The organism is Sporomusa aerivorans, from assembly GCF_041428895.1.
GTDB classification, from domain to species: Bacteria; Bacillota; Negativicutes; order Sporomusales; family Sporomusaceae; genus Sporomusa; species Sporomusa aerivorans.
Genome location: NZ_CP156926.1, coordinates 6,319,565 through 6,496,238, shown reverse-complemented (window position 1 = coordinate 6,496,238; position 176,674 = coordinate 6,319,565). Strand labels below are relative to the sequence as shown.

At 45.8% G+C, this 176,674-nt stretch carries 185 protein-coding genes, 7 tRNA genes and 1 riboswitch (1 of these 193 only partly in view); of the genes, 149 read left to right on the top strand and 43 right to left on the bottom strand.

The features are described 5' to 3' along the window. The first annotated feature begins 485 nt into the window (after positions 1-485). The 5 genes from rpmH to jag all read left to right on the top strand — a co-directional run bounded on the left by rpmH (position 486) and on the right by jag (position 2,625). Positions 486-620, top strand: coding sequence for a 50S ribosomal protein L34 (gene rpmH / locus SATMO3_RS31140; RefSeq protein WP_371375740.1), 135 nt, complete (start codon positions 486-488; stop codon positions 618-620). 62 nt (positions 621-682) lie between these two features. Continuing rightward, the gene (gene rnpA / locus SATMO3_RS31135) at positions 683-1,087 is read left to right on the top strand and encodes a ribonuclease P protein component (RefSeq protein WP_371375737.1); all 405 of its coding nucleotides are present in this window, start codon (positions 683-685) and stop codon (positions 1,085-1,087) included. After that, positions 1,084-1,302 carry a membrane protein insertion efficiency factor YidD gene (gene yidD, locus SATMO3_RS31130; protein ID WP_371375734.1) on the top strand — a complete coding sequence of 73 codons (219 nt, stop codon included), beginning with the start codon at positions 1,084-1,086 and terminating at the stop codon, positions 1,300-1,302. The genes rnpA and yidD overlap by 4 nt, the downstream gene beginning before the upstream one ends. Positions 1,303-1,356: 54 nt before the next feature. Beyond that, positions 1,357-1,986, top strand: a complete 630-nt coding sequence (locus tag SATMO3_RS31125; protein ID WP_371381829.1) for a YidC/Oxa1 family membrane protein insertase — start codon at positions 1,357-1,359, stop codon at positions 1,984-1,986. Positions 1,987-1,989: 3 nt separating this feature from the next. Continuing rightward, positions 1,990-2,625: an RNA-binding cell elongation regulator Jag/EloR gene (jag, locus tag SATMO3_RS31120; RefSeq protein ID WP_371375732.1), complete on the top strand. Its 636-nt coding sequence runs from the start codon at positions 1,990-1,992 to the stop codon at positions 2,623-2,625. Positions 2,626-2,769: 144 nt separating this feature from the next. Here jag and SATMO3_RS31115 read toward each other — a convergent pair whose 3' ends face one another. Next, on the bottom strand, positions 2,770-3,510 hold the full coding sequence (locus tag SATMO3_RS31115; RefSeq protein ID WP_371375730.1) for a hypothetical protein: 741 nt from the start codon (positions 3,508-3,510) through the stop codon (positions 2,770-2,772). 149 nt (positions 3,511-3,659) lie between these two features. Between SATMO3_RS31115 and SATMO3_RS31110 the strand changes: the two genes are divergently transcribed. Continuing rightward, entirely contained in the window at positions 3,660-4,427 is a 768-nt protein-coding gene (locus SATMO3_RS31110) for a TSUP family transporter (RefSeq protein WP_371375728.1), read from the top strand. A gap of 231 nt (positions 4,428-4,658) precedes the next feature. Here the strand turns inward: SATMO3_RS31110 and SATMO3_RS31105 are convergent, their stop codons facing one another. Further along, on the bottom strand, positions 4,659-5,561 hold the full coding sequence (locus SATMO3_RS31105) for a chemotaxis protein (RefSeq protein ID WP_371375725.1): 903 nt from the start codon (positions 5,559-5,561) through the stop codon (positions 4,659-4,661). 266 nt (positions 5,562-5,827) lie between these two features. Here SATMO3_RS31105 and mnmE point away from each other — a divergent pair, with 266 nt between their 5' ends. From mnmE to noc, 4 genes are all read left to right on the top strand, one after another. Continuing rightward, on the top strand, positions 5,828-7,222 hold the full coding sequence (mnmE, locus tag SATMO3_RS31100) for a tRNA uridine-5-carboxymethylaminomethyl(34) synthesis GTPase MnmE (RefSeq protein ID WP_371375722.1): 1,395 nt from the start codon (positions 5,828-5,830) through the stop codon (positions 7,220-7,222). A gap of 15 nt (positions 7,223-7,237) precedes the next feature. Continuing rightward, on the top strand, positions 7,238-9,112 hold the full coding sequence (mnmG, locus tag SATMO3_RS31095; RefSeq protein WP_371375719.1) for a tRNA uridine-5-carboxymethylaminomethyl(34) synthesis enzyme MnmG: 1,875 nt from the start codon (positions 7,238-7,240) through the stop codon (positions 9,110-9,112). A 12-nt stretch (positions 9,113-9,124) separates the two neighbouring features. After that, a complete protein-coding gene (gene rsmG / locus SATMO3_RS31090; RefSeq protein ID WP_371375716.1) occupies positions 9,125-9,844 on the top strand; it encodes a 16S rRNA (guanine(527)-N(7))-methyltransferase RsmG in 720 nt (239 codons plus the stop codon). 80 nt (positions 9,845-9,924) lie between these two features. Continuing rightward, positions 9,925-10,854: a nucleoid occlusion protein gene (noc, locus tag SATMO3_RS31085; RefSeq protein WP_371375713.1), complete on the top strand. Its 930-nt coding sequence runs from the start codon at positions 9,925-9,927 to the stop codon at positions 10,852-10,854. A 113-nt stretch (positions 10,855-10,967) separates the two neighbouring features. Here noc and SATMO3_RS31080 read toward each other — a convergent pair whose 3' ends face one another. From SATMO3_RS31080 to SATMO3_RS31070, 3 genes are read right to left on the bottom strand one after another with little or no spacing between them, the layout of a single operon-like run. Next, the gene (locus SATMO3_RS31080) at positions 10,968-11,888 is read right to left on the bottom strand and encodes an ADP-ribosylglycohydrolase family protein (protein WP_371375710.1); all 921 of its coding nucleotides are present in this window, start codon (positions 11,886-11,888) and stop codon (positions 10,968-10,970) included. 18 nt (positions 11,889-11,906) lie between these two features. Next, positions 11,907-14,291 (bottom strand): homocysteine S-methyltransferase family protein, encoded by a 2,385-nt coding sequence (locus tag SATMO3_RS31075; protein ID WP_371375707.1) that lies wholly within the window; start codon positions 14,289-14,291, stop codon positions 11,907-11,909. Further along, positions 14,288-14,977 carry a methionine synthase gene (locus SATMO3_RS31070; protein ID WP_371375704.1) on the bottom strand — a complete coding sequence of 230 codons (690 nt, stop codon included), beginning with the start codon at positions 14,975-14,977 and terminating at the stop codon, positions 14,288-14,290. Before SATMO3_RS31070 ends, SATMO3_RS31075 begins: the two co-directional genes overlap by 4 nt. Positions 14,978-15,228: 251 nt before the next feature. On the opposite strand from SATMO3_RS31070, the gene SATMO3_RS31065 reads away from it, so the two are divergent. The 9 genes from SATMO3_RS31065 to SATMO3_RS31025 all read left to right on the top strand — a co-directional run bounded on the left by SATMO3_RS31065 (position 15,229) and on the right by SATMO3_RS31025 (position 23,722). Next, positions 15,229-15,990 carry a ParA family protein gene (locus SATMO3_RS31065; RefSeq protein ID WP_371375702.1) on the top strand — a complete coding sequence of 254 codons (762 nt, stop codon included), beginning with the start codon at positions 15,229-15,231 and terminating at the stop codon, positions 15,988-15,990. Next, a complete protein-coding gene (locus tag SATMO3_RS31060) occupies positions 15,983-16,900 on the top strand; it encodes a ParB/RepB/Spo0J family partition protein (RefSeq protein ID WP_371375699.1) in 918 nt (305 codons plus the stop codon). The genes SATMO3_RS31065 and SATMO3_RS31060 overlap by 8 nt, the downstream gene beginning before the upstream one ends. Positions 16,901-17,065: 165 nt before the next feature. Beyond that, a complete protein-coding gene (locus SATMO3_RS31055; protein WP_371375696.1) occupies positions 17,066-18,469 on the top strand; it encodes an aspartate ammonia-lyase in 1,404 nt (467 codons plus the stop codon). A gap of 13 nt (positions 18,470-18,482) precedes the next feature. Further along, the gene (hydF, locus tag SATMO3_RS31050) at positions 18,483-19,706 is read left to right on the top strand and encodes a [FeFe] hydrogenase H-cluster maturation GTPase HydF (RefSeq protein ID WP_371375693.1); all 1,224 of its coding nucleotides are present in this window, start codon (positions 18,483-18,485) and stop codon (positions 19,704-19,706) included. A 12-nt stretch (positions 19,707-19,718) separates the two neighbouring features. Continuing rightward, positions 19,719-20,864: an aminotransferase class V-fold PLP-dependent enzyme gene (locus SATMO3_RS31045; RefSeq protein ID WP_371375690.1), complete on the top strand. Its 1,146-nt coding sequence runs from the start codon at positions 19,719-19,721 to the stop codon at positions 20,862-20,864. A 4-nt stretch (positions 20,865-20,868) separates the two neighbouring features. Then, positions 20,869-21,561: a DUF554 domain-containing protein gene (locus SATMO3_RS31040; RefSeq protein ID WP_371375688.1), complete on the top strand. Its 693-nt coding sequence runs from the start codon at positions 20,869-20,871 to the stop codon at positions 21,559-21,561. A 44-nt stretch (positions 21,562-21,605) separates the two neighbouring features. Continuing rightward, the gene (locus tag SATMO3_RS31035) at positions 21,606-22,124 is read left to right on the top strand and encodes a DUF4446 family protein (RefSeq protein ID WP_371375685.1); all 519 of its coding nucleotides are present in this window, start codon (positions 21,606-21,608) and stop codon (positions 22,122-22,124) included. Between the two features lie 79 nt (positions 22,125-22,203). Next, positions 22,204-23,130: a peptidoglycan DD-metalloendopeptidase family protein gene (locus tag SATMO3_RS31030; RefSeq protein WP_371375683.1), complete on the top strand. Its 927-nt coding sequence runs from the start codon at positions 22,204-22,206 to the stop codon at positions 23,128-23,130. A 214-nt stretch (positions 23,131-23,344) separates the two neighbouring features. After that, positions 23,345-23,722, top strand: a complete 378-nt coding sequence (locus SATMO3_RS31025; protein WP_371375681.1) for a polymer-forming cytoskeletal protein — start codon at positions 23,345-23,347, stop codon at positions 23,720-23,722. Between the two features lie 93 nt (positions 23,723-23,815). Here the strand turns inward: SATMO3_RS31025 and yyaC are convergent, their stop codons facing one another. Beyond that, positions 23,816-24,442, bottom strand: coding sequence for a spore protease YyaC (gene yyaC, locus SATMO3_RS31020; protein WP_371375678.1), 627 nt, complete (start codon positions 24,440-24,442; stop codon positions 23,816-23,818). Positions 24,443-24,594: 152 nt separating this feature from the next. Between yyaC and selA the strand changes: the two genes are divergently transcribed. From selA to SATMO3_RS30805, 43 genes are all read left to right on the top strand, one after another. After that, entirely contained in the window at positions 24,595-25,989 is a 1,395-nt protein-coding gene (gene selA / locus SATMO3_RS31015; protein ID WP_371375675.1) for an L-seryl-tRNA(Sec) selenium transferase, read from the top strand. Continuing rightward, positions 25,986-27,866, top strand: coding sequence for a selenocysteine-specific translation elongation factor (gene selB / locus SATMO3_RS31010; RefSeq protein ID WP_371375671.1), 1,881 nt, complete (start codon positions 25,986-25,988; stop codon positions 27,864-27,866). The genes selA and selB overlap by 4 nt, the downstream gene beginning before the upstream one ends. A 274-nt stretch (positions 27,867-28,140) precedes the next feature. Next, positions 28,141-29,247, top strand: a complete 1,107-nt coding sequence (locus tag SATMO3_RS31005) for a glutamate synthase (protein ID WP_371375668.1) — start codon at positions 28,141-28,143, stop codon at positions 29,245-29,247. Continuing rightward, complete coding sequence (locus SATMO3_RS31000; RefSeq protein WP_371375665.1) at positions 29,235-30,872, top strand: glutamate synthase-related protein; 1,638 nt, start codon at positions 29,235-29,237, stop codon at positions 30,870-30,872. Before SATMO3_RS31005 ends, SATMO3_RS31000 begins: the two co-directional genes overlap by 13 nt. Positions 30,873-30,884: 12 nt before the next feature. Next, positions 30,885-33,194 (top strand): FAD-dependent oxidoreductase, encoded by a 2,310-nt coding sequence (locus SATMO3_RS30995; protein ID WP_371375662.1) that lies wholly within the window; start codon positions 30,885-30,887, stop codon positions 33,192-33,194. Between the two features lie 359 nt (positions 33,195-33,553). Next, entirely contained in the window at positions 33,554-34,687 is a 1,134-nt protein-coding gene (locus tag SATMO3_RS30990; RefSeq protein WP_371381828.1) for an ABC transporter substrate-binding protein, read from the top strand. 396 nt (positions 34,688-35,083) lie between these two features. Further along, the gene (locus tag SATMO3_RS30985) at positions 35,084-36,226 is read left to right on the top strand and encodes an ABC transporter substrate-binding protein (RefSeq protein ID WP_371381827.1); all 1,143 of its coding nucleotides are present in this window, start codon (positions 35,084-35,086) and stop codon (positions 36,224-36,226) included. A gap of 110 nt (positions 36,227-36,336) precedes the next feature. Continuing rightward, entirely contained in the window at positions 36,337-37,233 is an 897-nt protein-coding gene (locus SATMO3_RS30980; RefSeq protein WP_371375659.1) for a branched-chain amino acid ABC transporter permease, read from the top strand. A gap of 10 nt (positions 37,234-37,243) precedes the next feature. After that, positions 37,244-38,212 (top strand): branched-chain amino acid ABC transporter permease, encoded by a 969-nt coding sequence (locus SATMO3_RS30975; RefSeq protein ID WP_371375656.1) that lies wholly within the window; start codon positions 37,244-37,246, stop codon positions 38,210-38,212. After that, complete coding sequence (locus SATMO3_RS30970; RefSeq protein ID WP_371375653.1) at positions 38,190-38,954, top strand: ABC transporter ATP-binding protein; 765 nt, start codon at positions 38,190-38,192, stop codon at positions 38,952-38,954. Before SATMO3_RS30975 ends, SATMO3_RS30970 begins: the two co-directional genes overlap by 23 nt. A 9-nt stretch (positions 38,955-38,963) precedes the next feature. Then, positions 38,964-39,668 carry an ABC transporter ATP-binding protein gene (locus tag SATMO3_RS30965; RefSeq protein WP_371381826.1) on the top strand — a complete coding sequence of 235 codons (705 nt, stop codon included), beginning with the start codon at positions 38,964-38,966 and terminating at the stop codon, positions 39,666-39,668. Between the two features lie 158 nt (positions 39,669-39,826). Beyond that, complete coding sequence (locus SATMO3_RS30960; RefSeq protein WP_371375651.1) at positions 39,827-40,471, top strand: CBS and ACT domain-containing protein; 645 nt, start codon at positions 39,827-39,829, stop codon at positions 40,469-40,471. A gap of 168 nt (positions 40,472-40,639) precedes the next feature. Further along, positions 40,640-41,581: a cation diffusion facilitator family transporter gene (locus tag SATMO3_RS30955; protein ID WP_371381825.1), complete on the top strand. Its 942-nt coding sequence runs from the start codon at positions 40,640-40,642 to the stop codon at positions 41,579-41,581. A gap of 269 nt (positions 41,582-41,850) precedes the next feature. Next, complete coding sequence (selD, locus tag SATMO3_RS30950) at positions 41,851-42,879, top strand: selenide, water dikinase SelD (RefSeq protein ID WP_371375648.1); 1,029 nt, start codon at positions 41,851-41,853, stop codon at positions 42,877-42,879. Then, a complete protein-coding gene (gene yedF / locus SATMO3_RS30945) occupies positions 42,869-43,471 on the top strand; it encodes a sulfurtransferase-like selenium metabolism protein YedF (protein ID WP_371375645.1) in 603 nt (200 codons plus the stop codon). Before selD ends, yedF begins: the two co-directional genes overlap by 11 nt. 12 nt (positions 43,472-43,483) lie before the next feature. Further along, positions 43,484-43,708, top strand: coding sequence for a DUF3343 domain-containing protein (locus tag SATMO3_RS30940; protein ID WP_371381824.1), 225 nt, complete (start codon positions 43,484-43,486; stop codon positions 43,706-43,708). A gap of 59 nt (positions 43,709-43,767) precedes the next feature. After that, positions 43,768-44,619: a mechanosensitive ion channel family protein gene (locus SATMO3_RS30935; protein ID WP_371375642.1), complete on the top strand. Its 852-nt coding sequence runs from the start codon at positions 43,768-43,770 to the stop codon at positions 44,617-44,619. Between the two features lies 1 nt (position 44,620). Beyond that, the gene (locus SATMO3_RS30930; protein WP_371375639.1) at positions 44,621-44,833 is read left to right on the top strand and encodes a DUF951 domain-containing protein; all 213 of its coding nucleotides are present in this window, start codon (positions 44,621-44,623) and stop codon (positions 44,831-44,833) included. Between the two features lie 129 nt (positions 44,834-44,962). Next, entirely contained in the window at positions 44,963-46,069 is a 1,107-nt protein-coding gene (ychF, locus tag SATMO3_RS30925; protein WP_371375637.1) for a redox-regulated ATPase YchF, read from the top strand. Positions 46,070-46,123: 54 nt separating this feature from the next. Beyond that, complete coding sequence (locus SATMO3_RS30920; protein ID WP_371375634.1) at positions 46,124-47,344, top strand: MFS transporter; 1,221 nt, start codon at positions 46,124-46,126, stop codon at positions 47,342-47,344. Positions 47,345-47,530: 186 nt separating this feature from the next. Further along, positions 47,531-47,815, top strand: coding sequence for a 30S ribosomal protein S6 (gene rpsF, locus SATMO3_RS30915; RefSeq protein ID WP_371375631.1), 285 nt, complete (start codon positions 47,531-47,533; stop codon positions 47,813-47,815). A 26-nt stretch (positions 47,816-47,841) separates the two neighbouring features. After that, entirely contained in the window at positions 47,842-48,240 is a 399-nt protein-coding gene (locus tag SATMO3_RS30910) for a single-stranded DNA-binding protein (protein ID WP_371375629.1), read from the top strand. Positions 48,241-48,261: 21 nt separating this feature from the next. Further along, positions 48,262-48,492 carry a 30S ribosomal protein S18 gene (rpsR, locus tag SATMO3_RS30905; RefSeq protein ID WP_371369940.1) on the top strand — a complete coding sequence of 77 codons (231 nt, stop codon included), beginning with the start codon at positions 48,262-48,264 and terminating at the stop codon, positions 48,490-48,492. A 294-nt stretch (positions 48,493-48,786) separates the two neighbouring features. Then, positions 48,787-49,095, top strand: coding sequence for a MazG-like family protein (locus SATMO3_RS30900; protein ID WP_371375626.1), 309 nt, complete (start codon positions 48,787-48,789; stop codon positions 49,093-49,095). 3 nt (positions 49,096-49,098) lie between these two features. After that, positions 49,099-50,058 (top strand): YybS family protein, encoded by a 960-nt coding sequence (locus SATMO3_RS30895; protein ID WP_371375623.1) that lies wholly within the window; start codon positions 49,099-49,101, stop codon positions 50,056-50,058. Between the two features lie 14 nt (positions 50,059-50,072). Continuing rightward, entirely contained in the window at positions 50,073-52,076 is a 2,004-nt protein-coding gene (locus SATMO3_RS30890) for a DHH family phosphoesterase (protein WP_371375620.1), read from the top strand. Next, a complete protein-coding gene (rplI, locus tag SATMO3_RS30885; RefSeq protein ID WP_371375618.1) occupies positions 52,036-52,482 on the top strand; it encodes a 50S ribosomal protein L9 in 447 nt (148 codons plus the stop codon). The genes SATMO3_RS30890 and rplI overlap by 41 nt, the downstream gene beginning before the upstream one ends. Before the next feature lie 28 nt (positions 52,483-52,510). Then, on the top strand, positions 52,511-54,454 hold the full coding sequence (lonC, locus tag SATMO3_RS30880; RefSeq protein ID WP_371375615.1) for a Lon family ATP-dependent protease: 1,944 nt from the start codon (positions 52,511-52,513) through the stop codon (positions 54,452-54,454). A gap of 103 nt (positions 54,455-54,557) precedes the next feature. Then, positions 54,558-55,892: a replicative DNA helicase gene (dnaB, locus tag SATMO3_RS30875; protein ID WP_371375613.1), complete on the top strand. Its 1,335-nt coding sequence runs from the start codon at positions 54,558-54,560 to the stop codon at positions 55,890-55,892. Between the two features lie 162 nt (positions 55,893-56,054). Continuing rightward, complete coding sequence (locus SATMO3_RS30870) at positions 56,055-56,489, top strand: hypothetical protein (RefSeq protein ID WP_371375609.1); 435 nt, start codon at positions 56,055-56,057, stop codon at positions 56,487-56,489. A gap of 310 nt (positions 56,490-56,799) precedes the next feature. After that, positions 56,800-57,441 carry a sigma-70 family RNA polymerase sigma factor gene (locus SATMO3_RS30865; RefSeq protein WP_371375606.1) on the top strand — a complete coding sequence of 214 codons (642 nt, stop codon included), beginning with the start codon at positions 56,800-56,802 and terminating at the stop codon, positions 57,439-57,441. A gap of 357 nt (positions 57,442-57,798) precedes the next feature. Beyond that, on the top strand, positions 57,799-59,910 hold the full coding sequence (locus tag SATMO3_RS30860) for a sigma 54-interacting transcriptional regulator (protein WP_371375603.1): 2,112 nt from the start codon (positions 57,799-57,801) through the stop codon (positions 59,908-59,910). 233 nt (positions 59,911-60,143) lie between these two features. Continuing rightward, positions 60,144-61,142, top strand: a complete 999-nt coding sequence (gene dhaK, locus SATMO3_RS30855; protein WP_371375601.1) for a dihydroxyacetone kinase subunit DhaK — start codon at positions 60,144-60,146, stop codon at positions 61,140-61,142. 15 nt (positions 61,143-61,157) lie between these two features. Beyond that, positions 61,158-61,796, top strand: a complete 639-nt coding sequence (dhaL, locus tag SATMO3_RS30850) for a dihydroxyacetone kinase subunit DhaL (protein WP_371381823.1) — start codon at positions 61,158-61,160, stop codon at positions 61,794-61,796. Between the two features lie 2 nt (positions 61,797-61,798). Beyond that, positions 61,799-62,191 carry a dihydroxyacetone kinase phosphoryl donor subunit DhaM gene (gene dhaM, locus SATMO3_RS30845; protein ID WP_371375599.1) on the top strand — a complete coding sequence of 131 codons (393 nt, stop codon included), beginning with the start codon at positions 61,799-61,801 and terminating at the stop codon, positions 62,189-62,191. A 44-nt stretch (positions 62,192-62,235) separates the two neighbouring features. After that, a complete protein-coding gene (locus SATMO3_RS30840; RefSeq protein ID WP_371375596.1) occupies positions 62,236-62,502 on the top strand; it encodes an HPr family phosphocarrier protein in 267 nt (88 codons plus the stop codon). A 2-nt stretch (positions 62,503-62,504) separates the two neighbouring features. Further along, positions 62,505-64,220: a phosphoenolpyruvate--protein phosphotransferase gene (gene ptsP / locus SATMO3_RS30835; RefSeq protein WP_371375594.1), complete on the top strand. Its 1,716-nt coding sequence runs from the start codon at positions 62,505-62,507 to the stop codon at positions 64,218-64,220. Between the two features lie 251 nt (positions 64,221-64,471). After that, entirely contained in the window at positions 64,472-65,764 is a 1,293-nt protein-coding gene (purB, locus tag SATMO3_RS30830) for an adenylosuccinate lyase (protein WP_371375592.1), read from the top strand. Between the two features lie 65 nt (positions 65,765-65,829). Next, a complete protein-coding gene (locus SATMO3_RS30825; protein WP_371375589.1) occupies positions 65,830-67,113 on the top strand; it encodes an adenylosuccinate synthase in 1,284 nt (427 codons plus the stop codon). 124 nt (positions 67,114-67,237) lie between these two features. Further along, a tRNA-Lys gene (locus tag SATMO3_RS30820) sits at positions 67,238-67,313 on the top strand. A 7-nt stretch (positions 67,314-67,320) separates the two neighbouring features. Continuing rightward, positions 67,321-67,395, top strand: a tRNA-Glu gene (locus SATMO3_RS30815). Between the two features lie 100 nt (positions 67,396-67,495). After that, positions 67,496-67,571, top strand: a tRNA-Val gene (locus SATMO3_RS30810). A gap of 369 nt (positions 67,572-67,940) precedes the next feature. After that, a complete protein-coding gene (locus SATMO3_RS30805) occupies positions 67,941-69,194 on the top strand; it encodes an OFA family MFS transporter (RefSeq protein ID WP_371375586.1) in 1,254 nt (417 codons plus the stop codon). Between the two features lie 27 nt (positions 69,195-69,221). On the opposite strand, the gene SATMO3_RS30800 is transcribed toward SATMO3_RS30805, so the two are convergent. The 3 genes from SATMO3_RS30800 to SATMO3_RS30790 are packed head-to-tail and all read right to left on the bottom strand — an operon-like array spanning position 69,222 to position 72,360. Next, entirely contained in the window at positions 69,222-69,908 is a 687-nt protein-coding gene (locus tag SATMO3_RS30800; RefSeq protein WP_371375583.1) for a cache domain-containing protein, read from the bottom strand. 24 nt (positions 69,909-69,932) lie between these two features. Further along, entirely contained in the window at positions 69,933-70,661 is a 729-nt protein-coding gene (locus SATMO3_RS30795) for a LytR/AlgR family response regulator transcription factor (protein WP_371375580.1), read from the bottom strand. Next, positions 70,636-72,360 carry a histidine kinase gene (locus SATMO3_RS30790; RefSeq protein WP_371375577.1) on the bottom strand — a complete coding sequence of 575 codons (1,725 nt, stop codon included), beginning with the start codon at positions 72,358-72,360 and terminating at the stop codon, positions 70,636-70,638. Before SATMO3_RS30790 ends, SATMO3_RS30795 begins: the two co-directional genes overlap by 26 nt. Before the next feature lie 203 nt (positions 72,361-72,563). On the opposite strand from SATMO3_RS30790, the gene SATMO3_RS30785 reads away from it, so the two are divergent. The 4 genes from SATMO3_RS30785 to SATMO3_RS30770 all read left to right on the top strand — a co-directional run bounded on the left by SATMO3_RS30785 (position 72,564) and on the right by SATMO3_RS30770 (position 74,205). Next, a tRNA-Asp gene (locus SATMO3_RS30785) sits at positions 72,564-72,639 on the top strand. A 50-nt stretch (positions 72,640-72,689) separates the two neighbouring features. Further along, positions 72,690-72,765, top strand: a tRNA-Phe gene (locus SATMO3_RS30780). 140 nt (positions 72,766-72,905) lie between these two features. Beyond that, the gene (locus SATMO3_RS30775) at positions 72,906-73,448 is read left to right on the top strand and encodes a methyl-accepting chemotaxis protein (RefSeq protein ID WP_371375574.1); all 543 of its coding nucleotides are present in this window, start codon (positions 72,906-72,908) and stop codon (positions 73,446-73,448) included. Between the two features lie 106 nt (positions 73,449-73,554). After that, positions 73,555-74,205 (top strand): phosphoribosyltransferase, encoded by a 651-nt coding sequence (locus SATMO3_RS30770; RefSeq protein ID WP_371375571.1) that lies wholly within the window; start codon positions 73,555-73,557, stop codon positions 74,203-74,205. 73 nt (positions 74,206-74,278) lie between these two features. Here the strand turns inward: SATMO3_RS30770 and fosX are convergent, their stop codons facing one another. The 5 genes from fosX to SATMO3_RS30745 all read right to left on the bottom strand — a co-directional run bounded on the left by fosX (position 74,279) and on the right by SATMO3_RS30745 (position 77,720). After that, positions 74,279-74,701, bottom strand: a complete 423-nt coding sequence (fosX, locus tag SATMO3_RS30765) for a FosX/FosE/FosI family fosfomycin resistance hydrolase (protein ID WP_371375568.1) — start codon at positions 74,699-74,701, stop codon at positions 74,279-74,281. 156 nt (positions 74,702-74,857) lie between these two features. Then, the gene (locus SATMO3_RS30760; RefSeq protein ID WP_371375565.1) at positions 74,858-75,403 is read right to left on the bottom strand and encodes a methyl-accepting chemotaxis protein; all 546 of its coding nucleotides are present in this window, start codon (positions 75,401-75,403) and stop codon (positions 74,858-74,860) included. Further along, the gene (locus SATMO3_RS30755; protein WP_371375562.1) at positions 75,355-76,569 is read right to left on the bottom strand and encodes a methyl-accepting chemotaxis protein; all 1,215 of its coding nucleotides are present in this window, start codon (positions 76,567-76,569) and stop codon (positions 75,355-75,357) included. Before SATMO3_RS30755 ends, SATMO3_RS30760 begins: the two co-directional genes overlap by 49 nt. Positions 76,570-76,832: 263 nt before the next feature. Next, entirely contained in the window at positions 76,833-77,024 is a 192-nt protein-coding gene (locus SATMO3_RS30750) for a hypothetical protein (RefSeq protein ID WP_371375559.1), read from the bottom strand. Between the two features lie 174 nt (positions 77,025-77,198). After that, positions 77,199-77,720: a CBO0543 family protein gene (locus SATMO3_RS30745; protein ID WP_371375556.1), complete on the bottom strand. Its 522-nt coding sequence runs from the start codon at positions 77,718-77,720 to the stop codon at positions 77,199-77,201. A gap of 376 nt (positions 77,721-78,096) precedes the next feature. Here SATMO3_RS30745 and SATMO3_RS30740 point away from each other — a divergent pair. From SATMO3_RS30740 to SATMO3_RS30705, 8 genes are all read left to right on the top strand, one after another. Next, a tRNA-Gly gene (locus tag SATMO3_RS30740) sits at positions 78,097-78,171 on the top strand. A 334-nt stretch (positions 78,172-78,505) separates the two neighbouring features. Further along, entirely contained in the window at positions 78,506-79,201 is a 696-nt protein-coding gene (locus tag SATMO3_RS30735) for an HAD family hydrolase (RefSeq protein WP_371375553.1), read from the top strand. Positions 79,202-79,229: 28 nt separating this feature from the next. Beyond that, on the top strand, positions 79,230-82,157 hold the full coding sequence (locus SATMO3_RS30730) for a metallophosphoesterase (RefSeq protein WP_371375550.1): 2,928 nt from the start codon (positions 79,230-79,232) through the stop codon (positions 82,155-82,157). A 667-nt stretch (positions 82,158-82,824) separates the two neighbouring features. After that, entirely contained in the window at positions 82,825-83,043 is a 219-nt protein-coding gene (locus SATMO3_RS30725; protein ID WP_371375548.1) for a helix-turn-helix domain-containing protein, read from the top strand. 18 nt (positions 83,044-83,061) lie between these two features. Continuing rightward, the gene (locus tag SATMO3_RS30720) at positions 83,062-84,210 is read left to right on the top strand and encodes a restriction endonuclease PLD domain-containing protein (protein ID WP_371375546.1); all 1,149 of its coding nucleotides are present in this window, start codon (positions 83,062-83,064) and stop codon (positions 84,208-84,210) included. 11 nt (positions 84,211-84,221) lie between these two features. Then, entirely contained in the window at positions 84,222-86,078 is a 1,857-nt protein-coding gene (locus SATMO3_RS30715; protein WP_371375543.1) for a Z1 domain-containing protein, read from the top strand. Between the two features lie 15 nt (positions 86,079-86,093). Beyond that, complete coding sequence (locus tag SATMO3_RS30710) at positions 86,094-86,540, top strand: very short patch repair endonuclease (protein WP_371375540.1); 447 nt, start codon at positions 86,094-86,096, stop codon at positions 86,538-86,540. Between the two features lie 20 nt (positions 86,541-86,560). Further along, on the top strand, positions 86,561-86,962 hold the full coding sequence (locus tag SATMO3_RS30705; protein ID WP_371375537.1) for a hypothetical protein: 402 nt from the start codon (positions 86,561-86,563) through the stop codon (positions 86,960-86,962). A gap of 67 nt (positions 86,963-87,029) precedes the next feature. On the opposite strand, the gene SATMO3_RS30700 is transcribed toward SATMO3_RS30705, so the two are convergent. From SATMO3_RS30700 to SATMO3_RS30655, 10 genes are all read right to left on the bottom strand, one after another. Then, positions 87,030-88,082 (bottom strand): DNA cytosine methyltransferase, encoded by a 1,053-nt coding sequence (locus SATMO3_RS30700; protein WP_371375535.1) that lies wholly within the window; start codon positions 88,080-88,082, stop codon positions 87,030-87,032. Positions 88,083-88,084: 2 nt separating this feature from the next. Continuing rightward, on the bottom strand, positions 88,085-88,435 hold the full coding sequence (locus SATMO3_RS30695; protein ID WP_371375532.1) for a helix-turn-helix domain-containing protein: 351 nt from the start codon (positions 88,433-88,435) through the stop codon (positions 88,085-88,087). 327 nt (positions 88,436-88,762) lie between these two features. Further along, a complete protein-coding gene (locus SATMO3_RS30690; protein WP_371375529.1) occupies positions 88,763-90,001 on the bottom strand; it encodes a hypothetical protein in 1,239 nt (412 codons plus the stop codon). Positions 90,002-90,592: 591 nt separating this feature from the next. After that, on the bottom strand, positions 90,593-91,204 hold the full coding sequence (gene radC / locus SATMO3_RS30685; protein ID WP_371375526.1) for a DNA repair protein RadC: 612 nt from the start codon (positions 91,202-91,204) through the stop codon (positions 90,593-90,595). 100 nt (positions 91,205-91,304) lie between these two features. Beyond that, entirely contained in the window at positions 91,305-91,853 is a 549-nt protein-coding gene (locus SATMO3_RS30680; protein WP_371375523.1) for a recombinase family protein, read from the bottom strand. 168 nt (positions 91,854-92,021) lie between these two features. Continuing rightward, positions 92,022-92,384: a DUF6876 family protein gene (locus SATMO3_RS30675; protein WP_371375521.1), complete on the bottom strand. Its 363-nt coding sequence runs from the start codon at positions 92,382-92,384 to the stop codon at positions 92,022-92,024. A 476-nt stretch (positions 92,385-92,860) separates the two neighbouring features. Further along, positions 92,861-93,991, bottom strand: a complete 1,131-nt coding sequence (locus SATMO3_RS30670; RefSeq protein ID WP_371375519.1) for a PsbP-related protein — start codon at positions 93,989-93,991, stop codon at positions 92,861-92,863. A gap of 222 nt (positions 93,992-94,213) precedes the next feature. Next, positions 94,214-94,735, bottom strand: coding sequence for a hypothetical protein (locus SATMO3_RS30665; RefSeq protein WP_371375516.1), 522 nt, complete (start codon positions 94,733-94,735; stop codon positions 94,214-94,216). 385 nt (positions 94,736-95,120) lie between these two features. After that, a complete protein-coding gene (locus tag SATMO3_RS30660) occupies positions 95,121-95,456 on the bottom strand; it encodes a hypothetical protein (RefSeq protein ID WP_371375513.1) in 336 nt (111 codons plus the stop codon). Positions 95,457-95,659: 203 nt separating this feature from the next. Continuing rightward, the gene (locus SATMO3_RS30655) at positions 95,660-95,785 is read right to left on the bottom strand and encodes a hypothetical protein (protein ID WP_371375511.1); all 126 of its coding nucleotides are present in this window, start codon (positions 95,783-95,785) and stop codon (positions 95,660-95,662) included. Positions 95,786-95,923: 138 nt separating this feature from the next. Between SATMO3_RS30655 and SATMO3_RS30650 the strand changes: the two genes are divergently transcribed. The 10 genes from SATMO3_RS30650 to SATMO3_RS30605 all read left to right on the top strand — a co-directional run bounded on the left by SATMO3_RS30650 (position 95,924) and on the right by SATMO3_RS30605 (position 105,098). Further along, positions 95,924-96,877 carry a ParB/RepB/Spo0J family partition protein gene (locus tag SATMO3_RS30650; protein WP_371375509.1) on the top strand — a complete coding sequence of 318 codons (954 nt, stop codon included), beginning with the start codon at positions 95,924-95,926 and terminating at the stop codon, positions 96,875-96,877. A gap of 106 nt (positions 96,878-96,983) precedes the next feature. Continuing rightward, on the top strand, positions 96,984-98,726 hold the full coding sequence (locus tag SATMO3_RS30645) for a hypothetical protein (RefSeq protein WP_371375507.1): 1,743 nt from the start codon (positions 96,984-96,986) through the stop codon (positions 98,724-98,726). A 161-nt stretch (positions 98,727-98,887) separates the two neighbouring features. Continuing rightward, positions 98,888-99,214, top strand: a complete 327-nt coding sequence (locus tag SATMO3_RS30640; protein ID WP_371375504.1) for a hypothetical protein — start codon at positions 98,888-98,890, stop codon at positions 99,212-99,214. Between the two features lie 197 nt (positions 99,215-99,411). Continuing rightward, entirely contained in the window at positions 99,412-100,839 is a 1,428-nt protein-coding gene (locus SATMO3_RS30635) for an FtsK/SpoIIIE domain-containing protein (protein ID WP_371375502.1), read from the top strand. Positions 100,840-100,948: 109 nt separating this feature from the next. Then, positions 100,949-101,101 carry a hypothetical protein gene (locus SATMO3_RS30630; protein WP_371375500.1) on the top strand — a complete coding sequence of 51 codons (153 nt, stop codon included), beginning with the start codon at positions 100,949-100,951 and terminating at the stop codon, positions 101,099-101,101. Further along, entirely contained in the window at positions 101,091-101,285 is a 195-nt protein-coding gene (locus SATMO3_RS30625; protein ID WP_371375497.1) for a hypothetical protein, read from the top strand. The genes SATMO3_RS30630 and SATMO3_RS30625 overlap by 11 nt, the downstream gene beginning before the upstream one ends. Before the next feature lie 126 nt (positions 101,286-101,411). Next, a complete protein-coding gene (gene xerC, locus SATMO3_RS30620; RefSeq protein WP_371375494.1) occupies positions 101,412-102,713 on the top strand; it encodes a tyrosine recombinase XerC in 1,302 nt (433 codons plus the stop codon). A 211-nt stretch (positions 102,714-102,924) separates the two neighbouring features. Further along, positions 102,925-103,224 (top strand): antitoxin VbhA family protein, encoded by a 300-nt coding sequence (locus SATMO3_RS30615; RefSeq protein ID WP_371375492.1) that lies wholly within the window; start codon positions 102,925-102,927, stop codon positions 103,222-103,224. Between the two features lie 77 nt (positions 103,225-103,301). Next, complete coding sequence (locus tag SATMO3_RS30610) at positions 103,302-103,571, top strand: hypothetical protein (protein ID WP_371375490.1); 270 nt, start codon at positions 103,302-103,304, stop codon at positions 103,569-103,571. Between the two features lie 807 nt (positions 103,572-104,378). Beyond that, positions 104,379-105,098 (top strand): outer membrane beta-barrel protein, encoded by a 720-nt coding sequence (locus SATMO3_RS30605; protein ID WP_371375487.1) that lies wholly within the window; start codon positions 104,379-104,381, stop codon positions 105,096-105,098. Positions 105,099-105,727: 629 nt separating this feature from the next. Here SATMO3_RS30605 and SATMO3_RS30600 read toward each other — a convergent pair. Both SATMO3_RS30600 and SATMO3_RS30595 read right to left on the bottom strand, forming a co-directional pair. Next, on the bottom strand, positions 105,728-106,066 hold the full coding sequence (locus SATMO3_RS30600; protein WP_371375484.1) for a hypothetical protein: 339 nt from the start codon (positions 106,064-106,066) through the stop codon (positions 105,728-105,730). 32 nt (positions 106,067-106,098) lie between these two features. Next, positions 106,099-107,793 carry a hypothetical protein gene (locus SATMO3_RS30595; protein ID WP_371375482.1) on the bottom strand — a complete coding sequence of 565 codons (1,695 nt, stop codon included), beginning with the start codon at positions 107,791-107,793 and terminating at the stop codon, positions 106,099-106,101. A gap of 565 nt (positions 107,794-108,358) precedes the next feature. On the opposite strand from SATMO3_RS30595, the gene SATMO3_RS30590 reads away from it, so the two are divergent. Together SATMO3_RS30590 and SATMO3_RS30585 are read left to right on the top strand one after the other, a co-directional pair. Further along, positions 108,359-108,481 (top strand): hypothetical protein, encoded by a 123-nt coding sequence (locus SATMO3_RS30590; RefSeq protein ID WP_371375480.1) that lies wholly within the window; start codon positions 108,359-108,361, stop codon positions 108,479-108,481. Between the two features lie 477 nt (positions 108,482-108,958). Continuing rightward, positions 108,959-109,135: a hypothetical protein gene (locus tag SATMO3_RS30585; RefSeq protein ID WP_371375478.1), complete on the top strand. Its 177-nt coding sequence runs from the start codon at positions 108,959-108,961 to the stop codon at positions 109,133-109,135. A gap of 139 nt (positions 109,136-109,274) precedes the next feature. Here SATMO3_RS30585 and SATMO3_RS30580 read toward each other — a convergent pair whose 3' ends face one another. Continuing rightward, complete coding sequence (locus SATMO3_RS30580; protein WP_371375476.1) at positions 109,275-109,610, bottom strand: STIV orfB116 family protein; 336 nt, start codon at positions 109,608-109,610, stop codon at positions 109,275-109,277. Between the two features lie 269 nt (positions 109,611-109,879). On the opposite strand from SATMO3_RS30580, the gene SATMO3_RS30575 reads away from it, so the two are divergent. Then, positions 109,880-110,086, top strand: coding sequence for a hypothetical protein (locus tag SATMO3_RS30575; RefSeq protein WP_371375473.1), 207 nt, complete (start codon positions 109,880-109,882; stop codon positions 110,084-110,086). 392 nt (positions 110,087-110,478) lie between these two features. Here the strand turns inward: SATMO3_RS30575 and SATMO3_RS30570 are convergent, their stop codons facing one another. Beyond that, positions 110,479-110,808 (bottom strand): antibiotic biosynthesis monooxygenase, encoded by a 330-nt coding sequence (locus SATMO3_RS30570; protein ID WP_371375470.1) that lies wholly within the window; start codon positions 110,806-110,808, stop codon positions 110,479-110,481. 387 nt (positions 110,809-111,195) lie between these two features. Here SATMO3_RS30570 and SATMO3_RS30565 point away from each other — a divergent pair, with 387 nt between their 5' ends. From SATMO3_RS30565 to SATMO3_RS30550, 4 genes are all read left to right on the top strand, one after another. After that, positions 111,196-111,387, top strand: a complete 192-nt coding sequence (locus SATMO3_RS30565) for a hypothetical protein (protein WP_371375467.1) — start codon at positions 111,196-111,198, stop codon at positions 111,385-111,387. Between the two features lie 121 nt (positions 111,388-111,508). Beyond that, a complete protein-coding gene (locus SATMO3_RS30560) occupies positions 111,509-111,772 on the top strand; it encodes an LLM class flavin-dependent oxidoreductase (RefSeq protein WP_371375463.1) in 264 nt (87 codons plus the stop codon). Between the two features lie 41 nt (positions 111,773-111,813). Further along, positions 111,814-112,671, top strand: a complete 858-nt coding sequence (locus SATMO3_RS30555; RefSeq protein WP_371375460.1) for a YitT family protein — start codon at positions 111,814-111,816, stop codon at positions 112,669-112,671. Positions 112,672-112,750: 79 nt separating this feature from the next. Beyond that, positions 112,751-112,939, top strand: coding sequence for a hypothetical protein (locus SATMO3_RS30550; RefSeq protein ID WP_371375458.1), 189 nt, complete (start codon positions 112,751-112,753; stop codon positions 112,937-112,939). A gap of 604 nt (positions 112,940-113,543) precedes the next feature. On the opposite strand, the gene SATMO3_RS30545 is transcribed toward SATMO3_RS30550, so the two are convergent. Further along, positions 113,544-113,810 carry a helix-turn-helix domain-containing protein gene (locus SATMO3_RS30545; RefSeq protein ID WP_371375455.1) on the bottom strand — a complete coding sequence of 89 codons (267 nt, stop codon included), beginning with the start codon at positions 113,808-113,810 and terminating at the stop codon, positions 113,544-113,546. A 278-nt stretch (positions 113,811-114,088) separates the two neighbouring features. Between SATMO3_RS30545 and SATMO3_RS30540 the strand changes: the two genes are divergently transcribed. From SATMO3_RS30540 to SATMO3_RS30530, 3 genes are all read left to right on the top strand, one after another. Beyond that, the gene (locus SATMO3_RS30540; protein WP_371375452.1) at positions 114,089-114,676 is read left to right on the top strand and encodes a GGDEF domain-containing protein; all 588 of its coding nucleotides are present in this window, start codon (positions 114,089-114,091) and stop codon (positions 114,674-114,676) included. Further along, the gene (locus SATMO3_RS30535; RefSeq protein WP_371375449.1) at positions 114,673-114,855 is read left to right on the top strand and encodes a hypothetical protein; all 183 of its coding nucleotides are present in this window, start codon (positions 114,673-114,675) and stop codon (positions 114,853-114,855) included. The genes SATMO3_RS30540 and SATMO3_RS30535 overlap by 4 nt, the downstream gene beginning before the upstream one ends. 398 nt (positions 114,856-115,253) lie before the next feature. Next, entirely contained in the window at positions 115,254-115,433 is a 180-nt protein-coding gene (locus tag SATMO3_RS30530; RefSeq protein ID WP_371375446.1) for a hypothetical protein, read from the top strand. A gap of 207 nt (positions 115,434-115,640) precedes the next feature. On the opposite strand, the gene SATMO3_RS30525 is transcribed toward SATMO3_RS30530, so the two are convergent. Further along, positions 115,641-115,793, bottom strand: coding sequence for a hypothetical protein (locus tag SATMO3_RS30525; protein ID WP_371375443.1), 153 nt, complete (start codon positions 115,791-115,793; stop codon positions 115,641-115,643). 177 nt (positions 115,794-115,970) lie between these two features. On the opposite strand from SATMO3_RS30525, the gene SATMO3_RS30520 reads away from it, so the two are divergent. From SATMO3_RS30520 to SATMO3_RS30430, 19 genes are all read left to right on the top strand, one after another. Next, entirely contained in the window at positions 115,971-116,318 is a 348-nt protein-coding gene (locus SATMO3_RS30520; RefSeq protein ID WP_371375440.1) for a hypothetical protein, read from the top strand. 394 nt (positions 116,319-116,712) lie between these two features. Further along, complete coding sequence (locus SATMO3_RS30515) at positions 116,713-117,780, top strand: RNA ligase RtcB family protein (RefSeq protein ID WP_371375437.1); 1,068 nt, start codon at positions 116,713-116,715, stop codon at positions 117,778-117,780. Positions 117,781-117,784: 4 nt separating this feature from the next. Then, a complete protein-coding gene (prfH, locus tag SATMO3_RS30510; RefSeq protein WP_371375434.1) occupies positions 117,785-118,390 on the top strand; it encodes a peptide chain release factor H in 606 nt (201 codons plus the stop codon). Between the two features lie 364 nt (positions 118,391-118,754). Continuing rightward, positions 118,755-119,126 carry a hypothetical protein gene (locus tag SATMO3_RS30505; protein WP_371375431.1) on the top strand — a complete coding sequence of 124 codons (372 nt, stop codon included), beginning with the start codon at positions 118,755-118,757 and terminating at the stop codon, positions 119,124-119,126. Between the two features lie 259 nt (positions 119,127-119,385). Continuing rightward, positions 119,386-120,423, top strand: a complete 1,038-nt coding sequence (locus SATMO3_RS30500; RefSeq protein WP_371375428.1) for a Nif3-like dinuclear metal center hexameric protein — start codon at positions 119,386-119,388, stop codon at positions 120,421-120,423. Between the two features lie 54 nt (positions 120,424-120,477). Beyond that, a complete protein-coding gene (locus SATMO3_RS30495; protein ID WP_371375425.1) occupies positions 120,478-121,851 on the top strand; it encodes an MFS transporter in 1,374 nt (457 codons plus the stop codon). Positions 121,852-121,897: 46 nt separating this feature from the next. Beyond that, complete coding sequence (locus SATMO3_RS30490) at positions 121,898-123,202, top strand: FAD-dependent oxidoreductase (protein WP_371375422.1); 1,305 nt, start codon at positions 121,898-121,900, stop codon at positions 123,200-123,202. Positions 123,203-123,290: 88 nt separating this feature from the next. Further along, positions 123,291-124,484 (top strand): pyridoxal phosphate-dependent aminotransferase, encoded by a 1,194-nt coding sequence (locus SATMO3_RS30485; protein WP_371375419.1) that lies wholly within the window; start codon positions 123,291-123,293, stop codon positions 124,482-124,484. A 10-nt stretch (positions 124,485-124,494) separates the two neighbouring features. Beyond that, positions 124,495-125,478 carry a 2-hydroxyacid dehydrogenase gene (locus SATMO3_RS30480; RefSeq protein WP_371375416.1) on the top strand — a complete coding sequence of 328 codons (984 nt, stop codon included), beginning with the start codon at positions 124,495-124,497 and terminating at the stop codon, positions 125,476-125,478. A 167-nt stretch (positions 125,479-125,645) separates the two neighbouring features. Continuing rightward, the gene (locus tag SATMO3_RS30475; RefSeq protein WP_371375413.1) at positions 125,646-126,602 is read left to right on the top strand and encodes a phosphoglycerate dehydrogenase; all 957 of its coding nucleotides are present in this window, start codon (positions 125,646-125,648) and stop codon (positions 126,600-126,602) included. Between the two features lie 60 nt (positions 126,603-126,662). Next, positions 126,663-126,832: riboswitch (Lysine riboswitch) on the top strand. Between the two features lie 157 nt (positions 126,833-126,989). Continuing rightward, positions 126,990-127,448: a DUF441 domain-containing protein gene (locus SATMO3_RS30470; RefSeq protein WP_371375409.1), complete on the top strand. Its 459-nt coding sequence runs from the start codon at positions 126,990-126,992 to the stop codon at positions 127,446-127,448. Positions 127,449-127,859: 411 nt separating this feature from the next. Then, positions 127,860-128,318 (top strand): hypothetical protein, encoded by a 459-nt coding sequence (locus tag SATMO3_RS30465; RefSeq protein WP_371375407.1) that lies wholly within the window; start codon positions 127,860-127,862, stop codon positions 128,316-128,318. Positions 128,319-128,823: 505 nt separating this feature from the next. Next, the gene (locus SATMO3_RS30460; RefSeq protein WP_371375404.1) at positions 128,824-130,572 is read left to right on the top strand and encodes a putative bifunctional diguanylate cyclase/phosphodiesterase; all 1,749 of its coding nucleotides are present in this window, start codon (positions 128,824-128,826) and stop codon (positions 130,570-130,572) included. A 13-nt stretch (positions 130,573-130,585) separates the two neighbouring features. After that, positions 130,586-132,280: a methyl-accepting chemotaxis protein gene (locus SATMO3_RS30455; protein WP_371375402.1), complete on the top strand. Its 1,695-nt coding sequence runs from the start codon at positions 130,586-130,588 to the stop codon at positions 132,278-132,280. A gap of 337 nt (positions 132,281-132,617) precedes the next feature. Continuing rightward, positions 132,618-132,980 (top strand): helix-turn-helix domain-containing protein, encoded by a 363-nt coding sequence (locus SATMO3_RS30450; RefSeq protein WP_371381822.1) that lies wholly within the window; start codon positions 132,618-132,620, stop codon positions 132,978-132,980. Positions 132,981-133,269: 289 nt separating this feature from the next. Then, positions 133,270-133,689, top strand: a complete 420-nt coding sequence (locus tag SATMO3_RS30445) for a PPC domain-containing DNA-binding protein (protein ID WP_371375399.1) — start codon at positions 133,270-133,272, stop codon at positions 133,687-133,689. Between the two features lie 99 nt (positions 133,690-133,788). Beyond that, positions 133,789-134,232 (top strand): gamma-glutamylcyclotransferase family protein, encoded by a 444-nt coding sequence (locus tag SATMO3_RS30440; RefSeq protein ID WP_371375396.1) that lies wholly within the window; start codon positions 133,789-133,791, stop codon positions 134,230-134,232. 54 nt (positions 134,233-134,286) lie between these two features. Then, entirely contained in the window at positions 134,287-134,559 is a 273-nt protein-coding gene (gene nrdD, locus SATMO3_RS30435; protein WP_371375394.1) for an anaerobic ribonucleoside-triphosphate reductase, read from the top strand. A gap of 179 nt (positions 134,560-134,738) precedes the next feature. Continuing rightward, on the top strand, positions 134,739-135,998 hold the full coding sequence (locus tag SATMO3_RS30430) for an HD domain-containing phosphohydrolase (RefSeq protein ID WP_371375390.1): 1,260 nt from the start codon (positions 134,739-134,741) through the stop codon (positions 135,996-135,998). Between the two features lie 189 nt (positions 135,999-136,187). Here the strand turns inward: SATMO3_RS30430 and map are convergent, their stop codons facing one another. Further along, positions 136,188-136,943 carry a type I methionyl aminopeptidase gene (gene map / locus SATMO3_RS30425; RefSeq protein ID WP_371375387.1) on the bottom strand — a complete coding sequence of 252 codons (756 nt, stop codon included), beginning with the start codon at positions 136,941-136,943 and terminating at the stop codon, positions 136,188-136,190. Between the two features lie 213 nt (positions 136,944-137,156). Here map and SATMO3_RS30420 point away from each other — a divergent pair. Next, a tRNA-Thr gene (locus SATMO3_RS30420) sits at positions 137,157-137,232 on the top strand. Between the two features lie 618 nt (positions 137,233-137,850). Here the strand turns inward: SATMO3_RS30420 and SATMO3_RS30415 are convergent. Both SATMO3_RS30415 and SATMO3_RS30410 read right to left on the bottom strand, forming a co-directional pair. Beyond that, positions 137,851-138,351, bottom strand: a complete 501-nt coding sequence (locus SATMO3_RS30415) for a hypothetical protein (protein ID WP_371375384.1) — start codon at positions 138,349-138,351, stop codon at positions 137,851-137,853. A gap of 303 nt (positions 138,352-138,654) precedes the next feature. Further along, a complete protein-coding gene (locus tag SATMO3_RS30410) occupies positions 138,655-138,792 on the bottom strand; it encodes a hypothetical protein (RefSeq protein ID WP_371375381.1) in 138 nt (45 codons plus the stop codon). A 198-nt stretch (positions 138,793-138,990) separates the two neighbouring features. Here SATMO3_RS30410 and SATMO3_RS30405 point away from each other — a divergent pair, with 198 nt between their 5' ends. The 10 genes from SATMO3_RS30405 (at position 138,991) to atpC (ending at position 146,025) form a co-directional block, all read left to right on the top strand. Continuing rightward, positions 138,991-139,188: a hypothetical protein gene (locus SATMO3_RS30405; RefSeq protein ID WP_371375378.1), complete on the top strand. Its 198-nt coding sequence runs from the start codon at positions 138,991-138,993 to the stop codon at positions 139,186-139,188. A 301-nt stretch (positions 139,189-139,489) separates the two neighbouring features. Then, positions 139,490-139,897 (top strand): ATP synthase subunit I, encoded by a 408-nt coding sequence (locus SATMO3_RS30400; RefSeq protein ID WP_371375376.1) that lies wholly within the window; start codon positions 139,490-139,492, stop codon positions 139,895-139,897. A gap of 18 nt (positions 139,898-139,915) precedes the next feature. Next, entirely contained in the window at positions 139,916-140,608 is a 693-nt protein-coding gene (gene atpB, locus SATMO3_RS30395; protein ID WP_371375373.1) for a F0F1 ATP synthase subunit A, read from the top strand. 2 nt (positions 140,609-140,610) lie between these two features. Continuing rightward, on the top strand, positions 140,611-140,862 hold the full coding sequence (gene atpE / locus SATMO3_RS30390) for a F0F1 ATP synthase subunit C (protein WP_371375370.1): 252 nt from the start codon (positions 140,611-140,613) through the stop codon (positions 140,860-140,862). 66 nt (positions 140,863-140,928) lie between these two features. Next, positions 140,929-141,429, top strand: a complete 501-nt coding sequence (atpF, locus tag SATMO3_RS30385; RefSeq protein ID WP_371375366.1) for a F0F1 ATP synthase subunit B — start codon at positions 140,929-140,931, stop codon at positions 141,427-141,429. After that, positions 141,426-141,959 (top strand): ATP synthase F1 subunit delta, encoded by a 534-nt coding sequence (gene atpH, locus SATMO3_RS30380; protein ID WP_371375363.1) that lies wholly within the window; start codon positions 141,426-141,428, stop codon positions 141,957-141,959. Before atpF ends, atpH begins: the two co-directional genes overlap by 4 nt. Before the next feature lie 27 nt (positions 141,960-141,986). Beyond that, positions 141,987-143,495, top strand: coding sequence for a F0F1 ATP synthase subunit alpha (atpA, locus tag SATMO3_RS30375; RefSeq protein WP_371375361.1), 1,509 nt, complete (start codon positions 141,987-141,989; stop codon positions 143,493-143,495). 4 nt (positions 143,496-143,499) lie between these two features. After that, a complete protein-coding gene (atpG, locus tag SATMO3_RS30370; protein ID WP_371375358.1) occupies positions 143,500-144,351 on the top strand; it encodes an ATP synthase F1 subunit gamma in 852 nt (283 codons plus the stop codon). Between the two features lie 13 nt (positions 144,352-144,364). After that, positions 144,365-145,777: a F0F1 ATP synthase subunit beta gene (atpD, locus tag SATMO3_RS30365; RefSeq protein WP_371375356.1), complete on the top strand. Its 1,413-nt coding sequence runs from the start codon at positions 144,365-144,367 to the stop codon at positions 145,775-145,777. After that, complete coding sequence (gene atpC / locus SATMO3_RS30360; RefSeq protein ID WP_371375353.1) at positions 145,777-146,025, top strand: ATP synthase F1 subunit epsilon; 249 nt, start codon at positions 145,777-145,779, stop codon at positions 146,023-146,025. The genes atpD and atpC overlap by 1 nt, the downstream gene beginning before the upstream one ends. Before the next feature lie 93 nt (positions 146,026-146,118). On the opposite strand, the gene SATMO3_RS30355 is transcribed toward atpC, so the two are convergent. Continuing rightward, on the bottom strand, positions 146,119-146,472 hold the full coding sequence (locus SATMO3_RS30355) for an ASCH domain-containing protein (protein WP_371375350.1): 354 nt from the start codon (positions 146,470-146,472) through the stop codon (positions 146,119-146,121). 204 nt (positions 146,473-146,676) lie between these two features. Further along, positions 146,677-148,455, bottom strand: a complete 1,779-nt coding sequence (locus tag SATMO3_RS30350) for a methyl-accepting chemotaxis protein (RefSeq protein ID WP_371375347.1) — start codon at positions 148,453-148,455, stop codon at positions 146,677-146,679. Positions 148,456-148,750: 295 nt separating this feature from the next. Between SATMO3_RS30350 and SATMO3_RS30345 the strand changes: the two genes are divergently transcribed. Both SATMO3_RS30345 and SATMO3_RS30340 read left to right on the top strand, forming a co-directional pair. After that, a complete protein-coding gene (locus SATMO3_RS30345; RefSeq protein WP_371375344.1) occupies positions 148,751-150,490 on the top strand; it encodes a SulP family inorganic anion transporter in 1,740 nt (579 codons plus the stop codon). A 110-nt stretch (positions 150,491-150,600) separates the two neighbouring features. Then, positions 150,601-150,807: a hypothetical protein gene (locus tag SATMO3_RS30340; RefSeq protein ID WP_371375342.1), complete on the top strand. Its 207-nt coding sequence runs from the start codon at positions 150,601-150,603 to the stop codon at positions 150,805-150,807. 19 nt (positions 150,808-150,826) lie between these two features. On the opposite strand, the gene SATMO3_RS30335 is transcribed toward SATMO3_RS30340, so the two are convergent. The 3 genes from SATMO3_RS30335 to SATMO3_RS30325 form a co-directional block, all read right to left on the bottom strand. Then, positions 150,827-151,018 (bottom strand): hypothetical protein, encoded by a 192-nt coding sequence (locus tag SATMO3_RS30335; RefSeq protein ID WP_371375339.1) that lies wholly within the window; start codon positions 151,016-151,018, stop codon positions 150,827-150,829. A 152-nt stretch (positions 151,019-151,170) separates the two neighbouring features. Beyond that, positions 151,171-151,314 (bottom strand): hypothetical protein, encoded by a 144-nt coding sequence (locus tag SATMO3_RS30330; RefSeq protein ID WP_371375337.1) that lies wholly within the window; start codon positions 151,312-151,314, stop codon positions 151,171-151,173. 256 nt (positions 151,315-151,570) lie between these two features. Continuing rightward, positions 151,571-151,717: a hypothetical protein gene (locus SATMO3_RS30325; RefSeq protein WP_371375335.1), complete on the bottom strand. Its 147-nt coding sequence runs from the start codon at positions 151,715-151,717 to the stop codon at positions 151,571-151,573. A gap of 159 nt (positions 151,718-151,876) precedes the next feature. Between SATMO3_RS30325 and SATMO3_RS30320 the strand changes: the two genes are divergently transcribed. Further along, positions 151,877-152,041, top strand: a complete 165-nt coding sequence (locus tag SATMO3_RS30320; protein ID WP_371375333.1) for a hypothetical protein — start codon at positions 151,877-151,879, stop codon at positions 152,039-152,041. Between the two features lie 172 nt (positions 152,042-152,213). Next, positions 152,214-152,444 carry a hypothetical protein gene (locus tag SATMO3_RS30315; protein ID WP_371375330.1) on the top strand — a complete coding sequence of 77 codons (231 nt, stop codon included), beginning with the start codon at positions 152,214-152,216 and terminating at the stop codon, positions 152,442-152,444. A gap of 129 nt (positions 152,445-152,573) precedes the next feature. On the opposite strand, the gene SATMO3_RS30310 is transcribed toward SATMO3_RS30315, so the two are convergent. Then, positions 152,574-152,729, bottom strand: a complete 156-nt coding sequence (locus SATMO3_RS30310) for a hypothetical protein (protein WP_371375327.1) — start codon at positions 152,727-152,729, stop codon at positions 152,574-152,576. Positions 152,730-153,154: 425 nt separating this feature from the next. Here SATMO3_RS30310 and SATMO3_RS30305 point away from each other — a divergent pair, with 425 nt between their 5' ends. The 4 genes from SATMO3_RS30305 (at position 153,155) to SATMO3_RS30290 (ending at position 159,038) form a co-directional block, all read left to right on the top strand. Beyond that, complete coding sequence (locus SATMO3_RS30305; protein ID WP_371375324.1) at positions 153,155-154,951, top strand: heme NO-binding domain-containing protein; 1,797 nt, start codon at positions 153,155-153,157, stop codon at positions 154,949-154,951. Positions 154,952-155,078: 127 nt separating this feature from the next. Continuing rightward, the gene (locus SATMO3_RS30300) at positions 155,079-156,992 is read left to right on the top strand and encodes a sigma-54-dependent Fis family transcriptional regulator (protein ID WP_371375322.1); all 1,914 of its coding nucleotides are present in this window, start codon (positions 155,079-155,081) and stop codon (positions 156,990-156,992) included. 101 nt (positions 156,993-157,093) lie between these two features. Then, positions 157,094-157,732, top strand: coding sequence for a tRNA (guanosine(46)-N7)-methyltransferase TrmB (trmB, locus tag SATMO3_RS30295; protein WP_371375319.1), 639 nt, complete (start codon positions 157,094-157,096; stop codon positions 157,730-157,732). Between the two features lie 73 nt (positions 157,733-157,805). Further along, positions 157,806-159,038, top strand: a complete 1,233-nt coding sequence (locus tag SATMO3_RS30290) for a DUF2935 domain-containing protein (protein ID WP_371375316.1) — start codon at positions 157,806-157,808, stop codon at positions 159,036-159,038. Between the two features lie 62 nt (positions 159,039-159,100). Here the strand turns inward: SATMO3_RS30290 and SATMO3_RS30285 are convergent, their stop codons facing one another. Beyond that, positions 159,101-160,027: a YncE family protein gene (locus SATMO3_RS30285; protein ID WP_371375313.1), complete on the bottom strand. Its 927-nt coding sequence runs from the start codon at positions 160,025-160,027 to the stop codon at positions 159,101-159,103. A gap of 131 nt (positions 160,028-160,158) precedes the next feature. Between SATMO3_RS30285 and SATMO3_RS30280 the strand changes: the two genes are divergently transcribed. From SATMO3_RS30280 to SATMO3_RS30240, 9 genes are all read left to right on the top strand, one after another. Further along, positions 160,159-161,361, top strand: a complete 1,203-nt coding sequence (locus SATMO3_RS30280; protein ID WP_371375310.1) for an FtsW/RodA/SpoVE family cell cycle protein — start codon at positions 160,159-160,161, stop codon at positions 161,359-161,361. 110 nt (positions 161,362-161,471) lie between these two features. Next, positions 161,472-161,747, top strand: coding sequence for a PspC domain-containing protein (locus tag SATMO3_RS30275; RefSeq protein ID WP_371375308.1), 276 nt, complete (start codon positions 161,472-161,474; stop codon positions 161,745-161,747). A gap of 121 nt (positions 161,748-161,868) precedes the next feature. Beyond that, a complete protein-coding gene (locus SATMO3_RS30270) occupies positions 161,869-162,249 on the top strand; it encodes a spore coat associated protein CotJA (RefSeq protein ID WP_371375305.1) in 381 nt (126 codons plus the stop codon). A 23-nt stretch (positions 162,250-162,272) separates the two neighbouring features. Next, positions 162,273-162,530, top strand: coding sequence for a spore coat protein CotJB (locus SATMO3_RS30265; protein WP_371375302.1), 258 nt, complete (start codon positions 162,273-162,275; stop codon positions 162,528-162,530). 23 nt (positions 162,531-162,553) lie between these two features. Then, entirely contained in the window at positions 162,554-162,976 is a 423-nt protein-coding gene (locus SATMO3_RS30260; RefSeq protein ID WP_371375300.1) for a manganese catalase family protein, read from the top strand. 434 nt (positions 162,977-163,410) lie between these two features. Next, positions 163,411-164,763: an ATP/GTP-binding protein gene (locus tag SATMO3_RS30255; protein ID WP_371375297.1), complete on the top strand. Its 1,353-nt coding sequence runs from the start codon at positions 163,411-163,413 to the stop codon at positions 164,761-164,763. A 3-nt stretch (positions 164,764-164,766) separates the two neighbouring features. Next, positions 164,767-165,105, top strand: coding sequence for a hypothetical protein (locus tag SATMO3_RS30250; RefSeq protein WP_371375294.1), 339 nt, complete (start codon positions 164,767-164,769; stop codon positions 165,103-165,105). A gap of 247 nt (positions 165,106-165,352) precedes the next feature. Further along, complete coding sequence (locus tag SATMO3_RS30245; RefSeq protein WP_371375291.1) at positions 165,353-165,634, top strand: DUF3892 domain-containing protein; 282 nt, start codon at positions 165,353-165,355, stop codon at positions 165,632-165,634. Positions 165,635-165,647: 13 nt separating this feature from the next. Next, a complete protein-coding gene (locus tag SATMO3_RS30240) occupies positions 165,648-166,544 on the top strand; it encodes a hypothetical protein (protein ID WP_371375289.1) in 897 nt (298 codons plus the stop codon). Positions 166,545-166,678: 134 nt separating this feature from the next. Here SATMO3_RS30240 and SATMO3_RS30235 read toward each other — a convergent pair whose 3' ends face one another. Together SATMO3_RS30235 and SATMO3_RS30230 are read right to left on the bottom strand one after the other, a co-directional pair. Next, positions 166,679-167,389 (bottom strand): tyrosine-type recombinase/integrase, encoded by a 711-nt coding sequence (locus SATMO3_RS30235; protein ID WP_371375286.1) that lies wholly within the window; start codon positions 167,387-167,389, stop codon positions 166,679-166,681. A gap of 761 nt (positions 167,390-168,150) precedes the next feature. After that, positions 168,151-168,750: a helix-turn-helix domain-containing protein gene (locus SATMO3_RS30230; protein ID WP_371375283.1), complete on the bottom strand. Its 600-nt coding sequence runs from the start codon at positions 168,748-168,750 to the stop codon at positions 168,151-168,153. Positions 168,751-168,897: 147 nt separating this feature from the next. Between SATMO3_RS30230 and SATMO3_RS30225 the strand changes: the two genes are divergently transcribed. The 3 genes from SATMO3_RS30225 (at position 168,898) to SATMO3_RS30215 (ending at position 170,540) form a co-directional block, all read left to right on the top strand. Then, entirely contained in the window at positions 168,898-169,089 is a 192-nt protein-coding gene (locus SATMO3_RS30225; RefSeq protein WP_371375280.1) for a helix-turn-helix transcriptional regulator, read from the top strand. Between the two features lie 95 nt (positions 169,090-169,184). Then, positions 169,185-169,931, top strand: a complete 747-nt coding sequence (locus SATMO3_RS30220; RefSeq protein ID WP_371375277.1) for a hypothetical protein — start codon at positions 169,185-169,187, stop codon at positions 169,929-169,931. Between the two features lie 18 nt (positions 169,932-169,949). Next, positions 169,950-170,540 (top strand): hypothetical protein, encoded by a 591-nt coding sequence (locus SATMO3_RS30215; protein ID WP_371375275.1) that lies wholly within the window; start codon positions 169,950-169,952, stop codon positions 170,538-170,540. A gap of 105 nt (positions 170,541-170,645) precedes the next feature. Here the strand turns inward: SATMO3_RS30215 and SATMO3_RS30210 are convergent, their stop codons facing one another. Next, entirely contained in the window at positions 170,646-171,089 is a 444-nt protein-coding gene (locus SATMO3_RS30210; protein WP_371375272.1) for a JAB domain-containing protein, read from the bottom strand. Between the two features lie 406 nt (positions 171,090-171,495). Between SATMO3_RS30210 and SATMO3_RS30205 the strand changes: the two genes are divergently transcribed. The 5 genes from SATMO3_RS30205 to SATMO3_RS30185 all read left to right on the top strand — a co-directional run. Continuing rightward, positions 171,496-171,957, top strand: coding sequence for a zinc ribbon domain-containing protein (locus SATMO3_RS30205; RefSeq protein WP_371375269.1), 462 nt, complete (start codon positions 171,496-171,498; stop codon positions 171,955-171,957). A gap of 15 nt (positions 171,958-171,972) precedes the next feature. After that, positions 171,973-173,676, top strand: a complete 1,704-nt coding sequence (locus SATMO3_RS30200; RefSeq protein ID WP_371375266.1) for a WG repeat-containing protein — start codon at positions 171,973-171,975, stop codon at positions 173,674-173,676. Between the two features lie 89 nt (positions 173,677-173,765). Beyond that, positions 173,766-174,128: a hypothetical protein gene (locus tag SATMO3_RS30195; protein ID WP_371375263.1), complete on the top strand. Its 363-nt coding sequence runs from the start codon at positions 173,766-173,768 to the stop codon at positions 174,126-174,128. A gap of 64 nt (positions 174,129-174,192) precedes the next feature. Beyond that, complete coding sequence (locus SATMO3_RS30190) at positions 174,193-175,353, top strand: tetratricopeptide repeat protein (protein WP_371375261.1); 1,161 nt, start codon at positions 174,193-174,195, stop codon at positions 175,351-175,353. Between the two features lie 14 nt (positions 175,354-175,367). After that, a protein-coding gene (locus SATMO3_RS30185) for a VWA domain-containing protein (protein ID WP_371375258.1) crosses the window boundary here: on the top strand, positions 175,368-176,674 show its 5' portion. It continues 1,246 nt past the right edge of the window; only the first 1,307 of its 2,553 coding nucleotides appear in the window; it begins with the start codon at positions 175,368-175,370; the stop codon falls past the right edge of the window.

Sequence of the window (176,674 nt, the reverse complement as noted above, 5' to 3'; positions counted from 1 at the left end):
TTTTGTTATTCAGTCCTTCCTTATGTAATGTTTTCCACAGATTATAATAGCAATTAACATAAGTTATCCACAAAGATATCAACAATTGTGAATAACTTTTATTAAAATGAAGTTGCAGGCGAAAAAAAAATACAACGGCGGAACATAAAAATCCCGCAAGCGTGTATTGTCAAGTTATCAACCCATGTGGATAAACCTGTGAATAAGTGTGAAATTTTGGGGATAAGTTAAAAAAAACAGTGATTATGTGACGTTATGTGGATAGTTGTTGATAACTGTGCATAACTATATTAACAAATCATGTGGCAGTTATCAACAAGATATTTTCTCTTGAGACCTAAAAAGATGTAATTTATCCACAGCTAGCTGAATTTGTCGTCGTCAATATTCTTGACATAGAGCCTTACGCTAGTCTATAATCTATACTAGTGAAATTTTGTAGATTTTAGTGGGTTTCTCCCCTTTTATATAAGGAGGTGTATAGAGTGAAACGTACTTATCAACCTAATACGTTATGGAAAAAGCGGACGCATGGTTTCCGTGAACGTATGTCAAGTGCAGGTGGCCGTCTTGTATTAAAAAGAAGACGCGCTAGAGGCAGAAAAAAATTGTCAGCATAAATAATTAGTAGGCCGCTTTCGTGGCCTATTTTTTCCACCCGGGCAGAAGGGGTTAACTTCTTTTGCCGGTAGAATTAAAAATCTTGAGAAACCGGATGATTACTATGGTCAAAAGGTTTGTATTACCTAAAATAAGCAGACTTTGTCAAAACAAGAGTTTTCAGGCAGTATATCGATCAGGCAAGTCATATGCCAATAAGAATTTGGTTGTATATGTCTTGCCTAATAAGTCTGCCAATAGACGAATCGGTTTTGCCGCAGGCAAGCGCCTGGGGCCGGCAGTTGTGCGTAACCGGGTTAAACGTTTGTTAAGGGAAGCCTACAGGCTTAATCAGGATAAGTTTATTTCAGGTGTCGATTTGATACTTGTCGGTCGTCAACCGCTTGTCAAGGCAAAACTGGTGCAGGTAACTAAGTCATTACTGGAGCTTAGCGCCAAGGCAAAGTTAGTGGTTGAAAAATCATGAAGCGGTTACTAACGATAGTAATTGTGGGTATGATTGTTTTTTACCGACAGGTTATTTCGCCGCTTAAGCCGCCTAGCTGCCGGTTTGTGCCCACTTGTTCTGAGTATGCGCTAATGGCTATTGAAAAGTATGGGATTGCCCGTGGTCTCGTTATGGCTGTGCGGCGTATTTTGCGTTGTCATCCATTTCATCCCGGCGGCTATGATCCTGTTTAAATACACATCCAATGTTTGCAGGAGGGAAATTTTTTGGATTTTTTAAGCAATATTATGCAGAGTGCATTAACTTTCTTCTATAATTTGACTGTCGGTGCAGGCATTGCCAATTATGGTTTAGCCATAATTTTACTGACAATCGCAATTAAGTTAGTGCTGTACCCACTTACCGTTAAGCAAGTTAAATCGATGAAGGCAATGCAGGATATTCAGCCTAAAATGAAGGAACTGCAGGAAAAATATAAAGGAAATCCGGAAAAACTCAACAAAGAACTGGCAAGTCTCTATAAAGAAGCAGGCGTTAATCCGCTGGCCGGATGTTTGCCGCTCCTTGTCCAGATGCCATTTTTGATTGCGATATTTTTCGCTATCCGTGACTACCAGTATGCGCAGCAGCCGCCTAGCTTTCTGTGGATGAAAGATTTGGCGCAGCCTGATCCCACTTATATTTTGCCGGTATTGTCAGCTGTTACTACATATATTCAACAGAAGCAGACAACGAGCGAAATGACACAGCAAGCTAAGATGATGATGATCTTTATGCCGCTGTTTATTGGCTATATCAGCTTGACCTTCCCGGGCGGACTGGTACTGTACTGGGTAGTGAGCAATATATTCCAGATTGCGCAGCAGTGGTTTATGTATCGTAATACCCCAGTGGTAGGCCGGGAGGAGGCGCGTTAATTTATGACAGGTAAGCTTACCGTGACAGAGAAGACAGGTAAGACTATCGAAGAAGCCATTGAGCTGGCGTTGGCTGAACTTGAAGTAAATCGCGAGCGGATTGATTATGAGGTACTGGAGGTTCCCAGTAAAGGTTTATTTGGTTTTATTGGGTCCAAACTGGCAAGGGTAAAGGTGACTGTGCGGCCTGTCGACCCGGTGGAAGAGGCCAAACAGTTTCTGGCAAAAACATTCCAGGCTATGAAGCTGGATGTGTCAATGGAAAAAATGACACATGCTGACCACGTTGTCATCAATTTACGCGGCGACGATTTAGGTGTTCTTATTGGTAAGCACGGGCAAACGCTCGATGCTCTGCAATATCTGACCAATCTTGCTGCGAACAAGGATGCTGAGGAACGCAGCCGGATTATTCTCGATGTAGAAGATTATCGTAAGCGCCGGGCTGAAACCTTGTCCCGTTTGGCTATGCGTCTGGCCGATAAGGTGAAGCGACGCGGCGAACGGGTTGTACTGGAACCTATGAGTCCCCAGGAACGCAAAATTATCCATATGGCTTTACAAAATGATCATCGTATTGTTACCTATAGCGAAGGCGATGAACCGTATCGTAAGGTCGTAATTGCCTTGAAGAAATAAAGAAAAACACGGCCTCGGCCGAGCCTGTGGCAAAGATGGAAGCTAATATCGCCCCTTATCCGGGCGAAAGGTACACTTGCTTTAAGGATAAAGAAAACACGGATTGCGATGAGCCTAATCGGCCATTTCAATCCGTGTTTTCTTTCAAATTATTGACCGCTGATATTGGCCGCCGCAGGAATGGCATTGAGGCTCATTGACCAAAGTGTCGGTATAATCTTCAAACGTGTGACCACATCTTGTACAGGTTGTTTTGAGTTTAGTCAGATACTGTTTGTCGGCCCGCGCCTGATGAATGGCTGTGATAACCAACTCCAGGTACGCAGGTTCAACTCTAAAAACATTATTCTGTATGCCGGCGGCATCCAGATAGGTTACTGCCAGGCCGGAGGCGGCGGCGACCGGTGCGCCGGATAATTGCCCATAAGGGATGATTAGCCAGCGGCTGTCTTTATAACCCTGCGGCTTATCAATAAAATAAATGGCATGGCTGGTTATGACTAGTACCCCGTTTTCCTCGGCAAAGCCGGCCGGGCATACTTGGTATATTTTTTCGCCAATCCAAAGGCTGGCGGGAACGAGGCTTAGCAATGCTGTAAGAAATGGATTCAAGTTTGTATAATCGCGGTATATTGCACTGAATGGGAGGGTAGGGGGCACACCGTCGGCAAGAACGGTTATTGCAGCGTATTCTGATCTAAAAGCATTAAGTATGGGAAGGATGCTATCGGTTTTGCCTTTATATATAACAACAGAAGGCATATTGTCCAGAGCCATCTTTATGGCCAGACGGCCGCGCAGCAAAACCTTTTCCAGACGGAGTCCCAGACTTTCCACACGGGAGCAGCCTTTTAAAATAACGCTGTAATTATGTCCGCAATCCATACAGGCACCTCTCTTTCAACACTTTTATTGTACACTGACAAGTACTGATTGACAACAATAATAAGAAAATGAAATATCCCTTGATTTGATTCCGAGGTAAGGTTTATGATAGTACTGGTATATTACTAACTAATAGGAGATGTTAATTATTGGAGAGCTTAAGTCCTGAAATTATTGTATTTTTATTGGTCGTCGGTTTTATTGCGGCCTTTATTGATTCCGTAGTCGGCGGTGGCGGCTTGATTTCTCTGCCGGCGCTGATGTTTACCGGTTTACCGCCAAGTGTTGTTTTAGGAACCAATAAACTCGCCAGTACCATGTGTTCTCTTACCAGCACTCTTTCTTTTTTACGCTCAGGTAAAATTGAGCGTAAATTAGCCGCCTGGCTGTTTCCTTTATCTTTTATTGGTTCATCATTGGGGGCCTATACAGTAAGGCATATTCCTCCCGAGTTTTTAAAGCCGCTTGTTGTTGTTTTGCTTATCCTTGTAGCCATCTATACTGTCTGCAAGAAAGACTGGGGTTCGGAATCTACATACACGGGACTAACGCGTAAAACGGCTGTTATAATCGCATTGGTTACTTTTTCAATCGGTTTTTATGACGGTTTTTTTGGACCGGGTACAGGCTCGTTCTTTATTTTTGCATTCTTAATGCTGGGCTTTGATTTTATTGTTGCTGCCGGCAATGCCAAGGTATTGAATTTTGCCAGCAATGTCGCGGCTGCAATCACTTTTGTTCTGCTGGATTCGGTTAATTTCCAGTACGGTCTCATTATGGGGGTAGCGATGATTGCCGGGGCAATCGCCGGTTCCCGCCTGGCCATTAAAAGCGGAACGGCTTATGTACGGCCGTTATTTATAGGCGTTACCGGTTTATTGATCGGTAAACAGATATGGGATTTAGTGCTTAAATAATTCGTCAAACCAAAATAAAAAGACTACCCTTGGCGGGTAGTCTTTTTATCCTGATAGAAAGTATAGCTTTCGCCTGGATAAGGGCAACATCGGCTTCCACACTCGCCAAAGGCTCGGTGCAAGCCGTGTTTTCTTTATCCTGATAGAAAGTATAACTTTCGCCTGGATAAGGGCAACATCGGCTTTTACACTCGCCAAAGGCTCGGTGCAAGCCGTGTTTTCTTTATCGGGTTACAGTATAAACTTGTCAACAAGATCGATCAGTTGGGCGATCTCCGGTTTGGATACTTGTCCGTTTGCTCCAATTGACTGTCCTTTTAACCGCATTTCTTCATTGATTAATGATGAGAATATAACTACCGGCAGATGCTTAAGCTTTTCATGTTCTTTGATGCGCTTGGTAAGGTGGTGCCCGTCCATTTGCGGCATTTCGATATCGGTTATTACCATGTGAACTTTGTTTTCAACCGGCTGCCCATCGGCGATAAGCTGCTCAATTTTATGCCAGGCTTCCTGACCATTTTCTGACAGGATAATATTAGGGTAACCGGCGCTGTGCAGGGTGCCAAGCAATAAATCTCGTAGCAGTTTGGAATCCTCCGCTACTAGAATTGTTTTGTTTTTGCGGATTTCCAGGATATCGGCGGGAGATGAGGTTAATTGATTGAACTTTTCATTCATTTCCGGATTTATATCGGCCACAATCTTTTCAAAATCCAGCAGTACAACCATTTTTTCAGCCATTTTGATAATACCGACAACCATTTCAGAATTGGCTATATGGGGAGGAGGCTCCATGGCCGTCCAGGAAATTCGGTGAATACGCGATACTTCATCAACCAGGAAGGCTACATAGTAGTTGTTAAGTTCACTGACAATCACCTTTGGCGAGGTTGTTGTCGACTGATTGCCTAGACAACGCGGCAAATTTACAAGTGGCATAACTCTTCCGCGTAAGGTAAATATGCCGTCAACCCAAGGATGGACATTAGGCATCTGCGTGACAGGTATAGGATTAATGACTTCTCTGACTTTGGCTACATTAATGCCATAGCTGACAGGGCCAATAGAAAATTCAACTATTTCAAATTCATTTGTTCCGGTTTCGAGCAAAATCCCCTTTTTATCAGACATTGCCATCCCTTCTTTCCTTTTCATGCGAGTTATTATAAAAAACAATAATTGGCAATAATTAATATTTCTATGTTATAGTTATTTTACCTGCTAATACCTGCTATCAAATACTAAATTTTATATGTATTTTTAAAATTATTTAGTGAAAACTATATAAATTAGTACTATTTGGCAGGAAGAAGGCTATATATAGGGAATTAATATACATTTACAGCATTAATAACAGCCAAAGTTATAGGTAGGTTGGTGTAAGGAGTGAATGAACTTTGAGTGTGGTAACCGGTGAGGATACCATATGTGCGATAGCGACGGCCATTGGTGAGGGTGGCATTGGCATTATCAGAATAAGCGGGCCTGAAGCAATCACCATTGCTGATACATTATTTAACAGTAAATCAGGTAAAAAAGCAGTGACAATTCCATCTCATCAGGTTGTCTATGGGAATATTGTCGATCCTAACAGCCAGGAGACAGTGGATGAGGTTATTTTATTTGTTATGCGCGGGCCCAGGTCCTACACGCGTGAGGATGTGGTGGAAATCCACTGTCATGGCGGGCCGGTCCCGCTAAAACGTATTTTAGCTTTAACGCTGCAGCAGGGGGCCAGACTGGCCGAACCCGGTGAATTTACAAAACGCGCCTTTTTAAATGGCCGCCTGGACTTGGCTCAGGCTGAGGCTGTTATCGATATTATCAGAGCTAAAACCGATGCCTCGCTTAGAGTGGCTGTAGGTAATTTGTCAGGAAAATTGTCAGAACAAATTAAAGACTTGCGTCATGCTATTTTGGGGATGATTGCCCAGCTGGAAGCGGCCATTGATTTTCCGGAGGAAGATATCGAAGAAACGGCTGCTGCCGAGGTTGCCAGGCTGATTACCAGGGTTAGCTCACGGCTGGACGTGCTTTTGGCAACAGCCCAGACAGGAAAAATTTTGCGGGATGGTTTGGCAACGGTGATTATTGGCAAACCGAATGTTGGCAAATCCAGTTTGCTCAATGCCCTGCTCAGGGAGAATAGAGCCATTGTGACTGATATCCCTGGTACTACCAGGGATATCATTGAAGAATATGTCAATATCCGTGGGGTGCCGCTTAAGATTATTGATACGGCGGGTATTCGTGATACTGCCGATACGGTGGAAAAGATCGGCGTTGAGCGGGCGAAAGAACTGGTAGGACAGGCGGACCTTATTTTGCTGCTGCTCGATTCATCGTCCCCATTATCACCGGAAGACCGGGCTGTATTAGCGCTATTGCCAGGTAGGAAAGCTATCGTCCTGATAAATAAAAGCGACTTGCCGCCCCGGCTGGAGATGGATGAGGTCGGGCAGTATACCCAGGGGCGTTTGGTAATGAAGATATCTGTAGCGCAGGAGGAAGGTCTGGCTGAACTGGAAGAGGCTATTGCCGACATGGTCTATAGCGGACAGGTGGCGCAGGGTGAGGCTGCGTTTGTTAATAATGTCCGTCATGCGGCTGCGCTGCGCCAGGCCCGCGATCGGCTGTCTGACGCCATGGCAACTATTGAAGCGGGTATGCCTACCGATTGTATTGTTGTGGACATACGGTCGGCCTGGGAGAAGCTGGGTGAGGTTACCGGCGAGACAGTCGGTGATGATATTTTAGATCAAATTTTTACACAGTTTTGTATTGGGAAGTAGAATGAGGTGGAGGATTTGTTTCAAGCAGGCAATTATGATGTAGTGGTCATCGGCGCCGGGCATGCCGGTTGTGAAGCGGCGCTGGCTGCGGCCAGGCTGGGCTGCCGTACGCTGATAACTACTCTTAATATGGATAATATTGCGATGATGCCTTGCAATCCGGCAGTAGGCGGGCCGGCTAAAGGACATTTGGTAAGGGAAATCGATGCGCTTGGCGGCGAAATGGGGATAAATACTGACAAGACGTGTATTCAGATGAGAATGCTTAATACCGGCAAAGGTCCTGCTGTTCATGCTTTGCGGGCGCAAGCCGACAAGCGTCTATATCAGTCGGCTATGAAGCATACCTTGGAAACCCAGCCTAATCTTGATGTCAAGCAGGCTTTGATTGACAATATCCTGGTGGAGAATGGCCGGGTTACCGGCGTTATTACTGAATTAGGCGAGCTTTACGGCGCCCGTTGTGTAATCATTGCTACAGGAACCTACCTCAGGGGCAAAGTTATTCTGGGTGAGACTACCTACCCTGGCGGACCTGCCGGACAAAGGGCAGCACTTAAGCTGTCGGATGCACTCCGGAGCCTGGGAATTTCACTGATGCGCTTTAAAACCGGAACTCCGGCGCGGGTAGATGCCCGGACTGTGGATACCGGTAAAATGTCGATTCAGCCCGGAGATGATATCACTCACAACTTCTCCTTTCTGAGTGATATAACTACCCGCGAACAAACACCCTGCTGGTTAACCTATACCAATGAACAGACCCATGCTATCATCAGATCCAACATGCATCGCTCCCCTTTGTACATGGGGGTTATTGAAGGAACCGGACCGCGTTATTGTCCTTCGATTGAGGATAAGGTAGTACGCTTTGCCGATAAGCTGGCTCATCAGGTCTTTGTTGAGCCGGAAGGCATAAGTACAACGGAAATGTATATCCAGGGAATGTCAACAAGCTTGCCTGTTGATGTCCAACTGGCTTTTTTGCGGACTATTCCCGGCCTGGAAAAGGCGGAAATTATGCGTCCGGGCTATGCTATTGAATATGATTGTGTTGATCCTACCGAGCTTAAGCCATCTTTAGAAACAAAAAAAGTTGCCGGTTTGTTTTCAGCCGGGCAGGCAAACGGCACATCCGGTTATGAGGAGGCGGCTGCCCAGGGGCTGATGGCGGGGATTAACGCCGCTTTGCTGGCCCAAGAAAAACCGCCGTTTATTTTATCCCGTTCGGATGCATATATAGGTGTATTGATTGACGACCTGGTAACTAAAGGGACGAGTGAGCCGTACCGGATAATGACTTCCCGAGCCGAATACCGCTTGATTCTCAGGCAGGATAATGCCGATCTCAGGCTGACGGAAAAGGGCAGGGCGATTGGCCTGGTGGGAGACAAGCGCTATCAAAGGTTTACTGCCAAACGGGATGCAATTCATAATACACTGGAATTGCTAAAAGGAAGACAAATTACTCCGATAGCGGAAACCCAGGCGAAACTGACAGCTCTTGGCACTGCTGAATTGCGTACAGGCATTACCTTGTATGATTTACTCAGACGGACCGAAATAAATTATGAGGCAATGCGGGATCAGTTTGATTTGCCCGAGATTCCGTCACTAGTACGCGAACAGGTCGAAATTGCCGTAAAATATGAAGGGTATATCCAAAAGCAGGTTGAGCAGGTTGAGCGCGCTGCCAAGCTGGAGGCCAAGCTTTTGCCTGCCGATGTCGATTATAGTCAAATCAGCGGTTTGGCGCTCGAGGCGCGCCAGAAACTCAATAAGATCAGACCGTTGTCGGTTGGTCAGGCGGCCAGGATATCAGGAGTTTCCCCCGCCGATATTTCTATATTAATGGTCTATTTGGAACAGCGGCGCGGCCGCCAGGAATGAAGGGGACCTAGCATGGATAATTTTTATGATATATTGGCAAATAGCGCTGTGGCGGCCGGCTTTGATTTGAATGCCGGCCAAATTGCCGCCATGGAGAGCTATTACCGCTTATTAGTGGAATGGAATCAAAGGATGAACCTGACAGCTATCACGGAACCGCACGAAGTTGCCGTTAAGCATATGATAGATTCTTTGTCGTGTTATCGTGCAGATATTTTTACTGCTGGCGCCAGTGTGGTCGATGTCGGTACTGGCGCCGGCTTTCCCGGCGTACCGTTAAAAATATTCAGGCCGGAGCTTTGTCTAACATTGATGGATTCTCTTAATAAACGTCTAACTTTTCTGCGGGAGGTTGTTAACACCCTCCCGCTGGTGGGCGTTGACCTCGTCCATGTCAGGGCGGAGGAAGCGGGCAGGAGTAAACTTTACCGGGAGGTATATCAGATTGCCGTATCGCGGGCGGTGGCCAGATTGAATGTTTTATGTGAACTCTGTCTGCCCTTGGTTAAAACCGGCGGCTGGTTTATTGCGCTGAAGGGGGCCCATTATGAGGAGGAGGTGCGTGAAGCGGCAAAAGCCCTGTCTGTGCTTGGTGGCAGAATTGAGGCTGTACAACCGGTAAGCTTGCCAGGGCTTGCCGATAAAAGGGCTGTAATCTATATCCGGAAAGCTGCGTCCACACCAGAGATTTATCCCCGTAAAGCCGGAACCCCGGAAAAAAAGCCATTGTGATTTAGAGGAAAATCCCATTATCTGCAGAATATAAACATAAGCTTGTTCCTAACGATGTTTGTAGGTGGTGGAATCGATTCATGAGAAACTTGGCCAAGCTGTTTGGTATTGGCGATACTTCGCCGACCGTTCCCGAGATTATTCCTGTAGACAATGAACAGACAAACGCAGTTGAATCTGTTTCTATTCATACAGAAGATATTCAAGCGACCGATTTGCAGGCTGTACACAAAATATCTCCTGAGAATATTATTCCGAACCCATTTCAACCGCGTAAAACGTTTAATGACGATTCACTGCAGGAATTAGCGTCGTCTATTCGGGAGTTTGGGGTAATTCAGCCCTTGTTAGTTCGCCGTCAGGGTGATTCTTATGAATTAATCGCCGGCGAGCGTCGGCTTAGGGCATCTAAATTGGCTGGTCTCATTGAGGTTCCGGTCATTATCCGGGAGCTTGATGACAAAGAAATGGCCGAATTGGCTATGATTGAGAATTTGCAGCGGGAAGATTTGCATTTCCTGGAGGAAGCCGAAGGTTATCAGCATTTGATTGCCAGTTTTAATTTTACACAGGAAGAATTAGCCCGTCGGGTAGGGAAAAATCAGTCGACAATTGCTAATAAGCTGCGGCTGCTGAAACTTGTGCCTGAAGTACGTCAGACTATCGTTGGACAAAATCTGACCGAGCGACATGCGCGTGCTCTGTTAAAACTTGAAGGTACCGATGTTCAGATGGCGGTACTTAACGATGTTCGGGAAAAGGGGCTAAATGTCCGGGAGACAGAAGATTTAATTGAAACATATAACGGAAATATTTCCCGGGAAAAGGAAAAAGAGCCAGTTCGACGGCAAACAGTTGTAAAGATCATTAAAGATGTTCGCATTTTTATTAATACTATAAATAGTGTAATAAGCCAAATGAAAAAAAGCGGTATGGATATAAACGCTAAACAGGATATTGAGGGTGAATATGTTACTATTAATATCCGGGTAAAAAACAGCCGTAAATAAAATCTTACCATGACATTATAAACCCCCCGAACCGGGGGGTTTTTCAATTACGCATTATTACATAAGGTAAATAGAGGAGGCTATGACAAACTTATATTGCCATAGCCCCTTCTTTAATTTGTGGCAAGCGCCAGCAACTCATCTGCCAGCTTCTCGATATATTGTCGCTGATATAAGCGGTTTAGCCAGTTGACAGGTATATTGCCAGCACCATAGTAAGCACCGGCCAGCTGACCGTAAACAGCACCTGTCGTGTCGGCGTCGTCGCCTAGGTTTACTGCCAGCAGGGCGCCGTGGGTGAAACTTTTACTGTGATAAAAGGCCCATAATGCCGCTTCCAGTGAATCGGCAACATACCCTGTACCGCGAATGGCCGGAGGATTTTTCTGTTTATAGGACCCGCCGGCTATGCTGTCGATCCTGCCGGCTAGAGGTGTTGGCCAGCCAGTTGCGTCCGGGGAATAGTGGTCAGACAGTAATGCGGTCTTATTCCGGCCATATATAGCTCCCAGTATGAGAGCAGCCAGATAACGGCAGGCATCAATGGCTTCCGGGGCGGCATGAGTCGTGCGGGAACTGTCCGCCGCCAGACGGATGGCCTCTCCGGGATTGGCGGCATATCGCAGCGGAACAGGGGCCAGGCGCATAATAGAACCGTTGCCGGCAGAGCGCGGATGCGTTGACCCCGCATAGGGCTTAGCTGTTTGCAGGTATTGTTCCAGGGCCGTTTTAACCGTTTTACCAATATCAATGCAATAGCCCGTACTGCTTAAATAGCCTTGTTTGTACCAGCGTACATATCGGTTAATCTGATCTGTAGGATCAAATTCCGGGCAGTGGATCAAACTTTCCGCCAGGCATAGAGCCATGGAAGTATCATCAGTCCACTGGCCTGCAGCCAAATTATTAGGACCGCCGCCTGTGAGGCCGGAAACTGGCGTGAAGCTGCTTGGCTGTTTGAATTCGAGCGGCATGCCCAGGGTGTCGCCTACAGCCAGTCCTAACAGTGCGCCCCGGAACTTATTCTGATTCATGAACTTGCCCCTTTGGACTTAAGCCGGCTCTGCGCCTGATAGCATTTGTTTGGCTATATTGACAGCTTCCACGCCATTGGCGGCATACGCATCCGCTCCGGCCTGGCGGGAGTAGTTTTCCGTGAGAACGGCGCCGCCTACTATTGTTTTGCCGTTATAGCTGGCGGTCTTGAGCGCTGAAATAGCTATATCAACCTGAGGCAGGGTTGTTGTCATGAGTGCGCATAAGCCTACAATTTGAGCCTGATGCTTCTGGGCCGCGGCTACAATAGTTTCGGCGGGCACATCCTTACCCAGATCAATTACTGTAAAGCCGTTATTCTCCAGCAAGGCCGCAACGATATTTTTGCCGAGGTCGTGAATGTCCCCTTTTACAGTGGCCAGAATAACCGTACCAAGACTTTGCGTTGTATGGGCCGGCAAAACTTCTTTGATGGTACTGAACGCAGTACGCATGGTTTCGGCTGATAACAGTACCTGCGGCAGGAAGCACTTTCCCTGTCCGAAGGCTTTACCCACCTCGTTCATGGCTGCTGTCAGGGCTTGGTCCGTTATGGTCATAGGGGTATAGTTTTCGGCCAGCGCCTGGCGAATAAGCGGTGCTACCCCTGTTGTTTCGCCATTAATTACTGTTTGGCGTATTTGCGCCAGTATATCAGGTTCTGCAATTATCTTGTCTGTCGACAGCGTAGGCAGGTCCACATATTTTTTACTGTAGTCGATTACCGCTTGATCATTGCGGCCGCTTAGGGCCACTGAAGCCGACCATATATCCTGCATCAAAGGATCAAAGGGATTCAGGATCGGTGCGTCAAGACCGGCATCCAGCGCCATGGCGCAAAAAGCGGCATTCATCAAATCGCGGCGCGGCAAACCAAAGGATACATTGCTTAAGCCCATAACGGCCGGACAGCCTAGTTGCTCGCGGTAGAGTTTGAGAGTGAGCAATGTTTCGCGCGCTGCCCGGCTATCGGTTGCAATTGTCATAACCAGAGCGTCCAGCAGCAGGTCATTGCGGTTTAAACCATGTTCTGTTGCGATATGTATAATTTGTTTGGCTACTTTTATGCGTTCGACTGCTGTTGTGGGAACGCCGCTGTCAGATAAGGGGAGGCATAAAACGGCAGCGCCGTATTTTTTGGCCAGCGGTAAAAAGGTCTCCAACCGTTCGGCTTCGGCGGTAACCGAATTGATAAGCGCCCTTCCGGGATACGCTTTCAGTCCTGCTTCGAGGGCGGCCGGATCGGTAGTGTCAATGGCTAAGGGGACATCTACCAAGGAGGATAATTCCTCGATGGCATGTTTCATTATGGCTTGCTGATCAATTCCCGGAACCCCCATGTTCACATCCAGTATTCCGGCGCCGGCTTTAATCTGGGCCAGAGCTTCCTTCTTTACGGTAACGAAATTGCCGTTTTTTATATCGGCAGCCAATGCTTTACGGCCAGTGGGGTTGATCCGCTCGCCAATGATCACCGGCGCAAAATGCGAACCGAGGAATACAGTGCGTGTCCGGCTGGTTAGGGCTGTAAACGGCGTGTGGTGGCGTGGTGATGATAGGTTAGCTAAGTTGTCGGCTGCGGTGCGAACAGCCCGGATATGTGCTGGCGTAGTGCCACAGCAGCCGCCAATGAAGGTAGCGCCTGCTTCAGCCAATTTAGGAATCCAGGTGGCCATTTCTGCGGCCGACATAGGGAAGACAGTCTGGCCATTCACTAATTCCGGCATTCCGGCATTTGGTTGTACACTAATTGGCAGCGTAGAGCTTTGTGCCAGGGTTTTTATAACCGGCAGTAGTTGCGCCGGACCAAGGGAACAGTTGGCGCCGATGACGCTTGCGCCCATAGCCTCCAGGATGACGGCGGCGGTACAGGCGTCGGTGCCTGTTACTGTCCTGCCATCCGCGTCAAAGGAAAGCTGGCAGATAACCGGCTGACGGGTTGCGGCCTTGGCTGCCAGGAGGGCGGCCCGCATTTCCTGAATATCAATGATGGTCTCAATGATTATGTAGTCAACCCCTGCCTGGTCAAGGGCGATAATTTGTTCCAGAAAGACAGCATAGGCTTCATCGAAAGTCAGATCGCCGAGCGGGGCAATGAATTTTCCGGTTGGACCGACAGAGCCGGCTACTTTGGCGTGTGTGCCGGCTGCCTCGCGGGCAGCCGCAACAGCTGCGGCGTTCAGGGCGGCGACTTTATTTTCCAGACCGTAATGGGTTAGCTTTATACGGTTGGCGCCGAAAGTATTTGTTTCAATAATTGTTGCTCCTGCTTCTACATATTGCCGGTGAATAGCTATGATTTTCTCCGGCTCGTCCAGATTCCACAACTCGGGGCACTTGCCAGGCTCCAGCCCTGACTGGTGCAGCATTGTGCCCATGGCCCCGTCAAAAATTTGTATCATGTTTCGGTAGTCTCCTTTCGTGCATGACAGCCGGGTTGCCCGCATTTGTCGCAGGCGATTTCCTGCTGGTGGGGTAGGCTGAGAGTTTGATGGTAGGGATATAAGCCAATAACGGCTGTAACGGATTTGCGTGGTACCAGCATTTTTGTGTCAGTAACACTAAGGTCGATTGTAGCGCCGGCTGCCAGGCTTAATATTTCCGGTTGGACGTCAATCGGCCAGCCGCCATAGCCTGGGCTGAAGCGGCGGCCGGCGGTCAGACCGGAGCGGCCGGCATGTTGGGCAATAATGTTGCAGACAGCGTCACAGGCCGCTTCTACAGCTGTCGTTCCCGCAGCATCCAATAGTAGTCCTGCAGTGTATTTGTTCTGGGAGAATAAATTGGATACTTCCTGCTCAAGGGGTATGCCAATAGTAACAGCCATTACCGCCACTTCGACGGCACCAGATAGATGCCTGATTACATTGTCGGCGGTAAGCACAAATGGTTCTGCTGCCATAATGGTATGCATATCCTGGTCATAGGCATATACTTGCCAGACACCTCTAGGGATAGCTAAAAGCTGGGCTTGTGTGCAAGCCTCGGTAAGCAGCTCGACTGAAAAATCAGCCTTTCGGCTGAGTCCGGCATAGCGCTTAGTCTCTTCGGTATCAATTATGGTTAACCGCGGATGAAAAATAGGCATTGAGGAGAACCTCCTTAACTAAGTGCGGTATTATAAGCATTATATTATATTTTGATGAATTGATAAAGCTGGGAAGCCATATCCTATACAATTTATTTACTTGCCTTGTGTTATGTAAATTAAATTGTATACTTTAATCTTTTTTTTTAACTTCCTGCTCGTATCCTTATTCTTTACAACATTTTTTGGCAGGAAATTACGTAATTTTGTTGAATGAAAAGATGGACTAATCTATTTTGAGGTGAACTAGTTTGGTAAAAGTGATTGCTATCGCCAATCAAAAAGGGGGCGTAGGTAAAACAACAACATCGGTCAATTTAGCAGCTTGTGTGGCCGAATTGGGGAAAAAAGTTTTACTGATTGATATTGACCCGCAGGGTAACTCTACCAGTGGTTTGGGTTTCAATAAAGGAACGATTAAACGGTGTGTTTATGACTCATTGGTTAATGATGTTCCACTAGAATCTATTGTTGTCCAAACTGAAATTGACAATCTAAAACTACTGCCGGCCACCATTCAGTTAGCCGGCGCAGAAATCGAGCTGGTATCCATGATGTCGCGGGAGGGGAAACTTAAGCGATCGCTGGATAGAGCAAAATTTGCCTATGATTTTGTTTTCATAGATTGTCCGCCGTCACTTGGTTTACTGACAATCAATTCTTTAACGGCTGCAAACTCGGTGCTTGTACCGATTCAATGCGAGTTTTATGCGCTTGAGGGACTAACCCAATTGATGAATACTATTAGCTTGGTTCAGAAGAATCTTAACCCGGTTCTTACCCTGGAGGGCGTCGTATTAACTATGTTTGATGCCCGGACTAATCTGTCCATACAAGTTGTGGATGAAGTGAAGAATCATTTCCGGCATAAGGTATATCAGACTATTATCCCGCGAAATGTTCGACTGAGCGAAGCGCCCAGTCATGGACAGCCTGTTATTAAATATGATCCTAAATCAAAGGGCTCAGAAGTATATTTTGATTTAGCGCGTGAGGTGATTGGTGATGAGTAAACGTGGACTAGGAAGAGGCCTGGATGCATTGTTTAATGCCCCCAAATCTCCTGAAGCTGCAGAAAGTAATGAACCTATTAATGAGATTCCAGTACATAATATTATTCCTAATCAGCACCAGCCGCGTCGCGTTTTTGATGAAGAAGCATTAGCCGAACTTGCGCAGTCGATTAAGCAGCATGGGGTTATACAGCCGGTAGTTGTCCGGCAGACATTAAGCGGTTACGAGCTTGTGGCTGGTGAGCGCCGCTGGCGTGCGTCCCAGATTGTTGGGTTAAAGCAAATTCCGGCGGTAGTTCGGGAGTATACCGATGCGGAAATGATGGAGATTGCTCTTATTGAAAATTTACAGCGCCAGAATCTGAATTCGATTGAAGAGGCTATGGCGTTTCGTAGTCTTATGTTAGAGTTCGGCCTTACCCAGGAAGAAGTAGCGCAGAGAATTGGTCGCAGCCGCTCAATGATTGCTAATATTGTGCGCTTACTTAATCTTCAGCCGGAAGTGCAGGAATTTGTTTCACGTGGAACATTATCCATGGGCCAAGCCAGACCGTTATTGGCATTGGAAGATAGCGCGGTGCAATTGGATGCCGCTAAGCAGATTATTGAGGAAGATCTGTCGGCTCGTGATGCGGAAGAGTTAGTTCGGCGGCTGGCAGCCCGGAGGCCTGTTAAAAAAGCCGAGCCTGCAGAAAAAGCAGTTGATGAAGATAGTCAGTTTTTTATGAATGAGTTTGAAGATCGGCTTAAACTCATTCTGGGTACACAAGTACGTATTAAACCGGGTAAACTAAAAAGTAAAATTGAAATTGAATACTACTCGAATGAAGATTTGGAACGGATTATGGACATGCTGTCATCAACTCCTGAAACAACGAATACAAAATTTCGCGGACAGCTGGTTGTCTAATAATAAATGTTTCACGTGAAACAATACCTGGGAAAATTCAATAAAGATTTATAGCTAGACGGAATAGTGGTAACCTTACCGCTGACGCTTACCATTACCCTACACTTTGCCTAAGACCTGGCCTGTAAATCTTTATTGGATACTATTGTTGGCTACCGGAGGTGAATGATGGTGCGTTTGGAAAAAGATTTGCTGGGAGAGCGGGAAGTGCCGGCAACAGTATACTATGGCATCCATACCATGCGGGCTCTTGAAAATTTTCCGCTGACAGAATACAAGGTGTCGCCGGTATTGATCAAAGCGATAGCTTTGATCAAAAAAACAGCTGCCGAGGTCAATTTCGAATTAGGATACTTGACCAAAGAGAAAGGACAAGCAATAGCGCAAGCTGCTGACGAGATCCTGAACGGCCAATGGCAGGATCAATTTGTTGTCGACGCACTGCAAGGTGGTGCTGGAACCTCTACCAACATGAATGTCAATGAGGTATTGGCCAATCGGGCTATTGAATTGCTAGGGGGGCAGAAGGGAAACTATAGTTTAGTTCACCCCCTCAATGACGTAAACATGCATCAGTCCACCAATGACGTCTATCCAACAGCGCTGAGAATTGCCGCTATCTGGCTGCTTAAGCCGCTGAGCGAAGGCTGTGCAGCATTACAGGAAGCGTTGCAGGCCAAAGAGGCGGCATTCGCCGGTGTGATAAAGGTTGGCCGGACAGAGATGCAGGATGCCGTACCTATTATGCTGGGACAGGAATTTAGTGCTTATGCGGGAGCAATCGCCCGCGACCGGTGGCGGCTGCATAAGGTGGAAGAACGACTGCGTCAGGCGGCCCTGGGTGGTACGGCCATTGGTACAGGTATTAACGCGAATAAAAAATATATATTTATGGTGAACGATCGGGTACGGCAATATGCGGGCATTGGCCTGGCCAGAGCAGAAAATATGATCGATGTAATCCAAAACGCTGATGTATTTGTGGAAGTGTCCGGGCTGCTAAAAGCGCTTGCAGTAAATTTGGGCAAAATATCGCATGATCTCCGGCTGCTTTCCTCAGGCCCACGCGCCGGTTTGCGTGAGTTAAGACTGCCTGAGCGACAAGCGGGATCGTCAATCATGCCCGGTAAAGTCAATCCAATCATTCCTGAAGCAGTCAACCAAACGGCATTTCATATAATGGCATCCGATATGGCCATTACTATGGCAGCGCAATCCGGCCAGCTCGAATTAAATGCTTTTATGCCGCTGATTGCCCATCATCTGCTGGGGAGTTTAAAAATCCTGACAAATGCAGTTCATATATTAGATGAATTCTGTGTTCAGGGGCTAACTGCCGACGAGGAACACTGTCGTAATTTGTTGGAAAATAGCCAGGTGAGTGTGACAGCCTTAGTGCCGCATATTGGTTATGATTTGGCCTCTAAAGTAGCGCGCCGGGCTAGTGAAGAAAATATAACAATACGGGCAGCTGCTCTGGCCTTGGCCGTATTGCCGGCAGAGAAACTAGATGCCATTTTGGATCCCCGGGCCATGACTAGGCCGGGAATTGCCGGAACGCCAAAATAGGGAGGAAACAATTATGCAAGAAACGCCTAAAGGCTCACGCCTGCATATTGCAATTTTTGGCCGGAGGAACGCAGGCAAATCAAGCTTGATCAACGCCCTTACCAATCAGGACATTGCCTTGGTTTCGAACGTGCCGGGGACCACCACCGACCCTGTATACAAAGCTATGGAAATCCTGCCGATTGGACCGGTGATGATTATTGATACAGCCGGAATTGATGATATTGGTGATTTAGGGGCGTTGCGTGTCGAACGCACCATGCAGGTCCTAAATAAAACCGACCTGGCGATAATTGTCATAGAGCCTGAATTGGGGCTAACTGCTTTTGAAGAACAGCTTGCCGGGGAAATTAAGAAACGTGGCTTACCCGTTGCCGGGGTAATTAATAAATGGGATTTAACGCCTGTGCCGGCAGATGTTATTGAAAACTGGAGTCAATCTCTGGCTTTGCCGTTATTGAATATCAGCGCTAAAACCGGACAGGGTATTGAAGAATTAAAACGGGTGATGATTAAGCTTGCGCCGGACAATTGGGAAGGGCCGCCGGTCATCGGCGATCTGGTATCGCCGGGAGACACCGTGGTATTGGTAGTCCCTATTGATTTGGCAGCGCCAAAGGGCCGGTTGATTTTGCCCCAGGTGCAAACAATCCGGGATTTGCTTGATAATGATGCCTGTGCGGTGGTTGTCAAGGAACGGGAACTTAAGGAAGCACTGGAAGGATTAAAACAGGCGCCGAGAATGGTGGTAACCGATTCTCAGGAATTTATGAAGGTCGGCGCCGACACACCTCCGGGTGTTCAACTAACGTCGTTTTCGATTTTAATGGCCAGGCACAAAGGCGATTTAGAAACGTTGGTCACCGGGGCCAAAGCCATTGAGAGTCTAGAGCCGGGTGACAAGGTGCTGATTTCTGAAGGATGTACGCATCATCGTCAAGCTGATGATATCGGACGGGTAAAAATACCCCGCTGGCTTAGACAGTCGGTTGGTGGTGAACTGGATTTTGAATGGTTTTCCGGCGGTTCTTTCCCACCCAATCTGGCGCAATATAAACTGATTGTTCACTGCGGCGCCTGTATGCTTAATCGCCGGGAAATGCTGTATAGGCTGGCCATGGCCCGGGAAGCTGGCGTGCCGATTGTAAACTACGGCTTGTTGATTGCCCATGTCCATGGCATCCTGCACCGGGCGCTTGCGCCGTTCCCGCTGGCGCAGATGATTTTGGACGAATAAGAGGTGGCTGTTGTGATTTATCTGGACAATGCAGCAACGACTTGGCCCAAACCGGACAGCGTTTATCAGGCTGCCGACAATTGCCTGCGCACTATGGGGGCTAATCCCGGACGGGGCGGGCATAGAATGGCGCGGGCAGCAAGTATGCTGCTCTACGAAACAAGGGAAGCATTGGCCGATTTATTTGGTATTGAGGACGCCAATCAGCTTGTATTTACACACAATGCCACCGATGCTATCAGCATGGCTGTTTTCGGTATCATTAATCCAGGCGATACGTTGGTAACCACAGCAATGGAGCACAATGCCGTGTCCAGGTCTGTGCGGATAGCTCAATCCAGGGGGGCCAACGTATACATAATACCTTGTACACCAGCCGGACAACTTGATATGAATGCTATGGCGGCAGCAATCCGGCAAAAGCCGAAAGCCGTAATAATGAGTCATGCATCGAATGTTACCGGCACCATTATGCCTGTTGCCGAAGTCGGCGAGCTGACGCAACAGTTTGGTGTAACGCTGGTTGTGGATGCCGCGCAAACGGCAGGAGTGGAGGAGATTGATGTCAATGGGATGGGCATTGATCTGCTGGCTTTTAGCGGGCACAAGGGATTGCTTGGTCCGCAAGGTACGGGCGGGCTATATGTTAGGGAAACCGTTGCTGTCAAGCCGCTGCGCGCAGGCGGTACCGGCAGTCTGTCTGAATCGGATATTCAGCCGGAATTTATGCCTGACAGGCTGGAAAGCGGCACGCCAAATACGCCCGGTATCGCCGGACTTAAGGCCGGCATTGAGTTTATTTTAAAAACAGGCCGGGAAGCAATTCAAGCCCGGGAATTAGCTCTAACCCAACAACTGTTGGCAGGACTAAACTCTATTCCCGCAGTCCGCGTATATGGTCTGCCGGGTATTGAAGGCCGGACTGCGGTGGTATCCTTTACCGTTGAGGGCAAAGACTGCGGGCAGCTGGCACATGTGCTTGACCGTGATTTTGGTATTGCCTGCCGCTCGGGATTGCACTGCGCCCCCTGGGCGCATCAAGTGCTGGGGACGCTAAAGACCGGTACTGTGCGTTTCAGTCCGGGCTATTTTAATACTGCGGAGGAAATCGGGCAGGCAGTCGCTGCTGTTAGAGAATATACTGCCCGGGAAGGATGAGAACATGAAGGGGACTCTTGTGAATGCTGCCGCAATTATTGCCGGTTCCGGGATAGGTTTAGCCCTGAAGTCCGGGATACCGGCCAAATATCAGAATACCATTATGCAGGGAATGGCCCTGGCAGTCGGCGTTATTGGCCTGCAAATGGCGCTAAAGACACAAAACATTCTAATCGTAATATTAGGAATAGCTGTGGGCGGTATAATTGGCGAAGCGCTTACTATAGACGCCGGCTTAAACAAAATAGGCGCTTGGCTATCGGCAAAAATGGAGGGGCGGGAAAGGTCTGGACAGAGTAATATCGGTCAAGGCTTTGTAACGGCAAGTCTGGTCTACTGCATTGGGGCAATGGCGGTCATCGGCTCCATTCAGGATGGCTTAACAGGTGACACCAGTACGTTGTTTGCCAAGTCGTTAATAGATGGTATCACGGCAGTGGTATTCACATCCAGTATGGGACTGGGAGTGATATTTTCCAGCATATCGGTGCTCTTATATCAGGGAAGCATTACTCTGTTAGCCGGTTTCTTCAGCGCTGTGCTGTCAGACAGCGTAATTGCAGAATTAACCGCAACAGGCGGGATTCTTATCGTCGGAGTGAGCATACTAATGTTGGAAATAAAAAAAATAAAGCTGGCCAATCTGCTGCCAGCCATACCGGCGGCAGCAGTTATTGCATATTTTTGGCCGTTATAGGTTGTAATGCAGTCTAGTTGCAGAACAAAAGAAGGGTGATTTCAATGAATAGCATAGATTTGTCACAGTATACAGGTTTGATCACTGCTAACCTGCCTTATATCTTACTTACGCTAACCCTGCTGATTTTTTTGGCTTTACTTGTGTTTATTAATGTGAGTATTAAAATGAGCAGACTAAATAAACGCTACTGCAAAATGATGGAGGGAATGGAGGGGAATAACATTGAGAATCTGCTGACCGGGCATATAGCAGAGGTGCGTACGGCAATGAATAAAGTTAATCACCTGGAAAATGAATATCGCCGGTTAGACACCATTGCCGCGTCAGCTATTCAATCAGTAGGCGTTATCCGGTTTAATGCCTTTGAAGATACAGGCAGCGACTTAAGTTTTGCACTGGCTTTGCTTGACGGTAAAAAAAGCGGTGTTGTTCTGTCAAGCATATATGGCCGGAATGAATCACGGGTGTATGCTAAGCCTGTTGTTAACGGCCAGTCTACCTACTATTTAACAGATGAAGAAAAAGGAGCTCTTAGCAAAGCCCTGGAAAATAAATCATAAAAATGCAGGATTTATTAAAGTTTTGGCGAATAACATCACAGTTGAGCGTTAATTGCATGTTTTTTTAGAAAAGAAGGTGATGTTGTTGAAGCAAAAAACGCCACAGCCTGATCGACGCGAATATACGCTAATGATTGTGCCGCATCATGGAAAATCGGTCTTCAGTATCCGCATACCGATAAAGACTGTCAAATATGCAGCCGCAGCGCTGGGCATTTGTCTCACGATACTTTCCGGCACGATGCTTAACTATCGCCAGCAGGCCAGTGTAGCCACACAAGAAAGACAGGAACTGACTCAACTTCGGGAAGTTAACGGCAGGCAGAGTACGCAACTGGAGGATTTGGCGAAAGCAACGGCCGAACTTCAACAGGATATGAATCGTCTCAACCAACTGGACAGTGATCTTCGCCGAATGGTAAATGGTGAAGAAGCCACAACAACCTCCCGTTCGGCTCCGGCGCGGCTGTCTAATCACAGCGGTCAGGGCGGACCGGTAGTGAATCCGGATATTAATCAAGTGGATGCTTTGGTTAAGGAGCTTAAAGCTTCGGTAAGGGAAAGAGAGCAGAGCCTGGAAAACTTGAAAAACGCCCTTGCAGAAAAAAATGAACGTCTGGCGGTTACCCCGTCGATTTGGCCGGCGAATGGAGAAGTTACTTCGCGCTTTGGCTGGCGCAGCTCGCCGTGGGGGTGGGGCAGCGACTGGCATCCGGGCATTGATATTGCCAATGACACAGGTACGCCGATTCTGGCGGCCGCAGACGGGACGGTTGTCAGCAACACTTGGACAGGCGGCTATGGCAAGATGGTCGAGATTGATCACGGCAACGGAATCGTTACTATTTATGGTCATAATTCGGAAATTCTTGTTGCCTCAGGTCAAAAAGTTAAAAAAGGCGAAGTTATTGCATACATGGGCAGTACAGGACTCAGCACAGGATCTCACTGTCATTATGAAGTCCGTGTAAATGGCACGGCTGTCAATCCTTCTGGCTTTTTATAATAATGGTAAATATCTCTAGTTAAGTGAACTCGTTTCAGCAAAGCTGAAACTTCGGGGGTTCAGGTGGAGAGTCAACTCCAACTGAACTGACGCCGCCTATAGAGGCGTGAGCCTTAACTCGTCGGATAAGATAAATAAAGAACTGCTGGTGTTTTGCCTTTGTCCGGCTGGACTTGGCTACGCCAAGTCTTTTCTAATAGGAGGTAGCTTCTTAATGTTTGGGAGTAAGAAACAAACCAGGAATATTGGAGAACAGGTTGGCACAGTTATCGGCAATGATACTAGTTTTAAAGGAAATATCACTTCGCAAGGCACCATCCGGATTGATGGATTTCATGACGGGGAACTGATTACGGAAGGGGATCTGGTAGTTGGCGAGGGCGGACGTTTGCAATCGCAGATAAAAGCCCGGAATGCGCTTGTTGCCGGGACGCTAAACGGGAATGTCGAAGTTTCCGACAAACTGGAGCTTTTGGCTACAGCCAAGGTTTACGGTGATATTAAAGTAGGTACATTAACCATCAATGAAGGGGCTGTGTTCCGCGGCGCCTGCTATATGTTAAAAGAAAATGCGGCGGATGAAGCCGAATAAGCAATAAAAACCCCCAGGATGTTTTTAATACATCCTGGGGGTTTTTATTGCGCAGTGGAGAATTTGCAGACGCAGGCGCAAGCCGTGCTTTTGTTATTGCGACTGGTTGTGGGTTCGGCCCAAGCCGAAGGACAAGCCGTGAGCAATGGTGTCGGCCATTTTCATGACAAGATTCAGGCGGGTGCTCTGTAATACCAGATGCTCCATGAACCCGCCGACATTAACAATGCCGGTAATGTAGGCATTGCCGACGGCGGGAAGATCTTTGTTAACAGCGGCGCCCGGTTTGACAGATCCCTGACCAACGGTAACGCAGCCAACACTTTCTAACTTTCCCAGGCAGGCATCCACGGCAATAATAAACGGGTGGGCAACAGTAGAATGAATTGTTTTCAGCATAGATTCCAGATTAGTGGCATGCACCGGCTCGTCCAGGGTACCATAAACGAGGGGAAACAGATTTAGTGCTTTTAGTTTGGTGCCTGTCAGCGGGCCAAGGCAATCGCCGGTTGACCGGTCGGTACCAATACACAGAACCACTATTTGATGGCCGTCGGCTTTCGCAGTGTGGATTAGATTGCGGACAGAGACGGCCACATCATATACCACATTGGGCTTATTGATATTGAATTTTAACTCGCGGACCGGCGCTGCAGCCGGAGACTGTTTGACTGGGGTGAATTTACTCAGGCCTGAGAGGTTTAAAAGATTATTGAGCATGCTAGACTCCTGTTGTATATTTGATATTACCATTATGTGTAAAAGCTCAGAGGTCTATACATCCGGGCAGGATTTTTTGTCAGCTGGCAGGAATACTAAAAATGAAATGTCTGCCAAATTAGAGTGGGCGGGACGGGAGGATGCCAGTATCGATGGACGTCAATCATAAACTAAGAGCAATACCATCTGTTGACAGGCTATTATCAATCGCAGTCGCAGACCGGGAGCTTACTCAATACCCGCGAGAATTAGTGACTGACTGTTTACGGCAGGCGGCAGCCAACGTCAGAGAAAAATGCCGGCAGGGGCAGGAACCGGATGTTAGCGCTGAAACAATGATTTCTCTGGCCAAGGAGCTTGTGAAACAAATTAATACTCCCAGTCTGCGACGGGTAATTAACGCCACAGGCGTAGTGCTGCATACCAATCTGGGACGGGCGCCGTTAAGCAAACGGGCGATAAACGGCGTAACCGAAGTCATGGCCGGATATAGCACGCTGGAATATAACACAGAGACAGGTGAGCGGGGCAGCCGTTATAGCCATGTGGCGGCGCAGTTAAGCAGGTTAACGGGGGCTGAAGCTGCCATAGTGGTAAATAATAACGCCGCTGCGGTGCTCTTGGTGTTGTCTGTGCTGGCTAAAGACCGGGAGGTTATCGTCAGCCGCGGCGAGTTGGTGGAGATCGGCGGCTCATTTAGAATTCCGGATGTGTTAAGGCAGAGCGGCGCCACCCTCATAGAGGTTGGAACTACCAATAAAACGCACCTGGCTGATTATGAGCGGGCAATAGGGCCCAATACAGCCGCAATTCTGAAGGTGCATACAAGCAACTACCGGATAATCGGCTTTACCTCCCAGCCAGCCGGCGCTGAAATTGCGGCTCTGGCCCATAAATATCAATTACCGGTTATCGAAGATCTGGGCAGCGGCACACTCTTGCCGCTGACTGTGGGCGGTGAAACCGAGCCTGCTGTTACGGAGCGGCTGGCGCTCGGTTTTGATGTTGTAACCTTTAGCGGCGACAAGCTGATGGGAGCCGGACAAGCCGGTATTATTGCCGGTAAGGAACAATATATTGCTCTGATGAAAAAACATCCGCTATTACGGGCTATCCGGATTGATAAATTATCACTGGCTGCCCTGGAAGGAACTCTAATGGAATATTCAGCGGGCAATCCTGTCCGCGATATCCCGGTGCTGGCCATGCTGTTTGCTGCTGAAGAAGAGCTAAAGGCGCGGGCCGGCCGTCTGCAGGCCTTAGTTATAAAAGATGGCCGGCTCAGTATAGCGGCTGAAATTATCGAGGTTAGCTCGCCCGCCGGCGGCGGCGCTCTGCCGGCGGCGGCATTGCGAGGGTATGGCGTAGCGATATGTGTATCTGGTATAAGCGCCGGCAGCCTGGAAAGTCTTCTCCGGCAGCGGCAAGTACCCATTATCGCCCGCGTTCAGGCTGACAGGCTTGTTTTTGATGTCCGCTGTCTGTCTGACAACGACCTTGAAGAAATTGCCGCCGCACTGCTGGCAATAGGGGGACGCCAGGTATGAAATATGTTATCATCGGTACGGCCGGACATGTCGATCATGGCAAATCAGCCGTAATTAAAGCTTTAACAGGCATTGAAACCGACAGATTAAAAGAAGAAAAGCTGCGCGGAATATCCATTGACCTGGGGTTTGCATCGCTGGCGCTAAATGAAGCCATTGTAGCCGGAATTGTCGACGTACCCGGCCATGAACGGTTTTTAAAAAACATGCTGGCCGGAACCGGCGGAATTGATCTGGCTATGTTGGTAATTGCCGCTGATGAGGGCATTATGCCGCAGACCAGAGAGCATTTGGCTATGCTGCAGTTATATGGCATACAGCGTGGCGTGATAGTCATCAACAAAATAGACAAGGTTGACGATGAGTGGCTGGAACTGGTAGAAAGTGAAATACGGGAATATATCAGCGACACCTTTCTGAAAGATGCTCCGTTTTGCCGTGTGTCGGCCCTTACCGGAGCCGGCATTGGCGAGCTAAAAGAGATACTGGCCGGGCAAGCGGGTGAGATACCGGCACGTGACAGTACAGCCCCGTTTCGCCTGTGGATAGACAGGGTTTTTACCATTAAGGGCCATGGTGTTGTGGTTACCGGTTCGGTGTTGACCGGCAGCGCCCAAATCGGTGACAGTCTGGAACTGCAGCCGTCTGGAACCGTTGTTCGCATCCGGGGATTGGAATGGCATGGCGAAAAGGTGGAACAAATCTGCGCCGGGCAGCGTGCGGCCATCAACCTCGCCGGCGTGGAGACAGAGGACATTGCCCGGGGCATGGCGCTCAGCGCAATCGGGCGCGGCGAAACCGGCAGCCTATGGGATATAAAAGCTGACTGGCAGGAGGAAGTTGCAAGCGGGGTTAGGGTTAGATTGCATTTGGGTACCGGTGAATTTTTGGGACGGGTTTATTCTTTTAAAGAGGCAAATAACCGGTACATGAGACTGCTGCTGGAACAACCGCTGACAGCAGGGGCTGGTGACAGGGGCATCATCAGGCTATACTCGCCGCAAACTTTGCTGGGCGGTATAACCTTAGTTGCTCCGGGACGCAATACCCGGCGGCTAACTCCGGAGCGGGCTGCCGCTGCCGACGTTGCCGGCGGTAAGGAACAAACTGCCGCCCTGTACTATCGACTGGCGGAGAGCAGGCAGCTGTTAACAAGGGAAGACATCCAGCGCCAGGCAGGCTACCTGCCTAATAGGAAGGTAAACCAGGCCATTGACAGACTTGTTGCCGCTAAGAAAATACTCTGCCTGGAGAGAGCCTATATCGCCGCAGAGGTTCTTAACCGCTTAACAAACCAGGTAACAACGATTCTCACAGAATATCACAAGATCCAGCCTGACAGGAACGGACTTTCCAAAGAAATAGCCAGACAGAAATTGGACCTCAATGAGAAAAGTTTTGAAGCGTATCTTGCCGAGTGGCAGGCTACAGGCGCTCTGGCAGTGACAGATGGGCAGCTTGCCCTTCAACAGCATGCTGAAAAGCATGGCGGCTGGCAGCAGGAGCTTATTGGTAAAGCCGAAGCTTCCCTGGAGAATATTGGATTGCAGAATGTCGACCAAATGCTGCTGGCGGAAAAAATATCGCTGCCGGCTGATAAAATTAAAGCCGCTCATGATATGCTGGTGCGATCCGGGATACTTGTCAAGCTGGGTGATATGTATGTATACCGTAAAACAATTCAGTACATTGTACAGCTTATTCACAAGCATTTTGCCGGGAAGGATACACTTACAGTGGCAGAATTGCGCGACATATTGAACACTTCCCGTAAGTTTGCCTTACCGCTGATGGAGTATCTAGATATGAATAAATATACAGTCAGAGTAGGGGATATACGCCGTCCAACCAGCAAAATCCTAGATTTGTCAGAATAAACTTACTTTATTAATGCATATTGACAGCATGACAATTCGTTTTTATAATTAAACTCAACACAAATAATGTACACCGGGGTTTTTTGCAGGTGTACATCTGTTTTGAGGGAGTGTGCCTAGGGTTCCGCGTGAAGACGGTCTGGACCAAGCGGCACAGGTGCAGCGTGGCACAGCAAGCACTACACCGTGGGTATAAAAGACCCGGCGGAAGGTCCCAGGATTAGGGTATCTTCGCCGGGTCTTATAATTTTTTTTGAGAGGGTGGGAGAGTAGGATGTGTAGAATTGGGGCAATAAAAAGTAAAATCGCATTTCATCCGTCACTGGCGCTGCATTTGATGCTGCCCCAGCAGGAAGGGCATGACAATTCCGGGTTTGCCATGACGATGCAAGACCTTGACGGAGCATTCGCTAATTATAAGGATAAACCGTTATTGTCGCTGGCCTGTACGCAAAAGGGGGCCGCGATGGTGGAACATTTCATGGAGACCAACAACTTTACCCCTGTTCATGAGTGGATTCCCCGGGGGGTTCGTCAGACCGGACTTGATATTAAGGCCATGCCTTATTATATTTTCCGGGCCTATGATTATCCGGAGTATTATCGTACGGCAACGCAGGAAGCCAAGGAAGAATTGCTGCTGGATACCCGTTTGGCTCTCCGGGCATTATTGGAAGCCGAAGAGCAAGGCTATGTCTATTCATTCTGGCCGGATGTGCTGACGTTAAAGGAAATCGGCGATCCCCGTGATATTGCCGTTTACTTTAAATTATGGGACAACAATGGCGATTTGATGGCCAAGAATGTTGTCGTCCAATGCCGGCAAAACACCAACTACGAAATAGTCCGGTATGCCGCCCATCCTTTCTTTTTGCAAGGATATACCCTGTGCGCCAATGGTGAAAACACCTTTTATACCAAAAATAAAGAATACCAAAAATCTTTGCATCGTGGCTACATTGGTTTTGAATCAGACTCACAAAACTTCCTATATACATTGCATTATGTTCTTAATGTGCTCAAATGGCCAATAAAATATTACAAACATGTCATTACGCCGCTGCCGTTTGAAGAAATTTCCCGGCGGGCTGATCAGCGAGAACTTACAGCCATTCGCCAGTCACTGGGGCACCTGGAGATAAACGGGCCCAATACAATCATTGCCATGCTGCCGGACGGCCGGATGATGACCTGCTGCGATTCCAAAAAGCTGCGGCCGGTAGTGGTAGGCGGCGATGGAACAACCATTGCCATATCTTCAGAGGTTTGCGGTCTCAATCAAATTCTGCCCAACCGCAATCAGGAGCTTGACATATATCCGAATGAACGGGAAGTTGTGGTTATCACCCCGGAATTGGAGGTAGAACGATGGAAGCAGTAAGAGTACAAGATGTCAGCGTAAATGACTTGCCATGGAAGATTCAATATAGCAGTGAACGCTGTACCATGTGCGGCAGCTGTGTAGCGGCCTGTACCTTCAATGCCATAGAAGCGGCCATGGAGCGCCGGTCGGTTACTGTTTCGACAGGTCATCAGCCGGAGCCCAGCCAGCGCCATATGGCAACACCGGTAATCAGACAAAAGGCGGCGGTAGCCAATGCCTGCGTCGGGTGCGGCATGTGTGAAAAGGTCTGCCCGAATAACGCCATTAAGCCAATGCGCAATCTGGATTCCCGGGTCAATTACTTAAACAGAAGCGGCGGTGCGACCGTTAAACGCGGCGGACGCAACAGTATTAGCGCCGGTGAGCGCACCTTTGATAAAATTGTTGTTGGCCGTATTTCCCAAATGACAGACCCGGCTTTAGACTCTGAACGCCATACCTTCGATATCCTGGCTCCGTTCGGCCGGGTGCTCTTACCGCATGAATTACCGCTGTCCCTGAGCGGCGACGAATTAAAGCTCAATGCCCATACGCCGCCGGTCAACTGGATTTATCCCATTATCTTCAGTGATATGTCCATTGGGGCGCTTTCGACCCGGGCCTGGGAAGCCGTTGCCATCGCCACCGCTTATTTAAATGAAAAGTACAAGATGCCTGTCAGAATGTGCTCCGGCGAAGGCGGTATGCCTATAAAACTATTAAAATCCGAACATCTGAAATATATGATCCTGCAAATAGCATCAGGCCATTTTGGCTGGAACCGGATAATTCAGGCCATGCCGCATATGCAGGTGGACCCGGCCGGTATCCTTATTAAAATCGGTCAGGGGGCAAAACCGGGAGACGGAGGACTCTTGCCGGCAGGGAAAGTATCAAAACCCGTTCAGGCCATCAGGGGCGTACCCAAGGCCGACCTCCTGTCGCCGCCCAATCACCAGGGCCTGTATTCGATTGAAGAATCGGTACAAAAGATGTTTATGTCCATGAATGCAGCCTTCAAATTCCGGGTGCCTGTTGCAATCAAATGCGCCGCTTCGGCTACTTCGGTATCGGTTTACAACAATCTGCTGAGAGACCCGTACAAAATCTGCGGCGGCTTCTTCATAGACGGTATCTTGGGTGGTACCGGCGCCGCCAATGAAGTATCGCTCGAACATACCGGCCATCCGGTGGTATCAAAAACCCGGGAGTGTTATCTGGCTGCTGTTAAACAAGGCCGACAGGGCCAAATTCCGCTCTGGGCCGGCGGTGGTGTGGGCCTGACAGGCAATGCCGCTGCCGACGCCTTCAAGCTGATTTGTCTGGGAGCTAACGGCGTATTCATGGGTAAGATGCTTATCCAGCTCTGCGGTTGTGTGGGCAATGAGCATGGCCGTTGTAACGCCTGTAACACCGGCAACTGCCCGGCAGGCATCTGTACTCAGAATCCGCGTCTGGTTAAGCGGCTGGATATCGATAAAGCAGCGCAAAACATTGTTGATTATATGCTGGCGCTGGACAGCGAATTCAAGAAACTGATGGCTCCGGTCGGCAACAGCTCACTGCCTGTTGGCCGGTCCGACGCCCTGGTAACTACAGATAGAGCCATTGCTGACAAGCTGGCCATTCAATATGTATGTTAGGAGGAACTGCGCATGTTTAGAATAAATACAATCAACGGCAACAACCGGATGTCAACGCAGGACCTCTTAGAAAGCATAAATGCAGCGTTGGCGCAAGGCGAAACTGAATTTGAAATTGAAGCTTCCGGTCAGCATGACATTGGCGGTCCGCTATGGCATCCGGAAGGAAAACCACTGAAATTTTACGTGAAAAATGCCGGTCAGCGTGTGGGCTCCATGTGTTTGCCCGGTACCGAAATTATTGTTGAGGGCTCGTCTTCCGCTGATGTCGGCTGGTTAAACGCCGGCGGGCGGATTGTCGTCAAAGGCGACGGCGGTGATACAACCGCGCATTGCGCCGCCGCTGGCACCATCTATGTCGGCGGCCGGGCGGGAACCCGTTCCGGTTCGCTTATGAAGCACGACCCGCTCTATGAAGCGCCGGAATTCTGGGTATTAAAAAATGTCGGCAGCTTTTCCTTTGAATTCATGGGTGGCGGTATCGCGGTAGTGTGCGGCTATGACAGCCAGCAATTTGAGTCGGTGCTGGGCGACAGGGCCTGTACCGGCATGGTTGGCGGCATTGTCTATTTCCGCGGCCAGGCCAAGGGCATTTCGGCCAAGGATACCAAGATACTGAAGCTGACACCGGACGATATTGCTTACCTGGATGGCAGGCTGGATGACTTCCTGACCGCCATTGGCCGGAAAGAGATCAGGAGTGAGCTTAGCAAGTGGAATGAGTGGCAAAAAGTTGTGCCTTTATCCTATGATGAGCGTCCGAAAAAGGCCAATACCGATATATATTCCTTCCGCACTGAGTCCTGGGTGCCGGACAGCATCTTCGGTGATGTTTGCGATGACGATTTTGCCGTAATCGGTGCGATTGCGACCGGGGAGTATCGCCGGCGCGTTCCTGTATGGGAGAACGGCAAATACAGCGCGCCCTGTGAATTTAACTGTACCGCCTCCATACCTTCGCAGCAGCGCTTTAATTTGCTGCGGGATGGCAAGATTGAGGAAGCTTATCGCCTGGTGCTCGAATACACGCCGTTTCCCGGCTCTGTGTGCGGCGCCGTATGTCCCAATTTGTGCATGGATGACTGCACCAGGAAAAATGTGGATATATCAGCGCAAATTGGCAAACTGGGCAGGTATTCGGCTGAGGCAATGTTACCGCACGCTGAAACAAAGACTGGCAAGAAAGTCGCGGTTATCGGCGGCGGCGCGGCCGGCCTGACGGCCGCCTGGCAACTGGCCCGCCTGGGCCATACGGTAACGGTATTTGAAGCTGATGAGAAAGTCGGCGGCAAAATGGAGCAGGTTATCCCGCGCTCGCGCCTGCCGCAGGAAACGCTCGCCCGGGAAATTGCCCGTATTGCGGAAATGGGCGTTGCCTTAAAAACAGGCGTAACTGTTGACCGGGAAAAATTTGCCGCTATCAAAGCAAGTCATGACGCCGTAGTGGTAACCACCGGCGGCCATACCACCCGGGTTATTCCCTGGCCTGGTCATGAACGCATTATAAAGGGGCTGGATTTCCTTAAAGCCGTCAATAAAGGCCAGAAGCCGGCTATAGGTAAAAAGGTAATTGTCATTGGCTGCGGCAATTCAGGCATGGATGTGGCTGTAGGCGCTTATGGCCTGGGGGCCGAGCAAGTCACTTGCATCGATGTGCAGCGGCCTGCCGCCTTTGAAGAGGAAATGACGCATGTAAAGAAACTGGGCGGAGAAATCCTGTGGCCGGTCTTTACCAAGGAAGTAACGGGTGAAGGTATTGTTACCCAGGACGGTAAGCTGATCAAAGGCGATACAGTTATCATTGCCATTGGCGAGTCTCCTGATTTGAGCTTTATGCCTGACGGTGTAGATCTGGAGCGCGGTTGTCTGAAACCGGCCGGAGATTACAGTGTGGCGCCCGGCATCTTTACTGCCGGGGATACCATTCGCCCCGGCAGGCTGGTCGACGCGATCGGCGCCGGTCGGCAGGCGGCCCTTGCAGCCGACGCGTATCTTAAGGGTGCAGGTTTTACCGCCGCCCAGAAAATCGTCATTCCGGCAGAACGGTTAAGTACGGCCTACTTTAAAAAATGTCACAGCTGCGATGTTCCTGAGGCCAAGAGCGACTACACCCGCTGTATCAGTTGCGGTACCTGCCGTGACTGTCATATGTGCCTCAAATCCTGCCCGGAAAATGCGATCACACGTACGGTGGGAGTCAATGGCGCTGAATACACGTCAGATCCGAGCAAATGTATTGGCTGCGGTATCTGTGCTGGTATTTGCCCCTGCGGTGTCTGGAACATGGAGACAAATGCAGAACCACTGGTATTTTATCGATAAAACAGTAAAAGAGACACCGTCGGCGGATAATCGCCGGCGGTGTCTCTTTGTGAGAAACTATTTCCGCCGGTAATACACACTGAAATTACATTATGGGAAAAAAATCGTATTGACAGTGCGGATATAAAGCCAATATAATAATATCCATAGACAAACACATACAAATATCTGCGAGCGGAAAACAGAAAGGCCATTATTGCCTGACGGTAGGTGCAGAGAGGGCGTGATTAGCCAATTTCTTTGATCGGCTGTTAACAGAGTGTACTGAAATTATGTTGTAAAAAGAATGCTGAAGTTGGGGAAAAGAGGGGAATTTAATGAGGAAAAAGGGTCTGACATGGATTAGTCTGGCAGTGGTGATGACCATGCTGGCGGTTTTGCTGACAGGCTGCGGCGGCGCGTCGACCAAACCGGCTGATGCCAAAGACATTAAAATTGGCGGTAACTTTGAAATGACCGGCGGTATTGCCAATTTCGGCAACCAGACTGCCAATGGCATTAAACTGGCGTTTAAAGAGGCCAATGCCGCCGGCGGTGTGCTGGGCAAGCAACTGACTTTTGTTGTAGCCGATAATAAATCGGAACCGGCAGAGGCAGCCAATGCCATTACCAAACTAATTACCCAGGATAAAGTAGTTGCCGTGCTGGGGCCGGTATCAAGCTCCAATGTACTGGCTACCCTGCAAATTGCCCAGGACAATAAGATTCCTGTACTTACTGCTACTGCTACCAATCCGAAAGTAACCGTCGATAATGGCGCTGTACGTTCCTATGCTTTCCGGGCCTGCTTTATCGATCCTTTCCAAGGCAAGGTAATGGCTGACTTTGCGACCAAATCGGTTAAGGCAAAAACAGCAGCCATTTATATTGATAACAGCTCTGACTACTCCAAAGGATTGGCCGATGTTTTCGAAGCCTCCTTTACCCAGGCTGGCGGCAAGGTTGTAGCTAAAGAAGGTTTCCTCCAGAAAGATACAGACTTCAAAGCCACGCTGACCAAGATCAAATCCACAAACCCTGACGTAATCTTCATCCCTGCTTACTATGAAGAAGTGGGCAAGATTGTAAAACAGGCGCGGGAGCTTGGCATTACAGTACCGCTCTTAGGCACAGACGGCTGGGATGACAGCAAGCTTGTTGATATCGCCGGCGCAGCTCCGCTTAATAATGGTTTTTTCAGCAATCACTATTCCTCTCAGGATAAAGACCCCAACATCGTTAAGTTCGTAGAAGCCTATAAAAAAGAATATGGTCAGGAGCCAAGCGCTCTGGCTGCTTTGGGCTATGATGCAGGCTTAATGATCATTGACGCCATCAAACGTGCGGGCAGTGCTGAACCGGCCAAGATCCGCGATGCTCTGGAACAAACTAAAAATCTGCAGGTCAGCACAGGTATCCTAACGCTGGATGCCAGCCATAACCCGGTTAAGAGTGCTGTAGTTATTGAGATGAAAGACGGCAAACAGCTATTTAAAGAAAAAATTAACCCTTAAGGTCCTGGTAAGTTTAGCTCAAAACTCATATATCGTAAATTAATTACCGGTGTACAATGAGGTGCAAGGGGTAAGGCTGCGGCCTTATCCCTTTTTACTGAAAAGACAAAACAGCCTGATGTTTCTCCTCTGCGGACATTTGGTCAGATGTACTACGCTGAGAGTATTGACATGGATGGACAACGCCCCTATAATTACACTGTATGTCATACAATGATGTGCTGCTGGTGGACACGCGTGCCGGCAGTAGAGACCTGAGCGTACGTTTTGACGGTGAGGTCTCGTTTATAGGGGGGCGATAGTGTATACATGTAACTGGCACTATCTGTATCCATATCAAGTATCTTAGGAGGGGAAACAATGTTAAAGGCAAGATTTACCAAATTAGTGAGTGTTATGGTATCCGTACTTATGGTGGCCGGACTTGTTGCCGGTTGCGGCGGCAGCGGCGGCCAGCAGGCTGATGTGATCAAGCTCGGCGCTAATCTGGAGATGACCGGCGGTAATGCCACTTTTGGCCAGTCGGCTACCAACGGTGCCAAACTGGCAATAAAAGAAGTCAACGCTAAAGGCGGTGTGCTTGGCAAACAGCTTACCCTGGTTGTCGCCGATAACAAGAGCGAGGCGGCCGAAGCCGCCAACGCTATGCAGAAGCTGGTAACCCAGGATAAAGTAGTCGCCGTCATTGCGCCGATTGCATCTTCCAGCGTAATAGCCGCAGCCCAGGTTAATGCCGATAATAAGGTATTGGCCATCAGCCCGACGGCTTCAAACCCTAAGGTCACGGTTGATCCTAACAGCGGTAAAGTCCGGGATTATATGTTCAGGGCCGCTTTTATTGATCCGTTCCAGGGTTCGGTAATGGCCGCATTTGCGCAAAAGACACTCAAGGCTAAAACCGCAGCCCTGTATATTGATAACTCCAGTGACTATGCAAAAGGTTTGGGCCAATTCTTTAAAGAAACTTTTGAGAAAAATGGCGGAACCATTGTTTCCAATGAAGCCTATCTGGCAAAAGACACTGATTTTAAAGCAACTCTCACCAAAATCAAATCACAGAATCCGGATGTCGTGTTTGTCCCGGGTTATTACCAGGAAGTCGGTATGATTATCAAGCAAGCCCGTGAGCTTGGACTTAACGCGCCCATGCTGGGCGGCGACGGCTGGGATTCGGCTAAACTGCCGGAAATCGGCGGCGCACAGGCATTGAATAACAGCTTTTTCAGCAACCATTATTCGCCGGACGACAACAGTGCTTCAGTTAAAGCTTTCGTTGAAGCCTATAAGAAAGAATACAATCAAACTCCTGACGCTTTTGCCGCATTGTCTTACGATGCCACTATGATGGTTATCGAAGCCATGAAACGCGCCAACAGCGCCGATCCTGTCAAAATAAAAGATGAGCTGGCGAAAACCAAAGATTACCAGGCTGTTTCCGGTTTAATCAGCTTTGATGCCAATCATGACCCTGTTAAGAGCGCCGTTATTATTGAAATGAAAGACGGCAAGCAAACCTTTAAAGAAAAGGTTAATCCCTAATTGAGGGTACGTTGCGTCCTCCGTGGCCGGGGCTAATCGCCCCGGCTATCCGGACCAACCGGCCCTTCAACATATAATATTATTTTTTGAAATGGAGAGGGGAGAGCGCATTGGACTCTTCGAGCTTAATTGTCCAATTTGGACAGCAATTAATCAACGGTATATCCCTGGGTAGCATTTATGCGCTCATAGCGCTGGGTTATACCATGGTTTACGGTATCATCAGGTTGATCAATTTTGCCCACGGCGATATTTATATGGTGGGTGCCTATGCAGGTTTTTTTGCCACTTCGATGTTTAAGTTTTCTTTTATACCGGCATTGATTTTTTCCATGGCGGCTGCCGGTCTTATTGGTATGGCTATTGAAAGAGCTGCATACCGGCCGCTGCGGAACGCGCCTAAGATTGCAATCTTAATTACCGCCATTGGTGTGTCGCTGTTTCTGGAGTATGGCGGCATGCTTTTGGTATCGCCGCAGCCGCGGACATTCCCGGCAGTATTTAATGCCGAAGTTTATAATCTTGGCGGTCTGGTGATTAACAGCCAGCAAGTGGTTATTCTCGTGGTATCCCTGCTATTGATGGTCATTCTGACCTATGTCGTACACCGTACGAAAATCGGCAAGGCTATGCGGGCGGTATCCTTTGATACTGATGCTGCCCGTCTGATGGGTATTGACGTTGACCGGGTAATTTCCTTTACCTTTGGTATTGGCTCAGCCCTGGCGGCGGCAGCCGGTGTACTTGTCGGTATATACTATAACTCCATCGACCCGCTGATGGGTATTATGCCTGGACTGAAGGCTTTCGTCGCTGCCGTGCTCGGGGGCATTGGCAGTATCCCCGGTGCAATGCTGGGTGGTACATTACTCGGTGTTATTGAAGCCCTGGTCAGCGGCTTCTGGTCCTCAACCTTCCGGGATGCCGCAGCTTTTGCCATCCTCATTATCATCTTACTGTGGAGACCGACTGGCCTCTTGGGTAAAAATATCCGGGAGAAAGTGTAGGTGACAGGCAGTGAAACTAACAGGAAAAACTAAAACAGATTTGCTGGCAGTAGCAGCATGTATTGTAGCGTATATTGTTATCCAAGGCCTGATTATGGGCGATGTTATCGGCCCGTTCTGGCAGCTGAACATTATTTTAATCGGGATTAACATTATCCTGGCGGTCAGTCTTAACCTGATTAACGGTTTTACCGGTCAGTTCTCCATTGGGCATGCCGGCTTTATGGCCATTGGCGCCTATATGAGTGCCGTACTCACCGTCAAAATGCAGCTGCCGTTTATTGTGGCTATCATTGGCGGCGCCCTTTCGGCCGGTTTCTTAGGTTTTGCCATTGGTCTGCCAACACTGCGGTTGAATGGTGACTATCTGGCGATCGCCACATTAGGTCTTGGTGAGATCATCCGGATTAGCATCCTTAATATTCAGTATGTAGGCGGCGCGTCCGGCTTTATGGGTATTCCCCGTTATACAGACTTTACGTGGGTTTTTGCCCTTGCTGTTATTACCGTGTTTGCCATTAAAAACTTTATCAATTCCACCCATGGCCGGGCCTGTATATCCATCCGGGAAAATGAAATTGCAGCCGAGGCAATGGGGGTTGATACCACTAAGTATAAAGTATTGGCCTTTACTATGGGCGCGGCTTTTGCCGGCGTAGCCGGCGCGTTGTTCTCCCATTATTTTTACATTGCCCATCCGGCGTCCTTTACCTTTATGAAATCCTTTGATATCCTGACCATGGTAGTATTAGGCGGCTTGGGCAGTATTACAGGCAGCATCACGGCTGCCGTACTGCTGACCTTCATTTCGGCAGCGCTCGCAAGCTATCCTGAGTGGCGCATGATCATTTACTCACTGCTATTAATCATCTTGATGCTGTATCGTCCGCAAGGCTTGTTTGGCAATAAGGAACTAAGCCTTAAGATGTTCAGCCGCGTGACAGGAGGTAAGAAACATGGCTCTACTCAAGGCAACTAAGCTATCGAAGGTTTTCGGCGGCCTAAGGGCTGTATCTAATTTTGAAGTTGAAATTGCCCCCGGTGAACTTGTGGGCCTGATTGGACCAAACGGCGCCGGTAAAACAACGGCCTTCAACCTGCTGACCGGCGTGTATGAACCGACCGAAGGGCAGATTGAGTTTGACGGCAAAAGCGTTGTCGGTCTGAAGCCCTTTCAAATAACCCAGCGCGGGATTGCCCGGACCTTCCAGAATATCCGGTTATTCGCCGATCTGACTGTACTTGACAATGTAAAAATTGCCTATCACTTTCACGTAAAATATGGTTTAATCGAATCCTTGCTCCGAATTGGCCGGTATCACAACGAAGAAGCAGAAATTGAGGAAAAGGCCATTCGCTTTCTGGAAATCTTTCAGCTGGCTGACAAAAAGGATGAAATTGCCAGGAACCTGCCTTACGGGGAGCAGCGCCGTCTGGAAATTGCCCGGGCACTGGCAGCGCAACCCAAACTGTTGCTCTTGGATGAGCCTGCGGCCGGCATGAATCCGCAGGAAACGCAGCAACTGATGGAAATGATCCGCTGGATACGAAAAGAGTTTAACCTGACCATTCTTTTGATCGAGCATGATATGAGTCTGGTCATGGGTGTATGTGAGCGTATCTATGTACTTGATTACGGCAGTATTATTGCCCAGGGAACACCGCAAGAAATTAAAAATAATCCACGGGTTATCGAGGCCTACCTCGGCGAGGAGGTGTAGATCATGACAATGCTAAAAATTGATAATATTAATGTCTATTATGGTGCTATTCATGCTTTAAAAGGCATAAGTGTAGAAGTAAACCAGGGCGAGATCGTAACCCTGATCGGTGCCAACGGCGCCGGGAAAAGCACGACGCTGCGGACTATCTCCGGACTTTTAAAACCAAAATCGGGTCATATTGTTTTTGAAGGCCAGAATATCGGCGGTATGGCAGCCCAGAATATTGTTAAGCTGGGGATTTCCCAGGTACCGGAAGGACGCCGGGTATTTGCCAATATGACCGTGTTGGAGAACCTGGAACTGGGAGCCTATCTCCGTTCTGACAGCAAAGAAATTAAAAACGATATGGATACCGTATTTTCCCGTTTTCCACGGCTGGCCGAACGGAAGAGCCAGCTTGCCGGCACTCTGTCCGGCGGTGAGCAGCAAATGCTGGCCATGGGCCGGGCGCTGATGAGCCGTCCCCGCATCCTGCTCCTGGATGAGCCGTCAATGGGTTTGGCTCCGCTCTTAGTAAAAGAGATTTTCTCGATTATCAAGGATATTAATGCAACAGGAACTACCATTCTTTTGGTCGAACAGAATGCTCATATGGCTTTGTCCATAGCCAACAAGGCCTATGTGCTCGAAACCGGTCGGATAACGCTGTCCGGCGATGCCAGAGAATTGGCCGAAAGCGAAGAAATCAGGAAAGCATATCTGGGCGGCTAATCAGCCGCCCTAGTACCATGAGTCACTTAAAACATGAGATTAGTTTGCAGGATTTATTCGTAATGCAAGGCGCCGACAACGCCGCAGTGCGGATAAATCCTGAGGTGACGCATGGTACTGATCCCAATTAAAAATACATAGTAGGGGAGTGCTATACCATGATCGTATCCAAACGAATGACACCAAATCCGACCACCATTACCTCGGCAATGACCATTGTCGATGCATTGCAGATCATGCGCAGCAATAAATTCCGGCGTTTACCGGTGGTGGATAATGGCAAACTGGTGGGCATAGTCACTGACCGGGACCTTAGAGATGTATCGGCTTCGCCGGCTACATCACTGTCGGTATTCGAACTGAACTATCTCCTGTCGAAAATGCAGGTCAAGGATATTATGACCAAAAAGATCTTGACCATCGGCATGGAGGCCACGGTTGAAGAAGCGGCGCTGGTGATGTACAACAATAAAATCGGCGGCTTGGTTGTTGTTAATGACAGCCAGGAGGTTGTCGGCATTTTAACCGAAACCGATATCTTTAAAGCGTTCGTTGACGCCATGGGCTTGCCCCAGGGAAAAACTCGCCTGAGCATTATTGTGCCTGACCGACTGGGCGTTATACATGATATTTCAGGTGTGTTCAAGGAACTGGGGGTCAGCATCGGCAGCTTTGTCAGCTTTCCGACCGAGGAAGGACAGTATGAAGTGGTTATCCGGGCCGACATCAAGGATGTAAAAGCAATTACTGAGCGGCTGGCTGCGTTGGGCTATCCTGTCCAGCAGGTAGTACAGATCGGCTAACTATTGTGTTCTTCCCTCCGAATATTTTACACATATTGCTTGCTGTGTTAATATATATAATAGCGTAGGAACAGGCGGCTTTCATTGAAAGGCGCAGCCGGGCAGCAAGCAGCAGGGAAAGCCTGCGGGACCTATATGGCTCCGCAGGCTTTTATAATTTTCGTAAATATGGAGGGGACAGGAGTGGCAACTGATTATAATCAGTTAAAACAGCAAACAGCGCGGTTATCTGTCATATCAAACACCCTACTTGTTTTTCTCAAACTTTTTGTCGGGATAACTTCCGGTGCTGTGAGTATTATCTCTGAGGCCGCACACTCGGCGGTAGACCTTATTGCCGCTTTGGTTGCATATTTTGCCGTGAAAAAATCCAGTAAGCCGCCTGACGAGCAGCACGCCTACGGTCATGGCAAGATTGAGAATTTATCGGCGGCGTTTGAAGCCGTGCTGATCGTATTGGCTGCATTATGGATTGTGTATGAATCCGTCGATAAGATAAACAAACCGCATGCTCCGGAATATCTGGAGTATGGCCTTTTAGTTATGGCGTTTTCGGTAGTTGTAAACTACTGGGTATCCTACAAGTTATACTATGTGGCCCAACTCACCGGCTCACATGCCTTAGAAGCCGATGCGCTGCACTTACGGGCCGACATCTGGACCAGTGTCGGCGTATTAATCGGACTGGGCATTATGAAGGTGACAGGCATGTACTGGATAGATCCGGTCATCGCGATTGCCGTGGCCGTTATTGTCTTTAAGGCCGGTTTTACTATGACCATGAAAAGCATTTATGAGCTGACAGACGTCAGTTTGCCGGAAGAAGAGGAAAAAATTATCAGGGCCATTGTTTACAGCCATCCGGCCGTTATTGCTTTTCATCAGTTAAGAACTCGGCGGTCCGGCAGCTTCCGGCTAATTGACATGCATCTGGTATTACAAAAAGATATGCATCTTGATAAAGCGCATGCAGTTTGTGATGAGATTGAGATTATGATCAAAACCGAGTTTGAGCCCTGTGATGTCACTATTCATCTGGAGCCCTGCGATTATCATGAAGGATTTGGTGCCTGTCCGGCAGAGTGCAACGAGAACTGCAAATATGAGTAAGTTATGGCGGCGAGTACGCCGCTTTTCTTTATCCTGTAGAAAGTATAACTTTCGCCGGGATACCGGACAGCGGCAATAGCTGGCCTGCGGCAGCCAGCTATTGCCGCTTTTTTTTGAATATCAATGGGAATAGTATATAATGGCGCGCCGCACCGGAGAATAGAAGAAAAACTCTTTCACAGATATAAAAAAGCTAAGCAAGTAGCAGGTTATTGTGGTTCAGGGTATAATATATAGTAATATATTGACAGAAGGAGGCGGCATTAACTGTGGTAAAACTTACCGAGTACACCCACCGCGGCGGCTGAGCGGCTAAAGTTGGGCCAGGGGACCTGGCCGGAGTATTAAGCCAGTTGCCGGCGATGCATCATCCCAATGTGCTAGTCGGCATTACTACATCTGATGACGCCGGTGTTTATAAGCTGAATGAGACTACTGCCTTGGTGCAGACGGTGGATTTTTTTACGCCGATAGTTGATGATCCGTATTTGTTTGGGCAGATTGCGGCTGCCAACAGTTTAAGCGATATCTATGCTATGGGGGCAACACCGCTTACGGCTCTAAACCTGGTGGCATTCCCCAATTGTAAACTGCCGGGAGAAGCGCTTGTCGCAATTTTACAAGGCGGTCAGGATAAAGTGGCAGAGGCCGGAGCCGTTATTATCGGCGGACACACCATTGACGATGCCGAGCCCAAATATGGCTTGTCGGTTACGGGGATTGTCCATCCTGATAGAATTTGGACCAATGCCGGGGCCCGTCCCGGTGACAGTCTGGTATTGACCAAAGCGCTTGGTACGGGAATTCTGTCCTCTGCGGCCCGGGCGGATTTATTTCCCCAAGGGGTAGCCGCCGCTACGGCCGGTATGGCGGAGCTAAATGCGGTTGCAGCCAAAGTAGCGGCTGGTTTTAGTGTACATGCCTGCACCGATATCACAGGTTTCGGCTTGGCCGGACATGTGTATGAGATGGCGGCAGGCAGTAATGTTCGTATAACGATTGACAGCCTGGCTTTACCGCTCCTGCCGGAGGCTGCGGAGGCTGCGGCCATGGGTCTGGTGCCGGGCGGCGCTTATTCTAACCGGAATTACCTTACTAAAGTTCAATTTGCTGACAGTGTGCCGGAAAATATTCAGGACATTTGCTTTGATCCACAGACTTCCGGCGGACTGTTAATTGCCGTTCCGGCAGCCGAAGCCGGACAGTTGCAGGCCGCACTCCGGGCGGCAGGCGTGGCGGCGGCCGCTATTATTGGGAGAGTAACAGATACAGGGGAGGGCGAAATTTATGTCGGATAAGATTATCGATTGCCGTGGACTGGCTTGTCCGGGACCGGTTATTAGCACAAAAAAGGCCGTTGAGGAAACCGAGTCCGGACGGATTACCGTAATTGTCGACAATGACGTAGCCAAGAGCAATATTGTTAAATTTGCCGCCGCCAGCGGGTTTAGCGCCGCGGTCGAGGCTAAAGACGGTCATCATTATATTAGTATTATTAAAGGTACGGGCCAGCAGGCGGCAGTTCACAAGCCTACAACGGCGACAGAAGACGCGGCCGGCGGTCAGGTATATTTAATTACGCAAGACACCCTGGGCCACGGGTCGCCCGAGCTTGGCGCCATACTGATAAAAGCGTTTATGACCACGCTGCTGGAAATAAAACCGCAGCCCCAGGCATTGCTATTTATCAATGGCGGTGTCAAACTGACAGTAACAGGCTCACCGGTGCTTGAGCAGCTCACCACCTTGGCCGGGAGGGGCATTACTGTTTTAGCATGCGGTACTTGTCTAGATTATTATCAGCTGAAGGCCGACCTGGCTGTAGGCGAAATAACCAATATGTATACCATTCTCGAGACTGTCAGCAGGTCCAAAACAGTTACACTGTAAGCAGGTGATACTATTACATATCCGCATTACGACCGGCTCATCTCGTTCGAGTCGGTTCACCAGGCCGTGAAAGCCGAAAAGGTTCTGGACCGGCAAGGCATTGCTGTTGCTGCTTTGCCGACCCCCAGGGAAATTGCTATCAGCTGCGGGCAGTGCCTGCTGTTTGTCGCCGGGCGACGAGGAGGAAATCTTAAAGCTGCTTGCGGCTGCGCATGTGCGCTGGTCAAAACTGTTTAGCAGAACCCGGGTTGAAACTGTATACATATATGAAAAAATAACCGAGTATGGAGGTTATTGTGGAACAATTGCTGACACCTGACTTCTGGCTGACAACAGCTGTAAGAATAATTCGCCTGGCGGCCATTGTCTGCGGCGGTCTTATTATTCTTAGGTTTATTAACCTGGTTGTTGAACAGTACTTTATCCCCAAGCCGGGTTCGAAAACACTTTATCTGGAAGAAAAACGGGCGAGAACGTTAAGCAGTCTCCTGCACAGTATCGTCCGCTATGTCATTTATTTCATTGTCGCGGTTATGATTTTACAGGAATTTAAGATTGATACAACCTCGATCATTGCCGGTGCCGGTGTTATTGGCCTGGCGGTAGGCGTTGGCGCACAAAGCCTGATAAAAGACTTTATTACCGGTTTTTTCATTATACTGGAAGATCAGTATGGTGTAGGCGATTATGTTGTAGTCGGCGATATGGCCGGCAATGTGGAGGAGCTTGGCTTTAGAGTAACCAAGCTGCGGGATGGTAACGGTATTTTGCATATAATTCCCAACGGCTCTATACTTAAAGTAAGCAATCATACCAGAGGGCATATGCAGGCGGTTGTCAATATTCCTGTTCCTTATGAGACCGATATCGGCAAAGTTTTTGCAATCTTGGAGGAGGCCTGCCAAAGCGTGGCCCAGTCTGTGCCCGAGGTGCTTGACGGTCCTAAGGTGCTGGGCGTGGTGGATCTTAAACTAAACGAAGTGGTTGTCCGGATTATTGCCAAAACAGTGCCGCTGCAGCAGGTAAAAGTAGAAACGGCATTACGGCGCTTGATCAAAGAAAAATTTGCCGAGGCTCGGATTCCCCCCGCGCAATCGCAGCCTGCCCCCATTGTGGTGGAAGTCAAAGCTGCTCAGACAGGAGGATAATATGAATCAGCCACGATATAACTATAAAGTCGGCGAAGTTGTGAAAATGAAAAAACCGCATCCCTGCGGCGGTGACCGTTGGGAGATTACCCGGACGGGTATTGATTTCGGGCTTAAATGCCTGCAGTGCGGCCGGCAGGTTATGATACCGCGTCCAAAATTCGAAAAAGGGGTTAAGGCTGTAATCAGCAATAGCGAGACGGTAAATAAATAGCTGTTTCACCGGTCGTTGACCAATAACTGGCTTGAATTTATGCCGGCATTATTTTACAATATATAAGTTAACGCATTATAAACATTATGGCTGTACCGCATGACCAGCCTTTAAAGGTGGAGTAGTAAAATGAGCACTAATTTGGAAGTAGGTATCGTAGGCCTTCCTAATGTCGGCAAAAGTACGCTGTTTAACGCCATAACCAAAGCCGGCGCCGAGGCTGCCAATTATCCGTTCTGTACCATTGAGCCCAATGTGGGCGTTGTTGACGTGCCGGATGACCGTCTTTTAAAATTAACCGAAATGTATAAGCCCAAACGGACGATGCCTGCCGCCATGCGGTTTGTTGATATTGCCGGCCTGGTACAGGGCGCAGCCCAGGGTGAGGGGCTGGGTAATAAATTTTTGTCCCATATCCGCCAGGTTGACGCCGTTGCCCAGGTGGTAAGATGTTTTAGCGATGATAATATCACTCATGTGGCCGGAAGTCTTGACCCGCTGCGGGATATTGAGATTATCAACACCGAACTCTGTCTTGCCGACCTGGAAACAGTGGAGAAGCGAATCGAACGGGTTCAGAAGATGCTCAAGGGCGGTGACAAGAAGGCCCAGGCCGAACTGGAAGTTCTCAAAGAGGTCCATCAGGCGCTTGCCGACGGTCAGCCCGCCCGCCAGGTTATTAAAGAGGAAGACAAGGCGGCGATACTGCGGGATTTGTTTCTGCTGACAGCCAAGCCCACTCTGTTTGTTGCCAATGTCAGCGAGCAGGAAGCAGCCGATGCCAGCGCCAACCCGTATGTTGCCAAGGTGTGTGAATATGCCGCGCATGAAGGGGCCGAAGTCATAGTAGTATCCGCTAAAGTGGAATCGGAAATTGCCGAGCTGCCGGCTGAAGAAGCCCGCGAATTTCTCGCCGATCTGGGGCTCAGTGAATCCGGGCTCGACAAGCTTATTCGCGCCAGCTTTAAACTACTGGGCCTCATGACTTTTTTCACCGCCGGAGAGCAGGAAGTGCGGGCCTGGACCATTGTACGCGGCACTAAAGCGCCGCAGGCAGCCGGCAAAATTCACAGTGACATTGAACGCGGTTTTATCCGGGCGGAAATTGTATCGTATGATGATTTAATGGCTGCCGGTGCGCATTCTATGGCCAAGGAGAAAGGCCTGGTGCGTCTGGAAGGCAAAGATTATGTAATGCAGGATGGCGATGTTACCTACTTTAGGTTTAACGTATAGTAACATGGGAGCGGTTCAATTATGCCGCTCTTTTCCTTTTAGGAGGTAATGACTTTGAGTCCCAATCTAAAAAATTCCATTATCTATAATGTGTCTCTCTTAGGGGCGGGACATTTCTTCAGTGATTTCTATGCAAACTTTTTACCGGCGCTGCTGCCGCTGGTTATGGCCAAACTCGGTCTGTCCCTCACGTTAAGCGGAATGCTGGTCATGACGTATTCGGTAATTTCCAGTGTATTGCAGCCGCTTTCCGGCTATATTATCGACAGATATGGATACGCCTGGCTGATTCTTGTGACAACGCCGGTAAGTGCCATTTTTATCTGTATTGCCGGCTTGGCCGGCAATATTACCACACTCTTTCTGCTGGTTGCTATTGCCGGGCTGGGCGCTTCGGTATTCCACCCCTTGGCTGCCAGTCTGATGGGGAAAGTTGTTACGGCGCAAACCAAAGGGACCGCCATGGCCGTGTTTGTCTTTGGCGGCAATTTGGGTTATGCCGTAGCGCCGGCGGCTACATTATATTTTTTGAGTATAGGCGGTACCGGGGGCTTATTGTGGCTAATCATTCCGGGTCTAATAGTAACAGCGGCTTCTTACCTGGCGGGACTGCACAAAGTAGACATCAGTCCGGCCGGGAGAAGCGTTCCGGCTGAAAACGGCGAGACAGGGGCCTGGTATAAGTCACGCGGACTATTGCTGCTAAACGCGGTTACCGCGCTTCGGTCCTGGATGCAAGTGGCGCTGCCTACCTTCCTGCCGGTAGCGTTAGCCGAAGCCGGGCAGCCGCCGGCTGTTGCGGCCGGTATGTTAACAATTTTTCTTCTGAGCGGGGCAGCAGGGTCGCTAGTCGGCGGCTGGGTAGGCGACCGGATTGGGAGAAAAAGCGGTGTCATTGGTTCAATGATCCTGTGTTTGCCTGTCACATACCTGTTTTTAGTCAATCTGGGACCGGCGCCGCTTAACTATCTGCTATTGGCCCTCAGCGGCGCATTACTGCAAAGCACAGCCCCTACATCGGTTGTTTGGGCCCAGGAACTTATTCCCGGCAATGCCGCTATGGCATCGGGAATGATGCTGGGACTGGCATTTGGCTTGGGCGGCGTGGGGGCCGCTGTTACCGGGGCCTTGGCCGACATAATTGGTCTGGACGCTGCGCTTAAGTGGTCGCTGCTTTCACTGGTAGCAGCTACTATCCTGGCGTTTGCCATTCCACGCCCGGCTGTTGCCCGGATACGGCCTGAAAGAGAACTGGCAACTGTCGGCAAGGAATAATAATCCGGTCAGGCAAGGATGCTGCTCAACATATAATTAGAAATTCAGGTTTTTTCTTGCATTGACAATTAACTAATGCTATAATTATTTAGTCGCAAAGAATACATAGTGTGACATGGTTTTGTTATTCAAAACCTTCCCTGCTCTCGCATTGGGGGCCACTAGTCCAAAGGAGGAGGTGATTTCGTGAGAAAATACGAAGTCGTGATTATTGTTAAGCCTGGTGAAGAAGAGGCTGTTAATGCCACGATTGCCAAGTTCGAAAACATTATTAAGAACACTGGCGGCAATGTTGACAAAATTGACCGCTGGGGCAAAAAACGCCTGGCTTATGAAGTAAAAGACTTCATGGAAGGGGTTTACACCCTGGTCAACTTCACTGCCGAACCAGCCACAGTATTCGAGCTGGAACGCGTTCTGAAGATTACCGATGAAGTTCTTAAACACATGGTTATTAAATTGGAAGACTAATTCTTGAGCCAGGAGGTTGAGGATATATGAATAAAGTCATCCTTGTCGGCCGCTTGGCGCAAGATCCTGAAGTGAGATATACACAAAGCGGCAAAGCGGTTGCATCTTTTACACTGGCAGTAAACCGTTTCGGCGGTGGCGGCCAGGGGCAGAATAATGCCGACTTCGTCCCGATTGTTGCCTGGGAAAAGCTTGCCGAAACCTGTGGCAATAACCTTACCAAGGGCCAGAGGGTGCTGGTTGACGGCCGTTTGCAAATCCGGTCGTATGAAGCCAATGATGGTACTAAGCGCCGGGTTGCTGAGGTTGTAGCGCAGTCCATAGAGTTCCTGGAACGTAAACAGGCGTCTGCGAGTGACGCCGGGAATATAGATATAAATTCGTTCGGCAAAGATGTCTTCCCTGATGAGGAAATACCGTTTTAAAAGGGGGGTAAATGAATGGCTATGAAACGCGAAAGAGGCCGCAAACCTAAGAAAAAAGTTTGCAGTTTCTGTGTTGATAAAGTAACCGACATCGATTACAAAGATGTCCCGAAATTGCGCCGGTATACTACCGAGCGGGGCAAAATCCTGCCACGCCGCATTTCGGGCAATTGTGCCAAACATCAACGCCAGCTTACGTTGGCTGTTAAACGGGCGCGTAATATTGCGCTGCTGCCGTTTACTGCAGAATAAGTTTACCAGTGAGAGTAGGAATGCCTATTTTTAGGCACTCTTACTCTTTTTTATTATTAATAAAAAACATATTTTGGATGATGTGGAAATTATGGTTACTTTGCAATATTCTCTTAGATAAGGCCTGGGGATTTTTACAGTTGCTATCTTAGTAAAAAGCTATTATACTTAAATATTAATATCTAATAATTGCCCTGGCCGCTGCCAGGGTTTTATCCTATTTCCCAGGAGAGGAAAGAAGGAAATAACCGTTGCTCGTTAGAATATAACAGGATGGACTAAGGAGGCGGTTGCGTGTTCTCCCAGGAATCTGATATCTTGCGAAAACTTAGGCTGATTGAAGGACTTAAAGCCGATCTTTTAGCCGAAGTGGGTAAACTATACCGGGCCATGGTTCACAGCAACAGGGAAGCTATCGGCGAGGCGCTGGCCCAGGTAATCATTTTTGCGTTCGTTCTTGGCCGGCGGCTGGGTATTGATTTTTCTGAAATGGATGAGATGGTAAATACCAGGCTTGGGCACAATATAGACCAGGAACCTGAAGTTGAACGTTGGTATGGAGATATGAGCGAGTATCGGCGTTATCTCCGCCAGAAGAGGTGAAATATGCAAAAAAGTCCGGTAAGACCGGTTGTTGAAGGCGGCGTACTTACTGCCGTTGCCATTATCTTTGCGCTTATCAGTACGTATGTACCCGTACTTGGGGCTTTTGTCAACTTGATTTGGCCTGTGCCCATTGTACTTCTGGGTGTAAGACACGGGTATAAATGGAGTATTATGGCGGTAATTGCTTCCGGTGTCATTATTGCCCTGTTAGTGCACCCGCTCAGTGCCGTGTCGGTAGTTGTCGGTTTTGGATTAATTGGGATCGCTCTTGGGTATGCCATCAGGCAGGGATTTCCTCCGGCCAAAACACTTTTGTTCGGGGCGGTGGCATCGCTGATTTCCAAAGCGGCCGTGCTGGCAATCAGTGCCGCCGTCATGGGATTCAACCCGCTTAATGTGCAAACCGAGGCTATGGTTAAAGGTCTTGAGCAGGCTATGGAATTCTACCGGGGGATGGGAATGAAGCCTGAAGACCTGGCGCAAATGGAAACAGCCATGCGGCCCATGATTGATCTTATGAAAATTATTTTGCCTGCCGGCTTTGCGCTGGCGGCTGTTGTTGATACTTTCCTGAATTTCCAGGTGGCTAAAGCCGTACTGGCAAGGCTGGGGCACCGTATCGAGCCTTTTCCCCCGTTTCGTCACTGGCGAATGCCCCGACTGACTATTTATGCCCTGGTTGTGGCCCTTCTGGCGTTATATTGGGGAAAAAGCAGGGAAATAGATCTCTTGTACAACTCGGGTATGAATCTCCAGGTTATTACCACCATGCTGCTGTTTATTCAGGGGATGGCTGTGTTTTACTTTCTTGCCGATAAATACAATTTGTCAAGTATAGTCAAAGGTATTATACTATTCTTGATATTTTCTAACGGCATATTCATGCAGGCGCTTATTATCGGCGGGGCCTTTGATCTCATTTTCGATTATCGCCAACTGCGTACTTCGCGTTTGGAGTAACAGGAGGAATTACCATGCCTCAAGGACCATCTTTTTGGTTTGATACCCGCATCTATCTAGCCGTAACTGCCGCCTTTCTGCTGATTATCGGCTACTACAACCCGTATGCTGCTACCGTAGGCGCAATTTTGCTGTATGCCCTGTATCTGTACGGGCGCGAACGCTACACAGTGCGGCAAAAAGAAGTAAATAACTACCTGGAAACAGTAGGCCGCTGTGTGAACAACGCGGCTGCGCAGGCATTCAGCCATTTGCCGCTGGCGATAGTGATTGTAGATAAAGCAGGTGTTATCTACTGGCGCAACAGCCTGTTTGCTGAGTGGGTAAATGAGCCGGTCGATCCTGGCCAGTCGCTGGTAAAAGTATGGCCGGAGCTGTCCCTAGAACAGATGGTGGACAAAGACGGCCAGGTAAAGCTGGATACCGGCAAGAACTATTATGAGATTATTCACCGGACCATTGAAAAGAACCTGATGGTGCTTTATATAACCGATGTGACCGGGGCTGAGTCGGACCGGATGGCAAGCTGCCGGATTCAGACCGTGCTGGCCTATATTCAGATTGATAACTATGATGATGCCTTAACCGGACTGACCGAAAGCCAGCGGACGGCTATTTTAGGCGAAGTCAACCGCATGCTGGCAGAATGGATGACCGAGCTTGACGGTCACCTGAAGAAATATACGGAAGATACTTATATTGCGGTGTTAAACCGTTGTGCTCTGGACCGGCTCATGACCGGCGATAAATTTGATATATTGGACCGTATCCGCGGGATTCATGTCGGTAATAAAATTCCGGTAACCTTAAGCATCGGAGCCGCGACCGGCGAAAGTTCGATAGCCGAACTGGGGCAGCGAGCGCAAGCCGGACTGGACCTGGCGTTAAGCCGGGGCGGTGATCAGGCGGCTGTGAATATTAGCGGCAAAGTTCAGTTCTTTGGCGGCAAAGCCAAAGCTGTGGAGAAAAATACCCGGGTTAAGGCCCGGATTGTGGCGCAAGCCATCCGGGAACTGATCGAGCAGGCTGACAGTATTGTTATTATGGGGCATACCGGCGAGGATTTTGACAGTCTGGGGGCAGCCCTGGGAGTTGCCAAAATGGTGCGCCATATGGGCAAACAAGTCCATATTGTTGTGAGTCAGCCGGGAGTTGCCGTTGATAAACTATCCGAACTGCTGCTTGATTACGAAGAGTACCGTGAGTTATTTATCTCGCCCATGCAAGCCGGTTTGTTAGTAAATGCCAAGACACTGGTTTTCATTGTGGACACCCACCGGCCCGAGCTGGCGGCTGCGCCTGACGTGCTGGCCAAAGCCGAGCGGACGGTTATTATTGACCATCACCGCCGGGCTGAGACCATCATCGCCAATACCTTGCTGGTATATCTTGAGCCGTCGGCCTCATCCACCAGTGAGCTGGTGACAGAACTGCTGGGCTATTTTGATGAAAAAATTGAATTGAACCGGTTGGAAGCTTCGGCGCTCTATGCCGGCATTGTGGTAGATACCAAGAATTTTGCCGTTCAGACAGGGGTACGGACCTTCGAAGCCGCGTCTTATCTCAGGCGGGCGGGGGCCGATCCTACGCTGGTGCGGCATCTGTTCCGCATTGATTTTGAGACGATAAAAAACCATGCGGCTATAATTGAAAATACCGAAATGCCGTTTGACGGCGTTGTGATTGCCATCTGTCCGTCGGAAGTAAAGAATGCGCAGATCGCGGCTGCCCAAACAGCCGATACCATGTTAAATGTGGAAGGTGTACGCGTAAGCTTTGTGCTGTTTAAGACAGAAGACGGCATTGGCGTTAGTGCCAGGTCTCATGGCGATATCAATGTCCAGGTTATAATGGAGCAGCTGGGGGGCGGCGGACACCAGTCAGTGGCTGGCGCCAAAGTGAAAAATATTACCATCGAACAGGCGAAAGCCCGAATTATTGAGATAGTTGACAGCTACATAAAGGAGAGTGGATCGAATGAAGGTAATACTGCAGCAAGAAGTGAAAAAACTCGGTAAAAAAGGTGATATAATTGAGGTATCGGAAGGCTATGCCCGCAATTATCTTTTACCGCAAAAACTGGCCATTGTGGCTACTGCAAATAATGTAAACACAGCTAATCTGCAAAAGGTCGCCGAAGAGCGCAAAAAGGAGCGTCTCCTCGACGAAGCCAAATTACTGGGAGCGCAGATGGCCAAAATCACGGTCACCATTCCGGTAAAGATGGGCGAAGGCGGCCGGCTGTTTGGCTCAGTAACGGCCAAGGATATCGCCGATTCTTTGGCTAAAGAACATAAGCTTGAGCTTGATAAACGCAAAATTGAGCTAAAAGATGCGCTCAAGTCGTTAGGGACATTCACTGTGCCGATCAAGCTGCATCCTGAGGTTACCACCCAGATTCAGGTTACCATTAAGGCTGAATAACAATCCCACAAAATAGAAAGGTACAATCATGAAAGATTTTTTTAACAAACTGGTACGCAGTGGCAGCGGCGACCGAGCTACTAACGGGCGCAGCAATCAGGAAGACCAACTTAAAAGACAGGTAGCTGCTTTGTACGGTTTGTACACCGGTGTGCTGGGGGCCGAAAAAGTCGTATTGAAGGCCGGTAAACTAGGGGCGCTGGAACTCATGCGTTCCAGTAGTCTTCCGGAACGTGTGCTGGCACTGCAAAAACTGGTTTTTGAGGATCCTACTATCGACCAGTTGCCGCAAATGCACGATATCCCGGATATACTTGGTGAAATTGAAGAAGAACTGGCCGATCTTTGCGCCCGTCGCACGGTTGAAGACCGCCTGGAAAAGAAAATTGCTGAAAAAATGGAAGAGCGCCATCAGGAATACATGCAGGAAATCCGCAATCAGGTTATCAAAGAGGAAAGCCAGTCCAATGCGGAAAATCCGCAAACACTGAAAAAGTTTGCCTTATTGGAAAAACTGGAAACCCGTAAACTGACGCGTTCGGCTATGGAACTACTGCGTCCGGCCAGTCTTGATGAAATTGTCGGTCAGGAACGCGCGGTGGAGGCCCTCAGGGCCAAGCTTGCGTCACCGTATCCACAGCATCTTATTCTTTACGGACCGCCGGGAGTCGGCAAAACAACGGCTGCCAGGCTGGTGTTGGAAGAGGCCAAAAAACTTAAGAACGCACCTTTTGCCCAGGACGCTCCCTTTGTGGAGGTTGACGGCACAACACTGCGCTGGGATCCGCGGGATGTAACCAACCCGCTCTTAGGATCGGTGCATGACCCGATTTATCAGGGGGCTCGCCGTGACTTGGCTGAAAGCGGAGTGCCTGAGCCCAAACCCGGTTTAGCGACAGATGCGCATGGCGGCATACTGTTTATTGACGAAATCGGGGAAATGGATCCTATGCTGCAAAACAAACTCTTAAAGGTGCTCGAGGATAAACGGGTATATTTTGATTCGGCTTATTATGACCCGTCTGACAACAGTGTACCTAAATATATCAAGAAGCTGTTTGAGGAGGGCGCACCCGCCGACTTCATCTTAATTGGGGCCACCACCCGCGAAGCCGGTGATGTTATGCCTGCCGTGCGTTCGCGTTGTGCGGAAATATATTTTGAGCCCCTGACTCCTAAGCATATTGAAGAAATCGTATACAATGCCGCTGTTAAGCTGGCGGTCGCCATTGACCCTGAAGTGCCGCAGCTTATCAGTGACTATACCATTGAAGGACGTAAGGCGGTCAATATCCTGTCCGATGCCTACAGTATGGCCCTGATGAGGGTCGGCCAGGACCAGGATCTTGTCACCATTACCAAAGACGATGTCTATCGCGTCGCCCAGGTCAGTCGGCTGACCCCTTATGTAAGCCGTAAAGCGGCGGCCATAGCCGAGGTAGGCAAAGTTTTCGGCCTTGGCGTAAGCGGTTATCTGGGGTCTGTGCTGGAGATTGAGGCGGTAGCTTTTCCCGCCGAGAAAGGCAAAGGCAGTATTCGCTTCAATGATACAGCTGGCAGTATGGCCAAAGACTCGGTATTTAATGCCGCTGCTGTTGTCAGAAAGATTACCGGTCAGGATCTGGCGAGCTACGATATTCATGTTAATATCATTGGCGGTGGACGCATTGACGGACCTTCGGCCGGTACGGCCATTTTGTCGGCCATTATTTCGGCCATTACCGGCAAGCGTATTCGTCAGGATGTAGCCATAACCGGTGAAATATCTATTCAGGGCCGGGTCAAAGCGGTTGGCGGTGTGTTTGAGAAAGCCTATGGCGCCAAGCAGGCCGGCATTACGGTTATGATCATTCCTGAGGAAAACAAAACAGATATCCCGGAAGGCCACCTCGGTCTTGACATTCGTCCGATTGCTACTGTGGAAGAAGCTCTGGCTATTCTGTTTGTTGAAGAGGAAGCCGTCAGTGCGTAGTTAATTTGTAGAAACACCAGAGATTGTATTGCCGCGCCTGACCGGACAGGTATGTGTTACTATGCCCGGGTAGGCGCGGCGTTTTAAGTGAGGAGAAATTTACATGATCGACCGCGTTCCCCCCCAAAACGTTGAAGCCGAACAGGCGGTACTTGGTGCGATGATGATTGAGCGCGAGGCCATTTCCAAAGTTTCGGAAGTTATCAGAGCGGAGGACTTTTACCGAGAGGCGCATCGGCTGATTTATAACGCTATGCTGGAATTGTTTAATAAGAATGATGCCGTCGATCTGGTTACCGTTGTCGAAGTGTTGCGTCGGGACGAAAAACTGGAAAACGCCGGCGGGATTTCTTACGTAACGGCGCTGGCCAATAGTGTGCCGACAGCCGCCAATGTCATGTACCATGCCCGTATTGTGGAAGAAAAGGCGTTATTGCGCCAGCTTATCAATACGGCGACGCATGTGGCCGGCATGGGCTATGAAGCAAATGAAGAAGTGGCTGTTATCATGGATAAGGCTGAGAAAATGATTCTGGAAGTGTCTAGCCGCAAGGCCGGTCAGGAGTTTGCTTCCATTAAGAATATTATTTTTGATGTCTTTGATAAGGTTTCCGAGCTTTATTCATCCAGAGGCGGTATTACCGGCCTGGCTTCCGGGTTTAAGGATCTGGACAAGCTGACATCCGGCCTGCAGCCGTCGGATTTGATTCTGATAGCGGCCCGCCCTAGTATGGGGAAAACAGCCTTTGTGCTTAACATTGCCCAAAATGTCGCTATTAAGGAAAAAAAAGCGGTAGCCTTCTTCAGCCTGGAAATGTCCAAAGAACAATTAGTACAGCGGATGCTGTGTGCCGAAGCGCCGATAGACGCCCAGCGCCTCCGCATCGGGGAACTGGAAAACAACGACTGGGATAAGCTGGTACGGGCGGCTGACCGTCTGGCGGCAGCGCCTATCTTTATTGATGATACGGCCGGTATCACCGTCATGGAAATGCGGTCAAAGGCCCGGCGGCTAAAAATAGAGCATGATCTTTCGCTTATTATCATTGACTACCTGCAGTTAATGCAAGGGAGCGCCGGCAGTTCCCGCAGTGAAAACCGTCAGCAGGAGATATCGGAAATATCGCGTTCACTCAAAGCGCTGGCCCGTGAATTGAAAGTTCCGGTTATTGCTTTGTCGCAGCTTAGCCGCGGGGTTGAATCCCGCCAGGTAAAAAAACCCATGCTGAGTGACCTCCGGGAATCCGGTTCACTTGAGCAGGATGCCGACATTGTAGCCTTCCTGTACCGTGAGGATTACTATGAGCCTGAAACTGAGCGCAAGAATATTACCGATATTATTGTAGCCAAGCATCGTAATGGTCCGGTTGATTCTGTGCAGCTCTTTTTCCATAAGCAATTTACCAAGTTTAGTGATTTATCGCGCATGCCGAGCTAATGGTACCTGAAGAAACCACAGGTAGGGGAGCAGATGGTGAACTCACTGTCTGCTCCCTGGTTGTTTTATTCTCCGGACAGTGCACCTTCAGAGGGACGTGGCGGCGCTACTCGCAGCAACACCGCAAACGGGATGGCAATGTACATTAAAGGAGGAGTTTGTTTGCTATATTACGTAACTATTATGCTTACCATCGCTTCCAGTATTCTTTATCATGTTTTTCTGAAGGTTACACCGGTTAATGTTAATCCAATGATTTCTTTGGCTGTAGCCTATCTCACCGCCAGTATTGTAACCCTGGTCCTGTATCCGTTTTATCCTGCCGATAAAACAGTTTCCCTTTTAGAAAACTTTAGGGAGTTAAATTGGGTAAGTTATGTCCTGGGTGCGGCTATTGTTGGTCTGGAAGTGGGAACCCTGATGGCTTACCGAGTTGGTTGGAATATAAGTTTGTTCAACATTGCGGCCAGCACGACGGTCAGTGTTTTGTTAATTCCTGTCGGACTTATGATGTTTAAGGAAACCTTGTCGGCGACGACAGTCACAGGCATGATTTTTTGTCTGATAGGCCTGATTCTAATTAACTACAAATTGTAGTTTGCCGGAAAATAAATAAAACGGTTCAGCGGCAGCAGGTTATAGTATAGCCCCAGCTGTAATTTAATTCCAACAGAATCGGCTAATTTTCGTGTTTGAGCAGCAAAATATGTACAAAAAATGACAGGGTAGTGTACAATTTTGTGCATGCTTATGCAGAATTTCGTCATAAAAGTGTTAAAAAACCGGAAAATAGGCAGTAAAACAATTGGCACGAAACTTGCACATACAATTAAACAAGAGCGAAGGAACGACTGCTCACAGTATGGGTATATAGACTTATTGAAAAATAAACGGCAAGGGGTAGGTAATGGTGCTTGGATCGTGCTTTTATGCTGATGGAAGTGTGAACAATGAAGAATTTGAAAAAGTTGTCTACAAGTATCATAAGATCATTCTGCGGTATGTAAAAACATATTATCTACCTGGTGGTGATTACCGGGATATGTATCAATGGGGTCTGATCGGGCTCTATAAAGCCGTAATGCAGTATGACGAGGAAAGAGGCAGGTCGTTTCGCCTGATTGCCGAGTTGAACATCAAGAATACGATAAAATCGGCAGTTACCATGCATAACCGCAAAAAGCATTATGCACTTAACGAGGCAATTTCGCTTAACACTCTGACAGAATCTCCGCATACAAACAGTCCGCTGGAATCCAGCATTTTGATAAATAAAAACACCCAGGACGACCCTGCGGCGCTGGTGGTCGAGAAAGAATCCGTCAACGGCATCAAGGATGAATTGGCTAATGTGCTTTCCCGCCTGGAAAAACGGGTTATCGATTTATACATTGAAGGCTATAAGCAGCGCGAAATAGCAAAAATACTGGACCTGCAGGAAAAAGTCGTTGATAATGCCGTTCAACGGGCTCGTAATAAAATGGCGCTGCGCATGAAAGATTGGCGTGGTGTATGCAAGAAGGATAAACAGACCTCAGGAGTGCTATAAAGAGATACCTGATTCACGGCCGAGCGCCGGTGACTCAGGTATCTCTTTATAACTTTACGAAAACTGTATCCGTACAGTACAATAAGGATATATGAAATCCAGTAAAAATTCCGGGCAAAAGCGGTAAAGAGTATGGCGCTTATATTTACTACCCGGCTGAAATTTTTATCCGGTGACTAACCCGCTCTAAGACTCCTGCTTTTACAAGCGGGAGTATACCCCTACGGGCACAGGCGAGCGGTTAAGTCTCTGGATAAGGGCGACTAACCTTCAGATGGGGTTAAACCGCACCTGAATTTAAGTCTGCTTTATTGGATACTATGGAGATTCAATTATGGTGGCACTGGAGTGACGGTCGTGGAAAGTAGAAAACAGGCTGTTATCAACCATGACAGGGGATTGCATGCCCGGGTTGCGGCAATGATTGTACAAAAAGCCTATGAGCTTGAACACAACTTGCAGGTGAAGCTATATTTTAAGCGGCCGGGAGGTTCCGCCGTGCCGGCCGTCAGTATTATGCCGCTGGTTTCATTAAGGATCAAGCAGGGCGACACGGTATGGGTGGAGGCCAGCGGCCCGGCTGCCAACGCAGCGGCTGAGGAGATGGCGCTGTTTCTTGAAAGCGATTTTCCGTTGGCCGATGCTGATACTATCAGTCAGGTGGATCATCTGCTGCAGGCTAATGCGTTTACGGCAGAGCAAATCTTTGTCAGTATGGCCAATGGCCTCATCGTCACCGACGAAAATGACGGCATAACTATTTTTAACCCGGCCGCTGAGCGGATTCTGGGTATTCCGGCCAGCCGGGCTATTGGCGATACCGCGCAGAATATCATTCCGGGATCGCGCCTGCATATTGTCGCCAGAACCAAAGAACCGGAAATTGGCTGCCGTCAGTCGATTGGCTCGCTAACTATTTTGACTAACCGGACCCCCATTATCGCTGATAGCCAGGTACGCGGGGCAATGGCGATTTTTGAAGATATTTCCGTGCTGGAAGCAGTGACTGGTGAGCTTAAGGCTGTAAAGGAACTGAAAGAACGGCTGCAGTTGGTCTTAGAGTCGGTACAGGACGGCATATGTGTGGTAGATAAGGAAGGTTCTATAACCTATGTTAATCCGGCTTATGTGGAGCTTGTGAAGCAAGACCGCGATAAACTGACAGGGCAGAATGTCCGCATTTTATCGCCTGACGGAACCCGCAGCCGGGTGCTCGCCACAGGTCGGCCGGTGATCGGCAGTATAGTCACCAAACCGGACGGCGTTACGCTGGTGGCCAATGTCAGCCCGATTGTAGTGGATGGTGAGCTGACCGGAGCCGTATCGGTAGTGAAGAATGTCAGTGAAGTGCACAAATTAATGGATAAGCTGAGCCACGTTTCGGCCAAAGCCGAATACCTGGAGGATGAGCTGCGGCGAACGCAGAAGCCGGGTCCGGCGTTTAATAAATATATCGGGCAAAGCGGCAAAGTGCGGGAAGCGCTGGCCATTGCCGCCAAAGCAGCCGCCAGCGGGACAACGGTGCTCATCACCGGCGAAAGCGGTACCGGCAAAGAGCTGGTAGCTGAGGGCATACATTATGCCAGCCGGCGGGCGAACGGTCCGTTTATCAGGGTCAATTGCGCCGCCATCCCCGAAAGTCTGCTGGAGAGCGAACTCTTTGGCCACGAGAAAGGTGCGTTTACCGACGCAATCCGGCAAAAGCCGGGTAAATTTAGCCTGGCCAATAAGGGGACTATATTCCTTGATGAAATCGGCGAGCTCAACAAAAATATGCAGGCCAAACTGCTTAGGGTGCTGCAGCAAAAAGAGTTTACCCGGGTAGGCGGCGAAACGGTTATCCAGGTTGATGTGCGCATTATCGCCGCAACCAACCGCAATCTGGAGCAGATGGTCGCGGACGGACAGTTCCGGGAAGATCTCTATTACCGTTTGAACGTCATTCCCATTCTGCTGCCGCCATTAAGGGAACGGGTTGAGGACATTCCGCTATTGGTTGGCCATTTTCTGCACAAGGTTACCAGCGAACAACTAAAGACAATCACCGGTATAGCCCGTGAGGCGCTTGCCGGACTGATGGCTTACCGCTGGCCGGGCAATGTGCGGGAACTGGAGAACGTTATCGAGCGCATGATTATACTGGCTGACAGTACGGAACTGACGGTTGCCGATTTACCGCTGTATCTGCGGGGCGCAGGGAGTGAGCCGGCAGTCATTTGGCCGCAGCAAAGCGCAAATATCATTCCGGATAACCGGCTTCCCGATATAAAACCCTGGAATGAGTACGAAAAGCAAATAATTGCTCTTGCGCTTGAGAAATATGGTAGCTTTAATGCCGCCGGTAAAGCGTTGGGGCTTACCCATAAGACAGTGGCTGCTAAAGCGCAGAAATATGGTATTTCCAAAGTGATATCCTGGGAGAATGGGGATAGATTGGTAAAAAATATCAATCCTAATAAGCAGTCTTGATATTTTTGTACAAGAACACCGGCTAAAACCGGTGTTTTTGTCTGTTATTATAAACTGAGTATTCTTCAGCTGCGAGTGTCAAAGTGCCTGTCTGTCCTGATTGCTGAGGTAAATGCTCCATTAAAGTTGCGACAGGGCGGATAAAACGGATGGCCTGGCATACTTCTTGCAAACACTATTGGGTATCTACCGGAAGACGGTACATAATAGAATCTGTGAGGAGGCTGTAAAGAATGAAAAAGGTAATTAACAATCCCGAGCAAGTTGTTGAAGAAATGCTGCAGGGGGCGGTTTTGGCGCATCCCCAGTACGTTAAGCGGGTGGAAGGCTTTAATGTACTGGTGAGGGCTAATTCCCCGGTACAAGGGAAGGTTGCCTTGGTCTCAGGCGGCGGCAGCGGTCACGAGCCGTCTCACGCCGGTTATGTGGGCCGCGGCATGCTTGACGGCGCTGTGGCCGGGGCTGTCTTTACTTCGCCGACACCGGATCAGGTCTATGAAGCCGCTAAGGCTGTGGATGGCGGCAAGGGCGTGCTGCTGGTTATTAAGAACTACACCGGCGATATCATGAATTTTGAGATGGCGGCTGAGATGGCCGAGGCTGACGGCATTAAAGTGGCCAAAGTAGTTGTCAACGATGACGTGGCGGTGGAAAACAGCACCTGGACAACCGGGCGCCGCGGGATTGCCGGCACCGTTTTTGTTCATAAGATTGCCGGCGCCAAGGCCGAAACCGGCGCCGAACTGTCCGAAGTGCAAAAAATAGCCGAAAAAGTAGTGGCCAATGTCCGGTCGATGGGGATGGCTCTATCGCCGTGCATTGTACCGGCAGCCGGCAAATCAAGCTTCACGCTGGCCGAGAACGAAGTGGAAATCGGTATGGGTATTCACGGCGAGCCGGGAACTCACCGTGAGGCTTTGCGTTCGGCAGATGAAACCGCAGAGCACTTGCTCAATAAGATTCTAGGCGATATTGCGCTCGGCGCCGATGATGAGGTTGCTGTTATGGTGAACGGTCTGGGCGGCACCCCGCTTATGGAGCTGTATGTAGTCAACCGTAAGGTAGCGGCTATGCTGGCTGAGAAAAATATCAAGACTGCCAAAACGTATATCGGTAATTATATGACATCGCTGGAAATGGCTGGTTTCTCGATTACCGTATTAAAGCTGGACAGTGAACTGAAAGAATTGCTGCTTGCGCCGGCTGATACTCCGGCAATGGTTCAATTTTAGAAGAGAGAAGGAATTATAATGGCAAACGTGATTGCGGCAATAGAAGCACTGGCAGATGCAGTTATCGCCAATAAAGAACGATTAACCGAGCTGGACGCGGTGATCGGCGATGCCGACCACGGCATAAATATGGCGCGGGGCTTTGAGGCAGTACGCGGCAAACTGGCCGCGGCTAATCCGGCTGATATTGGCGGCGCTCTAAAAATGATCGGCATGACACTCATATCAACAGTGGGCGGGGCCTCAGGGCCGCTGTACGGTACTGCTTTTATGCGGGCGGCTGCGGCTGTTCAGGGTAAAACCACTATTGATGCTGAAACTGCCGCAACCATGCTGAATGCAGTAATTGGCGGGGTTAAAGACCGGGGCAAGGCCGTCCGGGGTGAAAAGACAATGCTGGATGCGCTTGAGCCGGCCTATGAAGCCTTTGTGGAGCAGCTGAACCAGGGCCAAAGCTTGCTGGTGTGCCTGGAAGCGGCGACCGCGGCGGCAGAGCAAGGGGTTGAATACACTAAAACCATTATTGCTACCAAAGGCCGGGCCAGTTATCTGGGCGAGCGCAGCATCGGCCACCAGGACGCCGGTGCGACTTCTTCATATCTGATGCTGTCGGTGCTGACCGATTTTGCCAGGCAGCATAGCCAGGAGGCCTGACTATGGTTGGTATAGTAGTAGTGTCGCATAGCGCCAAAATTGCCGAAGGTATTTGTGAACTGGCAGGGCAAATGGCGGCTCCCGGTCAAAAGCTGATTGCCGCCGGGGGGATGGCTGACGGTGGTATCGGCACCGATGCCTTCAAGATTCAGGCGGCCATCGAAGCGGCTGATACCGGTGACGGCGTGCTTGTCATGGTTGATCTGGGCAGTGCCGTAATAAGCGCTGAACTGGCCGTCGAGATGCTGGCAGAGGATAGGAAAGAACGGGTGGTCATTGCCGACGCACCTATTCTTGAGGGGACGATTGCGGCCGCTGTCGACGCCTCGATCGGCCAACCGCTGGCCAGCGTCCAGGCTACAGCCCAAGGCGCCCGTGAACTGAAAAAACGCTAAGCGGTGCATAGCCATTACCAGACACGCTATTGGAGGAATACATTATGACCAAAATTGAATTGGAGCTGAAAAATGCAGCCGGGTTGCATGCCCGGCCGGCCGCTCTGTTTGTCCAGAAGGCATCCGGTTTTGCCAGCAAGATCACTGTTCAGGCCGGCGATAAAACGGCTGACGCCAAAAGTATTTTAGCCATCATGAGCCTGGGGCTGGGGCAGGGGGCTAAGTTCACAATAACAGCGGACGGTTCTGATGAAACTGCCTGCGTGGCGGCCTTGCAGGCTTTAATAGAAAGTAATTTTGGCGAGGGTTAACTATGGGAGAAATATTATACGGTAAAGGCGTTGTGCCGGGGATTGGCATCGCCAGAGCTAAGGTTTTGTCCGGTGATTTGTCCAGCCACTTGGCAGCCTATAAAGCCGGATCGCCCGCGGAGGAAGCGGCTATGCTCACCGCCGCCGTCGAGGAGGCCGCCGCAGAAATCCTCCGGCTTAAGGAAACGGCTCTGTCAGCCGGTGAGCAAGCGCAGGCTGATATTATGGATGCGCATTATGCTATGGTGAATGACCCGGGTTTGTCAGCCAGTATGTTTGGACGGGTTGCGCAGGCGGTTTCTGCACCGCAGGCAGCTCTGGCGGCAGCGGAAGAATACGCCGCATTGTTTGATGCAATGCCTGATCCGTATCTTAGGGAGCGGGCGGCAGATGTGCGCGATATCGGTCGGCGACTGGTGCGGCTGCTCCTGGGAACCGGCAAGACAGAATACGGCCAGGAGCCTGTCATAGTATGTGCTCAGGAAATAGAACCTTCGACGGCAGCCGGTATGCCGGCTGACCGGGTGCGCGGCATACTGCTGGGACAGGGCAGCACAACTTCCCATACAGTCATTATTGCCAAGGCCCGCGGTATACCGGCTGTTACCGGCCTGGGGGATGCTCTTGAGCATATTGCTGCCGGGATGCTGGTTGTTGTCGATGGCGGTACCGGCCAGGTTTTGCTTGACCCGGACCCGGCGCTGCTGGCTGAATATCAAGCCAAAGCCGAAGCCGAGGAGGAGCGGAAACGTCAGGATAGTGCCATGGCAGCTTTAACGGCGGTGACTGCTGACGGCCGTAAAGTGCAACTGGCGGCCAATGTTGGATCGCCTGCTGATATGCCGGCGGCGCTGGCGCAGGGGGCAGAAGGGGTCGGCCTGTTTAGAAGCGAGTTTTTATTTATGGGGCGGGATGTACCGCCGACAGAAGAGGAACAGTTTGCTGCCTATAAAGAGGTTGCCGAACAATGCGGCGGCCAGCTATGCGTTATCCGGACAATGGATATTGGCGGCGATAAGCCGCTGCATTACCTCAATATCAGCAAAGAGGAAAACCCCTTTTTGGGCTGGCGCGCTATTCGGATCAGTCTGGAGCGGCCTGACCTGTTTATGCCGCAGTTAAAAGCCATTTTGCGGGCCGGAGTTTACGGGAAAGTGGCCATTATGCTGCCCATGGTTATCAGTGCCGCCGAAATCAGGTCTGCGCGCCAGTGGGTGCAAAAAGCTGCGGGTGAGCTGGCCCAGGAGGGTAAGCGATTCGCTGCGGCTGTACCGCTTGGTATTATGGTGGAAACGCCGGCGGCTGCCGTCATTGCCCGGGATCTTGCGTCTGAATGTGATTTTTTCAGTATCGGCACCAACGATCTTGTGCAATATACGCTGGCTGTCGACAGAGGGAATCAGGCAGTCGGCGCGCTTTACAGCCACTTCCATCCGGCTGTGCTCAGACTTATCGCCGGTGTTGCAAAAGCAGGCCACGATCAGGGCATATGGGTGGGAATGTGCGGTGAAATGGCGGGGGATCCGCTGGCGGCCCCGCTTTTGACTGCTATGGGCTTTGATGAGCTTAGTATGAGCGCCCCGTCCATTCCCCGGGTTAAAGAGGTTATTCGTAAAATCAGACTGGAAGAAAGCCGGGAATTGCTGGATAAGGCGCTGGCGCTTACCGATGCCGGCGATGTTCGTGCTCTGATGCAGGAATTTAATTCTCCGGTTTGATAAGTATTGCACGCTGCAGGCCTGCCGTTCTTAAACAGACGGCAGGTCCGTTTTTTCCGAACGTTATTTAAATTATTAGTATAATCATTCGATTTTTATTGACAGTCGTAATAGGCTAGTGCTATGATAAACAAGGGAAAAAAGGGGAAAAACTAAATTAAGCTGTTGTAACTCATAGTCATTATGATATATGAAAAACTATAGGACTGGCTGTTATTTATACAGAACGGTTCGGAAAGCGAAGTGGTATCGTGATTGAACGCTATACTTACCCCGAGATGGGACGTATCTGGACAGATGAGAATGAGTTCCAGACAATGCTGGATATTGAGATTGCCGCATGTGAGGCCATGGCTAAATTAGGGCAGATTCCTGCTGAGGCCGTGCCTGTTATTAAGGAGAAGTCCAAGTTTTCCGTAGAACGTATTCGCGAAATTGAGAAGGAAACCCGCCATGATATTCTGGCTTTCCTGCAGGCTGTAGCCGAGAATGTCGGCGATCCGGCCAAATATATCCACATGGGCCTGACCTCCAGTGATGTTAAGGATACCGCTTTGGGCGTCATGATGAAACAAGCGGCAGATATTATTCTTGAAGATCTTGTAAAGTTCCGTGATGTTTTAAAACGCCGTGCCGCCGAACACAAATATACTGTTATGATTGGGCGTACGCACGGGATACATGCTGAGCCCCTTACGCTAGGTTTAAAATTTGCGCTGTGGCTTGATGAAACCGAACGCAATATCGAGCGGATGAAACGGGCCAAGGAAGCTGTAGCCATTGGTAAAATATCCGGTGCTGTCGGCACCTATGCCAATATCGACCCCTATATTGAAACCCATGTATGTCAGCAAATGGGGATAAAGGCGGCTAAACTGGCTACACAGGTTATTCAGCGTGACCGCCATGCTGAATTCCTGACAACACTGGCTATTGTGGCCGGCTCGTTAGATAAGTTTGCCACTGAAATTAGAAACTTGCAGCGGACCGATATCCGGGAGGCTGAAGAATATTTCCACCCTGGTCAAAAAGGATCCTCGGCTATGCCGCATAAACGCAACCCGATCACTTGTGAGCGGGTTAGCGGTCTGGCACGGGTGGTGCGCGGCAATGCCATGGCTGCTCTGGAAGATATGCCGCTCTGGCATGAACGGGATATTTCCCATTCTTCGGTAGAGCGTGTTATTTTGCCGGACAGCACCATTCTGGTTGATTATATGCTGCGGATCTTTACCGATATTATTGATCGCTTACTGGTTTATCCGGATGCCATGAAAGCAAATATTGAAAAAACCGGCGGGCTGATTTTCAGCCAGAGGGTACTTCTGAAACTGGTTGATAAAGGAGCTGTCCGGGAGGAAGCCTACCGTTGGGTACAGCGCAACGCGATGGCCAGATGGCTGGAGGGCGCTGACTTTAAGACCAACGTCATTGGCGACCCGGACATTAAGCAATACCTGACACCGGCAGAAATCGAAGAATGCTTTGAATACTCACATTATCTCAGACATGTAGATACTATCATGGCCCGGTTTGGTCTCTAGATTTTAGCAAATAAATAACCCAAACCCGGTCAGTAAAATAGCTGTTATGGAAAGGATTTGATTATATGTCGTCTGTAGTTGTCATTGGTACTCAGTGGGGGGACGAGGGAAAAGGCAAGATTGTTGACTTTTTGGCCGAAAAAGCCGATGTTGTTGTTCGTTATCAGGGCGGGAACAATGCCGGTCATACGGTAGTGGTCGACGGAACCGAGTTCAAATTGCATTTATTGCCGTCAGGCATACTATATTCGGGTAAGACATGCGTTGTCGGCAACGGTGTGGTAGTTGATCCGGCCGTTATGCTGAAAGAGCTTAAAGGTATGGAGGAAAAAGGAATTGATACCTCATCCCTGAAAGTCTCCAACCGTGCTCATGTTATTATGCCATACCACCGTTTGCTGGATGAAGTGGAGGAAGAGTCGCGGGGCGACCGCAAAATCGGTACAACCAAACGCGGTATCGGCCCCTGCTATATGGATAAAAACTCGCGGTCCGGTATCCGGATGGTTGACCTGATGGACGAAGAAGAATTCTGCTCCAAGCTCGAGTTTAATTTGGAGGCCAAAAACCATTTGCTCAAAGCTGTCTATGGTGTTGAAGGCTTCGACTATGAGCAAGTCAAACAGGAATACCTTGAATATGCCCGGCAGTTGAAGCCCTATGTGACCGATACGGCGGCTGTATTGCATGGCGCTATTAAGCGCGGCCAGAAAGTACTGTTTGAAGGCGCCCAGGCCACTTTGCTGGATCTGGACCATGGCACCTACCCTTATGTAACATCCTCCCATCCGATTGCGGGCGGCGCTTGCATCGGCGCCGGCGTCGGACCTACTCAGATCAATAAGGTTGTGGGCGTAGTTAAGGCCTATACAACAAGGGTCGGCGAAGGGCCTTTCCCCACTGAGCTTACCGATGAGGTCGGCCAAATCATTCGGGAACGGGGTCACGAGTATGGTACAACAACCGGCCGTCCCCGTCGCTGCGGCTGGATGGATGCCTGCGTTGTCCGGTATGCAGGTTATGTCAGTGGCATTGACTATATGGCAATTACCCGTCTGGATATTCTTGACGGTCTAAAAACCCTTAAAATTTGCACAGGCTACAAATATAAAGGGCAACTCTTGAATGAGTTCCCTGCCAGCCTCAAGGTGTTGGCACAGGTGGAACCTGTTTATGAAGAACTGCCGGGCTGGGAAGAGGCCACCAGCAACGTGAGAAGCTATGAAGATCTGCCGGCCAATGCCCGCCGGTACATCGAACGCTTAAGTGAGGTTGCTGAAATAAAGATTGGTATTGTTTCCGTTGGCCCGGGCCGGGAACAGACTATTATCTTAGCCGATATGTTTTAAGAGAGAGGTGGATTCCGTACCGCCTGTGACGGTACGGAATTCCTATTATGACTAGCAATATATACCAGAAAAATACTCATTGACAAGCTCGTGTCCATCTTGTATAATCATATCTTGTGAAGACGATCCACTAGCTCAGTCGGTAGAGCACCTGACTTTTAATCAGGGTGTCCCGCGTTCGAGTCGCGGGTGGATCACCACTTACATGGCCCGTTGGTCAAGCGGTTAAGACACCGCCCTTTCACGGCGGTATCAAGGGTTCGATTCCCTTACGGGTCACCAAATATAAGCAGAGAGCCAGGTCTTTGGGAGCTAGAGCGACGCAAAGACCTGTGCGAATCGCTTAGTTCTGAGCGTTAGCGAAGAACATTATCCAACTTCCGGGCGATTAGCTCAGCCGGGAGAGCGCCTGCCTTACAAGCAGGATGTCGGCAGTTCGATCCTGTCATCGCCCACCAAAAAATAAGAGTCTTCGATTGGTATCGAAGACTCTTATTTTTGTCCTTAGCAGGGCACCTTACGCCAAGAGTTTAGTGCAAACCGAGTTTTCTTAACAATAAGATTAAGTCGAAGTTTCGGAATTTTTATGCATCTCGGTAAGCAAAAATGACCATTCGGTAACGAAATAATGCATTTCGGGAATGGATTATGGAGTCAGGATGAAATTGTAAATTATAATAGTGTTAGGTGTGCCTGCAGGTGGGGAGAAGGCGCGTTTTTTAGTGAAAAAGGGAACGTGTCCTCTTAGAGTTCGGAATATTCCATAATTTATCTACCGCTTACCGGCAGCACATACTATAAGCTATATTTTGAAAGGAGTGTTTATCATGGCGGGCAAAAGCTACCCAAATCGCTGGCTGATAGCCTTAGCGGGAATCGTAATGCAGATTTGTCTTGGTACTGTGTATGGTTGGAGTGTTTTTACGAAGCCTTTAATGGCCGCCCACAACTGGAGTAACTCTGATGTTACCCTGACCTTTACTATCGCAATTGGCAGCTTAGCCATATCCAGTGCAGCCGGCGGTTATATTCTGGATACCAAAGGCGCCAGGATAGTAGCTACTATTGGCGGTCTGCTGTTTGGCCTGGGTACCCTTATTACTGGTTTCGGCGATCAGATTGGTTCGCTCACAGTAATCTATCTTGGTTATGGTCTTATTTGTGGACTTGGTCTTGGCTTTGGTTATATTACACCGATTGCTACTTTAGTCAAATGGTTTCCTGACAAGAGAGGCCTCATTACCGGTCTCGCCGTTATGGGTTTTGGGTTAGGATCATTAATGCTGACTATACTTTCGCCCGGGATGATTGCCAGTATGGGTACCGCTATGACATTCTACATTTTTGGCGGAATATTCCTGGTGGCTGTTACTGCTGCGGCTCAGCTGATGATTGAGCCACCGCCGGGGTATGTTCCCGCCGGCTGGACGCCGCCGGCAGGCGCTAAGGCTGCAGCGGGCATGACGTTAGGGGAAGCCGTCAGTTCAAAATACTTCTATCTGCTTTGGGCGATGCTGTTTATTAACATTACTGCCGGTATCGCCTTGATCTCTCAGGCGTCACCTATGGCCCAGGATCTTATGCCCAGTTCGATGAGCGCCGCAGACAAGGCAAAACAGGCCGGCGTTATCCTCGGAATATTTGCTATCGTCAATGGTATTGGCCGTTTATTTTGGGCTTCCGCTTCCGATAAGATAGGCCGGCGCACTGTGTTTTTCACTTTGTTCGCCACACAGGCGGTCGCCTTCTATTTCCTGTCGGCAACAAAAGATATGATGATGTTTACTGTTATTTGTTCCTATATCTACGCTTGCTACGGCGGCGGATTTGCCACCATGCCGGCCTATGCGGCCGATGTATTCGGCACCAAATATGTAGGCCGGATTTACGGCTGGATGCTGACTGCCTGGGGAGCCGCCGGTATTATGGGTCCTATGTTGTTTGCCCGTATTCGCCAGGCATCCGGCAACTACAGTGAAGCGCTCACAATTACCGCTGTAGCGTTAGCAGTCGCCTTAGTCCTGCCGCTGCTGGCCGCTCCGCCTAAGGAACAGCAGAACAACAAGGCCAAAACGGCTTAAGCTTAAAATGAATAATGAAACGCCACCCTACCCGGGTGGCGTTTCATTATTCTCCTGGGAAGTTGCCGGCCAGGAGCGGCTGGTGGAAATGGTTGACCAGGCATCCACCGGGATGAAACAGGTTGCGGCCAACGCGAATAATAGGGCAATACGGGCTGATAGGACAGCGACGGCTGTAAAACTTTGTTTAAGCTGGTCGGCCAGTTTTTTAGAAACTCCTATATAAAACATACCGATAATACGACCGGTATCATCTTTAAGCGGTGCATAGCAGGTCTGATATTTTACGCCGATTACCTCGGCCTCGCCAATATATATGCCGCCATTTAGCACAGTATCGGCGACATAATCGGCCGCCTGCGTTCCGGTTGCACGGCTGCCGTCCCGCATGATGTTGGTAGCCACGCGCGTGTTGTGCAGAAATATTGTCACCGTATCGTCTGTCAATTGCGAAATCTTATCAACTAACTCTGTATCACCGTTGATGCGGGCACGTCCTTTGAAAAGTTCGCCGTTGACAACATGCCAGACGCCGGGACGCATATAATCGGCAATTTCGAGAGCTGTAGCCAAATCGGATTTTGCCTTTTCCGCGATTGCTGCCTCAATCTGAATCTGCATATCCCGGATCGTCATTATGCCGATAACCAGGCATACCAGCAAAACAGAACCAATTAGCCATACCGTTAATTTGGTTTTGAGACTAATCTGCATAGAAAGCCTCCTGACAGGGATGTCCTATTTAAGGCCGAGCGCCACTTTGAGATGTTTTACCCGGTTGCGGCTGACCGGTACTTCCTGTTTATTAGCATCATTCATACGCAACAAATAAGAGCCATGAAACCATGGCGTAATTTCCAGAATTTCATCCATGTTGATAATATACTGCCGGTGGATTCGCAAAAAGTTAACCTCAGTCAGCAGGTTATCAAATTCCTGTAAGGTGAGCATTGCCGAAAATTCGCCAACCCGGGTACGGACGAAAACGTCTTTATCCTTAACATAAATAAAAACAATATCACTCTTATTGACAGGAACAATTTTTCCGCCTGCCAGTACGCACACTTTAGCAATCTGCGCACTTTTCTCGGCAGAAGTTTTGGAGGATAAATTGCGAACTTTGGACAAGGCGCTAGCTAATTTTTCCTCAGTAACGGGTTTCGTGATATAGCCAACTGCGGGGGTTGCAAAAGCGTCAACGGCATGTTCGGGATGAGCAGTGATGAAAACAATATAGGGCGGTTTATTCATGCCGCTAAGTTTTTGCGCCATTTCCAAGCCAGACATACCGGGCATGCTGACATCCAAAAAGATAAGATCTGGTTTTTTTTCCAAAATAAAAATAAGTGCATCTACACAATTGGAAAATTTGGCGCTAACGTCAATATCGGGATGCTGGCTCAAAAGATATTCGATTTCGTCGCAAATAGGTTGTTCATCATCAATAACGACGGCTTTTGTTCTCACTTATAACACCTTCTTTTCGAACTGTTACGGATTGAGATTGAAAAGGAATAGTAAGCCGGATTTCGGTTCCGCAGGGAGGATCAGAGGTAATGGCCAAGCCATACTTAGTACCAAAGAGACTAATTAGACGTTTATTTACATTGGTAATGCCTACGCCATCTGATTTTCCGGCTTTGATTTGCTCCAGTTTAGCCTGAGGGATGCCTATCCCATTATCAGAAATGGAAATAATCAAAGTATCCTCCTCGGTGGACGCATCAATTGTCAGCAGGCAATTGCCCAGTTTGGGAAACAGCCCGTGATTTAAGGCGTTTTCAACCAAAGGCTGCAGAGATAATGCAGGCACAAACACCGTGGTCACCGCAGCGTCCACATTAACGGCAATATCCAGCCTGTCGCCAAAACGCGACTTGGCGATTTCCAGGTAAGCCATAATCCCAGTGAGTTCATCCCGCAAGGTTACAAGTTCATCCTGATTGGAATAGCCGCGTTGCATAAGGGTTGCCAGATTACCCAGCAGACTGCGGGCCTTATCAGGATCGGTACGGCAAAAAGACATAATAATATTGATGGTGTTAAAAAGAAAATGGGGGTTAATCTGGGCCCTAAGGGCCTTCAGTTCTGCCTTTTCGCGCATTTTTCGCTGTTCATCGATTTCGGCCAGTTGCAGTTGTACCGAGAGTAAATTAGCAATGCCTTCGGCGATGTGGATATCTAGCTCCGATACCGTTTCATCCTTTACTCTGGCTAATTCAATAGTTCCCACTACGTTATTGCCTGTAAACAGCGGCACTACCACGCCTGCCTTTAACGGGCAGTAAGGAAAAGGGCATCCCCGATCCGCAGGGGTATTAATTACCTTCATGGTCTTGCTGGCGATGGCTTCTTTTACCGCTGCCGAAATAATGGGTTCGCCAGGTTTGTGATGTTCAGCTCCCTGGCCAATAAAAGCCAGCCGTTTATATCTGCCGGTAATGGAAACCGCGTCTGCCTTGGTCAGGTCATAAATTATCCGGGCGGCTACGGTAGCCGAGTGAGTATTAAAACCCTGTCTGAGGTAGGGAAGCGTGCGGCTGGCGATATCAAGCGATAATTGGGCGGCGCGGGCGCCATAAATGTCCTGTTCGGCTTCAATCCAATTAATGATATATAAGAACAGCCAGACTCCCGTTACGCTGACAACCATGGTGAGTATGGCTACCTGCAGATCCTGTATCACGATGCCGGCCGGGCCGGAAAACAGTGCAATAAAACAGATCTGGCATAGTTCAATAACCAGCGCCACTCCGGCTCCGGTTTGGGGAGTAAGCTGCTGGAAAGTGAATCTTAGCCGCAGCAAGCCGGAAACTGTACCGGCCAAGGCAACATATATGGCCAGTGCAACCGAGGTTCCTTCCATAAAAAACAGATAACCGGCGCCAATCAGCCCTACACTGACCCCTGTAACCGGTCCGCCGGCGATACCGGCCAACAGTATGCCGATCATGCGGGTGGTGATATGGGACTGACCCCAGGGCAACGCACTATAATTACCCGTGATTGCCAAGAAAGAAAACAGTACGATAAGGGGAAGCTGGCTGGTTAAATGAAAGGGGTAGCGCGCACAGCGCATAATAAAACGGCTGCGTCCGGTAAGATATGCTGTCATAGCAATAAAGGACAGGGTACTAACGATTTCTAACAGCGTAATAACAGCCATGCTTCCCTCCGGTATCATATTACAGAGAATATTCGGCAAATGTACGACTATCCCTTTTTTATCCCAATTATTCCCGGGAAATATTTATACCTTCTAAAAGTGAAATGACAATCCTTGGTTTCTGCCGTTGTGCATAAAAAAATACACAACGGTAGTGCTTGACTAATCAGGGGTCATAATATATAATAACATTTGTCATACAAGGCCCGGTGGTGTAGTGGTTAACATGCCGCCCTGTCACGGCGGAGATCGAGGGTTCAAGTCCCTTCCGGGTCGCCATTCTCAATATTAAGTGATCGATGTGCGACGTTCTTCGATAAGTGAATAACGCCTCGGTAGCTCAGTCGGTAGAGCAGAGGACTGAAAATCCTCGTGTCGGCAGTTCGATTCTGCCCTGAGGCACCATAAATAAAAAACCTTGCATTATAGCAAGGTTTTTTATTTATGTACTACTAGTCCAGGGAATTTAAAAAAGAAGCGGATTGAAAGAATATTTTGTCGAACAGCTTGTTGTTATAAAGGATTTTATACAAATATAGCGAATTATGTTAAAAAATCAAGGGATTAGGGAGAGGAACATAACGCACACGGCAGTTAAAGAAGCCGATCATGGCATGGTTCTCCTGCAGCACGTTATTAGTCAAAATAAGCTCATCGGCGACACTATGACCGCAATCACCGGTGTATCTGCCGAGCTTGCACAGGGTTCCGATCAAATTAAAAGTATTGTTGACCTGATCCGGGGAATTGCCGGGCAGACAAACCTGCTGGCGCTGAACGCCGCAATAGAGGCTGCACGGGCGGGTGAGGCCGGCAGAGGCTTCGCCGTTGTTGCCGATGAGGTTCGGAAGCTTGCCGAGCAGAGCGCTGCGGCTTCCGCTAATATTGAAGAAATTATCAACAGTATGGCTGCTGGTATCGAATCAATGGTCCGCACAGTGGACGGCGCCCGGGCCGAAGTGGCCAAAGGAACGGCTGCCGCCAGCCAGGAGCAGACGGCAAGTCTCAATGAAATCAGCCGCAGTGCTGAGTCGTTGGCCGAAATGGCGAGTGAACTCAATCAGGTGGTACAAGAATTCAAATTATAAGTTATCTTAGGCACCCTGGCGAAAAAACGCAGCCAGGGTGTTTTTGTTTGCATTAAAAATTATCTAATCACAAATCATATAAACAGGAATTTAAGGAGGGTGAGCTATGTTCGATAACCGAACTCATGCCGGACAGCTTCTAGCGGAAAAACTGGCTTCACGTCATCTGCATTCCCCGTATATTCTGGCAGTTCCCCGCGGCGGCATAGCGGTGGCAGCGCCGATTGCAGCCAAGCTGCAGATAAACATGGCTGTCTTGATTGCCAAAAAGATTGGTCATCCGCTTAATCCGGAGGTGGCCATTGGCGCTATTATGCCGGACGGCAGTATCATCCATGATAATCAATATGTTACTGGCATTGGCGTGACCCAAGAGAATTTTGACCAGCTGACAGCCCAGGCCCGCAAGGTTTTTGAAGACCGGGTCAAGGTTTATGAAGCCATGATCATAAAAAATCATGAAGTCAAAGGCCGCGACATCATCATTGTCGATGACGGCATTGCCACCGGGTATACTATCCTTGCCGCTGTTCAATGGCTGAAGAAATGGAATCCGGCCAGCATCACAGTTGCCGTGCCGGTAGCGCCAACCGATATTACCAAAAAACTGCGGGATGAACACGTAGAAGTGGTATGCATGGATGAGCGGGACGTTTTTACGGCTGTTGGCAGCTACTACAAAAGATTCGAAGACATGACAGATCAGGAGGCGCTTGAATACCACCGGCTGGCTCCTAATGCAATCGTCAGACTATAACTCCCCAGGGTATAAAGATAAGACAGGCGTTCGCCTGTCTTATCTTTATACCTGAAAGGATGCATATTATTAGCTAACGCTTAAAGCTATTGTCGTTGTTTTCATATCCGGCCAGACGCTGGGAGAGTGTCCCGGTATGTATTTCAAATAAGTGATTATCAAAGTCATAGAAATACAGGGATCTCCCTTCCCCTTCCACACGGGGCCGCGGTGATTTCATATCCAGGCCTAACTGCTCAATTCGCAGTTTGTATACTTCAAAATCCTCCTCAGCGATTTTGAAAGCTACATGATTGTAAGTGCGATTCGGAAGCGGTTCCCCTTCCATGACGGCAATCCATTGCCCGCCGACTATAAAAAATTTCTCTTTCGACAGTGAGAATAATTGGTTGCCGCTGGCGTATACCTCCTGGGCATTAAATATATCCTTAAAAAACCTGGTAGATAACTCAAGGTCCTTGACAATGAATGTAATATGGCTAATCCCTTCGACCACAATATCTTCCCCCAACAATTGCTTCTTCGATATTCATTGTTTAAGAGGCAAAGTCCTGCATTCAAATGAAGCAAATGTTGCGTTCCGTTGACGGCAGAACGTATTTTAGGATAAAAATAAAACGAGAAAAAGGGCAGATCGACAAAGGCGTATGAACTAAATCCTGAATTGTGCAATAGCATGCTGCAGCTCTTCGGCCATTTTGGCCAGGCTTTGGCTGCTGGCAGCAATTTCTTCCATAGATGCGGATTGCTCCTCAGTAGCTGCCGATACGGTTTGTGTGTGACCAAGGGCTTCTTTGCTGACAGCGCCAATGGCCTGTACCTGGGCTACAACCTGCTGACTTCCGGCTGCCAGCTGCTGCATGGCAGTCGAAACCTCTTCAATTTGCCGGGATACTGCGGTTACCAGATTGGCGATATTATCAAAAGACTGACCGGCCGAAGTTACCACGCCGGTGCCTTTTTTTACTTCTTGCGTACCATCATTCATAGCTGTAACCGCTTTACCGGTATCAAGCTGAATCTCCTTAATCAGGGACGCGATATGCTTGGCGGCTTCCTGGGATTGTTCAGCCAGCTTCCTGACTTCTTCGGCAACTACGGCAAACCCTTTACCCTGCTCGCCGGCCCGGGCAGCTTCAATAGCGGCATTTAAAGCGAGAAGATTCGTCTGGCCGGCAATTCCTGATATTGTGTCCACAATAGCGCCAATTTCCTTGGAACGTTCGCCGAGTTTGACAACAACGGAGCTACTGTCTTTTCAATACTATTCATTTGCTCAATAGCAGAGGAGATGGCTCCGAGTCCTGCCTGTGCCGCCGCCGCTGTTTGGCTCGTAGTGTTTGTAACGGTGGCGGTATTTGCGGCAGCGTGTTGAATGCCAGCCGACATTTTACCAACTGTTGAAGACGTGTTCTCAATAGCCTGCGCCTGTTGTTCGGCGCCGCCGGCAACTTCGGTAATCGTGACAGCCACCTGGGTTGCCGCCTGAGCCGACTGCTCAGCGCTGGCGGACATTTCCTCCGCTGACGCCGCTAATTGCTCTGAGGTTTGGCTGAGCTGACGAATTAAGTCACGCATATTGCTCTGCATAGTATCAAGGGCCCGGGCAAAAGTCCCAAACTCATCTTTTTGCTCCAGGATTTCTCTGGGGACAGCCTGGGAGAAGTCGCCTTCCGCCAGCATGCCAAGCTGCCCAACAGCAGCCTTCAGCGGCGCGGTAACGCCGCGGGCAATAATCCACCCCAATAGGACTACTAAGGCGACACCGGCGCAAATGATGGTTATGAACAGAATTATCGCAGTTTGAAAACGCGTTTGGTTTTTCAGGTCGATCTCGGCTGCCACAGCGGCGTTGTATTCTGCCAGCTTATTTAAATCCTGACTAAAATCTTCTAAATAAGAACGTGTAGACTGGTTATAAAGTTGATATGCTTCGGCATTTTTATTTTGCATTGACAATTGGATTACCGCAGCTCTGCTTTCACGGTATTTGTCCAGACTGGCATGTAATTTCTTAAGATGTTCTGTCTCAAAAGCGGTTAGTTTTCCCTTTTCATACCGGGCTAGGTTATCGTTAAAAGTTTTGGCCCGCCGGTCAATATCATCAAGCAGCTTTTTATTCTCATTATTGTCGGTTGTAAGCATTAGATCAAAGATATCGGATTGAATGGCCCGGGCATGATTGCGATTTTCATTAAGCCATTGCACCGGCAATAGCCGGTCGGTATACATTTCTTTAATGCTGTCGTTAGATTGCGCCAGGTAATAATAGCCTGTAAAACCTACCACAAAAAGAGAACCGGCAGCAATAATGATGAGCACGAATAACTTGGCGGAAACTTTCAGGTTCTTCAATACATTCACGAAAACCCACTCCCAGCATGTTTTATTATTATGAATTCTTGTATATGAAGTATACGACACTCGACAATAATTTCCTTTATTCGACAAAAAAAGTTATCTATTGAACTTTTGCATACATGCTTTTGGCAGGTACCGGAATTCCGCGAAGACTCTTTCGTAACATGTTTGGCATGACGGAGAAGACAGCCTATTTTCTTTATCGCAAAAAAAAAACAAGCGGCCGGGTATGACCCAGCCGCCGGCTTGTACCGGTGAGCTAATCACTATAAGTGTACTATTGTTACCGGATTAGCCCGTTGTAACTGTTTGCCTCTTTCTGAGAGCTCTACAATGTAGGCCGGATTAATATCTTCGTCATCCGTGCCATCATGGGTGTAATTTGATAACTCACGTTTTTTACTTACTTGATTAAGCTGGGATAACCGGTTATTGGATGAAATAGTATCAACTGGCATAATATTACCTCTTCGAGCTATTTTTTTACTTAATACTATGCTCTTTTTGGCAGGATATGTCAATACGTTGCATGCATTAATCCCTTGCTATTTCAAAATTTTTTTGTGTGGCATACCTGTAGCCCATCCCCATGCAGATATAAATAAGAAGCCCTGGTGGTAGCATAGTACCTCTCAGTTGTATTTCAGGTGTTCAATATTGAACCCGAAATAATACCAGACAAAGAGGAGATATATTGCTGACAGGATCCAGGCCCAAACAGGGTTATGCCGGTGATGAATTAATAAAGCGGAGAACATAATTATATTATGAACGACTGACCAGCCTAACGACCAGTCGTTTTTATAGCTGATTACGCCAAAATAAAGTCCTATTAACTCCGATAAAGAAATTGCCCCTACCCACAATAACCCCCACCCGAATTGCTTAATAACCCCGTCCTTTGGATAACGTGATAAAAAAAGCAGCACTATGGCTGGGTACGTGACAAACACAATATAAAATTCAGTAACGCTATGATTGGGAAAGGGGAATGATGGACAAAAAGCCCATAGAGTGTGGTTGAATGTCAGGATGGACGCAAAAAAGTTAGATGCCAGCATAAAAAGGTAGGTTGGATAGTATTGGCGCCAATTGCGCCAGTCAGCCCAGAGAAAAGCTGCGACGACATAAATTCCCCAACAAACTAAGTTCATTTTAGATCACCATTAGTTTCCTTTTTTGAAGCTCGTTGTTTACTGGTTTAAAAAGCGGGATGCAGCCCTGCGTTGCTTGCAGCTATAAAATATAAGGCTGCTTAACAAAGCGTAGTCGGAAGAATCACTAAGTACATCAATATAAATAGCTTATCCAGCCTGGAAGACAAATTATGCAGCCCGAGCCACTTCAACCCGGTTATTTCAATTCAAGTCCGCAGCAGGTGTTACATTTATGTATGGGAAAAAATTTCCATTAATATACCCTCATATTTTTTGGACGATTTCTGGACAGTTGCAGCGTAATCTGGTATAATTGTTCATGCGTAGGAAGAGTAATAGCTTCCTGTGCATGTAGACAATTAACTTATCTTATGCGGGCGTAGCTCAGTGGTAGAGTACCGGCTTCCCAAGCCGTGGGTCGCGAGTTCGAATCTCGTCACCCGCTCCAGTAAATTCAAGTCTTTCAGCGTTTTGTTGGAAGGCTTTTTGATATTTTAGAGCAGTTGCGGACCGATTTGCGGACCATTTGGTTTACAAGCACAATTACTCATGGCCCTTCTCACGAACAGGAGGGTTTTTATTAGTGCAGAAATTCATAAATAAAAAATAAACGATTCAGCGCGGATATAAAGGATACAAAAGGGAAATCGCATGCAGGAAAGCCATGCAGTGGCAAAGAAATATATTTAATTCTAATTTTACATGATATTACAATTTAAGCTATAAATGAGCGCTTGGTTATTTGATTATTCAGAATGTTTGTGGTGAAGGGGAGGCAGACGGTGAAACTTTTAGTATTAGATGTAGAAGGAACGTTGTTTAAAACTAAAATTCGGTTACCTGGCACAAATTTAGATTCGACTATCTGGCAGAGTTTAGCGCTAGCATTGGGGCCTGAGGCCGTTAAGGAAGAAATTGAAACTCATGATAAATGGAAAAACAACGAGTATTGTAGTTATCTAGATTGGATGAAAGAGACAATCGCCATCCATTGTAAATATAAGTTAAATCGTGATTTGTTCAAAAAAATTATAGCTAGTGCTGAATACAATGAAGGTGCTTTGGAAGTAATTTCAAAAATCGATCGTTCTAAATACGAACTTGTAATGGTTTCTGGAGGATTTAGGGAACTTACTATTCGGGCTCAAAAGGATTTAAATATAATTCATTCTTTTGCTGCTTGTGAATATATATTTGACGATGCTGGGGCATTGCGGTCCTATAATTTATTGCCTTGTGATTTTAGAGGTAAAATTGACTTTATTAACCTGCTAATAAGAGAGTATAATATTGCGCCTGCAGATTGGATTTTTATAGGTGATGGGGCTAACGATGTACCTATTGCTGAAACTGCTCCGGTGTCAATAGGTATAAATCCACATAGAGAACTTGCTCGCGTAGTTACATGGAAGATTAATAGTTTTTCCGAACTACCCGATATCTTGGAAATGTACAAAGATAAGTGCTTAAGGGATTAGTTACCTTTACGGAATAGGAGATGGAGATATGAGTGAGATAACTATTTTGCATCTGTCAGACCTACACTTTGGGATAGACGAAAAAGAAGAGGATGCTAGGGCACAGCGTACCATAGCTATGGATGGTTTGAATAATAAAATAGCTGAGTTGTGTCAGCAGGGATGGAAACCAGAAATAGTTGTTGTGTCTGGGGATATTGCCTACAGGGGTACAAAGAAGGATTACGATATCGCGATACAATGGCTTAATAAGTTGCAGAATCAACTAGAAATTAATAGTGACTCATTTATTTTTGTTCCAGGTAATCATGATCTTGATCGAGAAAAAACAGACTGTTTTGTACGCCCTCATAACGCGGCGGAGGCCGATAAAATATTGTCACCTAAAAATATTCGTCGACTTGAAGATTATTTTGATAGTTACATTAACTTTTGCAAGCAACTTGATATCCCAGCTTATAGGCTCGGCTCCTCCGAAAATATATTGGTTGGTACTAGAGATGTAAAAGGTATATGTTTTTGTGTACTCAACTCTGCTTGGTACTGTAGAGACAATAAAGATAAATCCAATTTATGGATTGGTTTACCTCAGATTAATATCATGAAGGCTGAGGGACAGTTACCCTCTATAGAAAACTTCGATTCAGCGAAAACGACAGTAGCAGTATTCCACCATCCACAAGAATGGTTCAACGACTATGAATTGAATGTATATGATATACAAAGGCCAGCAACATACGAGCTTCTGGCTAATCATTGCCATCTTATCCTAAGCGGCCATGTTCATAGTCAAACAATAAAAGAACCTTACAGGATACGTAATGCATATGTGATAACTGGTGGTGCAACTTATCAACAAGGGTATCGTAACAACTGTTCAGTAATAAAAGTAAATACTCGGACTAAAGGATTAAAGAGACGAACTCTTCAATATGAACCTGCAGAGCAGAAGTGGGTAATAAATGATGCTGGACCGGGTATACAGTTAGGTGCAACGCAAGGTAGTTCATCAGATTTACATGAGCGTTGTATCCAGGCTTTTAATAGCCTCATAAGTGATATTAACCATGAGGAACAGTTTCAATATACTGTAAGATTTGCTAAATCATACTCAGATTTAATTAGGTTGAAAACTGACGAACGTCTATGCGTGGATGCAATAATTCCCCATCAAACCAAACGCGCTGTAGTTTTGCATGGTGGTGGTGGGGCTGGAAAATCTAACATACTTAAATTGTTATATGGAAAAATGCTTCAAAAGGGGGTACTACCTTTTTATATTGACCTAAAGAATCTTGCAGGGGAGAACCCCGGAGAGAACAGTCAGGCCATCATAGATAATGTGTTAAGTAGCATAGTACCAGCTATAAATAAAGATGAATTTGAGAGTACTATTGGAAGAGCTACAACTGTTTTAATTGTGGATTCATTTAACGAAGTCTCAGCAGAAACTAGGCAGATTATCTTGCAGTATTGTGCGGAGCTATTGAAACAGCAGCAACTTCACATCATTATTGCCGATAGAATCACAGACTCATGGGATTATCCAGGGTTTAGTCATGCTATGGTAAATACCCTTACCCTGGAAGAAATCCAGCCTGTTTTTGATAAGGCTTTCGGTGAGAACGCGTTTCATAAGCTGAGTGATCATTTAAGGCAAATTTACCAACGACCGTTCTTCCTAAGTCTCGCATTGAAAACGAATAAAGATTTTGCTGGGAGTCGTATTAAGTCAGAAATATTTGATGCTTATTTCAATACGCATCTTAACTTTACAGCGGAAGAAATCACTCGTATTGCACAAGTAACCTTCGAATCATTGAGTTCGGAGGGGAGCGCGAATCCACATACACTTAGAGAAAAACGGGATGCTTTATTCCCTAAACTAATTGGAGCAGGTATACTTAAGCCAACGTATGAGTTTGATCATCATCTATGGAGAGACTATTTAGTTTCTCGACATCTTGCTCAAAAAAGCAATTGGTGCGATTTGGATTTTGACTTCGCAACAATCTATTCATCCTCGTTGGAGAGTTTGACTTTGACTTTAGAACAGATGAACTCAAGTAATCAAAAAGACAGCTTTTTAAAAGCGGTTTACGATTGGAATTATTCTGCGGCTATATATTGTATCGGCGAGCTTTTGGATGCTCAATCTGAGGGGATAACTAGCTTGGGTAAGGGCATATGTAACGCAGTTAGAGCGGCTATTGCTGAAAAAAGATTTGATGAAATACAACGTACAAGGACAAAAGCAGAGCAGAGGCTGAGAAGTCATTTGCCGTCCGAGAGTCCATTTCTGACGTGTAGCGGTAGGAATAAGCTGGAAAGTTACGTTAAGCAATTATACGATGGCGAAGCAACGTGGTTTGAAGAATGGAAGAAATTATTTACTGACGACGGAGGGTATTTGAGGGGTAATATTATCTTAATTGAAAATGAGGATCCGTTACTAGGGTGGACCGCGGCCAATCTGGCAAGAAGGGCATCGTTGACTAATGATGATCAGGAAAGGGTAAGAGCAATTTATCGCGATGAGAGCTCCTCAAATAAAAATAGTATTCGATGGAGATGTGTTCATATACTTGGATTTTATCCGAATCAGGAGAACATAGATTTACTTTTTGATGCGCTTTGTAATGACCAATATCATTGGGTTAAATACGGAGCAACGAGGGCTTTAGTCGAAATCGCTTACAGAGCAGAACCCGAAATGCGTAGAGGGGTATTTGATAGATTAGCGTCAAGTCTGCAGAATGTTCATTTTGGAACAACAGGAATGCGCAAAGAAATCATTAGAGAAGCGATGGAATGTTTGTTTGTTGACTGTTATGAGGCTGATTGGGTTGGTTCCGCTAGCGGGTTCCTCCAAGTAATTGTTGAAATGGAGTGCGATAATTTAAAAGAATTTATGGAAAGACGACAGGAGTTTTTGAGACTTTACGATACTAGGTAATGTAAGCTAGAATAGGAATTTTTCTAGTTAATGATAAGAGAAACAGGGGACAGGTGCGTTGTTGCAGGAGTCGTAAAGACTAAAACAACACTCCTGTCCCTTTGTTTCCCCTTGTTTCTGTACAGGCATTTGCCTGGAGGCTGTTTTCTGTTTTATGCAAGCTTGCGGACCGTTTGCCGTGAAAAAGGTTTACTTCTGCAAGAAGCACCACCCCCATAAAATAAAAGTTCTCCTAAACTTTACGTCTAGGCGAACACAAAACACACGAATTCAATTCCCCCAAAATCCTTAATTTTCATATTTCAAGATACTGCCGTCTTTACAATTGGGGTAATAGGTACGGATATACTGTTTGTAAAGCTCGACTTGATTTTTTATACTTTTGCCCTTATCTGTAAATTTAGATTTACGGGAATAAATCGCAATCTGTTCCCCTATATTTTCTTTCGTCTTCTTCACTTATCGCACCAGACCTCTTACTAAAGTTCCTCACCCTGCGCCAAAACAAAGGCGAAGCCACGCCAACCTCTCTTCACCTAAAAGCTCTAACAAAACTCACATAACAATTTCTAAATTTTATATTTGCATTAGCAAATTTTTTTTTTGCAGCGTTATCATTTATCATGTTATTATTTTATATATAACTAGCTCGAAGCGGGGTGATTATGTGGGCGTCAGTTACAAAAAACTTTGGAAACTATTGATTGATCGCGATATGAAAAAAAAGGACCTAATCGCTACGACAGGCATTAGTACGGCGTCTATGGCAAAACTCAGCAAAAACGAGAATATCACAACTGATGTTCTCGTGAAAATCTGCACCGCATTAGAATGCGATATTGCAGATATTATGGAAATTACCCAAGGAGAGCACGAAAAACCATAAGCAGGAAGGAGTAATTAAATGAAACTGTTATATTCTAACATATTGCCCCTCGGTACATCCGAATGCCAAGAAACAATTATTGACTGCTTTAATGATCAAATTGCAAAATCAGATCGTGTTGAAATTGCAGTTGGTTATATATCGCGTGCCGCATTAGAAGAGCTTGACCTTCTAGTTGAAGAACACAATATATCCAGTGTATGCCTTACCATTGGCATGTACTTCATAGAAGGAATGCCCGAAGGTTCTTACAATATTGCACTTGCGTTAAACAAGAAGTGGAAAGATGCTGGCATTGGCGAAATTAGGATCGTAAAAGCCTTTAAGTACCACGGCAAACTGTACTGTTTTTATCAAGGAGGACAACCTTTTTCCGCTATCATTGGTTCCGCAAACTTAGGCGTAATCAAATTAGATGCTAATAACCGTCGGCAGTATGAAATCTCGTCGATTACTGACGATGCCCCTGAATGTAGAGAAATTGCAGAATTTATCAAGAGGCTGAAAGAGCAGAACTGTTCTTCTAATATTGCCAATATAACAGGAATGTCATTAATTAGAGAAGTTAATACATCACTTAGCGGCATCGATACAGTAACGCAAATTCCTCAAACCGGAGTACAGCTTTATGTACAACATAAAACAGGAGTTTCATTCGCGCTACCAATAAAAGTTCCCGCTTATGATGAGCGACATATGGATGATGGCAAACATTTTACGAAATCAAACATTAATGTTAGCTATGCAGCACCACGAAGCAAGAGGAAATCTCGTGATTGGTATGAAACTCAGTTGACCGTGAGCAAGGAGATAACTCGCTCCGAGGGATATCCCGAAAAAAATAAGACCTTTTTTGTTATTACCGATGATGGTTATTGGTTTAAGGCTCATACCACTAGTGATGGCAATAAACAGTTCAGCGCTGTTGGCGATGAGCTCATTCTGGGTCGCTGGATTAAAGGCAGACTTGCAGCAGCAGGACTTGTAACACCCGTGAACGATACCCAAGTCGACACAGACCGCAAGGGAATGATTACGAAAGAAATGTTGCAAGCATATGGTTGCAATAGCATTGTGCTTTCTAAAACTGACCAAAAAGCATTGGACGAGGACGGCTCCGAGCTTGATGTGTGGGTTTTATCGTTTGAAACAACTATTAACGAATGAGAGGTACGGCTATGCGATACTTAAAGACATACCTTAAAAAGATTACAGACCGCGGAAATGTTAAATTGGCAGAGTCCATTGCAAAAACTGCCGAAGATATCGGCAGTCAACACATTCGCAACTTCTCATTTACGAGTCACGAAATCGGTCTGTTATTCGGCAATGTACAATCTGGAAAAACCGGCCAAATGTTTGGTATCATGTGCAAAGCTGCCGACTTAGGTTTCCCGGCATTTATCTTACTCACAACGGACAATGTTGTTTTACAACAACAAACCTTGGAACGTGTCAGAGCCGATATGGATGGATTCTGTATTTGCGGTGAAAACGACTCAGGATTGTTTATTGAGAATAGCCTTGTCAAACCAGCAATTGTTGTTCTAAAGAAAAATTCAAGAATGTTAAGACTGTGGGCGAATGTATTTAATTCCACAGGCTTTATGAAGGGTAACCCTCTCTTCATCGTTGACGACGAGGCAGATGCCGCTTCTTTGAATACACTAGTAAACCGCAATGGCCAGTCATCGATTAATAAGTATTTGAATTCTATAAAAAATGGCGCATCAAGCAGCTTGTATCTACAGGTTACCGGAACCCCTCAAGCAATCTTACTACAGACACTTGCCTCCGGCTGGCATCCTTATTTTTCGTATTACTTCTGCCCAGGTGATAGCTATTTAGGCGGAGATTTTTTCTTCCCAACAAGCGGTAAGCCCGCGTGCATCGATTATATTGAAATAATCAAAAAACCAACGCGAAATGCTGTTGTACGTCACCTTGCTGTTTCTGCGCAGATATTGGCGACCGGAGGTAAAGTATCTAATTGTCTTTTACATCCAAGCGTACGTCAAGCTGTCCATCAGCGTTTTGCAGCCGATATAATAAAAGAACTAAATTGGTGTGCTGAACATATCAATGATGATTTTATTGCGGAATTGCAAGCTCATTATGATTCCCTAGCACCCGAGAAAAGCGAAAAACTTTCGTTCAACGATATTCATAAAAGAACCAAAGATCTAGTGGAAAATAACGGTATAAATGTTCTTGTAATGAATGGCAAGACAGATGTTGAAAGCTCCGAATATGAGAAAGGATGTAATTTTATCATCGGAGGAAATACTCTTGGCCGCGGTGTAACTTTCCCTGGACTGCAAACAATTTATTATACCAGAACCAGCAAAAAACCCCAGGCTGACACCATGTGGCAGCATAGTCGTATGTTTGGTTATGACCGTGATCCTGGCATGATGAAAATTCTCATTGATGAGCATCTGTACAAATTGTTTGCTGATATCAATTCAACCAACAATTCCATCATCGCTCAAATAGAGCGTGGTATTGAAGATGTGAAAATTTATTACCCCATTGGACTTAATCCGACTCGTAAAAATGTGCTGGACAATGACCATGTAGAAATCATTTCCGGTGGTACAAACTACTATCCGTTCAATCCAGGAAATGACTCGATCGACACCATTTCTAAATTGTTGGAGAACTTCTCCAACGAAGAACCCTGCTATCAAGTTAATCTCCGGTTTATCAGAGAAATTTTATCCCATATCATTCCAAGCACTGACTTCAAGCTGGCGGCATTTCAGTCAGTTATTGATACCATTCTTTCTGAAACACCAACTGGGCAAGGTATCTTGATTGTACGCCGTGAAAGAAATGTCGCACAAGGAACAGGTGCACTTCTGTCTTCAAGTGACTGGGAACTTGGCGGAACTTTCTTCAATAAAGTAGTATTGACAATGTATCAGGTCACCGGTACCAAAGGCTGGGGAGGCAAACCGTTATGGGTACCAAATATTAAACTGCCCCACGACATCATGTATTATGATGTTATCGAGGATGAGGCAGACGTATAAAGGGAGGCGGTTTTTATGGCGGATAATCACTCCAAAGAAGTACGAAGCAAAAATATGTCACACATACGCAGTACGAATTCCAAACCAGAGGAAAAAGTATCAAAATATCTATTCGCCCATGGACTTCGCTACAGAAAAAATGTTCACAGACTCCCTGGATGTCCAGATATCGTTTTGATGAAATATAAAACTGTTATATTCGTAAATGGCTGTTTTTGGCATCATCATAACTGTGGCCGATTTGTATGGCCAGCTACAAATGAAGAATATTGGCACACTAAAATTGACCGCAATGTTGAGCGCGACAAAGAAAACACGCTTTTGCTTAAGCAACAAGGCTGGCAGGTGCTTGTGATCTGGGAGTGTCAGCTTAAGAAATCAGTAGATGAATCTAATCTTTCCTTATTATATGAAAAAATAATTGCAAATCATAGACAATGTGTAAGTAACGTAATATCATAGATATAAAGGAGATGAATGCAATGGCACAAGCTGGAAATACTTATACAGTTTCATTAAAACCATCCCATTTAAATTGGGGAGAATATAGAAATCCAACCAACAGAGATATTATCTCGGGAGAAGGTTACATTCCTATTCCTAAAAATTATGCCGTGCGCTATGAAATATTCAATTCCAACCATGTTTCAACGGGGTTAGGATATAACTTGTTCCATGCAAGTTCGACTGATGGGTTTTTAAATAATGTGAATTTGCTTGCGCAAGGATGCAGTACTGCCGGAGATAATTACGCAAAGCAATTTTCGGTTCAAGGTAATCTTCAGATAATTGGCGATTGGTACATGCATCGGAATGCTACACCAAATAATTCGGTAAAAGTTACATGGGTAGATCATGATACTATTACACTTGAAATAATTTAGTTTTTTCTATAATGATCAGCATAATAAAGGTTGCTATACCAACTCGAAATGGTGTAGCAACCTTTTATTATTCATTAATATTTGCTTCTATTGAAGGATATCCAATTCCTGCAAAGCACCGTAAAATTGCTTCAAAGATAATCTGCGCACCTCTGCATGGTACCGCCATTCCTATCTGCTTTCTAACACTTTCTTTATTCCCTATAAATTCATATGTATCCGGGAATGTTTGAAGTCTTGCTCTCTCTCTATTTGTCAGCGCTCTCGGTTCTGCCCAATGATAAATATGTGTCCCACCACCGCCGCTTCCAGTGACGGTGTAAGCCGGACGATCAGGATCAAGCCTTTTATAAATTTGGCTAATTCTTGCACCACGTATATTTAACTGGAGTTCCTCTGGTAAATCTGCAGTGAATGCATTTTTTCCTGGAAGAATATGCTGCAATCTTTGTACAACTGTTGGAGAGTGTCTGGTTCTCTCATTATTGAATGCATCTGCCGGAATAGGAGGTACTTCTATAGCAGTCCGGCAAGTATTATCAATATTAGCATATGGCTCCGGCGATGGCACTCTATACTCAATATCAATATCATCACGAATACCGACAATAATCAATCTATGCCTCGCTTGAGGAATCCTATAATCTTCAAATTTGTACAGATGCGGTGTAATAATATATCCTGCACCTCTTAATTCAGCAAGTATTTTGGTAAGGGCAGTTCCATCATTTGCACTGCTCAATCCGCCTACATTTTCTGCCACAAACCATTGTGGTCTAAATCTTCTTAATGCTATTACACCATAAGAGTACAATGGTCCATATTCGCCATCCATTCCTCTTTGTTCTCCAACAACGCTGTAATCATTGCACGGAAATCCAAATGCTAATGCATCAATAGGAGCAAGCTGCCCCATATCTAACGTACGAATATCTCCATGATATACTGTATTTGGTTCATTTGGACATATGTTATGACGATATGTTTCACAGGTATCTTCGTCATAATCATTCGCCCATTGGTGTATGATTGTATAATTAGGATTACCTATATCTGCGTGTGTAGCACCCCATGCAATCCCGCCCGGACCGCAGAATAATTCACCTAATCTAAACGGCATAATTATAGTCCCTCCTTTAAAATCCCATCAGTGCTTTTCCTTGATATGATGAAGTCAATCAATAACTGCAAGTATGTAATATCGCTGTCATTCAATTGGTTCAGTCCATGAAGTTGTGCATTTGGATGGATATCATTTTTTGTAATATATCCTGCAACTAACAGCAACTCAAATGGATGAAATTCAAGCGCTTGAGCTATTCTACACAAGTTTTCCCAGTTCGGTTTTTTCCGAACTCCATTCTCAATTTTCATTATTTCACTGTCACTTAAGTCACAGGCAATTCCTAATTTTTTCTGAGACAGCCCTGCGGCTTCTCTTTTATTTTTTATAAGCTGACCTAAATTGGGCATAATCTCACCTCGAAAAACAGCATAACATTAACGCTGCTTTTTGTCAATATTCACAAAAGAAATCGCTGCTTAAAAGCAGCGTATTTATACTTTATTAAAAATGCCTTCATTCGTTACTTTCGCAATGACTAAAAGTTCTTTAATTCGTTCCGACGATGAGATATCGTTGACGGTTAGATCTTTCAGACTGTTTAAGAACTAAACCAATATATGCCAGATTCATTATTCCTCAATTAAATAGGAATATAAATTTTCAAGAACTTTATATTATGCCGCTTACTAATTAGTCACGGGTGATACACATTGAGCTCCGCGAACACTTCCGGCTCAGTATTTTTTCTTACGTTTCTTACGTTCATCATAGTAGTCTTTCAAAATTTGAAGATCTATTTCCTCTTGTTGTTTTTTATACAGTTCATCCTCAACTCTCCTGTCATAGGCATTGAGAAGATTTGGGATTCGCTGTATATTCCATTCTCTTGGGATAGTGACTGGATTAATATTTATATAATCTAAATCCCTTAATGTCCGCCTGAAAGTTTCCAATTCTTCCCCTTGAAGTGTAGCTCTTACCTTATATATTCCTCGAAACTGGTTGGTTCTTCGTAGTTCCATGATGAGCCTTGCTTCTTTTTTTTTCGAAAAATGCTGTAATTGCACCTGTTTTATGGCTTCGTTCAAGGTGAAATAATCACCTCTCCTTATAACCTTATTAAAATACTTCCTGATGATCTCCTTGCAAAAATCTTCTGACAACATCTCCCGTATTACATCAGACTCAGATAGTTCTTGTTTTCTTTTTATATCCCTTGATAATAAGTATGTTTTTAAATACTTACACTGTACCTCGAAACGAATTAGATTTTGCGAAGTTTCTAAGTCAGGACAGTCCTCGAAATCTTCTTTTAACTGTTTATGTTTCCAGTAGCAGTTGATGGTAACAGATTTACTCTCCAAATAGAAACTGCTTTTAGCACTATCATTATCATCTACCCACTCAAAATAATGTGTTGGAATATTGCCACGTTTTATAAGTTTAATCATGCGCTCTGCTGTACATGGAATTTTTAATTCCCTTAGGTCAAAATTGACACAGTAATCCGGCCTATTCATCGAATAATGCCTGTATTCCCCCAATATGGGGGAGATTTTTTTTGCTTCATTGTTAAATAAAGCTTCGACGTCCTCAAGATAATCCACAGTGGCGGCTGCTAAATAGTCGTTTTCACCTGTCAGGATTTTAGGGTTGATAGTAGCTTTGATACTACACGGTTTATCAACTTCACCTGGTTTAATAAATCCAGGTGAAATATTGCTATACCTCAATAGCCACAGAATTCCTTTGCTTTCAGGATAGTATCCAATGTAATACTTTGAAAAAGATGAATGTAACCACTTGATAAACTCATCTGAGTTATCAGTAGATTTTAACTCGTGAATTGGAACAAACTTAATATCGTTTGTTGCTGAATAACTTTGAAAATCCGCAATTAATTTTGATGCTTCTTTTTTTGTTAATTTCTTAACAATAGTTATTGTGTGAAATCCTTGTGATGTGTTTTCCATATACCATACCTTGCCTTTCCATATTATTAATCCATTGGCTTTTTTTAATAATATGTAGACTATATGTTATTAGTAATATGAAATTTATAGTAGAAAGTTTAGATAAAATATCTCCTCCTTCACGAGAATCATATGTACCACAAATGTATTTTAAATTTAAAAGTTTTTTACAGAAATTGCGGATAAAAATAGCTGACAATGTTAGTAATAAAATATGAATAACCTTGATGTAGATAAACTCTTGATTTTTACAGTGAAAGTATCTTCTGATATTTATTAACTATACTTAACATAATACACTTATAATTAAAATAAAATGCTTATTATGGCTAAATATCTAGTGCCGATAATATGGTACAAGTGGTATTAAATAAACTCTGAGTTACGAATACCCTAAAAAATACAGCTACCATCACAAATAAGATATATTATCTTTCAATTAGATAATCCAGCAATTTAGCAAAGTTACGCCATTTCCAATTAAAAAGCAGAAATGCCCCATTGTGTCGATGTAACAATAGGGCACTTAACTTTATTGTCTTACCCAGCTTAGATGTAGTATAAGCTGGGTAAATTAATAATTATTATTCATTAAAGTATTCCTCTTTCCTTAAGGCTCTCAAATTGTCCTTTCCCAATAATAATATGGTCAAGAACGCTAATATCCAGCAACTTACCTGCTTCAACCAATCTTCTAGTAATAGCAATATCCTCTTGGCTTGGCAGGCTATCACCGCTTGGATGATTGTGTATCAGAATAATGGAAGTAGCCAATAACTTTACTGCTCTACGAAATATTTCCCTTCCTCCTACGATGGTAGCGTTAATTGTGCCTTGGGCAACTATTTCCTCAGCAATAATACCATTTTTAGTGTTCAGGTAAATTACCTGAAACTGTTCAACTGCGAGAAACTGCATATCCGCCATCCGCTCAAAGACATCTTCAGGAGTTTTAATAACTGACGGTAACACATTATTAATCCTATAAATTCGCTTGACCATTTCTGCTATACATTGAATTTTTCTGGCTTTAGCAGTTCCAATCCCTTTGATTATTTCCAGTTCTTGCCCTGAGGACTGGAACAGTATATTCTGAATGCTACCGTATTCCACAATCAGCTCTCGGGCCACGGATTTCTCCAGGATGGCAGCGAGCAGTTCTTCATCATCCATACCGGAAAGGTTGGCTTGATTTAGCATCATCCGCTCCCGCTCCTTTTCTTCAATATTTTGTTCGGGCAATCATATGTGGATTTTATTAAACAGAAACACATCAAATATACTTGGTCGGTAAGTTTGCACATCATATTTTCTTTACTTTCCGATAAAATGTTGATGGTTTCATATTCAGCCTTCGCATAGCCTCAACTGCTGTCAGGCTGCCCGCTTTCCATTTAGACACGACCTTCTCAAAATCCGGATGTACGATAGGCTTACGTCCCTTGTATTTTCCCTGCGCTTTGGCAATGGCTATGCCCTCAGACTGACGTTGTAAGATGTATTCGCGTTCCAATTCCGCTACTGCCCCAAATATAATCAGCATAAACTTCCCGGTCGGTGTTGTCGTATCGATAGCCTCTTTCCTGGATATAAACTCAACATGCTTGGCCGTCAGCAGCTCAATGAGTTCAAGCAAGTCTCGTGTATTTCGGGCAAATCTGCTTATCGACTCAACGATGACGGTATCACCCTGCCGGACATAGGTGAGCAGCCGTTTAAGCTCAGTTCTGTCGGTGTTTTTGCCACTAGCTTTATCGATAAAAATCTCATCCACACCAAGTTCTTTTAACAGAACCTCCTGCCGCATCGTATTTTGCTCGGTTGTACTTACTCTGATATAGCCGATCTTCATTCCGCTTCCCTCCATAAAATTGGGTCATTAGCCTGTAACCTAACGGCATATCGGAAAAGTATCCCGATAGAGTTGTTTTTAGATTTTTGGCATGTGCCATTTCAAAAGGCAACCCTATTGGTCCAAATAAAATAACGCCTCCCGGTTAGGGAAGGCGTTGGGTGAATATCAATATTCAGAGGGTAATAGGATAACCCCGTCAATCAGGTACAGTTTTACTTCCCTGGGCGGGAAGTCGGTGTACGGTATCTTTTGCGTAACAATAAGCGTCGTATCATTGTACCCCCGAACAACCGCACTGTTGTTATCTGTATTGACATTCAATGTCCATACCTGAAAAGCCTTATCCAGTTTCCTGTTGCTCTGATAGCTTCCGATGACAGCAAGGAGCCAATAACACCCCGCCGCTTCGGCCAGAGCAAGAACACCGTCCGTAATAACCGGAAAGCCGGGGATTGGTGAAAACTTATGATGGGTTTCCGTGCCTGTGGAGTTGTTGATAATATCAACTATCACTTCTATTGATTTCATTGGCTTCATTTCCCCCTTATTTTCAGACATAAAAGAACAGAGCCTTCCTTGATGGGAAGCTCTGTTTTTATGTTGTTCTGCCGAAATGATATGAAATGAAAAGTTATGCGGTCTTCGTCTTCAATGCATCAATACATTTAATGAAGTCGATGACAGCTTTTGCGGCAGTGAGTACCGCCGACAATGCCGACAGTATAATCCTCGCTATTTTAATTTTGCCCATGGTTGTATCCCTCCTCCGTTTTATTGCTTTTATATGCTTGAATAGCATAGGGAAGCTGGTGATTGGGCTTGCGCCTACTCATTTTTATAATATATAAAGGAAAGAAGGGGGAATGCGATTACAGTGCTTTTTACAGCAACAGAAACGGATAAACAATTATACCAAAACAATTTAAAAAAGACGGAACGCAATGAACGTCCCGCCCTAACCGTTTGCTTATGGTTTTAATCATACACCTTTGTTAACTATATTTTTACTGATAATTTATCTCTGCCAACTCAAAATTGGTTACTTTGGCATTTTGAACTTGAGCCGTAAAACTCCAAACAGTCCCGGATTTTAGCATTGGATTAATGTCAATGGCTGTGCCGATCTGATTCCCTTTATAATCATACAAAAGAAACGTGACAGAAATTTTGCGACGATCTCCACCCGATATATTTCTTATTTTACCAATGATATTCCCATTGTTAGCTCTAGGTTTTTCAACCCATTCAAAGTTTTTATCAATGGAATTGCCAGTACCTTTGTTATTATTATCATTGGCATTAGCATATGGGGCAATATATTTCTGATACCATGGCTCTAATGCTTCAGGCTTACCAGTATCATGGACAAATAATTCTCTGGTTTTCGTATCTACAAGAATATCATAAATTCGGTGCAAGCCTTGTAATTGGAACACATAGTATTCTGCATCTGAGCCAGACCGCTTATGCGTATTTCCATCCCCATCCATGATGGAAACGGAGGAGGGGAATTGATGCGTATCTACCCAGTTTTGAAGAAGTTCCTTTGCTTCACGCGCTGTCAAAGCTGAATTTACACTCGAAGTTTTATTTAGGTCATTAGCTGAACGAGTAATTGTGTAGCTTTCCATCATTGCATTCATCATGGGTTCATATCGTTCTCTTTCGCTCATTTTAAATGAACAAATGATTTGATAGACATCTCCCCCAAAAACATACCAGTAGTTTTTTGATATATCATCCCCTTTTAATCCATTTGTTTGATAAACTAGTTCTCTCGTAGGTATGTCACCTAATTTTGTATCTTTAAGTGCAATAAACTTATGCATTTGATTCACAGCGTTTTCTACTGCTGCCTGATCCTCGGTTAGGATTCCAAATGGATTTGTTACTATCTTCATAACCGAAAGCTTTGCATTTCCATCGGGAGATTGAATCTTGATAATTTCAGTCATAGTAGCAGATTCCTTCGTCTGCCATTCCTGTGGATATTTGAAAACGAATCCTTCCGCCTCGTTTTTATAGGTTTGAGAAAGCTGAATTGAATTACTAGCATTACGCTCCACTTTATCGCTTGAACATGCTGAGCTTAAAATTAAAATAACTGTCAACAAGACCAGGTATAACTGTTTCAATTTTAATCACCGACCCCTTCATATAGATTGCTTTTTGATTCTTGTATTTCTACCATATCATTCATAATCTAATTCCAGCTATCACATATCTTTATTGCCATTTAAATGAAACTATTTACTTAACAAAAGCAAGAATATAGCAATATGCGTATGGAATTGATCTCATAACCCCATACGCATGATTCTCATTTTTTTTAATCTATTTTTTAAAAAGCTAAGGATTTAATCGAAATAGTAAGCAACATCAGCTTCTCCCCGTTCATACGCTGAAAACATATAGGATAAAATTTGTTCAGCTGCGGCCTGCGTAGAAGGTGAATTGCCATTAAGTGATATAGATTCCGGTTTTATCGAAACACGTTTTGCATCGTTGGGCATAGGTGAAACTTTAATTTTTACAGCTATTTTTTTATTTGATCCCTTTATTTTTCCGCTTATGTCAACGTATCCAATATTCCCTGATTCGCGTAATTCCCATTTTGGGGAGTCAATATATTTGTTTAGCACAGTAGCATAAGTAAGCGTTATTCCCTGACTCTTTTCCAAAGGTTTATGGTTTTCTACCGTCGCTACATAATTTGTACTTCCTTCCCAATTTGCCGCAATCGTAAGCATAACTACGATTGCAATTATGCTATATAATGTAAATTTTAACTTATTAAATTTCTTTTTCTTTATTTGCTTATGATCAGGAAATGCTGTATTGCCTTTTTGTGAGTCTTCAACTTTTTTTGACCAAAACATATGTACGCCTCCACATTAAATTATATTTATTTTGATGATATTAAATAATAGAAGCCTGCCTGCCAAAACTCGCCGTTCTCCTTGTAGCTTTATAAATTTCATGTACTATCTTTTCATTGCTTTATGGATCAATGCAATAGGAATAATCAGCCATCCCAGCAGAACAGATGCAAACAGCTTGTACAGCAAAAGGTATGCAAAGCCTCGTAAGTTTATAAAGAACGCTAAACCCATTCGGTTTTGTAAATAGCTTACTGAATTCCAGGCTAGTACGAGATAGATTAAGAATAATATCGTAGCCACTAGATCAAACCTCCTCTCCATTTCAATCTTACCAAAGCTGCGTTGTAGCGTTACGATTCGGGTATGGGCAGAAAAGTAGATTTTATTCCTCAGACTCGTTTTCTTTTCTGCGTTTGCCCAGTACGCCTTCTATAAACTTTATGGTATATCCGCCAGCTCTGGCTATCTTGGCGCGTTCACGTCTATCTGTTGTTTGTTTTACTAAATCTGCTATAAAGTCGGGGCGATATAACCTCATAGGGCAGTCAATTTTATCACCACGGAAATATTTGAATAATTTTAGCATCGCATCACGACCAATAAGCTCATAGAGTTCTAAGTAGCTATCATTTAAAGCTTCGGATTCATTGCCATCAACACTAAAAGCCTTATAGACAACTTCTTCATTTTTATTATCTAAATCAATGCTAATCATCATATCGCCTCCCTACGCATTAAAAGTATAGCAGTGCTTATTTCCTTAAATCCATTCGCATGTAGGTTCTTTTTAGGAGCCTTTACATTCTCCTATGGGAGTTTCTTTTTTCTTCCCATATAAAGGAACTTTTTAATTTTTCAACGGCGGATATTTGTTTTTAAAACAAGTAGAAACCCGTAAGTCCAATCCCGAATAGGCATTTTTTAAGCTCCATAAAACGTTCCCTTTTTAGAACCCAAATAGCTTTGTCTGTAACACTCCCGGCCTATGATTTCCTTGGCTTCAGTTGTGGCTGGTGTATACTGGCCGACTTTCAGGTAAGTAACCATTTTCTAAGCCTCCTTAAAATAAAATATCCACCCTGCCGAAACGGCGGGATGGATATTTTTTATTATATATATAGTAATATATCATTGATTTTTCGATTGTTACGATCTACAATATTGAAAAAAAGAAGGAAAAAATTTATGAAACGAAATGATAAGAACAGCGAATTTATGCTATCAATGGAACCAATTACAAAGGCCCAACCTACTCTAAAATACACTGCGACAATTATACTTGATAATCTTGATAAATTGGTTCCGTTCAACAGCCACCCTTTTAAGCTGTACGAAGGACAACGGTTCTTAGACATGGTTGAGAGCGTCCGCGCTCATGGTGTAATTGTGCCGATTGTCGTTCGTTCTTATATCAAAGAAGAAGGAAAATACGAAATCCTCTCCGGACATAACCGGGTAGCGGCAGCAAGGGAGGCCGGACTGAAAGAAGTTCCTGTTATTATACGAAATGATCTAACTGATGAAGAGGCCTTGCTTATCGTTACGGAAACCAACCTCATTCAACGGTCGTTTGCGGACTTGAAACACAGCGAACGGGCTGTTGCGCTGGCAACCCATTACGAGGCGATGAAAAAAAAATCTGGTTATCGTTCAGATTTGCTTGCTGAAATTGAAGAACTAACCTGTGCCCCAGTGGGGCACGGGATGAGAACAAGGGATAAACTCGGAGCACAATACAGCTTAGGAAAAACCACAGTTGCGCGTTATCTGCGCGTAAATAAACTTATCCCGGCGTTAAAGGAACGGCTTGACAACGATGAAATTGGTATGCGCGCCGCAGAAGCATTGTCATACTTACGGGTCAAGGAGCAGAATATTGTTGAAAATATGCTTGCCAAGGGTACGAAGATAAACATTAAGCAAGCGGATACATTGAAAGCCGAATCCGAAAAAGGCGAACTTAATCTGGTGAATATAAGTGAAATATTGAGTTCGGGCTACTTCCCCGTAAAGGGCAAGCCCGTGAAACTCAGCGGGCAGTTCTTAGCACAGTATTTCAATCAAGACCAGAGTGTTGAAGAAGTCGAGAAAGTTATAGCCGTGGCTTTGGAGCAGTATTTTTCTAACCAAAGCAGTTGAGGTATTTCATCAGGGGTTGATTGTGTCAGAAAAAATATCTCTGCCATAAATCATAAAAGCTGTACTTAGAGAGAACGATTCCTGCCGAACAAGGGGCGGTGTTTAAATGGATTACAATATTAATGATCTATTACCCTTTACCGATGACAAAAGCGGTAAGTTTCTTGACTTTGCATTAAAGACCGGACACCCAATAATTACGGATTATAGCCGAATAGATAGAGAAATTGTTATAAAAGATAATATGATTATGCTTGGAGATTACAAAAAGAAAATAAAAATCACCTCTATTGATGAGTTAAAAAAAATATTTCACGACCTTATTAGAATGATATACAACATCCAACTTAATATTATGGACTATGCTTGGAGCAGACATGAACCAATAGTTCGTTCTTGGAATTCTAACCGTACAGAGCAATTAAACAATCTCGCTGACCAACATAAAGAGATGTGGCTGCTCCTTGCACATCAATTAGTATTTGACGTTTTATATGACAAATACCTTAAAGATTCGCCACAACTAACACTCAATGAGTATTGTGAAAGTTATATTGATTTTAACTGGGATAGTTCGATTACAAAGAAGATCGCTGGCAAAAAAGCTAACGAACTCGGCAATACTCCCGATACGTATATAGAATGTATAAAACTTGCACTTGCCCAAAGTAAGTATAAAGTAGAAGACGCTTTTGATGGGTACAGTTTTGAAAAAACGTTTTTCATCCAAAAGCTAAAAACTTCCATTGAATTTATAAATGTACATAAAACAGACTTTGCTGATATTAAAACTCCTAAAGAGAAAATTGAAAAATTGAATATTTATAAAAAAATAATCGTAAGTGTTGAGGAATTAGCTGCAATTGAAGCTATAATGGAAGATGCAAAAAAACTCAATTTTGAATCTGAGCACTATATTGATAATTTAGTGAGAGAATTAATAAAGGCAAAAAATAGAAGCACAAAAGGGTTAAGAACAGAAATCACAAAAGAAGTTAATATAAAAAACAATCCTGCTTTAAAAGAGGATGCTAAAAAATTTGGTGTTAATTCAGATAAATATCTTGAACGCGTTGGAACAGTTAATGATTTTTTTAAGACCGACTGGAAAAGGTATAAACATGAATGGGATTATCTCTATTATAATCGTTATATGATTACGGCGCGGCAGTATGATAGAAATTTTGGGATCGACAGAGTTAAACGCAGTTATTATTATGGCCATTTTGTTAGAGATTTTGATGCTTATGACCGCTTTGCAGAAAGGCTTCTGCCCAAGGATAGTGATAAAGGTTATGAATATTTTCGCAAGTCTATGGACTTCTACCATTTAGAAAGATATAAGCGGTTGGATTATATTTATAAACTTGCTGTAGCGATGGAAAGCGCAGGGTTACATGATATAAACAAAGATCATTTTTTAGTAAAAAGATTTCACCCTTGTGTATTTTGGCCTTTAATGGACAACGAGAATAATAGTCCGCGTTATGATCATAGACCCAAGTATTATCTGCCGCTTCTGTTTATTGAAGAATCATGGATAAAAAAAGAAGAATTCGGCAAACAACTGCTCTTTGATGAGTATAATTTGGTTAGGGCAAAAGCATATGAATTATTCGAGTATCATTTTAATTTTGCTTCGGAAGATTACGATGACATGGATAGGTTTATATGTGCTCACTACAACTTATCGAATTATCATACTCAGAAAAAAGAGTGGTATAATCCGGAGAAAAGGTCACGAAATCAAACCATACGTATCCAAAACGCAGATAGTATAAATAACTCCCTGTTCTGGGATTCTGATAAAAGGATACAGACTAAATGGGACTATCCGAATAAAGAATAATAGATTAAACACGGCTCGGTTAATACCGGGTCGTGTTTTTTTCTGTAAAATTCGGCTGAGCTTCATATTAAAAAAATTTGGGGCTTTAGTAAAATATGAAACATAACTCAAGGTTGAGGATGCGGCGGTCACGTCGCATATAAAAAAGGGAGGTATTTAGAATGAATTTGTATCAAGAAGACTTTTCGGAAACCGATCCCGCATCCGCTGGATATGCGGACATTCTGTCTAAGATGGAAAGAATCGAGAAAGATCTACGCAAGGTGCGAAATAAACGAAAAGGCAGTAAAAAAGGCCAGAAAAAAAAGTTGAAAAAGAGGCTGAAGTTGTTGGAAATGGAGCTTATGCAACAAAACCCGAAACGAGCATGGTGGCAAACCGCCTTAGTAAATGCTCTCCCTAAAATCCTCGACGTAGCATCCGTTGTTTTTCGAAACCGATCACAGCAGCCCCCGTTGTATCTGCCAGACAGCCGTGATAGAAAGTAAATTGCGGCAAGGAGGGCGCGGTTTGGAGCCGCCCCTCCCGTCCGATAACAGTTCGTAAAATACATTATATTTTACGTATGTTCGTTCGTTCCTTTGAAACTGGCATATATATCGTGCTTTGTTTTTTTCAAAAAGATATATCGGTCACATCAGCAGAACGAATGAACGAGCGATAAAAAATGAGGAGGTTTAATTTAATGAATATTGAAAAAATGGCGCGTAAAATTGAGAGGCACTACAATAGCCATGGTGTAGCACTCAAACTTATAAAATGTGAGGTCATCAGGAACGGAGAGCGATACATTTATACCATCAAGCTCAAACCAGGCACAAAAGAAAGCGGTATCTTCGACCGGGCACAAGATATTCGGACTGCGTTGCAATTACCCCTGTTCCAGCCGTTTAGGGAAGGTTTATTAATCTGCATAGCAGTTTCTGAGCGGCCAGTCATGCAAAATAGCCTACAGAGAATGTTGGAAAGTCGAGGGTTCCATGGAAGCGGAATGTGGATACCCATTGCGCTAGGGTACGATATGAAAGGAGCGATGCGCTTCGCTGATCTAACCAAGTTCCCGCATGCTCTATACGGAGGCGCCACCAACTCCGGCAAAACCGTAGGGCTTCGGAGTTTAATCGTGAGCATCGTAGCCAAGCAGCCTGTGAATAAGGCTAATTTTTTAATAATTGACACCGGTGCCAGCGGTTTAGATATTTTTAATCCCCTTCCCCATTTATCTTGCCCGATCGTCAAAGATACAGAAACTGCGATCAAAGTTATGTTGGCCCTCACTGATGAAATGAAACGGCGTACTAGTCTGCCTGACGATGAATTACGTCTACTGCCAGCCCTCGTTTGTATTGTGGACGAATATGTATCTCTCATTACAAGTATGGGAGATACAAAGGATCGGAAAGTATTGACTGACAGCATATCTAACCTGTTGCGAAAAGGCCGGCACGCTAAAATTCACATGGTCTTGGCAACACAGGAGTCTGCGAAACAGGATATGCTGATCAACTGCAACAACCTCAATGCACGCATGGCCTTTACATGTTCAGATTTCTATAGCTCCAGATCTATACTCGGTGAGGGCGGCGCTGAAAAATTGCCCGGTAAAGGCGTGATGCTGTTCAAGTCTCCTGAACAGCCCAAGCCCTTATGCCTGCAGGGAGCGTGTATATCCACTAAAGACATTGAGCAACTAATAGTCCGCATAACATCGGCAACCCATGATTTTAGAAATAAATTTGTTATTGAAGAATCAGAAAAATTGCAAATGCCGATAGTTGAAACTGGGGTGTTAGAGCAAAGAACGTTAAAAGACAACAAAGAGTTAGCTGACATTATTATGTGGGCTTTGAATCGTAAAAGTATTTCAACACTTCAAATCCAGAGAGAATTTCGCATGGGCAACCGAGCTGCTGATTTGGTAGAGGAGCTGGGTAAAATGAATCTTATCGCGGATAAATTCGCCAATCTACCGAGGGCGGTTCTTCCTCAGTGCATTGAGGATATACCATTTGAGGTAACAAAGTTTCTGTCGGAAAATGGTTTTTCCGTTAATGATATAGCTGTCGCTATTCAAAATCGCAACCGGGAGCAATGCGATATGCAGCACTTTTGATGATATATTCTGTAATATACGCGATCTTTATGGGCTACGGTCACAGCCCGCATATTTAGAATATTATCAAAATCCAACTTATACATTGTTACTTCGAGGAGGCAGAAAAATGAGGAAAAAGCGTTTTAAAGCTTGCAGCGTTTTCGATATGAAGGTCAATGAATTCATTTTTAAGAGAGACATTATTGTACGCAATGTTGATGATCATATTGTGTCGCAAGATAGATCAAATACTGGAAGGGGGACTGAAAATGGAAAGTAATACTGAAAAGCTTTTTGACCTACCCTCGCTGCTCGCGTCCAATGGCGGACCAATACCGCTCAGTCGGGCGGGTATTTATGCTGCTGCGGCTAACGGCGATATCCCGACGGTGAAGATCGGTAGACGGCGCTTCGTTCCGTCGTGGTTTATAGAGCGGCTATTGACTCCTCCACCAAGTGATTAACGAGAGGTTTTCGGCTCCAGGGAACGCCGGATAATTTGCAATGCCGCGTACACCTCAAGGTACGCGGCATTGTGCTCTTTTGGTGGAAGTTTGATTTATGCTAGTATAGTTTGAAAGGAGTACGATATGGCAAGAGCCAAAGGCGATGGGAGCCTGTATTGGGATCAAAAACGCACTTGCTGGTTTGTTCGTGTGACCTATCAGGACCCGAAAACGGGCGAAACTAAACGGAAAAAGCTCAAGGGAGCAGGGGAAAATACTCCGAAGGGAAAGTCGGCGTCTTTAAAGATTGGCCAGAAGTGGTTAGAGCAGATAGAATACGGTATGTCGCCGGATGCGGAGAAAATCACCCTTGGCGAATGGATAGATACTTGGCTGAAGGAATATATAAAACCGAACGTAAGGGTTAAAAGCTATGACAAGTATGAGGGATGCCTCGTGCAATACGTCAAACCAAAATTAGGGAAGCTACTGCTGCGCCAGGTCAGGGAGACGCAGCTGACGTCACTATTTAATGAATTGCTTGTCAGTGGAGGCAAAAAGGGTACTGGGTTATCGTCCAGTACGGTCAAAGCCACGCGCCGTTACTTAAGCATGTGTATCGAGCAGGCGATTAAGTCGGACATGTTGCTAAAGAATCCAGTCAAACAGACAAAGCCAATCAAGCTGGTGAAGGCCGAGATCAAAACATTGACCGAGGCGCAGGCAGATAGCCTAACCACTGCGGCGTATGCGGCGGCCTTGGCCGCAGATCAGGAATGTGCTATAAGGGCGGCCAAAGTAGCTGAACAGATGAAACAAACGGGGAAACACGTACAGGTTCCGATGTCCAATATTGTCTATCATAGCGCATATATGGCTATTTTACTGGCATTGGGTACTGGTATGCGTTTAGGGGAAATATTTGGCTTGTCTTGGGATGCCGTAGATGTTAAGAAGGGAATTATATATGTGAAACGAGCCTTAGTAACCAGTCGGGCGGGAGTAAACTTTGAAGAGCCTAAGACTAAATCCTCACGAAGGCAGATTCCTTTGTCTCATGATGTGGCCACGGAATTACGTAAGTATAAAAAGCTGCAAGATTGGCGAAAGAACTTACTTGGTGATAAGTGGTCAACACTTAATCTTGTAATAACGGGTGAATTCGGCGGCGTGTTTAATACCAGTAATTTTACTTCTCGATATTTTAAACCTTTACTTAAGAAAATTGGTGCTCCTGATAGCTTCAAATTTCATGACTTGCGGCATACTCATGCAACGTTATTGCTGTTAAAGGGGATTCCTGTAAAGGTAGTATCGGAAAGGCTGGGGCATAGTACAGTAGCAATGACTCAAGATACTTATGCGCATGTATTGCCCGAAATGCAGGCGGAAGTAGTCAAGGTACTGGATGGGGTATTTACAAAACAAATAAATACTCAATCATAATAAGCTGGCTGTAGGTTTAAATGTTTACAGCGGCAATAGCAAAAAAAGTCCCAAGGGATAACCCTTGGGACTTTTTGATGCCAGAAAATGACTGTATTATGGTAAAATAGTATTAACAGGAATAATAGTTTTTACTATCTCTGAATAGTTATGCTAATTTAGGTGTTTAGAATGGCGGGGCAATATATCACTTTCGTTAAGGAGTGAGTAAATGGACAAACGGCAAGCTATGAAAAGCGCAATGGCATCGATGGAAATGGAAGGATTTGTTTTTAGTGAAGAAGAAAAAGCATTATTTTCGCGTTTGGCAAATGGTGAGATCTCCGATGCTGAATTTTATCGGATTATTAGTGATAAGTTACCACCTGGTGCTGTCCGTCCTAAGATTGCTATAACGACTTGTGGGCATCACCCAAATGTAACCGATAGAAAAAACTTACCTCGTAAAGGCGATAAAATAAAATGTGAATTCTGTAATAGATTCACTATCGTTACCGATGTTGTAAAATAGTAATACCATCCACACCACGGCATGTTACATCATGTCTCTAGACAAATGGAGTTATAATTAGTATAAAAAAGAGGTGCATGATGAAAGAAACGTCTATAAACGACAGTGAAATTGAAAAAGCCGGTATGAAAAAGCCAACGAAGTATGAAGAAAAGATATTAAATAAAATTAAAGAGCTAGGTTATGATAATCCAATAATATTCAAAAATCATAATACTCCAGCTGTGTATGGAGCATCAAAAGATAACCAAGAGGTAGAGATTTGGAAAACAGAACATAATGATGAGTTTACTATTAGAGAAAAAATCAATGAAGAGTGGGAAGTAATTGATAGATTTAAGATATGATTATAGCAAACTTATTATGAAATGTGCGGACCGTTTTGCGGACCGATTCAGATTGGTACGACATGGATTTTATGGACAAAGCGGAAAAATGAAATCCTAGCATCTCAGGTTTAAATGGATTTCCAAACACTGGTTGGACGATAAAAAACACATTTTTTCCAATTCCCAAGCCGTGGGTCGCGAGTTCGAATCTCGTTGCCCGCTCCAGTAAAATCAGGCGTTGTAGCCTTCGGTGCATCCAAGACGTTGGTCAAATAGGTGCAAAGTAGGTGCGATTGCTGAAAAAAGAGACCAGCTTTCCATTTAGGAGAGCTGGTTTTTTTCTGTTTGTAGCTTATATAGTTTTCCGATTTTAGCAGCAATCTTTTCGGGTTCTCACCGCTGGCAAGCAACTCAGTAGCGTGAGTATGTCGGAGAGCATGATTTTTTTATGTGCAGCCTTTTGGACTGCCTCTTCCATTTTGAGGATATCATATTTCGTTGTTTCTCTGTCTACCTTTTTCCGATCGGGTTCAAGCTCCTGCCACTTCTCTTTTACTGATAGCTGCAATTGAGCCCATTCAACGCTCACAATGAGATCAGCGGCCTATCGGTTAAAGAGATACAAAATCTTTGTAAGCAGCAAGTTATTCCAAATGAACGAACAAATAAATAAGAATATAGTAAAAAAAACTATATTTTACATTATAAATATTATATTTTTATTATATTTTTAGATTAAAATGGTAAAAAAAAGAGGAATATTTAATTTTTTGTAAAATTTAATACAACGTATGAAAATATTTCAATTCCGAGGAGGATTTTCCAGTGAAGAAAAAAGTCTTATTTACTTTGACTGCAGCTATGACTATATCATCCGTAGCTCTTGCATCGCCTTTATCCAATTATGAAAAAGGTAAACTAGCTATTGACGTAAACACCTCTATATCACCGAAAGTAGAAATTAATGCAGGTGATCTGAGTGGTAAAGATGATGCGAAAAATCGTTTAGGTGCAGCTATAACTTACGGCCTTGGCGATAAATGGGCATTGCAATATAAGTATTCAGATAATAAAACCGAATCCTATTCGTACGAAGAAACAACACCATTTGATTACGAGAGTGGTACTGCTAATGGTCAGCTTTCTGCTCATGAATTTAATGTATTGTATCAACTTGATCCTAATATTTCTGCATTTGTTGGTTGGACAAGAGCATCTGCCAAAATTAATTGGTCTTATAAATATGGTCCGGATGCCAGCACTATTACTGACAGTGGTAGTGGTACAGAAAAACAGTCTAAAAGCGGTTACCAAATTGGTTTAATAGGGCAAACCAAATTAGCAGATAAAGTAACTGGCTGGGCAAGTGTTAGCGCAGGTAACAAAATAACTGGATATGAAATTGGTGTAGGTTATGACATGTCTAAGAATACCGAATTTAATGTGTTCTATCGTGATACCAAATATAAGGATTTCAATATTGGTGGCGAAAAAATTGACGTTAAAACTAAAGGTTTAGGTGCTGGAGTAACCTTTAAATTCTAGTATTTCTAAGTAAAATTCGGCCGCCTGCCGGGTTCGTCCTGGTGGGCGGCTTTTCTGCTTGCGTTTTTTACGCAAAAGTGTTATTTTACTTACAAAAGGTTAGGTGCAGTAGAGGTGCAAGAACGAACACGCTTATTCACGATAATTCAAGCCTGTAAAGATGCAATAATTAGGGTTTTCCAATAAAGCGGCGAAATACTAAAAAACGCTCCTGTTCGGCTTCCCAACCCGTGTCGTCGCGAGTTCGAATCTCGTTGCCCGCTCCAGGAAAATCAGGCCTTCTCAGACATTCTGAGAAGGCCTTTAGCATGCCTGGTGTGCAAATGGTGAAAGTGCCAACTCAAACGAAGCTTCGGCCACGTGCTGGCAGCACAAGGTCATATTGCGAGTTACCCTGAGCGATTCCAGCAAGCGGGAGTATCCATTGACCTTGAAAGCGAATTAGCCTGTCTCTCGGCCATTTGGCCAGGAGACGGTTTTCCAAAGCTTAAATACTATTACGGGTTGTGTAAAAGAAATTGACCGATAGCAATAAAGCGTATCGGTCTTATTACATATATAAATAGAAGGAGAAATAGGATTAGAAACTCAGAAGAAGGTACGATGCTTTCTAAGAAGATTTCTTCATATTACGGAACAGAAAACAGTATTGTAGCTGCTGCGCCATTTGCGAAAGCACCGCCGCCGGTTGTGACTCTTACAGATATTAGATCGCCTTCCGCCAGCACAAGACTTGCAGTGATAAAGCCATGGCAATTAGGGGGGTTCGGTCCTGTTATCCCTACGATAATGCCTGAAGCAACAGGGGTAACTCCGCAATCTGTACTAACAAAGATTTCGGCAGTGGCAACGACACCTGCGCCCAGTGCATGATCGCGGATGCTAAAAGACATGCCGGTAAGAGTAGTGGTTTGTGGAATGTCTAAAGTATTGCGAATAAATGAAGCGGAAGACGTACCTAACCCCAAGAAATCAAGATTGCTAACCGATTGGTCAGTACCTAAATAGATGGTACTTCCGCCTGGGCCTGTAGCACCAATGCCAGTAGCACCGGTAACGCCGGTAGATCCAGTAGCACCAGTTTCGCCAGTAGCGCCAGTGGCTCCGGTAGCGCCTGTAGCGCCGGTTTCGCCGGTGGCCCCAGTAGCGCCAGTAGCTCCGGTTCCGCCAGTGGCCCCGGTAGCGCCTTCGCCGGTGGCCCCGGTAGCACCGGCAGCGCCGGTTTCGCCGGTGGACCCAGTAGCGCCAGTAGCACCAGTTTCGCCAGTGGCTCCGGTAGCGCCTGTAGCGCCAGTTTCGCCAGTGGCTCCGGTAGCGCCGGTTTCGCCGGTGGCCCCAGTAGCGCCAGTAGCTCCGGTTCCGCCAGTGGCCCCGGTAGCGCCGGCAGCGCCGGTTTCGCCGGTGGCCCCAGTAGCGCCGGCAGCACCCGTTTCGCCAGTGGCCCCAGTAGTGCCGGTAGTTCCAGTAGCGCCAGTGGCCCCAGTAGTGCCGGTAGTTCCAGTAGCGCCAGTGGCTCCGGTAGCGCCAGTAGCTCCGGTAGCGCCAGTGGCTCCGGTAGCGCCAGTGGCTCCGGTAGCGCCAGTAGCTCCGGTAGCGCCAGTGGCTCCGGTAGCGCCAGTGGCTCCGGTAGCGCCAGTAGCTCCGGTAGCGCCAGTGGCTCCGGTAGCGCCAGTGGCTCCGGTAGCGCCAGTGGCACCAGTAGTTCCAGTTTCGCCAGTGGCTCCGGTAGCGCCGGTTTCGCCAGTGGCCCCAGTAGCGCCGGTAGTTCCAGTAGCCCCAGTGGCCCCAGTAGCGCCGGTTTCGCCAGTGGCCCCGGTAGTGCCGGCAGCGCCGGTTTCGCCGGTGGCCCCGGTAGTGCCGGCAGCGCCGGTTTCGCCGGTGGCCCCGGTAGTGCCTGCGGCGCCGGTTTCGCCAGTGGCTCCGGTAGCGCCGGCAGCGCCGGTTTCGCCAGTGGCACCAGTAGTGCCGGTAGTTCCAGTAGCGCCAGTGGCCCCGGTAGCCCCGGCAGCCCCGGCAGCGCCGGTTTCGCCAGTGGCCCCGGTAGTGCCGGCAGCTCCAGTTTCGCCAGTGGCTCCGGTAGCTCCGGTAGCTCCGGTAGCTCCGGTAGCTCCGGTAGCTCCGGTAGCTCCGGTAGCTCCGGTAGCTCCGGTAGCTCCGGTAGCTCCGGTAGCTCCGGTAGCTCCGGTAGCTCCGGTAGCTCCGGTAGCTCCGGTAGCTCCGGTAGCTCCGGTAGCTCCGGTAGCTCCGGTAGCTCCGGTAGCTCCGGTAGCTCCGGTAGCTCCGGTAGCTCCGGTAGCTCCGGTAGCTCCGGTAGCTCCGGTAGCTCCGGTAGCTCCGGTAGCTCCGGTAGCTCCGGTAGCTCCGGTAGCTCCGGTAGCTCCGGTAGCTCCGGTAGCTCCGGTAGCTCCGGTAGCTCCGGTAGCTCCGGTAGCTCCGGTAGCTCCGGTAGCTCCGGTAGCTCCGGTAGCGCCGGTTTCGCCAGTGGCCCCGGTAGTGCCGGCAGCTCCAGTTTCGCCAGTGGCCCCGGTAGTGCCGGCAGCTCCAGTTTCGCCAGTGGCCCCGGTAGTGCCGGCAGCTCCAGTTTCGCCAGTGGCCCCGGTAGTGCCGGCAGCTCCAGTTTCGCCAGTGGCCCCGGTAGTGCCGGCAGCTCCAGTTTCGCCAGTGGCCCCGGTAGTGCCGGCAGCTCCAGTTTCACCAGTAGCGCCGGTAGCCCCTGCCGCTGGTGGACATATTACTATTGGAGGGCATTCACATTTGTGTTTGCAATGATCATCTGAGTGACACTTATCTTTTGAGTGACAATTATCACATGCGTGGCAATTATCATCGAAATGAAAATGACTACCGTGACGAGGTGTTTGCCCGTCTTCGGGGGTGTCGGAATTTAATTTTTTTGGTTTATCCATAGCATATCCTCCTATTTATTTAGTTGGAATTGCGTTACATAATATAATATGGAATGCAATGTATGAAGGTGAGGATAGTTCAATGTTTGAAGCAGCGAAAATAATTTTAGCCAATTCATGAACAAACCTGCTAGAGGAAAAGTATTGATCCAGTTAGAGCGCTGGTTCGTGGGTGTTATCTCAATATGTTGGGCATAACGTGGGCTGAACAAGCTAAAATGAATCCAGGCTATCAATAAGATAGCCTGGAGTTTGGTCTATATTTTATTGTTTGGCCATAGAGCAATAAATAAAAAGTAATTATAAAAAATACCTAATACAATAGTAACTATACTATTAGTTAGGAGGTCCACTATGTCTATAGCGGGTTGGACAATAGTACTGTTTATGGTGCTTATTGTATTAACTGGAGTAATTAGTTTATCGCTATGTAATGGAGCGGCGACTATTGATAACCAGGCCGGATATGAAGATTGAGCCTTTAGGTTCTTTTATTTTAACGTGCTTCACCATGAACGTTCTTGTGAGCGTAAATATAAAGTCTCCCAGATCATTGCAGATGACTTTGTAAACTGGTGCAATCGTACATCGGAGCCAGTAACTCCAAATAGCTCAAAGCCCATCTCGCAGCCAATTAGCCGGTGATGAGCTTTTTACTTTAATCAAATTCTAATAATCATCCTGTATGATATCTAAGATGTTGCGTGATGTCCCACCAACGTCAACCCCATTTTAAGCCGCCTGCCGGGTTAGTCCTGGTGGACGGCCTTTTTGTTTTAAAACATAAATTTTTTATTCCACTATGGGAAAATGTGCTATTATTAAAAGCGAGTAAAATTTTATTATAGAGAGCTTTGTAGACTGTGGCGGCGACTTCAGTGCCTTTAACAAGGAACGGGAACGCTGCCTTGAATTAAAAATACTGCCGGAAAACTTTGTAAAGGGGACAAGAAAATGGGGAAAGCTGCAAAGTGCATGAAATGTGGAAAAGTTTTTGATACCGGGGGAGCAGTATTGAAACCAATAGGCGATGGCGGATATTTAGAATGCTGTCCTAAATGCGGTAGTACAAATGTTTATTTTACGGATTACTTCCCAAGTGAAGAGGACAATTCATGGCAAAATTTTTGAGAAAAAAATAATAGCGCTTATTATTAAGTTAAGGTGTGGATTTTGATAGCCAATTTAGGTAGTCGCCTGCCGGATTATCCCGGTGGCGACTTTTTGTTTTTTCAGGCAAAAATAATACCGCCTATTTGGCAGTAATAAGTTATGTATGCCTAGATAGCAACTGAAATTGGTACCCATATGCTTCAAGTTCAACACGGGAGAGGATGACTCCCTCAGGGGGGCGGCTGTTAAGCTTAAACACCAGTGCCTGTTGTCCTGCTGTCTGGTGGAAGTTGATCCGGCTAAAATTTATTTTTATTCCTAAAAGGTCGGTAAGTAATTCTGCTGTTGCTTGGTGTCCTACTGCGGAAATAATACCGGGTGCGGACTGAAGCAGTTGCTTGGCTTCTGCCAAACTGATTGTTTGACAGGAATATTCTCCGTCTGCAGTAATGATAGCACCATTCAGGATAGCAATAGGGTAGCTGTTTTCCATGGAAATGGCCCCTTTGTCTTGTTGATTATATTATCTCAATTATACCACACTTGCTAATAGGCGCAGAGAAATCGATCTCAAAGAACAATCTTGTAAAGGGGCCGGAGGCATATATCTCTTGGTGGGCAATTCTCGCAAGAAGTTCAACTGGGGGAGCGTTAACGCAGCCGCCTGCCGTGTTTGTCCTGGCGGGTGGCTTTTGGCTTGTCGTATTTTTGTCACATATCCAGATTATCCTTAAGTTAGAAAATATGAGGGGGTACTTCAGTATGTCAGTTTTATTCCTCGAAAAACTGGGTGTCTACTGTTTGGAAGCAGCAACTGAAGACGAAATATGTGAACAAATAGTGGCGATTTCCAGTACGTTACGACCAGCAGCTGAAAAGATTGCAGAGAATGATCTTATGCTAGAACTCGATTTACTTATCAATTTTATGATAAAAAAACAAAATAGTATTGAGCGCACTGCTCTGTAGGGTAGATATTCCAGGGGGATGGGCTATCCGGGCACTGCCACGTCAGAAATGTGTTCATGGTAAGAAGCTGGATAAATACCCCAATATTGCCCATAATATTCTATGATTTACCAAAATGAGTATAGTGGGTGATTTTGTGGAGTATTTTAGATACCAAACCAATAAGGCTTTAATAACAGCTGTTGCTGCATTTGTAATATCCTTTGGCTCAATGGTATATAATGATTTTTTCTATTACTCGACTGCGGGCGTATATACGCTTTGGCCAGGTGCTAGTCTTGAGTACCGTCTGCTACTAACCGGAGTTGCGACGGCTGGCCATATTACATTGATTGCGCTGGGTATTATTGCGGCGCTAAGCGCGCGAGAGTTAATAAGAAGGTATAAGTGATTTAAAGCTTAAAGAGGCCATGCCTTGCGACCTTGCACACTCTTGTGGCAAAGATTTTGTACCATAAATCTTCCCCTAATTTTTGAGCATCCCTATGGCGAGGGTGATTTTTCCAATTTTCAATAGCCTCAAGCGAAGCCCAATAGGATACAGTTATACCTACCCCATTTATGTCTCTGGTGCTTTCAGCTCCTAAAAACCCAGGTTGGTTAAAGCCTAACTTAACCATTTCATCGGCCATCTGTTCGTAGCCATGGTCTCCTTCCGTTCTGATCGAAGTGAATATTACGGCATAGTATGGTGGTTGCGGAGGCTTAGCCAGTTTACTCATAGAATCACTCCTTGTAATTGTTTACATAAGTTTTCTTCGCGAATGCTGTCTCAAAACCTTTTTGTGTCTCCTAAAAGCACGCCGCCTCCCTTTTGGGCTGTCGATTACTTTTACTTGAGTTAATTTAATGTATGTATCAAAAAGACAAGATGTGATTCAGTAGGCAGTATATAGTATAATCATGGTGCTCAATCGTCTCCAAACTCTATTTCGCGTTGTCCGTATACCTTCGTGGTTAACGGATTTTTTTTTAGCCGCCCTGCCTGTAGGTCGGCTCTTTTTATTTGATGACCGGAGGTATAAGATTCTTATTAAATGCGTAATTCCAATAGGAATTAGATAGAATATTCTCTGGGTTTGAAATTATATACGCAGGAGGTGCTTTCGGTGCTTCTAACAAGAAAGCAGGAAATTAGCCTGGAAATCGAAAAGCTACTGGCTGAAATAAAAATGCTAAAGGCCCAGGGTCTGCCAATTGATACGGGTATTAGTCAAATAACTAAGTTGCTGCGGGAGTATGTGGATTTATGCCGGATTGAAAAGCAACAAAATAGGATTATCCATGATATCCAGCACTAGCCGCCTGGCGGCTGCTTGTTATACATTAGGATATGTTGGATCGCCGGATTGATTATTATAATGATAATTTATTTACATAGATGATAATATATGATAATCTTAGATCGTGGAGGATGATAACGTGCCAAAAAGCGAAGCTGTTCCGGAAGACGAAGCCAGGGACATAGAATTCGAAATCAAAAAATATATTGCTGGCGCAGGTTCTAACGTGACAGATGTTGTACGCCGATTAAATGAAAAATATGGTACTCATGATACTGCACCGAATATTACCCGGCAGTTAAAGCATGGAACATTGCCGTTCTGGAAGCTAGTAAGAATTGCCGATGTACTAGGTTATGAAATCATTTGGCGCAAGCTAGAATCCCAGTATAGGGGGACTTAAAAAGGTTGCAATAAAAAATATATAAAAAGAGAGGTTTTTGCATGCCACAAAACAGAAAGATTTTATCACAATTAAAACGGTACATTATCTTGTTTATCGGCTCCATAATTTATGCAGCTGGCCTGGAAATCTTTTTAGTACCCAATAATGTCATTGACGGTGGTGTAGTAGGTATTGCCATTATGGCGAGCCACCTGACAGGATTGCCATTGGGCTTATTTCTGATTGTTGTTAATATACCTTTCATTTATCTAGGTTATAAACAAATCGGTAAAACATTTACGCTGGCAACTTTATTTTCTATTATATCTCTGTCCTATTGGACCAATGTTTTCCTGCCCATTCCCGGGCTGACGAATGACTTGTTTTTGGCAGCGGTTTTTGGGGGCATTATCCTGGGAGTTGGCGTGGGCCTCATAGTTCGGTATGGAGGTTCACTGGATGGTACCGAAATAGTCGCTATCTTAATGGATAAGCGTACTAGTTTTTCGGTAGGTGAGCTTATTATGGTAATGAACTTGTTCATTCTCTCCTTTGCCGGACTTGTGTTTGGTTGGGATAAGGCCATGTATTCCTTAGTTACCTATTTTATTGCTTCAAAGGTAATCGATATAACTATTGAAGGTTTGGATGAGTCAAAAGCAGTTATTGTTGTATCTGATCAGGCGGATGCGATTTCAGATGCTCTCATGGCGCGGTTAGGCAGGGGAGTAACGGTGCTACATGGTGAAGGTGGATTTAGTGGAGAAAAGAAGCATATTTTATATACAGTAATTACTCGACTGGAAATTTCAAAGTTTAAAACTTTGGTTAAGGAAATTGATGAGAGTGCGTTTGTTACGATAAACGATGTACATGATGTAATGGGTGGCTCATTTAAAAAGAAAGCGATACATTAATTAAAATTAATATTTATATATATGTGTGAAAACTTTACTATGTAAAGCCTGAATTTGTTGAATTAGGAGGCATAAATATATGTTTGAGTTTTTGTGGTGGGCGCTTCTTCAGGTAATTGGCACTGGCTTAGGCTATTACACTGCTGGCGTTCAATCGGCAATATTTATGGCACTGGTAGGCGCTCTTGGCGGAGTTTTTCTTTTAATAGAAAAGAAGCTTCATCCGGTAATAGATGCAGCGCGAAATGGAACCGTTCAAAGTAAATAATTAATTGTTAAATATAGCCGCATCCTCCGGGATGCGGCTATAACAAAAATGTAAGAACCGTGTCATAATTTAGTAACATGATTGGTGTATTATTAAACAAAAGATATTCATGGCTCCGTCTCAATTGCCCGGCTTGTGTAGCCGGGTATTTTTCCGGTTTCTGGGGACCGGGTTTGTTCTTGGCGGATTTTAAATATATTTTAAAAATCTTATAGTATAGTTAATCACATCTCCTCTCAGCAATTTGCAGCAGCCCCGGGAAACCGGGGTATTTTTTTATTTAGGTAAAAAAATAGCCCCATCTCCGGGGGCAGTTTCGTTTCTAAAGTAATTCTAATAACAGGGAGATATAATAAAGTTAGTAAGCAGATAAACATGTGTGTTTCCATAGAGCCCGGCCTATGTTGCCGGGTATTTTTTTATTTCACTCGGTCCCGTTTGTCAATAGAGATCCTGCTTTTTGCTGCGAAACTGAGACGGTATATGAAAACGCTCTGAAATCATGCAGTTTGATGCTGCATGGTTTTTGTTTGACAACAAAGTCTATTATACAACTAGCCAAATGTATATAACTTCAGGCTCACTCGATTAGGCTGTTACTTGATTATTCGTCTTTTAAATATTTTCCTCTAATTTCTACATCAATGGGATTGAAGAATGCTGCTACATCAATTTTTAGAGCTTCCGCAATATCAAATAGAATATCTAAGCTGAATTCTATTTCCGAGTTTTCAGCTTCTATCTTTGATATATAAGATCTTGACTTATCGACCATTTCGCTGAGACGTTCTTGTGATATATTACGAAGCTTGCGATAGAACGCAATCTTACGACCAATTTCTCTATATTTAGCTAGATGTCTACCTCTCATTTTTCTCACCTCGTAAAAAAATGGAACTGTTTAAATTATAGTGGTGAAAAAATGAAATATCTGTACAGTATTAATGTAATATTATTGCAAAAATATTGAACAATATGGTATAATATGGATTATGATTTAAGGATGAATCTGGAATTTTTAAAAGGTTGCGATGAAATCGCGATAATGCCAACGAGGGGATAAGATGCGGGTTTTTTATAAGTATGCTCCGTTTGTATTTGCGCTATTGGGGATGTTAACGGGTCTAACAGGCTGATTACCTGGACATTGTGTTGCAGATACGTTTTGAAAACCTGTTGTGGGCGGGAATGGCCCTGCTGTTAAGCATAGCCGGATTGATAGCGGGCAGGTTAATCCGTCATCTGGACAGGATTTCGCATACCGATTCGGTGACCGGTTTATGGAATAGAAGGTGTTTCTACCTCCGGCTGGCTGAAGAGGAGGCCCGCGCGTGCCGGCGGAAGACACCCTTATGTATTGCCATGATCGATATAGATAATTTTAAAGTGATTAACGATACATATGGGCATATTGCCGGGGATCTGGTATTGTCAGAACTGGCGGCTATTTTTAAGAACAATGTACGGACGTCTGATATTGTAACGCGCTGGGGCGGAGACGAATTCGCCATCATTTTTTGCGGGATTTCTTTACAGGAGGCTTATGCGGTTATGGAGCGCATTCGGCATGAGGTGGAGGCGAGATTTCGTTCTTCCTATGGCCTAGCCATAAGCGCCGGCGTCATTTCGCCGGAATCTGACCAAGCGGTAAAAGACCTTTTGCTGACAGCCGACCGGGCTTTATATAAGGCAAAGACTCAAAAAAACGTAGTAGTTGCACTGGTGGACTTTTCATGATAGTGTGGCGAGTATCAGCAGAGTACCGCAAAAAAGAGAGTGCAATTTACGATAAAATCCGTGAGGCATCTGACGAGTATACCCGGTTGAGTGAAGCCGGTATGGATGCAACCGAAGCTCTCCGGCGGCTGGAGGCGGCGCTAGCGGAGTTCGAGGTATTCCGCTGTATACGGGCGTAGTTAATTAGAGCTTAATTTCTTAAGATTTCCAGTGAGCGGTTTTCTGTGGTCCGCAACTGGTAATTTTTCTTAGGAATTAGAAGAGAACTTTCCTCATATACTGCAAATGTTCTTTGTTTTTTAAAGGAGGTTTGCTATATGCTTACGGATTTTATAGTCGGTTTTGTCACGGTTGGAGTCATTACATTTTGCTCGCTGGCTTCTGCGTTTAATCTATGGCCGTAGTTATTGATGAGAATATTCCCGAGTACCCTGATTAGCGTTCTGCTACTAATCCAGGGCGGCTTTTTGGATAGAGATTCTTACATTTTTGTTTGTTACACAGTGTTACAAATTATGCGTTGGTAATTTAATATGATATTCCCTGGGTGTAACTTTGTTGCTTGGAGGAATACCAGGTGCAGCAAGACAGATTAGTTGACATTGGCTTAAAAATAACAAATTTAGTGACTGCAATCCAGGTACTTGATGGCCAGGACCAGCAAGCCAAAATATATCTTGAGCAGATCTCCGCACTATTTCAGGAGCATATGCAGTTGTGTAAGGTTGTAGCGGATAAAGATAATACAGAGCTATAGGTGAATATTTTCTACTTGGCCAGCCGCCTGCGGGTTTACACTGAGGCGGCTTTTGTTTTGTAAAGGATTGTTGACTTTTAAATAATCCATGTGTCTTGGAGCCGGCCTTTAAATTATTAGCGTACACTCAAAATATCCACCAGCTCATGCCACCTTATTGGTAAGCAGCACGAGCTGGTGGTCCAATATTGTTAAGCATTAACTAAATTACGAGTGTATATTGGAATCGCGGCGGTTGCGCAACTGATCCTGAATGGCCCCGCTTGTCGGTGGATTGTTATAATTGACTACAGGTTGCTCTGCCATATTTTTATTAAATATATCCTGTTGCTTTGCGCCGATATCTCCTTTAGAAGCCATTTCAGTACCTCCTGGAATTTTTGTTTTAGTGTTTGCAAAATGGCAGGAGATTATCTTGGCTGGTTGGCTGTATTATTTGCTTAAGGCAGTATTTTATGGCATTAATGCGTGTTAATTGCCGGCAATATTGTAAAGTTATGTACTGCAGCGGGGAAGGATATAGATGGAGGTGATTGTATGGCAAGAACAGTAGTATTGGATTTTGACGGCGTCATCCACAGCTACACCAGCAAATGGCAAGGCGTGGATGTGATACCCGATCCGCCTGTTGCGGGAATCAAGGAAGCTATCCAGGATATACGCAGACAGTATAAGGTGGTTGTAGTCTCGACCCGCTGTTTTCAGGAGGGCGGCCTGGAGGCGGTTAAAGCGTGGTTAGACAGGCACGAAATTGCGGTTGATGACGTTTTGGCTCACAAGCCGCCGGCCATCGTATATGTCGATGACCGCGCATTAACCTTCGATGGGGACACCAAAAGCCTGTTGCATAAAATAAAGACCTTTAAGACCTGGCAGGATAGATGATTTAATAAGGCGGGTTAGTCTGCCCTGACAGCTAAATCAGAGCTTGACAAATATGATCAATACCCATATTATAGTAGTGGTACAAATATTAGGCAAAAGGGGTGCTTGTTATGTTGGTAATTAGTACTTTTAAGGTGAAAAGAATTTAATAGCCTGTTTTTTTAAGACAACCATACGCCTAATATTTTATTGACGGCACGATAGGGTTATCGTGTTTTTTTGTTGCCTTTTTTAGGGCAGCTGAGGCCGCAGCTTGGTTGCTGCGGCCTTTTTATCCTGTAGAAAGTATAACTTTCGTCTGGATAAGGGCAACGTCGACTTCCGCTTTCGCCAAAGGCTCGGCGCAAGCCGTGTTTCCTTTATGCCATTTTGCAGATAAACTAAGGAGAATTGAATGAGCAATATAAAAATAATAACCAGTGAAAAGAATTGGCTGGAACAAACGGCCATAAACCAGTTAAACGGGTTGGCTGCATTGCCCGGGATAGTTAAAGTCGTAGGACTGCCTGATTTGCATGCAGGAAAGTCACCTGTTGGCGCAGTGGCGGTAACCGAGCGGATGATATATCCACAGCTTATCGGGGGTGACATCGGCTGCGGGATGGGACTGTATTCAACCGGGATTGAGCGCCGGAAGTTTAAGCTCGAGCGTTGGGTAACCAAGCTCAATAATATCAGGGAGTTGGTCGATATTCCGGCAGTCAATCCCTATGAAGAACCAAGCCCTATTTACGATTTAGGGACCATTGGCGGCGGCAACCATTTTGCTGAATTTCAGATGGTGGAGAAAATGTATGACCAAGAGGCTTGTGCGGCGCTGGCGCTTGACCAAGACGCGCTACTCCTGCTGGTGCACAGCGGGTCGCGCGGTTATGGGCAAAGTATATTAAACAAGTATAGCGATCCCTGGGGGCTGAGAGTAGATAGTGACCAGTTTCATAGCTATCTGGCAGAGCATAATCAGGCAGTCTTTTGGGCGGCTAGGAACCGGGATATTGTAGCTCATAAGCTGCTCAGCTATTTGGGGTATACGCCGCAAACCAAAAAGCTAATGGATTGTAAGCATAACTATATCGAGCCCCGAGGAGATGTATATATTCACCGCAAAGGCGCGGTGTCCGCCGAGCTGGGACCGGTTGTTATTCCGGGTTCAAGAGGTTCACTGACCTATATTGTAAAGCTAGCCGAAAACACCGCCGCATCAGCTTTTTCCCTGTCCCACGGGGCCGGGCGCAAATGGGCCAGAAGTCTGTGCAAATCGCGTATTCGCGAAAAGTATGACCGGGACTCTATTCGGCAAACTAAATTGAAGAGCCGGGTTGTATGCCATGATACCGAGCTATTGTTTCAAGAAGCGCCGGAAGCTTATAAAAATATAGATACTGTGATTGACAGCCTTCTGCAATTTGAGCTAATTCACGTTATTGCAACATTGCGGCCGGTACTGACCTATAAGGGGTGATGTTATGCTGATGCAAATAAGTTCAGGCAAAGGTCCGCTCGAATGCGAACTGGCAGTGGGGAAATTTCTGCAGGCTATACAAGCAGAGCTGGCTGATATAGAGATTGTCAGTCAAGTGCAAGGCGGCTATGTTGATTGCTACAAATCGGTAGTCATCAAAACAAATAAACAGGTAGAAGGGCTTATCGGAACTATCAAGTGGATTGCACAAAGCCCGTTCAGGCCAAAGCATAAACGCAAAAACTGGTTTATTGGCGTTAGTTTAATTGCAGAGCAGCAGCAGAAGCAACTTTTTGACGCAGAGCTTGTCCGTTTCGAAACATTCCGCAGCGGGGGTAAAGGTGGACAAAATGTCAACAAAGTGGAAACAGCCGTGCGGGCCACACATGCCCCCACCGGTATTAGTGTTGTTGCCACGCAGGGGCGTGATCAGCATACCAATAAAAAGCTGGCGCTAATCCGCCTGAACGAAATCATCATGGAGCAAAATATAGCCCGGGAGCTGCTGATGAAACAGACCATGTGGATTCAGCACGAATTACTGGAGCGGGGCAAGCCTGTCAGAGTCTATGAAGGCCTGGAATTTAGGTTGCGTAAAGCCGGTAAATAAAGACGCAGAATTGACCTAGCTGGTAAAACCAGACCTACAAGTCACTATTAGCCTGCAGGCAATAGTGGCTTTCTCTTTCCGGACGGCTTAGAGAAGCCGGCAGAACATAAAATGGAGCAAATGAACGCATTTTTTATAAGCATATTGCAGACGGTATGGCGGGAATTTGTATTTTACCCATTGAAAAAATAAAAGGCCTGTGTTAAAATAAAACAAAATTGAGATTAAATGGTCAATGTAGACCTCCTGGGCGTTTGCTCCGGAGGTCTTTTTGTCTTTAAAGCAGCTGGGATGTTTTCAGACCGTAAAAACCCAAACAGAGAATGGCGAGCTGCTATCTCTACAAAAAATGGAGAGATTTACTGTGAAGATAATGGATGCAGATTTAAAGCAAGAAATTGCGCGCGTCAATAATAACGTAAATCTTTCACTGTTTGGAACAGGCTTGCGGAAACAACGGGTCACAATTGTCGAAAATAAGATAATTATTACAGCCGATCATAAACGTATCCCTGCATTGGCCGCACTTGACCAAAGCGACCGGATGTCCGCGCGCTTGGCTGATGTGGCGATATTAGACGAGTATAAGCGCCGCCTCAAGGAAGAGTTTATTAATCAGTTAAAGCTGCCGGTGATTTGTGTTCTGAAGGATTATGCTCCCGATTATGAACTGGCAGTGACGTTTATTCTGCTTAAGGATGATTCATTAAAATCCTTAGACCGCAAGGCAACCTGATTGGCAGCCGGATATAGCCGGTTATGGGTGAGTTGACTAAAATTGTATAGGTGGGTCGTAGGAACTCGTAAAGAGAGCCGAAAGCTACCGCTTTTAGGATTGTTACAGCATACGTCAGTACAAGCGTACGCAGGTAGCATGACTTAGCGGTAGCTTTGCTTTTTTAGGCGGTATATCATTTGTAACAACAGGTATGGTTCGGCAAACGCAGCTAAGTTTAGCCATAACATTTTGCTCACTGTTCAAGGAGGGTATTATTTTGAATGAAGTTATTAAAGTAAAAGACATTTTGCATGCGCTGGACAAAATAACCGGCGGCAGGTGCGTGAAGAGCCTGGATGATGTATTCAGTGGCCGGAATAAATTTGTGATCATGAAGTCCTCCAATATTCCCGGCAAAGCGTGCATGGAAATGCCCGGGCTTATTTGCGGGAACCTGGAGGCCCCCGTAAAGAAGATTGCAGTCACCATGACGCTGACAGAATGCAATATAGAGTTAGCCGGCGCAACCGGGGTTGATGCCATTGTTGCGCATCATCCTGTGGTTGACGCTGCTAACTCCGGTGGTGTAACGATTAGAGGCTATCTGAATTTATATGGGTTATCGGTTTTCGAATTGCATGAGGCTTTTCACGGTCTCCACCCGGGCATTGCCTACATACACGGTCACAAGGCATTTCATGCGGATATTGCCTACGGTGATATACCCGGCAATGTTCTGTATGTTGGCAAAGTCCTGCCGGGCGTTTCGACACTCGGGGCTATTTTGGACAGGCTAAATGAATTTATGGGTATGCAGGAAGAACAAAAAATGCTGTTGTCAGAAAAAAATCTGCGCAATTGCCATGATATTTGTGAAACTAATGTGGCCACAGGCGGAAAACTGCTTGTCGGTACGCGGGAAAACCGGGTCGATACCATTCTTCATATCTTTCCGCATACCGGTTTTACGGCGCAGCATCTGGAAATGGCAAAACAGGAGCATCCGGATGCAGATACGGTTATCGCCTCGATAAGCCGGGTGGGAACAGAGAGCGATCTGGTGAAAAAGGCTGAAGAGCTCGGCCTCAACTTTCTTATTGGCAACTGTCACGCCATGGAGATTCTGGAAAATGGCCTGCCGCTGGCGATGGCCCTGCAGAAAATATTACCGGAAGTTGAGGTGGTCCTCTTTCGCGAGCGGATTACCTCTACCCCGTTAAATAAAGTTGGTACCACCGCAATTCGCGATTATGCGGATTATATTGCCAGTGAATATCTGGTAAACAAGGAAGGAGGTACAGGGAGACCGGCGTAAGGCGGCCTTAGCATAACAAATTTGGATTTTAGAAAAAGGTAGGAGGACAAGATTATGGCAACAATAACTGAGCGTTTGGGTAAGCTGCCGCTGGGCAGTTTTCATTACCGGCTGCTGGTACTGATGGGGTCAGGGATTGCCTTTGAAGCGCTGGACACAGGACTCATTGCCTTCGTTTTAGCGAAAATGATCGGGGCATGGAATTTAACCCCGGCGCAAATTGGTTATATCGGCAGCGCCGGCTTGCTGGGCATGGCGGTTGGCGCTATTCTGTCCGGCACTATTGCTGACCGGATAGGGCGAAAAAAGATTTTCGCCGCAACGCTGGTCATCTACGCCATAGGCACAGGCCTGTGCGGCCTGGCCTGGAACTATGAGTCCTTACTGGCGTTTCGTTTCCTGGTAGGTGCAGGCATCGGCGGGCAGCCGCCTGTGGCCAATGCGCTGATGAGTGAGTATGCCCCTGTAAGGCACCGGGGTAAAATGCTGGTGCTGCAAAATAGCAGCTGGGCAATTGGCTGGCTGCTGGCTGCTTTGATTTCCTATCTCATTATCCCCCAATACGGTTGGCAGCTTGCCTTCTATATCGGGGCGCTGCCGGCGCTCAGCGTTGTTTACGTCTGGCGGGTATTGCCGGAATCGGCTATGTATCTGGTAAGTAAAGGGCGGCATATGGAGGCCCATGTCCTGGTTGCCAAAATTGAGCAGGAACTGGGCGTGCCGGTGGGAGAACAGCCGGAAGTGGCTGAAATGCCGAAAGCAAGCACCAGGAAATTCAATTTTACCGATCTCTGGTCCCCGCTATATATCCGGCGTACCATTTGCCTGTGGGTCCTATGGTTTGGTATGGTTTACTCCTATTACGGAATTTTCACCTGGCTGCCCTCGCTGCTGGTGAAAAGCGGGCACACCCTTATTCGCTCTTTTGAATTTCTCCTGTATATGACTGTCGCCCAGATCCCGGGCTATTTCGCCGCCGCCTATCTGGTAGACAAGATCGGGCGCAAGGCAACCATGGGCTCCTTGTTAGTTGTCTGCGCCTTGTCGGCGTACATGTTTGGCAATGCCAAATCTGCTGACGACATCGTACTCTGGGGCTGTGTCATGTCCTTCTGCAACTTGGGCGCATGGGGAATAACTCACGCCTATTCCGCCGAGCAGTATCCCACCCATGCCAGGGCTGCCGGCGTAGGTTGGGCCGCAGCCTGTGGCCGGACCGGCGGCATTATTGCGCCTATTGCCGTCGGTGCTTTGATGACCGGATCGGATCAGTACGGCGCGGTATTCACCATGTTTACCGTTGTACTGGCAATCATTGCCCTGGACATCATTTTCCTGGGGAAAGAAACTATGAATAAATCGTTGGATGAACTGACCGAGAGCCCGCCGGTTCCCGCCCGGACGCTGGCGGCTACGAAAACCCGGTAATTTTAGTAGTTATTTATTAGCAGGTGAAAATGGAGGTGCCGCAATAATGAAAAAAGTAGTCATAGCCGGCGGCGGATGGGCCGGTGCAGCTGCTGCGCTAGCAGCGCGCAACACCGGTTGTGAGGTGGAACTGTTTGAACGGGCGGACATGTTGCTGGGTACCGGCCTGGTTGGCGGGATTATGCGCAATAACGGCCGGTTTACCGCTACCGAGGAATTGATTGCCATGGGGGGCGGGGAGCTGTTTCAAATCTGTGATGCAAACTCCCGGCATAAGAATATTGAATTTCCCGGTCATAAGCATGTCAGTTTATATGATGTATCAGCCATTGAACCTGCGGTACGCAGTGCATTGTTGCAGGCTGGCGTAAAAATTCATCTAATGGCCCGCATTAAGGATGCAAGCGTGGCAGAGGGCCGGATGACCGGCGTAATTGCCAGTGTGCTGCATAGCGACGGGGAAATCGAGGCCTGGGCTGACGGCTTTGTAGATGCATCAGGCACCGCCGGGCCCCAGGGTAACTGCATGAAGTACGGCAATGGCTGCGCCATGTGTATTTACCGGTGTCCGACCTTTGGTCCCCGTCTCAGTATTGCCGCCAAGGCGGGGGTAAAGGAAATTATCGGTGAAAAGGCCGATGGTACGTTAGGAGCCATGAGCGGGTCCTGCAAACTCCACAAGGATTCGCTTGCGCCGGAGGTTAAGGAAGAACTCGACAGAACAGGAGTATGTGTTATTGCCGTGCCGCCTCATTTGCAAAAGAGCCTGGAGTCGCTTGGGCAGAAGGCCTGCCAGCAGTACGCACTGAAGGAGTTTGCCGAGAACATTGTTTTGCTGGATACCGGCCACGCCAAACTCATGTCGGCCTATTATCCCCTTGCTTTGCTGCGCCAGATACCCGGCTGCGCTGATGCCCGCTTTGAAGATCCCTATGCTGGCGGTATCGGCAACTCTATGCGTTATTTCGGTATGCTGCCCAGAGACAATGCCTTACAGGTAAAGGGGCTGAAAAACGTTTTTTGCGCCGGCGAAAAAGCCGGCTTGCTGGTTGGCCATACCGAGGCCATTGTGACCGGCACGCTGGCCGGACACAATGCGGCAAGATGTGCCCTGGGACTGGAACCAATCACAATTTCCCCCGAACTGGCCTGCGGCGAGGCTATTCGTTATGTGAATGAACAGATGCAGACTAAAGAAGGATTAACTAAGAAATACACCTTTTCCGGTTCAGTATTCTTTGAACACATGAAACAGAAACAGCTTTACAGTACCAATATTGATGAAATTAAGAAAAAAGTCACCCAGACCAATATGGGGGGGATTTTTGCAAAGCGGCTGAGCCAGTCTTAAGCAGCAGGTAATAGTGTGATGTTCATGCTGCCATAAGCCGGGGATGTCGTTAGCGCATTGGTTAGCCAATATGGGAAGGGGATTGTCTATGGAACAGGTAACAGTGGCCAAGCGACTGGACGGGATTGCTTTCGCAGGAATCCGCAAAGTCTTTGAAAAAGCCAATCAGTTAGAGGCGCAAGGTAAAAAGGTAATTCACTTCGAAATTGGCCGTCCGGATTTTGATACGCCGGCCCACATTAAAGCGGCGGCGAAACAGGCGTTAGACAAAGGTTTGGTTCATTATGCGCCAAACAGCGGGATACCGGCCTTGCGGGAAGCCCTTGCGGGCAGGCTTAAAGCCGATAAAAACCTGACGTATAGCCCTGAGAGCGAAATCATAATTACTGCCGGGGGACAGGAAGCTTTGTACCTAAGCTTTATGAGCATATTGAATGAAGGGGATGAAGTAATCCTGCCCGATCCGTGTTTTGGCCCGTTCCCCCTGGCAGTGGGGCTGGCGGGCGGTGTTCCTGTTAAGATTGGACTCAAGCCAACGCAAAATTACGGGTACGATTGGGAGGCCGTTAAAAAAACGTTATCGCCCAGGACTAAGGCAATCGTAGTGAATTCTCCCCATAATCCAACAGGCGGTGTTTGGGCGGAAGAACAACTGCGGGCAGTAGCCCGTTTTGCCGGCGAACATGGGCTATGGTTAGTATGCGATGACGCCTACGATAATTTGGTCTATGAAGGCTGCCGGCTGTCGCCCGCCGGATTTCCGGGCATGCGCGAACGGACGATACTGTGTGGTTCCCTGTCAAAAACTTATGCCATGACAGGCTGGCGCATTGGCTATATTGCAGCGGTTGAGCCGGTCATTGGCGCTGCCATCCGGCTGCAGCAGAATATTATGCTGTCACTCTGCACCTTTGCCCAGCATGGAGCAGTGGCCGGACTTACGGGTTCCCAGGACTGCATACAGGCTATGTCCCAAGAATTTGCCCGCCGCCGGCTACTGGTGCTGGACATGGTCCGGCAAATTCCCGGCGTTGTCTTGGAAGGAAACCCCCAGGGAGCATTCTACGTTTTTCCCCGCATTACTCTGCCTGGTATGACCTCGGCGCAGGTAGCGGACTACTTATTAGACAATGCCGGGGTTGCGGTAGTCGACGGCCTGGCTTTCGGTGAGCACGGCAACGGCCATTTTCGCCTGTCCTACGCCGTATCCTATGAAGATTGCCGTGAAGGGCTGGAACGTATTGCCGGTGCGATGAAAATGCTTGTGCAAAAAAATAGTTAGGGGGACGGATATGACGGTAGTAATTAGTGCCATGCCAAGGTGGCGGTTTGCTGCGTCGCAGGTTGCTGTGCCTGAAGACTGGGACGTCAGGTTTATTAATCCGTCCACCGACGAGGAATTGATTCTGGCCTGTCAGGAGGCCGAATTCTTGCTGGTTCCGGCCAGCGTTCCGGAAATTAACGCTCATGTTCTTCGCAATATTACCCATATCAAATTGATCCAGAGCGTAGGCGCCGGCTTTGACCGTATTGATACGCAGGCGGCGGCAGCGTTACATATTCCGGTGGCTAATGTTCCGGGGACAAATGCCAAAGCGGTGGCCGAATTCACCATTGGCCTGATTATTGCGCTTAAACGGCGGCTTCTGTTGGCGGACCGGGAGGTAAAGGCCGGCAGGTATCAGGAGATACGAGAAGTTTTGTTTACCCGGGGGCTAAGCGAAATAGAAGGCAGTAAAGCCGGAGTGATCGGCTTAGGTTCAATTGGCCGGCAGGTAGCGAAAATCCTAACTATTTTGGGCGCGAACGTAAGTTATTACAGCCGCAGGCGGCAGCCGCCGGAAATAGAGGCCGAGTGCCAGGTAAGCTACAAGCCTTTAGAGGCTTTGCTTGCACAAAGCGATGTTGTAAGTCTGCATGTGCCGCTCAATGCGGCTACGCGCGGTCTCATCGGCCAACGGGAGCTTGCGCTTATGTCTTCCGGCAGTATTCTGATTAATACGGCGCGCGGCGAAATTGTGGATCAGGCGGCATTGACGCAGGTGCTGGAAGCCGGACGCATAAGCGGTGCGGCTATCGATGTTTTTGCACCGGAGCCGCCGGCGCCGGTAAATCCGTTATTGAGCCTTTCGCCGGCGGCTAAGGACCGGCTGCTGGTTACACCGCATATCGGGGGCGTTACGGTGGAGGCTATGCGCAAGATGCTGCTGGCGAGTCTGGATAATATAGCGAGAGCCATAAATGGCCAGCCGCCGGTGAATATTGTAAACCTGTGAAAATCCAAGTCAGAGACATTGGCGACGGTTTAGGTATATAGGTATAGTGAAGATGGAATCTGACCCTGTTCGACTTGTTGAAAGTATCCTGAATTTGATATGCAGGCGCATTTAGAATGCCTGCATACCGGAATGATACTATGCGAGAGCGGAAAGGATTGGATATCTTGAAAACAGTATTGATCACATCTAGAGAATTTGGCAGCCAAATCGATATTCAGCATAGAAAGAGCCTGGAGCAATATTTTGCCGAAAACGGCTGGCAGATTGTGTGGAATTCGGCAGGCGCGGCCATGAGTGCCAGAGACATCATTCAGCAGGATGCCAGGCATAAGCTTGATGCCATTTTGGTTTATTCCAGCTCGGATGAAATTAACCACGAGGTTTTTAAAGAATGCCGGAATCTGAAAGTGGTATCCCGGCATGGGGTGGGTGTCGAGAATATTGATGCCGCGGCAGCCCGCCAAGCAGGCGTGGCAATTAAAACAACGGCAAAGACTCCTGGCTATGAGACGGTTGCGGATCTAACCTTTGCGTTGCTGCTGTCGCTGGCCAGGAAGGTGCCGCAGATTGATGCCACTTTGCGAAAAAGCGGCTGGTATCGCCCGGTCAGCAGCGATGTTTGGGGCAAGACGCTTGGTATATTCGGGCTGGGACGCATTGGCAAAGCCGTCGCCAAACGGGCCAAAGGCTTTGATATGAAAATTTTGGCCAGCACGCGGCATCCTGATGATGCCTTTGTAGCAGCAAACGGCATAACCTTGTGTTCCAAAGAGCAGCTGCTGGCCGAAGCCGATTTTGTCAGCCTGCATTGTATGCTAAGTCACGAAACAAAGCATATGATTGGCGCCAGGGAGTTTGCCCTGATGAAACCAGGCGCTTATTTGATAAACACCGCCCGGGCCGGACTGGTAAACCAGGGTGATCTGCTAAGCGCGCTCAGAAGCAAAGCAATTGCCGGCGCAGCCATTGATGTATTCGAAACCGAGCCGGCCGTAAATGACCCCCTAATCGCGGAAGATCTCGATAATGTAGTGGCAACCACGCATGTTGGCTCCTATACGGTGGACTCTCTCCGGCGGATGGACTTTCTGGTGGCGGCGAATATTGTGGAAGCAGTGTAGGTCAATCAAAAAAATTAACCAGTCAAGCAGGGATTTAACAACTTGATTAGCGAAATAAATCGGTATGGTAGAGGCGCGAGATGCAATAGTACTTACAGGGAGCTGGCTAAGTGACGATCTGTAAAGGAAAGGGCGGATTGCCGAAGTGGCGGGAACGGCCAATTCCCGCCACTGGGGCCGTATCTAACAGGTACGGCACTGTCATCTTCGGATGGTGAGCTATCGCACTGGGGGAAGACTCCTCTTCACTATGCCGGTAGCCCCTAAGTAGATAGTGGCTGCCTTTTTTCTTTTATCTGCCGGCGTTTAATCTGCCGCGCTGGATGAAAAGAAGGCAAAAAACTCATCTTAATATGGAGAATCTTACACGATTTAGGATGTGGAAATATGAACTGGGAAAATATGCCGCTATTAATCATTCTCGTACTGGCAGTTATTGGCGACAATCAGTCGGTAGCCCTGGCTGCTTTGGTGCTGCTGCTGATAAAGCTGCTGGGATTGACAGCCTGGTTTCCAAGTATCGAAACTCATGGATTGAATATTGGTATAACCATAATGACAATGGCGGTGCTGACGCCGTTGGCGCAAGGTCGGATATCCCTGGGCGAAATGATGTCAGCTTTCAAAACCCAGTCAGGTCTGATTGCTATTGTCATCGGGATATTTGTTTCCTGGGTGGCAACGCAGGGCATGCATTTTTTGAAAGCATCGCCGGAGGCTACGACTGCTTTGATTGTCGGTACAATCGGCGGAGTATGCTTTTTGCACGGTTTGGCGGTTGGTCCGCTTATTGCAGGCGGCTTCGTAGCCATGATAATTAATGCATTGAATTCATTTAAACAGTGATTTGGCAACTGATATGCCGTTTTTGGCAAACGGATACCCGATTGCGCCCAAGTTTTGCATGGACGGCAAGGCTTCGAAGCTTGTAAGCCCTGCCGTTATTTTTATATGGAAAGAAAGTATAAATTCTTTTTAATATGCAGGCAACATAGCTTATGTTTTGCCACAAGCTCGGCGCAAGCCGTGTTTTTTTATTTTAAACCGGTTTTAAGCTTTCAGGCGTTTACGCTGTGCGCAAAGCAATAGCTTGATATAAAATATATCGATAGTATATGAAAATTAATTCGATAACCGCAAGGAGTAAAGTATCAATTTGTGGAATAAGCTTATTATCATAGGAATTGATCTTATTTTCCTGTTCCTATTCACTGCTCTAATGTTTACGCCTGAACGATCAGCAGGGAGGTTCGGCCGTTGGATTATCAATTATTAAAGGTACTCGATGGCAATATGAGGGATGAGGTATTAATGGCAGAGTTAGCCGACGAAACGGTTAAAGTGCTTCGCAAATACAATCTTCACAGCAACTCTGATTTGTACTGGGAAAGGCCTAAGGGAAAATATCCGCAGAAGATCTTTTTCAGCCACAAATTTTTGAAAAAATCCTCAGTTATAAGAGTCATATTCTATATATACCAGTTGTGTTTTGCCAAGGTAAAATATTTCGAGCGTAATTGGGATGACTTCATACCGTATGTCCATAGTTGGCGGGATGGATTTGTTGAATGTGAACTGCATGATATGGAGTTTATTAAGCATAAGTATTCAGACATTATCTTTGACCTGAGGGATTTGCAGAAGATTACCGATATCAGAGAGTTTGTGGCTATTTGCGATTATCTTGACGGCCAGAAGAGCGCATTAAAAAATTGAATCCAGTTAACCGGCAAAAGTAGAGAGTTCGCGTTGAGACATTTGTTTCAGAGCGGCTCTTTCTTTATTTTGGCGAAGCGTGTTTTCTAAACCCGTTCGCCGGTGGGGTGAAAGCAGAAATAATGATGTAGGAACATTATTTGCATTGAATTTTTGATATATAGAATCAATATCATTTATGCGGATAAGAGCATTATGTATGCGCGTTGGAAATGGTAATTTTATGTAATAATTATAGGAGAAAGTAAATCGAATAAAGTCAAATAGGAAATAAACATGTCATATCAGGCTGAATTTTATATAGTCATTTTGTTGATATAACGATTATTTTGCCAAAAACAGATAATAAATTTGCTAAAATTTTTGAAATGTAGTGGCAGAAAGTGTGGTAGCGATGAACTATAGGCCTGGCAGGTTTAAGAAATATAAAGAATGGAATATACCGCCGAAGGCGATTAAGCCGGCACAGTGCGGCCCCGTTAAGGCTAATCCGCGGAGATTGTTCGTGATTAATCATCGGCCGCACGTTTTGGCGAATTATCTTCGTACCTACATTAAGCATAAGAAGCAAACCCGCGCTGTGCTTGAGAAATATCGGGAGCAGATAGATGAACTGGTGAATGCCGGCAAACAACTGGAGAAATACAAAATACTGGCGGAAAATGCCAAGGATATTATGTTGTTTATTAACATGGACGGAAGGATTATCGAAGCAAATGAGGCAGCGCTCCGGGCGTATAGATATACCCGGGAAGAATTATTTTCAATGACTATCAGCGATTTAAGAATCCAGAGTACAAATAAACAAATCGCAATGCAGATGGAACTGGCCGAAAAACAGGGGATTTTATTTGAAACAATTCACCGGTGTAAGGATGGCGGAATTCTACCGGTTGAAGTAAGCTCGCAAGGAACATATATTGGCGACGAGCGTGTGCTGCTTAGCATTATCCGGGATATATCGGAGCGGAAAAGGGCTGAACAGCAAATGAAATATATGGAGACGCATGACTTCTTAACCGGTTTCCCTAACCGGTATTATCTTGAAGAATATCTTAAGAGCGCTGTTGTGTATTCAACGGCAGAAGGTAACGGTGCGCTTCTTTTTTTGGATGTAGACAATTTTAAAGTTATTAATGATTCTTTTGGATATGCCATAGGCGATAAGCTTTTAGTAGAACTGGGAAACAAGCTGAAAAATATTATAAAAAAAGATGATTTTATTGCCAGGCTTGGCGGCGATGAATTTGCAATCGTTCTCAAGGATGTAACTATTGATATGGCCAAGAGAGCGGCGCAAAAGATTATTAAGTATCTGGGCAGTGAAAATTTCGCAATTGACGGGCCGGGAAATTATTGCAATTTGTCTGTAAGTATTGGGATTACACGGATTGATGACTTTGCAGATACCCAGAAGCTTTTTGCTTACGCGGAGGCTGCCTTATACAATGCTAAAGAGGAAGGTAAAAGCCGGGCAGTTGCCATTGAAAGCGGAAAAGAAAAAAGATGGCTGTCAGAATCCAATGCTGCAGTCAAGCTGCTGCATGACTGCTTACGGAATAACAGGCTTGTCTTACACTATCAGCCGATTATGTCCGGGCAACAGGTTGTACATTATGAAGCTTTGCTGAGAATGCTGGATAATGAGGGGAATTTCATTTACCCAAGCTCGTTTATAACCATGGCGGAACGCTTTGGCCTTATGGCCCGTATTGACAGGTGGGTCATACATTGTGCCATACACACCTTAGCAGAGAAGCCGGACATGACTATTTTCGTTAATGTTTCTTCTCTGAGTATAGGTGATGATGAGTTATTAAATTTCATTGAGATGTGCCTTGGCGAAACAGGAATAAGGCCGGAACGAATCGGGTTTGAAATTACCGAAACAGCGGCCGTTAAGGATTTGATAAAGGCCGGGCAGTGGCTTCGCAGTCTTAAAAAGTTTGGTTGTAAATTTGCTTTAGATGACTTCGGTGTAGGGTTTTCTTCCTTTAAGTATATTCAAATGCTGCCTGTTGATTATATCAAAATCGATGGTTCGTTCATAAAAAACCTGGATACCGATTTAACGCAAAAAGCTCTCGTGCAAGCCATGAACGCAGTTGCGCACACCTTGGGAAAAAGAACAATTGCCGAATTTGTGGAAAACGAGATGATTTGGCGAACTGTACAGGAACTGGGGGTTGACCTTGGACAGGGCTATTATTTAGGCAAACCAAGTCCGCTGGCAAAGATACAGACTACTATCTGAAAAAGAGGTGCGCATGATGAGCATGAACTTAACAACGAAAATGATAGCTTACTTTCTGCTGGTTGTGTTTGTTGCCGCAACAGGATTTATATATACGGTCTGGCGGGTGGGGGAGGTGGCAAATAAGAATGTTATCTTACAAGAGACAATGATGCCTTTGTTTATAAAAACAACCGAGATAAACTATTTTGCCACGGTGCAGGTAGCTAACCTGCGCGGCTGGTTTATTACAGGGAATCCCACGATGCTGGACGAGTGGAAAAAGGCCAGTAACGTATCCACGGCCAATGAGGAAGCTTTGGACAAAATGTCTCTGACTGAGGAGGAGCGCAAGCTTACTGCCGATACCAAAGCGCTTGACGACAAGTATACGACGCTGGCCACCAATAAGTTTGTTCCGCTAATTCAGGGCGGCAGAAGGGACGAAGCCCGAAAAGTAATGATTGAGGAAATGGGACCGGCCGCCAAAGCCCTTAATGAACAATTAATCGAACATAACAAGTTTCGGGTTCAGCAAATAAATACAGCTCTGGATGAGGCTGTGAACAATGCCCGTGAGGCAAGAACGGCGGCTATTGTCGCGGCCGTGTTTGCCGCTATTGCTGGCATTGCGATCGGCTTTTTGGCCGCCCGCAGCATTTCCTGTCCGGTCAATCAGCTTGCGGCAGCGGCCCGCAAGGTTGCAAGCGGTGATCTAACCGAGCAAGTCAGGGTAGTTGGCCAGGATGAGATCAGCCAGTTGGCAGCATCTTTTAACGCCATGGTTGCCCAGCTTAAAGCGTTGATCCGGGAGATAACCGTGCAAGCCGAGCAGGTGGCTGCTGCAGCCGAGGAATTGACCGCAAGCTCGGCACAGTCGTCTCAGGCCGCTAATCAGATAGCAACATCAATTACAGAAGTGGCCAACAGCGCCACTGAACAACTGTCAGCGGCTAACGAAACTTCGGCTGTTACTGAGCAGATGTCGGCAGGTATCCAGCAAATCGCTGCTAGCACCAATCAGGTGGCAGCGCAATCGGCTCAGGCGGCTGACAAGGCTAAAGACGGCACACGCGCGGTCGAAAAAGCAGTCAGCCAAATGTCTTTAATCGAAGATACCGTTACTGTGTCGGCTGAAGTTGTCGCCAAGCTGGGTGACAGGTCCAAGGAAATCGGCCAGATAGTTGACACGATTGCGGGTATTGCCGGTCAGACCAATTTATTGGCGCTTAACGCGGCCATCGAGGCGGCGCGGGCCGGAGAGCAAGGACGCGGTTTCGCCGTAGTTGCCGAAGAAGTAAGAAAATTGGCTGAGCAATCACAGGATGCAGCGAAAAAGATTGCCGACCTGATTGGCGAAATTCAGGGAGACACAGACAAAGCAGTTATAGCCATGAAGGATGGCACGCAGGAAGTGAAGACCGGAGCCGAAGTAGTCGCTGCTGCGGGGACGGTTTTCCAGGAAATTGTGGAACTGGTGTCACAGGGAGCTGGCCAGATCAGAGAGATCTCGGCGGCTGTTCAGCAAATGGCAGGCGGCAGTCAGCAAATTGTGGGACTGGTAAGAAAGATCGATGCTCTCAGTAAGTCTTCGGCCGGCGAGAGCCAAAGCGTTTCCGCAGCCACAGAGGAGCAATTGGCATCTATGGAGGAAATTTCATCTTCAAGTGAGGCTTTGGCGAAACTGGCGCAGCATCTCCAGTCGGCAGCCGCCAAGTTTCGGATATAAACTATAAAAGTTTCAGTGAAAGAATCAGTCCTCGTTTTATACTCTTTCGTACAAGTTGCAGAAATATTACAATGTTTTTATGTCAATACTGCAGTAGCACTGACTGGTTCTGGTCAGTGCTACTACTGTATTTAGTCGTAAATATAACGTGTTTTACTGCCAGGTTTGTATTAAACGATAACTTTGTAGATGGACTTGATGTGCCAATTTTTTGAGTTTTCCAGGAGGTGTTGCAGATGAGCTGTAATTAAATATGCGGGTTTTTTAGCGTGAATGCCTGTACCGGCTCACTATAGCCTAAAACCAATTAATAATATATGGAAAGCGCTGGTTGGAGATGATGGATATTTATACTTTTTTATTTAAACAAGTTGGCAGAAAAGTTGCTTATTACCGTCGATTAAGAAATATGACACAGGAAGAATTGGCCAAACGGATTAATATCAGCACAAGCTCTTTAGGAAAGATTGAACGGGGAAAATATAATAATAATATTTCCCTATCGATGCTGATGACCATTGCCCAAGGATTAAATATTGATGTTGCCATGCTGGTAACTTTTGATGAAAGAGAAAGAGCGATGGCGTATGAGCCGGCTGATCCAGGCCTTAAGGTAATGAACAGGTGCCGGGTTAATGTTTGTTTTAATAATGATGAGAACAAAAAAGTAAATTGTACAAGCAATAGAAAGAAGAAATAATAAATATCCCGGTTGGTTGTAACGGTAAGCCGTTTGTGGAATTATGTGGTAGAAGGTGCATTTCTCATGTTAGGTAATATAATCTGGTTTTTGATTATTGGGGCGGTCGCGGACGGGGCAGCAGGAAAAATAATGTTCTTTAATTAAGTCTCTGGCATATTAAATAGGCCAGAGGCTTAATTTATGCAGATTTCACGGTATAGTATAATAATATTTTAAATGAGTAGCTTGGCTAAAATAGTCTTATGCTATAAAATATAACAAATAACGATTACAAGGAGGCTGCAACATGGAGTGTAAACAGTTTGGCTCAAAGCTTGTTGTAAGAATTGACAAAGGAGAAGAAATACTGACAGCAATTAAAAGTCTCCACCGGTCTCATGGCATAAAACTGGCCACGATTTCAGGCATTGGCGCCGTAAGCCGGGCAAATATCGGCATTTTTATTCAGGACACCAAGGAGTATCGTACCAAAGAATTAACCGGCAGCATGGAGATTGTCAGTATGGCGGGGAATATCTCCGAAATGGACGGCAAGTGCTATATCCACTGCCATATTACGCTCACCGATGAAAACTACCAGGCTTGGGGTGGGCATCTAAATGAAGCTGTCGTAGGACCAACCTGTGAAATGGTTATTGATATCATTGACGGACAGGTTGACCGTCAGTTTAATGTAGAAGTCGGACTCAATCTCATTAAGTTCTAATTCGCTTAAGAAAGAGCAGCAAAGCGGCACTGGCACAGAGTAGTGTGCCAGTGTTTTTATGCAAAAGAATATTAGATTGTTGAGCGAGGTTCACGCTGGATGGTACGAACGGAATGGAGTAAAGAAAAAGCAGAGCTTGATAAGGTTTTTGTTTACGGAACCTTGAAAAAAGGATTTGCTAATCATGCTGTCATTGCGCCTTATTGCAAAGGAATTCAATCCGCCGCGCTGGCAGGCCGGCTGTTTGATCTGCCGTATGGATACCCTGCAGCCATAGACGGTGAAGGTATTATTTCCGGCGAAGTGCTGGAGCTCTCACGGGTAGAAGAGGCCTTGGCTGAACTGGATAGATTAGAGGATTATTACGGTCCCGGGTGTGCTGACAATTTGTATGACAGGGTTGTCAGGGAAGCTATACTGACAAATGGAAGCAAAGTTACCGTTTATGTATATCTGTGGAATAAACCGAATGAGTTAGCAAAGCTGGGAATGATTAACCCGCAAGGCAGCTGGGGAGGAAATACAGGACTAATTCCTCATTGACTATTAACAAATATAAGTTACTATTAATATATCCAACAAATGGAGGGATTGCACATGATTATTGAAGGTATTAAAGTCACTGCCGCCGCCGATATTACGGAAGAAGAAATCAGGGCTATTGTTTCCGAGGAGATCCAGTTATGGAAAGGGAAAGGCAAAGAGCTCGCTGCTGTGCAGCTCAGTATACAGGAAGACGAAATCGTCGTTAAAGCTGTTGAGCGTTCGCCGATTAAGCGGGTACGCCGGATAACAGGGTATCTTAGCACAGAGGATCGCTTTAATTCAGCCAAGCAAGCAGAACTTACCGACCGCAGGGCGCATCTGTAGGGTGCAATCTGCTTAAACAGCCATGCTGCTGGGAAAAGTTGCTTCTTTAGTATTGACTGCCTGTCCTATTCATTATAAAGTTAATACATATACATTTTTTGTCGTGTTATGATCATCCGCGCAATAGGCTATGTCAATTATTGTCGCGGATACTTTTTTTATATAGGGAGTGGACAGGCGTGATATTCAAGATACATCCCAGCAATCTGGTGAGTGCGTTATCCATTGCACTGGAATTGTCAACAAACGGATTGTCCCGGCACCACTGGCGAACGGCCCTGATTGCCAGCCGTATCGCCAGACATATTGGGTTGGATGAGTGGCAACGGCAGATACTGGTATATGCTGCTTTACTGCATGACATCGGAGCGGTTTCCAGCTGGACCGAAAAAAGAAAACTAAATACCTTCCGGGTGGGTGAAGATGTATACCATCATGCCGAAGCCGGCTATGAACTACTTAAGGATTCGCAGCAATTCGGCATGCTGGCGGAGACCGTTCGCCATCACCATGACAACTGGGACGGGTCCAGCCCGTCCGGGCTGGCAGGCGACGATATCCCCATAACCAGCCGGATTATAAACCTGGCTGACCGCCTGGAAGTACTCCTGCATGACCGGGAAGACATCTTTAAACAGCGGCCTAACGTGCTATCGGCTCTTCGGGAATTGAGCGGGCACTATTTCGATCCTGAGTTAGTAAAAGCATTGCACGAATTCGCCCGGCAGGAGAGCTTCTGGCTTGATTTAGTCAACCCGCATTACTATCAGAACTTCTTCCGGCAGATTGACTCTTACGGCCGGATGGTGTTTGATATTGACGACGTGGTGACCATCGCTGAAATATTTGCTACCATTGTTGACCGCACCAGCAGCTTTACAGGTACCCATTCCCGCGGCGTGGCCGAGGTTTCAGCTTTTTTGGCGAAAGCCAAGGGCTATAGTCAGGAGGAAATCAAGCTGGTCAAAATTGCCGGCTTGTTCCATGATCTTGGCAAACTGGCGATACCCAATGAGATATTGGAGAAACCGGGTAAACTTACCGATCAGGAGCTTGCCATTATCAGGCAGCATCCGTATTATACATACCGGATTCTTGAGCAGATCGACGGGTTCTCGCTGGTAGCTGAGTGGGCCGCCTTTCATCACGAAACCATTGACGGGGCGGGCTATCCCTTCCGTGTGCCGGGGACATCACTGCGGTTAGGGTCCCGTATTGTCAGTGTGGCTGATGTTTTTGTCGCTTTAACCGAAAACCGGCCCTATCGTGCAGCTTTGAGCCTGCAGGAAACGGCCAAAATAATGCGGGGAATGGTCAGTAACGGCAAACTGGACGCTAGTGTTGTCGCTGATTTGTTCAGTGATATTGATAGTGCAAGAACTCTGGCTGAGCAAATATCGGCCAAGAGCTGTGAAGCGATTGCCGGTGGGGCCGGCTGAGCTGAACGGCAATAACACAGGCCGCGCAATTGGAGCAGTTCATTCGTAATGAGAGGCCTTGCGTAGAGGATTCTACGCAAGGCCTCTTTGTTTCAGATGGTGTAGAAAACGGCGGCGTAGAAAAAGCCGCTGCTTCGCAAGCAGCGGTTCGGGTGCAATATAGTCGTGATTTTAGCATACAACTTGGATTTAGCAGGATTCCTGATCGGTTAAAATTAGCGCTTCATTGCTCGTTATAGCAATAGTATGTTCATACTGGGTAGAGCGTTTGCCGTCAATCGTTCTTGCGGTCCAGCCATTTTTATCAATTTTGCACTGCCAGGAGCCGATATTGACCATTGGCTCGATGGTTATGACCATACCTTCTTTTAACCGAATGCCTTTACCTTGTTCGCCGTAGTGGAGTACTGCAGGATCCTCGTGAATTTCCCGGCCTATTCCATGGCCTGTAAAATCGCGCACAACCGACAGTCCTTCCGTTTCGACATAGGTTTGGATAGCGTGTCCGATATCTCCTAGCCGATTACCGCTGCGAGCAAGTTCGATTCCTTTGTACAAAGCCTCCCTGGCGACTTTTAAGAGATGCTTGGATTCATCTGAAATATTGCCGACAGGATGAGTCCAGGCAGAATCGGCAAGAAGCCCGTCTAAGTTGGCGACGAAGTCAATTGTCACAATATCGCCGTCTTTCAGTGGCTTGCGGTTGGGAAAGCCGTGACAAATCTCATCATTAACCGATGCGCAGGTGGCGTAACGATAGCCGTGATATCCTTTTTGCGCGGGTGCTGCCCCATGCTTAGCCAAATAATCTTCTACAAATTTATCAATCTCTAAGGTAGTTATGCCTGGGGTAATCATCCTGCTGATTTCTTTATGGCAGGATGCCACTATTTTGCCGGCTGCCTGCATCTGCGCAATCTCGCGCTGGCTCTTAAATATAATCATGATAGGACTCTCCTCAAATGATTTCTGTTGATGGATGAATATAGTAGTACTTTTAAATCATATAGAATTATTGGGAAAAAATCAAATAGGTTTAATGATCCTCCTGGAATACTAATATATGATCAAAATGATCAGAAGTTCAATAAATACAATGGTTCAAGCCGCTATTCTTGACATTGCGGCACTAGTGAGATAGAATAATAAATGTTATATGCCGGTATAGCTCAGCTGGTAGAGCATCTCATTCGTAATGAGAGGGTCACAGGTTCGAATCCTGCTATCGGCTCCAAGAATTGAGCTCCTGAGAGTAATCTCAGGAGCTTTTTGCTTTTGTGTACGGTACATATCAATAGGCGTAATTCCTAAATAAATTCTAAAAATTGCGGTGTAAAATAAAATTGTGGCAATATAGTCAGCCATTATTGCCCACCTTCAGTTAACCGCCTGCCGGTTGGTACTGGCGGGCGGCTTTTTTCATACTTATTGGCTGAAAGGGAACGCTTTGGTGCTAATGTAAAAAAGGTGGCTTTCGCCACCCGGAATTAATGCTGCTTTTTATCTGTATCGTCCGAATTGTTTGTGGATAATTTTTTGAGATGATAATTTTTCAGAAGCTGTTGCTGTTTACTCCACTCGCTTGTACGATCAGGATGTTTACTGCGCATAGAATCACCTCCGTATTTAGTATTTCCGTGGCGATCCGAAATACGAGCAGTAATAATTTGAAAAAATGTCCGGCGTTCTGTAGGCGCTGGACTTGTTAACAGACCGGCTAGGGCTCTGTTTCATACAGTCACCCTAGCCAGAGGAGTTGCGCACTCCTTTATTAGTATTACCGAAAAATTGGCCAAGTATGCGCAGGCGTTAAAAAAGAATGAAACCTGTCAATTTCTGCAATATAATCAGATCAATGATATTCGATTAGTTTGTGGGAAACTACATAATTATAGGCGGCAATAATAATATTTCTGTTCCTGACTGCTTCGGGCGTATCGCCATAGTACGCTCCGCCAGGCATGTTGCCTTGGGATTGATATAAGCTTCTTTCGGGAGAATCACCCCAGAATTCGTCCTTGTTTATCCAGATTGTTCCGTCTTCATTCCATTGATTGGTAACTTTGTTGAAAGAACATTTGAAAGTGTACGATTGCTTTTCAAAAGAAATTTTATTATCCATAGTTTGGGCTCTCAACTTGGCTAGAGAATCTTTATCCGGTATTATGATCAAGCCGTATGTCATTTCAAAAAGTGATTCTTGTTCTGTTTTTGATATTACGACTGCTTTTATTGAGTCTGTGTGAAGATATTTAGAAAAACCGTTTTCCGTAACGGTGTAGATATCTTCGGCAAAGCAGATATTGGTTACGGCTGCCATGGTGAGAATAAATATAAGTACTGTTTTTTTCACGCTATCATTCCTCCCTGATGTAACGTTTCTTTATTGCAACGCAGATTCCTCCAGCCAGGGGCGGATGAAAAATTAGGCATCAGGAAAATTTGCGGGCGGCTATTTTAATATAGATAATAGTAGACTAACCTTCAGGCCGGGCTTTAACCCCACCTGAAGGTTAGTCGTCGGATAAAAAAATGGTAACGAAACCTGGCCTGCCGGGAAACGGTTCAATGCCTGCCGGATGAGGGGAAGCAAAGAAGCAGCGCCAAGCTGATTGGCCGTGCGGACTGCGGCTGAAGAATAGGTGGCAAATGCCACCTATTCTTGTTCAGAATTCCGGGAATGCTCTTTCTTGTAGTCTTCCTGTTCAGAGGTTTTGGTTGACTCGGCTGATTTGTTTTTCTTTGCGTTGGCCCTTTGTATGCTGCGAAACTGATCAAGAGTTCTTCCTCCCATAATAACCCTCCCTTTGCCATCAATTTAGAGACTTTCTTCTTTATTTATCATTTGCAGGTGCTGTTAACGATATTCGCAGGCAGCTGGACTCCGGTTTCAAGCTGTGAATTTTATCGTTGCCAAGATCTGCTGTAATGCTTAACTACTGCCTGATTTATCACGATATCAAAGTAAATATAACTTGTGGGAGGGAGTAAGATGGAGCGAAAATCCGTGTCGATCCAGCCGGTTGAACGCATAGGAAAAATTGCGCCAGTGCTGCCGGTCCGTTTTTTTAAGCCTTTCCCTGACCAAAGTGAAAGGCGACGAATGGGCAGGCCTAAAGAGCAGCTTCCCACCAAAGAGCAGTCCGGCCAGCATGATTTTGCCGAAAATACAATTGACCTCAAGATATGATTCTCCAGACTCTTTCATTTGATAATAGTAAAAATGAAATGCCAGAACACAGGCGATGATAAATTAGCCTGTGTTCTTTTTTGTCCTAATATGACTTTCCGTCTGCCAGACAAACACCGGCTGCCCGCTTCGCCTGGGCCTGGCGCAAAGCGTTTTCTACATAGTGGACATGTTGTCGATATTAGTTGGCATAATTAGACAAAAAAAGTAGTCATAAACATGACAAAAAGTCATAGACATGAACTAGGATATAGCGGCGCTGCAGTCTGATCAGGGAGAGCAAAAAAACTGAAAAGGTGGGATGGCCAAGGCCACATGTATGAAAAACTATGAGCTTAAGGTTAGAAACATGTTGGCGCAAATTGCAGTATTGGGGATTATTTTCTGTCCCATTGTCTTCAGCTATTACTCAGGGCAGACAATGGCCGGATTATTACTCGGGATGGTAACAGGCTCGATTTATTTCTTGTATCTTTACCGTCAGGTGGAGAATGTTAAAGTACTTTCTAAAAAACAGGCCGTTGAGCACATCCGGAGTGGCTGGATTATCCGGTTAGGGGTTATGTTGCTGGTGCTTATAGTAGTTAGTCATTTCCTGAAACTGAATGTGCTTGCTTTTATTGCAGGCTTTTTTACCATGCCGGTTCTCCTGTTTATCAATGGTATGGCAATGGTTATCAAGCAGATTGAAGATGCAAAAAAAATGTGATGTAAGGAGGTGGAGAACATGGGCCATGGCGGACATGACATAGGCGGGCATAAGGTGGCGGCATTGGCTGGATTATCCTTTAACCTTGACACCTTGTATATGACCTGGTTAACCATGCTGGTAATTACCGTGGGGATACTCTTTGTCCGTATGAACTGGAAGTTGGTTCCGGATGGCTGGCAAAATTTCGTGGAACTTGTGATTGAAGGATTGTTAGATCAGATTGACTCAACGATAGGCCCGGGTGGCCGTAAGGTTGCAGCACTTATTCTTACACTTTTTCCGTTCCTGCTGGTTTCCAACTGGTTAGGACTCATACCGGGCTTTACCTCGCCGACCAACGATATTAATACAACGCTGGGGCTGGCCTTGATGATGGTATCCATTGCTCACGGCTATGGCATTAAAACCAAAGGCTTGTTTTCACACCTCAAGCATTTTATTGAACCTAATATCTTGTTTTTGCCAATCAATATTATTGAAGAACTGGCTAAGCCGGTGACTCTTTCCTTCCGGTTGTTCGGCAATATTCTGGCAGGCGAGATTCTGATCATTATTTTAGGTATCCTGGTGCCTTATGTAGTACCGACCCTGTGGCTTGCTTTCAGCGTTTTTGTCGGTATTATTCAGGCTCTGATATTTACTATGCTGTCGATGTCTTATTTAAGTAATTCCTTGCAAGAGCATCATGAGGTTAAAAAGGAGGGGTGACAGTGGAACAGGCGTATATTATTGCCGCTTCGGTTATTGCCGCCGCTATCGTTGTAGGATTGGCTGCTTTTGGCGCAGCTATGGGGGATGGAAATGTCACAGCCAAGGCGGTCGAAAGTATTGCCCGGCAACCGGAGGCTAAGAACTCGATCATGGTTACCATGCTCATTTCGGTGGGTTTAATCGAGTCAATCCCAATTATTGCAGCCGTTATAGCCATTGTATTGATATTTACCAATCCCTTTTTAAAATGAAAAATGGGCGCCTGGTGGATATGTTCTGCCAGACGCCTGCCCTACACAAGGGAAGGGGGGATGTACTTGATCGACATTAATGCTACTTTAGTGGCTCAGATTATTAACTTTCTGATTCTTATGGCCATTTTAGCCAGGTTTGCCTATCGCCCCATACTAACGGCACTGACGGCAAGACGGACTCATATTGAAAAAAGTCTTGATGAAGCAGAGCGGGAATTGGCGACGGCAAAACAAATGAGAGCGGAAAGTGAACAGCAAATTATTGAAGCGCGGGTGCAAGCCAGAGCTATTATTGATGAAGCTATCGATCTGGGTGAACAGTCGCGGGAAGCCATTGTTCAGAAAGCAATAGAGGAAAATACCCGGCTGCTAAAAGAAGCCCAGGAAGAAATCGAACGCAATTACCAGCAAGCCATTGTTTGCTTGCGGGCCGAAGTGGCTGTTATGGCTGTGGCGGCCGCTGAGAAAATTATTGAAAAGAATCTGGATGTGGATACCAATACCCGTCTGGTGAAAAAGTTTATCAAGGAATTTTCCAAAGAAAAGTACGGTGAGCTGGCATGAAGGCACGTCTGGCGAAACGGTATGCACAGGCTGTATTTCAGGCTGCCGCAGAGCAGCAGAATGTTCCTGAGGTTGAGGCGGAACTAGCTGTTGTGCAACAAATTTTCGGCGAAGCCGCAGTGCAGGATTTTTTTGATAATCCGGGTGTATCCACAGCGGACAAGAAAGCGGTCATTAGCCGTACTTTCAGTCCGTATCTGTCTCCTTTCACGCAGAACTTCCTGTGCCATATGACAGAGAAGCGGCGGATTAACGTCTTGCCTGACGTCATCAACGCTTACCGGGATTTAGTAAAAGAGTCCCGGAATATCGTTGCTGTAGAGGTTGTAACGGCAGCGCCGCTGGCAAACGAGGATCAGGCGGAACTGGTAACGCAGCTTTCTGTTGTTACCGGCAAAACCATTGAGTTATCTGCACGGGTGGATAAAGGGATACTGGGCGGCCTGATCATTCAGATCGGCGACAAGCGGATCGACAATAGTGTGAAAACCGAGCTAACGAGAATGAAAAATCAAATGTTAAGCAAATAGTTGCGAAAGTGAGGTGAGCAACTCACTATGAAAATACGGCCTGAAGAAATTTCGGTAATTATTCAGGAACAGATTAAACAATACCAGATTGAAAGCAATGTAGAAGAGATCGGTACCGTTATCGAAGTTGGCGACGGTATTGCCCGTTTACATGGCTTGGACAAGGCCATGGCCGGGGAACTGCTGGATTTTGGCGATGGTGTGTATGGTATGGCCCTGAATCTTGAGGAGGACAATGTCGGTGCCGTTCTCCTGGGCGATGAGGTCCGGGTGCATGAAGGCTGTACTGTCAAACGAACAGACCGGATTATGGAAGTGCCTGTTGGCGAGGCGCTCATAGGCAGAGTTGTTGACGCGTTAGGGCGTCCGCTTGATGGTAAGGGAGCGGTAAATACTACACAGTCCCGTCCCATTGAATGGCGGGCTCCCGGGATTGCCGACCGTCAGCCGGTCAAGGAACCCTTGCAGACAGGGATAAAAGCTATTGACTGTATGGTGCCGATTGGCCGGGGGCAGCGGGAGCTTATTATCGGTGACCGGGGCACCGGGAAAACGGCGATTGCCATTGATACCATCCTTAATCAAAAAGGGGAAGAAGTTATCTGCATCTACGTGGCTATTGGCCAAAAGGCCTCTACCGTGGCCAGGGTTGTCAAAACCCTGGAAGACCATGGCGCTATGGAACACACCATTGTTGTGGTCGCAACCGCCTCTGACAGTGCGCCGCTGCAATATATGGCGCCTTATACCGGTGTGGCCATGGGCGAGCATTTTATGTACCAGGGAAAGCATGTGCTGTGTGTTTACGATGACTTATCCAAGCATGCGGCCGCCTACCGGGCCATGTCGCTCCTCTTGCGGCGTCCGCCGGGGCGAGAGGCTTATCCGGGAGATGTATTCTATCTTCATTCCCGCCTGCTGGAACGGGCAGCCAAGCTGGCGGCAGAGCTGGGCGGCGGCTCGCTCACTGCCCTGCCGGTTATCGAGACTCTGGCCGGTGACGTAGCCGCCTATATCCCTACCAACGTTATTTCTATCACCGACGGCCAGATTATTTTAGAGAGTGAGTTGTTTTACGCCGGGACCCGGCCGGCTATTAATGTCGGACTGTCAGTATCCCGGGTTGGCGGCTCGGCCCAGATTAAGGCAACCAAGCAGGTGGCAGGGCGGCTGCGTTTAGATCTGGCGCAATATCGTGAACTGGCGGCATTTGCCCAGTTCGGGTCAGATCTGGATAAAGGCACCAAAGACCTCTTAGAGCGAGGCAAGCGCATGACCGAACTCCTCAAGCAGCCGCAATATAAACCGGCGCCTGTCGAGGAGCAGGTAATCGCTATTTATCTGGGAGTCAGCGGGTATCTTGATGATGTGCCGGTACAGCAAATCAGCCGGTTTGAACAGGAGTTCCTGCAGTATTTGCGCGCTTATCCGGCTATTGGTGACGGGATAAGAGAGAAAAAGTGTATCGAACCGGCGGTAGAGGAATTGCTGAAAACTACCATTAAACAGTTTAAAGCCTCATTTACAGCGAGGTGATGGCATGCCTAACGCATTAGATTTACGCCGGCGTATTAAGGGTGTGAAGAATATCCAGAAAATTACCCAGGCTATGAAAATGGTGGCTGCCGTCCGCCTGCGCAAAGCACAGGAGCGGGTTAAAGACAGTGCCCCCTACTATGAGGGTGTATTATCTATGTTATGCGATCTCGAAAATAGCGGTGAGGATGTAACCAATCCCTTGTTTATACCCCGTGAGGTTAAACGAACAGGCTATGTCGTGATTGGCGCCGACAAGGGCTTGGCCGGCTCGTATGGCAGCAACCTGGTCAAAGCGGTGCAAAGGCATTGTGGTGATAAAGAAAATGTAAGTCTGGTGGTTGTCGGCCGCAAGGTAAGAGATTACTTTCAGCGTCGCAAAGTAGCCATCGACAAGGCCTACATCGGTATTTCCGAAAAACCCGACTACCAGAACGCCAGGATGATAGCTGAAGTTACGCAGGCAGCCTACCTGGCAGGCGGGTTTGACCGGGTTTACCTGGTATATACCAGATTCTTTTCGCCGGCAATGCAGCAAGTGGCTGTGGAAAGTCTACTTCCGATCAATTTGACAGAACAGGCGGTTTCCCGGAGGGTATCAGCGCAGATATACGAACCGTCGCTGGTGTGTGTCCTGGACGAAATGGCGGTAAAGTGGCTGGAGGCTGCCATTTACCGGGCGCTTGTCAATGCTGCGGCCAGTGAGATCGCCGCCAGGCTAAATGCCATGAGCCTGGCTACAGACAATGCGCAGGAACTTATCAGTCAACTGATACTTGAGTATAACAAAGTCCGCCAGGCCAACATCACACGGGAAATTTCCGAAATTGTCGGCGGTGCGGAAGCGTTACGGTGAGAGGAGGGAGCCTATGGCTAGCGGACGGGTTAAACAGGTTATCGGTCCTGTTGTGGATATAGAATTTCCGCAGGATCAGCTGCCGTCTGTTAATAATGCGGTAAAAGTTACCGGCAGGGCCGCAGGCTATGACATCAAGCTGACAGTAGAGGTTATGCAGCATTTAGGCGACAATGTCGTTCGCTGTGTAGCCATGTCGTCGACAGATGGCTTAGTACGCGGTATGGAAGCGGTTGATGCAGGGGTGCCGATAACGGTGCCTGTCGGGAAGGGAACACTAGGAAGAATCTTCAATGTACTGGGAGAAACGGTAGATAATAATGACGCGCCGGTAGAGGCAAGTGAATTCTGGCCTATTCACAGGCCGGCGCCGGCATTTGTGGCCCAGGAAACGGCGACCGAGATTCTTGAAACAGGTATCAAGGTAGTTGATCTCATAGCCCCCTATGCGCGTGGCGGTAAGATTGGGTTGTTTGGGGGCGCCGGGGTAGGCAAAACGGTTTTGATTATGGAGCTAATCCGAAATATTGCAACAGAACATGGCGGATTTTCAGTATTTGCCGGCGTCGGGGAGCGTACCCGTGAAGGTAACGAGCTCTGGCGCGAGATGATGGAGTCGGGCGTTATTAACAAAACGGCGCTGGTTTACGGTCAGATGAATGAACCGCCGGGAGCCAGGATGCGGGTTGGCCTGACCGGGCTGACGATGGCCGAATATTTCCGGGATGTGGCCGGACAGGATGTGCTGCTTTTTATAGATAATATTTTCCGCTTTATTCAGGCTGGGTCCGAGATTTCGGCCCTCTTAGGCCGGATGCCGTCGGCCGTTGGCTATCAGCCCACACTGGGAACTGACGTCGGTACGCTCCAGGAGCGGATTACCTCGACCAAAAAGGGCTCGGTTACATCGGTTCAGGCTGTATACGTCCCGGCCGATGACCTGACAGACCCGGCGCCGGCTGCGACATTTGCCCATCTTGACGCGACAACGGTATTGTCAAGGCAAATTGCCGAGCTGGGCATATATCCGGCCGTTGATCCACTGGATTCCACCTCCCGGATACTGGACCCGTTTATTATTGGCGATGAGCATTATCAGGCGGCCCGGTCGGTACAGGAGATCCTGCAGCGCTATAAAGAACTGCAGGACATTATTGCCATACTGGGGATGGAGGAACTGTCGGAAGAGGATAAGATTGTTGTCGCCCGGGCCAGAAAGGTGCAGCGCTTCTTAAGTCAGCCGTTTTTTGTAGCCGAAGCGTTTACCGGCACTGCCGGCAAGTATGTTCCGCTCAAGGAGACGGTGCGTGGTTTTAAGGAGATACTAAGCGGCAAGTACGACGAGTTGCCGGAAAGCGCTTTTTATATGGTCGGAACTATTGACGAGGTTGTGGAGAAGGCCGGAAGTATGAGGGGGAAAGGCTAGTGGGCAAGAAGTTGCGGCTCGATATTATTAATCCTGACCGCACATTGTATGGGGCCAATGTCAATATGGTGATTGTCCGGGCCACAACCGGCGAGCTGGGCATATTGGCAGGGCATGCACCGCTGGTGGCCTTGCTTGATCCCCGGCCGGTACGTATTCTCCTTGATGAAGGCGAGCACGAGGTCAGCCTTAAAGGGGGAATCATGCAGGTCAAACCGGAGGGAGTGACCATACTGACCTTCCCCTGATGAGAGGTTGGGCGCCGCTTTTAGCAGAAAAATATACTTTCGGAAAAAAAGGCTTAACTCCGGATAGTGGAGTTAAGCCTTTTACTTATATATTTATTGTTCCTGAACTTCAGAAAAGTGAATTACTGTCACGACATCATCAATGTGAATCTGCTTTTCGTAGATGTTTTCGAAAAGGGCGATAAGTTCTTCCACTGTTTTGATATCCGGGTTTTGATGTTCTAACTCACTGGTTGTCAGGTCCGTATACTTTTTGATCAGCACTCTGTCAATCATAGCCCGGTAGAGTTTTTTCTTAGGGCCGTATTTACTGCCAAAGGTAATCCAGACAAGCGAATTTTCCTGGTATGTATCTCTAATATCTCCGGGACGAATGGTAGCAGTCTTTTGACGGGCCATAAGCAACTTTTCATTATGCGGTGAGATAAAGTTAAGTGCATACATCATAATCGCCTCCTGTTGCCACACAATACATTATATTTACTATTATGCATTTACTTCTTTACCCATTCACAAAATCCTGCCATCAGCAGGCTGCTTTTGTTCTGCCTTGTTTACTTTATCCTGACAGAAAGTATGTCTTTCTGCTGGATAAGGGCAACAGCGGCTTACGCTTTCGCCAAAGGATCGGCGTAAGCCTTGTTTACTTTATTAAATTCTAAACTGACGGATAGTTCCTTGCAGTTCCTGGGCCATTTTGGCCAAAGCCTGACTGGAGGCGGCAATTTCCTGCATGGAAGCCGACTGCTCCTCAGTGGCAGCCGAGACAGTCTCTGATTCGGTCGCAGCATTTTTGCTAAGGGCGTCAATCTGCTGTACCGCAGCTACGATATTTTGACTAACGGCTGACATATGCTCAATTGCTGCAGAGATTTCCCGGACTTCATCCGAGACTTCGACCACCATTGCGGCAATTTCGCTGAATGTCTGCCCGGCGGTGTTAACGGCGGCAGCACCTGTTTTTACTTCACGGGTACCCTCATTCATAGCCACAACTGCTTTATCGGTTTCATCCTTAATTTCTGTAATCAAGGTGCCAATCTGTTTCGCCGCTTCCTGCGACTGCTCGGCCAGTTTGCGGACTTCTTCGGCTACTACGGCAAAGCCGCGTCCTTGTTCGCCGGCCCGGGCCGCTTCAATGGCGGCGTTAAGCGCCAGCAGGTTGGTCTGCCCGGCGATACCGGAAATGGTGTCGATAATCTGTCCGATCTCTTTTGACCGTTCACCCAGATGTGCTACCACGTTAGCCGAGGTGTTAACCGTCTGCTCGATCTGAGACATCTGACTCACGGCCTGATCGACCGACTTTTTGCCATCATGCGCTTTGCCGGCAGTTCGGGTGGACTGGGCCGATACCTGGTTGGCATTGGCGGCGATTTTCTCAATTTCGGCGGACATATTGGCTACCAGTGTACTTGTGCTGTTCGCCGCGGCCAGTTGCTGTTCGGCGCCGCTGGCTACCGTTACGATGGAGGTGGCTACCTGATTCGCCGCCTGCGCGGACTGGTCGGCGCTGGCTGTAAATTGCTCTGAGGAAGCGGCAATTTGTTCAGCGGACTGGGCCACCTGGGCAATAAGCTTTTTAATATTCGCATTCATGTGGTTAAAGGCGGTGGCCAGACTGCCGATTTCATCTTTTCGGCTGGCAACGCTGTCGTTTACGCGGACCGCCAGATTGCCTGTCGCCATCTCAGTGACGATCTGCTGGGTATGCTGGAGGGGGTTAATCAAGGACCGTACCAGTATTAAGGACAAACCGCAGGCGGCCAGCAGCGATATAATGCCGATGATGCCTTGGGTAACCATAGAATTCTTTAGTTCCTGCTCGTATTGGAGCTGGCGTTTGCTTACTTCTGCTTCAATCGAGTCATACCAGGCACCTGTTCCCACTGTCCAGCGGTAGGGTTCAAAAAATTTGATATAGCCGCGCTTGGGCAGCGGCTCACTTTGGCCGGGTTTAGGAAACCAGTAATCGCTAAATCCGCCGCCGCCATTAGCTTTAGCGGCATTAAACAAATCCTGCAGCACCAGGCTGCCTCTGGCATCTTTAAACTCCCAGCGGGATTTGCCCTCGAAATTTTTATTGCCCAATAATACGAGGTTAAAGCCCTCATACGTATCAATCCATAAATAATTGCCGTTGTCATAACGAATTTCACGAATAATATCGGTGGATTTTTTCTTAGCTTCTTGCTCGGTAAGAGTGCCTTTTTGCTGTTCTTTATAAATAGATTCAATAATGCTTACCGCGCCCTCTACCTGAAGTTTTAAACTGCGCTCAAACTGTTCCATCAGCGTTTGCCTCATTATTGCTATGTTTTGCTGGGCGTCCTGCTTCATACGATAAAGGTTATACCCAACTAAAACGGCTACTACGAAAAAACAGATTGAGCAGATAGTAACTAGGACTCTTGTGCGAAGACTGTTCATAATCTTACCTCCTAATCCTTATTTTTACTACACTTTCATTTTACCTTGCAATATGTGTTGAAGCAATGAAATTTTTAAACAATTTTGTCGATTGCGATAATTAATGTGATGCATATGTATTTATAAAGTAGAAATTTGTCTTTTTATAGCGAATTTGTATGTTCAGTGAAAATTTAGCGAGGTAATGCCGGTATTTGACTTTTAGAGTAAAGTACGGGGTACTCTATGGAATTTTACATACCCCTTATAAAGAATTATAATAAGTTTTATGTTACATGGCTGAAAGGGGATATCAATGAGACGCACTATTAAAGTAACACTTAAACGTTATTTTTCCAGCCATTTTCGGAAAGATATAATGTCAGGGATTACCGTGGGCGTAATCTCTTTACCGCTGGCGATGGCCTTTGCTATTGCCTCGGGCGTGAAACCGGAATATGGAATTTATACAACGGTAATTGCCGCTGTTCTTGCCGCAGTATTTGGCGGCAGCCGGTACCAGGTTACAGGACCGACCGGTGCCTTTATTCCCATTCTGCTATCCATTGTGTTGACTTATGGCTATGAAAACCTGTTGCTGGCCGGTTTAATGTCAGGTATTATACTGATGGTCATGGGATTGTTGCACATGGGAAACCTGATTAAGTTTATACCCCGACCGGTGACTATTGGTTTTACCGCGGGTATCGCCGTAAATATATTTACAGGCCAGATTGCCAATTTTCTCGGACTGACAGGACTTGAACGGCATGACAGTTTTATTGCCAGTATGCGGGACATTTTTGTTCATCTGGACACAGTGAATGCCTATAGCATTATAACCGCTTTGTTTTGTCTGGGGATGATTTTGCTTACTCCCCGGTTTTTGCCCAAGGTGCCGGGTTCCCTTATCGGTCTTTTGAGTTCCACGCTGCTTGCGGCCTTTGTTTATCCCGGGCAGATACAGACCATTGCTTCCGCTTTCGGGGGCATACCCAGCACGCTGCCGCATTTCACCCTGCCGGTGTTAACCTGGGACAGGCTGGAGCAACTGGCACGGCCGGCTTTTACCATTGCTATGCTGGGGGCGATTGAGTCGCTCTTGTCGGCCGTGGTCGCCGACGGCATGACCGGTACGCGTCACAATAGTAACCGGGAGCTTATCGGCCAGGGGATTGCCAACATAGTGGCGCCGCTGTTTGGCGGCATTCCGGCCACCGGGGCCATTGCCCGTACGGCTACCAATATCAAAAGTGGAGCGGCCACACATTATTCCGTAATTATTTCGGCATTATTCGTACTGGTTACTTTACTCCTGTTTGCCCCCTACGCCGGCAGTATTCCGCTGGCGAGTATGGCGCCGGTACTGATGATTGTAGCTTATAATATGAGTGAACATCATGCTTTTATTGCCATTTTAAGAACTCGCAGCAACAGCGCCGGTATATTGATCACCACTTTCTTCTTAACTGTGCTGGCCAATCTTGCGGTTGCTGTCGAGATCGGGCTGCTCTTGGCCATGGTGATTTTCGTGAAGCGCATGAGCGATATTCTGGTGGTAACCAAGGTATTGCCTGATCCTGAGAACCACCTGTCCCGGATTTCGGCGCAGGACCGGCTGAATAGCCATGACTGCCCGCAGATTAGTATTTTTAGCATAGAAGGGCCGCTTTTTTTTGGTGCGGCCCAGATGTTTTCCCAAAGCTTGCTGGAGACTATCCGGTATAATCCCAGGATTGTTATTTTGCGATTAAGCAAGGTGCCGTTTATGGATCTGACTGGGGAAGATCACCTGTGCACCATCATAAAAAGCCTGCAAAAAAGAGGAATTGCGGTACTGGTATCCGGCTTGAATGAACAGCCTGAAAAAATGCTGCATATCACAGGCTTGTATGACAAAATAGACAGGGAACACTTCTTTCCCCATACTGTCCACGCTATTACGTATGCACTGCAACATACCGACCCCGAATGCTGCCGGAAGTGCCGGAGCCGGATTTTCCAGGGATGCGGGGCGACGGCGACGGACCCGGCGGCAGAGGAGATTTCGGCCTAAAGGATTTCACCGTCCTTCCGCGAAGTTATATTCATTGCAGCAGACTGTACGATCAGTTACGAGGCTTTCTTGGACATAGTGACGAAAGGGGGAGACTGATTATTTGCGGAATGAACTGGTATAGGGAACAGCTGGAGAGGGCGGAAGATGACCTTAAAAGGCTGGAGGAATTGCTGCAGATGATGCATGACCGCTATAAACTGCCGCTGACCAATCCGGCAGAGATAGAAAACTTAAGTCCGGATATTATTGCCGTCTATCAGGAGCTTACTGCCAGAAAGAACGAGCTGCTGGCGGCAAAAACCCCGCAGGGTTAACTGCGGGGTTTTTGCTATCTTATTGTACAGTATCATCAGATTCTTCACTCATGGTTTCTGAATAGGAGGCTTCATTAGCGAAAAACTGGCTGTTGTCGCTGAACTTATCTGTTGCGTTTTCAAGTGTATCTTCGTCATCATAGGCATGGGCGGCAATAATTAGCTGCGCGTCAGATACACTGGAAAACATCCCGGAAATAAGTTTTGGCATGAAATCCCTCCTTATTATAGATTATATTTAGTTTCTCCAATTTTTTTGGTTTCATAGCAGCCGGTCTGCTGGCAATTTATTTATCAGCAAAGACAACCTGGCATAAAAAATAACAAAACGGCCGGATAGGCCGCTTTGTTATTAACAGGGGGTTATTGGGAAGATTTGGTACTAGTGAGAGTTTCTTGCTTCTTAAGAACATCGTTGGTAGCCTGTGCTTGTTGCACTGATGTTTTGTCAGCGGCGGACTGGCCTTGTTTGGCGCCTGAGCCGCCCGGTAAATCTTTAAATCCCATTCCACTCACCTCCGTCACTAGTATTCCCTCAATTTGGATAAATATACCACTATGCGGCTTTTTTTCCAAAGAGAAAGGGGTGGCATAGTTACCACCCCGGATCATTATTTGCAGTTCTTTGTATCTTTTTTGGCGCTGGGGCAAATTTCTTTGCCAAACTCTACATTCGCTTTACCGCTTTTGCAGTTTTTCTCGCAGCATTCCTGTTTCTTTGCCATTTTCTCACCTCCTCTTATTAGAGTCGGAGGCGAGTTTGTCAGTCGTCGGTTATCCCTTGAATCATGAATTTGGCGGCCTGGTAAACGACGGCGCCGACAGCTACCGCCTTGAGTACTGAAGCCACGTCAAAATCCATGTCCATGTCCATACCCAACACCGACTTACGTTTTTTTCTGTAAAACATATTTACCACCTCCTCATTCGATAGTGTAACCAAGCAATAAAAGTGAAACACGAAGTAAGAACTGGATGCAATCCCAGAAAAAACGGCACTTAATAATCTGTACGAAAATTACGATAAAATAAATAGATGGAAAATATTCACACCGGGGAGGCGATCGAGATGGTGAATAAAGTTATGCCTGTATATAAACTTGACTTTTCTAACCGGGATGATCGCGGTGCATCCGATGACAACAGGCGAAAGCCACAACGGAATATACCTTTCAAAGAGATATTAGCCAGGGAATTGGCCGGTACGGCCAAACTGCCTGTTAGCAGAAAGTAGAGCCAGGTGGCTCTGCTTTTTTATTTGAAAATATTTTTGCATCGCGATGGGTTTTGTCACCAGAATTTGTGAGTTGGCCGGGTGCTGGCTGAGCATAATATAAATAGCAAATAAAATCAGCTTTGGGTTGCGGCTTTACGAAGTTTTACTTTACGATAAAGGTGAGTTAGAGATGAATGTAAAAAGTGGCCTGGAGATTGTCAGGAGACATCAGGAATATGTAGAAAAAATCAAGGAGCTGGATACTGCCCTGCACCGGCTTGAGGAATTTGGCTATACCAAGACCGTGCTCAAAGAGGAATTGGCCAAATTAACTACCGATTTGCAGACGCTGGAAAGTACACGTTTTCAGGCGCTGGACCCGGTAATAATAACCAAATCGCAGCTTGGCGGGCGCTCGTAGTTAAGCGTGGCAGAAGGACTGACCTTGGGTCAGTCCTTCTGTTATCCTGATAGCTGTATCGCTTTCGCCTGAATAAGGGCGGCAGCGGATATTTTTTTGTCAACAGATTTGGTGTTACGTAATTTTTCCTTACAGGTCATCAGCACAGACGGTTTCGGTTCCCTCGACGCACTTGAATTCATTGCAGCTTTCGCCGCTGCTGACATAGTCGAAGAATTCATTGCCGCCTTTTAAATTTTTGCCATTCCAAAAACTATAGATCTGGCATTCCTCTTTGCTGGACAAACTATCACCTCCCGGTTGTATGGTGGTGTTAGTTTACCCCGACATATGCGGCAAAATCCTCAAAACCAAGACGGACAATAGTTTAGCCCAAACATTTACCGGGACGGTCATGGTTCTGGTATAAGCAATGATCCTGGCAATGAGAGGCAATACGGCTTCACCCGGTACTTTTTCCGTGACGATACGGGCGGCATGTGCCTGCCGGCCTGCATTACCGCCGGCGGAGGTGTTTCCCGGTATGACGCTCAGGTAATGTTCTCTAATTGATGATGACCGGCAGGCCGATGGAAAATATTCTTTGCTGTTTAAAAAACGCAAACAATGTAAAATAATGAAGGAAATTTTAACCAGAGAGAGAATAAAAGATAGTATTCTAAGAAGAATTAAGCAATGATTTCTTAGTTCTTTACTATGAGGTGGGAGTCATGAAAGGGACTGTTGTTGGGACTTGGGTCAATACGGCTCACAAAGTGTGGGGCGAAGCGTTAACTGAGGCAGCTATGCAGCATGTCGGCTGGGAAGCTGACAAGATGTTTTTGCCTACCGAAGAAGTCGACGATGCCAAGCCGAAAGCCTTTGTACGCTATTTAGCAGAACATACCGGAAAAAGTCAGGATGAAATCTGGTTAAACATCGGCAAAGACAATGTCAAAACCTTCGCTCAGGCCTATCCGGCTTTTTTCCGTCAGGAAAGCCTGTATTCTTTCCTTAGATCGATGTATGATGTTCATGTGGTTATGGTGAAACGGATACCGGGTGCTCAGCCGCCCGAATTATTGATTGAGCCTGTATCTGAATACGGCGCCATCTTAAGCTACCGGTCCAAACGCGGGATGTTTGGCTATATGAAAGGTCTTTTGGCAGGAGCTGCCGAATACTTTAAAGAAGATATTAAGACCGAGATTACTGAATCTTCGGCCGAGCATCTGAAGATGCTGATTACTTTTCCCAAACCGATTACGCAAACAACGGTATTTCGCATTAACCGACTTTTGTCTTTGGGTGTCATGAGAAGCATTCCGGCGAAAATTGGCGTGGCTGTTGCCGTGATATCACTGGTCGTTAATGGATTGCTGGCCGGGCTGGGTGTGAGCGTGCCTTTCTGGTCGGCGCTGTTGAGCGGCGCGGTGGCGGCCGGCGGCGCGGCACTGCTGCTTAGACCCTTTGCCGCCATCAAAAAAGAATTGGCAAGCATTCAAGAGCGGCGGTATTTCACTGAGACCACGCTTAAATCAAATGATGAGTTTGAAGATATCATGCAGATGCTGTCTCAGTACAAAAAGCGGGTTAAGAGCGAGTTTATCGGCTTTAAGGGCGTCACCGACGAGATGAATAAATATGGTGACGATTTTAACTCCTTAGCCGCCCGGATGAAGGATACCTCGGATGAGATATCCGGTGTGGTGCATGATGTGGCCACTGCCGCCACTAACCAGGCTATGGAGACCGAAACGGCCGTCGGTATCTTAAACGGCAATCTGGAGACATTGCGTACGGTAGTGACTGAACAGAGTCACAACAAAGAGCAGCTGGAAGCCGCTGTGGATGAAATTAATAAGGGGTTTGCCGAAGTGCAGGCATCCAGTTCTAAACTGGAGCACAGTCTGGACAAGTTTGCCGAGGTGAAGCAGTCGGCCGAGAACCTTCAGAATCAGGCCACAAAAATTAATGAAATTACCGGCATGGTGGCCGCTATCGCCGGCCAGACCAACCTGTTGGCCCTGAATGCCGCCATTGAAGCCGCCCGGGCCGGAGAACAGGGACGCGGTTTTGCCGTGGTAGCGGAAGAAGTCCGGAAACTGGCCGAACAGTCGCATCATCACTCGGACAGTATATCAAGTGATTTAAAAGTACTTATGGACATTATCGGTGATGTTGTCCAGATGATAGAAGACGAGTTTGACATACTGGCTGCCGAGAGCCGGCAGATGAATGCCGTAGTGACCGCCAACACGCGTCATGTCAGCAATATTCATCTGGTAGCCGAAAATATTGTGGATATGATTACCAAGCTGGAAAGGGAAATGACAGGACTTAACCAGGTGTATGGGAAAATTGAGTCGCTGGCTGCCATTTCTGAAGAGAACTCAGCAGCAAGCGAAGAGGTCAGTGCTTCGGTGCATGTTTACAATGAGAAGCTGCAGGACATGATGGGCAGAATCACTGAGTTTAAAACGGTGATTCAGCACTTCAGTGAGGATATTAACACGTATCGTACTTAAGTTGCACCAGAGGCGGGGGCGAACCCCCGCCTTCCGTCTGCTTAAGACACGCCCGGGCTTGTGGTTTTTGCATGAAACCCATGTATATTTGTGATATTAATTGAGAGAACACACTTGGAGGTATATAATGATTCGCGAGCGCCGTAACAAAGCTAAGCTGGAGACATATTATAATAAATTTGTCACAGAAGGTGTTGTCGACCCCAATGTTCATCCCTGGATAGCTGAATCCTGGCAGCGCAGCCAGGAGAGCGGAGTGGGCCAGGAAAGCTTCTGTCTTGCTGTCAAACTGTCCGGGGAAGAGCTTGTCAAGCGCCGTGAGCGCTACAGTCAGGCTATGGACTTTCTGGAAGGGTTATATGACGAAATTAAAGAGCACTTTACTACTTACAATTTAAGTATGCTGCTGTTGGATCAGGATTTATATGTCCTGAAAAATTATGCAATGCCGTTTTACCAGAAAACAGCGGGTGAGCTCGAAGGCGCCCGCATGCTCGAGGAGGATATCGGCACTTCCAGTGTCGGCATTGCTTACAGGCACAAAGTTCCGTTTCTGATGTTCGGACCTGAGATGTGGATCAAGGATTGCCAGAACGGCGATGCCTGCTCGGCGCCCATTCTGATTGACGATCAGGTCAAGTTCATTGTCACGGTGGTGTCGATTCAGCAGGAAGAGTTGCCGCATAGCGCCATGGTCGCCATGGTGTTAAGTATAAAATACGCCATGGAGCAGCACCTGCGCATGGTCGCCAGCCTTACCGCCAAAGATACTATTTTAGATGCTGTGCCGCTGGCTGTATATCATATTTTGCCGGGCGGCGAGGTCGCCTATGCCAATAAGCTGGGCCACAGCCGTTTATCCGGGATTGTGCCGCCGGGCAGTGAGGATAAGGAAGAGGGACCCAACTTAAGCGATGTGTTGTTAAATTACCGGCATACACCGCTGTATAAAGGTTTTATGGGGGTACCGTCCTATAACCGGGAGGTAACCTGGATAACACCGCGCAAAACGTATGAGGATATTACGACGGTAGTGCCGTTGGCAGGGGATGACGGTGATGTCGACAGTATTGTAGCCGTTTCTTTACCCATCGAAGACTTACGGACTCTGGTAGCTCATACTGCCGGCTACACAGCCCGTTACAGTCTGTCCAGCATGGTAGGCTCCTGCCATGTATTTACGACCATGCAGGACAAAGCAGGCCGTACGGCCAGACATGATTATCCCCTCCTGTTACAGGGTGAGCCGGGAACCGGTAAACAACGGCTGGCGCATGGCATTCATCAGGCCAGCTCGCGGGCTGCCGGTCCGCTCATCGCGGTCAAAGGCGGTGATATGCCGTCCGAGATACTGGAAGTGGAGCTTTTTGGCCGTGGCGGCAGTGAGGCCGAGGGACGCCCGGGTAAGTTGGAATTGGCCAGCGGCGGTACAATGTTCCTGGATGAGGTCGAAAAGCTGTCGGCCGTTTTGCAAGGCAAGCTGGCTGAGACCTTGGAGACCGGTTCCCTGTCGCGGGTAGGTGAAAATGTCAGCCGTCCGATTGATGTCCGGGTCATCGCCGCCAGTGACACCGATTTGAAACGGCTTGTCGAGAAAAGCGTATTTTCCGCCCGGTTGTATGACATCGTTTCACGGGCTGTTGTGCGTGTTCCGCCACTCAGGGCCCGGCGCGAGGATGTGCCCCATCTGGCCGCCCATATTATCGAAGAACTGGCTGCCCTGCATAACCTGCCGGTCAAGGAACTGGCTCCGGACGCCGCCGAATTAATTATGAGCTACGACTGGCCGGGTAATATTAAGCAGCTTCAGGGCGTTGTGGAACAGGCCTTCTTTCGGACCAATGGCGGGGTCATTACCCGCAATGAGATTAGCATGCCGGGAGAACAGGGCTTAAGTAGAGCCTGGAAAGAGGACAAAGACGCCTTTGTGGAGGCCTGGAAGGCAGCCGGCGGCAATATCAGCCGCCTGGCCAATATGCTGGATGTCAGCCGGGTAACGTTATACCGGTATCTGAAGAAATACGGGCTAGACAAGGATTAGCAGAAAACAGGATAGCCGCAGGCTGGTGTAAAGCATGGTGGTGCACCAGTGCGGCCGGATGCAGCTATCTTACTCATAGTATTGTTAGGAGGAACCCGATTTTGCGACTGAGAAAGAAGCCCTGGGTGGCAGAGGCCCTGACTGGCTTTTCCGATATTGTACTACAAAATGCCGGTGAGGAAATGCAAGGCAAGTGGGCCGGTTTATTTGCCCGGAATTGGCCGCTGCATGTGGAATTAGGCGCCGGCAGGGGCAAGTTTGTCTCCGGGATGGCAGAGCAGTACAGTCAGACTAATTTTGTCGGTCTTGAAGCCCAGCAGGATGTGCTTTATTACGCTGCCCGGAAAATCAGGGAGAGGGAGTTGGCCAATGTCCGTCTGCTGGTATTTAATGTATTTGAGATTGAGACTGTTTTTGCACCAGGGGAAATTGACAGGTTGTATATTAATTTCTGCGATCCCTGGCCGAAAAACCGCCATGCCAAACGGCGTCTTACTCATGCCGGGTTTTTAGCAAAATATCGGACTGTACTAAAACCAGGCGGTCAATTGTGGCTTAAAACAGACAACAGGCCGCTGTTTGAGTTTTCTTTGGAGCAGTTTGCCGAATTCGGCCTGACACTGGATAATATCAGTTATGATCTGCACAACAGCGGTTTTACCGATAATGTTATGACCGAGTATGAAACAAAGTTTAGTTCACTGGGGCAACCCATCTACCGTTGTGAGGCAACTTTTTAAAAAGGGTAGCAACACTGACGGGTTAGCGAGCATACAATACACTAAAATCCTTTTTTGTGGGGAGTGTGTTGCTATGCCGCGTCACTCGTCTGGTACAGGCAGAGTCCTGCCAGTGCCGCCGCTTGACCTGGAGGAGGTCAAGTTCTGGCTGCATATCATGGAAGACCATGCCCTGTTTATTAAAACCGGCTTACCATACGATAAAACAGATCTGATTGAAGAGGCGGCCTCGTTTGAACGCGAGTTTGCTGATTTGCGTGTGCGGGCCGACCGGCTGCAAGGTGACAAGAAATTTTCTGAGCTGATTACAGATACTATTGGCTCGCTCAAGGAATTTATCAGATTTAAGAAGCTGCTGTTAGAAATGTCGTTGGTAAATACCCTGGGGAGCGCGCTGCCGCCGCTGTTTTTCGATCATATCATCCGGGAAGCCGAGTATTTTATGGCAATCCTGGAGAAAATGCGGGAGGGGAAGCGGTTTACGGTCATTCAGGCGCTGGAGGTAGATTTTTGGCTTAGAATTATGGCTGAACATACCAAGTTTATCGACAACCGGATTGATCCGTCTGAACGCAGTTTGCTGGGTGTAGTCAGGGGCTATGAAGACGAATTTGATGATTTGACAATGCAGGGACGGGACTATGTGAGCTTTTTCGAGCATCAGTCACAGGATTTACCTGCCTATAGCCGTTTTCTTCAGGATAGTCGTACAGCCACTGCACGGCTTAGGGACTTTGAGCAGGCTGCCTATGATATGATTGTCAAGAACAGGATGCTTAGTACGATCTCGGCAACCATGGCCGATCACTTTCGGCGGGAAGCCGACCATTTTCTGCTGGTATTAACTATGATGGAAAAAGGCGTAATCAAGGTGGAACGGGAAGAGTCTTCTTTTAAGCATAAGAAGCCTAAATTTGGCGTAAATGTTGCTGCGGCTCCCATTGAAAGCCCTGTGGTGATTGCTGCCGACAAAGGCAGTGAAGCTGTTTCCAAGCCGGTTGTTGAAGAAACCATTGATGATATTGCGCTTGACTGTACGCCGGGTAGCGACCGGGAAAACATAATGCAGCCAGAACCCAAGGCTGAGAGTGCTGGAGCTGAAACTGGAGCTGGAGCCGGCGATGCCGAAATTGTGGAAAATAGTTCCAAGCCGGAAGCGACTGAGGTCGCGGTTAAGGCAAAGATCGTAGCTTCGGAAAAACTGGCGAAACCTTCTAAACCGCCGGCGGAAGCTAAAGATAATAAGCAGGCAAAATATAAATGGGGTGGCCATTGGCCACGCCAACTGGGAAAAATTAAATTATAAATGACTGAAAAATAGCCCCTCCCGCCTTAGGCGGGAGGGGTTTATCTATTAATAGCGAATTATTACGGCAACAGGGCAATGCTGGATAATATCTGCCGTCTGGTGTTAGTGACAGCCAGCGGGGGGCCGCCTGCTAAATCGATAAGGCTCAAATCGGCAAACAAGTTGCTGGTGCCAATGGCTAATTGGCTTTCGGGGATCAGATATAAACGGGACAAGGAGCGGCCGATAGCCAGACGGTCGATGATTTTGGCCGTTTCGAGATCGATAGTAAAAATAGAAGCACCGTCCTCATTGACTATATAGGCAGTTTTGTTATCAGCGGCTACGGCTGCATGACAGGGATAGGCTGCCAGGCCGCTGGGGCAGCTCGGGCATTGTATGGTTACGACGGCCGGTGACGAGGTTTTGCGGTTCAGGTTAAATAGAGCAACCCCCTCGCCGGTAAAAGCAGTGTTGGTAAAGGGTACAATCAGCCGGCTGCCGGCCGAAATGATGTTAGTGGGGATACCGGCGAAATCATATTGCCATGAAATTGTGCCATCCGTGCCTATTTCCATGACAGTTCCGCCGGCGCTATGTTCCCAGGCGGTATAGATTTTTGCGTCGTGTGTTGCCAGGCCGACGCAGCTGGCTTTGGCCAGCGGGGTTCCTAAGAGCTTGGTCGACATGGTAGTTAGGTCCAGGTGGTGCAGGCTGCCGCTCGGTTCAGCAAGATAGGCGCTAGCCGGGTCGGCTTCCGCTAAGACGAACTGTGCAGGATAAGGAATGTCGAGCGGCAAACTATAAAGTGACATACTTGTCAGGTTGACAGCCAATAGGCTGTTCTTGCCGTTAGTTCCGGCACAGGGTAAGTACGCTTTGGTATAATCAGGAGTAACGGCCAGTTCGGTAGGCGTCAGCGTGGCCGCGAAACTAAGTTCGGATAATATTTCGCCACTAGGCCCGTCGGCAATAATTACGGCATGGGTAGCAGCGTCCACAGCCAATAATTTGTAAGGCTTTACCCCATGCGATCACCTCTTTTTACCTGAAGTTTTGTATTGGATGTAAGTTCCCCCTATATAGTATTGGGGCAACTGCCGTTTTGTTAACGTGTTTTCGGAGGGAGCGAAAGGATATGAAAGACAAGCAGGCCAGGGGCTTCCCCAAGCTTTGGGTAAGTCCGGCTGAGGCAGTATTCTTTATTGCCGGTATTTTATTTATTATTGGTTGCATTAATGTATTTAGCGCCAGTTTTGTACTGGGGGGCCAGCTGTTTCATGACGGTTACTTTTTTCTCACCCGTCATTTAGGGTCTTTTGCCATTGGGTTTGTAATTATGATTACCGCCGCCCTGATTGATTACCGTAAAATTCGGCGGGGCTGGCTGCTTTTCGGGATAATCGCAGTGATTGGACTCTTGCTGGCGGTACATTTTGCGGGAGTTGACGCCAACGGGGCCAAGCGCTGGCTGAAGATTGGCGTTAAATTTCAACCTTCCGAGTTTGCCAAACTTGCGGCAATTGTCCTTACGGCAGCGTATTTGGGAGCCCAGCTCGACAGGGGCCGGACGGTAACGCTGTATTCCTGGCCGCTTGCCGTTACACTGCTTATGGGTGTATTGGTGCTCAAACAGCCGGATATGGGGACCGCCGCTGTGATTGTCGGCCTGTCTTTAGTGCTATATATCGTGGCAGGTATACCGAAACAGGAATTATACTACCTCGGGCTTGCTGGTGCAGGTATGACGGTCTATTTAGTATATGCGGCTGCTTATCGGGCGGAACGCATTTGGGCCTGGCTGGACCCCTGGGCATATCAGCAGACTTCCGGTTATCAAACAGTGCAGTCGCTGCTGGCTATAGGCTCTGGCGGTTTCTTCGGATCGGGCCTTGGAATGGGAGCCAGTAAATTTCATTATCTGCCGGAAGCGCATACGGATTTTGCCTATGCCGTATTATGCCAGGAAATGGGCTTCCTGGGAGCATTGCTGGTACTGACACTCTTAGGCGCCTTGGCCTGGTACGGAGTACAAATTGCCAGCCGGGCGGCAGACGGCTATGGTTTTCTGCTGGCTGCAGGCGTAACGACACTGGTGGTTGGGCAGGCTGTCGGCAATATCGCCATGGTGTCCGGTGTATTTCCGGTGACCGGTGTACCTTTGCCGTTTATTAGCTTTGGCGGTACCTCGCTCATTGCCAATTGCGCAGCCATCGGGCTTTTAATAAGTGTCGGGCGAAGGACAACCGCCAAAGTGTTTCAACCCGGGGGCGGACGCCCGCAGGTAAATCGATCCCGGCTTAAACTGGTTAAAAAAGAGGCACGTCCGACAGGTGCATAAGTAAAAGGTTTAAAGGCTCTCTCTTGTGGCAATAATTACAAATGAAATTACTTTATTTGTGATTATGAGGAGATTGGCATACGTCAATTTCCTGAAAGGGGAGCTTTGCTGTGATTTGGCTAATCCGGGCAGGCGCATATCTTTTTAGTGGATTAACAATTTGGCAGCTTTTCCAGGGAGCAGGAATGCCGGATGTGGGAGTGCTTAATAAGCACCTGGCGCTTGATCAAGCACATGGTATGGTGTTTGGCGTATGTGCCGGCTTTAGTGCTTATACAGGACTGGACGTGACATTGATCCGCTTGGCCTGGGCCCTGTCAGTGCTGTATCGCGGGGCAGGGTTGGCATTATACATTCTTGCTTTCGTAATTATGCCTGTATCTTAATAGCTATTTATATACAGACAATTCGGCAGGGGAGCGCCTGCCGAATTTTTTTGTGCCGTTGAGTGACATTTCCTGATTGATTCACATAAAATACAATAAGTCAATGAGAGGAGGCTTCTTTATGAGGAAAAAGACCAGACATCAGATGTATGTTAAACCTAAAACAAAAGTTATGAAGATGCATGATGATATGATGGCTGACATGTGTGATATGGACGATATGTGCGATATGGACGATATGGATGACTGCGATATGGAGGACATGGATGACTGCGATATGGAGGAAATGGATGAGTGCGGGATGGAATCCGGTCACCATCATATGTATGACAAGAAAAAGGGTAATATGAAGATTATCTGCGGCGAGGTGCCGAAGTGTACAATTTTAGCCCACGCGTATGTTCCCTGGCAGTGCTACGAGCAAGCATTCACTCCTCCGGAGGCACTCATGAAAGGTACATTGTTCCCTGAACTGTGGGGCGTCTATAGAATTCCGAAGTAGAGTATGATTGGAGGTGCAAATATATGAAGTTGGAAAAACAAATGGCGTTACTTAGAAAGATACAGGAGATGGAGTTTGTAGCCATTGAACTCAATTTATATCTGGACACCCATCCCTGCGACCGGGATGCAATCAACGATTACAATTGTGCTGCAGAAATGCTCAGGAAATTGAAGGACCAATATGAGTGCGAATTTGGACCGTTGCTAAACTTTGGCTTTGGCGGTGTATCCCGGGAACCTTGGCAGTGGATACAAGGACCATGGCCGTGGGAAATTTAATTTTGTAAGAAGGAGCAGTGGATATGTGGATCTATGAGAAGAAACTGGAGCATCCTGTTCGCGTCACCTGTCCGGACGTAAAATTCGCCAAAATGGTAATAACGCAATATGGCGGCCCTGACGGTGAGTTGTCTGCGTCCTTAAGATACTTAAATCAGCGGTATAGTATGCCGACTGATAAAATAAAAGCGCTGTTAACAGATATTGGCACGGAAGAATTAGCACATATGGAAATGATCGCTGCCCTGGTACACAAGCTTACACAGGGTGCCTCGTGTGAGGATTTCAAGGCCGCCGGCTGGGAGGGGCAGTTCATACAACATGATTGTTCCTTGTTTTATGCCGACGTAAATGGTGTACCCTGGTCGGCTAAATATATTGCTGCCCTAGGTGATCCGATTACTGACCTTACCGAAGACATGGCGGCAGATGGTGCGATTGCGTAAAGGCAACTAGCTACAAAAAGCCTTATTCCTTGCGTGTTTGCGGTTTTTGATTTTGTAAGACTGAGCATCTATGCTGCATATTCGTAAGGACAACCTTACCACGATGAAGACAAGCCTCCCCTACTCTAATATCACAATGCTATTGGATAGAAATAGTGTTAAGATAGTTGTAAAGAATATTTTGCAATTATCAAGATAATCCAGAAAAAAACACCAAGAACGTGCGCATAGGAAACGTATTTGGTGTTTTTTTCTGTCTCTATATAACTTTTAGATATTTCTTATACTACTCCTGATCTATGGAATAATGGATAAGTTTTGGCGTTTAAATGTGAAAAAATCACCCATATTCTCGGTTTTATAAAAATTATACATAATAAAAGCTTGACTAAAACGATTTTTTCACTTAGAATATAAACAATGGAGGTTTTAATATGCTAATTAATTTTAAAGTATCAAATTTTATGTCTATTGACCAACTACAAGAATTATGTATGATAAGTGGTAAAGTAAGAGGTAAACGTGAGCATTTACATATTAGTAGAGATATAAGTTTATTACGTCTTAGTACAATATATGGTGCAAATGGGTCGGGTAAATCTAATCTTATTAGTGCATTAGAATTTGCTCAAGAAACAATTATTCAGTCAATTCCTAAAGGATATATTAACAAGTATAACAGGACAAATAAGAGTAATATAAATAATTCTAGCCATTTTGAATTTCATATAAAGATAGATAAAAAATATTATTCGTATGGTTTTGAAATTATTTTGAATAAAAGTAGTATTGTATCAGAATGGCTTTATGAGCTTTCTACCGATAACCATAAGATTGAAATATTTTATAGAAATCTAAAAGATAAGAAATTCTCTTTAGGCAAGTATTTTATAAATCAAGATATATTAAATAGGTTAAAAATTTATTTTGATGATGTGAGATACCAAGATTCAGTTTTGTTTTTATCTGAAATGAATAGGAACAAATCAGATTTATATAAGAAAAAGAGTGACTTGTCGGTTTTTAGAAATGTATTTAAATGGTTCGATAGTTGCTTAGATATAAATTATCCAGATAAAGTATTCTCGAACTATTCATATTTTATGAAAAAAGCATATTCGGAAGAAATTTGTGCGACTATAAAAGCTTTTGACACTGGAATAACAAATTTTAAAATTATTGACGCTAAGAGAGAAGAATTAAACAATACAGTACCAGAAAATATATTGAACAAAATTTGGGAAAAGTTAGAAAAGGAAATTATTAAATCAAAAAAACAAAACTTAGATGTTGATGCTATTGGAGTTATTCTAAGAAGCAACAAGGATTTTTATATTTTTGAAGTTAATAAAGAATATGATATTGAAATAAAAACAATAGAGTTTGAGCATGGAAATTGCGGTACCTTTAAGTTATCAGAGGAGTCGGATGGTACTAGGCGGATACTAGAATTAATAGAAATATTATTTTCAGAAAACAATAATAAGATTTATGTGATAGATGAAATAGATAGAAGCTTACATCCCTCATTAACAAAGCAATTTATTAAATCATATCTTAATTCATTAGGAAATAGGAAGACACAGTTAATTGTGACAACACATGAATCAAGACTATTGGATCTTGATTTATTGAGAAGAGATGAAGTTTGGTTTATGAATAAAAATGCAAATGGCAATTCAGAACTCTATTCATTAGAGCAGTTTAATGAAAGATTTGATAAAAAAATAGATAAAGCTTATTTAGAAGGAAGATATAGTGCTATTCCAAATTTTAGGGAGGAGTAGCCTATGATTGATAGTGATTTATTTAGTAGGCGTAATATGGGTCAACTTAAAATAAAAGCAAAATTAGTGGTTTTTTATGATTTGAAAGAAGATAAAGATTTACTAAATGAAATCCGTAATAAATACAACACTTGTATGTGCCAATATTGTGTTATTCCAATACATATTGAAGGAAACCTTATAAACGAAACTAGCATAAAAAAATATATAAGAAACCATATAACAGGCTATAAAAAAGACTTAGATATAGTATGCATTATCAAAACCAATATACTTCAATTAAGCGAATACAATATATTTAAATCAATTGATAGTTTTCAAATGTGGCTTCAAAACCTTTAGTTTAATTAATCCCCCAAAAAGAAAAAGATTCAATAGATGGCCGTCTATTGAATCTTTCCAAAAACAGTTTCACATTAAGTGGATATTTTTCCTTATTAATTCTACTTTAGATAGTGAATATTGTCAATGTTTTTGGTAGCAATTTAAATGCACATAAGGAGTGAAATTTTGCTGCATCTGTTTTCTTTATTAAGGGTTTATACATAGACAATAAACATATGCATATTTAAAGGAGGATATACTACTAATGAGAGCAACAAAAATTAAAATGAAACCTGGATGTGGAACTTCTAACAATTTATTGGAAATTGATAGTATTTATTTAACAGGAACTGATAATGATGGATTTTACAAAAAAGCTGTCGTGCATGACTACTTAACAAAAAATCCTGGAGGAATTCAAGTAAATATTTCTCCATTTCCGAACTTAATGCCTATGACAAGCCCATCACCCAACTATGAAAAATATGTAAAATCTACACCAAATAGTACAACAGGTGATAATCTGTTAAGCTTGCCTAGGGAATAAGGTTGGTGATTGGATGATAATTAGCGGTAAACGAATACAAAATGTTGATAAATATCTTTCTGAGTTTCAAGAAGGCGAGAATTTTTATGTGGGTCTCCCAGATGCAAGAATATATTATGATGAATTAACAAAATATAGTGTGCTAGATGACCTATCAGGAACACTCAGTTTTCTACCTCGACCACTTAAGCGGATTACAGATTTTAATGCAAACGGAAGATGGTTTCCTGAAAAGTCACTTCCAATGGAAGATAGAACTTTTGAGAGTGAATATCATATTGTAGATTGGCATGGTACTGACCATTATGGAACCCGTTACTATACTCGTAAATGTTATCAACGAAGATTTATTACGCCCCCAGAGATTGAATTGACCTATTCTAACGGCTTATTAATTTCACCACTATTGGTCTATTCACAAGACAATAAAAATTTAATAAAGCATATTATTAATATGTATCTTGAAATGTTTGGAAATTGTGAGATTCTAGCGGAAAATTGTACACCTAGAACAAGGATAAGACGAGAAAGGTTATCATGGACGGTACTTCCCACAGGTGAGTACCCTTGGGAAACAGCAAGATCACATCTTGACAACATTATAAATTTCATCCCCAATAAACATAAAATTATTATTACTAAAAGACATGAGGCTATTACACAAAACTTACCGAATTTCATGGCAATAGGAGACCAAGGATTCTGGGGATATGTAATTTATGGTTTTACTACAAAAGGACTATTTGTGTTTGAATCAAATCAGCCTAATAATGCCACTTATGTTTTTAGGGGAAATTGGCGAGAAGCATCTCAGTTGACTAAGGCTGAAATATTGTGTGGACAACTTCATGAGGCAAGGATTATCCATAATGAGAATTGGAATTTAAACATTAACCAAATATGTTCATAGTGTAAAGGTGTAATTGTTTTGTAACGAAATAGTGTTACAAAGCAATTACACTTTTTTATTGTATTAGTAGGTGTTTATACAATTTTAGCATGTAGTATAACGACAAAGTACAACCGCATGATAAGGTACATGCATTATAAGTAACTATTTAATACGGTTAGCCTATTATGCCCTAATAATTGCGTAATCTCCTTTTTAACATCCTTAATACTTCTGCCTTTCGCAACCTCTCTAGCATAAAAATCCTTGGAGAATTCCTTGCGCATACTGTGAAATCCGCAGTATTTATAGCCATCAGTAAGTGACCCCCTAATCCTTTCAAATGCAGTCTGGTAACTGCCAGCTTTATTGATAAATAGCCTATCATACCTGCCCCTGATTTTTTTAAAATGCTCATAAGCCTTTACCACAGTCACTATCTGTTTTTCCGTCAATTGCACATCCTGTATTTTCCTATGCCGGCCACCCTTAGAGCCATAAATATACACCGTAACTAACCTACCATGCTTATCAAACCAAAAATCATTCATTCTAAGATTGGTTATTTCTGATACTCTAAGCCCCAAGTTCCTAGCAATATCAAACGCTAAGCCAGTTTCATACTTTCTTTCATAAGCCTTAGCAATTATCTCGTCATGTATTTCTCTTGGCATTTGTAGCTTGCTTTTAGTGGTTGACAATTTAAGCTTTTTGATTTCTTCAAACCAATTGAATTTCCCCTGATTTTTTTCGTTATAGGCATCCTGTAATTTCTGTATGGCGGATTTGTACGCATTGGCTGTTTGCTTGCTATATCCATTGCTTTTAATAAATCCAGTGAAGTATTCTGGCTTTATCTCATTCAAACACCTTACTCCATGGTATTCCTTGCAATAGCCAACAAACGTACAGCATTTTTGCAAAATGCTTGTATAACTATTTCTACTGTAAATTAAGTTATCTCCTTGTTTGTTTTTCATATTACTATGCTTGGACACCCCAAACCCTTTATTAAAAAGAGGAGACAACACTTCTTTAGTTTGGTAGACAAGCGATGGTCTCTTCAAAATAGCTACATTCCTTTGGTTCTGAGTTTTTCTGTCACTTCACCGAGCAGTTAATGCCGACACCTGACAGTACGGCATTAACTGCTCTATACTATGCCAAATTAGTTTAAGCATCCGACGGCATTTTTTATCGACTCACCGTTGTCGTAACACTTCGCAGAGCAAGCTCTGCATTTACCAAAGCATTAATTTTGCTAATTGTAAATGCGGCACACATTTACAGACCGCGATATCAACTCGTTGGCTGATATACTACTGTCTTACGAGTTCTTAATTTTAAACCCGAGATACAACATCATGATTGTTTCTTAATTGTTTAACCTAAAATCTACGTCTTTACTTTAAGCTTTATTTACTTTGCTTTTTGACGATTACCCCCATTTCACTTAATTTTTGGCACTCTGACTTCCAGTGAGTAAAATATTACTGCATTTAAACTGTAAAAATATTTAAATATAAAGATAGTATATGTTTTAAGTTGATTAAGTTTTCGTAATCAAGACTTAAATATTATTTAAATGCTCCTGTTGTGATCAATCCACAACAGGAGCATTCTTTGTTTAATATTTTCTTTTTATTGCTTTAACCTTGCCAACTATATGTATATTTTCATTCCCAATCAAAGGAGAATAAGACGGATTAGCCGATTGGAATACAACTCCATTATCCATCCTATATACCCGCCTTATAGTACCGTTTTTACCGCCAATGGTTATTACTGCCAAACTTCGGTCTTCAACATCTGCATGTTCAAATACTAGAACTAAATCGTTAGGCCGTATACCTTCGTTTATCATGCTTTCGTCAGTTACTAAAAGCCAATAATGCACACCATCTTCGTTAATTTCCTCTTGCTCTACCCATTCAAGGCCCAAGGCATCTTCATAGATGAGCTTATCACGTACACCTCTTACAAATCTAAAGATTTGAAGCCTCTTTCCAAAACCTGCCCTTTTGTGTCTTCCTAGAAGCTCGTCCACACTTACATTATAGAATTCGGCAAGCGTGGCTATGGTATTTAAGTCTGGCTCTCTAGTTCCTTGCTCATAATTATTCAATCTAGCCCTAGATATACCTAGTAAGTCAGCCGCTTGCTGCTGTGTATATCCGTGTTCATTCCTAAGCTTAGAAAGTGACATAGCAAAAGTAGGCTTATTCATAACTCACCACCCTGCCTATAATTATAAGAAACAATATGTTTCCAAACAATTATTGACACAAAACGTTTCTTTTATAATTGACATATACAAATAATCCCATTAAAATAGAATTAATAGAAACAAAATGTACCTAAAAGAGGTGCATCCATGAAAAATCAAATCCTATTAACCCTTCGTGGTCAAAAGTCACGTGCATCAGTAGCTAAAGATTTACGGATTACTCCGCAAGGCTTAGGGCTTATTGAACGAGGCGAACGCATTCCTAGACCAATTCTTATGAAACGAATCGCAGACTATTACGGAAAAACAGTAGATGAAATATTCTTTGATGACAAATAACAATTACTGACAACCCCTATTTCTTGCTAGAGATACGAATACATGGAGGTGATACTGCTGCTTATGCCCATTTCGTAAAATAGGAGAGGTGCAACATGTTAAAAAAGGTCGTCATTCAAACACTCGTTTTAATCGTATTTGTGTGCAATATTTCTTTTAGCTTTGCAACAGGAGAAGAGCCACCCTTACCCGACAACTCTATTTTTCGTCAGACAATACAATTGACTAACCAAGAATTCAGCGGCGGTACTGCATGGGCTATGGGTTTAGAGGGCAAAGACACCACTATTATTGTCACAGCCCTGCATATTTTCGGGCCAGCATGCGGCCTTAGTTCTCAAATTCCATCTGAAAACCTTCAATCCAGCATAAAATCTGTAAATTTAATTGATGTATTTACTGGCAAACCTTATGGCAAAGTCACTCAAGTCTTAAATATTCCCGACGCCAAACCAAATCCATTAGTCAGCAAAGATATTGCGGCCTACATTGCAGATAAAAGGCTGAAAGTCACCAAGCTATACGTATCTGACCAATTGCCTGTGACTGGCGAAACTGTTTGGCTTGCCGCATCTGTCATTGCGGGCGCTCCCCAATGGGTAAAACTTCATAAAGCTACTGTTTTAAGTGCGGCAGATTCAGTTATAGCCATTCAGTATGACAATCCGAATCTAAACCTAATCGGAACAAGCGGTGCACCTATACTAAACAAAGATGGTAAAGTGGTTGGAGTCAATATAGGCCTGCGGCTGCGCAATGGTGTTCCAATGGGTTTAATCAACCCCTCCACAAGCTTTAAACCGATGATAGCAGACGCTCTTATCAGTTATAAACCATATTAATTAAGGAAGTGTATGACAGTGAAAAAATTTATGCTGGTTTTACTCAGCGTTACCATCATGATGCTAGCGGCTGGATGCGACTCCACCGGTTCAACAGATTATTCTTATGAAGATTACAAGAACCAGAACAAGCCTCCAAATTTTCCGGATCATAGCATGCCATCAAATGATGTAAATGTATATCCGCCCAAAATAGAAGCACCAACAAGACTACCGTCAAAACCAATAGACCCTCCGATATCTAGAGAACCAATTAAAACCTACCCCCTTCCAAATAGGGATATTCCTATTCCTAAAGACCCACCTAAGATAAATATTCCAAATGCGCCTACCTACAATAAACCCATTTATATTCCAAAATTAAGTTCAGCTGAAATTGACAATGTAAAACTTAATAAAATTGCTTATCTTAAAGCATACTCACGCTATGTAGCCAGTGAATACGGAATGCCAGATAATATTTCAACTTTAAGTTATGCACAAAAAGCCTCTTTACAAGCTGCATTAGTTAATCTAAAATCTGAGGTTAGCACATGGCAGGAATTCGATAAGAAGGAAATACGCATAATACATTCCATTTGTGACAAGTATTTATCACAAATGGAATAAGAAACAGAATGCTACCGCTTCCGCGCTATGCTTGGAACACGCAATAAGGGAATTCAAGAAAAATCTTGAATTCCCTTATTGCGTCTAAAAAAAAGATGCAGAGCCTTAGAATAGCCCTGCATCTTTAAGACTGATATATCCTTCCTCACCCACAATAATGTGATCTAAAATTTGTATACCCAAAAGCTGCCCTGCTTCATACAACTTCCCGGTTAAACTGATATCTTCTTTACTTGGCTTAGTAGAGCCACTTGGATGATTATGAAACAGAATGATTGATGCCGCATTATTAAGCAGAGCTGGCTGAAAAATACTTCTGAGTTCTACAAAAGCTTTGTTCAAACCACCTACCACAATAATATGTAGCCCAGCAATTTTGTTTTGCGTATTAAGAGCAATTATACCCAGCTTTTCAACTGGTGAACTACTCAATTCAAAAACTCTTTCAATGACCTTCCAAGCAGTATAAGGACTAATTACATCATCCTCCAGCTTATAATTAATACCTTCTTCTTTGACAAGTTTTACAGTGTATCTGTTAATCCTCATCGACACTCACCCTTTCTTTTTTTATTGAAAGAGCACAAGATGAGCAGCTTATGAGGAATACATCTTTACAGAGTGAATTTCAAGTAACCGTGGAATAAGTTGAGAGTCATAAGAAGTATGCTACTTATGCCGCGAAAGTACTTGAAATTCTAGCGGAGTAAAATTGTATAATGGAGAGATTAGGAAAGGGCTATATAACTTACTGCCTCCATAATAATATTACAAATTTTAGTTTATTTAATAAATTATAACTTTTTTGCTTATGTCAAGAGGACTTTTGTCTCAAATATAGAAAATATAATATCAAAATATTTACTGTAATGGTTTTAATTTCTATTTTTCTATCAAATTCGACATTTGGCGAACAAAAAACAACAATTAATCAGTAAAGGAAGTGTATCAAATTATGGAAATATTTAACAAGATGATTAACAGTACAAAATCTATAGCCAAAAAATCTGGAAACATGGTTGAATCTGTGAAGCTCAAAGCTGATCTTGACGCATTGGATAATGAAATTAAGAGACGAAAAACAGAACTTGGTGCTGTAATATACAGGCTTTTTATTGAAGAAAAACTTCAAATACCTGAGATTGAAAGTATTTGCTTGGATATTACGAGATGTAATAAAGAAATTGAAATGATTAATGCTCAAATTGAAAGTTTAAAAATATCAAGTAATAATTGTCCTGAATGTGCGGCAACTAATCCACCTGATGCACAATTCTGTGCTGATTGTGGAAATAAATTGAATATAACTTCTAGTTATTCTGAAAGCAAAGTTTTATGTGAAAAATGTTCATTTAAAAATGATTATAGTGCTAAATTTTGTGCAAAGTGTGGAAAAAAATTAATAAACACAAATTAAAGGAGGGCAAATAAATTGTTTTGCACTAATTGTGGAACAAAAATTACATCACATAATTTACAATTTTGTACTGATTGTGGAAAGCCGATAAAAAATAATAGATTTAAATTTTATGGCAATCAAAAAAACTTTGCAATCATTGGCGTTGTGGTGTTCGTATTATTTGTTTTTATTTTTACATATTTCTATAACCAAAGTCATTCACCTCAAGCAATTGTAAAGAAATATTTACAAGCTGTCGAATCTAAAGATGCTAAAGAAGTGGCAACCCTATTAGATAAGCAAGATTATATCAATGAAGCAACGGTAACTTCATTTATTAGCTGGTTAGAGCGAAATCCTAACGAAGAAAAAAGAATGCGTCAAGAACTAGCGGAAATAGCCAATTCTGGAAGCAATATAGCACCAGTAAATTTTGAAAAACATTATGGATTTGTTAAAAAGGGCTTTGCTATATGGGATAATTATAAAGTTTATATCAAGCCTGCAAATTTAGAAATTTCAGTCAACAATGGAATAAAAGTAAAACTGCTTAGTTTAGACAAAGAGTATAAAGATTCAGATCAAGATGTTATAAAGTCTGAACTAGTCTTACCTGGTGCTTACGTATATACTGTTGAAGCAAAAGATATGAAGACTTCTGAAAAATCATTTGGTAAAGGCGCAGTGGAAACTTCTCCTGGGCAACTAACTAAAATAGATGTAAGAACAATTTTAGCTGCACCTGTTCGTCTCGGTAGTCAAAAATATTATATTGATAAAAATGGAAAAACCTTAACTGTAGAGTCACCGAACTTTTTTTACAGAAATATTACTGGATATTACAAAAACGATAAATTTTATGCTGAGGGGCTGACCCCCTTTAGGCTTGAAAATTTATGTGGATATGTTGATGATAATGGAAAGCTGGTTATTCCGTTACAATATGAAGAAGCACTTCAATTTTCTCAGGGAAATGCTATTGTTAGAAAAAATGGTAGATGGGGATATATTGATAAAACTGGTCAACTAAAATCACCGCAATTTGAGATTTTAAATGACACTACAGAAGGAGTAGGAATAGCAAAAAGTAATGGAAAATTTGGATTGATTGATAGCTACGGTAAATCAATAGTTCCATATCAATTTGATGTAATGTATTTAACAAATAGCGGAGATATTTTAGTAGGACTTAATGGGAAATATGGGATGATTGATAAAACAGGAAAGTACATAATTCAGCCTCAATTTGAAGACCTCTTTTTTTATCGTGAGGAGGTTGCAAGCGTAAAGCTTAACGGGAAGCATGGTTTTATAGATAAGCAAGGCAATTTTTTAGTACAACCTCAATACGATTATAACCTCTACTTTAGCGAAGGGCTAGCAGCGGTAAGAGTAAATGGAAAAAGTGGCTATATCGATAAAACCGGAAGAATTGCAATTCCATTACAATATGGCCTTGTAGCTCCATTCAATGAAGGCCTAGCAAGTGTAAGAACAAATGATGGTATTAAAAATAATTGCGGATTTATTGATAAAGAAGGTAAACTAGTAATTCCTCCTCAGTTTTACATGGCATCCTCATTTTTTAACGGTTTAGCTGCTGTTAGCATTTCAAATTCTCTAGTTAAATATGGATATATTGATAATAGCGGTAAAATGGTAATTCCACCTCAATATGATTGGGCTGGTTCATTTGATTGGTATGAGCCTCGCATTCTCGAAAAGCCTCCAGCATAATCAAACATGCTTTTTAAAGTGTATATTTTGTATAACCTTATATTAGCAAAAATTTCTTTAAATAAAGTTAATTTGAGGAGGTCTTGACATTGATTACTTTCAAAAATTTCATTTTCTTTTTGATTTTAGTGATTATGGTCAACTTTCTAATCGGCTGTTCATCTTTATCAGGGCCTGAATCAGTTGCCAAAAGCTTTGTTACAAGTGTATTGGATAGAGACTTAAATTCTGTAAAAAAAGTAACGGCTAATTTAAAGGACTATGAAGTACAACTGGTTGCCGGGATGGTGGTAATGGCGGCAGAAAAAAGCAAAGATCGCAATTTTACATATACTTCACGTAACCAATCCGGTTCAGAGACCACTATAGAAGTTTTATCAGGAGGCTCCCATATAATGAACATTAGACTTGCAAAAGTTGGAGACGCTTGGAAAGTAACAGGAGTGCAGTAACTTAGCTAATCATATATATATTATATTTGAAAGGGATGTTTGCCTTAGTTCGGAGGGACTTTTTGTGAAATTTTTATCAAGAATGATACTTTTGGCTATCATAATTTCTATATGTGGATTGGCAGCATGGAATTATTGGGAAACACAGGAGAATGCGACTACAGAATCCTTAGCTGCTAATCAGAACATAAAATCTATCATTGATTTATATACAGCAATGGAAAGCGCTAAACAAAATATAAAAAATATGAATTACAGTCTTGAGATGGAAAGGTGCAGTTATAAAGGTTCAGCAATCAGAGCTAAGATTAATGTTTTTCAAATGGGAACAAAATATAGATATGAATTAGATAATGGCTCAATTGTTGGATATAACGGAAAGAAACTCTGGATATACGCAAAAAGTGATAATTCCATAATTATAGTAGATGCCGATAATGTATCTCCAGTGATAAATGCGATTCTTCCATCTATTGAGGACTTGCGCAAACGATTTAGTGAAAATAACAGTGTTTTAAGCGCAGGTAGCACAACTTATCAAATTGACAATCTAAATACACAAGAAATAGTACAGAATATTGTGCTAATTAATAAATTGGATTTAGATGTCATTGAAAGTAAGACCTTTCAAAAAGACGGTACGGAAGTTAGTTACAAGTTTAAAGATATTAAAAAAAATGTCACTAATATGAACGATATTATCTTTGAGCCTAAACTTGACGCTAAGCAGTCAGACAAAGCTTACTCAATATGGATGCTGCTTGGTATAGATGCATTGGATAACGGCTATTTTTTAATTGCAGAAGAGTATTTGCAAAAAGCTCTAAATTCTAATCCATCTCCAGATGCAAGTTCAATTATCCTGGTTCGACTCGGGGAAGCTGAATTTAAGCAAAGTCAATATGACAAAGCTGTAGATTTCTATAGCAAAGCTACTCTGGTTAATGGAATTAAACCTCAACAGCTGGCAATAGCTAATCATTTTTTAGGATTCTCTTTTTTAACTCTTGATAAGTACGATGAAGCCATAAAGAATCTTTTGATTGCAAGTCATAATAGCAGCAATCCTTTAAGTTCTGAGACATATGAATTACTTGGCATTGCCTATCATAAACAAGGTAATTTAAATGAGGCAAAAATTGCTTTCGGACAAAGCCTGTCAAAAACTGGTGATAATTCACAAAGGCAGCGGATTGAGAACTATATGACCCGCTTCTTGAAATAAGGAGAAGTGCTAAGGTGTTGAAATATTTAAATAAATTAAATATAATCATTCTAACACTAATAGTACTTTCATTTTGTCTAGCGGCTAGTGACTATGCGAATTCGGCGCATGGGTATACGACAGTCAGCCAAGGGCAAGTTCTTGGCAAAGCATTAGCAGCCCTAAATTCAGGATTTGTGGGTCAGTACGCAGATGATTATCTATGCAATAGACCACAGACCATGCCAACTGCCTTTGATAATGCTAGGTTTTCATCAATTGATATTTGGTCTCAATCTGTTACGAATAGTCCTGCATCAAATTATATTATCTTAAAAGATACCGCAAGTAATAGTTTACATGAGGTAATGAAAGATTTTTTAAGAGCCAAAACGAAGGAATATTTAGAAACAGAAAATCAAGGAAATTCACAAGATAATTCTAAAGTATTTGCTATTTGTAATAATGCTATTAATTCATGGAATTTTAAAGAGTTACAAAGTAAGGAGAATTATGTATCAGCTAAGCTTTTAAACAATCAAGAGTTTGCAAATCTGTCGTCCATTGACAAAAGAAAAATACTGACATGCTTAAATAACTCATTACAAGCTTTAAGTAATTTCAACCAAGACCTGACCATGCTTGGTATTAATGAGCTTAATGATATTAGTGGCAAGTATCCAGCGACCAACAGACTGATTGAGTTCTCCAATAATCAAAAAAAGGGGGGTTATACAAACAATCAAATAGCGCAAGCTATTCGAGAAGCAACCGCAGGCTTTAGATTAGGGATTAATTCAAATTTTAATACTTTACAAGACGAAGTAAGTAAAGTAAGCAAGAGGGATTTAAAATTACATATTACAGGGGTTGACTCCTCCCGCTTCCCTGCTGTATCTACTTATGTTACCATTACAGACGGCTTAAATAGGCCAGTAGATAATAATGATATTAAGTTTCATATAAGTGATGGCAATAAAAGTCCTCTAATTTCAAAAACTTATAAGTTTGGTAACCCAAATATCAATAATACGTCTCATATTGTATTAGTAATGGATCAAAGTGGCAGCATGCAAGGGAATCCTATGATGGAGGCAAAAACTGCTGCCAAAAGATTTGTGTCAGCATCTCAGCTAGGGGAATGGTTTAGCTTAATAGTTTTTTCGGATAATTCCAAGACCATTGTTGAAAGAACAAGAATTAAAGAATTAATGGCAATGGCTGTCCAAAGAGCCAGTGCCAATGGAGATACAGCTTTGTATGACGCACTGCTTGGTGCGTGCAAACTCTTAGAAAAAGAACAAGGCCGTAAAATCATACTTGTATTGTCTGATGGTGCAAA

What these genes read in the sequence shown, in the direction of transcription:
- radC (WP_371375526.1), bottom strand. Translation starts at nt 91,204, where the DNA reads ATGATGCTAAATCAAGCCAACCTTTCCGGTATGGATGATGAAGAACTG.
- SATMO3_RS31060 (WP_371375699.1), top strand. Translation starts at nt 15,983, where the DNA reads ATGAGTAAACGTGGACTAGGAAGAGGCCTGGATGCATTGTTTAATGCC.
- SATMO3_RS30325 (WP_371375335.1), bottom strand. Translation starts at nt 151,717, where the DNA reads ATGTTTTACAGAAAAAAACGTAAGTCGGTGTTGGGTATGGACATGGAC.
- SATMO3_RS30455 (WP_371375402.1), top strand. Translation starts at nt 130,586, where the DNA reads ATGATGAGCATGAACTTAACAACGAAAATGATAGCTTACTTTCTGCTG.
- noc (WP_371375713.1), top strand. Translation starts at nt 9,925, where the DNA reads ATGAGAAACTTGGCCAAGCTGTTTGGTATTGGCGATACTTCGCCGACC.
- SATMO3_RS30660 (WP_371375513.1), bottom strand. Translation starts at nt 95,456, where the DNA reads ATGATGATTAGCATTGATTTAGATAATAAAAATGAAGAAGTTGTCTAT.
- SATMO3_RS31025 (WP_371375681.1), top strand. Translation starts at nt 23,345, where the DNA reads ATGTTTGGGAGTAAGAAACAAACCAGGAATATTGGAGAACAGGTTGGC.
- SATMO3_RS30280 (WP_371375310.1), top strand. Translation starts at nt 160,159, where the DNA reads ATGAAAGACAAGCAGGCCAGGGGCTTCCCCAAGCTTTGGGTAAGTCCG.
- SATMO3_RS31035 (WP_371375685.1), top strand. Translation starts at nt 21,606, where the DNA reads ATGAATAGCATAGATTTGTCACAGTATACAGGTTTGATCACTGCTAAC.
- SATMO3_RS30645 (WP_371375507.1), top strand. Translation starts at nt 96,984, where the DNA reads ATGGATTACAATATTAATGATCTATTACCCTTTACCGATGACAAAAGC.
- SATMO3_RS30690 (WP_371375529.1), bottom strand. Translation starts at nt 90,001, where the DNA reads ATGGAAAACACATCACAAGGATTTCACACAATAACTATTGTTAAGAAA.
- SATMO3_RS31030 (WP_371375683.1), top strand. Translation starts at nt 22,204, where the DNA reads ATGTTGTTGAAGCAAAAAACGCCACAGCCTGATCGACGCGAATATACG.
- SATMO3_RS30955 (WP_371381825.1), top strand. Translation starts at nt 40,640, where the DNA reads ATGGAGGGGACAGGAGTGGCAACTGATTATAATCAGTTAAAACAGCAA.
- SATMO3_RS31070 (WP_371375704.1), bottom strand. Translation starts at nt 14,977, where the DNA reads ATGCCTATTTTTCATCCGCGGTTAACCATAATTGATACCGAAGAGACT.
- selB (WP_371375671.1), top strand. Translation starts at nt 25,986, where the DNA reads ATGAAATATGTTATCATCGGTACGGCCGGACATGTCGATCATGGCAAA.
- SATMO3_RS30960 (WP_371375651.1), top strand. Translation starts at nt 39,827, where the DNA reads ATGATCGTATCCAAACGAATGACACCAAATCCGACCACCATTACCTCG.
- SATMO3_RS31075 (WP_371375707.1), bottom strand. Translation starts at nt 14,291, where the DNA reads ATGATACAAATTTTTGACGGGGCCATGGGCACAATGCTGCACCAGTCA.
- SATMO3_RS30205 (WP_371375269.1), top strand. Translation starts at nt 171,496, where the DNA reads ATGGAAATATTTAACAAGATGATTAACAGTACAAAATCTATAGCCAAA.
- SATMO3_RS30985 (WP_371381827.1), top strand. Translation starts at nt 35,084, where the DNA reads ATGGTATCCGTACTTATGGTGGCCGGACTTGTTGCCGGTTGCGGCGGC.
- SATMO3_RS30865 (WP_371375606.1), top strand. Translation starts at nt 56,800, where the DNA reads ATGGTGCTTGGATCGTGCTTTTATGCTGATGGAAGTGTGAACAATGAA.
- SATMO3_RS30800 (WP_371375583.1), bottom strand. Translation starts at nt 69,908, where the DNA reads ATGCAGATTAGTCTCAAAACCAAATTAACGGTATGGCTAATTGGTTCT.
- lonC (WP_371375615.1), top strand. Translation starts at nt 52,511, where the DNA reads ATGAAAGATTTTTTTAACAAACTGGTACGCAGTGGCAGCGGCGACCGA.
- SATMO3_RS30515 (WP_371375437.1), top strand. Translation starts at nt 116,713, where the DNA reads ATGAGCAATATAAAAATAATAACCAGTGAAAAGAATTGGCTGGAACAA.
- SATMO3_RS30535 (WP_371375449.1), top strand. Translation starts at nt 114,673, where the DNA reads ATGATAGTGTGGCGAGTATCAGCAGAGTACCGCAAAAAAGAGAGTGCA.
- SATMO3_RS30710 (WP_371375540.1), top strand. Translation starts at nt 86,094, where the DNA reads ATGGCGGATAATCACTCCAAAGAAGTACGAAGCAAAAATATGTCACAC.
- SATMO3_RS30970 (WP_371375653.1), top strand. Translation starts at nt 38,190, where the DNA reads ATGGCTCTACTCAAGGCAACTAAGCTATCGAAGGTTTTCGGCGGCCTA.
- prfH (WP_371375434.1), top strand. Translation starts at nt 117,785, where the DNA reads ATGCTGATGCAAATAAGTTCAGGCAAAGGTCCGCTCGAATGCGAACTG.
- SATMO3_RS30570 (WP_371375470.1), bottom strand. Translation starts at nt 110,808, where the DNA reads ATGAGTAAACTGGCTAAGCCTCCGCAACCACCATACTATGCCGTAATA.
- SATMO3_RS31105 (WP_371375725.1), bottom strand. Translation starts at nt 5,561, where the DNA reads ATGTCTGATAAAAAGGGGATTTTGCTCGAAACCGGAACAAATGAATTT.
- SATMO3_RS30400 (WP_371375376.1), top strand. Translation starts at nt 139,490, where the DNA reads ATGGCCAAGGCCACATGTATGAAAAACTATGAGCTTAAGGTTAGAAAC.
- rpsR (WP_371369940.1), top strand. Translation starts at nt 48,262, where the DNA reads ATGAAACGCGAAAGAGGCCGCAAACCTAAGAAAAAAGTTTGCAGTTTC.
- xerC (WP_371375494.1), top strand. Translation starts at nt 101,412, where the DNA reads ATGGCAAGAGCCAAAGGCGATGGGAGCCTGTATTGGGATCAAAAACGC.
- SATMO3_RS30440 (WP_371375396.1), top strand. Translation starts at nt 133,789, where the DNA reads ATGGTACGAACGGAATGGAGTAAAGAAAAAGCAGAGCTTGATAAGGTT.
- ptsP (WP_371375594.1), top strand. Translation starts at nt 62,505, where the DNA reads ATGGGAGAAATATTATACGGTAAAGGCGTTGTGCCGGGGATTGGCATC.
- SATMO3_RS30585 (WP_371375478.1), top strand. Translation starts at nt 108,959, where the DNA reads ATGGGGAAAGCTGCAAAGTGCATGAAATGTGGAAAAGTTTTTGATACC.
- yidD (WP_371375734.1), top strand. Translation starts at nt 1,084, where the DNA reads ATGAAGCGGTTACTAACGATAGTAATTGTGGGTATGATTGTTTTTTAC.
- SATMO3_RS30485 (WP_371375419.1), top strand. Translation starts at nt 123,291, where the DNA reads ATGGAACAGGTAACAGTGGCCAAGCGACTGGACGGGATTGCTTTCGCA.
- nrdD (WP_371375394.1), top strand. Translation starts at nt 134,287, where the DNA reads ATGATTATTGAAGGTATTAAAGTCACTGCCGCCGCCGATATTACGGAA.
- SATMO3_RS30405 (WP_371375378.1), top strand. Translation starts at nt 138,991, where the DNA reads ATGGAGCGAAAATCCGTGTCGATCCAGCCGGTTGAACGCATAGGAAAA.
- SATMO3_RS30210 (WP_371375272.1), bottom strand. Translation starts at nt 171,089, where the DNA reads ATGAGGATTAACAGATACACTGTAAAACTTGTCAAAGAAGAAGGTATT.
- SATMO3_RS30520 (WP_371375440.1), top strand. Translation starts at nt 115,971, where the DNA reads ATGGCAAGAACAGTAGTATTGGATTTTGACGGCGTCATCCACAGCTAC.
- SATMO3_RS30345 (WP_371375344.1), top strand. Translation starts at nt 148,751, where the DNA reads ATGAGACGCACTATTAAAGTAACACTTAAACGTTATTTTTCCAGCCAT.
- SATMO3_RS30445 (WP_371375399.1), top strand. Translation starts at nt 133,270, where the DNA reads ATGGAGTGTAAACAGTTTGGCTCAAAGCTTGTTGTAAGAATTGACAAA.
- SATMO3_RS30480 (WP_371375416.1), top strand. Translation starts at nt 124,495, where the DNA reads ATGACGGTAGTAATTAGTGCCATGCCAAGGTGGCGGTTTGCTGCGTCG.
- SATMO3_RS31040 (WP_371375688.1), top strand. Translation starts at nt 20,869, where the DNA reads ATGAAGGGGACTCTTGTGAATGCTGCCGCAATTATTGCCGGTTCCGGG.
- SATMO3_RS30575 (WP_371375473.1), top strand. Translation starts at nt 109,880, where the DNA reads ATGTCAGTTTTATTCCTCGAAAAACTGGGTGTCTACTGTTTGGAAGCA.
- SATMO3_RS30355 (WP_371375350.1), bottom strand. Translation starts at nt 146,472, where the DNA reads ATGATGTATGCACTTAACTTTATCTCACCGCATAATGAAAAGTTGCTT.
- SATMO3_RS30650 (WP_371375509.1), top strand. Translation starts at nt 95,924, where the DNA reads ATGAAACGAAATGATAAGAACAGCGAATTTATGCTATCAATGGAACCA.
- SATMO3_RS30770 (WP_371375571.1), top strand. Translation starts at nt 73,555, where the DNA reads ATGTTCGATAACCGAACTCATGCCGGACAGCTTCTAGCGGAAAAACTG.
- SATMO3_RS30550 (WP_371375458.1), top strand. Translation starts at nt 112,751, where the DNA reads ATGTTTGAGTTTTTGTGGTGGGCGCTTCTTCAGGTAATTGGCACTGGC.
- SATMO3_RS30610 (WP_371375490.1), top strand. Translation starts at nt 103,302, where the DNA reads ATGATGAAAGAAACGTCTATAAACGACAGTGAAATTGAAAAAGCCGGT.
- rplI (WP_371375618.1), top strand. Translation starts at nt 52,036, where the DNA reads ATGAAGGTAATACTGCAGCAAGAAGTGAAAAAACTCGGTAAAAAAGGT.
- SATMO3_RS30315 (WP_371375330.1), top strand. Translation starts at nt 152,214, where the DNA reads ATGAATGTAAAAAGTGGCCTGGAGATTGTCAGGAGACATCAGGAATAT.
- SATMO3_RS30930 (WP_371375639.1), top strand. Translation starts at nt 44,621, where the DNA reads ATGAATCAGCCACGATATAACTATAAAGTCGGCGAAGTTGTGAAAATG.
- SATMO3_RS30330 (WP_371375337.1), bottom strand. Translation starts at nt 151,314, where the DNA reads ATGGGATTTAAAGATTTACCGGGCGGCTCAGGCGCCAAACAAGGCCAG.
- SATMO3_RS30240 (WP_371375289.1), top strand. Translation starts at nt 165,648, where the DNA reads ATGATAATTAGCGGTAAACGAATACAAAATGTTGATAAATATCTTTCT.
- SATMO3_RS30410 (WP_371375381.1), bottom strand. Translation starts at nt 138,792, where the DNA reads ATGGGAGGAAGAACTCTTGATCAGTTTCGCAGCATACAAAGGGCCAAC.
- SATMO3_RS30995 (WP_371375662.1), top strand. Translation starts at nt 30,885, where the DNA reads ATGTTTAGAATAAATACAATCAACGGCAACAACCGGATGTCAACGCAG.
- SATMO3_RS31115 (WP_371375730.1), bottom strand. Translation starts at nt 3,510, where the DNA reads ATGGATTGCGGACATAATTACAGCGTTATTTTAAAAGGCTGCTCCCGT.
- SATMO3_RS30250 (WP_371375294.1), top strand. Translation starts at nt 164,767, where the DNA reads ATGATTGATAGTGATTTATTTAGTAGGCGTAATATGGGTCAACTTAAA.
- SATMO3_RS30625 (WP_371375497.1), top strand. Translation starts at nt 101,091, where the DNA reads ATGGAAAGTAATACTGAAAAGCTTTTTGACCTACCCTCGCTGCTCGCG.
- SATMO3_RS30590 (WP_371375480.1), top strand. Translation starts at nt 108,359, where the DNA reads ATGTCTATAGCGGGTTGGACAATAGTACTGTTTATGGTGCTTATTGTA.
- atpH (WP_371375363.1), top strand. Translation starts at nt 141,426, where the DNA reads ATGAAGGCACGTCTGGCGAAACGGTATGCACAGGCTGTATTTCAGGCT.
- SATMO3_RS30225 (WP_371375280.1), top strand. Translation starts at nt 168,898, where the DNA reads ATGAAAAATCAAATCCTATTAACCCTTCGTGGTCAAAAGTCACGTGCA.
- SATMO3_RS30640 (WP_371375504.1), top strand. Translation starts at nt 98,888, where the DNA reads ATGAATTTGTATCAAGAAGACTTTTCGGAAACCGATCCCGCATCCGCT.
- SATMO3_RS30775 (WP_371375574.1), top strand. Translation starts at nt 72,906, where the DNA reads ATGTTAAAAAATCAAGGGATTAGGGAGAGGAACATAACGCACACGGCA.
- SATMO3_RS30450 (WP_371381822.1), top strand. Translation starts at nt 132,618, where the DNA reads ATGATGGATATTTATACTTTTTTATTTAAACAAGTTGGCAGAAAAGTT.
- SATMO3_RS30630 (WP_371375500.1), top strand. Translation starts at nt 100,949, where the DNA reads ATGAGGAAAAAGCGTTTTAAAGCTTGCAGCGTTTTCGATATGAAGGTC.
- SATMO3_RS30675 (WP_371375521.1), bottom strand. Translation starts at nt 92,384, where the DNA reads ATGAAATCAATAGAAGTGATAGTTGATATTATCAACAACTCCACAGGC.
- SATMO3_RS30340 (WP_371375342.1), top strand. Translation starts at nt 150,601, where the DNA reads ATGAACTGGTATAGGGAACAGCTGGAGAGGGCGGAAGATGACCTTAAA.
- dhaM (WP_371375599.1), top strand. Translation starts at nt 61,799, where the DNA reads ATGGTTGGTATAGTAGTAGTGTCGCATAGCGCCAAAATTGCCGAAGGT.
- SATMO3_RS30730 (WP_371375550.1), top strand. Translation starts at nt 79,230, where the DNA reads ATGAGTGAGATAACTATTTTGCATCTGTCAGACCTACACTTTGGGATA.
- SATMO3_RS30700 (WP_371375535.1), bottom strand. Translation starts at nt 88,082, where the DNA reads ATGCCGTTTAGATTAGGTGAATTATTCTGCGGTCCGGGCGGGATTGCA.
- SATMO3_RS30825 (WP_371375589.1), top strand. Translation starts at nt 65,830, where the DNA reads ATGTCGTCTGTAGTTGTCATTGGTACTCAGTGGGGGGACGAGGGAAAA.
- atpB (WP_371375373.1), top strand. Translation starts at nt 139,916, where the DNA reads ATGGGCCATGGCGGACATGACATAGGCGGGCATAAGGTGGCGGCATTG.
- selA (WP_371375675.1), top strand. Translation starts at nt 24,595, where the DNA reads ATGGACGTCAATCATAAACTAAGAGCAATACCATCTGTTGACAGGCTA.
- SATMO3_RS30720 (WP_371375546.1), top strand. Translation starts at nt 83,062, where the DNA reads ATGAAACTGTTATATTCTAACATATTGCCCCTCGGTACATCCGAATGC.
- SATMO3_RS30245 (WP_371375291.1), top strand. Translation starts at nt 165,353, where the DNA reads ATGAGAGCAACAAAAATTAAAATGAAACCTGGATGTGGAACTTCTAAC.
- atpG (WP_371375358.1), top strand. Translation starts at nt 143,500, where the DNA reads ATGCCTAACGCATTAGATTTACGCCGGCGTATTAAGGGTGTGAAGAAT.
- SATMO3_RS30580 (WP_371375476.1), bottom strand. Translation starts at nt 109,610, where the DNA reads ATGGAAAACAGCTACCCTATTGCTATCCTGAATGGTGCTATCATTACT.
- hydF (WP_371375693.1), top strand. Translation starts at nt 18,483, where the DNA reads ATGCAAGAAACGCCTAAAGGCTCACGCCTGCATATTGCAATTTTTGGC.
- SATMO3_RS30300 (WP_371375322.1), top strand. Translation starts at nt 155,079, where the DNA reads ATGATTCGCGAGCGCCGTAACAAAGCTAAGCTGGAGACATATTATAAT.
- SATMO3_RS30840 (WP_371375596.1), top strand. Translation starts at nt 62,236, where the DNA reads ATGACCAAAATTGAATTGGAGCTGAAAAATGCAGCCGGGTTGCATGCC.
- SATMO3_RS30305 (WP_371375324.1), top strand. Translation starts at nt 153,155, where the DNA reads ATGAAAGGGACTGTTGTTGGGACTTGGGTCAATACGGCTCACAAAGTG.
- SATMO3_RS31005 (WP_371375668.1), top strand. Translation starts at nt 28,141, where the DNA reads ATGTGTAGAATTGGGGCAATAAAAAGTAAAATCGCATTTCATCCGTCA.
- SATMO3_RS31080 (WP_371375710.1), bottom strand. Translation starts at nt 11,888, where the DNA reads ATGAATCAGAATAAGTTCCGGGGCGCACTGTTAGGACTGGCTGTAGGC.
- SATMO3_RS30890 (WP_371375620.1), top strand. Translation starts at nt 50,073, where the DNA reads ATGCCTCAAGGACCATCTTTTTGGTTTGATACCCGCATCTATCTAGCC.
- rsmG (WP_371375716.1), top strand. Translation starts at nt 9,125, where the DNA reads ATGGATAATTTTTATGATATATTGGCAAATAGCGCTGTGGCGGCCGGC.
- SATMO3_RS30910 (WP_371375629.1), top strand. Translation starts at nt 47,842, where the DNA reads ATGAATAAAGTCATCCTTGTCGGCCGCTTGGCGCAAGATCCTGAAGTG.
- SATMO3_RS30555 (WP_371375460.1), top strand. Translation starts at nt 111,814, where the DNA reads ATGCCACAAAACAGAAAGATTTTATCACAATTAAAACGGTACATTATC.
- SATMO3_RS30615 (WP_371375492.1), top strand. Translation starts at nt 102,925, where the DNA reads ATGGACAAACGGCAAGCTATGAAAAGCGCAATGGCATCGATGGAAATG.
- SATMO3_RS30320 (WP_371375333.1), top strand. Translation starts at nt 151,877, where the DNA reads ATGGTGAATAAAGTTATGCCTGTATATAAACTTGACTTTTCTAACCGG.
- SATMO3_RS30750 (WP_371375559.1), bottom strand. Translation starts at nt 77,024, where the DNA reads ATGCCAGTTGATACTATTTCATCCAATAACCGGTTATCCCAGCTTAAT.
- yyaC (WP_371375678.1), bottom strand. Translation starts at nt 24,442, where the DNA reads ATGCTCAATAATCTTTTAAACCTCTCAGGCCTGAGTAAATTCACCCCA.
- SATMO3_RS30715 (WP_371375543.1), top strand. Translation starts at nt 84,222, where the DNA reads ATGCGATACTTAAAGACATACCTTAAAAAGATTACAGACCGCGGAAAT.
- SATMO3_RS30290 (WP_371375316.1), top strand. Translation starts at nt 157,806, where the DNA reads ATGCCGCGTCACTCGTCTGGTACAGGCAGAGTCCTGCCAGTGCCGCCG.
- SATMO3_RS30350 (WP_371375347.1), bottom strand. Translation starts at nt 148,455, where the DNA reads ATGAACAGTCTTCGCACAAGAGTCCTAGTTACTATCTGCTCAATCTGT.
- SATMO3_RS30695 (WP_371375532.1), bottom strand. Translation starts at nt 88,435, where the DNA reads ATGCCCAATTTAGGTCAGCTTATAAAAAATAAAAGAGAAGCCGCAGGG.
- SATMO3_RS30220 (WP_371375277.1), top strand. Translation starts at nt 169,185, where the DNA reads ATGTTAAAAAAGGTCGTCATTCAAACACTCGTTTTAATCGTATTTGTG.
- SATMO3_RS30230 (WP_371375283.1), bottom strand. Translation starts at nt 168,750, where the DNA reads ATGAATAAGCCTACTTTTGCTATGTCACTTTCTAAGCTTAGGAATGAA.
- SATMO3_RS30965 (WP_371381826.1), top strand. Translation starts at nt 38,964, where the DNA reads ATGCTAAAAATTGATAATATTAATGTCTATTATGGTGCTATTCATGCT.
- SATMO3_RS31055 (WP_371375696.1), top strand. Translation starts at nt 17,066, where the DNA reads ATGATGGTGCGTTTGGAAAAAGATTTGCTGGGAGAGCGGGAAGTGCCG.
- map (WP_371375387.1), bottom strand. Translation starts at nt 136,943, where the DNA reads ATGATTATATTTAAGAGCCAGCGCGAGATTGCGCAGATGCAGGCAGCC.
- SATMO3_RS31125 (WP_371381829.1), top strand. Translation starts at nt 1,357, where the DNA reads ATGCAGAGTGCATTAACTTTCTTCTATAATTTGACTGTCGGTGCAGGC.
- atpD (WP_371375356.1), top strand. Translation starts at nt 144,365, where the DNA reads ATGGCTAGCGGACGGGTTAAACAGGTTATCGGTCCTGTTGTGGATATA.
- SATMO3_RS30490 (WP_371375422.1), top strand. Translation starts at nt 121,898, where the DNA reads ATGAAAAAAGTAGTCATAGCCGGCGGCGGATGGGCCGGTGCAGCTGCT.
- SATMO3_RS30745 (WP_371375556.1), bottom strand. Translation starts at nt 77,720, where the DNA reads ATGAACTTAGTTTGTTGGGGAATTTATGTCGTCGCAGCTTTTCTCTGG.
- SATMO3_RS30255 (WP_371375297.1), top strand. Translation starts at nt 163,411, where the DNA reads ATGCTAATTAATTTTAAAGTATCAAATTTTATGTCTATTGACCAACTA.
- SATMO3_RS30790 (WP_371375577.1), bottom strand. Translation starts at nt 72,360, where the DNA reads ATGGCTGTTATTACGCTGTTAGAAATCGTTAGTACCCTGTCCTTTATT.
- SATMO3_RS30805 (WP_371375586.1), top strand. Translation starts at nt 67,941, where the DNA reads ATGGCGGGCAAAAGCTACCCAAATCGCTGGCTGATAGCCTTAGCGGGA.
- SATMO3_RS30470 (WP_371375409.1), top strand. Translation starts at nt 126,990, where the DNA reads ATGAACTGGGAAAATATGCCGCTATTAATCATTCTCGTACTGGCAGTT.
- yedF (WP_371375645.1), top strand. Translation starts at nt 42,869, where the DNA reads ATGTCGGATAAGATTATCGATTGCCGTGGACTGGCTTGTCCGGGACCG.
- SATMO3_RS30335 (WP_371375339.1), bottom strand. Translation starts at nt 151,018, where the DNA reads ATGCCAAAACTTATTTCCGGGATGTTTTCCAGTGTATCTGACGCGCAG.
- jag (WP_371375732.1), top strand. Translation starts at nt 1,990, where the DNA reads ATGACAGGTAAGCTTACCGTGACAGAGAAGACAGGTAAGACTATCGAA.
- atpA (WP_371375361.1), top strand. Translation starts at nt 141,987, where the DNA reads ATGAAAATACGGCCTGAAGAAATTTCGGTAATTATTCAGGAACAGATT.
- SATMO3_RS30545 (WP_371375455.1), bottom strand. Translation starts at nt 113,810, where the DNA reads ATGAGAGGTAGACATCTAGCTAAATATAGAGAAATTGGTCGTAAGATT.
- SATMO3_RS30680 (WP_371375523.1), bottom strand. Translation starts at nt 91,853, where the DNA reads ATGAAGATCGGCTATATCAGAGTAAGTACAACCGAGCAAAATACGATG.
- dhaK (WP_371375601.1), top strand. Translation starts at nt 60,144, where the DNA reads ATGAAAAAGGTAATTAACAATCCCGAGCAAGTTGTTGAAGAAATGCTG.
- SATMO3_RS30655 (WP_371375511.1), bottom strand. Translation starts at nt 95,785, where the DNA reads ATGGTTACTTACCTGAAAGTCGGCCAGTATACACCAGCCACAACTGAA.
- SATMO3_RS30260 (WP_371375300.1), top strand. Translation starts at nt 162,554, where the DNA reads ATGTGGATCTATGAGAAGAAACTGGAGCATCCTGTTCGCGTCACCTGT.
- SATMO3_RS30270 (WP_371375305.1), top strand. Translation starts at nt 161,869, where the DNA reads ATGAGGAAAAAGACCAGACATCAGATGTATGTTAAACCTAAAACAAAA.
- ychF (WP_371375637.1), top strand. Translation starts at nt 44,963, where the DNA reads ATGAGCACTAATTTGGAAGTAGGTATCGTAGGCCTTCCTAATGTCGGC.
- SATMO3_RS30635 (WP_371375502.1), top strand. Translation starts at nt 99,412, where the DNA reads ATGAATATTGAAAAAATGGCGCGTAAAATTGAGAGGCACTACAATAGC.
- SATMO3_RS30990 (WP_371381828.1), top strand. Translation starts at nt 33,554, where the DNA reads ATGACCATGCTGGCGGTTTTGCTGACAGGCTGCGGCGGCGCGTCGACC.
- SATMO3_RS30705 (WP_371375537.1), top strand. Translation starts at nt 86,561, where the DNA reads ATGGCACAAGCTGGAAATACTTATACAGTTTCATTAAAACCATCCCAT.
- SATMO3_RS30665 (WP_371375516.1), bottom strand. Translation starts at nt 94,735, where the DNA reads ATGTTTTGGTCAAAAAAAGTTGAAGACTCACAAAAAGGCAATACAGCA.
- SATMO3_RS30495 (WP_371375425.1), top strand. Translation starts at nt 120,478, where the DNA reads ATGGCAACAATAACTGAGCGTTTGGGTAAGCTGCCGCTGGGCAGTTTT.
- SATMO3_RS30895 (WP_371375623.1), top strand. Translation starts at nt 49,099, where the DNA reads ATGCAAAAAAGTCCGGTAAGACCGGTTGTTGAAGGCGGCGTACTTACT.
- SATMO3_RS30265 (WP_371375302.1), top strand. Translation starts at nt 162,273, where the DNA reads ATGAAGTTGGAAAAACAAATGGCGTTACTTAGAAAGATACAGGAGATG.
- dnaB (WP_371375613.1), top strand. Translation starts at nt 54,558, where the DNA reads ATGATCGACCGCGTTCCCCCCCAAAACGTTGAAGCCGAACAGGCGGTA.
- SATMO3_RS31000 (WP_371375665.1), top strand. Translation starts at nt 29,235, where the DNA reads ATGGAAGCAGTAAGAGTACAAGATGTCAGCGTAAATGACTTGCCATGG.
- SATMO3_RS30525 (WP_371375443.1), bottom strand. Translation starts at nt 115,793, where the DNA reads ATGGCTTCTAAAGGAGATATCGGCGCAAAGCAACAGGATATATTTAAT.